Annotated in this window: 240 protein-coding genes, 6 tRNA genes and 3 pseudogenes (1 of these 249 running past the window's edge); 143 read left to right on the plus strand and 106 right to left on the minus strand. The window is 61.4% G+C overall.

The features are described from left to right. The 3 genes in view from MAFF_RS01975 to MAFF_RS01985 are tightly spaced (at most 13 nt apart) and all read right to left on the minus strand, a layout consistent with a single transcriptional unit that may run on beyond the window. Positions 1–590, minus strand: partial view of an ABC transporter permease gene (locus MAFF_RS01975; protein ID WP_010909232.1) — the 5' portion only. 193 nt of this gene lie to the left of the window's left edge; 590 of the gene's 783 nt are visible here — the first part of the coding sequence; the start codon lies at positions 588–590; its stop codon lies off the left edge, out of view. Between the two features lies 1 nt (position 591). Next, entirely contained in the window at positions 592–1,458 is an 867-nt protein-coding gene (locus MAFF_RS01980; protein WP_044547494.1) for an ABC transporter permease, read from the minus strand. Between the two features lie 13 nt (positions 1,459–1,471). Further along, entirely contained in the window at positions 1,472–2,563 is a 1,092-nt protein-coding gene (locus MAFF_RS01985) for a polyamine ABC transporter substrate-binding protein (RefSeq protein ID WP_010909234.1), read from the minus strand. Between the two features lie 91 nt (positions 2,564–2,654). Between MAFF_RS01985 and MAFF_RS01990 the strand changes: the two genes are divergently transcribed. Beyond that, a complete protein-coding gene (locus MAFF_RS01990) occupies positions 2,655–3,269 on the plus strand; it encodes a TetR/AcrR family transcriptional regulator (RefSeq protein WP_010909235.1) in 615 nt (204 codons plus the stop codon). 80 nt (positions 3,270–3,349) lie between these two features. Further along, positions 3,350–3,445, plus strand: a pseudogene (locus tag MAFF_RS40475) (helix-turn-helix domain-containing protein); the annotation flags it as partial. Between the two features lie 38 nt (positions 3,446–3,483). On the opposite strand, the gene MAFF_RS01995 reads toward MAFF_RS40475, so the two are convergent. Then, positions 3,484–4,380: a LysR family transcriptional regulator gene (locus tag MAFF_RS01995; protein ID WP_010909236.1), complete on the minus strand. Its 897-nt coding sequence runs from the start codon at positions 4,378–4,380 to the stop codon at positions 3,484–3,486. 109 nt (positions 4,381–4,489) lie between these two features. Here MAFF_RS01995 and MAFF_RS02000 point away from each other — a divergent pair, with 109 nt between their 5' ends. The 4 genes from MAFF_RS02000 (at position 4,490) to MAFF_RS02015 (ending at position 7,491) form a co-directional block, all read left to right on the plus strand. Continuing rightward, positions 4,490–5,368 carry an NmrA/HSCARG family protein gene (locus MAFF_RS02000; protein ID WP_010909237.1) on the plus strand — a complete coding sequence of 293 codons (879 nt, stop codon included), beginning with the start codon at positions 4,490–4,492 and terminating at the stop codon, positions 5,366–5,368. Between the two features lie 36 nt (positions 5,369–5,404). Then, entirely contained in the window at positions 5,405–6,355 is a 951-nt protein-coding gene (locus MAFF_RS02005) for an alpha/beta hydrolase (protein WP_010909238.1), read from the plus strand. A gap of 1 nt (position 6,356) precedes the next feature. Continuing rightward, positions 6,357–6,986: an SDR family oxidoreductase gene (locus MAFF_RS02010; protein WP_010909239.1), complete on the plus strand. Its 630-nt coding sequence runs from the start codon at positions 6,357–6,359 to the stop codon at positions 6,984–6,986. 121 nt (positions 6,987–7,107) lie between these two features. Beyond that, the gene (locus MAFF_RS02015) at positions 7,108–7,491 is read left to right on the plus strand and encodes a hypothetical protein (RefSeq protein ID WP_010909240.1); all 384 of its coding nucleotides are present in this window, start codon (positions 7,108–7,110) and stop codon (positions 7,489–7,491) included. A 66-nt stretch (positions 7,492–7,557) separates the two neighbouring features. On the opposite strand, the gene MAFF_RS02020 is transcribed toward MAFF_RS02015, so the two are convergent. Further along, positions 7,558–8,253 carry an NADPH-dependent F420 reductase gene (locus MAFF_RS02020; RefSeq protein ID WP_010909241.1) on the minus strand — a complete coding sequence of 232 codons (696 nt, stop codon included), beginning with the start codon at positions 8,251–8,253 and terminating at the stop codon, positions 7,558–7,560. Between the two features lie 112 nt (positions 8,254–8,365). Here MAFF_RS02020 and MAFF_RS02025 point away from each other — a divergent pair, with 112 nt between their 5' ends. Continuing rightward, on the plus strand, positions 8,366–9,292 hold the full coding sequence (locus MAFF_RS02025) for a LysR family transcriptional regulator (protein ID WP_010909242.1): 927 nt from the start codon (positions 8,366–8,368) through the stop codon (positions 9,290–9,292). A gap of 173 nt (positions 9,293–9,465) precedes the next feature. Here the strand turns inward: MAFF_RS02025 and MAFF_RS02030 are convergent. Continuing rightward, a tRNA-Thr gene (locus MAFF_RS02030) sits at positions 9,466–9,541 on the minus strand. Between the two features lie 157 nt (positions 9,542–9,698). Between MAFF_RS02030 and MAFF_RS39905 the strand changes: the two genes are divergently transcribed. From MAFF_RS39905 to MAFF_RS02040, 3 genes are all read left to right on the plus strand, one after another. Then, the gene (locus tag MAFF_RS39905) at positions 9,699–9,866 is read left to right on the plus strand and encodes a hypothetical protein (RefSeq protein ID WP_080511769.1); all 168 of its coding nucleotides are present in this window, start codon (positions 9,699–9,701) and stop codon (positions 9,864–9,866) included. Between the two features lie 199 nt (positions 9,867–10,065). Next, positions 10,066–10,266, plus strand: coding sequence for a hypothetical protein (locus MAFF_RS37375; RefSeq protein ID WP_080511770.1), 201 nt, complete (start codon positions 10,066–10,068; stop codon positions 10,264–10,266). A gap of 188 nt (positions 10,267–10,454) precedes the next feature. Continuing rightward, the gene (locus MAFF_RS02040; RefSeq protein ID WP_044550368.1) at positions 10,455–10,760 is read left to right on the plus strand and encodes a BA14K family protein; all 306 of its coding nucleotides are present in this window, start codon (positions 10,455–10,457) and stop codon (positions 10,758–10,760) included. 79 nt (positions 10,761–10,839) lie between these two features. Here the strand turns inward: MAFF_RS02040 and MAFF_RS02045 are convergent, their stop codons facing one another. Both MAFF_RS02045 and bhcR read right to left on the minus strand, forming a co-directional pair. Continuing rightward, positions 10,840–11,250, minus strand: coding sequence for a hypothetical protein (locus MAFF_RS02045; protein WP_010909245.1), 411 nt, complete (start codon positions 11,248–11,250; stop codon positions 10,840–10,842). Positions 11,251–11,384: 134 nt separating this feature from the next. Then, the gene (gene bhcR / locus MAFF_RS02050) at positions 11,385–12,206 is read right to left on the minus strand and encodes an HTH-type transcriptional regulator BhcR (RefSeq protein WP_010909246.1); all 822 of its coding nucleotides are present in this window, start codon (positions 12,204–12,206) and stop codon (positions 11,385–11,387) included. Positions 12,207–12,419: 213 nt separating this feature from the next. Between bhcR and gcl the strand changes: the two genes are divergently transcribed. From gcl to MAFF_RS02065, 3 genes are all read left to right on the plus strand, one after another. Beyond that, positions 12,420–14,201, plus strand: a complete 1,782-nt coding sequence (gcl, locus tag MAFF_RS02055) for a glyoxylate carboligase (RefSeq protein ID WP_010909247.1) — start codon at positions 12,420–12,422, stop codon at positions 14,199–14,201. Positions 14,202–14,211: 10 nt separating this feature from the next. Next, a complete protein-coding gene (hyi, locus tag MAFF_RS02060) occupies positions 14,212–15,009 on the plus strand; it encodes a hydroxypyruvate isomerase (protein WP_010909248.1) in 798 nt (265 codons plus the stop codon). 104 nt (positions 15,010–15,113) lie between these two features. Next, a complete protein-coding gene (locus MAFF_RS02065) occupies positions 15,114–16,031 on the plus strand; it encodes a 2-hydroxy-3-oxopropionate reductase (RefSeq protein ID WP_010909249.1) in 918 nt (305 codons plus the stop codon). Between the two features lie 116 nt (positions 16,032–16,147). Here MAFF_RS02065 and MAFF_RS02070 read toward each other — a convergent pair whose 3' ends face one another. Beyond that, positions 16,148–16,996 carry a TrmH family RNA methyltransferase gene (locus MAFF_RS02070; RefSeq protein WP_044547503.1) on the minus strand — a complete coding sequence of 283 codons (849 nt, stop codon included), beginning with the start codon at positions 16,994–16,996 and terminating at the stop codon, positions 16,148–16,150. 202 nt (positions 16,997–17,198) lie between these two features. On the opposite strand from MAFF_RS02070, the gene MAFF_RS02075 reads away from it, so the two are divergent. Further along, positions 17,199–17,283: transfer RNA gene (locus tag MAFF_RS02075), tRNA-Tyr, on the plus strand. A gap of 90 nt (positions 17,284–17,373) precedes the next feature. Further along, positions 17,374–17,447: transfer RNA gene (locus MAFF_RS02080), tRNA-Gly, on the plus strand. 79 nt (positions 17,448–17,526) lie between these two features. Here the strand turns inward: MAFF_RS02080 and MAFF_RS02085 are convergent. Next, positions 17,527–17,985 carry a YidB family protein gene (locus MAFF_RS02085; RefSeq protein WP_044547505.1) on the minus strand — a complete coding sequence of 153 codons (459 nt, stop codon included), beginning with the start codon at positions 17,983–17,985 and terminating at the stop codon, positions 17,527–17,529. Positions 17,986–18,115: 130 nt separating this feature from the next. Between MAFF_RS02085 and MAFF_RS02090 the strand changes: the two genes are divergently transcribed. Further along, a complete protein-coding gene (locus tag MAFF_RS02090) occupies positions 18,116–18,373 on the plus strand; it encodes a GlsB/YeaQ/YmgE family stress response membrane protein (RefSeq protein WP_010909253.1) in 258 nt (85 codons plus the stop codon). A gap of 159 nt (positions 18,374–18,532) precedes the next feature. Here MAFF_RS02090 and MAFF_RS39735 read toward each other — a convergent pair whose 3' ends face one another. Further along, the gene (locus tag MAFF_RS39735) at positions 18,533–18,670 is read right to left on the minus strand and encodes a hypothetical protein (RefSeq protein WP_162034338.1); all 138 of its coding nucleotides are present in this window, start codon (positions 18,668–18,670) and stop codon (positions 18,533–18,535) included. A 111-nt stretch (positions 18,671–18,781) separates the two neighbouring features. Continuing rightward, positions 18,782–19,669: a DMT family transporter gene (locus tag MAFF_RS02095; RefSeq protein ID WP_010909255.1), complete on the minus strand. Its 888-nt coding sequence runs from the start codon at positions 19,667–19,669 to the stop codon at positions 18,782–18,784. 294 nt (positions 19,670–19,963) lie between these two features. On the opposite strand from MAFF_RS02095, the gene tuf (MAFF_RS02105) reads away from it, so the two are divergent. From tuf (MAFF_RS02105) to MAFF_RS02170, 14 genes are all read left to right on the plus strand, one after another. Further along, positions 19,964–21,139 carry an elongation factor Tu gene (gene tuf, locus MAFF_RS02105; RefSeq protein WP_010909256.1) on the plus strand — a complete coding sequence of 392 codons (1,176 nt, stop codon included), beginning with the start codon at positions 19,964–19,966 and terminating at the stop codon, positions 21,137–21,139. A gap of 156 nt (positions 21,140–21,295) precedes the next feature. Next, positions 21,296–22,960, plus strand: a complete 1,665-nt coding sequence (locus MAFF_RS02110; RefSeq protein ID WP_010909257.1) for a hypothetical protein — start codon at positions 21,296–21,298, stop codon at positions 22,958–22,960. Between the two features lie 96 nt (positions 22,961–23,056). Further along, positions 23,057–23,539: a group II truncated hemoglobin gene (locus MAFF_RS02115; protein WP_010909258.1), complete on the plus strand. Its 483-nt coding sequence runs from the start codon at positions 23,057–23,059 to the stop codon at positions 23,537–23,539. Positions 23,540–23,567: 28 nt separating this feature from the next. Continuing rightward, positions 23,568–24,119 carry a putative glycolipid-binding domain-containing protein gene (locus tag MAFF_RS02120; protein ID WP_010909259.1) on the plus strand — a complete coding sequence of 184 codons (552 nt, stop codon included), beginning with the start codon at positions 23,568–23,570 and terminating at the stop codon, positions 24,117–24,119. Positions 24,120–24,201: 82 nt separating this feature from the next. Beyond that, positions 24,202–24,277, plus strand: a tRNA-Trp gene (locus MAFF_RS02125). Between the two features lie 363 nt (positions 24,278–24,640). After that, positions 24,641–24,844 (plus strand): preprotein translocase subunit SecE, encoded by a 204-nt coding sequence (secE, locus tag MAFF_RS02130; RefSeq protein ID WP_010909260.1) that lies wholly within the window; start codon positions 24,641–24,643, stop codon positions 24,842–24,844. 29 nt (positions 24,845–24,873) lie between these two features. Then, positions 24,874–25,401, plus strand: a complete 528-nt coding sequence (nusG, locus tag MAFF_RS02135) for a transcription termination/antitermination protein NusG (RefSeq protein ID WP_010909261.1) — start codon at positions 24,874–24,876, stop codon at positions 25,399–25,401. 170 nt (positions 25,402–25,571) lie between these two features. Next, the gene (rplK, locus tag MAFF_RS02140; RefSeq protein WP_010909262.1) at positions 25,572–26,000 is read left to right on the plus strand and encodes a 50S ribosomal protein L11; all 429 of its coding nucleotides are present in this window, start codon (positions 25,572–25,574) and stop codon (positions 25,998–26,000) included. Between the two features lie 4 nt (positions 26,001–26,004). Next, a complete protein-coding gene (gene rplA / locus MAFF_RS02145) occupies positions 26,005–26,703 on the plus strand; it encodes a 50S ribosomal protein L1 (protein ID WP_010909263.1) in 699 nt (232 codons plus the stop codon). A gap of 393 nt (positions 26,704–27,096) precedes the next feature. Continuing rightward, positions 27,097–27,615, plus strand: coding sequence for a 50S ribosomal protein L10 (gene rplJ / locus MAFF_RS02150; protein WP_010909264.1), 519 nt, complete (start codon positions 27,097–27,099; stop codon positions 27,613–27,615). 54 nt (positions 27,616–27,669) lie between these two features. Beyond that, positions 27,670–28,047 carry a 50S ribosomal protein L7/L12 gene (rplL, locus tag MAFF_RS02155; protein WP_010909265.1) on the plus strand — a complete coding sequence of 126 codons (378 nt, stop codon included), beginning with the start codon at positions 27,670–27,672 and terminating at the stop codon, positions 28,045–28,047. Between the two features lie 250 nt (positions 28,048–28,297). Then, the gene (rpoB, locus tag MAFF_RS02160; protein ID WP_010909266.1) at positions 28,298–32,434 is read left to right on the plus strand and encodes a DNA-directed RNA polymerase subunit beta; all 4,137 of its coding nucleotides are present in this window, start codon (positions 28,298–28,300) and stop codon (positions 32,432–32,434) included. Between the two features lie 131 nt (positions 32,435–32,565). Next, a complete protein-coding gene (rpoC, locus tag MAFF_RS02165; protein WP_010909267.1) occupies positions 32,566–36,762 on the plus strand; it encodes a DNA-directed RNA polymerase subunit beta' in 4,197 nt (1,398 codons plus the stop codon). Positions 36,763–36,971: 209 nt separating this feature from the next. Continuing rightward, positions 36,972–37,637 carry an O-methyltransferase gene (locus MAFF_RS02170; RefSeq protein WP_010909268.1) on the plus strand — a complete coding sequence of 222 codons (666 nt, stop codon included), beginning with the start codon at positions 36,972–36,974 and terminating at the stop codon, positions 37,635–37,637. A gap of 305 nt (positions 37,638–37,942) precedes the next feature. Here MAFF_RS02170 and MAFF_RS02175 read toward each other — a convergent pair whose 3' ends face one another. Beyond that, complete coding sequence (locus tag MAFF_RS02175; RefSeq protein ID WP_010909269.1) at positions 37,943–38,878, minus strand: Gfo/Idh/MocA family protein; 936 nt, start codon at positions 38,876–38,878, stop codon at positions 37,943–37,945. A gap of 111 nt (positions 38,879–38,989) precedes the next feature. Then, positions 38,990–39,271 (minus strand): hypothetical protein, encoded by a 282-nt coding sequence (locus MAFF_RS02180; protein ID WP_010909270.1) that lies wholly within the window; start codon positions 39,269–39,271, stop codon positions 38,990–38,992. Positions 39,272–39,744: 473 nt separating this feature from the next. On the opposite strand from MAFF_RS02180, the gene rpsL reads away from it, so the two are divergent. The 41 genes from rpsL (at position 39,745) to MAFF_RS02385 (ending at position 70,549) form a co-directional block, all read left to right on the plus strand. Beyond that, positions 39,745–40,116, plus strand: a complete 372-nt coding sequence (gene rpsL / locus MAFF_RS02185; RefSeq protein WP_006333356.1) for a 30S ribosomal protein S12 — start codon at positions 39,745–39,747, stop codon at positions 40,114–40,116. A 60-nt stretch (positions 40,117–40,176) separates the two neighbouring features. Next, positions 40,177–40,647: a 30S ribosomal protein S7 gene (gene rpsG, locus MAFF_RS02190; RefSeq protein ID WP_006202127.1), complete on the plus strand. Its 471-nt coding sequence runs from the start codon at positions 40,177–40,179 to the stop codon at positions 40,645–40,647. Between the two features lie 29 nt (positions 40,648–40,676). Next, positions 40,677–42,767 (plus strand): elongation factor G, encoded by a 2,091-nt coding sequence (gene fusA / locus MAFF_RS02195; protein ID WP_010909271.1) that lies wholly within the window; start codon positions 40,677–40,679, stop codon positions 42,765–42,767. Between the two features lie 67 nt (positions 42,768–42,834). Then, complete coding sequence (gene tuf / locus MAFF_RS02200) at positions 42,835–44,010, plus strand: elongation factor Tu (RefSeq protein ID WP_010909256.1); 1,176 nt, start codon at positions 42,835–42,837, stop codon at positions 44,008–44,010. A gap of 69 nt (positions 44,011–44,079) precedes the next feature. After that, on the plus strand, positions 44,080–44,388 hold the full coding sequence (gene rpsJ, locus MAFF_RS02205; protein ID WP_010909272.1) for a 30S ribosomal protein S10: 309 nt from the start codon (positions 44,080–44,082) through the stop codon (positions 44,386–44,388). A gap of 61 nt (positions 44,389–44,449) precedes the next feature. Then, a complete protein-coding gene (gene rplC, locus MAFF_RS02210; protein WP_010909273.1) occupies positions 44,450–45,163 on the plus strand; it encodes a 50S ribosomal protein L3 in 714 nt (237 codons plus the stop codon). Then, positions 45,163–45,783, plus strand: coding sequence for a 50S ribosomal protein L4 (gene rplD / locus MAFF_RS02215; RefSeq protein WP_010909274.1), 621 nt, complete (start codon positions 45,163–45,165; stop codon positions 45,781–45,783). Before rplC ends, rplD begins: the two co-directional genes overlap by 1 nt. Beyond that, entirely contained in the window at positions 45,780–46,073 is a 294-nt protein-coding gene (locus MAFF_RS02220) for a 50S ribosomal protein L23 (RefSeq protein ID WP_010909275.1), read from the plus strand. The genes rplD and MAFF_RS02220 overlap by 4 nt, the downstream gene beginning before the upstream one ends. 22 nt (positions 46,074–46,095) lie before the next feature. Next, entirely contained in the window at positions 46,096–46,929 is an 834-nt protein-coding gene (rplB, locus tag MAFF_RS02225; RefSeq protein ID WP_010909276.1) for a 50S ribosomal protein L2, read from the plus strand. Between the two features lie 16 nt (positions 46,930–46,945). Further along, positions 46,946–47,224, plus strand: coding sequence for a 30S ribosomal protein S19 (rpsS, locus tag MAFF_RS02230; protein ID WP_006205463.1), 279 nt, complete (start codon positions 46,946–46,948; stop codon positions 47,222–47,224). Between the two features lie 2 nt (positions 47,225–47,226). Then, the gene (rplV, locus tag MAFF_RS02235; RefSeq protein WP_010909277.1) at positions 47,227–47,616 is read left to right on the plus strand and encodes a 50S ribosomal protein L22; all 390 of its coding nucleotides are present in this window, start codon (positions 47,227–47,229) and stop codon (positions 47,614–47,616) included. After that, on the plus strand, positions 47,616–48,341 hold the full coding sequence (rpsC, locus tag MAFF_RS02240; protein ID WP_010909278.1) for a 30S ribosomal protein S3: 726 nt from the start codon (positions 47,616–47,618) through the stop codon (positions 48,339–48,341). The genes rplV and rpsC overlap by 1 nt, the downstream gene beginning before the upstream one ends. 27 nt (positions 48,342–48,368) lie before the next feature. Then, on the plus strand, positions 48,369–48,782 hold the full coding sequence (rplP, locus tag MAFF_RS02245) for a 50S ribosomal protein L16 (protein ID WP_010909279.1): 414 nt from the start codon (positions 48,369–48,371) through the stop codon (positions 48,780–48,782). A gap of 13 nt (positions 48,783–48,795) precedes the next feature. Continuing rightward, positions 48,796–48,996, plus strand: coding sequence for a 50S ribosomal protein L29 (rpmC, locus tag MAFF_RS02250; protein WP_006205459.1), 201 nt, complete (start codon positions 48,796–48,798; stop codon positions 48,994–48,996). An 11-nt stretch (positions 48,997–49,007) separates the two neighbouring features. Next, positions 49,008–49,247, plus strand: coding sequence for a 30S ribosomal protein S17 (rpsQ, locus tag MAFF_RS02255; RefSeq protein ID WP_010909280.1), 240 nt, complete (start codon positions 49,008–49,010; stop codon positions 49,245–49,247). Between the two features lie 84 nt (positions 49,248–49,331). Further along, positions 49,332–49,700, plus strand: a complete 369-nt coding sequence (rplN, locus tag MAFF_RS02260; protein ID WP_006205457.1) for a 50S ribosomal protein L14 — start codon at positions 49,332–49,334, stop codon at positions 49,698–49,700. A 12-nt stretch (positions 49,701–49,712) separates the two neighbouring features. Beyond that, the gene (gene rplX / locus MAFF_RS02265; protein WP_006205456.1) at positions 49,713–50,027 is read left to right on the plus strand and encodes a 50S ribosomal protein L24; all 315 of its coding nucleotides are present in this window, start codon (positions 49,713–49,715) and stop codon (positions 50,025–50,027) included. Next, on the plus strand, positions 50,020–50,598 hold the full coding sequence (rplE, locus tag MAFF_RS02270; RefSeq protein WP_010909281.1) for a 50S ribosomal protein L5: 579 nt from the start codon (positions 50,020–50,022) through the stop codon (positions 50,596–50,598). Before rplX ends, rplE begins: the two co-directional genes overlap by 8 nt. Positions 50,599–50,625: 27 nt before the next feature. Then, positions 50,626–50,931, plus strand: coding sequence for a 30S ribosomal protein S14 (gene rpsN, locus MAFF_RS02275; RefSeq protein WP_010909282.1), 306 nt, complete (start codon positions 50,626–50,628; stop codon positions 50,929–50,931). Between the two features lie 12 nt (positions 50,932–50,943). Next, positions 50,944–51,342, plus strand: a complete 399-nt coding sequence (gene rpsH / locus MAFF_RS02280; protein WP_006205453.1) for a 30S ribosomal protein S8 — start codon at positions 50,944–50,946, stop codon at positions 51,340–51,342. An 88-nt stretch (positions 51,343–51,430) separates the two neighbouring features. Continuing rightward, positions 51,431–51,964, plus strand: a complete 534-nt coding sequence (gene rplF, locus MAFF_RS02285; RefSeq protein ID WP_010909283.1) for a 50S ribosomal protein L6 — start codon at positions 51,431–51,433, stop codon at positions 51,962–51,964. Between the two features lie 134 nt (positions 51,965–52,098). Beyond that, positions 52,099–52,458 carry a 50S ribosomal protein L18 gene (rplR, locus tag MAFF_RS02290; RefSeq protein WP_010909284.1) on the plus strand — a complete coding sequence of 120 codons (360 nt, stop codon included), beginning with the start codon at positions 52,099–52,101 and terminating at the stop codon, positions 52,456–52,458. A gap of 81 nt (positions 52,459–52,539) precedes the next feature. Further along, positions 52,540–53,103 (plus strand): 30S ribosomal protein S5, encoded by a 564-nt coding sequence (gene rpsE, locus MAFF_RS02295; protein WP_032933400.1) that lies wholly within the window; start codon positions 52,540–52,542, stop codon positions 53,101–53,103. Positions 53,104–53,127: 24 nt separating this feature from the next. Then, on the plus strand, positions 53,128–53,325 hold the full coding sequence (gene rpmD / locus MAFF_RS02300; RefSeq protein ID WP_006205449.1) for a 50S ribosomal protein L30: 198 nt from the start codon (positions 53,128–53,130) through the stop codon (positions 53,323–53,325). A gap of 22 nt (positions 53,326–53,347) precedes the next feature. Next, complete coding sequence (gene rplO / locus MAFF_RS02305; RefSeq protein ID WP_010909286.1) at positions 53,348–53,821, plus strand: 50S ribosomal protein L15; 474 nt, start codon at positions 53,348–53,350, stop codon at positions 53,819–53,821. A gap of 194 nt (positions 53,822–54,015) precedes the next feature. Then, the gene (gene secY, locus MAFF_RS02310) at positions 54,016–55,356 is read left to right on the plus strand and encodes a preprotein translocase subunit SecY (protein WP_010909287.1); all 1,341 of its coding nucleotides are present in this window, start codon (positions 54,016–54,018) and stop codon (positions 55,354–55,356) included. After that, complete coding sequence (locus MAFF_RS02315; protein WP_010909288.1) at positions 55,353–55,949, plus strand: adenylate kinase; 597 nt, start codon at positions 55,353–55,355, stop codon at positions 55,947–55,949. Before secY ends, MAFF_RS02315 begins: the two co-directional genes overlap by 4 nt. Before the next feature lie 218 nt (positions 55,950–56,167). Beyond that, positions 56,168–56,536, plus strand: a complete 369-nt coding sequence (gene rpsM / locus MAFF_RS02320) for a 30S ribosomal protein S13 (RefSeq protein ID WP_006205445.1) — start codon at positions 56,168–56,170, stop codon at positions 56,534–56,536. A 112-nt stretch (positions 56,537–56,648) separates the two neighbouring features. Next, positions 56,649–57,038 carry a 30S ribosomal protein S11 gene (rpsK, locus tag MAFF_RS02325; RefSeq protein WP_006205444.1) on the plus strand — a complete coding sequence of 130 codons (390 nt, stop codon included), beginning with the start codon at positions 56,649–56,651 and terminating at the stop codon, positions 57,036–57,038. A gap of 104 nt (positions 57,039–57,142) precedes the next feature. Further along, complete coding sequence (locus tag MAFF_RS02330) at positions 57,143–58,153, plus strand: DNA-directed RNA polymerase subunit alpha (RefSeq protein ID WP_006205443.1); 1,011 nt, start codon at positions 57,143–57,145, stop codon at positions 58,151–58,153. Between the two features lie 104 nt (positions 58,154–58,257). After that, positions 58,258–58,689 (plus strand): 50S ribosomal protein L17, encoded by a 432-nt coding sequence (rplQ, locus tag MAFF_RS02335; RefSeq protein WP_010909289.1) that lies wholly within the window; start codon positions 58,258–58,260, stop codon positions 58,687–58,689. A gap of 181 nt (positions 58,690–58,870) precedes the next feature. Beyond that, complete coding sequence (locus MAFF_RS02340) at positions 58,871–60,364, plus strand: DegQ family serine endoprotease (RefSeq protein ID WP_044547535.1); 1,494 nt, start codon at positions 58,871–58,873, stop codon at positions 60,362–60,364. 41 nt (positions 60,365–60,405) lie between these two features. After that, a complete protein-coding gene (locus MAFF_RS02345; protein WP_010909291.1) occupies positions 60,406–61,713 on the plus strand; it encodes a replication-associated recombination protein A in 1,308 nt (435 codons plus the stop codon). Positions 61,714–61,718: 5 nt separating this feature from the next. Beyond that, the gene (locus MAFF_RS40480) at positions 61,719–62,393 is read left to right on the plus strand and encodes a DUF930 domain-containing protein (RefSeq protein ID WP_244420704.1); all 675 of its coding nucleotides are present in this window, start codon (positions 61,719–61,721) and stop codon (positions 62,391–62,393) included. A gap of 159 nt (positions 62,394–62,552) precedes the next feature. Then, positions 62,553–63,383, plus strand: a complete 831-nt coding sequence (locus MAFF_RS02355; RefSeq protein WP_032930185.1) for an aspartyl/asparaginyl beta-hydroxylase domain-containing protein — start codon at positions 62,553–62,555, stop codon at positions 63,381–63,383. Positions 63,384–63,631: 248 nt separating this feature from the next. Beyond that, on the plus strand, positions 63,632–65,287 hold the full coding sequence (locus MAFF_RS02360) for a hypothetical protein (RefSeq protein WP_010909294.1): 1,656 nt from the start codon (positions 63,632–63,634) through the stop codon (positions 65,285–65,287). Between the two features lie 47 nt (positions 65,288–65,334). Beyond that, entirely contained in the window at positions 65,335–65,709 is a 375-nt protein-coding gene (crcB, locus tag MAFF_RS02365; RefSeq protein ID WP_010909295.1) for a fluoride efflux transporter CrcB, read from the plus strand. Positions 65,710–65,771: 62 nt separating this feature from the next. Next, positions 65,772–66,752, plus strand: a complete 981-nt coding sequence (locus MAFF_RS02370; RefSeq protein WP_010909296.1) for an RluA family pseudouridine synthase — start codon at positions 65,772–65,774, stop codon at positions 66,750–66,752. A gap of 47 nt (positions 66,753–66,799) precedes the next feature. Next, positions 66,800–67,672: a DMT family transporter gene (locus MAFF_RS02375; protein WP_010909297.1), complete on the plus strand. Its 873-nt coding sequence runs from the start codon at positions 66,800–66,802 to the stop codon at positions 67,670–67,672. A 12-nt stretch (positions 67,673–67,684) separates the two neighbouring features. Beyond that, positions 67,685–68,476 carry an ATP12 family chaperone protein gene (locus MAFF_RS02380; RefSeq protein WP_044547538.1) on the plus strand — a complete coding sequence of 264 codons (792 nt, stop codon included), beginning with the start codon at positions 67,685–67,687 and terminating at the stop codon, positions 68,474–68,476. 183 nt (positions 68,477–68,659) lie between these two features. Then, positions 68,660–70,549, plus strand: coding sequence for an MFS transporter (locus MAFF_RS02385; RefSeq protein WP_010909299.1), 1,890 nt, complete (start codon positions 68,660–68,662; stop codon positions 70,547–70,549). 80 nt (positions 70,550–70,629) lie between these two features. On the opposite strand, the gene MAFF_RS02390 is transcribed toward MAFF_RS02385, so the two are convergent. Beyond that, positions 70,630–70,821, minus strand: a complete 192-nt coding sequence (locus MAFF_RS02390; protein ID WP_044547541.1) for a DUF2735 domain-containing protein — start codon at positions 70,819–70,821, stop codon at positions 70,630–70,632. A gap of 316 nt (positions 70,822–71,137) precedes the next feature. Between MAFF_RS02390 and MAFF_RS02395 the strand changes: the two genes are divergently transcribed. After that, positions 71,138–72,178, plus strand: a complete 1,041-nt coding sequence (locus MAFF_RS02395; RefSeq protein WP_010909300.1) for a glutamine synthetase beta-grasp domain-containing protein — start codon at positions 71,138–71,140, stop codon at positions 72,176–72,178. A gap of 119 nt (positions 72,179–72,297) precedes the next feature. Here MAFF_RS02395 and MAFF_RS38935 read toward each other — a convergent pair whose 3' ends face one another. The 3 genes from MAFF_RS38935 to MAFF_RS02405 all read right to left on the minus strand — a co-directional run bounded on the left by MAFF_RS38935 (position 72,298) and on the right by MAFF_RS02405 (position 74,966). Beyond that, positions 72,298–72,462 (minus strand): P1 family peptidase, encoded by a 165-nt coding sequence (locus MAFF_RS38935; protein ID WP_196771793.1) that lies wholly within the window; start codon positions 72,460–72,462, stop codon positions 72,298–72,300. Positions 72,463–73,156: 694 nt separating this feature from the next. Continuing rightward, a complete protein-coding gene (gene glnA, locus MAFF_RS02400; RefSeq protein WP_010909302.1) occupies positions 73,157–74,566 on the minus strand; it encodes a type I glutamate--ammonia ligase in 1,410 nt (469 codons plus the stop codon). Positions 74,567–74,627: 61 nt separating this feature from the next. Beyond that, positions 74,628–74,966 (minus strand): P-II family nitrogen regulator, encoded by a 339-nt coding sequence (locus tag MAFF_RS02405; protein WP_006205430.1) that lies wholly within the window; start codon positions 74,964–74,966, stop codon positions 74,628–74,630. A 356-nt stretch (positions 74,967–75,322) separates the two neighbouring features. On the opposite strand from MAFF_RS02405, the gene MAFF_RS02410 reads away from it, so the two are divergent. After that, positions 75,323–76,861, plus strand: coding sequence for a bifunctional ADP-dependent NAD(P)H-hydrate dehydratase/NAD(P)H-hydrate epimerase (locus MAFF_RS02410; protein ID WP_010909303.1), 1,539 nt, complete (start codon positions 75,323–75,325; stop codon positions 76,859–76,861). Continuing rightward, on the plus strand, positions 76,858–78,858 hold the full coding sequence (locus MAFF_RS02415) for a hypothetical protein (protein ID WP_044547545.1): 2,001 nt from the start codon (positions 76,858–76,860) through the stop codon (positions 78,856–78,858). The genes MAFF_RS02410 and MAFF_RS02415 overlap by 4 nt, the downstream gene beginning before the upstream one ends. 40 nt (positions 78,859–78,898) lie before the next feature. Here MAFF_RS02415 and MAFF_RS02420 read toward each other — a convergent pair whose 3' ends face one another. After that, positions 78,899–80,431, minus strand: coding sequence for an acyl-CoA carboxylase subunit beta (locus MAFF_RS02420; RefSeq protein ID WP_044550377.1), 1,533 nt, complete (start codon positions 80,429–80,431; stop codon positions 78,899–78,901). Positions 80,432–80,823: 392 nt separating this feature from the next. On the opposite strand from MAFF_RS02420, the gene MAFF_RS02425 reads away from it, so the two are divergent. Next, positions 80,824–82,245, plus strand: a complete 1,422-nt coding sequence (locus tag MAFF_RS02425; protein WP_044547546.1) for a DEAD/DEAH box helicase — start codon at positions 80,824–80,826, stop codon at positions 82,243–82,245. Positions 82,246–82,352: 107 nt separating this feature from the next. Here the strand turns inward: MAFF_RS02425 and MAFF_RS02430 are convergent, their stop codons facing one another. Both MAFF_RS02430 and MAFF_RS02435 read right to left on the minus strand, forming a co-directional pair. Beyond that, on the minus strand, positions 82,353–83,327 hold the full coding sequence (locus tag MAFF_RS02430; RefSeq protein WP_010909307.1) for an alpha/beta hydrolase: 975 nt from the start codon (positions 83,325–83,327) through the stop codon (positions 82,353–82,355). A 94-nt stretch (positions 83,328–83,421) separates the two neighbouring features. Further along, positions 83,422–84,243, minus strand: coding sequence for an SDR family oxidoreductase (locus MAFF_RS02435; RefSeq protein ID WP_010909308.1), 822 nt, complete (start codon positions 84,241–84,243; stop codon positions 83,422–83,424). Between the two features lie 226 nt (positions 84,244–84,469). On the opposite strand from MAFF_RS02435, the gene MAFF_RS02440 reads away from it, so the two are divergent. The 6 genes and pseudogenes from MAFF_RS02440 to MAFF_RS02465 all read left to right on the plus strand — a co-directional run bounded on the left by MAFF_RS02440 (position 84,470) and on the right by MAFF_RS02465 (position 89,018). Then, positions 84,470–85,504, plus strand: a complete 1,035-nt coding sequence (locus MAFF_RS02440; RefSeq protein WP_010909309.1) for a cysteine synthase A — start codon at positions 84,470–84,472, stop codon at positions 85,502–85,504. After that, on the plus strand, positions 85,504–86,247 hold the full coding sequence (locus MAFF_RS02445; RefSeq protein ID WP_044550380.1) for an alanyl-tRNA editing protein: 744 nt from the start codon (positions 85,504–85,506) through the stop codon (positions 86,245–86,247). The genes MAFF_RS02440 and MAFF_RS02445 overlap by 1 nt, the downstream gene beginning before the upstream one ends. A gap of 39 nt (positions 86,248–86,286) precedes the next feature. Next, positions 86,287–87,168, plus strand: coding sequence for a 3-mercaptopyruvate sulfurtransferase (gene sseA / locus MAFF_RS02450; protein ID WP_010909311.1), 882 nt, complete (start codon positions 86,287–86,289; stop codon positions 87,166–87,168). Between the two features lie 5 nt (positions 87,169–87,173). Further along, entirely contained in the window at positions 87,174–87,737 is a 564-nt protein-coding gene (locus tag MAFF_RS02455) for a GNAT family N-acetyltransferase (RefSeq protein WP_032933407.1), read from the plus strand. A gap of 135 nt (positions 87,738–87,872) precedes the next feature. Then, positions 87,873–88,379 (plus strand): annotated as a pseudogene (locus MAFF_RS02460) (OmpA family protein). A 171-nt stretch (positions 88,380–88,550) separates the two neighbouring features. Further along, complete coding sequence (locus tag MAFF_RS02465) at positions 88,551–89,018, plus strand: DUF1203 domain-containing protein (protein WP_010909314.1); 468 nt, start codon at positions 88,551–88,553, stop codon at positions 89,016–89,018. Between the two features lie 234 nt (positions 89,019–89,252). On the opposite strand, the gene MAFF_RS02470 is transcribed toward MAFF_RS02465, so the two are convergent. Both MAFF_RS02470 and ald read right to left on the minus strand, forming a co-directional pair. After that, entirely contained in the window at positions 89,253–90,545 is a 1,293-nt protein-coding gene (locus MAFF_RS02470; RefSeq protein ID WP_010909315.1) for an outer membrane protein, read from the minus strand. A gap of 211 nt (positions 90,546–90,756) precedes the next feature. Continuing rightward, entirely contained in the window at positions 90,757–91,872 is a 1,116-nt protein-coding gene (ald, locus tag MAFF_RS02475) for an alanine dehydrogenase (protein ID WP_010909316.1), read from the minus strand. Between the two features lie 157 nt (positions 91,873–92,029). Between ald and MAFF_RS02480 the strand changes: the two genes are divergently transcribed. Further along, positions 92,030–92,503 (plus strand): Lrp/AsnC family transcriptional regulator, encoded by a 474-nt coding sequence (locus MAFF_RS02480; protein ID WP_010909317.1) that lies wholly within the window; start codon positions 92,030–92,032, stop codon positions 92,501–92,503. Between the two features lie 32 nt (positions 92,504–92,535). Here MAFF_RS02480 and MAFF_RS02485 read toward each other — a convergent pair whose 3' ends face one another. Further along, positions 92,536–93,186: a 5-formyltetrahydrofolate cyclo-ligase gene (locus tag MAFF_RS02485; RefSeq protein ID WP_080511773.1), complete on the minus strand. Its 651-nt coding sequence runs from the start codon at positions 93,184–93,186 to the stop codon at positions 92,536–92,538. Between the two features lie 161 nt (positions 93,187–93,347). Here MAFF_RS02485 and MAFF_RS02490 point away from each other — a divergent pair, with 161 nt between their 5' ends. Together MAFF_RS02490 and MAFF_RS02495 are read left to right on the plus strand one after the other, a co-directional pair. After that, positions 93,348–94,613: an NAD(P)/FAD-dependent oxidoreductase gene (locus MAFF_RS02490; protein ID WP_044550385.1), complete on the plus strand. Its 1,266-nt coding sequence runs from the start codon at positions 93,348–93,350 to the stop codon at positions 94,611–94,613. A 150-nt stretch (positions 94,614–94,763) separates the two neighbouring features. Next, a complete protein-coding gene (locus tag MAFF_RS02495; protein WP_010909320.1) occupies positions 94,764–96,743 on the plus strand; it encodes a bifunctional 2',3'-cyclic-nucleotide 2'-phosphodiesterase/3'-nucleotidase in 1,980 nt (659 codons plus the stop codon). Between the two features lie 16 nt (positions 96,744–96,759). On the opposite strand, the gene MAFF_RS02500 is transcribed toward MAFF_RS02495, so the two are convergent. Together MAFF_RS02500 and MAFF_RS02505 are read right to left on the minus strand one after the other, a co-directional pair. Beyond that, positions 96,760–96,981 carry a hypothetical protein gene (locus MAFF_RS02500; protein ID WP_044547552.1) on the minus strand — a complete coding sequence of 74 codons (222 nt, stop codon included), beginning with the start codon at positions 96,979–96,981 and terminating at the stop codon, positions 96,760–96,762. A 287-nt stretch (positions 96,982–97,268) separates the two neighbouring features. Next, positions 97,269–98,525: an SAM-dependent methyltransferase gene (locus MAFF_RS02505; RefSeq protein WP_032930206.1), complete on the minus strand. Its 1,257-nt coding sequence runs from the start codon at positions 98,523–98,525 to the stop codon at positions 97,269–97,271. A gap of 282 nt (positions 98,526–98,807) precedes the next feature. Here MAFF_RS02505 and MAFF_RS41120 point away from each other — a divergent pair, with 282 nt between their 5' ends. The 6 genes from MAFF_RS41120 (at position 98,808) to MAFF_RS02535 (ending at position 101,957) form a co-directional block, all read left to right on the plus strand. Then, positions 98,808–98,942, plus strand: coding sequence for a hypothetical protein (locus tag MAFF_RS41120; protein WP_257784390.1), 135 nt, complete (start codon positions 98,808–98,810; stop codon positions 98,940–98,942). Positions 98,943–99,087: 145 nt separating this feature from the next. After that, positions 99,088–99,378: a Dabb family protein gene (locus MAFF_RS02515; protein ID WP_032930208.1), complete on the plus strand. Its 291-nt coding sequence runs from the start codon at positions 99,088–99,090 to the stop codon at positions 99,376–99,378. Between the two features lie 93 nt (positions 99,379–99,471). Then, a complete protein-coding gene (locus MAFF_RS02520; protein WP_010909323.1) occupies positions 99,472–100,362 on the plus strand; it encodes a VOC family protein in 891 nt (296 codons plus the stop codon). Further along, positions 100,359–101,219, plus strand: a complete 861-nt coding sequence (gene kdsA / locus MAFF_RS02525; protein WP_010909324.1) for a 3-deoxy-8-phosphooctulonate synthase — start codon at positions 100,359–100,361, stop codon at positions 101,217–101,219. The genes MAFF_RS02520 and kdsA overlap by 4 nt, the downstream gene beginning before the upstream one ends. Before the next feature lie 85 nt (positions 101,220–101,304). Beyond that, the gene (locus MAFF_RS02530; RefSeq protein ID WP_027045027.1) at positions 101,305–101,508 is read left to right on the plus strand and encodes a dodecin family protein; all 204 of its coding nucleotides are present in this window, start codon (positions 101,305–101,307) and stop codon (positions 101,506–101,508) included. A gap of 83 nt (positions 101,509–101,591) precedes the next feature. Beyond that, positions 101,592–101,957, plus strand: coding sequence for a PRC-barrel domain-containing protein (locus tag MAFF_RS02535; RefSeq protein ID WP_032933411.1), 366 nt, complete (start codon positions 101,592–101,594; stop codon positions 101,955–101,957). Between the two features lie 60 nt (positions 101,958–102,017). Here the strand turns inward: MAFF_RS02535 and MAFF_RS41125 are convergent, their stop codons facing one another. Further along, positions 102,018–102,143 (minus strand): hypothetical protein, encoded by a 126-nt coding sequence (locus tag MAFF_RS41125; RefSeq protein ID WP_080511774.1) that lies wholly within the window; start codon positions 102,141–102,143, stop codon positions 102,018–102,020. Positions 102,144–102,342: 199 nt separating this feature from the next. Here MAFF_RS41125 and eno point away from each other — a divergent pair, with 199 nt between their 5' ends. Next, entirely contained in the window at positions 102,343–103,617 is a 1,275-nt protein-coding gene (eno, locus tag MAFF_RS02540; protein ID WP_010909327.1) for a phosphopyruvate hydratase, read from the plus strand. A 173-nt stretch (positions 103,618–103,790) separates the two neighbouring features. Here eno and MAFF_RS02545 read toward each other — a convergent pair whose 3' ends face one another. Beyond that, entirely contained in the window at positions 103,791–104,387 is a 597-nt protein-coding gene (locus MAFF_RS02545) for a gamma carbonic anhydrase family protein (RefSeq protein WP_010909328.1), read from the minus strand. After that, positions 104,384–104,902, minus strand: coding sequence for a MarR family winged helix-turn-helix transcriptional regulator (locus MAFF_RS02550; protein ID WP_044547558.1), 519 nt, complete (start codon positions 104,900–104,902; stop codon positions 104,384–104,386). The genes MAFF_RS02545 and MAFF_RS02550 overlap by 4 nt, the downstream gene beginning before the upstream one ends. A 218-nt stretch (positions 104,903–105,120) precedes the next feature. On the opposite strand from MAFF_RS02550, the gene MAFF_RS02555 reads away from it, so the two are divergent. From MAFF_RS02555 to MAFF_RS02600, 10 genes are all read left to right on the plus strand, one after another. After that, positions 105,121–105,444 (plus strand): FtsB family cell division protein, encoded by a 324-nt coding sequence (locus MAFF_RS02555; protein WP_044550389.1) that lies wholly within the window; start codon positions 105,121–105,123, stop codon positions 105,442–105,444. Between the two features lie 193 nt (positions 105,445–105,637). Continuing rightward, positions 105,638–106,675, plus strand: a complete 1,038-nt coding sequence (pdhA, locus tag MAFF_RS02560; protein ID WP_010909331.1) for a pyruvate dehydrogenase (acetyl-transferring) E1 component subunit alpha — start codon at positions 105,638–105,640, stop codon at positions 106,673–106,675. Positions 106,676–106,690: 15 nt separating this feature from the next. Beyond that, on the plus strand, positions 106,691–108,076 hold the full coding sequence (locus tag MAFF_RS02565) for a pyruvate dehydrogenase complex E1 component subunit beta (protein WP_010909332.1): 1,386 nt from the start codon (positions 106,691–106,693) through the stop codon (positions 108,074–108,076). 18 nt (positions 108,077–108,094) lie between these two features. Further along, positions 108,095–109,456, plus strand: a complete 1,362-nt coding sequence (locus MAFF_RS02570; RefSeq protein WP_010909333.1) for a pyruvate dehydrogenase complex dihydrolipoamide acetyltransferase — start codon at positions 108,095–108,097, stop codon at positions 109,454–109,456. Between the two features lie 15 nt (positions 109,457–109,471). Beyond that, positions 109,472–109,888 (plus strand): hypothetical protein, encoded by a 417-nt coding sequence (locus tag MAFF_RS02575; RefSeq protein WP_010909334.1) that lies wholly within the window; start codon positions 109,472–109,474, stop codon positions 109,886–109,888. Then, on the plus strand, positions 109,885–110,520 hold the full coding sequence (locus tag MAFF_RS02580) for an SGNH/GDSL hydrolase family protein (RefSeq protein ID WP_010909335.1): 636 nt from the start codon (positions 109,885–109,887) through the stop codon (positions 110,518–110,520). Before MAFF_RS02575 ends, MAFF_RS02580 begins: the two co-directional genes overlap by 4 nt. Before the next feature lie 16 nt (positions 110,521–110,536). After that, a complete protein-coding gene (gene lpdA, locus MAFF_RS02585) occupies positions 110,537–111,982 on the plus strand; it encodes a dihydrolipoyl dehydrogenase (RefSeq protein WP_010909336.1) in 1,446 nt (481 codons plus the stop codon). Positions 111,983–112,081: 99 nt separating this feature from the next. Beyond that, positions 112,082–112,339 carry a GlsB/YeaQ/YmgE family stress response membrane protein gene (locus MAFF_RS02590; protein ID WP_010909337.1) on the plus strand — a complete coding sequence of 86 codons (258 nt, stop codon included), beginning with the start codon at positions 112,082–112,084 and terminating at the stop codon, positions 112,337–112,339. A 137-nt stretch (positions 112,340–112,476) separates the two neighbouring features. Beyond that, positions 112,477–113,442, plus strand: coding sequence for a lipoyl synthase (gene lipA, locus MAFF_RS02595; RefSeq protein WP_010909338.1), 966 nt, complete (start codon positions 112,477–112,479; stop codon positions 113,440–113,442). 10 nt (positions 113,443–113,452) lie between these two features. After that, positions 113,453–113,908 (plus strand): type II toxin-antitoxin system RatA family toxin, encoded by a 456-nt coding sequence (locus tag MAFF_RS02600; protein WP_010909339.1) that lies wholly within the window; start codon positions 113,453–113,455, stop codon positions 113,906–113,908. A 2-nt stretch (positions 113,909–113,910) separates the two neighbouring features. On the opposite strand, the gene MAFF_RS02605 is transcribed toward MAFF_RS02600, so the two are convergent. Together MAFF_RS02605 and MAFF_RS02610 are read right to left on the minus strand one after the other, a co-directional pair. Further along, on the minus strand, positions 113,911–114,414 hold the full coding sequence (locus MAFF_RS02605; protein ID WP_010909340.1) for a CinA family protein: 504 nt from the start codon (positions 114,412–114,414) through the stop codon (positions 113,911–113,913). Then, a complete protein-coding gene (locus MAFF_RS02610; RefSeq protein WP_010909341.1) occupies positions 114,411–115,634 on the minus strand; it encodes a bifunctional 2-C-methyl-D-erythritol 4-phosphate cytidylyltransferase/2-C-methyl-D-erythritol 2,4-cyclodiphosphate synthase in 1,224 nt (407 codons plus the stop codon). Before MAFF_RS02610 ends, MAFF_RS02605 begins: the two co-directional genes overlap by 4 nt. A gap of 245 nt (positions 115,635–115,879) precedes the next feature. On the opposite strand from MAFF_RS02610, the gene dusB reads away from it, so the two are divergent. The 8 genes from dusB to hflX all read left to right on the plus strand — a co-directional run bounded on the left by dusB (position 115,880) and on the right by hflX (position 126,020). Further along, positions 115,880–116,908 (plus strand): tRNA dihydrouridine synthase DusB, encoded by a 1,029-nt coding sequence (gene dusB / locus MAFF_RS02615; protein ID WP_044547560.1) that lies wholly within the window; start codon positions 115,880–115,882, stop codon positions 116,906–116,908. Continuing rightward, positions 116,905–118,047, plus strand: coding sequence for a two-component system sensor histidine kinase NtrB (locus tag MAFF_RS02620; RefSeq protein ID WP_010909343.1), 1,143 nt, complete (start codon positions 116,905–116,907; stop codon positions 118,045–118,047). The genes dusB and MAFF_RS02620 overlap by 4 nt, the downstream gene beginning before the upstream one ends. Further along, positions 118,044–119,504, plus strand: coding sequence for a nitrogen regulation protein NR(I) (gene ntrC, locus MAFF_RS02625; RefSeq protein WP_010909344.1), 1,461 nt, complete (start codon positions 118,044–118,046; stop codon positions 119,502–119,504). The genes MAFF_RS02620 and ntrC overlap by 4 nt, the downstream gene beginning before the upstream one ends. A gap of 131 nt (positions 119,505–119,635) precedes the next feature. After that, positions 119,636–121,921, plus strand: a complete 2,286-nt coding sequence (locus tag MAFF_RS02630; protein ID WP_044547561.1) for a sensor histidine kinase NtrY-like — start codon at positions 119,636–119,638, stop codon at positions 121,919–121,921. Continuing rightward, positions 121,911–123,272, plus strand: a complete 1,362-nt coding sequence (locus tag MAFF_RS02635) for a sigma-54-dependent transcriptional regulator (protein ID WP_010909346.1) — start codon at positions 121,911–121,913, stop codon at positions 123,270–123,272. Before MAFF_RS02630 ends, MAFF_RS02635 begins: the two co-directional genes overlap by 11 nt. A 101-nt stretch (positions 123,273–123,373) precedes the next feature. Next, positions 123,374–124,237: a D-amino-acid transaminase gene (locus tag MAFF_RS02640; protein ID WP_010909347.1), complete on the plus strand. Its 864-nt coding sequence runs from the start codon at positions 123,374–123,376 to the stop codon at positions 124,235–124,237. A 145-nt stretch (positions 124,238–124,382) separates the two neighbouring features. Then, on the plus strand, positions 124,383–124,628 hold the full coding sequence (gene hfq / locus MAFF_RS02645; RefSeq protein ID WP_006202172.1) for an RNA chaperone Hfq: 246 nt from the start codon (positions 124,383–124,385) through the stop codon (positions 124,626–124,628). After that, positions 124,629–126,020: a GTPase HflX gene (hflX, locus tag MAFF_RS02650; RefSeq protein WP_044547564.1), complete on the plus strand. Its 1,392-nt coding sequence runs from the start codon at positions 124,629–124,631 to the stop codon at positions 126,018–126,020. A 58-nt stretch (positions 126,021–126,078) separates the two neighbouring features. On the opposite strand, the gene mazG is transcribed toward hflX, so the two are convergent. Both mazG and MAFF_RS02660 read right to left on the minus strand, forming a co-directional pair. Next, positions 126,079–126,903, minus strand: coding sequence for a nucleoside triphosphate pyrophosphohydrolase (mazG, locus tag MAFF_RS02655; RefSeq protein WP_010909349.1), 825 nt, complete (start codon positions 126,901–126,903; stop codon positions 126,079–126,081). Between the two features lie 80 nt (positions 126,904–126,983). Next, positions 126,984–128,168, minus strand: a complete 1,185-nt coding sequence (locus MAFF_RS02660) for an aromatic amino acid transaminase (protein WP_010909350.1) — start codon at positions 128,166–128,168, stop codon at positions 126,984–126,986. A gap of 176 nt (positions 128,169–128,344) precedes the next feature. Between MAFF_RS02660 and MAFF_RS02665 the strand changes: the two genes are divergently transcribed. From MAFF_RS02665 to MAFF_RS37395, 6 genes are all read left to right on the plus strand, one after another. Next, positions 128,345–128,938: a histidine phosphatase family protein gene (locus MAFF_RS02665; protein ID WP_010909351.1), complete on the plus strand. Its 594-nt coding sequence runs from the start codon at positions 128,345–128,347 to the stop codon at positions 128,936–128,938. A 77-nt stretch (positions 128,939–129,015) separates the two neighbouring features. Continuing rightward, positions 129,016–129,567 (plus strand): sigma-70 family RNA polymerase sigma factor, encoded by a 552-nt coding sequence (locus MAFF_RS02670; protein ID WP_010909352.1) that lies wholly within the window; start codon positions 129,016–129,018, stop codon positions 129,565–129,567. Next, positions 129,564–130,337 (plus strand): anti-sigma factor family protein, encoded by a 774-nt coding sequence (locus tag MAFF_RS02675; protein WP_010909353.1) that lies wholly within the window; start codon positions 129,564–129,566, stop codon positions 130,335–130,337. Before MAFF_RS02670 ends, MAFF_RS02675 begins: the two co-directional genes overlap by 4 nt. A 24-nt stretch (positions 130,338–130,361) precedes the next feature. Next, complete coding sequence (locus tag MAFF_RS02680; RefSeq protein ID WP_010909354.1) at positions 130,362–131,078, plus strand: Bax inhibitor-1/YccA family protein; 717 nt, start codon at positions 130,362–130,364, stop codon at positions 131,076–131,078. Positions 131,079–131,246: 168 nt separating this feature from the next. Further along, positions 131,247–132,131 (plus strand): aldose 1-epimerase family protein, encoded by an 885-nt coding sequence (locus tag MAFF_RS02685; protein WP_010909355.1) that lies wholly within the window; start codon positions 131,247–131,249, stop codon positions 132,129–132,131. A gap of 37 nt (positions 132,132–132,168) precedes the next feature. Further along, positions 132,169–132,447, plus strand: coding sequence for an NAD(P)-binding domain-containing protein (locus MAFF_RS37395; protein ID WP_244420705.1), 279 nt, complete (start codon positions 132,169–132,171; stop codon positions 132,445–132,447). On the opposite strand, the gene MAFF_RS02690 is transcribed toward MAFF_RS37395, so the two are convergent. Beyond that, positions 132,333–133,265, minus strand: a complete 933-nt coding sequence (locus MAFF_RS02690) for an agmatinase (protein ID WP_010909356.1) — start codon at positions 133,263–133,265, stop codon at positions 132,333–132,335. The genes MAFF_RS37395 and MAFF_RS02690 overlap by 115 nt on opposite strands. Positions 133,266–133,798: 533 nt before the next feature. On the opposite strand from MAFF_RS02690, the gene MAFF_RS02695 reads away from it, so the two are divergent. Together MAFF_RS02695 and MAFF_RS02700 are read left to right on the plus strand one after the other, a co-directional pair. Further along, entirely contained in the window at positions 133,799–134,377 is a 579-nt protein-coding gene (locus MAFF_RS02695; RefSeq protein ID WP_010909357.1) for an NADPH-dependent FMN reductase, read from the plus strand. A gap of 199 nt (positions 134,378–134,576) precedes the next feature. After that, the gene (locus tag MAFF_RS02700; RefSeq protein WP_010909358.1) at positions 134,577–134,918 is read left to right on the plus strand and encodes a GNAT family N-acetyltransferase; all 342 of its coding nucleotides are present in this window, start codon (positions 134,577–134,579) and stop codon (positions 134,916–134,918) included. A gap of 13 nt (positions 134,919–134,931) precedes the next feature. On the opposite strand, the gene MAFF_RS02705 is transcribed toward MAFF_RS02700, so the two are convergent. The 4 genes and pseudogenes from MAFF_RS02705 to MAFF_RS41390 all read right to left on the minus strand — a co-directional run. Next, positions 134,932–135,750 (minus strand): MBL fold metallo-hydrolase, encoded by an 819-nt coding sequence (locus MAFF_RS02705; RefSeq protein WP_010909359.1) that lies wholly within the window; start codon positions 135,748–135,750, stop codon positions 134,932–134,934. 3 nt (positions 135,751–135,753) lie between these two features. Beyond that, positions 135,754–136,548 carry a TatD family hydrolase gene (locus MAFF_RS02710; RefSeq protein ID WP_010909360.1) on the minus strand — a complete coding sequence of 265 codons (795 nt, stop codon included), beginning with the start codon at positions 136,546–136,548 and terminating at the stop codon, positions 135,754–135,756. Next, positions 136,548–138,098, minus strand: a complete 1,551-nt coding sequence (metG, locus tag MAFF_RS02715; RefSeq protein WP_010909361.1) for a methionine--tRNA ligase — start codon at positions 138,096–138,098, stop codon at positions 136,548–136,550. Before metG ends, MAFF_RS02710 begins: the two co-directional genes overlap by 1 nt. 83 nt (positions 138,099–138,181) lie before the next feature. After that, positions 138,182–138,304: pseudogene (locus tag MAFF_RS41390) on the minus strand (DNA polymerase III subunit delta'); the annotation flags it as partial. A 101-nt stretch (positions 138,305–138,405) separates the two neighbouring features. On the opposite strand from MAFF_RS41390, the gene MAFF_RS02720 reads away from it, so the two are divergent. Beyond that, complete coding sequence (locus MAFF_RS02720) at positions 138,406–139,506, plus strand: aminotransferase class I/II-fold pyridoxal phosphate-dependent enzyme (RefSeq protein ID WP_044547568.1); 1,101 nt, start codon at positions 138,406–138,408, stop codon at positions 139,504–139,506. Then, a complete protein-coding gene (locus tag MAFF_RS02725) occupies positions 139,503–140,354 on the plus strand; it encodes a hypothetical protein (RefSeq protein ID WP_044547570.1) in 852 nt (283 codons plus the stop codon). The genes MAFF_RS02720 and MAFF_RS02725 overlap by 4 nt, the downstream gene beginning before the upstream one ends. Positions 140,355–140,408: 54 nt before the next feature. On the opposite strand, the gene MAFF_RS02730 is transcribed toward MAFF_RS02725, so the two are convergent. From MAFF_RS02730 to MAFF_RS02745, 4 genes are all read right to left on the minus strand, one after another. Next, positions 140,409–141,458 carry a DNA polymerase III subunit delta' gene (locus tag MAFF_RS02730; protein WP_010909364.1) on the minus strand — a complete coding sequence of 350 codons (1,050 nt, stop codon included), beginning with the start codon at positions 141,456–141,458 and terminating at the stop codon, positions 140,409–140,411. Beyond that, entirely contained in the window at positions 141,455–142,129 is a 675-nt protein-coding gene (gene tmk / locus MAFF_RS02735; RefSeq protein WP_010909365.1) for a dTMP kinase, read from the minus strand. The genes MAFF_RS02730 and tmk overlap by 4 nt, the downstream gene beginning before the upstream one ends. A gap of 76 nt (positions 142,130–142,205) precedes the next feature. Beyond that, the gene (locus MAFF_RS02740) at positions 142,206–143,372 is read right to left on the minus strand and encodes a D-alanyl-D-alanine carboxypeptidase family protein (protein WP_010909366.1); all 1,167 of its coding nucleotides are present in this window, start codon (positions 143,370–143,372) and stop codon (positions 142,206–142,208) included. A gap of 83 nt (positions 143,373–143,455) precedes the next feature. Beyond that, positions 143,456–144,679, minus strand: a complete 1,224-nt coding sequence (locus MAFF_RS02745; RefSeq protein ID WP_010909367.1) for a septal ring lytic transglycosylase RlpA family protein — start codon at positions 144,677–144,679, stop codon at positions 143,456–143,458. A 633-nt stretch (positions 144,680–145,312) separates the two neighbouring features. On the opposite strand from MAFF_RS02745, the gene MAFF_RS02750 reads away from it, so the two are divergent. Further along, entirely contained in the window at positions 145,313–145,630 is a 318-nt protein-coding gene (locus tag MAFF_RS02750; protein WP_044547571.1) for a hypothetical protein, read from the plus strand. Positions 145,631–145,671: 41 nt separating this feature from the next. Here the strand turns inward: MAFF_RS02750 and MAFF_RS02755 are convergent, their stop codons facing one another. The 3 genes from MAFF_RS02755 to MAFF_RS02765 all read right to left on the minus strand — a co-directional run bounded on the left by MAFF_RS02755 (position 145,672) and on the right by MAFF_RS02765 (position 147,472). After that, a complete protein-coding gene (locus MAFF_RS02755; RefSeq protein ID WP_044547573.1) occupies positions 145,672–146,370 on the minus strand; it encodes a hypothetical protein in 699 nt (232 codons plus the stop codon). A 137-nt stretch (positions 146,371–146,507) separates the two neighbouring features. Further along, the gene (locus MAFF_RS02760) at positions 146,508–146,750 is read right to left on the minus strand and encodes a hypothetical protein (protein WP_044547575.1); all 243 of its coding nucleotides are present in this window, start codon (positions 146,748–146,750) and stop codon (positions 146,508–146,510) included. Next, positions 146,747–147,472 (minus strand): hypothetical protein, encoded by a 726-nt coding sequence (locus MAFF_RS02765; protein WP_010909369.1) that lies wholly within the window; start codon positions 147,470–147,472, stop codon positions 146,747–146,749. The genes MAFF_RS02760 and MAFF_RS02765 overlap by 4 nt, the downstream gene beginning before the upstream one ends. Positions 147,473–147,586: 114 nt before the next feature. Here MAFF_RS02765 and MAFF_RS41280 point away from each other — a divergent pair, with 114 nt between their 5' ends. Further along, positions 147,587–148,096, plus strand: a complete 510-nt coding sequence (locus MAFF_RS41280; protein WP_341872717.1) for a helix-turn-helix transcriptional regulator — start codon at positions 147,587–147,589, stop codon at positions 148,094–148,096. 409 nt (positions 148,097–148,505) lie between these two features. On the opposite strand, the gene MAFF_RS02775 is transcribed toward MAFF_RS41280, so the two are convergent. Both MAFF_RS02775 and MAFF_RS02780 read right to left on the minus strand, forming a co-directional pair. Next, on the minus strand, positions 148,506–148,730 hold the full coding sequence (locus tag MAFF_RS02775) for a hypothetical protein (protein WP_044550400.1): 225 nt from the start codon (positions 148,728–148,730) through the stop codon (positions 148,506–148,508). A gap of 72 nt (positions 148,731–148,802) precedes the next feature. Next, on the minus strand, positions 148,803–149,024 hold the full coding sequence (locus MAFF_RS02780; protein ID WP_044550404.1) for a DUF768 domain-containing protein: 222 nt from the start codon (positions 149,022–149,024) through the stop codon (positions 148,803–148,805). A gap of 73 nt (positions 149,025–149,097) precedes the next feature. On the opposite strand from MAFF_RS02780, the gene MAFF_RS02785 reads away from it, so the two are divergent. Next, positions 149,098–149,406 (plus strand): hypothetical protein, encoded by a 309-nt coding sequence (locus MAFF_RS02785; protein WP_010909372.1) that lies wholly within the window; start codon positions 149,098–149,100, stop codon positions 149,404–149,406. 17 nt (positions 149,407–149,423) lie between these two features. On the opposite strand, the gene MAFF_RS02790 is transcribed toward MAFF_RS02785, so the two are convergent. The 3 genes from MAFF_RS02790 to MAFF_RS02800 all read right to left on the minus strand — a co-directional run bounded on the left by MAFF_RS02790 (position 149,424) and on the right by MAFF_RS02800 (position 150,749). Next, positions 149,424–149,891 carry a hypothetical protein gene (locus MAFF_RS02790; RefSeq protein WP_010909373.1) on the minus strand — a complete coding sequence of 156 codons (468 nt, stop codon included), beginning with the start codon at positions 149,889–149,891 and terminating at the stop codon, positions 149,424–149,426. A 164-nt stretch (positions 149,892–150,055) separates the two neighbouring features. Further along, positions 150,056–150,316, minus strand: coding sequence for a hypothetical protein (locus tag MAFF_RS02795; RefSeq protein WP_010909374.1), 261 nt, complete (start codon positions 150,314–150,316; stop codon positions 150,056–150,058). Positions 150,317–150,527: 211 nt separating this feature from the next. After that, complete coding sequence (locus tag MAFF_RS02800; protein ID WP_010909375.1) at positions 150,528–150,749, minus strand: DUF768 domain-containing protein; 222 nt, start codon at positions 150,747–150,749, stop codon at positions 150,528–150,530. 727 nt (positions 150,750–151,476) lie between these two features. Here MAFF_RS02800 and MAFF_RS38940 point away from each other — a divergent pair. Together MAFF_RS38940 and MAFF_RS38945 are read left to right on the plus strand one after the other, a co-directional pair. After that, on the plus strand, positions 151,477–151,890 hold the full coding sequence (locus tag MAFF_RS38940; protein WP_157865882.1) for a DUF4751 family protein: 414 nt from the start codon (positions 151,477–151,479) through the stop codon (positions 151,888–151,890). Positions 151,891–151,980: 90 nt separating this feature from the next. Beyond that, a tRNA-OTHER gene (locus MAFF_RS38945) sits at positions 151,981–152,077 on the plus strand. A gap of 5 nt (positions 152,078–152,082) precedes the next feature. On the opposite strand, the gene MAFF_RS02805 is transcribed toward MAFF_RS38945, so the two are convergent. From MAFF_RS02805 to MAFF_RS36540, 7 genes are all read right to left on the minus strand, one after another. Continuing rightward, positions 152,083–152,406, minus strand: a complete 324-nt coding sequence (locus tag MAFF_RS02805) for a hypothetical protein (RefSeq protein WP_044547578.1) — start codon at positions 152,404–152,406, stop codon at positions 152,083–152,085. Continuing rightward, on the minus strand, positions 152,406–152,615 hold the full coding sequence (locus MAFF_RS02810; protein WP_010909377.1) for a hypothetical protein: 210 nt from the start codon (positions 152,613–152,615) through the stop codon (positions 152,406–152,408). The genes MAFF_RS02805 and MAFF_RS02810 overlap by 1 nt, the downstream gene beginning before the upstream one ends. Then, positions 152,600–152,866, minus strand: coding sequence for a hypothetical protein (locus MAFF_RS02815; RefSeq protein WP_044547579.1), 267 nt, complete (start codon positions 152,864–152,866; stop codon positions 152,600–152,602). Before MAFF_RS02815 ends, MAFF_RS02810 begins: the two co-directional genes overlap by 16 nt. Position 152,867: 1 nt before the next feature. Then, positions 152,868–153,092 (minus strand): hypothetical protein, encoded by a 225-nt coding sequence (locus MAFF_RS02820; protein WP_010909379.1) that lies wholly within the window; start codon positions 153,090–153,092, stop codon positions 152,868–152,870. A gap of 478 nt (positions 153,093–153,570) precedes the next feature. Continuing rightward, positions 153,571–154,497, minus strand: a complete 927-nt coding sequence (locus MAFF_RS02825) for a glycoside hydrolase family protein (RefSeq protein ID WP_010909380.1) — start codon at positions 154,495–154,497, stop codon at positions 153,571–153,573. A 33-nt stretch (positions 154,498–154,530) separates the two neighbouring features. After that, positions 154,531–154,920 (minus strand): hypothetical protein, encoded by a 390-nt coding sequence (locus MAFF_RS02830; RefSeq protein ID WP_044547581.1) that lies wholly within the window; start codon positions 154,918–154,920, stop codon positions 154,531–154,533. Beyond that, entirely contained in the window at positions 154,920–155,963 is a 1,044-nt protein-coding gene (locus MAFF_RS36540; protein WP_157865884.1) for a hypothetical protein, read from the minus strand. Before MAFF_RS36540 ends, MAFF_RS02830 begins: the two co-directional genes overlap by 1 nt. A 79-nt stretch (positions 155,964–156,042) precedes the next feature. On the opposite strand from MAFF_RS36540, the gene MAFF_RS02840 reads away from it, so the two are divergent. After that, entirely contained in the window at positions 156,043–156,435 is a 393-nt protein-coding gene (locus MAFF_RS02840; protein WP_157865886.1) for a hypothetical protein, read from the plus strand. A 10-nt stretch (positions 156,436–156,445) separates the two neighbouring features. On the opposite strand, the gene MAFF_RS36545 is transcribed toward MAFF_RS02840, so the two are convergent. The 18 genes from MAFF_RS36545 to MAFF_RS02930 all read right to left on the minus strand — a co-directional run bounded on the left by MAFF_RS36545 (position 156,446) and on the right by MAFF_RS02930 (position 175,657). Further along, entirely contained in the window at positions 156,446–158,551 is a 2,106-nt protein-coding gene (locus MAFF_RS36545; RefSeq protein ID WP_010909384.1) for a hypothetical protein, read from the minus strand. Next, positions 158,552–161,098, minus strand: coding sequence for a phage tail tip lysozyme (locus tag MAFF_RS02850; RefSeq protein ID WP_010909385.1), 2,547 nt, complete (start codon positions 161,096–161,098; stop codon positions 158,552–158,554). Positions 161,099–161,101: 3 nt separating this feature from the next. Beyond that, the gene (locus tag MAFF_RS02855) at positions 161,102–162,115 is read right to left on the minus strand and encodes a hypothetical protein (protein WP_044547584.1); all 1,014 of its coding nucleotides are present in this window, start codon (positions 162,113–162,115) and stop codon (positions 161,102–161,104) included. Beyond that, the gene (locus MAFF_RS02860) at positions 162,102–162,548 is read right to left on the minus strand and encodes a GNAT family N-acetyltransferase (protein ID WP_044547586.1); all 447 of its coding nucleotides are present in this window, start codon (positions 162,546–162,548) and stop codon (positions 162,102–162,104) included. Before MAFF_RS02860 ends, MAFF_RS02855 begins: the two co-directional genes overlap by 14 nt. Then, positions 162,545–164,131, minus strand: coding sequence for a hypothetical protein (locus MAFF_RS02865; RefSeq protein WP_010909388.1), 1,587 nt, complete (start codon positions 164,129–164,131; stop codon positions 162,545–162,547). The genes MAFF_RS02860 and MAFF_RS02865 overlap by 4 nt, the downstream gene beginning before the upstream one ends. Continuing rightward, positions 164,128–164,829, minus strand: coding sequence for a hypothetical protein (locus MAFF_RS02870; RefSeq protein WP_010909389.1), 702 nt, complete (start codon positions 164,827–164,829; stop codon positions 164,128–164,130). Before MAFF_RS02870 ends, MAFF_RS02865 begins: the two co-directional genes overlap by 4 nt. Positions 164,830–164,835: 6 nt before the next feature. Continuing rightward, positions 164,836–165,663, minus strand: a complete 828-nt coding sequence (locus tag MAFF_RS36550; RefSeq protein WP_010909390.1) for a hypothetical protein — start codon at positions 165,661–165,663, stop codon at positions 164,836–164,838. Positions 165,664–165,744: 81 nt separating this feature from the next. Continuing rightward, positions 165,745–166,287 carry a hypothetical protein gene (locus MAFF_RS02880; RefSeq protein WP_010909391.1) on the minus strand — a complete coding sequence of 181 codons (543 nt, stop codon included), beginning with the start codon at positions 166,285–166,287 and terminating at the stop codon, positions 165,745–165,747. Between the two features lie 12 nt (positions 166,288–166,299). Then, entirely contained in the window at positions 166,300–167,316 is a 1,017-nt protein-coding gene (locus tag MAFF_RS02885; RefSeq protein ID WP_010909392.1) for a phage major capsid protein, read from the minus strand. A gap of 25 nt (positions 167,317–167,341) precedes the next feature. Next, positions 167,342–168,487, minus strand: coding sequence for a hypothetical protein (locus tag MAFF_RS02890; RefSeq protein ID WP_044547589.1), 1,146 nt, complete (start codon positions 168,485–168,487; stop codon positions 167,342–167,344). A gap of 28 nt (positions 168,488–168,515) precedes the next feature. Next, the gene (locus MAFF_RS02895) at positions 168,516–168,842 is read right to left on the minus strand and encodes a hypothetical protein (protein WP_010909394.1); all 327 of its coding nucleotides are present in this window, start codon (positions 168,840–168,842) and stop codon (positions 168,516–168,518) included. Beyond that, positions 168,843–170,042, minus strand: coding sequence for a hypothetical protein (locus tag MAFF_RS36555; protein ID WP_010909395.1), 1,200 nt, complete (start codon positions 170,040–170,042; stop codon positions 168,843–168,845). Positions 170,043–170,045: 3 nt separating this feature from the next. Beyond that, the gene (locus tag MAFF_RS02905) at positions 170,046–170,405 is read right to left on the minus strand and encodes a hypothetical protein (protein ID WP_010909396.1); all 360 of its coding nucleotides are present in this window, start codon (positions 170,403–170,405) and stop codon (positions 170,046–170,048) included. Beyond that, positions 170,402–172,786: a hypothetical protein gene (locus MAFF_RS02910; RefSeq protein ID WP_010909397.1), complete on the minus strand. Its 2,385-nt coding sequence runs from the start codon at positions 172,784–172,786 to the stop codon at positions 170,402–170,404. Before MAFF_RS02910 ends, MAFF_RS02905 begins: the two co-directional genes overlap by 4 nt. Further along, positions 172,783–174,243, minus strand: a complete 1,461-nt coding sequence (locus MAFF_RS02915) for a terminase family protein (RefSeq protein ID WP_244420706.1) — start codon at positions 174,241–174,243, stop codon at positions 172,783–172,785. Before MAFF_RS02915 ends, MAFF_RS02910 begins: the two co-directional genes overlap by 4 nt. Before the next feature lie 25 nt (positions 174,244–174,268). Continuing rightward, positions 174,269–174,883, minus strand: coding sequence for a DNA-packaging protein (locus MAFF_RS02920; RefSeq protein ID WP_244420707.1), 615 nt, complete (start codon positions 174,881–174,883; stop codon positions 174,269–174,271). Beyond that, positions 174,849–175,181, minus strand: a complete 333-nt coding sequence (locus tag MAFF_RS38950) for a hypothetical protein (protein WP_157865888.1) — start codon at positions 175,179–175,181, stop codon at positions 174,849–174,851. The genes MAFF_RS02920 and MAFF_RS38950 overlap by 35 nt, the downstream gene beginning before the upstream one ends. Positions 175,182–175,381: 200 nt before the next feature. Then, positions 175,382–175,657, minus strand: a complete 276-nt coding sequence (locus MAFF_RS02930) for a hypothetical protein (protein ID WP_044547594.1) — start codon at positions 175,655–175,657, stop codon at positions 175,382–175,384. A 136-nt stretch (positions 175,658–175,793) separates the two neighbouring features. On the opposite strand from MAFF_RS02930, the gene MAFF_RS02935 reads away from it, so the two are divergent. Beyond that, positions 175,794–176,063 carry a hypothetical protein gene (locus MAFF_RS02935; RefSeq protein ID WP_010909401.1) on the plus strand — a complete coding sequence of 90 codons (270 nt, stop codon included), beginning with the start codon at positions 175,794–175,796 and terminating at the stop codon, positions 176,061–176,063. 95 nt (positions 176,064–176,158) lie between these two features. On the opposite strand, the gene MAFF_RS02940 is transcribed toward MAFF_RS02935, so the two are convergent. From MAFF_RS02940 to MAFF_RS38955, 8 genes are all read right to left on the minus strand, one after another. Beyond that, positions 176,159–176,863 carry a hypothetical protein gene (locus tag MAFF_RS02940; protein WP_010909402.1) on the minus strand — a complete coding sequence of 235 codons (705 nt, stop codon included), beginning with the start codon at positions 176,861–176,863 and terminating at the stop codon, positions 176,159–176,161. After that, positions 176,863–177,933: a hypothetical protein gene (locus MAFF_RS02945; RefSeq protein ID WP_157865890.1), complete on the minus strand. Its 1,071-nt coding sequence runs from the start codon at positions 177,931–177,933 to the stop codon at positions 176,863–176,865. Before MAFF_RS02945 ends, MAFF_RS02940 begins: the two co-directional genes overlap by 1 nt. Positions 177,934–178,140: 207 nt before the next feature. Continuing rightward, on the minus strand, positions 178,141–178,467 hold the full coding sequence (locus tag MAFF_RS02950) for a hypothetical protein (protein WP_010909404.1): 327 nt from the start codon (positions 178,465–178,467) through the stop codon (positions 178,141–178,143). Further along, the gene (locus tag MAFF_RS02955) at positions 178,464–178,739 is read right to left on the minus strand and encodes a DUF6074 family protein (RefSeq protein WP_044547595.1); all 276 of its coding nucleotides are present in this window, start codon (positions 178,737–178,739) and stop codon (positions 178,464–178,466) included. The genes MAFF_RS02950 and MAFF_RS02955 overlap by 4 nt, the downstream gene beginning before the upstream one ends. Then, complete coding sequence (locus tag MAFF_RS36560; protein WP_010909407.1) at positions 178,740–179,705, minus strand: hypothetical protein; 966 nt, start codon at positions 179,703–179,705, stop codon at positions 178,740–178,742. Further along, entirely contained in the window at positions 179,706–179,906 is a 201-nt protein-coding gene (locus MAFF_RS02965; RefSeq protein ID WP_044547597.1) for a hypothetical protein, read from the minus strand. Beyond that, entirely contained in the window at positions 179,903–180,247 is a 345-nt protein-coding gene (locus tag MAFF_RS02970; protein WP_010909408.1) for a winged helix domain-containing protein, read from the minus strand. Before MAFF_RS02970 ends, MAFF_RS02965 begins: the two co-directional genes overlap by 4 nt. A gap of 82 nt (positions 180,248–180,329) precedes the next feature. Further along, positions 180,330–180,539, minus strand: a complete 210-nt coding sequence (locus MAFF_RS38955) for a helix-turn-helix domain-containing protein (RefSeq protein WP_162034347.1) — start codon at positions 180,537–180,539, stop codon at positions 180,330–180,332. A gap of 197 nt (positions 180,540–180,736) precedes the next feature. On the opposite strand from MAFF_RS38955, the gene MAFF_RS02975 reads away from it, so the two are divergent. The 3 genes from MAFF_RS02975 (at position 180,737) to MAFF_RS02985 (ending at position 182,684) form a co-directional block, all read left to right on the plus strand. Continuing rightward, positions 180,737–181,309: a hypothetical protein gene (locus MAFF_RS02975; RefSeq protein WP_044547598.1), complete on the plus strand. Its 573-nt coding sequence runs from the start codon at positions 180,737–180,739 to the stop codon at positions 181,307–181,309. A gap of 12 nt (positions 181,310–181,321) precedes the next feature. Continuing rightward, the gene (locus MAFF_RS02980) at positions 181,322–182,521 is read left to right on the plus strand and encodes a tyrosine-type recombinase/integrase (protein ID WP_010909410.1); all 1,200 of its coding nucleotides are present in this window, start codon (positions 181,322–181,324) and stop codon (positions 182,519–182,521) included. A gap of 73 nt (positions 182,522–182,594) precedes the next feature. Next, positions 182,595–182,684: transfer RNA gene (locus MAFF_RS02985), tRNA-Ser, on the plus strand. A 76-nt stretch (positions 182,685–182,760) separates the two neighbouring features. Here MAFF_RS02985 and MAFF_RS02990 read toward each other — a convergent pair. Together MAFF_RS02990 and MAFF_RS02995 are read right to left on the minus strand one after the other, a co-directional pair. Further along, positions 182,761–183,630 carry a trypsin-like peptidase domain-containing protein gene (locus MAFF_RS02990; protein WP_010909411.1) on the minus strand — a complete coding sequence of 290 codons (870 nt, stop codon included), beginning with the start codon at positions 183,628–183,630 and terminating at the stop codon, positions 182,761–182,763. An 8-nt stretch (positions 183,631–183,638) separates the two neighbouring features. After that, positions 183,639–184,121, minus strand: a complete 483-nt coding sequence (locus tag MAFF_RS02995) for a hypothetical protein (RefSeq protein WP_244420708.1) — start codon at positions 184,119–184,121, stop codon at positions 183,639–183,641. Positions 184,122–184,713: 592 nt separating this feature from the next. On the opposite strand from MAFF_RS02995, the gene MAFF_RS40485 reads away from it, so the two are divergent. From MAFF_RS40485 to MAFF_RS03010, 3 genes are read left to right on the plus strand one after another with little or no spacing between them, the layout of a single operon-like run. Further along, positions 184,714–185,079, plus strand: a complete 366-nt coding sequence (locus MAFF_RS40485; protein WP_010909413.1) for a hypothetical protein — start codon at positions 184,714–184,716, stop codon at positions 185,077–185,079. Further along, positions 185,076–185,933, plus strand: coding sequence for a thermonuclease family protein (locus MAFF_RS03005; RefSeq protein WP_080511778.1), 858 nt, complete (start codon positions 185,076–185,078; stop codon positions 185,931–185,933). The genes MAFF_RS40485 and MAFF_RS03005 overlap by 4 nt, the downstream gene beginning before the upstream one ends. 16 nt (positions 185,934–185,949) lie before the next feature. Continuing rightward, positions 185,950–186,303, plus strand: coding sequence for a hypothetical protein (locus tag MAFF_RS03010; protein ID WP_010909415.1), 354 nt, complete (start codon positions 185,950–185,952; stop codon positions 186,301–186,303). Between the two features lie 141 nt (positions 186,304–186,444). Here the strand turns inward: MAFF_RS03010 and MAFF_RS38965 are convergent, their stop codons facing one another. From MAFF_RS38965 to MAFF_RS03050, 9 genes are all read right to left on the minus strand, one after another. Beyond that, positions 186,445–187,092 carry a hypothetical protein gene (locus MAFF_RS38965; protein ID WP_157865894.1) on the minus strand — a complete coding sequence of 216 codons (648 nt, stop codon included), beginning with the start codon at positions 187,090–187,092 and terminating at the stop codon, positions 186,445–186,447. Between the two features lie 13 nt (positions 187,093–187,105). Beyond that, positions 187,106–187,618: a hypothetical protein gene (locus MAFF_RS03015; protein WP_044547601.1), complete on the minus strand. Its 513-nt coding sequence runs from the start codon at positions 187,616–187,618 to the stop codon at positions 187,106–187,108. 128 nt (positions 187,619–187,746) lie between these two features. Then, positions 187,747–188,037 (minus strand): hypothetical protein, encoded by a 291-nt coding sequence (locus tag MAFF_RS03020; protein ID WP_044547603.1) that lies wholly within the window; start codon positions 188,035–188,037, stop codon positions 187,747–187,749. Next, the gene (locus MAFF_RS03025) at positions 188,037–188,468 is read right to left on the minus strand and encodes a hypothetical protein (protein WP_010909416.1); all 432 of its coding nucleotides are present in this window, start codon (positions 188,466–188,468) and stop codon (positions 188,037–188,039) included. Before MAFF_RS03025 ends, MAFF_RS03020 begins: the two co-directional genes overlap by 1 nt. A 117-nt stretch (positions 188,469–188,585) precedes the next feature. Further along, complete coding sequence (locus tag MAFF_RS03030) at positions 188,586–189,404, minus strand: hypothetical protein (RefSeq protein WP_010909417.1); 819 nt, start codon at positions 189,402–189,404, stop codon at positions 188,586–188,588. Between the two features lie 249 nt (positions 189,405–189,653). Next, complete coding sequence (locus MAFF_RS03035) at positions 189,654–190,241, minus strand: hypothetical protein (protein WP_044547607.1); 588 nt, start codon at positions 190,239–190,241, stop codon at positions 189,654–189,656. Positions 190,242–190,347: 106 nt separating this feature from the next. Further along, positions 190,348–192,621, minus strand: coding sequence for a DUF5906 domain-containing protein (locus tag MAFF_RS36565; protein ID WP_157865896.1), 2,274 nt, complete (start codon positions 192,619–192,621; stop codon positions 190,348–190,350). A 61-nt stretch (positions 192,622–192,682) separates the two neighbouring features. Further along, the gene (locus MAFF_RS03045) at positions 192,683–192,988 is read right to left on the minus strand and encodes a helix-turn-helix transcriptional regulator (RefSeq protein WP_157865898.1); all 306 of its coding nucleotides are present in this window, start codon (positions 192,986–192,988) and stop codon (positions 192,683–192,685) included. Positions 192,989–193,115: 127 nt separating this feature from the next. Next, entirely contained in the window at positions 193,116–194,324 is a 1,209-nt protein-coding gene (locus MAFF_RS03050; protein ID WP_010909421.1) for a tyrosine-type recombinase/integrase, read from the minus strand. A 924-nt stretch (positions 194,325–195,248) separates the two neighbouring features. Between MAFF_RS03050 and MAFF_RS03055 the strand changes: the two genes are divergently transcribed. After that, on the plus strand, positions 195,249–195,800 hold the full coding sequence (locus tag MAFF_RS03055) for a DUF4142 domain-containing protein (RefSeq protein WP_044547610.1): 552 nt from the start codon (positions 195,249–195,251) through the stop codon (positions 195,798–195,800). A 59-nt stretch (positions 195,801–195,859) separates the two neighbouring features. Here MAFF_RS03055 and MAFF_RS03060 read toward each other — a convergent pair whose 3' ends face one another. Next, the gene (locus MAFF_RS03060; protein WP_010909423.1) at positions 195,860–196,801 is read right to left on the minus strand and encodes a helix-turn-helix domain-containing protein; all 942 of its coding nucleotides are present in this window, start codon (positions 196,799–196,801) and stop codon (positions 195,860–195,862) included. A gap of 627 nt (positions 196,802–197,428) precedes the next feature. Next, positions 197,429–197,662 (minus strand): hypothetical protein, encoded by a 234-nt coding sequence (locus tag MAFF_RS03070; RefSeq protein WP_010909424.1) that lies wholly within the window; start codon positions 197,660–197,662, stop codon positions 197,429–197,431. Between the two features lie 335 nt (positions 197,663–197,997). Here MAFF_RS03070 and MAFF_RS03075 point away from each other — a divergent pair, with 335 nt between their 5' ends. The 6 genes from MAFF_RS03075 (at position 197,998) to rimO (ending at position 203,328) form a co-directional block, all read left to right on the plus strand. Next, positions 197,998–198,795, plus strand: coding sequence for a sterol desaturase family protein (locus tag MAFF_RS03075; RefSeq protein WP_044547614.1), 798 nt, complete (start codon positions 197,998–198,000; stop codon positions 198,793–198,795). Between the two features lie 144 nt (positions 198,796–198,939). Next, positions 198,940–199,746 (plus strand): alpha/beta fold hydrolase, encoded by an 807-nt coding sequence (locus tag MAFF_RS03080; RefSeq protein WP_010909426.1) that lies wholly within the window; start codon positions 198,940–198,942, stop codon positions 199,744–199,746. A 67-nt stretch (positions 199,747–199,813) separates the two neighbouring features. Further along, entirely contained in the window at positions 199,814–200,512 is a 699-nt protein-coding gene (locus MAFF_RS03085) for a DUF2161 domain-containing phosphodiesterase (RefSeq protein ID WP_010909427.1), read from the plus strand. Positions 200,513–200,568: 56 nt separating this feature from the next. Continuing rightward, positions 200,569–200,976 carry a DUF930 domain-containing protein gene (locus MAFF_RS03090; protein WP_010909428.1) on the plus strand — a complete coding sequence of 136 codons (408 nt, stop codon included), beginning with the start codon at positions 200,569–200,571 and terminating at the stop codon, positions 200,974–200,976. 185 nt (positions 200,977–201,161) lie between these two features. Then, positions 201,162–201,848, plus strand: a complete 687-nt coding sequence (locus MAFF_RS03095) for a TerC family protein (protein ID WP_010909429.1) — start codon at positions 201,162–201,164, stop codon at positions 201,846–201,848. A 166-nt stretch (positions 201,849–202,014) separates the two neighbouring features. Further along, positions 202,015–203,328: a 30S ribosomal protein S12 methylthiotransferase RimO gene (gene rimO, locus MAFF_RS03100; RefSeq protein WP_010909430.1), complete on the plus strand. Its 1,314-nt coding sequence runs from the start codon at positions 202,015–202,017 to the stop codon at positions 203,326–203,328. A 76-nt stretch (positions 203,329–203,404) separates the two neighbouring features. Here the strand turns inward: rimO and MAFF_RS03105 are convergent, their stop codons facing one another. From MAFF_RS03105 to MAFF_RS03140, 8 genes are all read right to left on the minus strand, one after another. Continuing rightward, complete coding sequence (locus MAFF_RS03105; RefSeq protein ID WP_010909431.1) at positions 203,405–204,472, minus strand: BMP family ABC transporter substrate-binding protein; 1,068 nt, start codon at positions 204,470–204,472, stop codon at positions 203,405–203,407. 51 nt (positions 204,473–204,523) lie between these two features. Further along, on the minus strand, positions 204,524–205,444 hold the full coding sequence (locus tag MAFF_RS03110; RefSeq protein WP_010909432.1) for an ABC transporter permease: 921 nt from the start codon (positions 205,442–205,444) through the stop codon (positions 204,524–204,526). Next, a complete protein-coding gene (locus tag MAFF_RS03115; RefSeq protein ID WP_044547617.1) occupies positions 205,444–206,574 on the minus strand; it encodes an ABC transporter permease in 1,131 nt (376 codons plus the stop codon). The genes MAFF_RS03110 and MAFF_RS03115 overlap by 1 nt, the downstream gene beginning before the upstream one ends. Then, a complete protein-coding gene (locus MAFF_RS03120; protein WP_010909434.1) occupies positions 206,571–208,148 on the minus strand; it encodes an ABC transporter ATP-binding protein in 1,578 nt (525 codons plus the stop codon). Before MAFF_RS03120 ends, MAFF_RS03115 begins: the two co-directional genes overlap by 4 nt. A gap of 299 nt (positions 208,149–208,447) precedes the next feature. Next, positions 208,448–209,425 (minus strand): quinone oxidoreductase family protein, encoded by a 978-nt coding sequence (locus tag MAFF_RS03125; RefSeq protein ID WP_010909435.1) that lies wholly within the window; start codon positions 209,423–209,425, stop codon positions 208,448–208,450. Positions 209,426–209,453: 28 nt separating this feature from the next. Further along, positions 209,454–210,260, minus strand: coding sequence for a phosphatidylcholine synthase (pcsA, locus tag MAFF_RS03130; protein WP_010909436.1), 807 nt, complete (start codon positions 210,258–210,260; stop codon positions 209,454–209,456). Between the two features lie 23 nt (positions 210,261–210,283). Then, positions 210,284–210,883 carry a DUF1326 domain-containing protein gene (locus MAFF_RS03135; RefSeq protein WP_044547618.1) on the minus strand — a complete coding sequence of 200 codons (600 nt, stop codon included), beginning with the start codon at positions 210,881–210,883 and terminating at the stop codon, positions 210,284–210,286. A gap of 14 nt (positions 210,884–210,897) precedes the next feature. Further along, positions 210,898–211,785, minus strand: coding sequence for a DUF2182 domain-containing protein (locus MAFF_RS03140; RefSeq protein ID WP_010909438.1), 888 nt, complete (start codon positions 211,783–211,785; stop codon positions 210,898–210,900). 112 nt (positions 211,786–211,897) lie between these two features. Between MAFF_RS03140 and MAFF_RS03145 the strand changes: the two genes are divergently transcribed. Continuing rightward, entirely contained in the window at positions 211,898–213,112 is a 1,215-nt protein-coding gene (locus MAFF_RS03145; protein ID WP_010909440.1) for a UbiH/UbiF family hydroxylase, read from the plus strand. A 148-nt stretch (positions 213,113–213,260) separates the two neighbouring features. Continuing rightward, positions 213,261–213,584, plus strand: coding sequence for a heat shock protein HspQ (gene hspQ, locus MAFF_RS03150; RefSeq protein ID WP_019858091.1), 324 nt, complete (start codon positions 213,261–213,263; stop codon positions 213,582–213,584). Between the two features lie 108 nt (positions 213,585–213,692). Here hspQ and MAFF_RS03155 read toward each other — a convergent pair whose 3' ends face one another. Continuing rightward, positions 213,693–214,322 carry an invasion associated locus B family protein gene (locus tag MAFF_RS03155; protein ID WP_032930262.1) on the minus strand — a complete coding sequence of 210 codons (630 nt, stop codon included), beginning with the start codon at positions 214,320–214,322 and terminating at the stop codon, positions 213,693–213,695. A gap of 235 nt (positions 214,323–214,557) precedes the next feature. Between MAFF_RS03155 and MAFF_RS03160 the strand changes: the two genes are divergently transcribed. Beyond that, complete coding sequence (locus MAFF_RS03160; RefSeq protein WP_010909443.1) at positions 214,558–216,378, plus strand: extracellular solute-binding protein; 1,821 nt, start codon at positions 214,558–214,560, stop codon at positions 216,376–216,378. Between the two features lie 16 nt (positions 216,379–216,394). Then, complete coding sequence (locus tag MAFF_RS03165; RefSeq protein ID WP_010909444.1) at positions 216,395–217,075, plus strand: DsbA family oxidoreductase; 681 nt, start codon at positions 216,395–216,397, stop codon at positions 217,073–217,075. Positions 217,076–217,108: 33 nt separating this feature from the next. Here the strand turns inward: MAFF_RS03165 and MAFF_RS03170 are convergent, their stop codons facing one another. Then, positions 217,109–217,561 (minus strand): hypothetical protein, encoded by a 453-nt coding sequence (locus MAFF_RS03170; RefSeq protein ID WP_044550441.1) that lies wholly within the window; start codon positions 217,559–217,561, stop codon positions 217,109–217,111. Between the last annotated feature and the right edge of the window lie 614 nt (positions 217,562–218,175).

Raw genomic sequence — 218,175 nt, forward strand, 5'->3', positions numbered from 1 at the left:
GTCATCGACAGGAAAAAGCCGGCGAAGATGGCCGGCGCCATGACCGGCACGGTGATCAAGAGCAGCACCTTCCATTCCGGCGCGCCGAGGTCGCGCGCGGCGCGCTCGATGTTGATCTGGTGGTCGCCCATCTGGCTGTAGATGATGGCAAAGCATAGCGGCAGGTTGATCACGACATGGCCGATGCCGGCGGCAAGCAGCGATTTCGGCACGCCGGCCCAGTTGAACAGCACCAGCAGGCCCATGCCGATGATGAGATAGCTGACCGTCAGCGGCAGCGTGATCAGGCCGCGCAGCAGGCCGGAGCCCGGCAGCACGAAGCGGGCGAAACCCCAGGCCGAGAGGAAGCCTAGCGTGACGGCGGCGGCGGAGGAGATTGACGCGACCAGCAGAGAATTGACCAGCGCCGAGGTCAGCCTGACATCGGAGAGCACCGCGTCGTACCAGCGCAGCGACGGGCCGGTGAAGGGCGGAATGGGGAAGGAAGTCGCCTGCAGCGAGAACAGCACCAGCACGACAACAGGCAGGAAGATGAAGCCGTAGACGGTAAGCGCGTAGAGCCAGGAAACGACACGGACCAACTGGCGCATCTCAGGCCCGCTCGATCTTCAGCCAGCGGGCGCAGGCGAGGTAGGCGACAGTGACGACCGCCATAAGGATGATCGACAGCGCCGAGGCCAGCGGAAAATCGCCACGCCGGCCGATCTGCATCATCACCAACTGCGGCATCAAAAGCTCATTGTTGCCGCCCAGAATCTGCGGCGTGATGTAGTCGCCGATGCACAGCACGAAGGTGAGGAAGGCACCGACCATGATGCCGGGCAAGGTCAGCGGCAGGATGACATGCAGGAAGGTGCGCACCGGCCCGGCGCCGAGATCGGCGGCGGCCTTGCGGTAGCTCGGGCTGAGCTGCTTGAGGTTGGCGAAAATGGTCAGCGTCAGGAGCATGACGAAGAAGTGCACGAAGCCGGTGACGGTGGCCAGGCGCGTGTTGGCAAGCTGCAGCGGCTCGGCGATGAGACCGGAACCGGTGAGCGCGCGGTTGATGACGCCGTTCTGCGCCAGCACCAGCAGCCAGGAATAGGAGCGCACGACATAGGAGGTCCAGAACGGCAGTACGGCCAGCATCAGCGCCAGCCGCTGCCAGCGTTCCGGTACCTGCTCAGCGAGGATCCAGGCGAAGGGATAGGCAAGCAGCACCGAGAGCAAGGTGACAATCGCCGTCACCTGCAGCGAGTTCACCATCGCCTGCCAGTAGGAAGGGTTGGTGAAGAACTGGCTATAGTTGGAAAGCGTGAAGCCGCCGCCCTCATGCGCCGTCAGGCTCGAAAACCCCATGGCGATGAAAGGCAGCACGAAGAACAACAACGTCCAGCCGAGCGCCGGTGTCACCAGCGCCCAGGGCAAGGCGCGGCCCGCCCGGGGCAGGGCATTTCCGCTGTTACCGTTTGAACTCACGAGCGGTATCAGCTCACTTCGCCTGCAGCATTTCGGTCCACATATCCTGCATCTTCTTGTCGAGATCGGCGTTCGGCGCGGGATAGGCTTGCGCACGGGCGAGGAAGCCCGGCTGCTCGTCGAAGCGCAGGACCTTTTTCTGGTCGTCGGTCAGCGCCGCCTTGCTGTTGGCGGGCATGCCCCAATAGCAGGACGAGGTGGCAAGACGCGCCTGGCCCTCGGGGCTCATAATGTACTGGATGAATTTCAGCGCCAGATCCTTGTTCTTGGACGCCTTGAACATGGCCAGCGACTGCGACCACAGCACCGCGCCCTCCTTGGGGATGGAGAAGTCGAGCGCCGGGTTCTCCTTGGCCAGCCCCGCCGTCACCCATTCGCCGCCGCCGACCAATATGTCGACCTCGCCGGTAGCAAGCGCGGTCTGGCTGGCGGTGACTTCGCCGACCAGCTTAGCGTTGGCCTTCATCTTGAGCAGCTCGGCCTTGAGGGCGGGCAGGTCGGCTTCGGTCAGATCGGCCGTCTTCTTGCCGATGGCGAGTGCCGCCATGCCGATGACCGGCAGGTAATAGTCGTAGATGGCGACCTTGCCCTTGTATTTATCGCTGGTCAGCGACGCCAGGGACTGCATGTCGGCCGGGTCGACCTTGGTCTTGTTGAAGCCGATCGTGTTGTAGCCGAATTTTTCGGTGATGCCGTAGCGCTTGCCGCCGACCACGGTCGAGCCGTCCATCTTCACTTGCGGGAAGAGATCGGCGAGGGGCAGCTTGTCTTCGGGCAGTGGCTCGAACAGGCCCTTTTCGACGCCGCGCGGCACGTCGATGCTATCGATCACCATCACGTCCCAGTCGCCGGGCTGCGACTGTTCGACGATGGCCAGGCCAGCACCGGTGCCTTCGAACTCCTTGACGTTGACCTTGACGTTGTTGGCTTCCTCGAAGGGCTGCAACAGGGCCGGATCGGAATGGTCGCACCAGATCAGCGCGTTGAGATCGGCGGCCTCGGCGAGGCTGCCCACGCCAAGCAGCAGTGCCGTGGCGGCGCAGGCGGCGCGCAGATGGCGCTTCAGGATGGAAAGCGGATTCCCGGATGCGGATTTGACGGACATCGAGTGTTCTCCCTTGCCTTTGTGGCTTCTTGCAAAAAATTGAACCAATTCTAAAATTGAGTCAATTCTGTTTTTGTGGCAAGAGGCTGCTATGAGCGGATTGCGGGCAAGGCAAAAGGCGGACCGGCACAGGCGCATCATCGAGGCGGCGGCAGCACTTTTCCGCGAAGCCGGCTATGAGGGCGCCAAGATCGAGGCGATCGCCGCGCAGGCGGAAGTGTCGATCGGCACGATCTACAATTACTATGAGAACAAGGGCGACATCCTGGGCGCCATCGTCTCGCTGGAGGTCAACGAGGTGCTCAATGCCGGGCGCGGCGTCGTCGCCAGGCCGCCGGCCAATGTCGGCGACGCCCTGGACACGCTGATCGGTATCTATATCGAGCATTCGCTTCACTATCTCAGCAAGGAGATGTGGCGCCAGGCCATGGCGATCTCGACGCAATTGCCCGACAGCCCCTTCGGCCAGGCCTACACCGCGCTCGACCGCTCGCTCACCGAACAGATCCGCGCCCTGATCGCCCGGTTGCAGGAGATCGGCCTGGTGCGCCAGGACATAGACGGCGCGGCACTCGGCGAACTGATCTTCAACAACATGAACATGATGTTCATCGAATTCGTGAAGCGCGACGAGGCCAGGATACCGGAGCTGCGCGCGGCGATACGCCGGCAGAACCGAATTTTGGTGGCGGCGATCGGGGTGTGATTGGGTAGCCTCACCCTGGCAACCGAACTGTCCGGCGAGACTGGTGCCCCCGGACGGGATCGAACCGCCGACCTTCGGTTTACAAAACCAAAAGCGCGTTCAGCACAGCCTTCAAGAGGGTCATGGGCTGTACACCACGCCAGTATGGCCGTGCCGGGAAACCGACTTCATCCTAAAAACGGGGAGGCGCCTGGCCGGCAGGACAGGTTCTGGTTCAGGGTGCAGAAACGAAAACTTTGGTGGGAAATGCTCTCTCCATCACATCCAGGAAAGCGCGAACCTTCGCACCGATAAGCCGTCGCGAACTTTGGAGCGCCCAGATCTCGACAGGCGGACCGGCATCAGTTCCCCAACAAACAAGGCGGCCCGCCTCGATGTCGCCTGCGACAAGAAGCTTCGGAAGCAATGCCGCGCCCGCACCAGCCAGAACGGCATCGCGCACCATCAGCAGAGACGAGAAGCGCAGGATTGGCTCGGGCTTCAAAAGGATTTCGTCCTCAAAATCGAATTTGAGGCGCCAAACCACGTTCAGCGACGTTGCGCTCAGCAAAACGGCCTTTACCGGGCTCGGTCCGCCGCCCGGCGCCGGCTGAGGGCGCGGCATATCCGGCAAGGCAACAATCAGCCGCTCGTCATTGAGAAAACGGCGACCGATGAGCCGTTCATCCGGTGAAGGATCGATCCGGATAACTAGGTCGTAGCCATCCTCGACCGGATCGACCTTGCGATCCTCGGCAACAATCTCAAGCTTCACCTCCGGATAGGCGAGAGCGAAACGGGTGCCGATCATGGGAAGCGCAACATGCGCGAAAACCACGGGAGCGCTCACCCGCAGCCTGCCCCGGGGTGTGGACGCGCCTAGAACAATCGCCTCTCCCGCCTCCGCGATTTCCGCCATCAATCCGTCCGTGCGCTCGTAAAGCGCTCGCCCTTCGTCCGTCAGTCGCAGACTTTGGGATCCACGCTCGATCAGCCTCACGCCAAGGCTATGCTCAAGTTCGTTCACATGGCGCGACAATGTCGCCTTGGATCGGCCGGAGATGCGACCGGCCCGGCCGAAGCCGCCGTGGGCGGCAACGAGATTGAAGTCAGCCAAGGCTTCGAGATCCATGATGTGTTCCAATATTGAGACGAGTTGTTTTGAACATGCCATCTCCCGCTCAAGATTGGAACGTCTATCTTTCCCTGGACACGCACAAACACCACAAGGAGTTTTCACAATGGCTATTTTGGTAACCGGCAGCACCGGGACGATCGGCTCCCAGGTCCTGGCCCACCTGCAGGGGCACAACGTCGAGGTTCGCGCCCTGACACGCTCCCCTGAGACGGCGCAATTTCCTGCTGGCGTGACGGCGGTTCGCGGCGACCTCGCCGATCCGGACTCGGTCCGCGCGGCGCTGCGGGGCGTCAGCACTCTGTTCCTGCTGGCCCCGAATGTCGCCGATGAACTGACGCAGGCCATGCTGACCCTGACGGTCGCCCGCGAGGCGGGCGTCAAAGGCATCGTCTATCTCTCGGTGTTCGGCGGCGACGGCTATGCCGACGTGCCGCATTTTGCGGGCAAGTACACGGTCGAGCGCATGATCGAGGCGCTCGACCTGCCCGCGACGATCCTGCGGCCCGCCTATTTCATCCAGAACGATCTCCGTCAGAAGGACGGGCTTCTGAAGACCGGCGTCTATGGCTCGCCGATTGGCAAGAAAGGCGTCTCGATGGTCGATATCCGCGACATCGGCGAAGCAGCCGCGATCGAACTGCTTCGCCGTGAGCAGGCCGCGACGCCGCTCGGCCGCGAGACCTACGCCTTGGTTGGTCCGGACAGCCTGACCGGCGAAGGTATCGCCACCATCTGGAGGGAGGCGCTCGGCCGCGCGATCCGCCATGGCGGCGACGATCTCGTCGTCATGGAGCAGCGCACGAAGACGATGCTGCCCGCCTGGCATGCGCTCGACCTGCGCCTGATGTTCAGCCGCTATCAGACGGAAGGCGCGGTGGCGACCGCTGACGACATCGAGCGCTTGACCAAACTGCTCGGCCACGCGCCCCGCTCCTATACCGCTTTTGCCAGGGATGCCGCCGCCCAGTGGACGAAGGGCTGAACCCGCACCTTTACCCCCCAACCAAGGAGACCTGCCATGATGACGATCCATCCCCTCTCGCCTGAAGACGCACCAGCGCTGGCCGCGATGCGACAGGCCGCCTCGGCCCACAAGGGTGAGAAACTCGGGCCCGAGGCACGGCCGATGTTCGACGCCATGTTTGCCGCAACACCCGCTGCGGCGGATGTCCAGGTCGAGGCTGCGACGGCCGGAGGCATTGCCGGCTTCTGGCTTCGGCCGGTGAGTGCACGATCGGGCGCGCACATCCTCTATCTTCATGGTGGTGGCTATGTGCTCGGCTCAGCCGGGGCGCTCACCAACTTCGCGGGTCAGATCGCATCACGTGTCGGCGCCGATACCTTTGTCCCTGACTACCGGCTCGCACCCGAACACCCATTCCCGGCAGCCATCGACGATGCGGTCGCCGCCTATCGTGGTCTCGTTGCGGACGGTGCCGAACGGATCGTGGTTGTAGGTGACTCTGCCGGCGGCGGTTTGACGCTGTCGCTGCTGTCGGCCCTCGCTGCCGACAAAACGAACGGCATGGTGCAACCAGTCGGCGCAGCGGTGATGTCGCCCTGGACCGACCTTGCGCTCACCGGTGACAGCCTCGGGACCAGGGCGGAGGCGGACCCGATCTTCACGGGCGGCGTGCTCCAGGGCTTCGCGGACATGTATCTTCAGGGCCAGGATGCGAAGAACCCGAAGGCATCACCGCTCTATGCTCGGCTGAACGGCCTGCCGCCGATCCGGATCGATGTCGGAGATGACGAATTGCTGCTCGCGGATTCCGTGCGCTACGCCGACCGGGCGAGGGCGGCAGGGGTGGAGGTCACGCTGTCGGTCTGGCAGGGCATGCCACATGTCTTCCAGTCTTCCCTCGGCCACTTTCTCGCGGCCGAGCGCTCGGTGGACGCCATCGTTGACTTCCTCCGCCAGCGGCTCGTCGGTACTTCCCCGTCCAACAGCACAGCTTCGGAGGCTTGAAATGAAAATTCTGGTATTGGGCGCCACTGGCGCAACCGGCCGGCTGATCGTCGCTAAGGCCATCGCGGAGGGACACAACGTCGTAGCCCTCGTTCGCTCCAAGGCAAAGGCCAAGGACCTCACCGGCGCCGAGCTCGTCGAAGGCGATGCCCGCGATACCGCCGCGCTAACGCGCGCCATCGCGGGTTGTGACGCCGTCGTCAGTTCATTGGGCACCGCCATGAGCCCGTTCCGGGAGGTGACCTTGCTCTCAACGGCGACGCGCGCGCTGGTCGGCGTTATGGAGCAGCAGAACATCCGTCGGCTGGTGTGCATCACTGGCCTCGGCGCCGGCGACAGCCGCGGCCATGGCGGTTTCTTCTTCGACCGGGTGCTCCTGCCCCTGATGCTGCGTAAGGTCTACGAAGACAAGAACCGCCAGGAAGATGCGATCCGGGCCAGCACGCTCGACTGGACCATTGTCCGGCCGATGGTGCTCAACGACAAGCCGGCGCGTGGTGGCATCAAGGCGCTGACCGACCTTTCAGGCGTCCATGGCGGGACGATCGCCCGAGCCGATGTCGCGGATTTCGTCGTTCAGCAGCTCACCGCGGATACGTGGCTGCGCAAATCGCCCCTGATCACTTGGTAAAGGTCACAAGGGCGTGCCCCTGACTGGATGAATATCCTTGCCGGTCGGCGCACGCAGGCGGCAAGCCTTGCCGCCGAACGATATCCCCACTTCCGAACCCCGAAACTTATGGAGAATTCCAATGACGCGAATACTGTTTGTCGGCCAGAAACCTGAAACAGTTGACTTCTCGGACCCGTCCTTGCCGCCCGGCTTTAATGCCGAAAAGATCAACGCCGGGATCGCTTTGGGCGTTGCGAAGATTGAGGAACGGGGGTGGCAGGGCGATACCTGCATGATCACGCCCGATGCAGCCGGATTTGCTGACCTCAAAAGAGCTCTGGGCGATGGTGCGTATGATTGCGTGGTGATTGGAGGCGGCCTCAGGCTGCCGCCTAAGAGCCTACTGTTGTTCGAAACCGTGGTGAACATCATCCACAAGGCGGCGCCGAACGCCGCGATAGCCTTCAACACGAGACCCGAGGACACCGCAGATGCCGCCGCCCGTCAGCTCCCAACGGGTTGACGGGCAGCGCATCGGCTAATCCTTGATGGCCTGTGAGCGGGGCAGATGGTGCCGGACCAAGAGCGTCTACGCTGGCGAGTCGTAGGTGCCGGGGCTGTTGGGCGTGGCGCGCCACTCGGGCTGACGTTCAGGGTTCGCCTTGGCGAGCGCGCTATGGACGCCCTTGACGCCATAGTCCTTGAGATAGCCCGGCGAGCCCGGCTGCTGACGCCAGGATTCCGCGATAGTGCCGGCATCCACTGCGTCGAAGCCGATCCCGTCGATCAGCGCCATGGCTTTGGACTTGGCCCGGGCGTCATCACCCGCCACCGCCAGAGCGATGCGGTCCGCGGAGCCCGCCGGCTTGGCGCCCGGTAGGAGATGGGTCGCTTCTATCGTGTTGAACGCTTTGACCACCGGACGCCCAAGGTGCTGCTCGACCCATTCGCTTTCGGTGTTAGCGTCCTCAATTCCGTCCAGATGACCGTCGCGCTGTTGTGGATAGTAGTTGGTCGTGTCGATGACGACGACGTCGGCTGGGGTGGACGCGAACAGTTCGCGGGGCAGACCAGGGATTTTGATTGTAGGAACGGCGACGACCACGACGTCCTGGCCGCGGACGGCCTCTTCGATCGCAGCGGCCCGCGCGCCGGTTTCCGCCGACAGGCCCGCCAGAGACCCTGGTCCGCGCGAATTGGAGATCGTGACCTCGTGCCCTGCGGCCCGGAAGAGACGGGTGAGTGCGCTGCCGATATTGCCAGCGCCAACAATGCCGATTTTCATGTTTATGCCTTTCGAAGGTGTGGGGATGAGATTGCTTGTGAAGCTATATGACCCCTTGCATTAGATCGATAAATGGCGCCATGAAACCGGCTCTCCCAACCAGGAGTGTGGAATGGATCGTCTCGCCAGCATGACCGCATTCGTAAAGGCGGCAGAAAGCGGCTCCTTTGCAGCGACGGCATCGGCGCTCGGCATCTCACCGCAGATGGTGGCCAAGCACGTCACCTATCTGGAGGCACGTTTGGGCGCACGCCTGCTCAACCGCACAACCCGAAAGCAAAGCCTGACGGTGATCGGCAAGTCCTACTACGATCGGTGCAAAGTGGCGCTGGCCGAGGTCGACTGGGCGGATGCAATTGCTGATGAGGCCAGGGGCAAACCGCGAGGGCTCTTGCGCGTCAACGCGGCGGTTTCATTCGGAGCTCACTGCGTGACACCTGTGGTCGCACGATATTTGAGCAGCCACCCCAGTGTCGATGTCGACCTGGTTCTCAACGACCGCTTTGTCGACCTTATCGACGACGGGTTTGAGGCGGTGTTCCGGATCGGTCCTCTCGGGGAGTCTAACCTCGGGGCGATAGAGCTCGCACCCTTTCAGACGATTGCCTGCGGGTCGCCTGCATACCTTAAAGAACGAGGGATGCCCTCGATCGTATCGGATCTGGTCAATCATGAATGCCTGCTCTTCGGCAACTGGCCCGAACCAACGTTCAGCGATTGGCTCTTTGTACGGGACGGTCTCACCTCCAAGGCCTCAGTCCACGGCCGTCTCAAGGTCAACAACCCCGCTTCATTGCTGGAGGCGGCGCTCGCAGGTTTCGGCTTGGCGTTGATCGGAGAAGAGGCGGTGCGCACGCACCTCGCGACCGGGCGGCTCGTCCGAGTGTTGCCGAACTACGAAACGCCTCCGCGTCCCATTCACCTGCTGTTTCACCCTGATCGGCGACAAACGCCGAAGCTGAAGACCTTCATCGAAATGGTGGTGGACCAGCTGGGCCGGAATGGTCAGGACGGCCGCAGACGCCAACAGGGAGAATGACCCAGTTTGGATATTCTGCGGCCAGATATCGGTGCCGAAGATTCGTCCGAAAAGGCCGGTCTCCGTTACACAAAATCTTGCACAAACGCTCGGTGGCCCGGTCAGTGGCAGAAGCCGGGATTCCAAAGGGTGCTAAATTGCGCAGGCAAAAGAACGGCTTACGGCTTGAGAACTGGTGCCCCCGGACGGAATCGAACCGCCGACCTTCGGTTTACAAAACCGCTGCTCTACCAGCTGAGCTACAAGGGCACGGCGCTCCGGTAGCATATTTCGTGCGCCAGTAAAGACAAAACTCCGTTTTCGGTTACCCCGGCGGTGGATGACGCCGCCTCCGGCCCATGCTGAAATCCACCAACCCACTTCCTACATATGACAGAGATGCAATCGCTTCGGACTGGAGTGTCGCATGATCAGGCTTGTCATCATTCTCCCCCTCGTCGTCATCGCCTGGATGCTGCTGGTGAAGCTCATCAGCGACATAAAGAAGGCCAATGTCGACTGGACCGGCGTGACCACGATCATCGGTTTCATAGCGCTCGCCTTCTGGCTTCGGCATATCACGGGGATGGGATGAGGGAATTGGCAGCAGGGAATAGGGAATAGGGAATAGGAAATTGCATCGTTCGTATCTGCTTGGTGCCATTTCACTACTGCCTACTGCCTACTGCCTACGTTCTGAAAAACCTCCTCGACCTTTCGAACCTTTTGACAGGCCGCGCCGACTGATCTCCAGAGGCGAATGGTCGCCTCGGTCAAGGATCCAGGAGGTCATCATGTTCAAGCGCATGCTCACTTCCGCTCTCGTAGCCGTTTTCGTCGCCACAGGCGCGCTGGCCGGCACCGTCCAGTCGTCCTCGGCTCACGGCATGCATCATCACCATTATTACTACGACGACGACTATGGCGACTACTGGTGGTACCACCGCCATCATCACCGTCATCATCACCATGGCAGGGTGGTTATCATCCTTTGATGCCAAGGCCTGTCGCGTGCGAAGGGCGGCCTCGGCCGCCCTTTTGCATTTTCCGTAGGCCCACGGGCAGGAACCCGGCAGCATCTCCGCAAAAAAATCAAAAAAGCCTCGAACCTTTTGCTGCGCCGCAGCGACAGATGATCAAGAGGCGGATGGATCGCCTCGGTCAACGAAGCAAGGAGATCGTCATGTTCAAGCGCACTCTCGTTTCCGCCCTGATCGCCACCACCGTCGCCGGCACCACGCTGGTCGGCACCGTTCAGCCTTCGGCGGCTCATTCGCATCACCACGACCTCGGCATCGGCATCGCCGCCGGCGTCGGCGGGTTCGTCCTTGGCAGCCTGCTTGCCCAGCAGCCCCCGCGTACCGTCTATGTCGACGAAGACGGCGGTTCCTGGCACGTTCGCCGCTGCTTCGATCGCTACTCGAGCTACGATCCGGACTCCGACACCTACATCGGCCGCGACGGCTACAGCCACTATTGCCGGCTCTGAGAGGAGACCGTTCAACAACAGAAAAGGGGGCTTACGCGAGCCCCTTTTCGTTGTCTTACAAATACTTACGGTTGCGTGTTCAGGCGGAATCGGAAATCGGCAACCCGGCTGCGCTGCAGGTGCTATCGACGAGACGCCTCGTTTCCGAAGCGCTGCCCATGGCAACGAGATCGAAGCTGGTTGCCGAATCCGGGTAGATCCTGGCAATGAAGGCTTGCTCGCCGCCCGAGCCGCCTGACGGATCCTTGCCGTTGACGAATCCACAGACCACGATCTCCTTGCGGCCGTTCAGTGTCCGCTCGCCGGCAAGCGTCCTTCCGAGCCTGACCGAAGCAGGATCCGGCAAATGCTGACGAATACCGGTGATGACGACCTCCTCGAGCGCGAGCGAGAAGGGAATCGGATCGACGTGCTGGTCGCCGGCATCGGGTCGAGGCGCCACGCATCCGGAAAGCGAAGCGACAAGCAGAAGCTGAACCGTTTTCCTCATCCGCGCCCTTTCGCATGCATTCGAACGCCACGGCAAGAGAGTGCCATGCCGCCGGCGCTTGCTGTGTCGGCAAGGCCATACGGCTCGATTTCTTCGATATTGCGACCAGGAGCGCGCTTCCCGGGGCAGACTGGTCAGCCGACTTGCGCGCCGCCGATCATCCGGGTCACCTCGGCCGCGGCACTGCGCACCATCGGCCCGATCTCGGCCAGCCGCTCCGGCGTCACCCGCACGGTCGGCCCCGATACGGAGACGCCGCCGATCGGCTCGCCGAACTCGTTGAAGATGGCGGCCGCCACGCAGCGCATGCCGGGGTGCCGTTCTTCATCGTCGACCGACCAGCCGCGTTGCTTGATGACGGCCAGATCGTGGGCGAGGGCAGGGATCTCGGACAGCGTCCTGTCGGTGAAGCGCTGCAGGCCGGCCTTCCGCAGAATGGTGCCGACGCGCTCGGGTTCCAGATGCGCCAGCACCGCCTTGCCGATGCCGGAGGCATGAAAGGGGCTGCGCGTGCCCGGGCGGAAGAAAGCGCGGATCGCCTGGTGCGTCTCGACCTGGCTGACGAACACCACGCAATCATCCTCGGCGACGCCGAGATTGGCGGTCTCGCCGGTTCTTTCCATCAACTCCTGCATAACGATGCGGGCGCGGTCGACCAACTTGCGGCGGCGTAGAAAGGCCGCCCCCATACGATAGGTCTCGACGCCGATCGACCATAGCTGGTCCGATGTGTCGAACTCGACCATGCCGTGGTTTTCGAGCGTCGTCAGCATGCGGTAGGCGGTGGAGGCGGCAAGGCCGCTCTGCGCCGATATCTCGCTCAGCGACAGGCCGCTGCCCTCCGCCACAATGGCCAGGATGCGCAAGGCCCGATCCAGCGACTGCACAGAACTGGCTTCGGCAGGCCCGTTGAAAGCGCGCGGACGGCCGCGCTGGCGTTTTTCGGTGGTTTCCATGAAGCCAGTTTCGCCGATTTCGCCAAACTTACAATGAAAAAGTTTTTCACTGTGGAGACGTGGCAAATTCCTGGAAAACCGAAAATTCAACAAAATCAGCAAATAGTCGCCGTTTTCTAGAAATGAAAAAATATTCTGAAAAAATTGAAAAATAGCCGGCTTGCTGACATTCTCGGCCATCCAACAATAACAACCCAAGTGGAGGGCCGGAAAATGGCCAGGATGCGCGCTGTCGATGCGGCGGTTCTCGTTCTCGAAAAGGAAGGTATCGCCTGCGCCTTTGGCGTGCCGGGTGCGGCGATCAATCCGCTCTATTCGGCGCTGAAGGCGAGGGGCACAATCCGCCATGTCCTTGCCCGCCACGTCGAGGGCGCCTCGCATATGGCCGAAGGCTTCACCCGCGCCAAGGCGGGCAATATCGGGCTCTGCATCGGCACGTCCGGGCCGGCCGGCACCGATATGATCACCGGTCTTTATTCGGCCGCCGCCGATTCCATTCCGATCCTGTGCATCACCGGCCAGGCGCCGCGGGCACGGCTGAACAAGGAGGATTTCCAGGCTGTCGACATCGCCGCCATCGCCGCACCGGTCGCCAAATGGGCGGTCACCGTGATGGAGCCTTATCTCGTGCCGATGGCGCTGCAGAAGGCGTTTCACCTCATGCGCTCATCGCGGCCCGGCCCGGTGCTGATCGACCTGCCGGTAGACGTCCAACTGGCCGAGATCGAGTTCGATATTGATGCCTATGAACCGATGGCGCCGTTCAAGCCGGCGATGACGCGCGTCCAGGCCGAAAAGGCGTTGGCGATGCTCAACGCGGCGGAAAAGCCGTTGATCGTCGCCGGCGGCGGCATCATCAATGCCGATGCATCCGACTTGCTGATCGAATTCGCGGAAATATCAGGCGTTCCGGTTATTCCGACGCTGATGGGCTGGGGCGCGATCCCCGACGACCACCGGCTGATGGCCGGCATGTGCGGTCTGCAGACCTCGCATCGCTACGGCAACGCCACGATGCTGGAAGCCGATTTCGTCTTCGGCATCGGCAATCGCTGGGCCAACCGTCACACCGGTTCTGTGGACGTCTACACCAAGGGCAAGAAGTTCATCCATGTCGACATCGAGCCCACGCAGATCGGCCGTGTCTTCGCGCCGGATCTCGGCGTCGTCTCGGATGCGGGGGCGGCACTGAAAATGCTGCTCGACGTCGCCACCGAGTGGAAGACGGCCGGAAAGCTGCGCGACTGGTCGGGCTGGGCGAAGGAATGCCAGGCCCGCAAGAAGACGATGAAGCGCAAGACACATTTCGACCAGGTGCCGCTGAAGCCGCAGCGCGTCTATGAGGAGATGAACAAGGCGTTCGGCCGCGATGTCACCTATGTCACCACGATCGGCCTGTCGCAGATCGCCGGCGCGCAGTTCCTGCACGTCTACAAGCCGCGCAACTGGATTAATTGCGGCCAGGCCGGCCCGCTCGGCTGGACCTTGCCGGCAGCCCTTGGCGTGCGCGCCGCCGATCCCGAGCGCACCATCGTGGCGCTGTCGGGCGACTATGATTTCCAGTTCATGATCGAGGAACTGGCGGTCGGCGCGCAGCACAAGCTGCCCTACATCCATGTCGTCGTGAACAATGCCTATCTCGGCCTGATCCGCCAGGCGCAGCGCGGCTTCTCGATGGATTATGAAGTCAGCCTCGCCTTCGAGAACATCAACCGATCGGGCGATCCCGAGGCCGGCTATGGCGTCGACCATGTCGCCGTCGCCGAAGCGATGGGCTGCAAGGCGGTCCGGGTGCGCAAGCCCGAGGAGTTCGCCGGCGCCTTCAGAGAGGCGCAGCGGCTGATGAAGGAGCACCGGGTTCCCGTTGTGCTCGAATTCATCCTCGAGCGCGTCACCAACATCTCCATGGGTACCGAGATCGACAAGATCACCGAATTCGAGGACCTCGCCGAAAGCCATGAGGACGCGCCGACCGCGATCGTGATGTTGGATTAGGAGAAAAAGAATGCCGCGTTTTTCCGCCAATCTGTCCATGCTCTTTGCCGAGCATGATTTCCTCGACCGCTTTGATGCAGCCGCCCGCGCGGGGTTCAAGGGCGTCGAATATATCGGCCCTTACGATCATGCGCCGGAGGTGGTGGCCGCGAGGCTGAAGAAGAACGGCCTGACACAGGTGCTGTTCAACCTGCCGGCCGGCGACTGGGGCAAGGGCGAGCGCGGCATTGCCGTGCTGCCGGACCGCGTGCCGGAATTCCGCCAGGGCATCGCCAAGGCCATCACCTACGCACAGGCGCTCGGCTGCCAGCAGGTCAATTGCCTGGCCGGCATCGCGCCCGCCGGCGTCGACCGCAAGGTGCTCGAGGATGTTTTCGCCGAAAACCTCGCCTTCGCGGCGGAGAAGCTGGAACGGGTCGGAATCCGGCTGCTGATCGAGCCGATCAACACGCGCGACATTCCAGGCTTCTTCCTGAACTACTCGGACCAGGCACTGGCGCTGATCGACCGCGTCGGCTCGAAAAACCTGTTCCTGCAATACGACATCTATCACATGCAGATCATGGAGGGGGATCTCGCCCGTAAAATCGAGGCCAACCTCGGCCGCATCGCGCATATCCAGCTTGCGGACAATCCCGGCCGTCACGAGCCGGGGACGGGCGAGATCAACTATCCCTTCCTCTACGATCACATCGACCGCATCGGCTATGCCGGCTGGATCGGGGCCGAATACAAGCCGAAAGCCGGCACCGAGGCAGGGCTGGGCTGGTTCAGGGACCTGACTGGGCAAGGGAGCGCTGCGGCTTAGGGGCCGGCGCCGAAGCAGCCAATTTCCCCCCTCGTGGGGGAGATGTCCGGCAGGACAGAGGGGGGCGTGACAGAACGCGGCCTAACAAAGGACGGAGAAAAACAATGGAAACCATAGGCTTCATCGGTCTCGGCATCATGGGCGCGCCGATGGCGGGGCATCTGCTCGATGCCGGCTATAAGGTCATCGCCAGCGACCATCGCTCGAAGCCGCTGGCTGATCTCGTAGCCAAGGGCCTGAAAACAGTCTCCGGCCACGCCGCCGTCGCCAAGGCGGCCGACATCATCATCACCATGGTGCCGGATACCCCGCAGGTCGCCGATGTGCTGTTCGGCGACAATGGCGTCGCGTCCGGCCTGACCAGGGGCAAGCTGGTCATCGACATGAGCTCGATCTCGCCGATCGAGACCAAGGTCTTCGCCGGCAAGATCAACGAACTCGGCTGCGACTATCTCGACGCGCCGGTCTCGGGCGGCGAGGTCGGCGCCAAAGCGGCGTCGCTGACCATCATGGTCGGCGGCGAGGAAAAGGCCTTCGAGCGCGCCAAACCCGTCTTCGAGAAGATGGGCAAGAACATCACTTTGGTCGGCCCCAACGGCGTCGGCCAGACCACTAAGGTCGCGAACCAGATCGTCGTCGCGTTGACCATTGAAGCCGTCGCCGAAGCGCTTGTTTTTGCCTCGAAAGCCGGCGCCGACCCAGCCAGGGTCAGGCAGGCGCTGATGGGTGGGCTGGCGGCGTCACGCATCCTCGAAGTGCATGGCGAGCGCATGGTCAAGCGCACCTTCGCGCCGGGCTTCCGCATCGAACTGCACCAGAAGGATCTCAACCTGGCATTGGAGGGCGCCAAGGCGCTCGGCGTCTCGTTGCCCAACACCTCGACCACCCAGCAGCTGTTCAACTCGTGTGCGGCCAATGGCGGCGCCAGGGAGGATCACTCGGCTCTGGTCAGGGCTCTGGAGCGGATGGCGAATTTCGAGGTCGGTGGCGCAGTGGCCGAAGTGAAAGGCAAAGCGGCATAGGCCGGGAGAGGGCGGCGCAACGTTCCCAAGCCGCCACCTCTTGTCCTGCACAAGAACGGGTTCCCGCGCTGTCGCCGGAACCCGTTTCTCGTCTTTTTGTAGAGCGCTTCCGGCTCTCAGCCGCGCTTCAAGAACGCCCGTGCAGCATAAAGGCTCACCGCCGCGGCGTTCGATACATTGAGCGAGCGGATGGCGCCGGGCATGTCCAGCCGCGCCAGCGTCGTCACCGTCTCGCGCGTCTTCTGGCGCAAGCCCTTGCCTTCGGCGCCGAGTACCAAAGCGATCCTGTCGCCGGCAAAGCTTGTCTCGAGTTCCGCCGGCCCGTCCGAATCAAGCCCGATGGTCTGGAAGCCGGCTTCGTGCAACTGCCCGAGCGCGTCGGCCAGGTTCTTCACCTCGATCTGGTCGATATGTTCCAGCGCACCGGAGGCGGATTTCGCTAGAACGCCCGATTCCTGAGGGCTATGGCGCGCTGTGGTAATCAGCGCGCCGGCGCCGAAGGCGACCGCCGAGCGCAGGATGGCGCCGACATTGTGCGGATCGGTGATCTGGTCGAGCACCAGCACCAGCCTCGTGTCGCCAAGCGCGTCGAGGCGCTTGGGCTTCAGCGGCTCCGCCTCGATCAGCACGCCCTGGTGCACGGCATCCGATCCGGTGATCTTGTCGATATCCCTGGGTTCGACCAGTTCCGCCTTGAAGGTAAGGGCGGCAAGATCTTCTATCTCGAGGCGCTCGGCCGCGTTGCGGGTCACCAGCATTTTGCGAATCTTGCGGCGCGGATTGTCGAGTGCCGCCCGCACCGTGTGAAGTCCATAAAGTCGCACCAGGCCGTCGGCGGCGTTCTCGCCGGGCGACACGGGCTGGCGTGGCCGGAATGCCGGCGCGCCACCGCTCTTCTCGTCGCGGTGCGCGCGGCGCAGCTTGGCGTAATGGGTGTCTTTGGGGGTGTTGGTCTTGTTGCTCATGGCCGGCTTCTATAGCTGTCTCCACCGGCCAAGGATATGGCCCGTCGCCGCAGCCGGCGAACAACATCGAAAAACCCTTCCTGCGCGGTTGACACCCACTGGCCTTGCCGCCATAAGGCGCTTCGCTGATTTCGGAGAAGATATCCAACTCGGGCTCCGGGATCGGCAGGAATGCCTCGTTGCATGGCTCCGGCGGCAGACTGGAGAGGTGCCCGAGTGGTTAAAGGGGACGGACTGTAAATCCGTTGGCTTAGCCTACGTTGGTTCGAATCCAACCCTCTCCACCACTGCCGGCCCGGAAGCCCTGAAACGAGAAAAGCATCGGGCCGAAAAGTGCATGGCGCTTTTCGGGTGAATCCGATACTTCAGTGCAAGGCGCGGGTATAGCTCAGTGGTAGAGCAGCAGCCTTCCAAGCTGAATATGCGGGTTCGATTCCCGCTACCCGCTCCAGATTCTCGTCCCATAATCGTTAGACCCAGACACTGCGCGACCAGGCGCGCAGCGCTTCAGGGCTTCAATGCACAGCGCGTCAGCTGTTGAATGCCGACGCCACCTGGTGCTGCTGTGGCACTTGGCCGTTCGGCGTCAGCTTGTCGACGATGCCGGGCAGGGCGGCGGACAACTGCTTGAGCAGTTCCTGCTCGTCCAGCCCGGTCCGCTGCGCGATCTCGCGGATGACCTGCGGCCCGAGTGCGGCGCCGAGATCGTTGGCGTTGATCGCCTGGTTCTGCCCGGTGCCGACCCAGGAGTCGGCGACATTGCCGTGGCCGGCATCCTTGAGCTTGTCGAGCAGGCCGCCCAGGCCGCCGAGCAGGCCGCCATCACTGGCGGTGGTTGCGGCGGGGTCGACAGGTGCGGGCGCTTGAGGCTGATCCGGCTGTTCGGCACTTCTGCCGCTCAGCATTTTCCCGACCAGCAACGCGCCGAGCGCGATCATCAGCGGTTTGGTGATGTTGCCGCCGGGAACGGCGTTGTCAAAAAATCCCATAGTGGATCCTCCATCTCGACCAAGCCCTGCCCACCTTCAACAATGGCGTATCCGGGCGCAATTTCAAGCTGGCTTGAGGTTTTGACAATCATATGAAAATGTCGGGTCGGCAGGGGATGGAGAGGAAAAAATGGGTATCATCAGCTGGATCATTCTCGGCGCCATCGCCGGCTTCCTGGGCAGCAAGATCGTCAACAAGACCGGCCAAGGCCTAATCATGGATATCGTGCTCGGCATTGTCGGCGCCATTGTCGGCGGCGTGATTTGCAGCCGACTCTTTGGCGTGGGTGTCACCGGTCTCAACATCTCCAGCCTGATCGTCGCGGTGGTTGGCGCGATAGTCGTGCTGTGGGCCTACCATCAATTCAGCGGAAGGCGGACGCTTTAGAGCAATTCCAGGGAAAGTGTGAAACGGTTTTCCGTCGGGAATTGCGTCGAGACAAAAGGCCTGGAGCGGTCGCCGTGAAACGGCGGACCGCTTTTGGCGCCAGCCGCATCGTCTGAAATTTTTGAATTTATACTGAGGCAAGACCTGTGTCGGGCTTGCCTATGGCATCAACACTGCATCGGCCGCGGCGAAGAAGATCAGCGTTCCGGCGATGAACATCGCCCAGCCGACCAGCGACTTGCGGATGGCGGCCTTGTGCTCGGTGTCGGAGTTCTTGTTCCGGTCAAAATCGGTCATGGGGAGCTCCCTTGGCTGATTGATCATGGCGTCGTGGATAGACGATACATCGCCGAATAGACGATCGATCTGGCCTCCGCAACATTGGACACAGGCGCTCGGCTGCCGATGCTAGGCGACGACGGTCAGCCGGCGCTTGCGCTGATCCAGCGAGACGATGGTCAGCCCGCTGGCCACCACCAGCAGGATGCCGCAGACCGCCAGCGCATTGGGGAACTGGCCGAACACCAGCAGCCCCGAAATGACGGCCCAGACGGTGAAGCAGTAATAGAACGGCGCCACCGCGCTGGTTGGCCCGACGCGATAGGCCATGAAGATGAAGAAGTGGCCGAAGATCAGGAAAAACCCGGCGCCGGCCATCAGCAGCAAATGGCGCGCCTCGGGCATCACCCAGCGCTCGGAAACCAGATGCGCCGCACCCGCTCCGATCAGCACCACCACGACGGCGGAGATCGCCACGATCATCCCCGGCACCTCTGCAGAAACACGTCTGCCGGCAAGGTCGCGCGCGGCTGACAGCGCGGCATTGCCGAGCGCCAGCAGCGCATAGACCGAAATGCCTTGCATGGTCGGCTGCGCCACCATCAACGCGCCGATGAAGCCGAGCCCGATCAGCGCCATGCGCTGGCCGCCGATGCGCTCGCCAAACAGGATCGAGGAACCGACCAGCATCAGCAGCGGCGTGATTTGTCCGAGCGCGGTTGAATCCGCGATCTGCATGTTGGCGAGCGCCACGACATAGCAAAGGATCGCCGCCAGCTCGAGCAGGTTCCTGCGCAGCACATGGCCGTCGAAGATCAGCGGGATCTGTTTGCCGTAGCCCAGCAGGAACAACAGCGGGAAGCCCCAGAGCGCTGCCGCCACACCGCGCAGGAACAGCACCTCGTAGGACGGCAGCCCCGCGGTCGCGAGTTTCATCATCGTGTCGTTGACCAGGTACGAGCCGGTCGAAACGATCATGAACAGCGGGCCGCGGATCGAGGCAGGGATGAAATGCATGGGGTCAGGAGATCAGACCTCGGCGGCCGCCGCAATGGGCCATCAACTGGCCGTGATCGAGACAGGAATTGGCCGGCAAGAACATGGGGTGCAGCCCTCGATCGATCGGCCTGTCACCCATTCCATTTCCCCCATCGCCTTCCTATATCAGCGCCACATCCCCGCAATCGGATCCCAGGTTCGGACTGAGTGAGACGGCACCCGGCCAAAAGACGCTTGTGTTTTTTGGCCTTTGTCGCTAATCGCCCCGCATTCGACTGAACTGAAGGTCAAGGCCGTCCAAGGAAAGAGACTATGGCAAAAGGTAAATTCGAGCGCACTAAGCCTCATGTGAACATCGGCACGATTGGTCACGTTGACCATGGCAAGACGTCGCTGACGGCGGCGATCACGAAGTATTTTGGCGAGTACAAGCGCTACGACCAGATCGATGCGGCGCCGGAAGAGAAGGCACGCGGCATCACCATTTCGACGGCTCACGTCGAATACGAGACGGCCAACCGCCACTACGCCCACGTCGACTGCCCCGGCCACGCCGACTATGTGAAGAACATGATCACCGGCGCCGCGCAGATGGACGGCGCGATCCTGGTGGTGTCGGCCGCCGACGGCCCGATGCCGCAGACCCGCGAGCACATCCTGCTTGCCCGTCAGGTCGGCGTGCCGTCGATCGTGGTGTTCCTGAACAAGGTCGACCAGGTCGACGACGCTGAGCTGCTCGAACTGGTCGAGCTCGAGGTTCGCGAGCTTCTGTCGAAGAACGAGTTCCCCGGCGACGACATTCCGATCGTCAAGGGTTCGGCGCTGGCTGCTCTTGAGGATTCCAACAAGACGATCGGCGAGGACGCGATCCGCGAGCTGATGGCTCAGGTCGACGCCTACATCCCGACCCCGGTTCGTCCGCTCGACAAGCCGTTCCTGATGCCGATCGAAGACGTGTTCTCGATCTCGGGCCGCGGCACGGTCGTGACCGGCCGCGTCGAGCGCGGCGTGGTCAAGGTCGGCGAGGAGCTGGAGATCATCGGCATCCGTCCGACGACCAAGACGACCTGCACGGGCGTGGAAATGTTCCGCAAGCTGCTCGATCAGGGCCAGGCTGGCGACAACATCGGCGCGCTGCTGCGTGGCGTTGATCGTGAAGGTGTCGAGCGCGGCCAGGTCCTGGCCAAGCCGGGTACGGTGAAGCCGCACAAGAAGTTCGTGGCCGAAGCCTACATCCTGACCAAGGACGAAGGTGGCCGTCACACGCCGTTCTTCACCAACTACCGTCCGCAGTTCTACTTCCGCACGACGGACGTGACCGGCATCGTGTCGCTGCCGGCTGGCACCGAGATGGTCATGCCTGGCGACAACATCACGGTCGATGTCGAGCTGATCGTACCGATCGCCATGGAAGAGAAGCTGCGCTTCGCCATCCGTGAAGGCGGGCGCACCGTCGGTGCCGGCATCGTCGTCACCATCAAGGAATAATCGAGACCGGCATCAGCCGGATCGACAAGAAAAGGGCGGTCTTCGGGCCGCCCTTTTTCGTTTCCGTCGCCGCGTGAAATCGGAACTGCGCCCACCCTGTTGCAAGCGCCATCGCCGCAACTAGTATAGGTTGCATTGAGGGAGCTTGGCGAAAGAGTGGTTCCAGGACGCTGTTTCAATGCGAAGGCATGGTGGCCGCAAGCGCTGGCAGATCTCGCGCTGTTGGCTGTCATCGTCCTGTTCGTCCTGCCGGCGCAGGCCCAGGAGCAGTCGCTGGACATCCCGCCGATGCGGTTCGCCGTCGTGCGCAGCAATGCGCCGGGATGCGAGCCCAATTGTCCGGAATGGATATCGGCGGAAGGCACCATCGCGGCGGGCACGCCGGCGCTGCTCAAGCGCACGCTCAAAACGCTCGGGGGACGGCAACTGCCCGTCGTCGTCAACTCGCCCGGCGGCAATGTCGATGCCGCACTCGCGCTTGGCAGGATGATCCGTAAGGCCAAGCTCGATATCGCCGTCGGCGTGACGGTGTTTTCCGGCTGCCAGCCGGAGGCGAAGAATTGCAGCGACAACAAGGGCAAGGGTGCCGACTATTTCGGCGTGGCTTTTGATGACGGGGCCATGTGCAATTCGGCCTGTCCGCTGATGTTTTCCGGCGGTATCCGCCGCGTGGTCGGAGACTTCGCCTATCTCGGCGTCCACCAGATCACCACCACATATCGCCGTGAGAAGCTGCTCTATCGGACCACCTACCGGATCGTGAACGGCAAGAAGAAGGTGATCAACACCAAGGTGGTCAGCCGGAAAAATGCCGGCAGCTACAAGACCTACGAGATGAGCAAGGCGGTCGAGAAGACGCTTTCGGCCTATCTCAGGGAAATGGGGATAGGCGACGGCGTGCTGGAAATGATGAAGGCCACGCCGGCCAGCGACATCCGCCAGATCGGGCTCGACGACATGACGGCGATGAAGCTGGTGACCAGTCGCGACGCCGTGGACCTGTTGACCTCCGCAAGCTTGTGCGCGCCGCAACAGCCGGCCGCGAATTGCCGGGAAATGCCGGGCTCTGCAAACGATGCGACGCCATCGGCCGCTGCGACCGGCAGGCCCAGGAATGTCGTACCGGCTGGACCGGAAACCGCCAAGGCCGGCGCGGACATGCGCTTTGTCGTGGTTCGCGGCAGCAATCCCCTGTGCAATCCAGACTGTCCGGAATGGATCTCGGCGGAAGGCGCGATCACGAGCCAGACGCCGCAGAAGCTGCGCCAGTTGCTCGCCACGCTTGGCAATCGGCGCCTGCCTGTCGTGATCAGCTCACGGGGAGGTGACCTGGCCGGCGCTCTGGCGGCGGGCCGGATTATCCGCGAAAGGAAGCTCGACGTCGCCGTGGGCCGGACCGATTTCGTCGATTGCGACCCAGGAGCATGGAATTGCCTGGCCAAGGAAGGCGCTTATGCCGGATTGAGCATCGATGCGGGCGTCGAGTGCGATACGGCCTGCGCGCTGATGCTTGCCGGCGGCGCGAGAAGGCTTGTCGGTCCGCAGGCGCGGCTCAGCCTCTACCCGATGGGACAGAAGCAGATGGTCAAGGCGTATCTCGAGGAGATGGCGATCGGTCCCGCTCTGTTCAAAGCGATCGCGGGGCGCTCGGCCGAGCGCCAGCTCGGACCGGACATCATGCTGAAGGCGGGACTGACGACGGGACCGCAATCGGTCGACGCACTGACCGGCGCCACGATTTGCAAGGCTGTTCCCAGGCCCGATAATTGCCGCGGCCTGCCGCCTGCCAATGCGGCAGCCGACGCGCCAGCAAAGCTGTAGAGCGCGGCTTCGGAAGCTGGCCATCGAGGCAGGTTGAGCTGCCTTCGATCTTTCCGCTATCGTCGCGGCCGATGGCGCCGGGGCGGAGGATCGACAATGAGCCGGGATGTTCCGACACTCTACGAATGGGCCGGTGGCAGCGATGCCCTGAATCGGCTGACGCAGACCTTCTATGACAAGGTGGCAAAGGACCCGGTCGTTGGGCCGGTGTTCAAGGCGATGTCGCCGGATCATCCCTCCCACGTCGCGGCCTTCATCGGCGAGGTCTTTGGTGGACCGAAGACCTATAGCGAGAAATTCGGTGGCCACCGCGAGATGGTCATGCATCATCTGGGCAAGCATCTGACGGAAGAACAGCGCCGCCGCTGGATCAACCTGCTCGCCGACGCAGCCGACGAGGTCGGCTTGCCGGACGATCCCGAATTCCGTTCCGCCTTCATGGGCTATGTCGAATGGGGATCGCGGCTGGCCAAGATGAACTCCAATCTCGGCGAGACCTGCGATCCCGAAACCGAGCCGATGCCGGCCTGGGGCTGGGGTGTGCCGGGCGGGCCGTACACGCCGCCGGAAACAAATTAGCTTCCAGCCGCCTCGGAGTGCGGGACTGATGTCGGACGATTTCAAGATCGTGCGCTGGCGCGAGTGGGACGGCCCCGGTATCGAGCATCTTGAACTGCGCCAGCGCGCAGGGGAGGTTTTGGCCGACTCCGTCGTCATTTGCTCCGGCCAAACCCCTTTTGCCGTCCGCTACCGCATGGAATGCGACGCGCACTGGCGCGCCAGGCGTGTCATGGTCGACATGATCGGCAGCGGCCGGACGCTGGTTCTTGCCTCCGACGGCGATGACAGCTGGGTCCGGGACGGCCTTCCCGTGCCCGAACTCGACGGCGTGCTCGACCCTGATCTGACCGTCACCCCGTTCACCAACACGCTGCCGATCCGGCGCTTGCGGCTTTCCAACGGGCAGAGCGCCGAGATCACCACCGCCTTTATCGAATTCCCGGCGCTCACCGTCGCGAGTAACCCGCAGCGCTACACTTGCCTCGATGAGGGCAGGCGATACCTCTATGAAACGCGCGCCAGCGATTTCAGGCGCGAACTCGAGATCGACCGCGATGGGCTGGTCGTCACCTATCCCGATTTCTGGCAAAGGGGATGAAGGCGCGTTTGCATGCAAACCACTCTTTACAGAGAGCGCGGAAGCTTTTAGGAAGCCCCTGCTGCGCCGAGGCGCGCACGATACGGGCATAGCTCAGTTGGTAGAGCGGCGGTCTCCAAAACCGCAGGTCGTAGGTTCGAGCCCTGCTGCCCGTGCCATTTCAAAATGGCGATCAGAAACGATATTTCCGCGGACCGCCCTTTGAAAATCGGCGACACGCTTGCCATATTAGCCCGATTGGGGCATAAGGGCGCCATAGCCGGGACGGAACGACTGGATGGTTCCGAGGCGGCGTTTGGTCATAAAGCGGACACTTGCCACTTGCGTGGATCAAGAATCGGTTTTATGTAGACAGAACAGACACGCGACGCGTGGAGCTGGGAAGCCGGCTTTACGCGTCTGATTTGCATGGGCGAAATGATTGCGCTGATTCGGCGCGAGACTGAGCTCAGGCGGCACGTCCCGGCCAGCGGGATCATCCAGGGGGCCCGGCCAAACGGGTCTTGAAGACAGAGCGGCATATGGCTTCGAAAACCACAAATCCTTTCGTCTTTCTCCAGCAGGTTCGCTCGGAGACCGCCAAGGTGACTTGGCCGTCGCGGCGCGAAACGATGATCTCGACGGTGATGGTTCTGGCCTTCGCCGTGATTGCGATGATCTTTTTCTTTAGCGCCGATCAGTTGATGGGCCTCGCGATCGAACAGATTCTGGGCATTGGACGCTAAGTCCGGCGACTACGGAGAAGTCTAAAAAAATGGCTGCGCGCTGGTACATCGTCCACGCTTATTCGAACTTTGAAAAGAAGGTCGCCGAGGATATCGAGAACAAGGCCAAGCAGAAGGGCCTGTCCGCCGATATCGAGCAGATCGTGGTGCCGACCGAGAAGGTGGTCGAGGTTCGTCGTGGCCGCAAGGTCGATGCCGAGCGCAAATTCTTCCCGGGCTATGTGCTCCTGAAGGCCAATTTGACCGACGCCGTGTTCTCGCTGGTGAAGAACACGCCGAAGGTCACCGGCTTTCTCGGCGACTCCAAGCCGGTGCCGATCACCGAGGCGGAAGCGCAGCGCATCCTGAACCAGGTGCAGGAAGGCGTCGAGCGGCCGAAGCCCTCGGTCACGTTCGAGATCGGCGAGGCGATCCGCGTTTCGGACGGTCCTTTCGCGTCGTTCAACGGCTTCGTCCAGGAAGTGGACGAGGAGCGGGCGCGGCTCAAGGTGGAAGTTTCGATCTTCGGGCGCGCCGTGCCTGTCGATCTGGAATTCGGACAGGTCGAAAAGGGCTGATCCGAAATCCCTGATGCCGTCTGGCGATCAGGGGAGGCGGTGCGGAAACGCATGGCCTGAGAACGGTGGGAGGCGAATGTGGCTTTAGCCGGCCACGCGAACCGCACCACCAGACTGCAACCGCCGGTGTTCCCAAGATGGGGCCGGCATAGACAAAGGCAGGAAAAGAGATGGCTAAGAAAATTGCAGGCCAGCTCAAGCTTCAGGTCTCCGCGGGTTCGGCTACGCCGTCGCCCCCGATCGGCCCGGCGCTTGGTCAGCGCGGCATCAACATCATGGAGTTCTGCAAGGCGTTCAACGCGCAGACCCAGGAAATGGAAAAGGGATCGCCGGTTCCGGTCGTCATCACCTACTATCAGGACAAGTCGTTCACCTTCGTCATGAAGACGCCGCCAGTGAGCTACTTCCTGAAGAAGGCCGCGAACCTGAAGTCGGGCTCGAAGGAGCCGGGCAAGGTCAAGGCTGGCACCGTTTCGCGCGACAAGGTGCGCGAAATCGCGACCGCCAAGATGAAGGATCTGAACGCAAACGACGTCGAGGCGGCCATGCGCATGGTCGAGGGCTCCGCCCGCTCGATGGGTCTGGAAGTGGTGGGCTGAGATCATGGCAAAGATTGCAAAGCGTGTATCGAAGACCCGCGAAGGCATCGATCCCAACAAGGCTTACGCCCTGGGTGAAGCGCTGAAGCTGCTCAAGGACCGTTCCTCGGTCAAGTTCGACGAGACAGTCGAAGTCGCCATGAACCTCGGCGTCGACCCGCGCCATGCCGACCAGATGGTGCGCGGCGTGGTCAACCTGCCGAACGGCACCGGCCGCTCGGTTCGCGTCGCCGTGTTCGCCCGTGGTGACAAGGCCGAGGAAGCCAAGGCCGCCGGCGCCGACATCGTCGGTGCGGAGGACCTGGTCGACATCGTCCAGAAGGGCACGATCGATTTCGATCGCTGCATCGCCACGCCGGACATGATGCCGCTGGTCGGCCGTCTCGGTAAGGTGCTCGGCCCGCGCGGCATGATGCCGAACCCGAAGGTTGGCACCGTCACCACCGACGTCGCCGCTGCCGTCAAGGCATCGAAGGGCGGCGCGGTCGAGTTCCGCGTCGAGAAGGCCGGCATCGTTCACGCCGGCGTCGGCAAGGTTTCGTTCGACGTCAAGGCGCTGGAAGAGAACATCCGCGCCTTCGCCGATGCGGTGACCAAGGCAAAGCCGGCTGGCGCCAAGGGCAACTACGTCAAGAAGGTGTCGGTCACCTCGACGATGGGCCCGGGCCTCAAGCTCGACGTCTCGACGCTCGCAGCGTCCTGATTAAGACCATTTGGATCGGCCGCAAGAAGGCCGATCCGTGACTGAATTCCGGGCCTTGGATTTTTCCTGGGCCCGGTACCGGAAGTCGAAAGGCTTCCGGACATCCTGTCCGAGATTGCAGGCGGCCCAAAAGCCTTAATTCATGTGGGCCTGCATGAGACGGGTGAAGACCCGACAACGGAGCGAGTGCTCCAATGAAAGGTTCGAACCGTGTTTGCCTTTTGTCTGCGCACCGCCGGCTTGTCCGTCGGTGTGGCGAAAGGGGGCAGGATCCTCGAGCGTCGTTCGGGAGATCCGTTACTGGATGGCCCGGCCGGCAAAAAGGCAACCCGACGCCTGTCCTCGAAATGAGATGTTCTCATTGACGGGATTGGGGTCAACTGGAGATAGGCAGTGGACAGAGCGGAAAAACGCGAACTCGTCACGGGCCTGAACGAAGCGTTCGGAAACGCAGGTTCAGTGGTCGTGGCCCACTATGCCGGTATCACCGTCGCGCAAATGAACGACCTTCGGTCGAAAATGCGCGCCGCCGGTGGCACCGTTAAAGTCGCGAAGAACCGTCTCGCCAAAATCGCTCTTCAGGGCACGGACTCCGCATCGATCATCGACCTGTTCAAGGGACAGACGCTGATTGCTTATTCGGAGGATCCGATTGCGGCGCCGAAGGTCGCGTCCGATTTCGCCAAGGGAAATGACAAGCTCGTCATTCTCGGCGGCGCAATGGGCACCACCTCGCTCAATGCCGACGGTGTGAAGGCACTCGCCACACTTCCGTCGCTCGATGAGCTGCGCGCCAAGCTGGTTGGCATGATCGCCACGCCGGCAACCCGGATCGCCCAGATCGTCAATGCGCCAGCGGCCTCGGTCGCGCGCGTCATCGGCGCTTACGCCCGGAAGGACGAGGCGGCATGAGGCCGTTCCTCGCTATCAAAAACACACGTTCGAACCTAACGAAGGAATACAACAATGGCTGATCTCGCAAAGATCGTAGACGACCTTTCGAAGCTGACCGTCCTCGAGGCGGCCGAGCTGTCGAAGCTTCTGGAAGAAAAGTGGGGCGTTTCGGCTGCTGCTCCGGTGGCGGTTGCCGCTGCTGGCGGCGCTGCCGCTGCTGCCGCTCCGGCCGAGGAAAAGACGGAATTCGACGTCGTCCTCACCGACGCTGGCGCTCAGAAGATCAACGTCATCAAGGAAGTCCGCGCCATCACCGGTCTTGGCCTCAAGGAAGCCAAGGACCTGGTCGAAGCGGCTCCGAAGCCGGTCAAGGAAGGCGTTTCCAAGGCCGACGCTGACAAGTTCAAGGCCCAGCTGGAAGCAGCCGGCGCCAAGGTCGACCTGAAGTAAGCGTAAAAGCGGCGGGCGGCCTCGCGCCGTCCGCCACTCCCTTCGCCTGGAGGGAGGACGCGTAGCGCGAGATGTACGAGAACCTCTTTCCTGAGGGCCGCAACTGGCCTTCAGGAAACGGGTTTTCTCCCGTTTTAGCCGGCCGCCGAAAGGCGAACGGAGAACAGACAGAGAGCCGCCGCCCAGGTGGCTCGGTATGCAAGGCGGACCGCGGCGAGGTCCGCCCCGAGTTTAGAGCTAAGGAGCGACGATGGCCCAGACCCAGACTTTCAATGGCCGCAGACGCGTACGCAAGTTCTTCGGAAAGATTCCGGAAGTTGCGGAGATGCCGAACCTGATCGAGGTTCAGAAGGCATCCTATGACCAGTTCCTGATGGTGGACGAGCCCAAGGGCGGCCGTCCGGACGAGGGACTGCAGGCTGTTTTCAAGTCGGTCTTCCCGATCTCCGATTTTTCCGGCTCCTCGATGCTGGAGTTCGTGAAGTACGAGTTCGAAGGACCGAAATTCGACGTTGACGAATGCCGTCAGCGCGACCTGACCTATGCCGCGCCGCTGAAGGTGACGCTGCGCCTCATCGTGTTCGATATCGACGAGGATACCGGCGCCAAGTCGATCAAGGACATCAAGGAGCAGGACGTCTACATGGGCGACATGCCGCTCATGACCTTGAACGGCACCTTCATCGTCAACGGCACCGAGCGCGTCATCGTCTCGCAGATGCACCGTTCGCCGGGCGTCTTCTTCGACCACGACAAAGGCAAGTCGCACTCGTCGGGCAAGCTTCTGTTTGCCGCGCGCGTCATTCCCTATCGCGGCTCGTGGCTCGACATCGAGTTCGATTCCAAGGACGTCGTGCACGCCCGCATCGACCGCCGCCGCAAGATTCCGGTGACGTCGCTGTTGATGGCGCTCGGCATGGATGGCGAAGAGATCCTGTCGACCTTCTACAACAAGATCACCTATGTGCGCGCCGGCGACCACTGGCGTATTCCGTTCAACGTCGAGCGTTTCCGCGGCCTCAAGGCCGTCGGCGACCTGGTCGATGCCGATACGGGCGAGATCGTTGTCGAGGCCGGCAAGAAGATCACCGCCCGTCAGGCGCGCCAGCTCGGTGAGAAGGGCCTGAAGGCGATCAAGGCGACCGACGAGGATCTGCTCGGCAACTACCTGGCCGAGGACATCGTCAATTACGCCACCGGCGAGATCTTCCTTGAAGCCGGCGACGAGATCGACGAGAAGACCCTGAAGGTGCTGCTTGGCACCGGCGAGCAGGAGATCAAGGTTCTCGACATCGACCACGTCAATGTCGGCGCCTATATCCGCAACACGCTCAACGTCGACAAGAACGAGAGCCGCCAGGACGCGCTGTTCGACATCTATCGTGTCATGCGCCCGGGCGAGCCGCCGACGCTCGAGACCGCCGAAGCCATGTTCAACTCGCTGTTCTTCGACTCAGAGCGCTATGACCTGTCGGCTGTCGGCCGCGTCAAGATGAACATGCGCCTCGAGCTCAAGGCCGAGGACACCGTGCGCGTGCTGCGCAAGGAAGACATCCTGGCCGTGGTCAAGACGCTGGTCGAACTGCGCGACGGCAAGGGCGAGATCGACGACATCGACAATCTCGGCAACCGCCGCGTGCGTTCCGTCGGCGAGTTGATGGAGAACCAGTACCGCGTCGGCCTGTTGCGCATGGAGCGCGCGATCAAGGAGCGTATGTCCTCGATCGAGATCGACACGGTGATGCCGCAGGACCTGATCAACGCCAAGCCGGCGGCCGCCGCCGTGCGCGAGTTCTTCGGTTCCTCGCAGCTGTCGCAGTTCATGGACCAGACCAACCCGCTGTCGGAGATCACCCACAAGCGCCGCCTGTCGGCGCTTGGACCAGGCGGTCTGACCCGCGAGCGCGCCGGCTTCGAAGTGCGCGACGTGCACCCGACGCATTACGGCCGTATCTGCCCGATCGAGACGCCGGAAGGCCCGAATATCGGTCTGATCAACTCGCTGGCCACCTTCGCGCGCGTCAACAAGTACGGCTTTATCGAGAGCCCGTACCGCAAGATCGTCGATGGCAAGCTGACCAATGACGTCGTCTATCTCTCGGCGATGGAAGAAGCCAAGCACCATGTCGCGCAGGCCAACGCCGAGCTCGACAAGAATGGCGGCTTCGTCGACGAGTTCGTCATTTGCCGCAGTGCCGGCGAAGTGATGATGGCGCCGCGCGAGAATGTCGACCTGATGGACGTGTCGCCCAAGCAGATGGTGTCGGTGGCCGCGGCCCTGATCCCGTTCCTGGAAAACGACGACGCCAACCGTGCGCTGATGGGCTCGAACATGCAGCGTCAGGCCGTGCCGCTGGTGCGCGCCGAGGCGCCGTTTGTCGGCACCGGCATGGAGCCGATCGTTGCCCGTGACTCCGGCGCCGCCATCGGCGCCCGCCGCGGCGGCATCGTCGACCAGGTGGACGCGACGCGTATCGTTATCCGCGCGACGGAAGATCTCGATCCGGGCAAGTCCGGCGTCGACATCTACCGGCTGATGAAGTTCCAGCGTTCGAACCAGAACACCTGCATCAACCAGCGTCCGCTGGTGCGCATGGGTGACCGGGTCAACAAGGGCGACATCATCGCCGACGGTCCGTCGACCGAGCTCGGTGATTTGGCGCTCGGCCGCAACGTGCTGGTCGCGTTCATGCCGTGGAACGGCTACAACTACGAGGACTCGATCCTGCTCTCCGAGCGCATCGTCGCCGACGACGTCTTCACCTCGATCCACATCGAGGAGTTCGAGGTCATGGCGCGCGATACCAAGCTTGGTCCGGAGGAAATCACCCGCGACATTCCGAACGTTTCGGAAGAAGCGCTGAAGAACCTCGACGAAGCCGGCATCGTCTATATCGGCGCGGAAGTGCAGCCGGGCGACATCCTGGTCGGCAAGATCACGCCGAAGGGCGAGAGCCCGATGACGCCGGAAGAAAAGCTTCTGCGCGCCATCTTCGGTGAAAAGGCTTCCGACGTGCGCGACACTTCGATGCGCATGCCTCCGGGTACTTTCGGCACCGTCGTCGAGGTGCGCGTGTTCAATCGCCACGGTGTGGAGAAGGACGAGCGCGCCATGGCGATCGAGCGCGAGGAGATCGAACGCCTCGCCAAGGACCGCGACGACGAGCAGGCCATTTTGGACCGCAACGTCTACGCGCGTCTTTCCGACGTGCTCGTCGGCAAGGAAGCGATCGCTGGACCGAAGGGCTTCAAGAAGGGCTCGACGCTGTCCAAGGACACGCTCGACGAGTATCCGCGTTCGCAGTGGTGGCAGTTTGCCGTGGAGAATGAAAAGCTCCAGAGCGAACTGGAAGCCCTGCGTGGCCAGTACGACGACTCCAAGAAGGCGCTCGAACAGCGCTTCATGGACAAGGTCGAGAAGGTGCAGCGCGGCGACGAAATGCCTCCGGGCGTCATGAAGATGGTCAAGGTCTTCGTGGCGGTGAAGCGCAAGATGCAGCCGGGCGACAAGATGGCCGGCCGTCACGGCAACAAGGGTGTCGTGTCGCGCATCGTTCCGGTCGAGGACATGCCTTTCCTCGAGGACGGCACGCATGCCGATATCGTGCTCAACCCGCTGGGTGTGCCGAGCCGCATGAATGTCGGGCAGATCCTGGAAACGCATCTGGGCTGGGCCTGCGCGGGCATGGGCAAGAAGATCGGCGAGCTGATCGACACCTACAAGGCGGCGGGCGACATCAAGCCGCTGCGCAAGACGCTGGAAAGCTTCATGCCGGCCAATGACCGCAACGAGCCGATCCGCGAGTATGACGACGAGAGCATTGTTCGCCTCAGCGAGCAGATGCGCCGCGGCGTCTCGATCGCGACCCCGGTGTTCGACGGTGCGCACGAGGCTGACATCAACATCATGCTGGAGCAGGCGGGCCTGCACACCAGCGGTCAGTCGCAGCTCTATGACGGACGCACGGGCGAGCCGTTCGATCGCAAGGTGACGATGGGCTATATCTACATGCTCAAGCTTCACCACCTGGTGGACGACAAGATCCACGCGCGTTCGATCGGTCCGTACTCGCTCGTCACCCAGCAGCCGCTGGGCGGCAAGGCGCAGTTCGGTGGCCAGCGCTTCGGCGAAATGGAGGTCTGGGCGCTGGAAGCCTACGGCGCCGCCTACACGCTGCAGGAAATGCTGACGGTGAAGTCGGACGACGTCGCCGGCCGCACCAAGGTCTACGAGGCGATCGTGCGCGGCGACGACACGTTCGAGGCCGGGATTCCGGAGAGCTTCAACGTGCTCGTCAAGGAAATGCGGTCTCTCGGCCTCAATGTCGAGCTGGAGAACACCAAGCTCGACGACGCCCCTGTCCGGCTGCCCGACGCGGCCGAGTAAAGGCTACAGCGCGCCGCACGAAGTTGCGGCGCGCAAAGGAATTCGACGGCCGGTGGCCGACAAAAGATGGCGGGCGTTTGGCCCGCGACTAGATGCAAGGGGTTTTCGAGGACCCCGAAAAGGAGAACGGCATGAACCAAGAGGTCATGAATCTCTTCAATCCGCAGGCGCCTGCGCAGGTGTTCGATTCCATCCGGATCTCACTGGCCAGCCCTGAGAAGATTCTGTCCTGGTCGTTCGGCGAGATCAAGAAGCCGGAGACCATCAACTACCGCACCTTCAAGCCGGAGCGTGACGGTCTGTTCTGCGCGCGCATTTTTGGCCCGATCAAGGACTATGAGTGCCTGTGCGGCAAGTACAAGCGCATGAAGTACAAGGGCGTCATCTGCGAGAAGTGCGGCGTCGAAGTCACGCTGTCGCGCGTCCGTCGCGAGCGCATGGGCCATATCGAGCTCGCTGCGCCCGTCGCCCATATCTGGTTCCTGAAGTCGCTGCCCTCGCGCATCGGCACGCTGCTCGACATGACGCTGAAGGACATCGAGCGCGTCCTTTACTTCGAGAACTACATCGTCACCGAACCTGGCCTCACCGCGCTGAAGGAGCACCAGCTGCTCAGCGAGGAAGAGTACATGATCGCCGTCGACGAGTATGGCGAGGATTCGTTCACCGCCATGATTGGCGCGGAGGCCATTCATGACCTTCTGGCCGGTATGGATCTGGAGAAGATCGCCGGCGACCTGCGTTCGGAACTGGCTTCGACCACGTCCGAGCTGAAGCAGAAGAAGTATCTGAAGCGGCTCAAGGTCGTCGAGAACTTCATGGAATCCGGCAACCGTCCGGAATGGATGATCATGAAGGTGGTCCCGGTGATCCCGCCGGACCTGCGCCCGCTCGTCCCGTTGGACGGCGGCCGTTTCGCCACGTCCGACCTGAACGATCTCTATCGCCGCGTCATCAACCGCAACAACCGCTTGAAGCGGCTGATCGAGCTGCGCGCGCCTGGCATCATCGTGCGCAATGAAAAGCGCATGCTGCAGGAAGCCGTCGACGCACTGTTCGACAACGGCCGTCGCGGCCGCGTCATCACCGGCGCCAACAAGCGTCCGCTGAAGTCGCTGTCCGACATGCTGAAGGGCAAGCAGGGCAGGTTCCGTCAGAACCTGCTCGGCAAGCGCGTCGACTATTCCGGCCGCTCGGTCATCGTCACCGGTCCGGAGCTCAAGCTGCACCAGTGCGGCCTGCCGAAGAAGATGGCGCTCGAACTGTTCAAGCCCTTCATCTACGCCCGTCTCGACGCCAAGGGTTACTCCTCGACCGTCAAGCAGGCCAAGAAGCTGGTCGAGAAGGAGCGTCCGGAAGTCTGGGATATTCTCGACGAGGTCATCCGCGAGCACCCGGTTCTGCTCAACCGCGCGCCGACGCTGCATCGCCTCGGCATCCAGGCGTTCGAGCCGATCCTGATCGAAGGCAAGGCGATCCAGCTGCACCCGCTGGTCTGCACGGCCTTCAACGCCGACTTCGACGGCGACCAGATGGCGGTCCACGTGCCGCTGTCCCTGGAAGCGCAGCTTGAAGCCCGCGTGCTGATGATGTCGACCAACAACATCCTGCACCCGGCTTCCGGCGCGCCGATCATCGTGCCGTCGCAGGACATGGTTCTGGGTCTCTACTATCTCTCGATCGTCAACCAGAACGAGCCGGGCGAGGGCATGGTGTTTGCCGACATGGGCGAACTCCAGCACGCGCTCGAGACCAAGGCGGTGACGCTGCACGCCAAGATCAAGGGCCGCTTCCGCACCGTCGACGCCGAAGGCAAGGTCGTGTCGAAGATCCACGACACCACGCCTGGCCGCATGATCATCGGCGAGCTTCTGCCGAAGAACGTCAATGTGCCTTACGAGACCGCCAACCAGGAGATGACCAAGAAGAACATCTCCAAGATGATCGACACCGTCTACCGCCATTGCGGTCAGAAGGAGACGGTCATTTTCTGCGACCGCATCATGGCGCTCGGCTTCGCTCACGCCTGCCGTGCCGGCATTTCGTTCGGCAAGGACGACATGCTGATCCCGGACAGCAAGATCAAGCTGGTCTCCGACACCGAGGCTTTGGCCAAGGAATACGAGCAGCAGTACAATGACGGCCTGATCACGCAGGGCGAGAAGTACAACAAGGTCGTCGACGCCTGGGCCAAGTGCTCGGAAAAGGTCGCCGACGAGATGATGGCCCGCATCAAGGCGGTCGAGTTCGAGGACAATGGCCGTCAGAAGCCGATGAACTCGATCTACATGATGTCGCACTCCGGTGCGCGTGGCTCGCCCACCCAGATGCGTCAGCTTGCCGGCATGCGCGGCCTGATGGCGAAGCCCTCGGGTGAAATCATTGAGACGCCGATCATCTCGAACTTCAAGGAAGGCCTGACCGTGCTCGAGTACTTCAACTCGACCCACGGCGCCCGCAAGGGTCTGGCCGACACCGCCTTGAAGACGGCGAACTCGGGTTACCTCACTCGCCGTCTGGTCGACGTGGCGCAGGACTGCATCGTCAACTCCGTGGATTGCGGCACCGACAAGGGCCTCACCATGCAGCCGATCGTCGATGCCGGTCAGGTTGTCGCTTCGGTCGGCCAGCGCGTGCTGGGCCGCACCGCGCTCGACGACATCAACCATCCGGTGACCGGCGATCTGCTGGTCAAGGCCGGAACGCTGATGGACGAGCGTGACGTGGAGCAGATCGAAAAGGCCGGCGTCCAGTCGGTCCGCATCCGCTCGGCACTGACCTGCGAGGTCAGGGTCGGCGTGTGCGCGGTCTGCTACGGACGCGATCTGGCGCGCGGCACCCCGGTCAACCAGGGTGAAGCGGTCGGCGTCATCGCGGCGCAGTCGATCGGCGAGCCGGGCACCCAGCTCACCATGCGTACCTTCCACATGGGCGGTACCGCGCAGGTGGTGGATAGCTCGTTCCTTGAAGCCTCCTATGAGGGCAAGGTCGAGATCCGCAACCGCAACGTGGTGCGCAACTCGGACGGCCAGCAGATGGTCATGGGCCGCAACATGGCGGTGCTGATCCTCGACGAAGCCGGCAAGGAGCGCGCCACGCACCGTGTCACCTATGGTTCGCGTATCTTCGTGGACGATGGCGACAAGGTGAAGCGCGGCCAGCGTATCGCCGAGTGGGATCCCTACACCCGCCCGATCCTCACCGAAATCGAGGGCAGGGTGGCGTTCGAGGATCTGGTCGACGGCATTTCCGTCCAGGAAACGGCCGACGAGTCGACCGGCATCACCAAGCGTGAGGTCATCGACTGGCGTTCGACGCCGCGCGGCAACGATCTGAAGCCGGCGATCGTCGTTCAGGACGCCAAGGGCAAGGTCGGCAAGCTGTCGAAGGGTGGCGATGCCCGCTTCCTGCTCTCGGTCGAGGCCATTCTCTCGGTCGAGCCGGGTGCGCAGGTTCGTCCCGGCGACGTGCTGGCGCGTATCCCGATGGAAAGCGCCAAGACCAAGGACATCACCGGCGGTCTGCCGCGTGTTGCCGAACTGTTCGAGGCACGTCGTCCGAAGGATCACGCCATCATCGCCGAGATCGATGGCACGATCCGCTTCGGCCGCGACTACAAGAACAAGCGCCGCATCATCATCGAGCCGCATGACTCGACGCTCGAGCCGGTCGAATACCTGATCCCGAAGGGCAAGCCGTTCCATCTCCAGGACGGCGACGTCATCGAGAAGGGCGACTACATCCTCGACGGCAATCCGGCGCCGCACGACATCCTGGCGATCAAGGGCGTGGAGGCACTTGCTTCCTACCTCGTCAACGAGATCCAGGAAGTCTACCGCCTGCAGGGCGTGTCGATCAACGACAAGCACATCGAGGTGATCGTTCGCCAGATGCTGCAGAAGGTCGAGATCACCACGCAGGGCGACTCGACCTACATTCCGGGCGACCACGTCGACGTGATCGAACTGGAAGAGGTCAACGAGCGCCTGATCGAGGACGGCAAGAAGCCGGCCGAAGGTCAGCCGGTGCTGCTCGGCATCACCAAGGCCTCGCTGCAGACGCCGTCCTTCATCTCGGCCGCCTCCTTCCAGGAGACGACCAGGGTGCTGACGGAAGCCGCGGTTGCCGGCAAGACCGACATGCTGCAGGGCTTGAAGGAAAACGTCATCGTCGGCCGGCTGATCCCGGCCGGTACGGGCGGCACGATGAGCCAGATCCGGCGCATCGCCACCTCGCGTGACGAATTGATCATCGACGAGCGCCGCAAGGCCTCCGGTGTGGAAGTCGCCGAGCCGATGCTGGCCGATATGACAACCGCCGCGCAGTAAGCGCGGCGGGAGCAATCCCAGGAAAAGTGTAAAACGGTTTTCCCACGGGAATTGCGCCGGAAAAAGCAGTAAATCTCAGGCAACAAGGCCGTCGGGGTAACCCGGCGGCTTTTTTGTTTTCCGGAGCGTGGCGAAGTTGGTATCCATGGCGGCAAGAAAGGCCCCGGGGCCACATTTTCGCGTTTCGGCTTTTGATCGGAGAAGAAACGATGAGCACGAAGACCTGGGCGGCTGTCGACGACTACATCGTCGATGCCCTGTTCGACGCGGACCTCGCCCTCGACGCCGTTCTGGCCGCCAATCGCGACCAGGGCCTGCCACCGATCGACGTCTCGCCAGCGCAGGGCAAGCTGCTTTCACTGCTGGCGCGCATTCGGGGTGCGAAGAAGATCCTCGAAATCGGCACGCTGGGCGGCTATTCGACGATCTGGATGGCGCGCGCCTTGCCCATGGACGGCAAGATCGTGACGCTTGAACTCGACCCGCATCACGCCAAGGTCGCGCGGTCGAATTTCGAACGGGCAGGGGTGTCGGACCAAGTGGAACTGCGGGTCGGGCCGGCCCTTAAATCGCTGGCCGCGCTAAGTGCTGAAAATGCCGGGCCGTTCGATCTCATCTTCATCGACGCCGACAAGCCGAACAACCCGAACTACCTGTCCGGGGCCATGCGGCTTTCGCGCCCGGGGACGGTGATAATCTGCGACAACGTCATCCGCGACGGCGCGGTGCTCGACGGCGGTGGCCATGACGCCAATGTCGTAGGCGCCCGGGCGGCGTTCTCATTCATCGGCGGCGACAAGCGTCTGGATGGCACCGCCATCCAGACAGTCGGCGCCAAGGGCTATGATGGCTTCGCGATTGCGATTGTCGAGTGATCATCCCACTCGTGATTGTCTGAATGACGCTGATGTCAGACCAACTCGGTCGTGCTCGCTTGTCAGCGGCTGTTCGTTTTGACGACCGGCTTCCCCCAATCCGTCGCTGCTTCGCAGCGCCACCTTTCCCCCTTCCGGAGGGAAAGGAAGCCGCGCTGGACGAGCGTTGGCGGCAATAGGTTCGCGCCCTTCCTCTACCCCGTCAATCGGGGGAGAGGTGGCTCGGCGTAGCCGAGACGGAGTGGGGGTCGATCTGGCACGGGCGTGCATTCCAGCCGGGTCCGCGATCCCGTCGCGTGCACAAATCAGTCGAAAAACGCCTCGACCACATTGCGCTTGCCAAGCATGAAGGCGTCGGCGACATGCTGTAGCGGCGCGAGATCGACGTCTGAAGTCCCGGCGCGCACGATCTCGGCGAAGCGCTTGTAGAGCATGGGGTATTCCGCTTCTGGCTCCTCATGCACGATACGGCCGTCGATCGCGAGTTTCGAGCCGCCGCCGGAAAGCACCATCTTGCCGGCATCCGTGTCGGCCAGGATGTCCCAGCTTTGCGGGCCGGTCTGCAGCCAGTCGAGATCCATCGCCACCGGCAATCCGTTCGAGGTGCGGAAGGTGACTTGCGCCGCGACCGGGGCGGCGCGGTTTTCCGGAAAGTCGAGCACGGCCGAGGTGATGAACATCGCCGGCAGGATGTGGGTTGCGATCGACAGGGCGTTGATGCCGGGATCGAAGACGCCGAAGCCGCCCGGCGCCCAGATCCACTCCTGGTTCGGATGCCAGCGGCGGACATCTTCCTTCCAGACGATAGCCGCCGACCGAATCTGGGTCGATGCGAGAAAACCGCGCGCGGCCTCCACCGCCGGCGCATAGCGCGAGTGCCAGCTGGCAAATAGCGAGACGCCGTTTTTCCCGGCGAGCACTTTCAGATCCTCGACCTCGCTGACCGTGGCGCCCGGCGGCTTTTCCAGGAAGACATGCTTCTTTGCCTCTAGCGCGGTGCGCGCGGCATCGTAGCGGAATTGCGGCGGCATGCAGAGCGAGACGGCCTCAAGCTCCGGCACCGCGTCGAGCATCGCCTCGATGGTCGGAAAGTTCGGGATGCCGTCGACCTTGCCATGCCGGCTGGCGGCGGCGATGAGGCGATAATTCTGGTCTTTCGCCAGCGCCGGCAGGTGCTGGTCGCGGACGATCTTGCCGACGCCGACGATGCCTATGTTGATGGGGTTGTTGTTTGACGACATGGGGGCTCCGGAATGGAAGGACAGATTTTTCTAGGTGCGAAAGGAGAGTCGGGCAAGTTGTGGCCATGGCGCGGCGGTCCGGCCGGCGTCGGCCGCGACCTGACCTGATTCTCAGATCGGCGCGTCGAACGTGACGATCGAGACTTCGCCTTCGAGCGCGCCCTGGTAGGCCGACAGATGCGGCTCGTCGTCGGGCACGCCGTCCATATCGCCGATCTGGTCGAGTTCGGCCTCGGCATAACCTTCCGCCGCAAGCGATTCGAGGGCACGGCGCACCGCCGAATCGTCGTCGGGAGCGACCAGCATGACATGCACGCCTTCCGCTTTGCCGCCTTTGCGCTTCCACACCCGGCCGGTGATGATGGTGACCGGGCGTTCTTCATTGTCGTTCACGGGCTGATTCCTCTTGGCAAAGGACAGGCGAGGGGGTTTTGAGTGCTCAGGCGGCCTTTTCGCATGAAGGGGGGCTGTGCGACAGCCAAAAGCCGGTCACTTTCTTCTCCGTCCTTGCAAATTGGCGAAAGAAAATTACATGCGCCTTTCGCATGGCTGCCAAGCCCCGGCTTCAATGCAATATTTGGCACTGCGGGGTTGACGGTTCGCAGGCTTACGAGTAGAAGCCGCCCAGTCAGAACCGATGTGAGGCTCTCCTTTCCGAAGCGACACGCTTTGGAGTTTGCTTCAAACAGGGTTCGTTTTACGAGCGAAAAGACATTTCCGGCGTGCACGAAGCGGCTTCCGCTTCCTCTGCCATTTGTTCGGGCAAGACCGCGAGGCGCGGTTTGTGGCCCGAATTTGCGTATGGAAATGACGCTTTGAGCGGCCCTGACCGGGCGAGACACGGAATTGAGAGACAAGAGGGTTTAATGCCTACCGTCAACCAGCTGATCCGCAAGCCGCGCATTGCGCCGGTGAAGCGCAACAAGGTCCCGGCCATGCAGCAGAACCCGCAGAAGCGGGGCGTCTGCACGCGCGTCTACACGACGACGCCGAAGAAGCCGAACTCGGCGCTGCGCAAGGTGGCCAAGATCCGCCTGACCAATGGTTTTGAAGTGATCGGTTACATCCCCGGCGAAGGTCACAACCTTCAGGAACACTCCGTGGTCATGATCCGCGGCGGCCGCGTCAAGGATCTTCCGGGCGTTCGCTACCACATCATCCGCGGCGTGCTCGACACGCAGGGCGTGAAGAACCGCAAGCAGCGCCGTTCGAAGTACGGCGCCAAGCGTCCGAAGTAAGATTTTCCGGCCCTGGCGCTGCTTGAATGCGTCGGGCTACGAGATTGAGAGACAAAAGCCATGTCGCGTCGTCACAGTGCAGAAAAGCGTGAGATCAACCCGGATCCGAAATTCGGCGATCTGATCGTCACCAAGTTCATGAACGCCGTCATGTATGACGGCAAGAAGTCGGTCGCCGAGACCATCGTTTATGGCGCTCTCGACCAGGTCCAGTCGAAGACCAAGCAGGAGCCGGTCACCGTCTTCCATCAGGCGCTCGACAATGTCGCGCCGCATGTGGAAGTGCGTTCGCGTCGCGTCGGCGGCGCCACCTACCAGGTTCCGGTCGACGTGCGTCCCGAGCGCCGCCAGGCATTGGCCATCCGTTGGCTGATCGCGGCTGCCCGCAACCGCAATGAGACGACCATGATCGACCGCCTCTCGGGCGAGCTGATGGATGCGGCCAACAACCGCGGCACGGCCGTCAAGAAGCGTGAAGACACCCACAAGATGGCTGAAGCCAACCGCGCTTTCGCGCACTACCGCTGGTAAAGCGCGAACAGGACTGAGAGGCAGCTACGATGGCCCGCGAATACAAAATCGAAGACTACCGCAATTTCGGTATCATGGCGCATATTGACGCCGGCAAGACGACGACCACCGAGCGCGTCCTCTATTACACGGGCAAGTCGCACAAGATCGGCGAAGTGCACGACGGCGCTGCCACCATGGATTGGATGGAGCAGGAGCAGGAACGCGGCATCACCATCACGTCCGCCGCCACCACGACCTTCTGGAAAGGCCGTGACGGCAAGATGCGCCGCTTCAACATCATCGACACTCCCGGACACGTCGACTTCACCATCGAAGTCGAGCGTTCGCTGCGCGTGCTCGACGGCGCCATCGCGCTGCTCGACGCCAACGCCGGTGTCGAGCCGCAGACGGAAACCGTCTGGCGCCAGGCCGACAAGTACCGCGTTCCGCGCATGATCTTCTGCAACAAGATGGACAAGATCGGCGCCGACTTCTACCGCTCGGTCGAGATGATCGGCTCGCGCCTCGGTGCGCAGGCTGTCGTCATGCAGCTGCCGATCGGCGCCGAGACCGAATTCAAGGGCGTCGTCGACCTCGTTGAGATGAATGCGCTTGTCTGGCGCGACGAGACGCTGGGCGCCGCCTGGGACGTCGTCGAGATCCCGGCCGACCTTCAGGCTCGTGCCCAGGAATACCGCGAGAAGATGATTGAAGCCGCCGTCGAAATGGACGAGACGGCCCTCGAGAACTACCTCGAAGGCAAGATGCCTTCGAATGACGAGATCCGTTCGCTGATCCGCAAGGGCACGATCGCGGTCAAGTTCTTCCCGATGTTCTGTGGCTCGGCCTTCAAGAACAAGGGCGTGCAGCCGCTGCTCGACGCAGTCGTCGAATACCTGCCGTCGCCGGCCGACGTTCCCGCCATCAAGGGCGTCGATGCCAAGACCGATGCCGAGATCGAGCGCCACGCGGTCGACGACGAGCCTCTCTCGATGCTTGCCTTCAAGATCATGAACGACCCGTTCGTCGGTTCGCTGACCTTCGCCCGCATCTATTCGGGCAAGCTCACCAAGGGCATCTCGGTCGACAACACCGTCAAGGGCAAGAAGGAGCGCATCGGCCGCATGCTGCAGATGCATGCGAATTCGCGCGCCGACGTCGAAGAAGCTTTCGCCGGCGACATCGTCGCTCTGGCCGGCCTCAAGGACACGACCACTGGCGATACGCTGTGCGATCCGTTGCATCCGGTCATCCTCGAGCGCATGGAATTCCCGGATCCGGTCATCCAGATCGCCATCGAGCCGAAGACCAAGAACGACCAGGAAAAGATGGGCCTCGCCCTTCACCGCCTGGCTGCCGAGGATCCGTCCTTCCGCGTCAAGACCGACGAGGAAAGCGGCCAGACCATCATCTCCGGCATGGGCGAACTGCACCTCGACATCATCGTCGACCGCATGCGTCGCGAGTTCAAGGTCGAAGCCAATGTCGGCGCTCCGCAGGTGGCCTATCGCGAGACGATCACCCGCAAGCACGAGCAGGACTACACACACAAGAAGCAGACCGGCGGTACCGGCCAGTTCGCCCGCGTCAAGGTTCTGTTCGAGCCGAATACGGAGAGCGAAGAGTTCGTCTTCGAGTCCAAAATCGTCGGCGGCGCGGTGCCGAAGGAATACATTCCGGGTGTCGAAAAGGGCATCCAGAGCGTCATGGGCGCTGGTCCGTTCGCGGGCTTCCCGATGATCGGTGTTCGTGCGACGCTGATCGACGGCGCCTACCACGACGTCGACTCCTCGGTCCTGGCCTTCGAAATCGCGTCCCGCGCCTGCTTCCGTGAAGCCGCACCCAAGCTTGGCGTGCAGCTGCTCGAGCCGATCATGAAGGTCGAAGTTGTGACGCCGGAAGACTATGTCGGCAGCGTCATCGGCGACCTGAACGGCCGCCGCGGCCAGATCCAGGGCCAGGAAGCGCGCGGCGTGGCCGTCGTCATCAACGCGATGGTGCCGCTCGCCAACATGTTCAAGTACGTCGACAACCTGCGCTCGATGAGCCAGGGCCGCGCGGCCTACACGATGCAGTTCGACCACTACGAGCCGGTCCCGACCGCGGTCGCCCAGGAAGTCCAGAAAAAATACGCGTAACTCGAAAGAGCTGTCGCGGTAACGCAATTCAAAGCCCGCATGGGCGAGCAGGAAATGGAGACATCACATGGCAAAAGGTAAATTCGAGCGCACTAAGCCTCATGTGAACATCGGCACGATTGGTCACGTTGACCATGGCAAGACGTCGCTGACGGCGGCGATCACGAAGTATTTTGGCGAGTACAAGCGCTACGACCAGATCGATGCGGCGCCGGAAGAGAAGGCACGCGGCATCACCATTTCGACGGCTCACGTCGAATACGAGACGGCCAACCGCCACTACGCCCACGTCGACTGCCCCGGCCACGCCGACTATGTGAAGAACATGATCACCGGCGCCGCGCAGATGGACGGCGCGATCCTGGTGGTGTCGGCCGCCGACGGCCCGATGCCGCAGACCCGCGAGCACATCCTGCTTGCCCGTCAGGTCGGCGTGCCGTCGATCGTGGTGTTCCTGAACAAGGTCGACCAGGTCGACGACGCTGAGCTGCTCGAACTGGTCGAGCTCGAGGTTCGCGAGCTTCTGTCGAAGAACGAGTTCCCCGGCGACGACATTCCGATCGTCAAGGGTTCGGCGCTGGCTGCTCTTGAGGATTCCAACAAGACGATCGGCGAGGACGCGATCCGCGAGCTGATGGCTCAGGTCGACGCCTACATCCCGACCCCGGTTCGTCCGCTCGACAAGCCGTTCCTGATGCCGATCGAAGACGTGTTCTCGATCTCGGGCCGCGGCACGGTCGTGACCGGCCGCGTCGAGCGCGGCGTGGTCAAGGTCGGCGAGGAGCTGGAGATCATCGGCATCCGTCCGACGACCAAGACGACCTGCACGGGCGTGGAAATGTTCCGCAAGCTGCTCGATCAGGGCCAGGCTGGCGACAACATCGGCGCGCTGCTGCGTGGCGTTGATCGTGAAGGTGTCGAGCGCGGCCAGGTCCTGGCCAAGCCGGGTACGGTGAAGCCGCACAAGAAGTTCGTGGCCGAAGCCTACATCCTGACCAAGGACGAAGGTGGCCGTCACACGCCGTTCTTCACCAACTACCGTCCGCAGTTCTACTTCCGCACGACGGACGTGACCGGCATCGTGTCGCTGCCGGCTGGCACCGAGATGGTCATGCCTGGCGACAACATCACGGTCGATGTCGAGCTGATCGTACCGATCGCCATGGAAGAGAAGCTGCGCTTCGCCATCCGTGAAGGCGGGCGCACCGTCGGTGCCGGCATCGTCGTCACCATCAAAGAGTAATTTGGACTTAAACCGATCTGTCGCGGGCGCGGAAGTTGCCCGCGCCGCGCCAGAACAAGGAAGTGACGCATGAACGGACAGAATATCCGCATCCGCCTGAAGGCGTTTGATCACCGCGTGCTCGACGCCTCGACGAAGGAAATCGTGTCGACGGCCAAGCGCACCGGCGCAAACGTCCGCGGCCCCATTCCGCTGCCGACGCGGATCGAAAAGTTCACGGTGAACCGGTCGCCCCACGTCGACAAGAAGAGCCGCGAGCAGTTCGAGATGCGCACGCACAAGCGTCTGCTCGACATCGTCGATCCGACCCCGCAGACCGTCGATGCTTTGATGAAGCTCGATCTGGCCGCCGGCGTCGACGTCGAGATCAAGCTCTAAGGGAATGAGAGCGCGGTAAGGGGCGGTGCCCCTGGCCCGGAACTCTAAAGGAATTGAACCGATGCGTTCAGGTGTGATTGCAAAGAAGGTGGGAATGACCCGCATCTATAACGATGCCGGGGAACATGTTCCCGTCACCGTTCTCCAGATGGAGAACTGCCAGGTCGTGGCGCAGCGCACGCAGGAGAAGAATGGCTACACCGCCGTTCAGCTCGGCGTTGGCCTCGCCAAGGTGAAGAACACGTCGAAGGCGATGCGCGGCCATTTCGCGACCGCTTCCGTCGAGCCGAAGGCGAAGGTTGCCGAGTTCCGCGTCTCGGCCGACAACATGATCGATGTCGGCGCCGAGATCACCGTCGAGCACTTCGTCGCCGGCCAGAAGGTCGACGTGACGGGCACGACGATCGGCAAGGGTTTCCAGGGCGTCATCAAGCGTCACCACATGGGTGGTGGCCGCGCGACGCACGGTAACTCGGTCTCGCACCGTACGCACGGTTCGACCGGCCAGCGCCAGGACCCCGGCAAGGTGTTCAAGGGCAAGAAGATGGCCGGCCACATGGGCGACACCCGCGTGACGACGCAGAATGTCGAGATCGTCTCGACCGATGCCGACCGCGGCCTGATCCTGATCCGCGGAGCGGTTCCCGGATCGAAGGGCGCTTGGATCCTGGTCCGCGATGCGGCCAAGGTGGCACTGCCGGCCAATGCGCCGAAGCCCGCCGCGATCCGCGCCGCTGTTAAGAACGAGGCTCCGGCCACAGAGGGAGCGGAATAATGGATCTCAAGATCACAACGCTTGGCGGCAAGGACGCCGGCAAGGTGAAACTCTCCGAGGAGATTTTCGGCCTTGATCCGCGCGAGGACATCTTGCAGCGCGTCGTGCGCTGGCAGCTTGCCAAGAAGCAGCAGGGCACGCACAAGGCCAAGGGCCGCGCCGAAATCGCGCGCACCGGTGCCAAGATGTACAAGCAGAAGGGTACGGGCCGCGCCCGTCACCATTCGGCACGCGCTCCGCAGTTCCGCGGCGGCGGCAAGGCCCACGGCCCGGTCGTCCGCAGCCACGAGCACGACCTGCCCAAGAATGTGCGCGCTCTCGGCCTGAAGCATGCTCTCTCGGCCAAGGCCAAGAGCGCGTCGATCATCGTCATCGACGAGCTGAAGTTGACCGAGGCCAAGACCAAGGCGCTGATCGCGAATTTCGCGACGCTGGGCCTGAGCAACGCCCTGGTGATCGGCGGCGCCGAGCTTGACAAGAACTTCAAGCTGGCCGCGACCAACATCCCCAACATCGACGTGCTGCCCATCCAGGGCATCAACGTCTACGACATTCTGCGCCGCGGCACGCTGGTCCTTTCCAAGGCCGCCGTCGAGGCTCTCGAGGAGCGCTTTAAATGACCGACCTTCGTCACTACGACGTGATCGTCAGCCCGGCGATCACCGAAAAGTCGACCATGGCTTCCGAGCAGAACCAGGTCGTCTTCAACGTCGCCAAGAAGGCGTCGAAGCCGGAAATCAAGGCCGCCGTCGAAGCGCTGTTCGGCGTCAAGGTGATGGCCGTGAACACGCTTGTCCGCAAGGGCAAGATCAAGCGCTTCCGCGGCACGATCGGCCGCCAGAGCGACGTCAAGAAGGCGATCGTGACGCTGGCCGACGGCCAGTCGATCGACGTCGCGACGGGTCTCTGAGCAAGGCCGCGAGGACAGAACAATGGCACTGAAAAAATTCAACCCGGTAACGCCGAGCACCCGCCAGCTGGTCATCGTCGACCGCTCGGGCCTTTACAAGGGCAAGCCCGTCAAGGGTCTGACCGAGGGCCTGACCAAGTCGGGCGGCCGCAACAATTACGGCCGCATCACCGCCCGCTTCATCGGCGGTGGTCACAAGCGTTCGTACCGCATCATCGACTTCAAGCGCCGCAAGTTCGACGTCGTCGGCACGGTCGAGCGCATTGAATACGATCCGAACCGCACCGCCTTCATCGCGCTGATCAAGTACGATGATGGTGAGCTGTCCTACATCATCGCCCCGCAGCGCCTTGCCGCCGGCGACAAGATCGTGGCTGGCGAAGCGGTCGACGTAAAGCCGGGCAATGCGATGCCGCTGGCCTCGATGCCGGTCGGCACGATCGTCCACAACATCGAGCTGAAGCCGGGCAAGGGCGGTCAGGTCGCCCGTTCGGCTGGCGGTTACGCTCAGCTCGTCGGTCGCGACCAGGGCATGGCGATCCTGCGCCTCAACTCGGGTGAGCAGCGTGTCGTTCACGGCTCCTGCATGGCCACCGTCGGTGCCGTGTCGAACCCCGACCACGGCAACATCAACGACGGCAAGGCCGGCCGCACGGTTTGGCGCGGCAAGCGTCCGCACAATCGCGGCGTGACCATGAACCCGGTCGACCATCCGCACGGCGGTGGTGAAGGCCGCACCTCCGGCGGCCGCCATCCGGTCAGCCCGTGGGGCAAGCCGACCAAGGGCAAGAAGACGCGGTCCAACAAGGCGACCGACAAGTTCATCCTGCGCTCGCGCCATCAGCGCAAGAGCTAAGAAGAGGTAACGCCAAGTGACTCGTTCTATTTGGAAAGGCCCCTTCATCGACGGCTACCTTCTCAAGAAGGTGGACAAGGTTCGTGAAGGTGGTCGCAATGAGGTGATCAAGATGTGGAGCCGTCGCTCCACCATCCTGCCGCAGTTCGTCGGCTTCACCTTCGGTGTCTACAACGGCCAGAAGCATGTTCCCGTTTCGGTGAACGAGGACATGGTCGGTCATAAGTTCGGTGAATTCGCACCGACGCGGACCTATTACGGTCACGGCGCGGATAAGAAGGCGAAGAGGAAATAATCATGGGCAAGGCCAAAGCTCCGCGCAGGCTTGCTGACAACGAAGCGCGCGCCGTGTTGCGCACGATCCGTATCAGCCCGCAGAAGCTGAACCTCGTTGCCGCGCTGATCCGCGGCAAGAAGGTCGCGACAGCGCTTTCCGATCTCGAATTTTCGGCCAAGCGGATTTCCGGCACGGTCAAGAAGACGCTGGAATCGGCGATCGCCAACGCGGAAAACAACCACGACCTCGATGTCGATGCGCTGGTGGTGGCGGAAGCCTATGTCGGCAAGTCGATCGTCATGAAGCGGTTCCACGCTCGTGGCCGTGGTCGCGCCAGCCGTATCGAGAAGCCGTTCTCGCACCTCACGATCGTCGTTCGTGAAGTCGAAGAAAAAGGGGAGGCCGCATAATGGGCCAGAAAGTCAATCCGATCGGTCTTCGCCTCGGCATCAACCGTACCTGGGATTCGCGCTGGTTCGCGAACACCGGGGAGTACGGCAAGCTGCTGCATGAGGACATCAAGATCCGCAAGTATCTTGAGAAGGAACTCAAGCAGGCCGCGATCTCCAAGGTCGTGATCGAGCGCCCGCACAAGAAGTGCCGCGTCACCATCCATGCCGCGCGCCCGGGTCTGATCATCGGCAAGAAGGGCGCCGACATCGAGAAGCTTCGCAAGAAGCTAATGGAGATGACGAAGTCCGAGACGCACCTCAACATCGTCGAAGTGCGCAAGCCGGAGATCGACGCGACCCTGGTCGCCCAGTCGATCGCCCAGCAGCTCGAGCGTCGTATCGCGTTCCGCCGCGCCATGAAGCGCGCCGTGCAGTCGGCGATGCGCCTCGGTGCCGAAGGCATCCGCATCAACTGCTCGGGCCGTCTCGGCGGCGCCGAAATCGCTCGCATGGAGTGGTACCGCGAAGGTCGCGTGCCGCTGCACACGCTGCGCGCCGATGTCGACTACGGCACAGCCGAAGCGAATACGGCTTACGGCATCTGCGGCGTCAAGGTCTGGGTATTCAAGGGCGAGATCCTCGAGCACGATCCGATGGCTTCGGAACGTCGCGCGACCGAGGGTGATGCTGCGCATGGCGGTGGTGGTGATCGCGAACGCGGTCGTCGTCGCGAAAACGCCTGAGACATTTAGGAATTTGGAGTTAGAACGATGCTGCAGCCAAAGCGCACAAAGTTCCGCAAGCAGTTCAAGGGCCGTATCCATGGTACCGCAAAGGGCGGCACCAACCTGGATTTCGGTGGTTTCGGGCTGAAGGCGCTTGAGCCGAACCGCGTCACCGCGCGTGAGATCGAGGCGGCCCGCCGCGCGATCACTCGCGAAATGAAGCGCGCTGGCCGCGTCTGGATCCGCATTTTCCCGGATCTGCCGGTCACGTCGAAGCCGACCGAAGTCCGCATGGGCAAGGGCAAGGGTGCCGTCGACTACTGGGCGGCGCGCGTCAAGCCGGGGCGCATCATGTTCGAGATCGACGGCGTCAGTGAAGAAACCGCCCGTGAGGCGCTGCGTCTCGGCGCGGCCAAGCTCTCGGTCAGGACGCGCTTCGTACAGCGCATCGCAGAATAAGGACGGGCTGATCATGAAAGCCGAAGACATCCGGACCAAGACCCAGGACCAGCTGACCGACGATTTGGCCAGCCTGAAGAAGGAGCAGTTCAACCTGCGCTTCCAGAAGGCCACCGGCCAGCTCGAGAAGACCGCGCGCGTGAGGCAGGTCCGTAAGGACATTGCGCGTATCAAGACCATCGCTGCGGAAAAGTCCGCGGCCAAGAAGGCTTAAGGACGAAAACCATGCCAAAGCGCATTCTGCAGGGCACCGTCGTCAGCGACAAGAACGAAAAGACGGTTGTCGTCAAGGTCGAACGGCGCTTCACGCATCCCGTGATGAAGAAGACCGTGCGCATGACCAAGAAGTACAAGGCGCACGACGAGAACAACGCCCACAAGGTTGGCGATCAGGTGTTCATCCAGGAATCGAAGCCGATTTCCAAGGACAAGCGCTGGATCGTCGTGTCTTCGGACCAAGCCTGACCTCTGGGCGTAAACAACGAATTTTGGACAGACCGGGGAGGGGCTTCGAGCCCGTCCCGTTAGAAAAGAAGAAGGCGGCCAGTCATGATTCAGATGCAAACAAACCTCGACGTGGCGGATAATTCCGGCGCGCGTCGTGTCATGTGCATCAAGGTGCTGGGCGGCTCGAAGCGGAAATACGCTTCCGTGGGCGACATCATCGTGGTGTCCATCAAGGAAGCCATTCCGCGCGGCCGCGTTAAGAAGGGCGATGTGATGAAGGCGGTCGTGGTTCGCACGGCCAAGGACATCCGCCGCCCGGACGGCAGCGTGATCCGTTTCGACAAGAACGCGGCCGTTCTCGTCGACAACAAGAAAGAGCCGATCGGCACGCGTATCTTCGGACCGGTTCCGCGCGAACTCCGCGCCAAGAACCACATGAAGATCATCTCGCTCGCGCCTGAAGTGCTGTAAGGAGCCGGACCAATGCAAAAGATTAGAAAAGGCGACAAGGTCGTCGTGCTGGCCGGCAAGGACAAGGGCCGTTCGGGCGAAGTCCTCTCGGTTCAGCCGAAGGATGACACCGCGCTGGTGCGCGGCGTCAACATGATCCGTCGTCACCAGAAGCAGTCCCAGTCCCAAGAGGGCGGGATCATCACCAAGGAAGCGCCGATCCAGCTGTCGAACATCGCGCTGGCCGACCCCAAGGATGGCAAGCCGACCCGCGTCGGTTTCATCTTCCAGAAGGACGGCAAGAAGGTGCGCGTCGCCAAGCGCTCGGGAGAAGTCATCAATGGCTAAGGCTCAAAGCAAACAGGCGACCGCCACCAACACGCCGCGTCTGAAGCAGGTCTACAACGAGACCATCCGCAAGGCGCTGCAGGAGCAGTTCGGCTACGACAACGACATGCAGGTTCCGCGCCTCGACAAGATCGTGCTGAACATGGGTGTCGGCGAAGCGACCGCCGATTCGAAGAAGCCTTCGGTTGCCGCCGAAGACTTGGCGCTGATCGCCGGCCAGAAGGCCGTCGTCACCCGCGCCCGCAATTCGATCGCGGGCTTCAAGGTCCGCGAGAACATGCCGATCGGCGCCAAGGTCACGCTGCGCAAGGAACGTATGTACGAGTTCCTCGACCGCCTCGTGAACATCGCGCTGCCGCGCGTCCGCGACTTCCGCGGACTGAACCCCAAGAGCTTCGATGGCCGTGGCAACTACGCCATGGGCATCAAGGAGCACATCGTGTTCCCGGAGATCAACTACGACAAGGTTGATCAGATCTGGGGCATGGACGTCATCGTTTGTACGACTGCGAAGACGGACGACGAAGCCCGGGCATTGCTCAAGGCTTTCAACTTCCCCTTCCGCCAGTAACGGCAGCGAGAAAAGGAAAAATCTGAAATGGCAAAGACCAGCTCAGTCGAGAAGAACAACAGGCGCCGCAAGCTTGCCGACCAGTACGGTCCCAAGCGCGCTGCCCTGAAGGCGATCATCATGGATCAGTCCAAGCCGATGGAGGAGCGCTTCCGCGCTCAGCTTAAGCTTGCTGCCCTGCCGCGCAACTCGGCCAAGATCCGCATCCGCAACCGCTGCGAAGTCACCGGCCGTCCGCGTGCCTACTATCGCAAGCTCAAAGTATCGCGCATCGCGCTTCGTGATCTCGGCAACAACGGCCAGATCCCGGGCCTGGTCAAGTCGAGCTGGTAAGGAGGACATAACATGTCATTGAGCGATCCTCTCGGCGATATGCTGACCCGCATCCGCAACGCCTACGGCCGCAAGAAGTCGAGTGTCTCGACGCCGGCCTCGCGTCTGCGCACCCGCGTCCTCGACGTGCTGAAGGCTGAAGGCTATATCCGCGACTACAGCCAGACCGACTTCGACAACGGCAAGTCCGAAATCGAAATCGAGCTGAAGTATTTCGACGGTGCGCCGGTCGTACGCGAAATCGCCCGCGTCTCGAAGCCGGGCCGCCGCGTTTACGTCTCGGCCAAGTCGATCCCGCACGTCGCCAACGGCCTCGGCATCGCCATCCTTTCGACGCCGAAGGGCGTGATGGCCGATCACGAAGCCCGCGAACAGAACGTCGGCGGCGAGATCCTCTGCCAGATCTTCTGATCTGGCAGCTGACCGCAAATTGGAATCCGGTCTTCGGATCGTTCCGAAGACAGAGACCTGAAACAAGAGAAGTGACGAGGACAACAAAATGTCTCGTATTGGAAAGAAACCCGTTTCGCTGCCGCAGGGCGTGACCGCGACCGTCAACGGCCAGACCGTGACGGCGAAGGGCCCCAAGGGCGAGCTGAAGTTCGTGGTGAACGACGAAGTCCTGGTCAAGATGGAAGGCAGCGAGATCGCTGTTCAGCCGCGCGACCAGACCAAGACCGCCCGCTCCAAGTGGGGCATGTCGCGCACGCAGATCGTCAACATCCTGCACGGCGTCAAGGACGGCTTCGAGAAGAAGCTCGAGATCACCGGCGTCGGCTATCGCGCCGCCATGCAGGGCAAGAACCTGCAGCTGGCTCTTGGCTTCAGCCATGACGTCGTCTATGAGACGCCGGCCGGTGTCACCATCGCTGTGCCGAAGCCGACGGAAATCACCGTGACCGGCATCGACAAGCAGCAGGTTGGCCAGGTCGCGGCCGAGATCCGCGAGTATCGCGGTCCGGAGCCCTACAAGGGCAAGGGCGTTCGTTACGCTGGCGAGAAGATCGTCCGCAAGGAAGGCAAGAAGAAGTAGTGGGCTTGACCCGAAAAGCTGCAGGCTTTTTCGGAAGGACCAAGGAAGTGTAACGCCGCGGGGAGCGGCCGCGGGAGGCGTTTTCGCCTACCGCACATGGCGGCCCCCGTTTTTTGAAGGCAAGGAAGACCATCATGGGTACCAAGGAATCCACGCAGCGCCGTGCGCAGCGCGTTCGCCGCCAGATCAGGAAGGTCGCCGGCGAGCGTCCGCGTCTGTCGGTTCACCGCACCTCGAAGAACATCTATGTCCAGGTGATCGACGACGCCAAGGGCCACACCATTGCTGCCGCCTCGACGCTCGAGAAGGACCTCAAGGGTTCGCTCAAGACCGGCGCCGACACCGCCGCCGCCGCCGCGATCGGCAAGCTGATCGCCGAGCGCGCCACCAAGGCCGGCGTCAAGGAAGTCGTCTTCGACCGTGGCCCGTACATCTATCACGGCCGCGTCAAGGCCCTGGCTGAAGCTGCCCGCGAAGGCGGTCTCAGCTTCTAAAAAACTTTCGCCCCCGGTGACCCACAGAGGCGCCGGATCGTATCATCAACCGTGCTTCCGGAAAAAAACAAGGAACAGGATATGGCACAGGAACGTAGGGAAGGCGGCCGCGGCCGCGAGCGCGAAGAGCGCGACGACGGCATGGTGGACAAGCTGGTCCACATCAATCGCGTCGCCAAGGTCGTCAAGGGTGGCCGCCGCTTCGGCTTCGCCGCACTCGTCGTCGTCGGCGACCAGAAGGGCCGCGTCGGCTTCGGTCACGGCAAGGCGCGCGAAGTGCCGGAAGCCATCCGCAAGGCAACCGAATCGGCCAAGCGCGATATGATCTTCGTGCCGCTGCGCTCGGGCCGTACGCTGCATCACGACGTCGAGGGACGTTGGGGCGCTGGACGCGTTCTGCTGCGCGCCGCCAAGCAGGGTACCGGCATCATCGCCGGCGGCCCGATGCGCGCCGTCTTCGAGACGCTCGGCATGCATGACGTGGTCGCCAAGTCGATGGGTTCGTCGAACCCTTACAACATGGTTCGCGCTACGTTCGACGCGCTGAAGAGCCAGATGCATCCCAAGGATGTGGCTGCCGCGCGCGGCATCAAGTATTCGACCCTTCAGGCCCGCCGCGGCACCGCCGTTGCGGCTGAAGAATAGTCGATCTGACCAGGGATTTTGACCATGGCCAAGAAAGCAACCAAGACCATCACCGTTGAGCAGATCGGTTCGCCGATCCGCCGTCCGAAGGAACAGCGCGCGACGCTGGTCGGCCTCGGCCTCAACAAGATGCACAAGCAGCGCACCCTGGAAGATACGCCTTCCGTGCGCGGCATGATCGCCGCCGTTCAGCATCTCGTCCGCGTCGTGGACGAGGGCTGAGCCAAAGCGCAGGAGAACTCAGATGAAACTCAACGATCTGCGTGACAAGGACGGCGCGACGCATTCCAAGAAGCGTCTCGGCCGCGGCATCGGTTCCGGCTCGGGCAAGACCGCCGGTCGCGGTGTCAAGGGCCAGAAGGCACGCTCCGGCGTCGCCATCAACGGCTTCGAGGGTGGCCAGATGCCGCTCTACAGGCGCCTGCCGAAGCGTGGCTTCAACAACATCTTCGCCAAGAGCTTCGTCGTCGTGTCGCTGGCCCGCATCCAGGAAGCCGTCGACGCCAAGAAGCTTGACGCCAAGGCAACCGTGACAGCCGAGGCACTTGTCGCCGCCGGCGTCATCCGCCGCGTCAAGGATGGCGTGCGCGTGCTGTCCGATGGCGAACTGAAGGCCAAGCTTGCCTTCGACGTCGCCGGCGCCTCCAAGGCCGCGATCGAGAAGATCGAAAAGGCCGGCGGCTCGGTCAAGTTGCCGGAAAAGGCAGCTGCCGAGTAACGGCAATTTGAAGCGCGATCGGCGGAAACGGGATCCCTTTTTTGCTCACGATTGTGCTTTGATCTGCTCAATTAAGCGGCCGCGTCAACGCGGCCGCTTGCATGTTTAGAGCCCGGAGCTTATCTCGTGAGCTTCGGTGAAACGCGCCGCCTGACCTCACGGGCCATCAAGCGTTACCAAGCGGAGAATCAGGCATGGCTTCGGCTGCTGAACAACTAGCTTCGAATCTGAATTTCTCGGCCTTCGCCAAGGCGGAGGACCTGAAGAAACGCATCTGGTTCACTATTGGCGCGCTGCTCGTCTACCGCCTCGGCACCTATATCCCGCTTCCCGGAATCAACCCCGACGCCTTCGCCCAGGCCTTCTCCTCGCAGAGCAAGGGCGTGCTCGGCATGTTCAACATGTTCGCCGGCGGCGCCGTGCAGCGCATGGCGATCTTCGCGCTCGGCATCATGCCTTACATCTCGGCCTCCATCATCATGCAGCTGATGACCTCGGTCATTCCGTCGCTGGAATCGCTGAAGAAGGAAGGCGAACAGGGCCGCAAGGTCATCAACCAGTACACGCGCTACGGCACCGTGCTTCTGGCACTGGTGCAGGCCTATGGCATTTCGGTGGGGCTTGAGAACGGCCACGGCATCGTCAATGATCCCGGCATGTTCTTCCGCATCTCGACCGTGGTCACGCTGGTCGGCGGCACCATGTTCCTGATGTGGCTCGGTGAGCAGATCACCGCCCGCGGCATCGGCAACGGCATTTCGCTGATCATCTTCTCAGGTATTGTCGCCGGCCTGCCGCGCGCCATTTCCGGCACGCTGGAGCTTGGCCGCACCGGCGCCCTGTCGACCGGCCTGATCCTGGCGATCATCGTGCTGGCCATCGTCGTCATCGCGCTCATCGTGTTCTTCGAGCGCGCCCAGCGTCGCCTGCTGATCCAGTATCCGAAGCGCCAGGTCGGCAACCGGATGTTCCAGGGCGATACCTCGCATCTGCCGCTGAAGCTCAACACGTCCGGCGTCATCCCGCCGATCTTTGCTTCGTCGCTGCTCCTGCTGCCGGCCACTATCGCCGGCTTCTCGCAGACCACCAACATGCCCGCCTGGGCGAGCACCATCCTGGCCTCGCTCGGCCACGGCCAGCCGCTCTACATGGCATTCTACGCGGCGATGATCGTGTTCTTCGCCTTCTTCTACACAGCGATTGTCTTCAACCCGAAGGACACCGCCGATCAGCTCAAGAAGCATTCGGGCTTCATCCCGGGCTATCGTCCGGGCGAGCGGACCGCCGATTACATCGATTACGTTCTCACCCGCATCACCGTCGTCGGCGCCATTTATCTGGTGCTGGTGTGCCTGCTGCCGGAGTTCCTGATCTCGGCGACTGGCGTACCATTCTACCTCGGTGGCACATCGCTTCTGATCGTGGTCAGTGTCACGCTCGATACGGTTGCGCAGATTCAGGGCCACCTGATCGCGCACCAGTATGAAGGCTTGATCAAGAAGTCGAAGCTGCGCGGGGGGAAGAAAGCCAGATGAGGTTGATTTTGCTTGGGCCGCCAGGGGCGGGCAAGGGGACACAAGCACAAAGACTGGTAGAAAAACACGGCATACCCCAGCTCTCGACGGGAGACATGCTGCGTGCCGCCGTTCAGGCCGGTTCCGAAGTCGGCAAGCGTGCCAAGGCGGTGATGGATGCCGGCGAATTGGTGTCGGACGCCATCGTCAACGCCATCGTCGCCGAGCGAATCGACCAGGCCGATTGCGCCAAGGGATTCATCCTCGACGGCTACCCGCGCACGCTGGTGCAGGCAGATGCGGTTGAATCGATGCTTTCCGAGCGTGGCATCGGCCTCGACACGGTCATCGAACTGGTTGTCGATGACAGGGCCCTGGTCGGCCGCATTGTCAAACGCGCCGAGGATGCCAAGGCCGCCGGCCAGCCGGTACGCAAGGACGACAATCCCGCAGTGTTCGAAGAGCGCCTGCGCGAGTACTACAAGAAGACCGCTCCGCTGACCGGCTACTATTACGCCAAGGGCAAGCTCAAGACGGTCGACGGCTTGGCCAGCATCGACGCGGTGACCAACGAGATCGAAGCCGTGCTTACGGCGGCCGCCGAGGCGCGGTAAGGGAATTTAAAGATTAGGCTTGACGGGAGCGGCTCGCTGCGGTATGGCGGCCCGTCTTCCTATCAGGTGCGAACTTTGCTTGTCCGCAAGGGCAAGGCAGTCGCTTTGAACTGGAAACTCCCGCAAGGGCCGGCCTCCACCGGACGCGGGGCAACTTTGACAGCGCCAGGCCTGCCTTGTTTGAGAGGTTGGTCGGCCCACATGGAGAAGGAAAGAACATGGCTCGTATAGCCGGCGTCAACATTCCGACCAACAAGCGCGTCGTCATCGCGCTTCAGTACATTCACGGCATTGGCAAGAAGTTCGCCCAGGAGATCGTCGACAAGGTCGGCATCCCGGCCGAGCGCCGCGTCAACCAGCTGACCGACGCGGAAGTGCTGCAGATCCGCGAGACCATCGACCGCGACTACCAGGTCGAGGGCGACCTGCGTCGCGAAGTGTCGATGAACATCAAGCGTCTCATGGACCTCGGCTGCTACCGCGGCCTGCGTCACCGTCGCTCGCTGCCGGTCCGCGGCCAGCGCACGCACACCAATGCACGCACCCGCAAGGGCCCGGCCAAGTCGATCGCCGGCAAGAAGAAGTAAGTGAGCGAGTAGCCATTAGCGAGTAGGGGTCCCTATTCGCTATTCCCTACTCGCTTTCAAAGGTGGAGCCGCTGGCATTACGGCGGTGTAGAGATCAACTGAAAGGAATACCATGGCCAAGGAAGCCGCTCGTGTTCGCCGTCGCGAACGCAAGAATATCTCGTCGGGCGTTGCCCACGTCAATTCGACCTTCAACAACACGATGATCACGATCACCGACGCGCAGGGCAATTCAATTGCCTGGTCGTCGGCCGGTGCCCAGGGCTTCAAGGGTTCGCGCAAGTCGACCCCGTTCGCTGCCCAGATGGCTGCCGAGGACGTCGCCAAGAAGGCTCAGGAACACGGCATGCGCATGCTCGAAGTCGAGGTCTGCGGACCTGGCTCCGGTCGTGAATCGGCGCTGCGCGCGCTGCAGGCGGCCGGCTTCACCATCACCTCGATCCGTGATGTGACGCCGATCCCGCACAATGGCTGCCGCCCGCGCAAGAAGCGCCGCGTCTAAGAAATTACCGAACGCCGCGCGAACGCTCACAGGGGCGTTCCTCCGCGGTATTCCAGGTCGCCCGCCACGATTGGATGGTGGCGGGTCAACGGAAGGAAAGCATCATGATCCAGAAAAATTGGCAGGAACTGATCAAGCCGAACAAGATCGAGTTCTCGTCGAAGAAGAAGACGCTGACCACGCTGGTCGCCGAGCCGCTCGAGCGTGGCTTTGGCCTCACCCTCGGCAACGCGCTGCGCCGCGTGCTTCTGTCTTCGCTGCGCGGTGCGGCTGTGACCGCTGTGCAGATCGACGGCGTTCTGCATGAATTCTCGTCTATCGCCGGCGTGCGCGAGGACGTGACCGACATCGTCTTGAACATCAAGGAGATCGCCATCCGCATGGAAGGCGATGGCCCCAAGCGCATGGTCGTGCGCAAGCAGGGACCGGGTGCGGTTCTCGCCGGCGACATCCAGACGGTTGGTGACGTTGAGATCCTCAACCCCGACCACGTCATCTGCACGCTGGACGAAGGCGCTGAAATCCGCATGGAATTCACCGTCGACACCGGCAAGGGTTACGTGCCGGCCGAGCGCAACCGCGCCGAGGACGCGCCGATTGGCCTGATCCCGGTCGACAGCCTCTATTCGCCCGTCAAGAAGGTCTCCTACAAGGTCGAAAACACCCGCGAGGGCCAGGTTCTCGACTATGACAAGCTGACCATGACGATCGAGACCGACGGTTCGATCTCGGGCGAGGACGCAGTGGCCTTCGCCGCCCGCATCCTGCAGGACCAGCTCGGCCTGTTCGTCAACTTCGACGAGCCGCAGAAGGAAGTCGCCGCCGAAGCCGTCACCGAGCTCGCCTTCAACCCGGCGCTGCTCAAGAAGGTCGACGAACTTGAACTTTCGGTGCGTTCGGCCAACTGCCTGAAGAACGACAACATCGTCTACATCGGCGATCTCATCCAGAAGACCGAAGCCGAGATGCTGCGCACCCCGAACTTCGGCCGCAAGTCGCTGAACGAGATCAAGGAAGTCCTGGCGGCGATGGGCCTGCACCTCGGCATGGAAGTGCCGGATTGGCCGCCGGAAAACATCGAAGACCTCGCCAAGCGTTACGAAGACCAATATTGAGCATGAATTCCAAGGATCGGCGGCGTGGGCCGCTCGATCCGACGGTCATGCGGAAAACCATCAGAGGCCTTGGCCTCTTGAACAACTAAAGAAGGAAAAGAGCCATGCGCCACGGTTTCAAAGGCCGTCGCTTCGCCCGAAGCATTAGCCATCGCAAGTCGATGTTCGCCAACCTCGCCGTGTCGCTGCTCGAGCACGAGCAGATCGTCACCACCTTGCCGAAGGCGAAGGACCTGCGTCCGATCGTCGAGAAGCTGGTAACGCTCGGCAAGCGCGGCGACCTGCACGCCCGCCGCCAGGTGATCGCGCAGATTGGCAATGAAGGCGTCGTCAAGCGCCTGTTCGACACCATCGCCCCGCGCTACGCCAACCGCAACGGCGGCTACCTGCGCATCATGAAGGCTGGCTTCCGTCACGGCGACAACGCCGCGATGGCCGTCATCGAGTTCGTTGATCGCGACACCTCGGCCAAGGGCGCCGGCGACCGCGCCCGTCTCGAAGCCGAAGGCACCGACGCGGAAGCCGCTGCCGCATAAGGCCACGTCTTTTCGGAACGAATTGAAGGGGCCCGCGGGCCCCTTTTTCATGCCCTACGCGTACCAAGGCGCGCGTTAAACGATCTGCCGGCGCGAAAATAATCGGATTTCAGCGGCTTAGCCTTTCATTTTGCACAATCGTCGGGACAATGCGCCCGAACTTGCCTTGGAGGATTCGCGAATGCGCGCCAAAAGACTGTCCCTTGTTCTGCTCTGCGCCTTTATGGTGTTCGCAGCCGCACCGGCAGTCCGGCAGGCGTTCGCGGAAGACGCCGCAAAGCCCGCCGATCCTGGTCTCTCCGATGTGCTGACCGATCTGCTGCATGGCGTCGAAGGCGAGAATGCCACCTCCGGGCCTGACAAGCGCGTGCCGTTCGGTCGCGAGGAGGTGCAGCTTTCGTTCGCGCCGCTGGTCAAGCAGACGGCGCCGGCCGTGGTCAACGTCTATGCCTCGCAGACGGCCAAGGTCACATCGCCTTTTGAAGGCGATCCGTTCTTCGAGGAGTTTTTCGGCCGTGCCCAGCCGCGCGCGCAGTCCTCGCTGGGCTCGGGCGTGCTCGTTGATCCAAGCGGTGTCATCGTCACCAATTTCCATGTCATCAAGGATGCCGACGAGGTCAAGGTGGCGACCGCCGACGGCCGTGAGTTCACCAGCAAGGTGATGCTCAAGGACGAGACGCTCGATCTCGCCGTGCTCAAGATCGAATCCGACAAGCCGTTCCCGGTCATCGCCATTGGCGATTCCGACGCGCTCGAGGTCGGCGACCTGGTGCTGGCCATCGGCAATCCCTTCGGCGTCGGCCAGACCACCACCAGCGGCATTGTTTCCGCACTTGCCCGCAGCCATATCGGGGTCTCGGATTCGGGCTATTTCATCCAGACCGACGCGGCCATCAATCCCGGCAATTCCGGCGGCGCGCTGATCAACATGGGCGGTCAGCTGGTCGGTATCAACACCGCCATCTACAGCCGCAGCGGCGGCTCAATCGGGATCGGCTTCGCCATTCCCGCCAACATGGTGCGGGCTTTCGCCGATGCGGCAAAGGCCGGCCTCGACTTCTTCGAACGCCCCTATATCGGCGCCGAGTTCGAGGCGGTGACGCCGCAGATCGCCGACTCGCTCGGCATGGAAAAGCCGACCGGTGCGCTGGTCTCTTCGGTCGACGCGACCGGGCCAGCCGGTAAGGCCGGGCTGAAGGCAGGCGATGTCGTGCTGCAGATCAACGGCAAGCCGGTCGAGAGCATCGAGGCGCTGGACTATCGCATGGCGACGCTGTCGATCGGCACAAAGGCGAATTTCGCGGTCCTGACCAAGGGCCAGAAAGCGGCCATGGACATCGCGCTGGAGCGGGCGCCGGAAGGTGCGAAAGCCTCGGAAGTGACGCTGCATGGCCGCAGCCCGTTCTCGGGCGCCAAGGTCGCGGAACTGTCGCCGCGGCTTGCCCAGAAGCTTGGCCTGCGCACCGATCTCAAAGGCGTGACGGTGATCGATATCAACCGCGATTCGCCAGCCGCCGATTTCGGCTTCCTGCCAGGCGACATCGTGCGCGAGGTCAACGGCACCACGATCGATACCGCCGCGACGCTGGCGCAGGTAGCCCAGCAGGATACGCGCTGGTGGCGCTTTACCGTCGAGCGCGGCGGGCAGATACTGCGCCAGGTGTTGCGTTACTGAGTTCGGTCTGAAGGGATCGCGCTCCAAACCAAAAGAAGTGCATGGCCGATCTGTTCAGTGTCGATGAACCGGAAAAGGCGCCGCCCGGGCGGCCGCTGGCCGACAGGCTGCGGCCGAAAAACCTTGGCGAGGTCGTCGGCCAGGAGCATCTGACCGGCCCCGATGGCGCCCTGACCCGGCTGATCGGCTCGGGCTCACTCGGTTCGATGATTTTCTGGGGACCGCCGGGCACCGGCAAGACCACTGTGGCCAGGCTGCTCGCTGGCGAGACCAGCCTTGCCTTCGAGCAGATCTCGGCGGTGTTTTCGGGCGTTGCCGACCTGAAGAAAGTGTTCGAGACGGCCAAGCTGCGCCGCGCCAACGGCCGCCAGACCCTGCTTTTCGTTGACGAGATCCACCGCTTCAACCGCGCCCAGCAGGATTCCTTTCTCCCTGTCATGGAGGATGGGACGGTCGTCTTGGTCGGCGCCACGACCGAAAACCCGTCCTTCGAACTCAACGCGGCTCTGTTGTCCCGCGCGCGCGTCATGGTTTTCCATTCGCTCGGCGAGGAGAGCATCGCCAAGCTGATGGTGCGGGCGGAGGAGACGGAGGGCAGGGCGCTGCCGCTCGACGACGAGGCCCGCGCCATGCTGATCCGCATGAGCGATGGCGATGGACGCGCATCGCTGACACTCGCCGAGGAAGTCTGGCGGGCCGCCAAACCTGGCGAGGTCTTCGATCCCGAGGGGTTGCAGCGCATCGTCCAGCGCCGCGCGCCGATCTACGACAAGGGCCAGGACGGCCACTACAATCTGATCTCGGCGCTCCACAAATCGGTGCGCGGCTCCGATCCCGATGCAGCACTCTACTATCTCGCCCGCATGTTCGACGCCGGCGAGGATCCGCTCTATCTCGGCCGCCGGCTGGTGCGCATGGCGATGGAAGATATCGGCCTTGCCGATCCGCAGGCACTGGTCGTTGCCAATGCCGCCAAGGACGCCTACGACTACCTTGGCTCTCCGGAAGGCGAACTCGCCTTTGCCGAAGCCACCGTCTATCTCGCCACCGCGCCCAAATCCAATGCCGTCTACACGGCCTTCAAGGCGGCCACGCAGGCAGCCAAGCAGCATGGCTCGCTGCTGCCGCCAAAGCATATCCTCAACGCGCCGACCAAGCTGATGAAGGAAGAGGATTACGGCGCGGGCTATCGCTACGATCATGATGAGCCGGACGCCTTTTCGGGCCAGGACTATTTTCCGGAGAAGATGGGCCGCCAGACCTTCTACGATCCGCCTGAGCGTGGTTTCGAGCGCGACATCAGGAAGCGGCTCGACTATTGGGCGAAGCTGCGCAAGGAACGGGAATAGCTGATTTGCGTGGCCCCGTGGTCGTCACGCTTCGCAGCGAGGCCTCGCCATGGGGCATCTCAACCTCGGTCGCTCTCCATGCACTACTGGCCGCGATGCTGGCGCTGATGCCGCTGCCAAAGCGGCCGAAGCGGCTGGACGAGGAAAGGGTGTCGGTGGACATTCTGACGCCGCAGCAGTTCGAGGCCTCGACAAGGCCGCCGGCGCCGGCACCGCTTCCAGCGCCCGAGGCGCAAGCGTCCGCACCAACACCAACGCCGAGCGCTCCTCGACCTACACCACCCACCGCGCCGACCATGATTCGGCCGACCGAAATGCTGTCGGCCAAGACGCTCGCCGATCCGCGCAGCCGGCAGGCACGCGCCGATCTCGCGACCTTCGCTTCCGACGAACGCATGGTGCAGTTGTGCAATCTCGAGGCCATGGACCAGATCCGGCGATGGCGGGCGGACTTTCGGCCGGAACGCGTCGTGCCTTACGCAACGGCCGAGGAGAAGGTCCGCGGCACCACGATTGCCGCCGACGGCGCGGCTTTCCGCAGTCGCAAAAACTGGTATAGTCTGAAGTTCAAATGCCGGCTCGCACGGGACGGCGAAAGCGTCATCGGCTTTGAGTTCCTGGTCGGCGATCCCGTGGCCAGGGACAAATGGGATGAGCTCGGCTTGCCAGCGGTGCATTGATCGAAGTCTGGCAAATTCCACCAGGCAACTGCCAGGCCACGACGTCGTGGCGTTGTGCGGCGACCCAAAAAACCTTATCAAGGCGCACGGCCGGGCGGTGGTCGTTGCCGAGATTGGGCACACTCATTCGCAACAGGATCGCGCTCCGCGCGTGGAAAAATGACAAAAACCCTTCGCAAGTCCCTTCGCAAATTCGCCATCGCCATCCCGCTTCTCGCTCTTGGCTTCTACTTCATCCCCATTCTGACGACGATCTTCATCGTCTGCGGCCTGATCGACGTGCTGCGCAACGACAGGAAGGATCTGGCGCTGTTCTCGGGCTATTTCCTCGGCAACGGCCTGTTCACCTGGCTCTTGTCTCCGTTCAACCTGCTGGTCGATCTGCTCTGCTACCGCAATCCCGGCGTGTGGAAGCTGGAGCAGTTTCCGGAGGATTATCAGCGCGAGGTCAATGAGGTCCTAGACATCTTCAGGGCGCGCAAGGACGAGATCATCGCCGACATCGATGCCAATTTCGGTGTCGGCCGGCGCGGCATGTATGTCTACCAGTGGTACGGCAAGCACCGGATCGACAACGTCGCCGAGTTCAACAAGGATTTCAAATACATCAAGACCATCGCCGTTTCGGTCTTCAGCAAGCGCGAATCGACCTCCTGGCATTTCGGCCCGCTGCGGCTCAGCCTGCGCATCCTTTACAATCTGGTCCCGGTGAAAGCGGAAATCTTCGTCGAATGCGGCAACGTCAAGAACTACTGGTACGACAATCCGCAGTTCATTTTCGACGACACGCTGCTGCATCGTTCGGTCAACGAATATGACGGCCGCCGCTACTGCGTGTTCATGGACATCATCAGGCCGTCCCCGTTCCCGAGACTCATTGCCGGCATGCTCGCGATTGTCTCGGTCAGCGTCGAGCGCATCAATTCGATGTTCTACAAGAACTGGAAGATGATCGGCTCGACCAAGCCGAAGAAGGTCGAAACCACCTGAACTGAGAATCCGTCAGCGCTGCCGGCGGCGGTTGCAAGCAAGACCTCCGCCGGCTGCTTCTTCGGACGCCCCTTTTAACGCGTTTTCCATGCTTGCGAGGTGCTCGTTTAAGCAAAGGCCCGTTTGGGCTCTCAACAATTCATTATATGAATCTTGTCACAAGATTCGCCGGAGCGGCTCCTGGCGGCGTCAGGGGTGGCTCCGGCTTTGGTCCGTAGTTCTGTCTCTTCCTTCCTTGGCGGCCTCAAGTGACAAAGAACAAAATCTTCGGATTCTGGACGGGTACCTACCTGTGCACCTTGTTGCTTGGAATTGCCGTCAGCGCCGCGTACATAAATCTCGAAGAGTCCGTCTACTATTGGGACTTCGCGGCCTATTTCAACATGTTCAACCAGCAGGGCGCGCTCTTGGTCGAGAGCCCTTTCGAATGGCTGAGCCAATTGGGCACCTCCATCGCGACGGAAGATTACGGCGTGGCGATCCTGGTGCCCCTGATGCCGTTTCACCTTGTTTTCGGTGGTTCAAGGCTTTCCTTCATCGCCGGAATAGTCGCGGTCTATCTGGTCCCGGCGGTTCTTTTGATAGGCAGAATAAGCTATCAGGAGGCGTTCTCCGAGACGCCGTCCCGAAGTTGGATCGCCGTCTGGATCGCGGCCTTCCTGTACACGCCGTTCTGGGCGCCGACGCTTCGGGGAATGCCTGACATTGCCGGCTGCCTCGCCCTGACCGCGGCAACCTATTTTCTCTGGAAATCCAGGTTCCTGACCCGCGAACCGGTGATAGGCGGAATATCCGTCGGCGCCTGCCTGTGGTTGGCGTTCATGCTGCGCCGCTGGTACGCCTATGGAGCCATAGGGATCACCGTTTCCGCGGCATTTTTCTGTTTGCTGCAGATCGCAAGGGAGCGGGATCTGCCGGCCTTGCGCAACGCGGCTCTGGGCGGCGCGTGTGCGATTTTCCTTATTGCCGCGACGGCGTTGAACTTCCAGCTGCCGCTGATCGCCAAGATTCTGCAAACCAGCTACGCCGACCTTTACAGCGGATACAAGACGACCTTTGTCACCCAGCTCGGTGACGTCGGATCCCGGCTCAGCTATCTGAACTGGGCGCTGATTGTAGTGGGCCTCTACATCTCGGTTGTGCGTCGCAACAGATTTGCCGTGTTCTGTGCCATGGCCTCGGTGCTCACCTTCCTGGTTTTCATCCGGACGCAGGACCCGGAACGTCATCATTCCTTGCCGATGTTTCTTTGGCTCTTTCCCGCCTATGCCCAGGCGATCGTTTCGATCGTGTCCGTGCCGGGACTGAAATCACGATGGCCGACCGCCGCAATGACCGTTGTTGCCGGCTTCGCTTTTTTGGGCACGTTTTTTCCGGCCGGCCGTCAGCTGTTGTCCCCAGTGGGCTTTGTCTTCGCCGGGGAAGCTACGCTCCCACTTCGCCTCGACAATCTCCCCGAATACAGGCGCCTGATCGATGACCTCGTCGCCAGAATGGGACCGGAGGACCGTTTTTCGGTCTTTGCGTCGGGTCCTGTGATGAGCGACGCCCTGTTGTTCGGCATGAAACGGGACCTTGTTGCCCATGTCGGATGGATTTGTCAGGTAGACAGTCGTGACCGGTTCCAACCGGACGCATTGAAATCCAGATATGTCGTCGTGACCGACCGGCCGGTTACGCATCTGCAACCGGGCGCGCAGATCTGCGTCACGATCCCGAACCAGTATATTCTTGAAGGCAAGGGCATCGGTGCCGCGTACCGGCGCATTGCGCAGTACCAATTGTCCGGCGGTGTCGAAGGCTATCTCTACGAACAGGTACGCCCGGTCAGCAAGGCCGAGCTCGATGCCCTCTATGTTGAATTCAGGAAAAAGTATCCGGACTGGGCAGCGCCTGAATGGTGACGGCGAAGGGATTGACGCCACCGCCTCAACACGGGCAGTAGACGACGATGTTCAATCTGCTTCTCGTGGTCGTCGGCGGCGGCATCGGCGCCGGCATCCGCCATCTCACCAATATGGGCGCGCTGCGTCTTGTCGGCCCCAATTATCCCTGGGGCACGATGGCGATCAACATCGTCGGCTCCTTTGCCATGGGCCTGTTCATCGCCATCCTGGCGCGCCGCGGCGGGTCGAACGAAGTTAGGCTGTTCGTCGCCACCGGCATCTTTGGCGGCTTCACGACTTTTTCCGCCTTTTCGCTTGACTTCGCGACGCTATGGGAGCGCGGAGCCACGCTGCCGGCATTTGGATATGCGCTGGCCAGCGTCATTGGCGCGATCATCGCCCTGTTTTTGGGTCTTTGGCTCGCAAGAAGCCTGCCTTAATGCTATTGCCGCGCCAAGCGCAGGCTAAGCCCTGCTTTGGAAACGGATAAGCGAAGAAAAAAATGGCAGGCGTTGAACAGATCACGGTGGAGGCCGGCGAGGCGGGCATGCGGCTCGATCGCTGGTTCAAGACCCATTTCCCAGGCCTTGGTTTCGGCCATTTGCAGAAGCTGCTGCGCTCCGGCCAGATCCGCGTCGATGGCGGCCGCGTCAAGGCCGACAGCCGTGTCGAGCCTGGCCAGGTGGTGCGTATCCCGCCACTCGAGGTCGACAAGAAGGGCGAGAGTGCGCTGACCGGCCATTCGATCCGCAACCAGGGCGATGCCGACGTCCTGGCGAAAATGCTGATCCATGAGGATCCGAAGGTTTTCGTCTTCAACAAACCGGCGGGCCTTGCGGTGCAGGGTGGCTCGGGCGTCACCCGCAATGTCGACGACATGCTGGAAGCCTGGCGCAACCAGAAGGGCGAGAAGCCGCGGCTGGTCCACCGGCTCGACCGCGACACGTCGGGCGTGCTGGTCGTCGCCCGCACGAGACTGGCCGCCATGAAACTGTCGGAAGCGTTCCGTGCCCGCGAAACGAAGAAGACCTACTGGGCGCTGGTCAAGGGCGTGCCGCCGAAGCGCGAGGACAAGATCTCAACCTGGCTGATCAAGGAGCCGACCGAGGACGGTGACCGCGTTCGGGTCGCCGCGCATGGCGAAAAAGGCGCCGACCACGCCGTGTCCTACTACCGCATCATCGAGCAGGCGGCGCAGACCATGACCTGGCTGGAAATGGAACCTTATACGGGCCGCACTCACCAGCTTCGCGTCCATGCCGCCTATATCGGCTGCCCGATCATTGGCGACCCGAAATATTTCGAGGCCGACACCAACTGGGATTTCCCCGGCGGCATCCAGAACCGCCTGCATCTGCATGCGCGCCGCATCATCATTCCGCATCCCGACAAGGGCCTCATCGACGTCACCGCGCCAATGCCGCCGCATATGCGCCAGAGCTGGAACCTGATCGGCTTCGACGACGCCAGCGCGGAGGATTGATCTTGAGCGGCGCCACCGACGCGCTCGATCGGCGCGATACAGTCGACATGGCCGTCGCCGCCATCATGGTTGGCCTGACCTTTTCCTGGGGCCTGAACTACGTCGCCGCCAAAATCTCCTATGCCGGCTACGACCCCGTCTTCCTGTCGATCGCACGCTCGATCATTGGTGGCTTCTGCGTCTTCCTCTGGTGTCGCTGGCGCGGCATCGCTCTTTTCACGCGCGATGGCACATTGCTCGCTGGCATTGCCGTGGGCGTGCTTTTCGGCATCGAGTTCCTTTGCCTCTATGTCGGCCTGGAGCATACGACCGTTGCCCGCAACACACTGCTGGTCAATTCAATGCCGTTCTGGATGCTGATTGGCGGTCACCTCCTGCTTGGCGAACAGATCACCATGCGCAAGTTCCTCGGCCTGCTGCTGGCCTTCGCCGGCCTTGCCGCGGTCTTTTCCGACAAGCTTGGCGGCGGCGGGGACATGCTGTTCGGCGATCTGCTCAGTCTCGGCTCCGGGTTTTTCTGGGCGTTGACCAACATCCTCATCAAACGGTCGAAGCTAGTCGAGGCGAGCGCCGAAAAGCTGCTGCTCTATCAACTCGCCGGCGCGGCGATGGTCGGCATATTGGTCCTGCCTCTCGCCGGTCCGCCGGTGCGCGACCCGTCCTTGTTGCCGACATTGGCGCTGCTTTTCCAGGCGATCTACATTGTCGCCTTCACCTACGTCCTGTGGTTCTGGCTGCTGCGCCGCTATCCGGCCTCCGGCCTGTCCAGCTTCACCTTCCTGTCGCCGGTTTTCGGCGTCTTGTGCGGCGCGGTCATCTTGAACGAGCCGCTGACCATGCGCATTTTTCTGGCACTTGGCCTGATTGCGGCGGGCCTGATCATCGTCAACCGGCCGGCACGCAAGCTGACACCGGTGTGAGAGAGATTTTTCATGCGTGACATCCTCAACGACCTCGAAGCGGGCAAGTATCTTTCGGATCCGGATCCGGTGCGTCGCGCCCAGATCCAGATGAAGACGCCGCTGCCCAAGCGCTTCTACAAGACCGCTTCGGTTGCGCCGATAGACGGAGGTTTCGCCGTGCATCTCGACGGCAAGCCGGTGCGCACGCCGGGCAAGGCGCTGCTGGCGCTCCCGACCGAGGCGGCGGCTGTGCTGGTTGCAGACGAATTCGCGGAACAGGGCGAGACCATCAATCCGGTGACGATGCCGGTGATGCGCCTGGTCAACACCGCCATCGACGGTGTTGCGAGCGATCCGCAGGCGGTGCTGGAAGACATACTGCGTTTTGCCTCGTCGGATCTGCTCTGTTACCGCGCCGACGCCCCCCAGGGGCTGGTCGAGCGGCAGAACGAGCAGTGGGATCCGGTCATCGATTGGGTGCGCACTGCATTGGGGGCTCGCTTCAACCTTGCCGAGGGGATCATCCATGTCGAGCAGCCGCGTGAGACGATCGCCGTTCTGGGCAGTCATCTCAATCAACGCGCCGAGCCGCTGCGGCTGGCCGCCATCCACCTCATGACCTCGCTGACCGGTTCGGCGCTGCTGGCGCTGGCGGTCGATTTCGGCGAGCTCGACGCCGAGGCTGCCTGGGCCGCCGGCCATGTCGACGAGGATTGGCAGATCGAACATTGGGGGCAGGACGCCGAAGCGGTCGCGCGACGCGCCGCCCGCAAACGCGACATGATGGCCGTCGTCAGCCTTCTCGAAGCGCTCAAGGTCTGACCCCAAAGCGATTGCCGCACTGCACCTAATACCAAAGTCATAATCCCATCGTCGCTCTGCCGTCGGCGGTCGCTTTCTGTCATTTTTCCCGTGATGGCCCGGCATTTCCGAGTCCGCGTTCGGAGGAGAGCGCGAACATCGGCGCCCGGCATCGAGGACAGGGTCTCACGGGAGGACAACTCTATGGCAATGGCATCAACCGCCGGCAGAACGAGCCGCGGCATGACGCGGGAAGAGAAGAAGGTCATCTTCGCTTCCTCGCTCGGCACCGTTTTCGAATGGTACGATTTCTATCTCTACGGTTCATTGGCGGCCTTCATTGGCTCGACCTTTTTCAGCCCGACCATTCCGGAGGCGACGCGCAACATCTTCGCGCTGCTGGCGTTCGCGGCCGGCTTTCTTGTGCGCCCGTTCGGGGCTCTGGTGTTTGGCCGTATCGGCGACCTCGTCGGCCGCAAATATACCTTCCTCGTCACCATGACGATCATGGGTCTGTCGACCTTCCTGGTCGGCTTGCTGCCCGGTTATGCGACCTTGGGTATCGCGGCTCCGGTGATCCTGATCGCCCTGCGCATGCTACAGGGCCTGGCCCTCGGCGGCGAATATGGCGGTGCGGCGACCTACGTCGCCGAGCACGCGCCTGACGACCGTCGCGGTTTCTACACGTCGTGGATCCAGACGACGGCGACGCTTGGCCTGTTCCTGTCGCTGATCGTCATTCTGATTGTTCAGGGCTCCCTGAGCAAGGAAACCTACGCCGCCTGGGGCTGGCGCATTCCGTTCATTGTTTCTTTCGTGCTGCTCGCCGTTTCGATCTGGATTCGGCTATCGCTTTCGGAATCGCCGACCTTCCAGAAGATGAAGGACGAAGGAAAGGGTTCGAAGGCACCGCTTTCGGAAGCCTTCGGTCAGTGGAAGAATGCCAAGATCGCACTGCTGGCGCTGCTTGGCCTCACTGCTGGCCAGGCCGTGGTCTGGTACAATGGCCAGTTCTATGCGCTGTTCTTCCTGCAGAACGTGCTGAAGGTCGATGCGCAGTCGGTCAACATCATGATCGCGATCGCGCTGGCACTCGGCTCGATCTTCTTCGTCGTGTTCGGCTGGCTCTCCGACAAGATCGGCCGCAAGCCGATCATCATGGCTGGGCTTGCGCTGGCCATCGTCTGCACCTTCCCGCTGTTCAAGGCGTTGACCTGGGCCGCCAATCCGGCGCTCGCCACCGCGCAGCAGAACACGCGCGCCACGGTGACCGCGGCACCCGGCGACTGCAAGTTCCAGTTCAACCCGGTCGGCACCGCCAAGTTCACGACGTCATGCGACATCGCCACTTCGTTCCTGACCAAGAACTCGGTTCCCTTTGACGTGGTGTCGACTGCCGCGGCCGGAACGCCTGCTACCGTCAAGATCGGCAACGAGACGGTGGCGTCCTACGACGCGGTCGCCGCTGGCGACCAAGCCAAGGCCAAGGACGCCGCCTTCGTCAAGGCCGTCAACATGTCGCTTAAGGACGGCGGGTATCCGCTGAAGCGTGCGGCGATCAAGGTGGCGGACCAGAAGCTCGACGCCTTCATCGCGGCCAATCCTGAACTCAAGCTCGACGCGGCTACAATTCGCGGCGGCGAGAAGGCAACCGTGCCGACCGAGCAGGCGGTCAAGGACAAGTTGGTGACGTCAGAGGAGGCCGCCGGCGCGCCAGAGGTCACCGTCTACAACATACCGGGCGGCGGTGCCTTCGCCATGTTCGCCGATCCGGCCGCCGTGAACTGGCCGATGACGATCGGCATCCTGTTCATCCTGGTGCTGTTCGTGACAATGGTTTACGGGCCGATCGCGGCGATCCTGGTCGAGATGTTCCCGACCCGCATTCGTTACACCGGCATGTCGCTGCCCTATCATATCGGCAATGGCTGGTTCGGCGGTCTGTTGCCGGCAACGGTCTTCGCGCTCAGCGCCTACAGGGGCGATATCTACTTTGGTCTGTGGTATCCGGTGGTGATCGCGGCGATGACGCTGATCATCGGGATGATCTTCGTCAAGGATACGCTCGGCACCGACCTCCGCGCCAAGGAGTAGCCCACGGATCATCGACCAACAGAAAGCCCGGCGTGAGCGATCACGCCGGGCTTTTTCATGTTTCAACTTGAAGAAGCGGATCAGCTCTTTGGCTGATTTTCTTCCTCGATGGCCGCCTCGTGATACCAGCCGTCAAAATCGGCGTGTGTGTAACGCAAGGAGGCGATCTCTGCCGCGAATTTCGCCTTCGCGCCTAAATTTGAGGCAGATTTGCGCGCTGCCAGAGGGAACATCAGAATTTTTGCCGATGGACGGGAGGGGACGACTTCCACGGGCGGTCTCCTTTCTTTTTCAGGAGCGTGTCGATTCAGCTTTACTGCAAGATAGGTCTTGCGATTCCTTTAGGCAATATGCCTACGAAAAGATCAGTAATTGCCTAAGATTTATGCATAATCCAGGTTTGACTGATATAGGCCCAGTGATGAGGCGGCTCAGCAAATTCGACGCGATATCCCTGCCATTTTGCCGCACCCGCCGAAGTCGGAGTGGCACACGAATTGCATTTTAGGGATCGGCAGCGCCGGCTGCCGACGGCAGACGTGTGTCGACGCCGTTTGGTGTTCGGTGAACAAGCAACGAGAGGCTAGAATGACGAAATACAAGCTCGAGTACATTTGGCTCGATGGTTACACCCCGGTCCCCAACCTTCGCGGCAAGACGCAGATCAAGGAATTCGCCGAATTCCCGACGCTCGAACAGCTGCCGCTGTGGGGCTTCGACGGTTCCTCGACCATGCAGGCCGAAGGCCGCAGCTCCGATTGCGTGTTGAAGCCGGTGGCGCTTTACCCGGATCCGGCCCGCACCAACGGCATTCTCGTCATGTGCGAGGTCATGATGCCCGACGGCGTCACCCCGCATGAATCGAACAGCCGCGCGACCATCCTCGACGACGAGGACGCCTGGTTTGGTTTCGAGCAAGAGTACTTCTTCTACAAGGACGGCCGCCCGCTCGGCTTCCCGGAGAGCGGTTATCCCGCGCCGCAGGGCCCTTACTACACCGGCGTCGGCTACAAGAACGTCGGCGACGTCGCGCGCAAGATCGTCGAAGAGCATCTCGACCAGTGCCTCGCGGCCGGCATCAACCATGAAGGCATCAACGCCGAAGTGGCCAAGGGCCAGTGGGAATTCCAGATTTTCGGCAAGGGCTCCAAGAAGGCCGCCGACCAGATCTGGATGGCGCGCTACCTGCTCCTGCGTCTGACCGAGACTTACGGCATCGACATCGAGTTCCACTGCAAGCCGCTCGGCGACACCGACTGGAACGGCTCGGGCATGCACTGCAATTTCTCGACCAAGTTCATGCGCGAAGTCGGCGGCAAGGCCTATTTCGAAGCCCTGATGGCGCAGTTCGACAAAAACCTGATGGACCACATCGCCGTCTACGGGCCGGACAACGACAAGCGCCTGACCGGCAAGCACGAGACCGCGCCGTGGAACAAGTTTAGCTATGGCGTCGCCGACCGTGGCGCATCGATCCGCGTGCCGCACTCCTTCGTCAAGAATGACTACAAGGGCTATCTGGAAGACCGTCGTCCGAACTCCCAGGGCGACCCCTACCAGATCGCTTCGCAGGTGCTGAAGACGATCTCGCAGGTTGCGACCGACGCGAAGGTCTCGGCCGCCGCCTGAGTGTTTTCGCGGCGCGGATCGCAAGGTCCTCGCCGCGACCGAAACTCTGCAACGAAAAAGCCCTGGCGGAAACGCCAGGGCTTTTTCGTATTTGCGAGGTGCGGGTGCGTCTGCCGTTCTCAGCCGGCGACAGCCCCACGCACCTTCAGCGCCGCCAGCACTTTGGCATGGGGCAAGCCAGGGCTGCGGTTGCCGTCGCGGCCGATCATGTCAGAGTTGGCGACCAGCGCATTGAGCACCGCCTCCTCGGTCGCCTGCACGACGGCTGCATAGAAATCGTCCATGCAGGATAGGCGTCACCCTCCAACGCGCTGTCCTTGCGAGAACCCCGGCCTTTGCCGGGGTTCCTTTTTGTCGTGCTGGCCGGTGGAGCAAATACCCCCAAAAAAAGTCAGGTTGAAAAGGACCGGGCAAATTCGCCGGATGGAGAAGCTCTTGGCCGACGCGACTTGCCGCCACTGGTGTCGTGCGCTCTCGACTTCGTCGAAAAAGCCCGGAAAACTGCCTGTTTCAGCTCATCCGTACTCCAACGATCCTCTCTATAAGCCTCTGTTCATACATAGAAATCCGCGATTTATGCCTTCGTCCGGCGACGTTGACAGATCACGCCACTGTATGCGTATTCGTGGCCATGGGTTACGCCAAAGCGATGCTGTTCGAACGGGGCGGGGTTTCTTGAACGACGGCATTGGCGGGGGCGCCGGACGAGCGGGCATTGCAGCCTGAGGCAGTGCGCCGCTCGCTCCTGGCGTTCGATTGCTCGCTCGAAGGCAGCCCACCAGCCTTCATTGCGGTTTCCGCCGGCGGCCACAGAACCTGGCAAGCCGCGCCATAAACGATCCTTTAGAACCAAAAGAGAGTGCTCGCTGTTGCGTGGCTGGCCACGCGCGCGGCCATCGATGAGCATTGACGAACAGCAAAAGGCCCTTGAAGGGGGAAATCCTTCAAGGGCCTTTTCAATGTTATCAGTACGGGTTCTTACACCGAATAGTACATGTCGTATTCCACCGGATGCGGGGTCATTTCAAAGCGCATCACCTCGGCCATCTTCAGTTCGATGTAGCTGTCGATCTGGTCGTCGTCGAAGACGCCGCCGGCCTTCAGGAAGCCGCGATCCTTATCGAGGCTCTGGAGAGCTTCACGCAGCGAGCCGCAGACGGTCGGGATCTTCTTCAACTCCTTCGGCGGCAGGTCGTAGAGATCCTTGTCCATCGGCTGGCCGGGGTGGATCTTGTTCTTGATGCCGTCGAGGCCGGCCATCAGCATGGCTGCGAAGGCGAGGTACGGGTTCGCGCCCGGATCGGGGAAGCGGACCTCGACGCGCTTGGCCTTCGGCGACGAGCCGAACGGGATGCGGCAGGAGGCCGAACGGTTGCGCGCGGAATAGGCGAGCAGCACCGGCGCTTCATAGCCGGGCACCAGGCGCTTGTAGGAGTTCGTCAGCGGGTTGGTGAACGCGTTGATCGCCTTGGCGTGCTTGATGATGCCGCCGATGTAGAACAGGCAGCTTTCCGACAGGCCGGCATATTCATTGCCGGCGAAGGTCGGCTTGCCGCCCTTCCAGATCGACTGGTGGACGTGCATGCCCGAGCCATTGTCGCCGAAGATGGGCTTCGGCATGAAGGTGGCCGTCTTGCCATAGGCGTTGGCGACCTGGTGCACGACATACTTGTAGATCAGCATCTTGTCGGCGTTGCGGACCAGCGTGTCGAACTTGATGCCGAGTTCGTGCTGCGCGGCGGCGACTTCGTGGTGATGCTTTTCGACGCGCACGCCCATTTCCGCGAGCACGGTCAGCATCTCGGAGCGCATGTCCTGCGCGCTGTCGATCGGCGGCACCGGGAAATAGCCGCCCTTGATGCGCGGGCGATGGCCGAGATTGCCGGTCTCGTAGTCGGTGTCGTCGTTTGACGGCAGTTCGGTGGAGTCGAGCTTGAAGCCGGTGTTGTACGGGTCGGCCTTGTACTTGACGTCATCGAAGACGAAGAATTCGGCTTCCGGGCCGACGAAGATCTGGTCGCCGATGCCTTCCGACTTCATGTAGGCTTCGGCCTTCTTGGCCGTGCCGCGCGGGTCGCGGTTGTAGGATTCGCCCGAGACCGGATCGAGGATGTCGCACAGGATGACCATGGTCGACTGCGCGAAGAACGGATCCATGTGGACCGTGTCCGGATCGGGCATGAGCACCATGTCGGACTCGTTGATGGCCTTCCAGCCGGCAATCGAGGAGCCGTCGAACATGACACCATCGGCGAACATGTCTTCCTCGACCTCGACGACATCCATCGTTACGTGCTGCAGCTTGCCCTTCGGGTCGGTGAAGCGCAGGTCGACGAATTTCACGTCGTTGTCCTTGATCTGCTTCATGATGTCTTTGGCTGTCGTCATGTCATGTATCCCTGTTTGATGACGTTTTTTGATGGATGACGTTTTTTGGAGGATGGTCGCGTCAGACCGCGTCCATTCCGGTCTCACCGGTGCGGATGCGCACGACTTCCTCGATATTGGAGACGAAGATCTTGCCGTCGCCGATACGCCCGGTCTGGGCCGCTTTGCGGATGGCCTCGATGGCACCTTCGACCGCATCGTCGCCGAGCACGACCTCGATCTTTACCTTGGGCAGGAAATCGACGACATATTCGGCGCCGCGATAAAGCTCGGTATGGCCTTTCTGGCGTCCGAAGCCCTTGGCCTCGGTCACGGTGATGCCTTGCAGTCCGGCCTCCTGAAGCGCTTCCTTCACTTCGTCCAGCTTGAATGGCTTGATGATCGCTTCGATCTTTTTCATGTAAAAAGTGGCCTCCACTGCCAAAAAAACGGGTTGTGAGCCCCCGCTTGCGCCTCCATCAAGCACGAACTGTGCCAGATAGCTGGATTCGAAGCGGTTTCATACGATTTCCAAGTCACGTCGCGCCGAGGTGCAAATTCGCGTCATTCGATGCATCGGATGCGGCATGGGTTGCAAAAGCCTACACAGTGCCAGCCCTTGCGTCCGCATAAGAATTAGGCAGATCGCCCAGTGAATGGGCATCTTCGCGCCTTGATACCCCTCCTGGCGACATGGCCGCAGCTGATGATGAACTCCTCCCGTTTGCTTCGGCTCGAAAACTGGACAATGCTTGATCGAATGCGGATCGGCAATCCATGAGCGATGAACTTCTTACTTCCGCCGAAATGGGCGAGGCGGATCGGCTGACGATTGCGGCTGGCCCGCTCGATGGCTATGGCCTGATGCAGCGTGCGGGCGAGGCGGTCGCCGCCGTGGTCCTGGCGCGTTATCCCGCCGCGAGCCGCGTGCATGTGCTGTGCGGCCCCGGCAACAATGGCGGCGACGGCTATGTCGTCGCCCGCATCCTGGCTGGCAGCGGCGTTGCCACGACGATCTGGGCGTCCGGTGCGCCGAGGCCGCAAAGCGACGCAGCACTTGCCGCGGCACAGTGCCCGATCGCGTCCCGGCCACTGTCGGGCTTCGAAGCCGAGTCCGGCTCGATCGTAGTCGATGCGCTTTACGGGGCAGGACTGTCCAAGCCGCTGTCCGGTGATGCCGCCAGGGCGGTAGGCGTGGCCACCGATCGGCGTTTGCCAGTTGTCGCGGTCGATCTGCCCTCGGGCGTTTCCGGCGACAGCGGCAGAGTTTTGGGCGTGGCATTTACCGCCGCCGTCACCGTGACCTTCGCGCGCAAGAAGCCAGGCCATCTGCTCCTGCCGGGCCTTGAGCGATGCGGCGAGATCTTGCTCGCCGATATCGGCATCGGCGACGACATCATCGCACGGCTCCAGCCCCGGACGTTCGAGAACAGGCCGGCGCATTGGCTGCGTGATTTCCCGGTGCCGGCCGTCGACGCACACAAGTACAAACGCGGCCATGTCGGCGTCTTTTCCGGCGGGCCGAGCGCCACCGGGGCGGCGCGGCTGACGGCGCTTGCCGCAGCTCGAAGCGGGGCAGGGGCGGTGACCGTGCTGTCGCCGGGCAACGCCATGCAGGTCAATGCGGCCCATCTGACCTCGATCATGCTGCGCAAGACCGATGATGTCGCGGACATCAGGGAATTTGTCGGCGAACGCCGGCCTTCGGCCTTCGTTCTTGGCCCTGGCTTCGGCGTTGGTGACAAAACGCGGAGCTTTGGCCTAGCGCTCCTCGCCTCTGGACCAGCTCAGGATGCTGCCACACAGGTCGATGGCCTTGTGTTCGACGCCGACGCGATCACCGCGTTTCGCGATGAGCAAGGCGTTTTGTTCGAAGCAGCGCGCGGGCCGCATGCGCCGGCCCTGGTGATGACCCCGCACGAAGGGGAGTTTGCCAGGCTGTTTCCTGATATCGCCGATGACAATGCCTCGTCCAAGCTCGACAGGGCGCGTGCGGCGGCCGCACGTGCCAATGCCGTTATCGTCTACAAGGGTGCCGACACGGTGATCGCCGCGCCCGACGGCCGGGCGGCGATCAATTCCAATGGCGCGGCGTGGCTTGCCACTGCCGGGTCTGGCGACGTGCTGTCCGGCATATCAGCCGGTCTGCTGGCGCAAGCCATGCCGGCGTTCGAAGCGGCCTGCGCGGCGGTGTGGATCCATGCCGAGGCCGGCAGCCGGTTTGGTGCGGGGCTGATTGCCGAGGATCTGCCTCTGGCACTGGTACCCGTGTTGCGCGAACTGGTCGAAGCACGTCGCAAGGTGCCCGTCGAATGAAGCGTTTCGCGCTCGCCGTTGCGGCCGTCATCGCGCTGTTCGCATCGCATGGCGTGCGCGCCGAGCAGCCGGTGACCGTCGTCGATGATCCAGCGGTTCTCGCCACCCTCGATGCCAAGGGTTTTGGCTTTGCCGGCATTTTCGGCGCCGATGGCGCGGACGATCTGAAGACGCTCTATGCCAAGGCGCCGGCCTATCATGCGATCGTCGACACGGTGGCATCAGACATTGCCACGCTGCGCGCCGAGATGAAGGCCGGCGGGCGCACGCTCTACGAGGTGACCGACGGCAATGTCGGTCGCATCATGGATATGCGCTGGCTGAAGACGGAGGCGGCGCGCTTCCGGCTGGTCGGCGTCGTCAACCGGCTCGACCGGCGTGATTTCGCTGCCTTGGAGGGTGACAAGAGCTGCGGCGAGGTGCGCTTCATCTATCGCCTGGCGTACAGTTTCACGAAGGACGGCAAGGTCCTGGCCTCGCGGCTGCCATTCAACTTCAATGCCGTCTACAGCGCGGCACCCGATGCCGATGGCGGCTGTGTCGGCGTTTCCGGACGCTGGACACCGCAGTTGGATGAGGGCGTCGATGCCGGCTGGCTGACTGGCGGGCCGCTGGAGCGGGCCGGGCTGACCTTCAAGCAGCTTGAACTCAATGCGCAAGTCGTGCGCTTTCCCTCCGGCCAGGAGACCGAATTCGGCGGGCAGGCCGCTTATCTCATGCGGATATTCGGCATCGATGGCGCCGCCGTCGGCGAGAAGCCGCTGGAAAATACGCCGGACACCGCACGGCTCTCGCAAGACGCGGCGCTCAGGAAAAGCCTCGCCGATTATGTCAGCGCCAATGTCGCCTCCGTCGATGTCGGCGTCTACGAACTCCCCAACGAATTTCTGGCGAAGAAGGTCATCTCGTGGTCAACCTTCGGCAGCGCAAGACAGGCCAACCATCCGTTCTCGCAAATATTCCAACCCAACGAATTCGTATCGCTCGATTATTCCTCGCTGAAGCTGGTGCGCACGCCCGAGGGGCTGGTCGAGCGGCTGGACAATGGTTCCTGCCAGGGCTGTCACCAGGCGGGTTCCACGGCCGGCTTCCACTTCATCGGCCTCGACGACAGGACGACATCGCCGCTCAACCGCATCGAGGTCGGCATCTCGCCGCATCTCCATGCCGAGATTCCCCGGCGCCAGGCCTGGCTGCGTGCAACGCAGGAAGGCAAGGAGCCGAACCGCTATCGGCCGCTGTCCTTCGCGCCGCCCGCCACCTGGACCGAGACCGGCGACATCGACTATGCGCCGGCGAAAATGGCGATGCCGTGCCTGATGCCGGAGGATGCCAAGCGTTTCGGCGCGACCTGGCAATGCGGTGGCGGCACGGTCTGCACGCCGCTGGCGACAGCATCTGATGTGCGTATCACTCTGGCGCAATGTCTGCTGCCGAAGGACAGTGAAAAGATGTTCTCCGGCCATCCCTGTCTGACGGGTTCGATCGCCAGCAACCCGTCGCAGCCTTTCAACGATCGCTACAAGATCACCGGCCAGTTCGCCGCCTTCGCGCCGGGGATTTCGCGGACCGCCTATACCTGCCGGCCGCCCAAGATCGGCGTGCCGGCGGGCATTGCCTACCGTGCCTGCGACGATAAGGATCGCAACTTCGCCGCCTTCAAGAAGGGCAAGCCGATGCCGAACGAAATCTGCGGGCTGGTCGGCGGCAAGAAATTCGACACTTGCGTGGCGACCAACAATTTCGACCAGTGCCTCGGCGGTGCGGTCAATCGCGGCAACCGACCGGCCTGCTCGGCCGATCATTTCTGCCGCGAGGATTACATGTGCCAGTCGCTGCCGCCGGACACGCCGGGCGACGCTAAAGTGAAAGGCATCGGCTTCTGCTCGCCGACCTATTTCATCTTCCAGATGCGTATCGACAACCACGCGACACCCTGGGCGAGCGCTACCAGCGCGCCCAGGGACGCGGGGTTCGGCGCGGCCGGGGAGGAATGAGTGTTCGGCGGCTACCTCAGGCAGAGACCTATCGGTCGCCTCACAGCGGGATGTTGTCGTGCTTCTTCCAGGGGTTCTGCATGTCCTTGTTGCGCAGCATCCGCAGCGCCCGGGCGATACGGCGGCGGGTCGAGTGCGGCATGATCACTTCGTCGACATAGCCGCGCTCGGCAGCGACGAAGGGCGACAGGAAGCGATCCTCGTAAGTCTTTGTATGGGATGCGATCTTTTCCGCGTCGCCAATGTCCTTGCGGTAGATGATCTCGACCGCGCCTCTCGCTCCCATCACCGCGATCTGCGCCGTCGGCCAGGCATAGTTCATGTCGCCGCGCAGATGTTTTGAGGCCATGACGTCATAAGCGCCGCCATAGGCCTTTCTGGTGATGACGGTGATCTTCGGCACGGTCGCTTCGGCATAGGCGAACAACAGCTTGGCGCCGTGCTTGATCAGCCCACCATATTCCTGGGCGGTACCGGGCAGGAAGCCCGGCACATCGACGAAAGTGACGATCGGGATCGAAAAACAATCGCAGAAGCGCACGAAGCGCGCCGCCTTGCGGCTGGCGTCGGAATCGAGCACGCCGGCCAGCACCATCGGCTGGTTGGCGACGAAGCCAACGGTGCGGCCCTCGACGCGCCCGAAACCAGTGACGATATTCTTGGCGAAACTCTGCTGGATCTCAAAGAAGTCGCCCTCGTCGGCGACCTTCAGGATCAGTTCCTTGACGTCGTAGGGCTTGTTGGCATTGTCGGGAATCAGCCGGTCGAGCGACAAATCGTGGTCGGTGACCGACTGGTAGCATTCGATCTCGGGAATGTCCGATGTGTTCGAAGCCGGCAGGAGGTCGACCAGCCGGCGCATCTGCAAAAGCGCCTCGACGTCATTGTCGTAGGCGCCGTCGGCGATGGAGGATTTCGTCGTGTGCACCGAAGCGCCGCCGAGGCTTTCGGCGGTCACCGTCTCGTTGGTCACGGTCTTCACCACATCCGGGCCGGTGACGAACATGTAGGAGGTGTCGCGCACCATGAAGATGAAGTCGGTCATCGCGGGCGAATAGACGTCGCCGCCGGCGCACGGACCCATGATCACGGAAATCTGAGGAATGACGCCGGAGGCGAGAACATTGCGCTGAAAAATCTCGGCATAACCGCCGAGCGCTGCGACGCCCTCCTGGATGCGCGCGCCGCCGGCATCGTAGAGCCCGATGATCGGCGCGCGGTTGCGCAGCGCCATCTCCTGCACCTTGATGACCTTTTCGGCATGGGCTTCTGAAAGAGAGCCGCCGAACACGGTGAAATCCTTGGCGAAAAGATACACTGGACGGCCATTGACCGTGCCCCAGCCGGTGACGACGCCATCGCCGGCGATCTTGGTCTTCTCCATGCCGAAATCGGTCGAGCGGTGCTCGACATACATGTCGAACTCCTCGAACGAACCTTCGTCGAGAAAGACCTCGATGCGTTCGCGGGCGGTGAGCTTGCCCTTCTTGTGCTGGGCGTCGATGCGGGCCTGGCCGCCACCCATGCGGGCGATTTCGCGCCGGCGCTCGAGTTCCTTCAGCACGTCCTTCATCGCTCGGTCCCCAAAATAGAAGCTGCTTTTGTGGTAATGATGCCCGTCGGGGAGCGCAAGCGTCGGCTTTCGGGTCGGTTTTTGCTGCACTGCAACATGACGCCCCTTGCATTCCGGGGCGAACTCAGCCATATGCAGCCCATAGGCGCTTGGGCCGGGAGATTCCGGCCTTCTCGACAAATGAGACTGGTTGCGTCTGTTTTCCCTCTTTCCGGCAAATCGGCAAGGCGGCGAAAAAGCCCCGTGGCATGATGGCTGCGGGCACGACAGCGCAGCCGAGTGGACGCACACGTCCGCCCGCCTTGTCGTTTCATATCAAATTTTTCGACGGCAGGTTGCGCCCCGCCGCCATTGATGTTTGCGGCCAAGAAGCCGCGTGAAAGAAGATTATTTTGACCAACGAAAACACATTGCCCAGCAACGTCACCGCGGAACTCTCCGGTTTCGCAGCGCTGGGAATCACGGGTGCGCTGCTCAAGGCCACCCACAATGCCGGATTCACCGAACCGAAGCCGATCCAGATGCAGGCAATCCCGCCGCAGCTGGAAGGCCGTGACATTTTCGGCATCGCGCAGACCGGCTCCGGCAAGACCGCGGCCTTTGCGCTGCCCATCCTGTCGAAGATCATCGCGCTCGGCACCAAGCGGCGCGCCAAGACGACCCGCGCGCTGATCCTGGCGCCGACCCGCGAACTCGCCGTGCAGATCGAGGATACCATCAAGATCCTCGCCAAGGGCGCCCATGTCTCGACGGCACTCGTGCTGGGAGGCGTCTCGCGCTTCAGCCAGGTGAAGAAGGTTGCTCCCGGCGTCGATATCCTGATTGCCACGCCCGGCCGGTTGACCGACCTGGTGCGCGAGGGCGACCTCATCCTCTCCGATACCAAATGGCTGGTGCTGGACGAGGGCGACCGCATGCTCGACATGGGCTTCATCAACGACGTCAAGCGCATCGCCAAGGCGACCGCGCCTGACCGCCAGACGGCGCTGTTCTCGGCCACCATGCCGGACGAGATCGCCGAACTGGCAAAGGGCCTGTTGAAGAACCCCGTCCGCATCGAAGTCTCGCCGCAAAGCACCGCGGCGGCTGAGATCGTCCAGGGCGTCGTCTTCGCCCGCACCAAGCAGAAGCGCCAGGTGCTGTCGACGATGCTCGCAGACGAGGCGATGAAGTCCGTCATCATTTTTTCCCGTACCAAGCATGGCGCCGACAGGGTGACCAAGGACCTCGAGCGCGATGGCTTCAAGGCCGCCGTCATCCATGGCAACAAGTCGCAGAATGCCCGTCAGAAGGCGCTGAACGATTTCCGTGAGGGATCGGTCCGCATTCTGGTCGCGACGGACATCGCGGCGCGCGGCATCGACGTACCCGGCATCAGCCATGTCGTGAATTTCGACCTGCCGGACGAGGCTGAAAGCTACGTCCACCGCATCGGCCGCACCGGCCGCAACGGCATGGACGGCATCGCGATCACGCTTTGCGATCCTTCGGAGAACAGCAAGCTGCGCCAGGTCGAGCGCATCATCCGCACCAAGCTGCCGATCGTTGCCGACCATCTCGGCAGCCCCGATCCGCAGCGCAATCCGGCTGAAAAGAACGAGCGCTTCGAGCCCGCCAATGATCGCAACGACCGCAATGGCCGTCGCGACGGCAGGCGGCCGGGCGGCGAGAACAAGGGCAACGGCTTTGGCAAGAAGCGCTTCGGCGACAAGCCGGCCTTTGCCGGTGAGCGCAAGCCGGAAGGCGCCAAGCCCTTCAAGGGCAACAACAAGCGCCGTTTCGGCGGCAAGCGTCCGGCAGCGCGGGCTGCTTAACCAAGCCTCGTCGCGGTCGGCCAAGTCTTGGCGCTTGGCTGGTTGCCTAACTGATAGAGAAAGGGCGGCTGAAGCGATGCTTCAGCCGCCCTTTTCGTCTCTGCACTCTACTTCGCCACCGCCTCGACCCAGACGGCAATCCGTTGCGCGAGAAATGCCGTGGTCGATGGCGACAGCACATCGCCGGCAATGACATGGTTGTCCGGATCGCCGGTGTCGTCGACCGGCACCAGTTCGTGCGGTGCCCCCCAACGCCCTGCGATCTCGCGAGTGCGGTCTGGCCGCACCACCCTGTCCGAATCCGAGAAGATGAACAGGGCAGGGATATCAGCCTTCTCCACCGGCGCCCTATAGGCGAGTTCCGTCAATGCCTGCATCGGCAGCGTCGCGGCAACCGGATATCTGGTGGTCCAGAATTTCTGGTGCAGCGCGTTGCGCGCCACGAAACTGCGCTCCTTGCCGATCACGAGTTCGGCGATCTGTTTGCCCCAGGGCATGGTCAGGATCTCGGCGCCGGATGCCTTTACGCCGAAATTGGGCGAGATGAACGCAATGGCAGCCACCCCATTCGATGCGCCGGGCTGCGTTGCTGCCCATGCCGCCAGCGAGCCGCCGGTCGAGGTCGAGATGACGATCACCTTGTCGCCGATCGCCCGGCCGATGGCGAGCGCTTCCTCATAGTCGTTGATCCAGCCATTGACGCTGCCCTGCGTCATCGCCGCGCCGTCCTGCCCGTGACCGGTCAGGCGGGTGTAGAAGAGATTGGCTTCGAGCAGGTCGGCCACGTCGTCGGGCAGCGGGCGGACCTCGCCCTTTGAGGCCGAGAAACCGTGGATGTAGACGATCGACAGCGGCGTCTTGGCATGCACCATAGGATTGGCCCAGACGATCTCCTTCTCCAGCCCGTCGCGGATACCGGGCACGGCGGCCTCCTCCTTGGCCACATAGGCCTGCGGATCGTCACCGATGACAGAGGGGTCAAAGCGGATCGTGGTGTTGACGGGAACGCGTGGACCGTAGACGAAGGCCAATGCAAGGACGGCGACCAGGGCCAGCACAGCAAGCACGATCCGTCGCCCCATCGCAGACTCCACGCAACAACAACAAGCCTATGGCGGTGGCCATGAACAGGCAACGGCCGTTCAGGCAGTCACACCACCAAATCCTGTGGGCATCCTATTCGTTGGGTGGCTTGCGCTCGTAATGCAGCGGCCGTGCCTTCCAGCTGGTCATCAAGCTGATCACCCATCGGCTTATCGGCCTGGGCAACAAAGCGAGAAATTTCAGCGGCCAGCTCGTTCGGTAAGGAAAGGTGACTTCGAAGCCGCCAGATTTGATTGCCTTGATCATGCGGCGCGTCGCGCGGGTGACGGGCATCAGGCCCGGCATCGGCAGCATGTTCTTTTCGGTCAGCGGCGTGTCGACAAAGCCGGGGTTTATCACCTGGACGCGGATGTTCATCTTGTCGAAATCATACTTCAGCGACTCGGCCAGGATGTTGATCGCCGCCTTGGTGCCGCCATAGGCGGCAGTGGTTGGCCAGCCGAAATAGGCGGTAACCGATCCGACCAGCACGACATGGCCGCGCGATCGCACGCGCATATACTCAACGACCGGCACCAAGCCGTTGATGATGCCGAAATAATTAACTTCGAAAGTGCGGCGAAAGTCCTTGACGACGAGGGCTTCTCCAGGCGTCGAAATGTAGTTTCCGGCATTGAAGACGGCGAGCACGATAGGGCCGAGCTCCTTCTCGATCGCGGCCACCGTTCTTGCCATGCGCGGCTCGTCCGTGACGTCGCAGGGAAAGGCCGTGACGCTGCCCGGCATCTGCGCGGTCTCGACGATGAGCGTGTCGATCGGATCATCGTCCAGTGCCGTTACCGCCACCGCATAGCCCTGGGACGCCAGATCCCTGGCCAGCGAGCGGCCAATGCCGCTGCTGCCGCCCGTGACCCAGGCGACGCCGTGTTTCGGATCGGCCCGATAGAGTGTCATGTTGCGCCCTGCCGAGTTGTTGGTGCCTTGCTCTAGCGGTGAAGAAATCGAATGAAAAGAGTGCTTTTCGACCACAGATGAAAATGAACCGTGCGATATCGAGCCAGCTCTGGAGGGCGTGGATGTACAGCAGTACCCGAAATGCGACTGGACCAGGCAAATTCTTGCCTTGAAACCAAAGCTTCGGGTTTCTAGGGTTTCGGCGCACGCACACAAGGAATCCTGAATGCCCCGTTCTGTGATCGACGCGATCGGCAACACGCCTCTGATCCGCCTTAACAAAGCGTCCGAAGAAACCGGCTGCGAGATCCTGGGCAAGGCCGAATTCATGAATCCGGGGCAATCAGTCAAGGATCGCGCCGGGCTTTTCATCATCCGCGACGCCGAACGGCGCGGCCTATTGAAGCCGGGCGGCGTCATCGTCGAGGGAACGGCAGGCAATACGGGCATCGGGCTGACGCTGGTCGCCAAGGCGCTGGGTTATCGCACGGTCATCGTCATTCCCGATACGCAGAGCCAGGAAAAGAAGGACACGATCCGGCTACTCGGCGCCGAGCTGATCGAGGTGCCGGCCGTGCCCTACAAGAACCCCAACAATTACGTGAAACTGTCGGGACGGCTGGCCGAGCAGATGGCGAGGACCGAGTCCAACGGCGCCATCTGGGCCAATCAGTTCGACAATGTCGCCAACCGCGATGGGCATATCCGCACCACGGCGGAGGAAATCTGGGCACAGACCGGCGGCAAGGTTGACGGTTTCGTCTCGGCGGTGGGTTCAGGCGGCACGCTGGCCGGCGTCGCTTTCGGGCTGAAGGCCAAGAGCAAGGATGTGAAAATCGCGCTCGCCGACCCGCTTGGTGCCGCCCTCTACAGCTTTTACACCAGCGGCGAGTTGAAGTCCGAAGGCAGCTCGATCACCGAAGGCATCGGGCAGGGGCGCATCACCGCCAATCTAGAAGGGTTCACGCCGGATTTCTCGTTCCAGATCAAGGACGAGGACGCGCTTCCGATCGTCTTCGACCTGATCCAGGAAGAGGGCCTGTGCGTCGGCGGCTCGACCGGCATCAACATTGCCGGCGCCATCCGGCTCGCCAGGGAATTAGGCCCCGGCCACACCATCGTGACCATTCTTTGCGACTACGGCACGCGCTACCAGTCGAAGCTGTTCAATCCGGAATTCCTGCGCGAGAAGAATCTCCCGGTGCCGGGGTGGATGGAACTGCAGAGCAAGATTTCGGTGCCTTTCGAAAAGGTCGAATGATGGCGCACAAGACGGAAGCGTTGTTTCGCGACGATGCCTATCTCGCCACGGCGGATGCGGCGGTTGCTGCCGTCAATGATCGTGGCGGCATCATTTTCGATCGGACGATCTTCTACGCCACCTCGGGTGGCCAGCCGGGCGATACCGGCCATCTCGAACGTGCCGACGGCAGCCGCATCGCCATTGCCGCCACCATCACAGGTGAGACCAAGGACGAGATCATCCACGTACCGGCGCCGCAGCAGGCGGCCCTGGCGGTTGGCGAGAAGGTCAAACTCGCCATCGACTGGGAACGTCGGCACCTGTTGATGCGCATGCACGCGGCTTGCCATCTGCTTACCGTCGTTTGTCCGTTTCCAATCACCGGTGCGGCGGTTTCCGAGGACGATAGCCGTGTAGATTTCGACATTCCGGACGCCAGCTTCTCGAAAGAAGAGGTGACCGCGAGCCTGATGGATCTGGTGCGCGCCAATCATCCGATTTTCACCAGGCTGATCAGCGATGAGGAACTCGCCGCTAACCCCGGCCTGGTGAAGTCAAAAAATGTCCGGCCGCCGGTCGGCACCGGCAAGATACGCCTGGTTTGCATTGGTGAGAATGGCGCGGTCGATAGCCAGCCCTGTGGTGGCACACATGTGAAAAGCACCGGCGAGATCGGCGAAATCCACATCGGCAAGATCGAGAAGAAGGGCCGCGAGAACAGGCGCTTCCGCATCCGCTTCGGCCCGATGCCGGCAGCCTGAACACGCAACACTTGCTTACCCGGGATAGAGAGAACCAGAATGGCCCAGGACAGTCCTTTCACCGTCGATGCGGACTGGCTGCAGGCGCGCCTGGGCGAGCCCGGCCTGACCATCGTGGACGCATCCTGGTACCTGCCGGCGCAAAAGCGCGACGCGCGCGCCGAATATAATGCAGCGCACATCCCGGGCGCCCGTTTCCTGGATCAGGACGCGGTGTCGGATCCCGACGCTGCTTTGCCGCACACGCTGCCTTCGCCTCAGCATTTCGCGCAATATGTTGGTTCGATGGGCGTGTCCGCCGATGACACCATTGTCGTCTATGATGGTCCCGGCTTTTTCTCGGCACCCCGGGCATGGTGGATGTTCCGCATTATGGGTGTTTTCCAGACCTATATCCTGGATGGCGGATTCGACGCCTGGAAAACGGCCGGCCGGCCGGTAACGGCCGAGCCGACGAAGATCGCGCCAAGCGTGTTCCATGCCGATTTCGACGCCGGCCGCGTCGCCAGCCTCGCCGACATGCGCCGGATCGTCGAGACCAGCGCCAGCCAGATTGCCGACGCCCGTGGACCCGGCCGCTTCACCGGCGCCGAGCCCGAGCCCCGCGCGGGTATCCGCTCCGGCCATATGCCGGGAGCGCGCAACGTACCGTACTCCGCCCTGTCGGAAAACGGCATGCTGTTGTCGAAGGACCGTTTGCGCAAGGTGATCGAGGAGGCCGGCATTGACCTGTCGAAGCCCGTCGTCACATCTTGCGGCTCCGGTGTCACCGCCGCGGTGGTTACGCTGGCGCTGGAGACGCTTGGCCACACCGACAACAGGCTCTATGACGGCTCATGGACGGAATGGGGCGGGCTCTCCGACACGCCTGTCGTGACCGGCCCCGCGACGCCCGGTCCCGCTAAGACCGGCAAGGAATGAACGCGATGGAAAACGGTGTGCTGCAGGACATTGAAGTCACGGTGACTTTTCTCGAAATGGATGCCCCTCCCGCCGTCTCCCCGCCAGTGCCCTACAACCGCCAGGTTGCGTTGCTGAAGACCAAGGACATCCCCTTGCATTTCTATCGCTATTTGATGGACCGGGTCGGGCGCAAATGGCATTGGGTGAATGTTCTCAGGCTGGACGATGAGGAGCTTTCGGCCGGCATCCACCGTGAGGACCGCGACATCAGGGTGCTCTACCTCGACGGTGCGCCAGCCGGCTTCTTTGACCTCAAGCCGCATCTGCCTGATGAAGTCGAACTCGCCTATTTCGGCATGATGGAACATGCTACCGGGCAAGGTATTGGCCGATGGTTCCTGGGCTCGGCGATTTCAGCCGCCTGGTCGCATGGGCCGAAACGGGTGACGGTGCAGACCTGCACGCTGGACCATCCGGCGGCTCTGCCGCTCTACCAGAAGCTCGGCTTCAAGCCGGTCGCGCAGAAGAAAGAGGTCGTGCATCCGCTGCCTTTCGCCGAGCGCTCGGCCAGCGTCATGCGCCCGTGACATCGGCCGGAACCTGAACCGGCCGTTCATCGGCGCTTCAGCCTGCCTTTGGCATCTTGCCCGCATCGTCAATGCGGCCGAGGCCGAAGGAGAACACGCCGTACACTGGCCGCCGCTCTGATCGCCGCGATTGCCATGCCGAGCCTTGCCGCCGCCTAGGCGACGACCCCCTCGACCGCGACGATCGAGCGCAAGCTCGAGGCGGCGCCGCGAGTGAAGCTGCGGCCGAACGAGCGCGTCACCATCCGCGAATTCAAGCGCCGGCCGGATTTGCGCCGTATGGCGCGCTCGATCGACATCCAGTCGATCAATTTCGGCTTCGGCTTGGCAGCTATTTCCAGTTCGCAATACGACAAGATCGAGAATATCGCCGATGCACTGCAACGCATCCTGCGCCGCGATCCCGGCGCGCGTGCTGATCGAAGGACACACCGACGCAGTCGGCTCCTTCCAGTCGAACCAGGTCCTGTCCGAACAACAGGCCCTTCGTTGAAAGGCACGCTGGTGCGCGAATTCGGTGTACCCGGCTATGCCCTGGAGACCGTTGGCTGCGGCGAGGAGTTCCTGCTCATGCCGACGCAGAACGAAAACTGGCAGAATCGCAGGGTGACATTGCGACGCTTCGACTATTTCATTCGGTGATCTCCAATCTGGTTAGCCGGCTTATTTAGACGATTTGGCGTTATCGCTGGTGCCTTGGTCCGGGGGACTGATCGCCAACATCGCATCGGACCTCGATCCCTTGGCAAGAATCGGGTGGGAAGCATGGACCCGAGCGCATAATTTCCGGTCAACAAACCGGAGGTTTTCACCATGGCCATTCAGTTCAAAGCGCTACCCACCGAACATGTCAGGGCGCTGCAGCGCGGCGGTCCCGATGCTTACAGCCAGACGCCAGAGCGGCGGATTTCCGATGGCGACGGCATGCCTTGCCGGCATTGCCTGAAGAACATCGCCGCCGGCGATGCCTATCTCATTCTTGCCTACCGCCCCTTTCCGGAGCTTCAGCCCTATGCCGAAACCGGGCCGATCTTTCTGCATGCGGAAGAGTGCGAGCGTGCTGCCGAGACCGAAGCGCTTCCCGAGGTCCTCGAAAGCCCCGACTATATCGTGCGCGGCTATGGCAGGGATGACCGCATCGTCTACGGCAGCGGTGGAGTCATTCCAACCGGAGCAATCGCTGCGCGGGCCGAGACTTTGTTCGAACGCCACGACATTGCCTATGTGCATGTCCGCTCGGCGCGCAACAACTGCTATCAGTGCCGGATTGAACGGGCCTGACTCGCAGGGGATTGCGGTCAAGAAGCCTGTCGTACTCCCGTCGCATAGATGCGGTAGAAAGCGAGTGTCGATCGATTGGCCGACCGCGGATGAACCGGCGGCAATCTCGATATCGAGGAAGCGGGGCTTTGGCTCCGCTTTTTTGTTTGCCTGCATGCGCAAAAAGAGTGTTCCGGGCAAAGAAAAAGCCCGCCGGCCAGGCCGACGGGCCGCAACTTTTGTCTGGAGGGCTTCTTAGTTGAACTTGTACTTCGCGCCGATGCGCACGGTCTGGAACGAAGCTTTGTCGGTCAGCGTACCATCCGGAGCACCGAATTCGGACGAGAAGTCCTTCTTGCCGAACTGCGAATAGCGATATTCAAGACCCACGGTCATGTTGCTGGATACCGCCGTTTCGAGGCCGCCACCCACCGTGAAGCCACTCTTGTTCCAATCGATGATATCGCCGACCGGATCCGAAGCGTGCAGGTCGAAATGCTGGTAGCTGTAGCCGCCGATGACATAGGCCAGGGTCGATTCGTTGACCTTGGCGCCAACGCGGGCCAAAGCATCGAAGCCATAATCGTTGTCGAGTTTGATCGAGCCGCCAGGGATGTCGAGTTTGGAGCGAATTCCAGAATAGCTGGCATCGAGCTGTACACCGGCAACCCAGCTGCCGAAATCGTAGTCATAACCAATGCTGGCTTCGCCGAGCACGCCTTCGCTGCCAATGCCGTTGAGATCGAGAGCGCCGCCACCAAGGTCGACGCCAAGGTCGTGAACCGCCGTGCCGGCGCCAAGCGCGCCACCAACGTAGAAGCCGGTCCAGTTGTAGGTCGGGGCCGCAAATGAAGCGCCGCCACCGTTCTGAGCGCCGAAGCGATAGTTGGCGGCGATATGGAAGGTATGGGTGGACGGTTCCACGTTCAGAGAACCGCCCCCAAAATCAATAACCGACTTGTCACCATAGGCCGCGTAACGGTACTCGGTCTTCAACGTCCAGTTGCCACGCAGTACGGTTTCCATGCCGACGCCGAGCACATAGCCGCTGCGATTCTGGGTGAAATTCAAGCCCTCGGCAAAGCCCGATCCATCGAGCTTGAAATGCTGCCAGCTGTAACCGCCGAGCACATAGCCGAGCGTATCGGGGTTAAGGAGATAGCCAGCGCGCAGGCCGACGTCGAAACCGTAAGAATTGGTCAGGTCGATATCGGCACCTGGAATGCTGATCGACGGGCCGATGTTTCCGCCGTTGGCGTCAATGAACCCGCCCAGGAGGAAACGATCGGAGACCATATAGTCGTAGCCGGCGGTCAGTTCGCCGAATACGCCGTTGCCGCCGATGCCATTGAAGTCGATAATCGGCGCAACGCTGAACTTGTGCACACTGGCGCCAAATCCACCACCGATGCCGATATAAGCACCGCTCCAGTTGAAACCGGATGCTTCGACAGGCTGCACAACGTCAGCCGCTTGGGCTGCAGACATTAAAGCCACAGCAGAAACGGCGCCCAACAGAAAAGATTTCGCAGAAACGCGAAGAAACATAGCCCAAACCCCCAATCAATAAACCCACGATGTCTCTAGCAGGGAGTCGGCCAGACTAGGAATGACAAATATGCAACAGTCTTGGGCAACCTACCTCTGCAGCTGATACCGATCTGCCGAGTAACCAGGCTTGTCGCCTAGAAAGGCCAATAAAAAGCCCGCCGGAGTGGACCGGCGGGCAACAACAGCAAATTGACTTTTTCTGGGTGTATCAGGCCGCGAGAACTGCTTTCGGCTCGACCAGCTCGTAGCCGAGCGCTTCGGCGACCGCGCGGTTGGTGATCTTGCCCTTGTGGACATTGAGGCCGTTGCGCAAATGATGGTCGTCGACCAGCGCCTTGAGGCCCTTGTCGGCGAGCTGCAGGCCGTAGTGCAGCGTGGCGTTGTTAAGGGCGTGGGCCGAGGTGACCGGCACGGCACCTGGCATGTTAGCGACGCAATAGTGGATGACGCCATCGACTTCGTAGGTCGGCTCGGCGTGAGTCGTCGCATGCGAGGTCTCGAAGCAGCCGCCCTGGTCGATGGCGACGTCGACCAGCACCGAGCCCTTCTTCATGCCCGACAGCATTTCGCGGGTGACGAGCTTGGGCGCTGCAGCGCCAGGGATCAGCACAGCGCCGACGACGATGTCGGCCGAGAAGCATTCTTCCTCGAGCGCTTCGACGGTGGAGTAGCGGGTGTGCACACGGCCGGCAAAGAGGTCGTCGAGTTGGCGCAGTCGCGGGATCGAGCGGTCGATGATGGTGACGTCGGCGCCAAGGCCGGCGGCCATGCGGGCCGCGTGCAGGCCGACGACGCCGCCGCCGAGCACGGTGACCTTGCCGGGCAGCACGCCGGGCACGCCGCCGAGCAGCACGCCGCGGCCGCCATTGGCCTTCTGCAGCGCCGTGGCGCCGGCCTGGATCGACAGCCGGCCGGCGACTTCCGACATCGGTGCGAGCAGCGGCAGGCCGCCGCGATCGTCGGTGACGGTTTCGTAGGCGATCGCCGTGACGCCCGAAGCGAGTAGGCCCTTGGTCTGTTCCGGATCCGGAGCCAGATGAAGGTAGGTGTACAGGATCTGGCCGTCGCGCAGTTGAACCCACTCATTGGGCTGCGGCTCCTTGACCTTGACGATCATGTCCGACTTGGCGAACACGTCGGCGGCGGTCTTGGCGATGGTGGCGCCGGCGGCGCGATAGGCGTTGTCATCGGCGCCGATGCCGGCGCCTGCGCCGGCCTCGACCAGCACTTCGTGGCCGTGCGCCACATATTCGCGGACCGAGCCTGGCGTGAGGCCGACGCGATATTCGTGGTTCTTGATTTCCTTGGGGCAGCCGACGCGCATTTTCTTCTCCTGATCCGGGCCCTTTTGGGCTCACTCCCTGTATTGTCGGAGTGAACCATGAATCGGCTCGCAAGTGTTTGCGAATGCGCTTGCGTGTGCAGGCCGGTTTCGATAATCCTTGCGTAAAATAGCAGGATATTCGCAGGATTCACGAAAAATGCCGCTCGACAGGATCGATATCGCCATTCTCGAGACTTTGCAGAAGGATGGCAGGATACCCAATGCCGCGCTCGCCGAGAAGGTTGGCCTGTCGCAGTCGGCCTGTTCGCGCCGGCTCGATAATTTGGAAAAATCCGGCACTATCCGCGGCTACCATGCCCGGCTGTCCAATGCCGCACTCGGTCATCAGATGACGGCGATCGTGCATATATCGCTGTCGGGCCAATTCGAGAAGACGCTGTCGGATTTCGAAGCAGCGATCAAGCGTTGCCCCAATGTCTTGTCCTGCCACCTGATGTCGGGCGAATACGACTACATCCTGCGCATCGCGGCGAAAGACCTGGTCGACTATGAGCGCATCCACAAGGAATGGCTGTCGGCCATGCCGCATGTGACCAAGATCAACTCGTCCTTCGCCTTGCGCGAAATCGTCGACCGCACCGCCATGGGGATGAAGCCGGAGATGGCTTGAGTTTGCCGGCCTGACCTTGCTCTCGACAGGCTTCAGGCTTCAGTGACAATTCGATCCATCGGAATGTCGTGCGGCTGCGGACAGATGGTGGCGATGCGCTGCAGTTCGTAGCCGACGCCGATGACCAGTGGCTTGAACGGCATGGCGGCCAGCGTGCGGTCGAAGAAGCCGCCGCCATAGCCCAGGCGATAATTTGCCGGATCAATGCCGACGATCGGCGCGATCACGATGTCCGGCAGCACCGGATCGCCCTCGGCCGGAATCGGTATGTTCCAGACGCCCTTTTCCAATCGGTCGCCCGGTTTGTAGGCACGGAAGATCAGGGGGTGCCCTTTCTCGACGACGATGGGCAACGCCGTGCGGCCGCCGTGCTCGTTGATGGACGCCATCCATGGTCGCAAATCCGGTTCGCCGCGAAACGGCCAGTAAAGGCTGACCATGCGGCCGCGGATTTCACCGATGATCGTGTCGAGCCCTTCGGCGATGCGCTGCGACATGGCTGCTCGCGCGTCGGCCGAAACAGCAAGGCGGGCTCCGATCAACCGCTCGCGCTCGGCCTTGCGCCAGCGCCGCACATCGGTCCAGTCGGATAGCGGCGCCCGGAATTCCGGATCGAGCTCGTGCATGAAGCAGGGAGGCGAGGCATACTGTGCCGGACCCTGGTCGTCATGATCGTTGGCCATGTGCCACCTCTTAGCGTGTCCGATGACGCTATACCTCGCTACACGATACAACTTGTGCAGTCACGACATGGGACGGCGAGTCCCGGGTACTTCCTTCTGTTGTTGCATTGCACAAAAATACCTACATCCGGGACAGGCATCTTGCCATCAGGGTGAATGAGATGAACCAGGCCAGCCATCATGTTGTTGTCGTCGGCGCGGGGTTCGGCGGCCTCGAACTCACCCACGCGCTGGCTGGACAGCCGGTGCGCATCACCATGATCGACAAGCGCAACCACCACCTTTTCCAGCCGCTGCTCTACCAGGTGGCGACGACCGCGCTGGCGACCTCCGAGGTTGCCTGGCCGATCCGCCATCTCTTGCGCAAGCGCAAGGACGTGACGACGCTGCTGGCCAATGTCACCGGCGTCGACCGTGCCGGCAAACGCGTGCTGCTCGATGACGGCAGCGCCGTCGCCTATGACACGCTGGTGCTCGCCACTGGCGCCCGCCATGCCTATTTCGGCCATGACGAATGGGAGCCTTTCGCGCCCGGCCTGAAGACGCTGGAGGACGCCACCACCATTCGGCGGCGCATTCTCCTGGCCTTCGAGCAGGCCGAGCGGGAAACCGATCCCGCCAAACGCGAGGCGCTGCTGACTATTGCAATCGTCGGCGGTGGGCCGACCGGCGTGGAACTGGCCGGCACTATCGTCGAGCTGGCGCACGACACGCTGCGCGGCGAGTTCCGCAACATCGACACGCGGCAAACACGCGTGGTGCTGATCGAGGCCGGTGATCGCATCCTGGCCAATTTCGCGCCAAAACTCTCCGACTACGCCAGCAAGGCGCTCGAGCGGCTCGGCGTGACGGTCGAACTCGGCCGGGCCGTCACGCGCTGCGACGCCGAAGGTGTCGTGTTTGGCGACAAGCAGTTGGCAGCCCGAACGATCCTGTGGGCAGCCGGCGTTGCGGCTTCGCCCGCAGCCGAATGGCTGGGCGCGAAGGCGGACCGTGCGGGCAGGGTGCTCGTCGAGCCTGACCTCGGCGTGCCCGGCAGCCCGGAGATTTTTGTCATCGGCGACGCAGCCCTTGTGCTGCGGCCCGATGGACGGCCGGTGCCCGGCGTGGCGCCTTCCGCCAAGCAGGAGGGCCGCCACGTCGCCGCGACCATCAAGGCCAGGCTCGGCGGTGACAACACCGCGCGGCCATTTCACTACAAACATGCCGGCGATCTGGCGACGATCGGCAAACGCGCCGCCGCGATCGATTTCGGCTGGATCAAGCTCACGGGCTGGCTCGCCTGGTGGCTGTGGGGCATCGCGCACATCTATTTCCTGATCGGTTTCCGCAACCGGCTTGCGGTTTCCCTGAGCTGGCTGTGGATCTACGTCACCGGCCAGCGCAGCGCCCGGCTGATCACCCAGGGCGACGACGACAAGACCTGACTTTTCTTCACTGTCCCATTCATCCGCCCGTCATCTCTAGCTGATGGATTGATGTGCGGATGCGCGCGACTTCTTGAGTGGACTTGAGCTGATTTCGGCGCGAAGTTCGCCTCGGGGCAGGGCGTGTCAGCTTGTCAATGAGGAGAAAACATGTCGCAACTGCTCCATCCCGTCTCCCGCCGCGGTTTCCTCGCTGGCGCCGCAGCCACAGGGGCGCTGATCGTGCTTCATCCCTTCTCCGCCCGGGCGCAGGCCAACCAGGCGCATCTTCGGATCATGGAAACCACCGACATCCATGTGAACGTTCTGCCTTACGATTACTACGCCGACAAAGCCAACGACACGATGGGTCTGTCGCGCACTGCATCGCTGATCGACGCGGTGCGCAAGGAAGCCGTCAATTCGATGCTGATCGACAATGGCGACCTGCTGCAAGGCAACCCGATGGGCGACTACATCGCCTACGAGAAAGGCCTGAAGGACGGCGATCTGCATCCGGTCATGAAAGGCATGAACCTGCTGGGCTACGAGTGCTCGACACTCGGCAACCACGAGTTCAACTATGGCTTGTCTTTCCTGGACAAGGTGCTGGCCGGCGCCAATTTCCCCTTCGTCTGCGCCAATCTGATCCGCGGCACCGAGCTTGCCGCCAACCCGCGCGACGACAAGCTCTATCTCAAGCCCTACGTGATCCTCGACAGGAAGATCAAGGACGGTTCGGGTGCCGAGCAGCCGATCCGGATCGGCATTATCGGCTTCGTACCGCCGCAGATCATGGTCTGGGACCTCAAGAATCTCGAAGGCAACGTCAAGACGCGCGACATCGTCGAGGCGGCCACGGCCTGGGTGCCACAGATGAAGGAAGAGGGCGCCGACATCGTCATCGCGCTCTCGCACTCCGGCATCGATGTGAAGCAGGGCGACATGATGGAGAACGCCTCGTTCTTTGTTGCCGGCGTCGATGGCATCGATGCGGTTTTCACCGGCCACCAGCATCTGGTGTTCCCCGGCAAGAAGGACTTTCAGTCGCTCGAAGGCGTCGACACGCAGAAAGGCACGCTGCAGGGCAAGCCCGCCGTGATGGGCGGTTTCTGGGGCTCGCATATGGGGCTGATCGACCTGATGCTCGAGCGTGACGGATCGAAATGGAAGGTCGTCTCCGCGACTTCCGAGGCGCGGCCGATCTTCGAGCGCGTCGACAACAAGGCCAAGCCGACGGTTTCCGACGACAAGCGCATCATCGCCGCCCTCGAGCAGGACCACCAGGCGACCCTGGCCTATGTGCGCCGTCCGGTCGGCAAGACCTCCGCGCCGCTCTATTCCTATTTCGCGCTGGTCGCCGACGATCCGTCGGTGCAGGTCGTCAGCCAGGCGCAGACCTGGTATCTGAAGGATATTCTCAAGAGCACGCAGTGGAAGGACGTGCCGCTGCTGTCGGCCGCCGCTCCCTTCAAGGCGGGCGGGCGCAACGGCGCCGACTACTACACCGACGTGCCGGCGGGCGACATCGCCATCAAGAACGTCGCCGACCTCTATCTCTATCCCAACACCGTGCGCGCCGTCGAAATCACCGGAGCGCAGGTCAAGGAATGGCTGGAAATGTCGGCCGGCATCTTCAACAGGATCGAGGCAGGGAAGGCTGACCAGGCACTCATCAACACCGATTTCCCGTCCTACAATTTCGACGTCATCGACGGCGTCTCCTACAAGATAGATCTGTCGCAGCCGCCGAAATACGATGCCAAGGGTGGGGTGGCGAATGCCGGCGCCAACCGCATCGTCGACTTGATGTTCGGCGGCAAACCGATTGATCCCAATCAGAAATTCGTCGTCGCGACCAACAATTACCGGGCCGGCGGCGGCGGCAATTTCCCCGACATCAATGCCTCGAAGATCATCTATGAGGCGCCGGACACCAACCGCGACGTCATCGTTCGCTACATTGTGAGCCAGGGCACGATCAACCCGTCGGCCGACGGCAACTGGTCGTTCGGACCGCTGCCGGGAACCAGCGTCGTATTCGAGACAGGCGTCAAGGCAAAGGACTTCATCGCCGATGTGAAGTCGCTGATGATCGAGCCGGCGGGCGAGGGCGAAGCGGGGTTCGCAAAGTATCGCATCCTTCTCTGATCCGCATCGCACGGCATCAGTTCGCCGGCGTCAGCGGCAAGGCCGTCGCGGGAGCTGGCGGGCTGACCGGCAGTGTCGGCTCGAGGGACGTACCGGTCGGGTCGCTGGGCACGGTCAAGGGCGACATACCATTCGGAGCGTGCACCTCGTGGATGGTCGAGGTTGGCGTGTTGTCGATGAGATCGCTCGCACCAGGCGTCACGGTCGGGCTGATGCTGTGGCCCAGCGGGTCGTTCATGACGGTCGGTGGGGGGTTATGCGCCGTGCTTCGGCAGCGGATATGGCGGCAAACAGGATGGCAAGGGCGGTGAAAGTTCGCTTCAAGGAAGCCTCCTATGATCAGAGGCGCTCGGCGTTGGGTTGGGCGCGGGGCATTGGTGCGTCAGAACGATCGATGCGTGATCTCGGTTTCATCACATTCGCATCAAGAGGTTGCGATCGGCCGCCTTGGGCGTACCTCACAATTTAAGTCAGCGGATCCCAACAAGGCTGGCCACTGGCGGTGAGATCGATGAGTGTGCCGGCTTACGCCTTGTAGACCACTTGCCGCACATCGATGTAGCTGGCGCGGAAACCGGCCTCGCAATAGTGCAGGTAGAACTCCCAGAGCTTCTTGAAGCGATCGTCGAAGCCGAGCGGCACGATCTTCTCCCAGGATCCCCAGAAGCGGTTGCGCCATTCGGCGAGCGTGCGCGCATAGTCATCGGGAAACACGCGCTCACGCAGATGCGCGAGGCCATGGTCTTTGCCGAGCGACTTCAGGATCGACGGTGTCGGCAGCATGCCGCCCGGAAACACGTAGCGCTGAATGAAGTCCGGCCGGGCGCGATAGGTGTCGTAGGCGGCCTCGTTGATGGTGATGATCTGCAGGCCCGCAGTGCCGCCGGGCCTCAGGCAGGACTTCATCTTCGAGAAGAACACCGGCCAATATTTCTCGCCGACCGCTTCGAACATCTCGATCGAGGCGATGCGGTCGTAAGTCCCTGTTTCGTCGCGGTAATCCTGCAGCTTGATGTCGACCTTGTCGGCAAGCCCGGCCTTGGCGATGCGTGCCTTGGCGAAATCGTGCTGTTCGCGGCTGATCGTCAGCCCCGTCACGCGGCAGCCGATCTCGCGTGCCGCGAATTCGGCAAAACCGCCCCAGCCGCAGCCGATCTCCAGCACATGATCCTTTCCGCCGATACCCGTATCCCTGGCCAGCGCCCGATATTTGGCGGCCTGGGCGCTTTCGAGGTCGTTGGCGCCATTCGCGTAGAGCGCCGAGGAATAGGTCATGCTCGGATCGAGCCACTCCCTGTAGAAGGCGTTGCCGAGATCGTAATGCGCGGAGATGTTGCGCTTCGAACCGGTGCGTGTGTTCTCGTTGAACCAGTGGCGGATGCGCTGGACGGTGTTTATGAGCCAGCTGGCGCCGCCGGCGACGCGTTCGCCGATCGCCGAATTGACCACGAACAACTCCAGGAAGCTGGTGACGTCAGGGCTTTCCCAATCGCCGTCCATGTAGGATTCGGCAACGCCGATCGTGCCGCCGGAAAAGGCGCGGCCTGGCAGGCGCCAGTTCTTGAGCACCAGCTCGGCGTCCGGGCCGGGTCCCTTGCCGCCAACCAAAACGGCGCGGCCATCCGGCATCCTGACCTTGAGCGAACCGCGCGGCAGGTTCATCGCCGCCGACAGCACCATGCGCGCCTTGGCCGGCAGGCCCTTGACGATCTCGGCGAAATTGAACTCGTCGAGCCTGACCGCTTCGCCCGACGCTACGCTATGATGGTCCCCGTCTGCCATTTCATGCCCCTGGACTTCCGTGGTGCCGGCGCAAATTGCCGGGTCACGGTTCTCTTGGATCATTCGCCAGGTTCGAAAGCCTTGCCTGGTCCAGGTAGCTCCCAGTGCTTCCCAGTGAATGTCTGCCACAATCTTCCACGTGATGAGGGGGAACTTCAAGAGGCAGGCTTCTGGCTGGGCTGTGCCACGTGGCGTCCGACATCCGCGCCTTGCGTCAGGTTGCTGCCGTCCGCAATCAAAAACGTCTATGGCCGCCGCAGCGCATGTGCGATAGCTTTAGCCATGCGTTATGTAATCGTCATTGCGGCAATCGCGTTCTTCCTGATCTGGGACGGTCTCTACAACCAGGGCCGGTATCTCGACATCTCGGTCAGGGAGCTCAACCACGTCGTGCGTTACGTCACCGGCAAGGCCTGAATATCCCTCCCGAAGAGAGCCCGTCGCCGCGGATCGGGTCCCACACCGTTTGGGGCGCGTCGCAAGGACGCGTGGCGCCATGAACGGTTGACGCGAGGAAACCGCCGTCACAAAAGACCCCGGCATTCAGATCGAGGAGGCGGGGTTGATCCGGCATATCGTTTTCTTCAGCGCGCGGCGCAAGGAGGATGTGGAGGCAGTGCGCACGGGGCTGCTGGTGCTCGGCAACATTCCTCATTCCAGTCTCTTCGAGGTCACGTTGAACACCAAGGTCGACCCGCTGTCGGACGAAGTTGATGTCGTCGTCTACGCTGAGTTTCCCGATGACGCGGCGCTGGCCGCCTACAAGGCGCATCCGCTCTATGCGCAGACCACAGCCAAGGTCAAACCATTGCGCGAACTGCGCTATTCCGCCGATGTCGTGGCCGGCAGCTGATTGCCGGCACGGTTCTGGATCCCGACAAGTCCCGGCGGCGGCCGACCGGAAACGGCCTTGAACCGCTCGTTGGAATGATGCACACCGCGCCCGATGACCGACAGACCAACCACCGGCACGCATCCGCTTGACCATCTCGTTCTGCCGACCGGCAGCCTCGAGGTGGCGCGAGCCCGGCTCACTTCGCTGGGCTTCGTCGTCGCGCCGACCGGTATCCATCCCTTTGGAACGGAAAACTGCTGCGTTTTCCTCGCTGACGGCACCTATCTCGAGCCGCTCGCGATCGGCAATGAACAGGCAGCGATCGACGCAACGGCCGACGGCAACGTCTTCGTCGCGCGCGACCGCCTCCATCGCGACAGCCGTGGCGATGAGGGGTTTTCGGCCGTGGCCCTGGGGACCGACAATGCCGATGCAGACCATGCACGCTTTGTCGACGCCGGTCTGTCGGCGGGAGACACACTGAGCTTTTCGCGCGCTTTCACCGACACGTCGGGCAAAAGCGATACCGCATCGTTCAGGCTCGCCTTTGCTGCGACCCGCGGAGCACCCGACGCGTTCCTGTTCGCCTGCCAGCGGATCAATGCGCCAATGGTGGACCGTACGGCTTTGCAGGCGCACGCCAATGGCGCTACTGGCATTTTGGAAGTGGTGGCGATCAGCGACCAGCCCGCCGAACAATATCGGATGATTTCCGTGGCGGCGAATGACCCTGCTGCTAACGGCGAGGGCCGGACGTTTCTCCTGCCGAATGCCACCTTGAGCGTGCTCGACGCCAAATCTTTCACCGCTCGCTTCGGCATTCCGGCGGGTTCATCCACGAAGCTCCGCTTCGCCGCGATCGTCTTTGCGGTCCGCAGCATCGATGTCGCGTCGAGCCTGCTTGCAGCCAATGCTATACAGCACGATATAGCGGGCACTGATATTGTCGTGCGGCCGGCATCCGGACAGGGCGCGGCTTTCATCTTCCGGGAGATCCCATGAACAAGCCCCAAGTGCCCAATTCGATGGCACCCAATTCGTCGGTGACGGTCGGCAATGTCGTGTTCGACAACAATGCGGCCCTGGCGCTGATCGCCGGCCCGTGCCAGTTCGAGTCGCGCCAGCATGCCTTCGACATGGCCGGCGCGCTGAAGGAACTGACGGCCAGGCTCGGCATCGGCCTCGTCTACAAGACCAGCTACGACAAGGCCAACCGCACCTCGCTGTCGGCAACGCGCGGCGCCGGCATGGACGCCGCACTTCCGGTCTTCGACGAGTTGCGCAAGGAATTTTCCCTCCCCGTGCTCACCGATGTCCACACCGAGGAACAATGCGCGATCGTCGCGCCCCATGTCGATGTGCTGCAGATCCCAGCCTTCCTGTCACGCCAGACCGACATGTTGGTCGCCGCAGCGAAAACGGGCAAGGTGATCAACGTCAAGAAGGGGCAGTTCCTCGCCCCTTGGGACATGAAGAACGTGGTCGCCAAGATCACCGGGTCCGGCAACCCAAATGTGCTCACCACCGAGCGCGGCGCGTCCTTCGGCTACAACACGCTGGTGTCTGACATGCGCGCGCTGCCTGTCATGGCCGAGATCGGCGCGCCGGTGATCTTCGACGCCACGCATTCGGTCCAGCAGCCGGGCGGGCAGGGCGGCTCGTCCGGTGGCGAGCGCCGCTTTGTCGAGACGCTGGCCCGTGCGGCCGTCGCCGTCGGTGTCGCCGGCGTCTTCATCGAGACCCACCAGGATCCCGACAATTCGACTTCTTCCGATGGGCCCAACATGCTGCCGCTGAAGGATATGCCGGCTCTCCTGGAAAGGCTGATGGCTTTCGACCGGATCGCGAAGGGCCGCTGAACCAGCGATTCCTGCCGCTGCTTGTGGTCAAGAGGGGCCAGTTGTACGCTTGGCCGGCAAATGAGCGTTTTGGCAGGAGGAAGCCATGTCCGTCGCCCGCGTCACCGAAATCACCTCATCGTCAAAGAAGAGTTTTCAGGACGCCATCGAGAAGGGAATCGCCCGCGCGTCGAAAACCCTGAAGAACGTCGAAGGCGCCTGGATCCAGGATCAGAAGATCGTCGTCGAGGACGGCAAGATCGCTGCCTATCGCGTCAACATGAAGGTGACTTTCATCCTCGCGGAGTGATTGGCCGCCGCCGAAAAAGTCGGGAACTTTCGCCCGTCCTCCTCATTGTCGAAGCAGAGTTCAACGACAACGAGGAGCAGATCATGACAACACAGACAGGCCACACCGAAGCCATTGCCGCTTCGCGCGTCATCGGCACGTCGGTCTACAATACTGAAGGCAGGAGCATCGGCAGCATCGAGGACATCATGCTCGACAAGACGTCGAACGGCATCATGTTCGCGGTGATCGGCTTTGGCGGCTTTCTCGGCATCGGCGAGAAGTACCACGCCATTCCCTGGGCCAGTCTCGACTACGACGAGAACAGGGGCGGTTATGTCGTGCCCTTCTCGAAGGAGCAGCTGAAAGCAGCACCCGCCTATTCGATCAACGAATTGGCCGGCGCGGATGGCGAGGCGGCGCGCGACGCATCCTATGAGTATTACAAGGTCACGCCCTACTGGCATTGACGCAATCACAATCAAAAAGGGCCCCGTCTCGACGGGGCCCTTTTTATTCAACGCGAACGCCTATTCGCTGGTGCTCAACGCCGACAAAGGCGCAAGAGCCTTTGGTGGCGATTGCTTGCTGTCGCACGACGTCAGCAACGCAGCCGCGATCAGGAACAAACTGACGATACCGCTCAACTCGGACATGGCGAAACTCCTCCTGTTTCGCCCCGCGCGACAACAGCCATAACCCGAAATGGACGTCCGGCCGCATGACTTATGATGACAGAAATTTGCGCTTCGTGAATCGGGCCGGCGGCACTATTCCGCCATGGCCGGATTGCCTTTTGCGTCGCTTTGGCTAAGACGGGCGCGACCTTTCGTCAGATCAATCGGGGACATCGCAATGACCGCCATCATCGACATTGTCGGACGTGAAATCCTGGACAGCCGTGGAAACCCGACCGTCGAGGTCGATGTTGTACTTGAAGACGGTTCGATGGGCCGCGCCGCGGTGCCGTCGGGCGCCTCGACCGGCGCCCATGAAGCCGTCGAGCTTCGCGACGGCGGCGCCCGCTATCTCGGCAAGGGCGTGCTCAAGGCCGTAGAGGCGGTCAATGGCGAGCTGTTCGAAGCGATCGGCGGCATGGAAGCCGAAAACCAGATCCATATCGATCAGACCATGATCGAGCTTGATGGCACGCCCAACAAGAGCCGGCTCGGCGCCAATGCCATTCTCGGCGTTTCGCTGGCGGTGGCCAAGGCCGCGGCCGATGCCGCCGGCCTGCCGCTCTATCGCTATGTCGGCGGCACCAAGGCGCACATTCTGCCTGTGCCGATGATGAACATCATCAATGGCGGCGCCCATGCCGACAATCCGATCGACTTCCAGGAATTCATGATCCTGCCGGTCGGCGCGCCGACTTTGCGTGAAGGCGTGCGCTGGGGCTCGGAAATCTTCCACACGCTGCGCAAGAAGCTGAAGGATGCCGGCCACAACACCAATGTCGGCGACGAGGGCGGCTTTGCCCCGAACCTGAAGAGCGCGCCGGTGGCGCTCGATTTCATCATGGAATCGATCGAGAAGGCCGGCTTCAAGCCGGGCGAGGAAATCGCGCTCGGCCTCGATTGCGCCGCGACCGAGTTCTTCAAGGACGGCAATTACGTCTATGAAGGCGAGAAGAAGACGCGCGATCCCAAGGCCCAGGCCAAGTACCTTGCCAAGCTCGCCGCCGACTATCCGATCGTCTCGATCGAGGACGGCCTTGCCGAGGACGACTGGGAAGGCTGGAAATATCTGACCGACTTGATCGGCAAGAAGACACAGCTGGTCGGCGACGACCTTTTCGTCACCAACACGGCGCGGCTGCGCGACGGCATCCGCATGGGCGTTGCCAATTCGATCCTGGTCAAGGTCAACCAGATCGGCTCGCTGACGGAAACGCTCGATGCCGTCGAGACCGCGCACAAGGCTGGCTACACCGCCGTCATGTCGCACCGTTCGGGCGAGACCGAGGATTCGACCATCGCCGATCTCGCCGTCGCCACCAATTGCGGGCAGATCAAGACCGGCTCGCTGTCGCGCTCCGACCGCATGGCCAAATACAACCAGCTGATCCGCATCGAGGAAGAGCTTGGCAAGCAGGCGCGTTACGCCGGCAAGTCGGTGATCAAGGGCTGATCCGGAGCAAATTTCCAGGGAATGTGTAGGGCGGGTCATTCGCCCACCGCCAACGCGCGTCACACGGCCTCATGTGACCGCGCTGCGCACCCTCGGTCCTGGCCCTTGAGCAAGCTTGGGCGACATCCACTGCCGAGCTTGAAATGGAACGCTTCAGCCGTGGCGGAAAGCGCTCAAGCGCTTTCCGTGCGATGCACGCCTAGTGCCGCCGAGAGGTTTGCAGTGATTTTCCGCATTATATCCGGCGAGTCTCGCTCGACACCGTAGACGAAGCCTGGGAAATCGAGTGGTTTCTGGTGAGACCAAATCGCCTCATGCTGGTCCGGGGGCAGAATCTGGGCCGGATCGCCGACGGCAATCCAGCCGATCGGTACGACCATACCAGGTTCGAGGCGGGTACGCAGGTGAACGATGCCATTGATGCGGACTTCAGATCCGCGGCCTATATGCGCGCCATGGAACACCGCCGCACCTGTAGCGATAAAGACTTCATCGCCGATTTCCGCACCAACCACGTGGCTGTTGGGGCCTACAAGGCAATGATTTCCCATGGTGCAAGGATGACTTGCTGTGGCCCGGATCACCGCATTTTCCAACACGATACAGTCGCGGCCAATGCGGATCGAGCCGCCTGCCTCCGCCACAAGGCGGGCACCGTGCATGACCCGGCTGCCGGCGCCAATGACGACATCGCCACATACGGTGGCATCCGGGGCGACCCAAGCATCGGTGTCGATCGCAGGCGAATGCCCTGCATAAGAAACGATCATCGCCCGCTCTCCTTTCTCTCGATCTCAGCCGCGCGGCAGCCGATCGGGCAAATCTCATGCCCGCAAAGATCATGCTCGCAGAGGCGACACGTTGTTCTCGCCAAAGCGCGGGAAGTCGTCGCCCCGGCTAGAATCTCATCCAGCATGGAAACAAAGTGCCGCCGCTTGTCCGGCTGCAGCGCAGACAGCAATCCGTCGAGCGCGGCGAGCCGAAGAGCTTGCATTTCCTTTACCTCGGCGTGGCCAGTCTCCGTCAGTGTCAGCGGCGTGACGCGACCCTCCGGGTTGCCACGCACGATCAGCGCCTGCCGTTCCAGGCCGTCGATCAAACGCACGGCAGTCGGTTGACTGACGCCGACGACCTCGGCGAGTTCGGTCGTCGTCAACCCCGGTTTGAAGTGCAGCATCGACAGCACCGCCGCGGCACTTGGCGAAAGCTCTCTCAACGAGGCTTCCGTCCTGTCGCGAATCATGGCGCCGAGCGCGCCGAGCTTGTTGGCGTCCAATAATTGCATAGCATATGCATATGTCATTTCAGCAGAACGTCAACCACTTTCCCGCATGCAAGCTTTGCGACCGCAAAGGATTGAGAAGAAAAACCGACGGCCGGATGCAACCTGCCGGATCAGGCCATGTCCCGCTCGCCAAATCCCAAGGTCCGTAACCGTCCGTTAAGCACAATCGAGCGAAAAAGATGGAGCCGCATGAGTTCGCGGCCGCGAGGATTCGGATCATGTGGACGCGTCAGCACAAGCAGAGAAATACCGGCCGACTGATCATCCCTTCGCTTTGCGTGGTGTTCCTGGCCTATTTCGGCTTCCACGCCTATCACGGCGAGTTCGGCATCAATTCGAAATATCAGCTGGAAGCCCAGACGGTTGCGCTGCAGGCTCAGCTCGATGCGATCAAGGCCCGTCGGATGGAACTCGAACGGCGCGTTCGGCTGATGCATGACGGCACGCTGGAGAAGGACATGCTTGACGAACAGGCGCGCAGGGCGCTCAATCTGTCCCAGGCCGATGAAATCACCATCATGCTGCCGGCCTCGTCGAAATAACTGAACTTCAGTTAATCGGCAATATTTTCAATGATTTTAACCGCTTAGGCGCATGCCAGCTATGCAAATTCGTCATGGCGCAACGCTGTGACGCGTGTTAGCCTTGCATAAATCGGTGGGGAGAGCTGATCTTCCCAGGGCGGATTTCATCCTGCCCTAATGTCCGCAAAGAGACGCCAACAGGGAGTGATGCATGGCCACCGCAGCCAGAAAAGCGCCTGCCAAATCGAAATCCGAAGGCAAATCAGGGCTTTCCGCGCCCAAGCCTGCTGAATTCACCAAGGACGAAGAGCTTGCCGCCTATCGGCACATGCTGCTCATCCGCCGCTTCGAGGAAAAGGCCGGCCAGCTCTACGGCATGGGCTTCATCGGCGGCTTCTGCCATCTCTATATCGGCCAGGAGGCTGTCGTCACCGGCATGAAGATGGCGCTGATCGACGGCGACCAGATGATCACAGCCTATCGCGACCACGGCCACATGCTAGCCATGGAGCTTTCGCCGCGTGGTGTCATGGCCGAGCTGACCGGACGCCGTGGCGGCCTGTCCAAGGGCAAGGGCGGCTCCATGCACATGTTCTCTAAGGAGAAGCATTTTTACGGCGGCCACGGCATTGTCGGCGCGCAGGTGTCGCTCGGCACCGGCCTGGCCTTCGCCAATCGCTACCGCGACAACAACAACGTCTCGCTGACCTATTTCGGCGACGGCGCCGCCAACCAGGGCCAGGTCTATGAAAGCTTCAACATGGCCTCGCTGTGGAAACTGCCGGTGATCTACATCATCGAGAACAACCGCTACGCCATGGGCACCTCGGTGTCGCGATCTTCGGCCGAAACCAATTTTTCGCATCGCGGCGCTTCGTTCAAGATTCCGGGCATCCAGGTCGACGGCATGGATGTGCGTGCGGTCAAATCCGCCGGCGATCAGGCGACCGAATGGTGCCGCGCCGGCAACGGGCCGATCATTCTCGAAATGCAGACCTACCGCTACCGCGGTCACTCGATGTCTGACCCGGCGAAATACCGCTCGAAGGAAGAAGTGCAGAAGATGCGCTCAGAGCATGACCCGATCGAACAGGTCAAGGCTCGGTTGACCGAGAAGAAGTGGGCGACCGAGGACGAGCTCAAGACCATCGACAAGGAGGTTCGCGACATCGTCGCCGACGCCGCCGAATTTGCCCAGAACGATGCGGAGCCGGATCCGTCCGAGCTCTGGACCGATATCGTATTGTAAGGGGAGGGCCAGGACATGCCGATCGAAATTCTCATGCCCGCTCTCTCGCCAACCATGGAAGAGGGCAATCTTTCCAAGTGGTTGAAGAACGAGGGCGACAAGGTCGTCGCCGGCGACGTCATCGCCGAGATCGAGACCGACAAGGCGACGATGGAGGTCGAAGCCGTCGATGAGGGCACGCTCGCCAAGATCGTGGTTCCCGCCGGCACCGAGGGCGTCAAGGTCAACGCGGTGATCGCCGTGCTTGCGGTTGAAGGCGAAGACACCGACAAGGCCGGCGAAGGCATCGGCGAAGAGCCCGCCAAGGCTGAAACGGCTTCACCGGCACCAGTTGCTGCCAAGAGCGAGGCCGCCGCACCAGTCGCGGCAGCACCGAAGACCGAGATCGCCGCCGATCCTGACATCCCTGCCGGCACCGAAATGGTCTCGACCACGGTACGCGAAGCACTGCGCGATGCCATGGCCGAAGAGATGCGCCGCGACGGCGATGTCTTCGTCATGGGCGAGGAGGTCGCCGAATACCAGGGCGCCTACAAGATCACCCAAGGCTTGCTGCAGGAATTCGGGCCGCGTCGCGTCGTCGACACGCCGATCACCGAGCATGGTTTTGCCGGCGTCGGCGTCGGTGCGGCGATGGCTGGGCTGAAGCCGATCGTCGAGTTCATGACCTTCAATTTCGCCATGCAGGCGATCGACCAGATCATCAATTCGGCCGCCAAGACGCTTTACATGTCCGGCGGCCAGATGGGCGCGCCGATCGTATTCCGCGGACCGAACGGGGCCGCTGCCCGCGTCGCCGCCCAGCACTCGCAGTGCTACGCCGCCTGGTACAGCCACATTCCGGGCCTGAAGGTGGTGATGCCGTATACGGCCGCTGACGCCAAGGGCCTGCTCAAGGCGGCGATCCGCGACCCGAACCCGGTCATCTTTCTCGAGAACGAAATCCTCTACGGCCAGTCCTTCGACGTGCCGAAGCTTGATGATTTCGTGCTGCCGATCGGCAAGGCCCGCATCCACAAGCAAGGCAAGGACGTCACCATCGTCTCCTTCGGCATCGGCATGACCTACGCGGTCAAGGCGGAAGCGGAATTGCGCGGCCTGGGCATCGACGCCGAGATCATCGATTTGCGCACCATCCGCCCGCTCGACCTCGACACCATCATCGCCTCGGTCAAGAAGACCAACCGGCTGGTCGTCGTTGAAGAAGGCTTCCCGCAGAGCTCGGTCGGCGACCACATCGCCAACCAGGTGTCGCAGCGCGCTTTCGATTTCCTTGACGCGCCGGTTATCACCATTGCCGGCAAGGATGTGCCGATGCCCTATGCGGCCAACCTCGAAAAGCTGGCTTTGCCGAATGTCGGCGAGGTCATCGAGGCGGTCAAAGCCGTCACATATCGCTGAACCGGCCGGGAGGACAAAATGCCAATCAACATCACCATGCCGGCGCTCTCGCCCACGATGGAAGAGGGCAATCTGTCGAAATGGCTGGTCAAGGAAGGCGACAAGGTTTCACCCGGAGACGTCATCGCCGAGATCGAGACCGACAAGGCGACGATGGAGGTCGAGGCCGTCGATGAGGGCACGGTGGCCAAGCTCGTCGTTCCCGCCGGTACCGAAGGCGTCAAGGTCAATGCGCTGATCGCCGTGCTTGCGGCCGAGGGCGAGGATGCGAGCGCCGCCGCAAAAAGTGGTGGCGGTGCCGCACCGGCGAAAGCCGAGGCTCCGAAAGCGGACGCTCCCAAGGCTGAGGCACCAAAGGCTGAACCTGCTGCCGCAGCCGCTCCCAAGGCAGAGCCGGCTCCGGTCGCCAATGGCCACGCGGCTGGCGAGCGCACCTTCGCTTCGCCGCTCGCGCGCCGCATCGCCAAGGAGGCCGGCGTCGACGTGTCGGCCGTGACCGGCACCGGCCCGCATGGCCGTGTGGTGAAGGCCGATGTCGATGCAGCGATTGCCGGCGGTGGTGCCAAGGCAGCCCTCGCCGCCAAGGCTCCGGCCGGTGCGCCGGCGGCTCCCGCGCCGGCTGTGAAGCCGATGTCGGACGACCAGGTGCTGAAGCTGTTCGAGCAAGGCTCCTACGAACTCGTCCCGCACGACAATATGCGCAAGACCATCGCGCGCCGGCTGGTCGAGGCCAAGTCCACCATCCCGCATTTCTACCTGACGCTCGACTGCGAACTCGATGCGTTGCTGGCCTTGCGCACGCAGATCAATGCCGCCGCACCGATGAAGAAGACCGAAAAGGGTGACGTGCCTGCCTACAAGCTGTCGGTCAACGACATGGTGATCAAGGCGATGGCGATGGCGCTGAAGGCGGTGCCGGATGCCAATGCCTCGTGGACCGAAACCGCCATGGTCAAGCACAAGCACGCCGATGTCGGCGTTGCCGTGTCGATCCCCGGCGGCCTGATCACGCCGATCATCCGTAAGGCGGACGAAAAAACGCTGTCGACCATTTCCAACGAGATGAAGGACCTGGCCAGCCGCGCGCGCAGCCGCAAGCTGAAGCCGGAAGAGTATCAGGGCGGCACGACGGCGGTCTCCAATCTCGGCATGTTCGGCATCAAGGACTTTGCCGCCGTCATCAATCCGCCGCATGCGACGATCCTGGCGGTCGGCGCCGGTGAAGAGCGGGCTGTGGTCAAGAATGGCGAGCTCAAAATCGCCACCGTGATGTCGGTGACGCTGTCGACCGATCATCGCGCCGTTGATGGCGCGCTCGGCGCCGAGCTGCTGGTCGCCTTCAAGCGGCTGATCGAGAACCCGATGGGCATGCTGGTCTAGGAAAGGAAAAGGCTCGTGCGGAAATTCTTCACCAGCCTTTTCGCCTTTTTCATTTCAGGTTTCGCCGGCAGCCTCGTCGCGCTCGGACTGGCCATCGCAACCGACGCGCAGGAAGAATACATTCTGGTGTTCATGGCGTCCGTGCTTGTCACCATTGTCGTGACGATCCTGTTCTTCGTCGCGCAGTTCTTTTCGAATGCGCCGGCCATCATCAACTGGCTGGCTCTTTGCACTATGGTCCTGTTCGTGCTGGTCGGGCTCGGCCTGATCGGCTGGACGTTCTCGCAGCCGATCGACAAGCGCCAGTGGGGAAGTGACCTTCCAATTGTCGCCGGCCTGGTTTTGCCAAGCCTGGCGACGGTGCTGATTCACTGGCTGTTCGTACGTTGGCGGGTGGGACGCGGCTTGATGAATGCACAGGTGAACGCATGAAGACGGTGCTTTGCTACGGCGACTCGCTGACCTGGGGGTACAACGCCGAGGGCGGCCGCCATGCGCTGGAAGACCGCTGGCCAAGCGTTCTGCAGGCGAGTCTCGGCGGTGGCGTCCAGGTCATCGCCGATGGCCTCAATGGCCGCACCACGGCCTTCGACGATCATCTGGCAGGTGCCGATCGCAATGGTGCGCGGCTGTTGCCGACGGCGCTGACGACGCATGCACCGATCGACCTGATCGTCATCATGCTCGGCGCCAACGACATGAAGCCGTGGATCCACGGCAATCCGGTCGCGGCCAAGCAAGGCATCCAACGTTTGATCGACATCGTGCGCGGCCATGACTATCCATTCGACTGGCCTGCGCCACAGATACTCATTGTGTCGCCGCCCGTTGTAAGCCGCACCGAAAATGCCGATTTCAGGGAAATGTTTGCTGGCGGCGATGAGGCGTCGAAGCAACTCGCCCCGCAATATGCCGCACTCGCCGACGAAGTCGGCTGCGGCTTCTTCGACGCCGGCACGGTGGCGCAAACCACACCGCTCGACGGCGTCCATCTCGATGCCGAAAACACGCGAAACATCGGCAAGGCGCTGACATCGGTCGTGCGCGTCATGCTGGAATTGTGATTGAAGGAGAAAATCCGTGGCTGAGAACTACGACGTCATCATCATCGGCTCGGGCCCCGGCGGCTATGTCACGGCGGTGCGTTCCGCCCAGCTCGGCTTCAAGACGGCGATTGTCGAGCGCGAGCATCTCGGCGGCATCTGCCTCAACTGGGGCTGCATCCCGACCAAGGCGCTGCTGCGTTCGGCCGAGATCATGCACTATTCCGACCATCTGAAGGACTATGGCCTGAAGCTCGATGGCAAGGTCAGCGTCGACACGTCGGCCGTGGTCGACCGCTCGCGCAAAGTCTCGCTGCGGCTCAATGGCGGCGTTGCCTTCCTGATGAAGAAGAACAAGGTCGACGTCATCTGGGGCGAAGCCAAGCTGTCGAAGCCCGGTGAGGTCGTCGTCTCCAAGACGGCCAAGACGCCGATGGAGCCGCAGCCGCCGGTACCGAAGGGCGTCAAGGGCGAGGGCACCTATACCGCCAAGCACATCATCCTGGCGACCGGCGCGCGGCCGCGCGCGCTGCCGGGCATCGAGCCGGACGGCAAGCTCATCTGGACCTATTTCGAGGCCATGGTGCCGAAGGAAATGCCGAAGTCGCTGCTGGTGATGGGCTCGGGCGCCATCGGCATCGAATTTGCCTCCTTCTACCGCACCATGGGCGCCGACGTGACGGTGGTCGAACTGTTGCCGGCGGTGATGCCGGTCGAGGATGCCGAGGTCTCGAAATTCGCGCAAAAACAGTTCGAGAAGCAAGGCATGAAGATCATTCTCGAAGCCAAGGTGACCAAGGTCGAGAAGGGCGCCAACTCGGTCACCGCGCATGTCGAGATGAAGGACGGCAAGGTCGAGAAGATCACCGCCGACCGCATGATCTCGGCCGTCGGTGTCCAGGGCAATATCGAGAATCTCGGCCTTGAAGCGCTCGGCGTGAAGACCGACCGCGGCTGCATTGTCGTCGACGGCTATGGCAAGACCAATGTACCAGGCATCTACGCCATCGGCGATGTCGCCGGCCCGCCCATGCTTGCCCACAAGGCCGAGCATGAGGGCGTCGTGTGCGTGGAAAAGATCGCTGGTTTCCCCGGCGTGCACGCCATCGACAAGCTCAAGATCCCGGGCTGCACCTACTGCAATCCGCAGGTCGCCTCCGTCGGCCTGACGGAAGCCAAGGCCAAGGCCGAAGGCAAGGATATCCGCGTCGGCCGCTTCCAGTTCGCGGCTAACGGCAAGGCGATCGCGCTTGGCGAGGACCAGGGCTTCATCAAGACCATCTTCGACAAGAAGACCGGTCAGCTGCTCGGCGCCCATATGGTCGGCGCCGAGGTGACCGAACTGATCCAGGGCTTTGTCGTGGCGATGAACCTCGAGACGACCGAGGAAGAGCTGATGCACACCATCTTCCCGCATCCGACGCTGTCGGAGATGATGAAGGAAAGCGTGCTCGACGCCTATGGCCGCGCCTTGAACGCATGATAGATTCGCAGCAGGAGACTCAGCCGCGAAAGCCGCCGGATCTCGGCGGCAAGGCAGTTCGTTTTCGCATGCATTTCTACGCGCGCAAGGAGAAGGCATATGCACTTGAACGGCGTGGGCTGGATTGCAGCCATCATCATCGGCGGCCTGGCAGGCTGGTTCGCCGAAATGGTCATGAAGAGCAACACCGGCATTTTCATGAACATTATCATGGGCATCGTTGGCGCAGTCGTGTTGAACGCTATCCTGCAGGCGCTCAATTTCGGCCCGTTCGGCGTCGGCTGGATCGCCTATCTGATCACCGGCTTTATCGGTGCCTGCCTGCTGATCTGGGTCGGTCGCCTGGTGCGCCGCTAATCGGTACCGTTCCCGGCTATGCGAAAACGGTTGTAGCGGCATGCGCCGCTGCAGCCTTTTTCTTTGTGCCGAAAAGTCCTAGATGACGATAAACTGACGATCGCCGAGGGGCGGTCACGAGAAAAGCCAGGGTCCAGATGGTTACTGTCCTCGACGCGATCGCCAACGCACCACGGTTGCGGCACCCCGAGAAGGCGCACAAGCCCGACCAGGAGGTGTTGCGCAAGCCGGACTGGATCCGCGTCAAGGCGCCGGTCTCGAAGGGCTATGCCGAGACGCGCGAGATCGTCAAATCCCACAAGCTGGTGACGGTCTGCGAAGAGGCCGGTTGCCCCAACATCGGCGAGTGCTGGGAAAAGAAGCACGCCACCTTCATGATCATGGGCGAGATCTGCACGCGCGCTTGCGCCTTCTGCAATGTCGCCACCGGCATTCCGACCGCGCTGGACCCCGATGAGCCGGCCCGCGTCGCGCATGCCGTCAAGCAGATGGGGCTCAGCCACGTCGTCATCACCTCGGTCGACCGCGACGATCTTGCCGATGGCGGTGCGCAGCATTTTGCCGATGTCATCCGGGCGATCCGCGCGGCAACGCCGTCGACCACGATCGAAATCCTGACGCCCGATTTCCTGCGCAAGGACGGCGCGCTTGAGATCGTCGTGGCGGCCAGGCCCGACGTCTTCAACCACAATCTCGAAACCGTGCCGTCGAACTATCTGAAGGTCCGGCCGGGCGCCCGCTATTTCCACTCGATCCGGCTGTTGCAGCGGGTCAAGGAACTCGATCCGTCGATCTTCACCAAATCCGGCATCATGGTTGGCCTGGGCGAGGAGCGAAATGAAATCCTGCAGCTGATGGACGATCTGCGCTCGGCCAATGTCGACTTCATGACCATCGGCCAATATCTGCAGCCTTCGAAAAAGCACCATCCGGTGATCCGCTTCGTGACGCCCGAAGAGTTCAAGTCCTTCGAGACGATCGGCCGGACCAAGGGTTTCCTGCTTGTGGCATCGAGCCCGCTGACGCGTTCATCGCACCATGCCGGCGACGATTTCGCCCGGCTGCGCGCGGCGCGGGAAGCGCAGCTCCAGAAATCGGTCTAGCGCTGGTTGAATGCCGAAATTCGAAGCCACCCGCCGCGTCGCCCATACGCCACAGCAGATGTTCGCGCTGGTTGCCGATGTCGAGGCCTATCCGCAGTTCCTGCCGCTCTGCGAAGCGCTGACGGTGCGCACGCGCAAGGAGCGTGACGGACGCACCGTTCTCCTGGCCGACATGAGCATCGGCTACAAGGCGATCCGCGAGACCTTCACGACACAGGTGCTTTTGAAGCCCGACGAGAGCGCCATCGACGTGAAATATATCGACGGCCCGTTCAAATATCTGAGCAATGTCTGGCGTTTCGAGCCCGATGGCGCCGGCTGCGCCGTCCGCTTCTTCATCGACTATGAGTTCAAGAGCCGTATCCTGGGCGCGCTGATGGGCACCATGTTCGACCGTGCCTTCCGGATGTTCGCCGAGGCTTTCGAAAAGCGCGCCGACGTCATCTATGGGGTTGCGCCGGCATGACGCTATCGCGGTGAATCCGTGCCTTGTCCAAGCGCGCGCAGGCCGAATTGCAGCGCGTGTCTCACCGTCTCGTGGCGGATGAATTCGCGGCCCTTGTGGCCAAACAGCTGGCGCTCGGCGACAACAGGCTGGCCGGCCAGGGCAAGGCCGAACCAGACGAGACCGACCGGCTTGTCAGCCGAACCTCCGCTTGGGCCGGCAATGCCGGTAACGGCAAGAGAAAGGCTCGCGCGCGAATGCGCCAGCGCGCCGGCCGCCATCTCCAGGACCGTTTCGCGCGAAACGGCTCCATGCGCGTCGAGCGTTTTGGCGGCAACGCCGAGCATGTCCATCTTGGCTTCGTTGGAATAGGTGATAAAGCCGCGGTCGACCACCGCCGAGGAGCCGGCAATGTCGGTGAGCGCGGCGATGATCAGGCCGCCGGTGCAGCTTTCAGCCGTCGCCAGCATGATGCCGCGTTGCTGGCAGGCCAGCAGCAGGGAGTTTGCGAGTTCGGCGTTGCTCATTCCGGCACCTCGCCGGGGAACACCACGCTGGCGGTGGCGATCGCCGCAATGCCTTCCTCGCGGCCGACGAAGCCGAGTTTTTCGTTGGTTGTCGCCTTGATCGAGATGCGGTCGGCGGAAATGCCCAGCATCCGCGACAGGGCTGCCGTCATCGCCTCGCGATGCGGGCCGACGCGCGGCGCCTCGCAGATCAGCGTGATGTCGGCATTGGCGATGCGTCCGCCGCGCTGGCGCACGACTTTCGCCGCGTGTTCGACGAAGATCCGCGACGCCGCACCTTTCCACTGCGGATCGGACGGCGGAAAATGCGTACCGATGTCACCGGCTCCGCAGGTCGCCAGCAGCGCGTCGGTCAAGGCATGCAGGCCGACATCGGCATCGGAATGACCGGACAGTTTCTTGTCATGTGGAATGGCGACGCCGCACAAAGTGACGTGATCGCCGGGCTCAAAGGCGTGGACATCGTAGCCGTTGCCGGTGCGGATGTCGGGGAAATGTGTGCGTTCGCTGGAAAGCCGCTGGTGCGCCATGGCGATGTCCCGTGCCCAGGTGAGTTTGACATTGTCCGGCGAGCCCGGAACGAGCTTGACTGGAATATGCGCCCATTCGGCGATGGCCGCGTCATCAGTGAAGTCCAGCCTACCCAGTTGAAAGGCCTTGTCGTGTGCGGCAAGGATCGGCCCGTAGGGAAAACCTTGCGGCGTTTGCGCCGCGTGCAGCCCGCTTCGGGAAACGGTTTCCGCGACCACTCCGGCGGCCGATTCGCGCTTCAGCGTGTCTGCGACGGGGAGGGCGGGCAACGCCCCCTCGTTCTCGCCGATGGCGGAAATGGTTCGGTCGATCAGGTCCGCATCGACGAACGGGCGGACGGCGTCGTGAATTAGAACCTGGCCCGGCGCATGCTCCTTCAGCGCCAGCAGCCCGAGCCGGACGGACTCCTGCCGGGTCGGTCCGCCAATGATGGCGGTGACGCGCTCAGCCTGGCTGCCCGCCGCTTGCCGGAACAATTCGTGGTCGTCGGCGTGGATGGCGACGACGATCCGGTCGGTTCGCGGATGGGCCAGAAATATCTCCAGCGTGTGCGCAATGACGGCGCGGCCGCCAATGTTCTGGTATTGCTTGGGTCCGTTGGCCTGCCCGGCACGAGCGCCGCGGCCGGCGGCGACGATCACCACCGCAACCCCACCTGTCGCGCTCGCGTTTTCACTTGCCTCAGTCATGGCGATTGGCTTAGCGCACGATCCCCAAAAGTGTAATTGGTTTTCCAAAAAGATCGTGCGTCAAATGTGAATTCCAAAGCATCCTTCACATGCCCTGAGGGACGCGCGGCGCGCCCTGGTCACGGCAAATGCCTAAGGTCCGGAATTTTCCCAATTGCGCCTCAATGTGACGTCATTCCGCGTTGCACATTGTAGCTGATATGGCTAGAGAATGTGCAACGAATGGACATGCTTGGTTTTTGTGCATGGTTAACTCAGCCAGATTGGCCGCGCCTTTGAACGTCGGCGGCGTGGAAATCCGCAACCGCGTCTTCCTCGCGCCGATGTCGGGCATCACCGACGAGCCGTTCCGGCGGCGCGCCCATGCGCACGGCGCGGGCCTGGTCGTGTCCGAAATGGTGGCAAGCGGCGAACTCGCCAAGGGTAGGGCCGGCTTCGACCTGCGCATACGGCATTCCGGCCTGCCCGTCCATATGGTGCAGCTGGCGGGCCGCGAAGCGATCCACATGGCCGAAGGCGCACGGATCGCCGCAGGCGAGGGCGCCGACATCATCGACATCAACATGGGCTGCCCGGCCAAGAAGGTCACCGGTGGTTATGCCGGTTCGGCATTGATGCTGGATCTCGACCATGCGCTGTCGCTGATCGAGGCCGTGGTCGGCGCGGTCAAGGTGCCGGTGACGGTCAAGATGCGGCTCGGCTGGGACGAAGGCGCCCTCAATGCGCCCATCCTCGCGCGCCGTGCCGAGCAGGCGGGCGTCAAGATGGTGACGGTGCATGGCCGCACGCGCTGCCAGTTCTACCAGGGCAAGGCCGACTGGCGCGCCATCGCCCGCGTCAAGGAAGCCGTGTCCATTCCAGTCGTTGCCAATGGCGATGTCTGTTCCCCGGCCGAGGCAGCTGCCATTCTCGACCAATCGGGCGCCGATGCGGTGATGGTCGGTCGCGCGCATTACGGCGCGCCCTGGATCGCCGGTGGCATCGCGGCAGCGGCGGCAGGCGAAGTGGCGGCCAACGTGCCCGAGAATCGCGCGGCTCTGGCAGACTATATCGTCGGCCACTACGAGGACATGCTGGCGCTTTATGGCGTTGAGAGCGGTTTGCGCCAGGCGCGCAAACATCTGGGCTGGTATCTTGATCGCCATGCTGTTGGCGTCGCCGACGATGACCGAAAGGCCATCCTGACGGCGTTCGATCCGGCCCGCGTCATTGCCTTGCTGCGCAATGTGTTTTCGCGTGATCCGCAACCCTTGAGCCTGCGGAGCGCCGCATGAACGCCATCGCTGGCCAGGGAGCTGAAATGGTGGACGCCGCCCAGATCGTCCTCAACACCATCCGCCGCCCGGTGATCATGATCAGCGAGGAAGGCTTCATCACCTTCGCCAATGCCGATGCCGAGGACTTTTTTCGCTCCAGCGCGACCATGCTGGCGCGCAACACCCTGTCCAAGCTCGTCCCCTTCGGCAGTCCGCTGCTGACCTTGGTCGATCAGGTGCGCGAGCGCCGGGCTCCGGTCAACGAGTATCGGGTCGATGTGTCGTCGCCACGCCTCGGCATCGAGAAGGTCGTCGATCTCTATGTCGCGCCGGTGCCGGAATTCCCGGGCTCCGTCGTGGTCATGTTCCAGGAACGGTCCATGGCCGACAAGATCGACCGGCAGATGACGCATCGCGGTGCCGCGCGCTCGGTGACTGGCCTGGCGGCGATGCTCGCCCATGAGATCAAGAACCCGCTCTCCGGCATCCGCGGCGCCGCGCAACTGCTCGAACTGTCCGCCTCCGACGAGGACCGCGCGTTGACCCGGCTGATCACCGACGAGACGGACCGCATCGTCTCGCTGGTCGATCGCATGGAGGTGTTTTCCGACGAGCGGCCGATCGATCGCTATCCCGTCAACATCCATGTCGTTCTCGACCATGTGAAGGCGATCGCAAAGAACGGTTTTGCCAAGAAAATCAGGATATTGGAGGACTATGATCCATCATTGCCTCCAGTGTTCGCCAACCGCGACCAGCTGATCCAGGTGTTCCTGAACCTGGTCAAGAACGCCGCCGAGGCGATCGGCACCGACCCGCATGGCGAGATCGTGCTGTCGACCGCCTTCCGGCCGGGCATTCGCGTATCGGTGCCGGGAACGCAGGACCGCGTGTCGCTGCCCCTGGAGTTCTGCGTGCGCGACAATGGCCCCGGTGTCTCGGAGGATATCCTGCCGATCCTGTTTGATCCTTTCATCACCACCAAGCCGAACGGCTCGGGGCTGGGGCTTGCGCTGGTCGCCAAGATCGTCGGCGAGCATGGCGGCATCATCGAATGCGAATCGACCCCGCGAGGAACCACCTTCCGCATCCTGATGCCGGCCTGGAAGGAAACGCCGTTCGGCGCTGAAGAAGACGGTGAAGGAGACCGCAAATGACCGCTCGCGGCAATATTCTCGTCGCCGATGACGATGCGGCGATCCGCACCGTGCTCAACCAGGCTCTCTCGCGCGTCGGGCACGAGGTGCGCGTCACCTCCAACGCCTCGACCTTGTGGCGCTGGGTGGCCGCGGGCGAGGGCGACCTTGTCATCACCGACGTCGTCATGCCGGATGAAAACGCCTTCGACATGCTACCGCGCATCAAGAAGGCGCGGCCGGAACTGCCGGTCATTGTCATGAGCGCCCAGAACACGTTCATGACGGCGATCCGCGCATCCGAGACAGGCGCCTATGAATATCTCCCGAAACCGTTCGACCTGACCGAACTGCTCAACATCGTCAACCGGGCGCTGTCTGAGCCCCGCCGGCCGAAGATCGATGCGCGGCCCGATGAGCAGCCGGAAACGATGCCGCTGGTCGGCCGCTCGGCGGCCATGCAGGACATCTATCGCATGCTGGCGCGCATGATGCAGACCGACCTCACGGTGATGATCTCGGGCGAATCCGGCACCGGCAAGGAACTGGTGGCGCGTGCGCTGCACGAATATGGCCGTCGTCGCGGCGGGCCGTTTGTCGCCATCAATATGGCGGCGATCCCGCGTGACCTGATCGAATCGGAACTGTTCGGCCATGAGAAGGGTGCCTTCACCGGCGCGCAGAACCGCTCCACCGGCCGTTTCGAGCAGGCCGAGGGCGGCACGCTGTTCCTCGACGAGATCGGCGACATGCCGATGGAGGCACAGACGCGCCTGCTGCGCGTCCTGCAGCAGGGCGAGTACACGACCGTCGGCGGACGCACGCCGATCAAGACCGATGTGCGCATCGTCGCCGCCACCAACAAGGATCTGCGCACGCTGATCAACCAGGGACTGTTCCGCGAGGATCTGTTCTATCGTCTCAATGTCGTTCCGCTGAGGCTGCCGGCATTGCGCGAGCGCTCCGAGGACGTGCCCGATCTCGTGCGCCACTTCTTCAAGCTCGGCGAGATGGAAGGGCTGCAGACCAAGCGCATCTCGTCCGGCGGCATCGAACTGATGAAGCGCTACCCGTGGCCGGGCAATGTGCGCGAACTGGAAAACCTGGTTCGCCGGCTGGCCGCTCTTTATTCGCAGGACGAGATTTCCGCCGAGATCATCGAGGCGGAGCTGAAGACCGGCGAGCGCCCCGTGGTGCCCGGCGGCGGCAACCTCATTCCCGACGATCTCTCCATCGGCCAGGCAGTGGAGCACTTCCTGCAGCGCTATTTCGCCTCGTTTGCCGGCGAATTGCCGCCCGCCGGACTCTACCAGCGCATACTGTCCGAGGTCGAATATCCGCTGGTCCTGGCCTCAATGACGGCAACCCGCGGCAACCAGATCAAGGCTGCGGAACTGCTGGGGCTGAACCGCAACACGCTGCGCAAGAAGATTCGCGAACTGGGCGTCAACGTCTATAAATCGTCGCGGCCGGGCTGAGCGACGACCCGGCGACGACTCTTTTTCAGGGGACTGAGCGGCGAAAGATTTCCGCCATTGTCACACTTGTTGCATAATCGCCACAATGCGTTGCATAGATCGGACGCAATCATTGGCTCCCAGACGGCGACATGGCTCCGCAGGCACCTGTACTCAATCAACCGCTATTCAGCGAACCCGGCGCGCGCGACGGGCGCCGCTTGCTGGCGCTGCCCGGCGTGGTGGCCGTCGTCGGCGCGCTGGTCATGGCGGCCATCTCGTTCACCATCCTGGTCGGCGCGACGCCGATCGCGCCTGACGCCAGGACGACCTGGGCGCTGATCGCGCTCAATGCCGCTTTCGTGCTGTTCCTCATGGCGCTGGTCGGGCGCGAAGTGCATCGCATCGTCATGGCCCGCCGGCATGGCAAGGCGGCCTCGCGGCTGCATGTGCGCATCGTCGCCATGTTCGCGCTGGTTGCCGCCATCCCCGCCATCATGGTGGCCATCATCGCCTCGATCACGCTCGATATCGGCCTCGACCGCTGGTTCGAGATTCGTACCAAGACGATCGTCAATTCCTCGCTGTCGATCGCCGATGCCTATGTCCAGGAGAACGCCCGCAATCTGCAGGGCACGACGCTGTCGATGGCCTATGATCTCGACGCGTCGCGCTCGCTATACGGCCTTGATCGCACAGGCTTTCTCGACCTCCTGAACAAGGAGGCGGTGGGCCGGTCGCTGGCCCATGCGGCGCTGATCAAGCCCGACGGTTCGTTCGTCATGAGCGCGCAGACCGATGCCGATTTCGCCATGCCGGAACCGCCGGAAGGTTCAGTCAGCAGCGCCACCGACGGCAAGCCGGTGCTGATAGAGCCGCGCACCCGCAACATCATGGGCGCCATCGTCAAGCTGCGCGAAATCGAGGGCCTCTACCTCTACACCATCCGCCTTGTCGATCCCGAGGTGATCAAGGCGCGGCAGATCGTCAGGTCCAACACCGACGAGTATCGCAATCTCGAAGACAACAGGCGCACGTCGCAAGTAGCCTTCGCGCTGCCCTATCTGTCGCTGACCCTGATCATCATCTTGTCGGCAATCTGGACGGGCATCGCGGTCGCCGACCGCCTCGTGCGGCCGATTCGCCAGCTCATTGGCGCTGCCGACGAAGTGGCGACCGGCAATCTCGACGTCGCGGTTCCGGTTAGATCTTCCGACGGCGATGTCGCCTCGCTTGGCGACACCTTCAACAAGATGCTGCTGGAGCTCAAATCGCAGCGCAACGAGATCCTGTCGGCGAAGGACCTGATCGACGAGCGGCGGCGCTTCTCCGAAGCCGTGCTTGCCGGTGTCACCGCCGGCGTCATCGGCGTCGATCCCTACGGCATCGTCACCATCGTCAACCGTTCGGCCGAATCGATGCTGGCCATCTCCGCCAGTGCCGCACTCGGGCAGAACCTTTCCGCTATTTTGCCGCATGTCGGCCGCGTCTTCGAGATCGGCCGCCAGTCGGGCAAGCCCGTCTACCGCGAGCAGGTGACGTTTTTCCGCGCCGGCACCGAGCGCACTTTCAACGTGCAGATCACCATCGAAGCGGGCGACGACGGCTCGGAAGAGAAATCCTACGTCGTGACCGTCGACGACATCACCGATCTGGTCCAGGCGCAGCGTTCTTCAGCCTGGGCCGACGTCGCGCGCCGCATCGCCCACGAGATCAAGAACCCGCTGACGCCGATCCAGCTTTCGGCCGAGCGCATCAAGCGCCGATACGGCAAGGTCATCACCGAGGACCGCGAGGTTTTCGACCAATGCACCGACACCATCATCCGGCAGGTCGAGGACATCGGCCGCATGGTCGACGAATTCTCCGCCTTCGCGCGCATGCCCAAGCCCGAGATGAAGGCCATCGATCTGCGCGAATCGCTGCGCGAGGCATCCTTCCTGGTCGAGGTCAGCCGCGCCGACATCACCTTCGAGCGGATTTTCGGCAATGAACCGCTCAAGGGCACATTCGACAGCCGCCTTCTGGCGCAGGCTTTCGGCAATGTGATCAAGAACGCCGCCGAGGCGATCGACGGACTGGAACAAAAGGACGGTTCGCACGGCATAATCCGGATTCAAGCCGGCCGTCAGAATGGCGCGATTCGTATCGACGTCATCGACAATGGCAAAGGCCTGCCGCGCGAGAATCGCCAACGGCTGCTCGAGCCCTATATGACCACGCGCGAGAAAGGCACCGGGCTTGGTCTCGCTATCGTCAAGAAGATCGTGGAGGACCATGGCGGCAGGCTGGAACTTCATGATGCGCCTGCGGACTTCCACGGCGGCCGCGGGGCGATGATCAGCATCATCCTGCCGCTGGCGGCCGTCACGCCGTTGCGCGGCGAAGGCAAGACGGAACACGAAAGAGAAACTGAAAAGGTCGGTAATGGCGTCTGATATTCTCATCGTCGATGACGAGGAAGACATCCGCGAGCTCGTCGCAGGCATATTGAGCGACGAAGGTCACGAAACCCGCACGGCATTCGACGCCGACAGCGCCTTGGCGGCCATTGCCGACCGGGCACCGAGGTTGATTTTCCTCGACATCTGGCTGCAGGGCTCGCGCCTGGACGGCCTGGCGCTGCTCGACGAGATCAAGACCATGCATCCCACCCTGCCGGTGGTGATGATCTCCGGCCACGGCAACATCGAAACAGCGGTCTCCGCCATCCGACGTGGCGCCTATGATTTCATCGAGAAGCCGTTCAAGGCCGACAGGCTGATTCTCATTGCCGAGCGTGCGCTGGAAACCTCGAAGTTGCGGCGCGAGGTTTCCGACCTCAAACAGCGCAGTGGCGAGACCTTCGACCTGATCGGCATGTCGTCGGCCATGAGCCAGCTGCGCCAGACCATCGAGCGCGTCGCGCCGACCAACAGCCGTGTCATGATCATCGGCCCGTCCGGATCCGGCAAGGAACTGGCGGCGCGCGCCATTCACACGCTGTCGGCCCGCAAGGGCGCGCCATTCGTGACGCTAAGCGCCGCCAACATCACGCCCGAGCGCATGGAGATCGAGCTGTTCGGCACCGAATCGAACGGTGTCGAGCGCAAGGTCGGCGCGCTGGAGGAGGCCCATCGCGGCATCCTCTACATCGACGAAGTGGCCGACATGCCGCGCGAGACGCAAAACAAGATCCTGCGCGTGCTGGTCGAGCAGCAGTTCGAGCGGGTAGGGGGCACCAAGCGGGTCAAGGTCGATGTCCGCATCATCTCGTCGACCTCGCAGAACCTGGAAGCCATGATCGCCGACGGGCGTTTCCGCGAAGATCTCTACCACCGGCTGGCGGTGGTTCCGGTGATGGTGCCGGGCCTGGCCGAGCGGCGCGAGGACATTCCCTATCTCGTTGACAATTTCATGAAGCAGATCGCCCGCCAGGCCGGCATCAAGCCGCGCCGTATCGGCGATGACGCGCTTGCCGTGCTGCAGGCGCACAATTGGCCCGGCAACGTCCGTCAGCTGCGCAACAATGTCGAGCGCCTGATGATTCTGGCGCGCGGCGACGACGTCGATGCGCCGATCACCGCGGACCTGCTGCCGTCCGAAATCGGCGACGTCATGCCGCGAACGCCGAATCAGTCCGACCAGCACATTATGGCGCTGCCGTTGCGCGAGGCCCGTGAACAGTTCGAGAAGGACTATCTGATCGCCCAGATCAACCGCTTCGGCGGCAACATCTCGAAGACCGCCGAGTTCATCGGCATGGAGCGCTCGGCGCTGCACCGCAAACTGAAGTCACTGGGCGTCTGACGCGCGGAACCTGTACTGAACCGCGCGTGGTCCAAGCATTTGCCGGTTACGGCGGCGGCGGAATCGCATAAGAAAGCCCGAGATTTTTCCAGGGGTCGCCAATGCCGCGCATTGCCTATGTCAACGGGCGCTACGTCGCTCACGCGGACGCTTCCGTGCATATCGAGGATCGCGGCTATCAGTTCGCCGATGGCGTCTACGAGGTCTGCGAGGTGGCGCGCGGCTTCATCGTCGACATGCCGCGCCATCTTGCCCGGCTCAACCGCTCGCTGACCGAACTGTCGATCGCCTGGCCGGTCGCGCGCAACGTGCTGCCGCTGATCCTGCGCGAGGTGGTCAATCGCAACCACGTCGTCAACGGCCTTGTCTATGTGCAGGTGACGCGTGGTGTCGCCAGCCGCGAGTTTGTTTTCCCGTCGGCGGACACCAAGCCGTCATTGGTGGTCACAGCCAGAAAGGCCGATCCGGCGGCTGGAGCAAAGCGAGCCGAAACCGGGATCGCGGTCATCACCGTGCCAGAGAATCGCTGGGACCGGGTCGATATCAAGACCGTCGGACTGCTGCCCAATGTATTGGCCAAGCAAAAAGCCAAGGAAGCCGGTGCGCAGGAAGCATGGTTCGTCGACACCGACGGCAACGTCAAGGAAGGCGGCTCGTCGAACGCCTGGATCGTCACCCGGGATGGCGTCCTGGTCACCAGGCCGGCCGATCACGGCATCCTGCGCGGCATCACCCGCACGACGATGTTCGAAGTCGCGGCCAAGCTCGGCCTGAAGATCGAGGAGCGCGGTTTTTCCGTCGCCGAGGCCAAGGCGGCGCGCGAGGCGTTCATCAGTTCCGCCACGACGATTGCCATGCCGGTCGTGGCCATTGACGGCGATCCGGTGGCCAACGGGCACCCCGGCTCAGTGACACTTTCGTTACGGCAAGCCTTTTTTGACATTGCGGAAAAAAGTCCAGCCTGATAACCGCACAGGTGGAATGAACATCAATATATCTCGTTCTGCTTGTCGTTACTGACGACAAGACGGTGTTTGTGCGCTTGACATGTGCCCGTTAATTTGGCGCATTGGCCTGCAAACCGAAGGGGATCGGCGAAAGACAAGAACAATGGCGGAACGATCGCAAAACCTTCAGGACCTGTTCCTGAATTCAGTTCGCAAGAGCAAGAACCCGCTCACCATCTTCCTCATCAACGGCGTGAAGCTGACCGGCGTGGTCACTTCGTTCGACAATTTCTGTGTGCTGCTGCGCCGCGACGGTCACTCCCAGCTCGTCTACAAGCACGCCATTTCCACGATCATGCCGAGCCAGCCGGTTCAGATGTTCGATGGCGAGGAAAGCCAGGGCGCCTGATTGGCACGTGAAAAGGACGCGGACGCCACGGTTCGCGGAAAACCAGCGCATCATCCCGGGACGGAAGCCAAGGGGCCGACCCGGGCTGTCGTCATTGTGCCCGTGCTTACCCGCCAGCCGCGCGGTGACGACGACACCAACCGCCCACGGCTGACGCGCTCGGCCGACGCTCGCCATGACGAGGCGGTCGGCCTCGCGCGCGCCATCAATCTCGACCCAGTCCATACGGCTGTCGTGACCGTCAACGATCCGCGTCCGGCGACCCTGCTTGGCAGCGGCAAGGTCGAAGAGTTCGCCCAAATCGTTAAGGACAACGACGCGGAACTGGTCATCGTCGATCATCCGCTGACCCCGGTGCAGCAACGCAATCTCGAGAAGGAATTGCATGCCAAGGTTCTGGACCGAACCGGGCTGATCCTCGAAATCTTTGGCGAGCGCGCCCGCACCAAGGAAGGCACGCTGCAGGTCGAACTTGCCCATCTCAACTACCAGAAGGGCCGCCTTGTGCGCAGCTGGACCCACCTTGAACGCCAGCGCGGTGGCGCCGGCTTCCTAGGCGGCCCCGGCGAAACCCAGATCGAATCCGACCGGCGGCAGTTGCAGGAAAAGATCATCAAGCTGAAGCACGAGCTGGAAACGGTGCGTCGCACCCGCGACCTGCACCGCGCCAAGCGCAAGAAGGTGCCATTCCCGGTGGTGGCGATCGTCGGCTACACCAATGCCGGCAAGTCGACGCTGTTCAACCGGCTGACCGGAGCGGACGTGCTGGCGCAGGACATGCTGTTCGCCACGCTCGACCCGACGCTGCGCCGCGTGCGCCTGCCGCATGGCACGCCGATCATCCTGTCGGACACGGTCGGTTTCATCTCCGATCTGCCGACGCATTTGATCGCGGCTTTTCGCGCCACGCTGGAAGAGGTGGTCGAAGCCGATCTCGTCATTCATCTGCGCGACATCTCCGATCCCGACACGGCGGCGCAGGCCGAGGATGTCGAGCGCATCCTGGCCGACCTCGGTGTCGACGCCGGTGACACCAAGCGTGTGATCGAAGTCTGGAACAAGGTCGATCTGCTGGACGAAGGCAACAGGAGCCGCCTGCTTGCCGACGCCGTGGATGGCAGCAAAGGTCCGCCGATCGCCATATCGGCGGTGACCGGCGAGGGCATCGAAGCGCTGAAGGCGGTCATCGAGACACGCATGGCGGGCGAGCTCGAAGACCTGACGGTGACGATCGAGCCGGCACAGTTCGGCCTTGTCGATTGGCTGTATCGCAACGGCGATATCGTTTCGCGCGCCGACAATGAAGACGGCAGCGCCACCATTTCGCTCAAGGCCACGCAAAGCGCCCGCGAAGAAATCGAAAGCCGATTGCGTCGTAAAAACAACGGGTAAGCCGAAGAATTTCCAGTAAAAAGGCGGTTTTCCCTCCGGAATTGTCGGTCTATCGGCCCTATTTCGCGCTCTTCGCTTCCTGCCAGAGCGCTTCCATCTCGTCCAGGGTGGCCTTCTCCAGTGTGTTGCCGGACTTCTCAAGAGCCTGCTCGACATAGTGGAAGCGCGACCGGAATTTCTCGTTGGTGCCGCTCAGCGCGGCTTCCGAATCGAGCTTGAGATGACGGCCGAGATTAACGACGGCGAACAGCATGTCGCCGAACTCGTCCTTGATCGAGGCCGTCTCGCCCCTCGCCAGAGCCTCACGCAATTCGCCGATCTCCTCCTCGATCTTGTCGAGGATGGGGGCTGCCTCGCTCCAGTCGAAGCCGACACGGGCAGCCTTCTCCTGAAGTTTGAGCGCCCGCGTCAAAGCGGGCAGGGCGACCGGAACACTGTCCAGAAATCCCTTACCATTGTCTTCGGGGTCGAGGCCGCGGGCGAGACGGGCTTGCCGCTTCTCCGCCTTCTCCTCGGCCTTGATCTTCTCCCACATGCCCTTGGCCATGCCGGCGCCGCGGGCTTCTTCGTCGCCGAAGACATGCGGGTGGCGCCGGATCATCTTGGTGGTGATGGCCTGGACGACATCCGGGAAGGCGAATTCGCCCGCTTCCTCGGCCATTTGCGCGTGGTAGACGACCTGCAGCAGCAGGTCGCCGAGTTCATCGCGCAGATCGTTGAGGTCACCGCGCGCGATGGCGTCCGCCACCTCATACGCTTCCTCGATCGTATAGGGCGCGATGGTCGAGAAATCCTGCTCGATGTCCCAGGGGCAGCCGGTCTTGGGCGCACGCAGCGCCGCCATGATCTCGATCAGGCGTGAAATGTCTTTGGATGGCGTCATGCGGCGGATGCTATCCTGCGGCCCGACGCGCGGCCAATGCTGTCAGCCGGCGAGGGAGCCTTGTCCACATCTGAGCCGCTTCAGTCGAGCACGGAGACGATCGCCTTGGCGAGCGCGTCCATGCCATCCTCCGGCAGTCCAGCGACGTTGATGCGGCTATCGCCGACCATGTACACGCCGTGCTCGGCGCGCAGCCGCTCGACCTGCGCTTCCGTCAGGCCAAGCCGTGAGAACATGCCGCGGTGGCTGGCGACGAAGTCGAAGCGGTCGGAGTTGGACTGCCGGCGCAGCGCCTCGGCGAAAGCCACGCGAAGCCTCAGCATGCGCAGGCGCATCTCTTCCAATTCGGCTTCCCAGTCGGCGCGCAGGCTTGCGTCTTCGAGCACGATGCGCACCGCCGCGGCACCATGGTCCGGCGGCATCGAATACATGGCGCGCGCCGCCGACAGCATCTGGCTCATCGCCACGTCAGCCTGCGCGCTGTCCCTGGCCAAAACCATCGCTGCGCCGACACGGTCGCGGTAGACGGCGAAATTCTTCGAGCAGCTCGAGGCAACAACCATTTCCGGAACTTTCGCCGCCAGCAGGCGCAGGCCAAGAGCGTCGGCCTCGAGGCCGTCGCCAAAGCCCTGATAGGCGATGTCGACGAATGGCAGCAGGCCGCGCTCGACCATCAGATCGGTGACGGCCTGCCACTGCGCCGCATCCAGATTGGCGCCGGTTGGATTGTGGCAGCAGCCGTGCAGCAGCACCACGTCGCCGCTCTTGGCCGTCCGCAACGCCGCCAGCATGTCGTCGAAGCGAACAGCACCGGAGGCCGCGTCGAAATAGGGATATTCGCGGATCTGCAGGCCGGCAGCGCGCATCACCGGCATATGGTTCGGCCAGGTTGGGTCCGACAGCCAGATCGTGGCGTCCGAACGGGTCCGCTTGAGCAGCTCCGCCACCAGGCGAAGCGCACCGGAGCCGCCAGGCGCCTGGGCCGCCCGAATGCGCGTCATGTCCGCGCCCGGGCCGAAGGCGAGCTTGGCCATCACCGCGTTGAAGCCGGTGTCGCCGGCGAGCCCGAGATAGGTCTTGGTGTCCTGGCTGTTCAGCAGCCGCTTTTCAGCCTCACGCACGGCGCGCATCACTGGGGTCTTGCCGTCGCGATCCTTGTAGACGCCGACGCCGAGGTCGACCTTGTTGGGACGCGGATCGGCGCGATAGAGGCCGATGAGGGCCAGGATCTTGTCGGCGGGAGCTGGCTGCAGGTCTTCGAACATCGTTATGGTTCCGTTGGCGCGGCGGAGTGATACGCAAATCGAACGCGCTTCGCCAGCGGTTTTAATTGCGCAAAACGGAGGGCGGCACCCAGGGGCGCGGCCTTTCGAAACGATAGCAGCTATTCTAATTGCAGCGTATGCGTCGCTTCGAAAGTGGCTCAAGGAATGACTGCCTCATGCTCGTACGGCTGACGATGATCTGCAACGGCGCCACGGCCGCGACCCGGCGGGGTTCGTTTCCGCTCGATGAGCCGCTGGAGCCGCGATCATTGACGCGGGCGAAGGCCATGCGCGGGACGCTGCGCCACGCCGACCGCGCGTGGACAGCGCCCGCGCTTCGCGCCCGCCAGATCGCCGAGGCGCTATCGCTGGAGGCAGCGGTCGAACCGCTCCTGGCGGACCAGGATCATGGAAGCTGGGCCGGCAAGAGTTTTGAGGACGTGCAGGCGGAGCAGCCCGGCGACATTGCTGCCTGGCTGGCTGACCCCGACGCGGCGCCGCATGGCGGCGAGTCGTTGGCCGACGTTGCCCGCCGGGCTTCCGGGTTGATGGAAAAGTTGATGGCCGAGCCCGGCCATACGATCGCGATGACCCATGCCAGCGTCATTCGCACCGCGATCGTGCATGTTCTGGGTGCGCCGCTTGCCGCCTGTTGGAAGATCGATATCGAGCCGCTGAGCATCACCGATTTTCGCAGCGACGGCCGCAGGTGGGTGTTGCGGGCTTGCGGTGTGACTTCGCCCAAAGCGGCAAAACCGCTTCTCCGGTGAAAGCCTGGCAGGCGAGGACCGGCGAACACAATCCCTCCTGCAAAGAAAATGGCACGGGTCGGGATTAATATCCCCACATGCTCCGTAAACAGGGCATGAAACGGTCGATGCCACGCTTTGACATCATAGGACAGCTCGGATCGCTGCGGCGCTACGCACAGTCGCTGACGCGTGACAGCGCGGATGCCGAGGATCTCGTGCATGACGCACTGGTGCGCGCCTATGAGCGTCGCGGCACCTTCCGCTCCGGCGGAAATTTACGGGCCTGGCTGCTGTCCATCGTCCACAACGCGTTTATTGACCGCATGCGTTCGCGCCGCTCGGAAGCCGTGCGCATCGAACAGGCCGGATACCTCGCCGATGCCGCCACGCCGGCGCCGCAGGAGCATTCGGTGCGCCTGGCGCAGGTGCGGGACGCCTTTTTCAATTTGCCGGAAGAGCAGCGCTCGGCGCTGCATCTGGTCGCCATCGAAGGGCTTTCCTATCAGCAGGCGGCCAATGCCACCGGCGTGCCGCTGGGCACGCTGATGTCACGCATCGGCAGGGCACGCGCCGCCCTGCGTCAGATGGAAGACGCCGCCCCGGCGCGCGGAAAAAATCATCTCAGGATCGTGGGAGGTGAGCCATGAGCGCTCTTGTCGACCCTGTGACGGACACCGATCTCGACGCCTATGTCGACGACCAGCTGGATGTCACCCGCCGCATCGAGGTCGAAGCCTTCCTGTCGACACGTCCAGAGGCCGCCGCGCGCGTCATGTCGGATCTGCGGACCCGCGATGAACTGCGCGTGGCGCTTGCTGGTTCCAAGGGCATGGCGCGGCCGGCGACTGCTGACGCGGCGCGGCGGCTGGAGAGGGGACTTGCCCGTGGCCGCATCTTCGGCGTGTTGCAGCGCTCCGCTGCCGTTGCCGCCTTCGTTGCCGCTGGCTGGCTGGCGAACGGTATCATCGGGCCGATGTCGGTGACCAAGGTCGTCGCGTCGCCGCAGCCGCCCGCCTATGTCGACGAAGCGGTGCGGGCACACAGGACGACGTTGGTGCGCGAAACCATGCCCTCGCAGCCGGAAGCGCCCAACTACAGTGCCGGCGAGATCCGTGCGGCGACCGCGATCGTCATGCCGTCGCTGCCAAAGGACTGGAAGGTGCGCGACGTGCAGATCTATCCGTCGCGCTTCGGCCCGAGCGTCGAGATGGCTGTCGACACCAAGGATATGGGCCTGGTGTCGCTGTTTGCGATCCGGCCGGGAACCTTCGACGTGGTCAAGCCGACCGTCGCACCCTCGGGCGACATTTCCTCGGCCTATTTCCAGATCGGCGAGGTCGCCTACGCGGTGGTCGCCAAGAGCGGGGTTCGTGATCTCGACCGCGCCGCCGAGACGCTTGCCAGAACGCTTTACTGACCGATTCACAAAAGGAGACTGCAAATGAACACGCCCAATCTGGGATATCGTGTCGGCACCGGCGCCCAGGCCGGAGCCGTCTTTGACGAGGGTCTGCGCCAGCATATGCTGCGCGTCTACAACTATATGGGCCTTGGCCTCGTGGTCACCGGCCTGGTCGCCTTCCTGGTTTCGTCGACGCCGGCGCTCTACGTCCCGATCTTCTCCAGCCCGCTGAAATATGTGGTGATGCTGGCGCCGCTCGCTTTCGTGTTGCTGTTTTCGTTCAGGATGCAGACCATGTCGGCGGCAAGCGCCCAGGCGATGTTCTGGGCCTTCTGCGCGGTGATGGGCCTGTCGCTCGCCTCCGTGTTCCTGGTCTTCACCGGCACCAGCATCGCGCGCACCTTCTTCATCGCCGCCACCATGTTCGGCGCCACCAGCCTCTACGGCTATACGACGAGGCGCGACCTGACCCAGTTCTCGTCCTTCTTGATCATGGGCCTGATCGGCGTGGTGATCGCCAGCATCGTCAACATCTTCCTCGGTTCGACCGCGCTGCAATTCGCCATTTCGGTGATCGGCATCGCCGTCTTCATCGGCCTGACCGCCTGGGACACGCAGACGATCAAGGAACAATATGCCGAGAATTTCGACGCGGAATCGCGCCAGAAGCTGGCTGTCTTTGGTGCGTTCTCGCTCTACCTGAACTTCATCAACATCTTCCAGCTGCTGCTGAATTTCACGGGCGAGCGCGAGTAACGACTGTCCGCCCTGGGCAAGGGCGGGGGTTCTCGCCCTTGATGCGGAGACGTGGCCGGGGGAGAGATCCTCCGGCCACAATTCGTTCAGGCAAGACCGTCCATGCCTTGAGTCCCCAAGAGCATTTGCTAGTCTGCCGCCAGCTTCAACACCGGCCCGCGAGGACATGTGGCACAGGACAGCCAAACGCTTCAGGGCGACGGCATCTCGGCTATAATAGTCGGGCAGGGCGCCGAACTGGTTTCGCTGCGGGATGGGCAGGGATCTGAGTTTCTGTGGCAAGCCGGACCGGAGTGGCGGCGCCATTCGCCGGTGCTGTTCCCGATCGTGGGCCGGCTGAAGGGCGATCAGCTGCGCCATCGCGGCCGAACCTATCCGATGACGCAGCACGGCTTCGCCCGAGACAAGCCGTTCACCTGGGAGGAGAGGGGACCCCGCTCCTGCACGCTGGTCCTCACCGACGATGCCGACACGCGTGCGCACTACCCCTTCGCCTTTCGCCTTGCTGTGACCTATACGCTGGGCCGCCAGCAGCTCGGTGTGGCCTTGGAGGTCACCAACACCGGCGACGAGATGTTGCCGGCCTCGGTCGGTGCACATCCTGCATTCAACTGGCCGTTGCTGCCGGAATTGCCCAAGGAGGCTTATCGGTTGATCTTTGCCAACGACGAGCCGGCGCCGGTTCGTCGCCTGAAGGATGGCCTCTTGCTCCCGGCAACGTCGCCAACGCCGATCGAAGGCAAGACGCTTGTGCTGTCTGAGCGGCTGTTCGATGACGACGCCGTCATCTTGGATCGGCCCGCCAGCACCAGTGTGCGCTACGCCGCCGACCATGGTCCGGCGATTGAAATGTCATGGCAGGGAGCCGAGGAACTGGGCATCTGGTCCAAGCCCGGCGGCGCGCCCTTCCTGTGCATCGAACCCTGGCATGGTATTGCGAGCCCGGCCGATTTCGACGGCGAGTTCAGCGACAAGCCCGGTGTGATGCTGATCGAACCGGGGGCGAAGCGTTCGCTGAGCTACCAGATCGGCCTGGAGCAGGGGCGGCGTTGACCGACCGAGCCGCGGAGCCAACGCCTGGGAGTACCCAATGAAACTCGGCTTCATCGGCACAGGTGCGCTGACTTCAGCCATTGTCACCGGGCTCAAATCCCTCGATGGCGATCCGGTATCGGTGGTGTTGTCGCCGCGCAACGAAGAGATCGCGGCGAACCTCGCTTCCCGCTATCCGAATATACGCGTTGCCGCCGACAATCAGGCGGTGCTGGACGACTGCGATACCGTCATGCTGGCGATGGTGCCGATCACATTGACGAGAAGGCGCGCAGCGGTCAGCGCTGACAGGCCGTCTATGTCGGCGGGCGGATAGAGCTCGACAAGGTCGAATCCCGCGATCCTGGCCCGCTTGCCGAGGCCGGCGATCAGGTCGATCGCTTGCGTGTAGGTGAGGCCGCCCGGCGTACGCGCCGCCACGCCCGGCATGATGCCGGGATCAAGGCTGTCGCAGTCGAAGGTGGCGACGACCCGCGCGCCTTCCGGAATATGCCTGAGCGCTGCATCCACACCTTGAGCATGAACCTCGCGCGCTGTCACGAAACGGCTGCCATAGTGCCGCGCGGCTTCGATTTCAGCGAGGCGCGCGCTGCCGACGCTGCGCAGGCCAACCTGCACTATGCCGGCGACATGCGGCATCTCGCTTGCCCTTCGCATCGGGCTCGAATAGCCGTGGCGTTCGCCAAGCACCTCGTCGCGCCAGTCGATATGGGCATCGATCTGCAGGACCCAGATCGGTCCGTGATCGGCAAAGCCGGCAAGGAACGGAATGACGACGGAATCGTCACCGCCAAGCAGGATCGGCACGGCCGGCAAGGCCAGGACCTCGCGCGTCTTCGCTTCGATCCGGACCCTGTTTTCGGCATTGTCGTGCAGGATGGTCGAGATGTCGCCGGCGTCGACGCAAGAGGCCGGCTTGCCGTTGAACAACGGGCCACCGAGATCGAAATCCCAGTGCTCGACAAGCGAGGCATCATCCTGGCTGGCCGCACGAATGGCGTCGGCCGCCAACGCATGGCCGCTGCTGTCCTTGCCGGGATAGGTGCTGCCGTGGCCGGCCCCAAAGATCACCGCACGGGGCGTGCGGCCGTCCAGGCGATCGGGAAGGCCGAGAAAGGAGGGTGAGGCGGTCATTCTTGATGGTCCTGAGTTCCAGCGCTACCTCAGGCTAGTTGCTTCGCCGCTTCGATGCCATCACCGAAAATCGCAGGCGGGCCAGGGAGCATGGGTCAAAGCGGGCGCGTTCGATTCTTGTGACCCGAACGCAGCCACATCGCGACGCTTGCATTACGACCGACTACAGGCCCCGGCACATCGACAGATGCCAAAGCCCCTAAGAGGTAGACTGGCACTAGCGGAGAAGGCCTCAAGTTTGCCGGAAGCAACGTCTGTGCTACATTGCAGAAATCTATAGACAATTTGTCTTTCCGGATCGGCCAAAATGTCCCGGAACCAAGCGAAGGCCAACTTAAACTATTGATATTGCGTGATGCAGGGAACTGGCACGAACGATGCTCTGTGTCCTGCTGCCAATGCCGTGCAATGACGCCCGAACCTCGCGCGCCTTACCGCATGTCGTGACCGGGCGGCGTTTCACCATGGTGGAAACGGCGATCGGCATGGATGCGTGATCGTCAGAACCTTGAGGTCGAACGTAGGAGGTACAAATGACCAAGCACAAAGTCGGCTATCTCATCGGCAGCCTCGCGCGCGAATCCATCAACCGCAAACTCGCGAAGGCACTGGTGCAACTTGCCCCGCCGCAACTCGAGATGTCGGAGATCTCCTTCAAGGATTTGCCGCTCTACAGCTACGACTACGATGCCGACTTTCCGCCGGTCGCTCGCGCCTTCAAGGATGCTATCGCCGCTGTCGACGCCGTCCTTTTCGTCACGCCGGAATACAACCGCTCCATCCCCGGCGGTCTGAAGAACGCCATCGACTGGGCAAGCCGCCCCTATGGCAAGAATTCCTTCGCCCGCAAGCCGTCCGCGGTCATTGGCACATCGCCCGGCACCATCGGAACCGCGATCGCCCAGCAGGGGCTGCGCAGTGTGCTGAGCTTCTGCAACTCGCCGCAGATGAACGCGCCTGAGGCCTACATCCAGTTTACGCCTGGCTTGATCACGGACGCCGGTGAGGTCACGGTTGAATCCACCCAGGAATTCCTGAGCAACTACATGGCCGAATTCAGCATGTTCATCACCAGGGTGCTCCAGGTGCTGCCGAGACAGGCCTCGGCATGAATTGAGGCGGGACGGCGGGCGAGAGGCCGAACAGCGGAGGAAGGCTGACATGCACATTGAAACTCACAATTCTTTGGTTCGGGGGCGACGCCCTTAAGTCGCATAAGATAGATTATGGAACTTACGCGTTGACCAGCGTCTGGGAATTGCCGGTGATTTTCATAGGTTTGGCTCGATCGAAACGTGTTGCCTTGAGTTGATGGCCAACGCGCCAGAGGCGATCGTTGTCTATCTGCTCGGCGATGGCGCGCCGTTCCGCCAGTATGTGGCGGTGGATGGCGACGATATCGTTGGGCGCGTGCGCAGCGTGGGCGCTGTCGGCGCCACCTGGTGCGCGGACATGTATGTCGAGCCTTCGCGCCGGCGCCGCGGCATCGGCCAGGCGCTGATGGCTAAAATGCTGCGCGACGACCAGGCTCGTGGATCACGATGCTCCGGTGCGACGGCGACGCACGCCGGAGCTCTACTTTATCCCTGCATGGGCTATGAACGGACTGGAACGCTGCTGATACTCGGCCCGACGAGCAGAACAGCCTCATGAAAGGCCGTTCGCATCACGCTGATTCATAAGGAATTTCAATCACCATGCCATCGTATGCCGGGGTGACGTTGGCCGGCATTTCGCCCTTGACCTTGGCATAGTCGAGCGGCACGTGCATGTGGGTCAGCACGGCCTGTTTAGGCGCCAGCTTCTCGATCCAGCCGAGCGCCTGGCCGAGTGACAGATGGCTGGGATGGGGGTTGTACTGCAGCGCGTCGATGACCAGCATTTCCAGGCCGCGCAGCCGATCGGCGGTGGGATCGGGAAAGTCGCTGATATCAGGGCAATAGGCCAGGCCGCCAATGCGGAAGCCGAGCGAAATGATGTCGCCATGGATCTGCGGCAGGGGTTCGAGGGCGAGGGCACCCCCCTCGCCTTCGATCACGACAGGCTTTGCGTGGTCGATGATATGCGCCCGCACGATCGGCGGATAAGAACTGCCCGGAGGCGTCTCGAAGCAATAGCCGAACGCCTGCCGCAGGCGCAGCATCGTCGGCTGGTCGGCATGGATGTCGATCAGGTGGCGCTGCTCCAGCACATAGCCGCGCAGATCGTCGATGCCGTGGATATGGTCGGCATGCGGGTGCGTGTAGACGACCGCATCGATGCGTTTGACCGAAGCAAGCAGCATCTGTTCGCGGAAATCCGGCCCGGTGTCGATGACCACGGTGGTGCGGCCGCCATCGGCGGCAACCCGCTCGACCAGCGCTGCCGTGCGCATGCGCCGGTTCCTCGGGTTGGCCGGGTCGCAATTGCCCCAGTCGCCGGTGATGCGCGGCGTACCTGGCGACGAGCCGCAGCCGAGAATGGTGAGGCGCAGCCGGCCGGTCATCGTTCAGGCGCTCAGTTCGGCAGGTCGCGGCATCTTGCCGAACAGGCGGAAGAAGTTGCTTGTCGTCAGATCCGCGATTTCAGCTTCGCTGACGCCAACCGTCTCCGCCAGCACCTTGGCGGTATGCGCGACGTAGGCCGGCTCATTGCGCTTGCCCCGGAACGGAATCGGCGCCAGATAGGGTGCGTCGGTTTCGACGAGCAGCCGGTCATGCGGCACGTCGGCGGCGACGGCGCGCAGTTCGGCTGAGTTCTTGAAGGTCAGTATGCCCGAGAACGACACATAGCCGCCGAGCGAGACGCCCACCTCGGCCAGCCGGCGTCCGGACGAGAAACAATGCAGGATGAAGGGGAAGGCGCCCTTCCCTGTTTCGTCCTCGAGAATGGCTGCCATGTCGTCATCGGCGTCGCGCGAATGGATGACGAGCGGCAGCCCGGTCGCGCGAGCGGCGGCAATGTGATTGCGAAAACCCAGCGCCTGGGCGTCGCGCGGCGCCTTGTCGTAGAAATAATCGAGCCCCGCTTCACCGATTGCCACCACCTTCGGGTGTGCCGACAGACGGACGAGCTCGGCAGTGGTGACGTCGAGTTCTTCCGCGGCATTGTGCGGGTGGGTCCCGACAGAGCAGTAGACTTCGTCGAAAGTCTCAGCAATTTCAAGCATTTGTGGAAAGCGCTTCACGCGGGTTGATATCGTCACCATGCGGCCGATACCAGCCGCTTTGGCGCGGGCGACAATGGCCGCCCGCTCTTCGGCGAAATCCGGAAAGTCCAGATGGCAATGGCTGTCGACGAGCATCAGGCGTTCGCACCCGGCTGTTCGACATAACGCGGAAACACGCCCTCCGGCGCGGGCAACGCAGTGCCAGGAACCAACGCATAGTCGGCGTGGACATGCACGAAATCACGTTTATCCGCGGGCACCGCCAGCAGGTCGAGCAGCTTCGCCGCCGATCCCGGAATGAAGGGCTGGCACAGCACCGCCACGCGCCGCACCAGTTCGGCGGTCGTCCACAGCACCGTTTCCATCCGCTCCGGATCGGTTTTCTTCAGCGCCCATGGTGCCTGTCCAGCAAAGTATCGATCGGCTTCCGCCACCACATCGAAGATCGCCGCCAGTGCCAGATGGATGCCTTGCCCGGCCATCGCCTTCCGCGCGGTGGTCAGAGCGGCCACCGCTTGATCCAGGATGGCACTGTCGGCATCCGTCATCTCGCCACGCTTCGGCACCACGCCGCCGCAGTTCTTGGCGATCATCGACAGCGAGCGCTGCGCCAGATTGCCGAGGCCATTGGCGAGATCGGCGTTGGTGCGGTTGACGATCGCATCATGGCTGTAGCTGCCATCCTGGCCGAACGGCACTTCGCGCAGGAAGAAATAGCGCACCTGGTCGAGGCCATAATGCTCGATCAGGGCGAACGGATCGACGACATTGCCGACCGACTTCGACATCTTCTCGCCGCGGTTGAACAGGAAGCCGTGGGCGAAAACACGCTTCGGCAGTTCGATGCCGGCCGACATCAGGAAAGCCGGCCAGTAGACCGCGTGGAAGCGCACGATATCTTTGCCGATGATGTGCGTGGCCGGCCAGTAGCGCCATTGATCGGACTTTGTGTCCGGATAGCCGGCGGCGGTGATGTAGTTGGTCAAGGCATCGACCCAGACATACATCACATGCTTGTCGTCGCCGGGCACCGGCACGCCCCATTTGAAGGTCGTGCGCGAGATCGACAGGTCTTTCAGCCCGGATTTGACGAAACTCATCACCTCGTTGCGACGCTCGGCAGGTCCGACAAAGTCGGGCTGGCTTTCGTACAGCGCCAGCAGTTTGTCCTGATAGGCGGAGAGCCGGAAGAAATAGCTTTCTTCCTCGTTCCATTCGACCGGCGAGCCAAGCGGCTCGCGGCGCACGCCGTCCTCGCCGAGCGTGGTTTCGCTCTCGTCGAAATAGGCTTCCTGGCGGACCGAATACCAGCCGCTATAGCGGTCCAGATAGATGTCGCCATTGGCGGCCATCGCCTTCCAGATCGCCTGGCAGGACGCGTAGTGGCGCGGTTCCGTCGTGCGGATGTACTCATCATTCGAGCCGCCCACAGCCTCGGTCATCGAACGGAAGATCGCTGAATTGCGGTCGGCAAGCGCTTGTGGCGTGATGCCTTCCTTCTCAGCCGTCTGCTGCATCTTGAGGCCGTGTTCGTCCGTGCCGGTGAGGAAGAACACGTCCTTGCCGTCGAGGCGCTGGAAGCGGGCCAGCGCATCGGTTGCGATGACCGTATAGGCATGGCCGATATGCGGCTTGCCGTTCGGATAGAAAATCGGTGTCGTCAGATAGTATTTTTCGCGTGACATGAACGAACCATCATGAATGTCTGAATGGAAGCCGTGGCGGTGGATATCGCATCGGAATGGCGATTGCCATCCCGGTGGGGCCGTCACATTCGCATCGTAGACTTCAGGCGGTCGATCATGGTCAAGGCGTTCTGCTTCTTGTCGAGATTGTAGGTGTAGGCCTCAGATATAGCGTCCGGCGCCTCATGCCAAGTCCCGCACCGCGTCTGGGCCTTGATCATGGCGCCAGATCCGGAGCCCGCTCGTGGGCCGTTGCAAAGGCAGGTCGCGATCCGTAGTTTCGCGACGGTGCAAAAGGCAGACCGGCATGGCCACGACCACGCAATATGATCCGCGGCAGTCGCTCGATGCGCGCTTGCGTCAGGCCGGCGCCAGCAAAACCGTTTACGCCCTCGTCACACCCGAGATCGAAACAGTGAAGGCCGAGCTGCTCGGCAACAGCGGGGGAAACGGTCCCGATCCGATCCGCGTCGCCTATCTCGATCAGTTTCGCCATGCCTGGACCGGAAAGCAGAACGCGCTGCACAGGCGGTTCTTCGACACATGGCTCGGCTGGGCCAAGCCGATGGCGCCGCTGGACGCCGCTGACTATCCATTCAGCTATCCGACATCAGGCGCCAGTGAGCCGCTTTTTCATCTGATTGCCGATTACGGCAACCGCGCACGCCTCGAGAGGTTTCCCCCGCGGCTTGTGATCTTTCGCGGCGAATATGAAGGCTACAAGGCCTATGCGGAAGCCTGCGGCATTGCGGTGGCGGAGTACGAACGCCACGCCTGGCGCGATGTCGCCGACACCGTCGATCCCAAGGATTTGCTCTGTCTTAGCCAGCCTTCGGCCATCGACGGCATGGTGTGGCCGCAGGCCAATGCCTTTCTGCGTCGGCTGAGCCTGCGCGCCAACCCGGCCCAGCTCGTCCTCGATTTGACCTATGTCGGGGCGACTGCCGAGCCGCCGGCGGAGACGATCCTCGCCGGCGCGCCTTGCGTGAGCGCCGTGGTGATCAGCCTGTCCAAGCCGTTCGGCGCCTATTACGACCGCATAGGCGGTGTGTTCTGCCGATCGGAGAATCTCGGACTGTTCGGCAATCAGTGGTTCAAGAACCTGACATCGCTGCAATTGGGAATAAGGCTGATGGAGCGCTTCGACGTCTTCGCCATGGCGCGCCGATACACCGGCATTCAAGGCAGCGTCGCTGAGCATGCGGGCCGGGCGCTCGGCCTTGCCTTGACGCCGGCGGACGTCTTCATTCTCGCCCAGGCCACGGCCAGCGCTGAGAACGATCCCGATCTGGCTGCGTATCTGACGCGCGCCCCTGGTGCCGCAGATTCCCGGCCACGCTTGTGCCTGACGCCAGGCATGGCGGAACGGATCGGCATGGCCGGCGCGAATTCCGGGACGTTGTCATGAAGAATTTGCTCCCGCTCGTGACGAGCGATGACATTCATGCCCACTGCCTGGCGCACTGGAAGACGGAAGCATTCCGATCCTCGCATCGCCAGGGCGGTTATATTCACGGCATCGTCGATCAGTATGCCCGCCTGCCCCGTTTCAGCTGCGAGACCACCAATGACCGCCTGGAGCGTGCCCACTTCTGCACCTGGTGGGGGCTGACCATGCGCCGGGATGACTATGCCGCCCCGGCCATCGAAGACCTCTACCTCCTGCACGAAATCTGGCACGCCGCGCATATGCCTTTCATCCCGGGCATCGGATTCGAGGCTTTCCACGGCAAGATGGAGCGCAACGAACTCGAAGCCAGCGTGGCGTCCGAGCTGCTGGTCTATTTCAAGATCGATGGGCTGAGGGAAAGCGCCTTTCCCCATCCCATCTACGCGGACCGGTTTCTCAATGATCCGGCGATGCGGCTGCTGTGGCGCGAGAACGAAGTCGTCGCCACCAACACATTGCTCGAGGCGCGCCGCAACGTCATGTATTCCAAGCCCGAAGGCGACATGGACCTGAGCGAGCGATGGATTCGCAAATTCACCATGCAGAACCGGCAATGGTCGATCGTCTGGGCCGACCGCTACCTCGAGATCGAGGATCATATGCACCGGTTCCAGCAGATAGCGCTCGGCGGCGACAGGAAAGCAGCCTCTGACTTTCACGCCGACTGGATCGAAGCCGAAGCCGCCATGGACATGGTGGACCACGTTCCTTTCCGCGACCAGGCACTGCTATTCGCCACCATCTACTGGGCCAATCGCGCGAAGTATGATTCCGCGCTTGCGGTGCAGCGGGCAACCCAGTCCTAGAAGATGGTCCCAAAAGCAGGCCGCATGAATGGCGATTGCCATCCGAAAGGATATTTACATCACCGACTTCAGCCGGTCGATCATTGTCAGGGCGTGCTGCTTCTTGTCGAGATTGTAGGTGTCGGTCTCGGAGATAGCATCCAGCGCCTCATGCCAGGTATCCGACAGGATTTTGGCCCGCGCGAGATCGCCCGACAGCGCTGCCTGGCTCGCGGCATCCGACAACAAGTCGAGCGCCCGGCGGTTGAAGATATCGAACTGGATCGTCTGGTCGCGGCCGGCAACGGCTTCCGCGAGCCGATAGGCTCCGCCGATGTCGCTCTTTCCCTTGGCCACCAGCGCATCGAGCGTCCCGGCGATCTCCAGCCCGCCATATTGCGTCAACAGGATCGCGTTGCGGGCGCTGCCCCCTGCCCGCTCAACCAGTGCCGCCCGCGCGGCCGGATCGTCCGGCGGTGGCGGTTCGGCGGTCTCCAGAACCGCCAGCAAATCATCGGCGTCAAGCGGTGTCAGGCGTATCACCTGGCAGCGTGAGCGGATCGTCGGCAGCAGGCTGCCCGGCGCATGGACGATGAGAATGAACAGCGTTCGCGCCGGCGGCTCCTCAAGATTCTTCAGCAAGGCATTGGCGGCATTGGCATTCATGTCGTCGGCTGGATCGACGATGACGACCCGGTAGCTGCCGTCATGCGAGGTCATCGACAGGAAGCGGCTGACCCTGCGGATCTCATCGACGGTGACGACCGTCTTGAAGCTCTTGGTCTTGTCGTTCATCGGTCTAGTCAGGTGCAGCACGCCCGGATGCGCCCCGGTCGCGATCTGGCGAAACAGCGGCGAGGCCGGATCGGGATTGGCCAGGCGTTCCGGCGCCTGCTCGAAGGCCGGGTGCTTCAGGAGGTGATGCGCCAGGTGGAAGGCCAGCGTCGCCTTGCCGATGCCGACCGGTCCGGCGAAGATCAGCGCATGCGGCAGCTTTCCAGATCGATAGGCGGCGGCGAGCATCTCGGCCGCCTGCCCGTGCCCGACCAGACGGGGCGTTTCGGACGGTTCGGGCACGCCGTCCAGCGTATCATGCTGTTCCGGCGCGATGCGTTCGAAGATCATACCGGTGCGGCCTGCCTGTTGCGCGCAGGCGCCCTCGCCTCCAGCGCCGCGAAGACGGCCGCGGTGACGACGTCCTCCACCGTATTGGGATCGGCGGAGGCATCGACGACGATGCAGCGTTCCGGTTCGGCCGCGGCGATCGCCAGAAAGGCCGCGCGGCGGGCCTGATGGATGGCCAGAGTCTCCTTTTCGAAGCGGTCGGCGCCGGCGTCGCTGCCGCGCCGCAGCGTCGCGCGCCTGAGGCCCTCGGCCGGATCGATGTCGAAGATCAGCGTCATATCGGGCATCATGCCGTTGATGGCGATCTGTTCCAGCGTGGCCATGAACGCCGGGTCGATCCCGCCGGTGACGCCCTGGTAGACGCGCGAGGAATCCAGGAAACGATCGCAAAGCACGATCGAGCCGCGCTCGACCGCCGGCCGGATAACCTGTTCGACATGGTCGGAACGCGCGGCGGCGAAGAGCAGCGCCTCCATCTTCGGTCCGAATGGCTCGGCGGCGCCTGAGAGAAGCACATGCCTGACCGCTTCGGCGCCCGGCGAGCCGCCCGGTTCGCGCGTCAGCAGGACATCATACTTCTTGGCGTGCATCTTCCGCGCCAGCCGCTCGATCTGCGTCGACTTGCCTGCGCCCTCGCCGCCTTCAAAGGTGATGAAAAATCCGCGCGCCAAACGAAAGGGCCTTTGTCCATGTGGATTGTTGGGCTCTAGATAGTCCGCGTTCGGGAAAACGTCCATGCCGTCGGTGCTATCGCAGCCAGCCGATCGCCAGTTCCTTGACGGCATCGAGCGCGCGCTGCGGCAATGTGCCGACGCCGATCGATTCGGCAGCGAAAAGCGGCGTCTCCTGGCTCAGCGTGTCGCCGATCCAGACGCGCAGCGCACCCACCGGCTGGCCTTCCTCCACGGGCGCCGCAACCGGGCCGGTGTAGACGATCCTGGCCGTCAGCTTGTCGCGGTTGGTGATCGGCAGGAAGATGTCGATCGGCCCTTTTGCCTTCAGCGTCACGCCGGATTTCGCACCGCCAAAAACCTGGGCCTCGCCGACCACCTCGTCCTTGGCGAAGATCTCGGTCTTCTCGAACGAGCGCGCGCCCCAGTCGAGCAGCTTGCGCGCCTCCTCGGCACGCTCCTTGTCGTTGGCCAACCCGTTCATGGCCATGATCACCCGCGTGCCGTTGTGACTGACCGAAGCGACGATGCCGAAGCCGGCCACCTCGCTCGCGCCGACAGCCAGACCGTCGGCGCCGATGTCCATGGCCAGCAGCGGGTTGCGGTTCTTCTGCGAGATCTTGTTCCAGGTGAAATCCTTCAGCCCGTAGTAGCGATAGAAATCCGGATAATCGCGCCACAAATGCAGGGCCAACTGCGCCAGCTCGCGCACCGTTGTCTGCTGGCCGTCGGCCGGCAGGCCGGTCGAATTGACGAAGGTCGATGTTTTCAGCCCGATCTGGCGGGCGCGCTCGGTCATCTGCGCGGCAAAATTGTCCTCGGATCCGGCCATGCCTTCTGCGATGACAATGCAGCCGTCATTGGCCGCCTGCACGGTCACGCCCTGGATCAGGTCCTCAAGCCGGATCGCCGATTTGAGCTTGGCGAACATCGTCGATGTGCCCGATGGCGCCCCGCCCTTGCGCCAGGCGTTTTCACTGACCACGAATGTGTCGTCGAGCTTGAGGCGCCCGGACTTGATGGCGTTGAAAACCACCTCCATGGTCATCAGCTTGGCCATCGAGGCCGGTGGGATCGGCTTGTCGGCGTCTTTCGAGAACAGCACCGTGCCGGTGTCGGCATCGATCATGAAGGCCTGTGTGGCCTTGGTCTCGAAAAGCTGCGCGTGTGCTGGAGCGAGGCAAAGCAGCAGCAAAGCCAGTCCCAGAAGGCCGGCAAATGGCGGAAAGGCGCGCAACTGCATGAAATCTCGACCCGTTTGCCGGTTTTGGCACAGCCAAGCTATCAGGGTTTTTTCCGCCGGATCAACCGCCCGGTCAAAATAGATCAGTTGCGCACAGCCAGCGCATCGGGTGCGCCATGCGACCATGCCGCCTGCAGCAACTCGTCCAGGCCGCCATGGCCATTCGGGTAGAGATTGACCGCATACCAGTCATTGCCGTCGAGGTCGGAACGCTGGATTTCCGTTCGGCCGAAGGGCTGAAGTGCAGACGCCACGCGCTTGGCTTCGGCGGCGTCGTCGAACGTGCCGGCAGCGACATAGTCGGCATTGGACGGCGATGCTTGCGGATTGGATTTTTTCCACGACCGCAAGATGTCGGCGGGCGACATGCCGCTATCGTCCAGCGCGGCAAAGACATCGGCGCGCTGCACGCGTTCATCCGCATAGGACAGCGAGGCCACCGCGAACGGCGACTGCGGCGGCAGGCCGATTTCCGGCCGCTCTGGAACGATCGGTCCGAAATCGGGCAGTGCCAGATCGCCGAAAGCCGGCGCCTGTGCCGACAAAGACGGCTGCGCGGCCTCGCCGGAATTCGTCAGCTGACCAGGGAACGGCACGGCGGCCGCGCCTACCGGCACGCTTGGCGACGGTCCGTTCATGGCCACCATGACGCCGGTTGGCAGGCCGTCCGACGGATCCGGAATCCTGTTGCCTGGATGGTAGGACGCCATCAGATACTGGTCGTCATTGCCATCGAGCGGCGCGCGGCCGACATATTCGACCTTGACCTTCGCGGTGCCGACCTTGTCGTAGTCGAGCATCTGCGCCGCGCGCTCCGAGACGTCGATAATGCGGCCCTCATGATAGGGCCCCCGGTCGTTGACGCGCACGATGACCGAACTGCCGGTTTCGAGGTTGGTGACACGGGCATAGCTCGGCAGCGGCATGGTCGGATGCGCGGCGGTCAGATGCGTCATGTCGTAGACTTCGCCATTGGCGGTCAGCCGGCCATGGAAGGCGTCGCCATACCACGAGGCCAGGCCAACCTTGGCGTAGTGCCGATCTTCCTTGGGATAATACCATTTGCCGCGCACCTGGTAAGGCTTGCCGAGTTGGTCCCGACCGCCTCCGCGCCGCATGAAGTTGACGCGCGGGCTCGCCTTCACGCCATATTCGGTTTCGGCGAAATATTCCTTGGAGCGATGTTTGGGATTGACCATCGCCCTCGGCTCAGGCTGCGACGCGCAAGCCGCCAGCAAGGCAGCCGAAGCAGCCAACAGCGTGAGCGTGGAAGCGCGACGAAGACGCGGGCGCGTCGTAGCCTGCATTGTCCCGAAATCCCCTACAGTCTCAATCAAGAAGCCGTCGTTTGAACAGCAGAGGAGCCAAAGCACTCACTCGACAATGCCAACGACGCCTTGAACCCCGATCCTTTGTGCACAGGAATTGTTTATCACGGTATTAATCGATTGTGGCCGGAACCGGGCAAGATTGTGGCGGCGCCTCTGCTGCGCGGGTTGGTGAAGGAACACGCGCGGCCACGCATGCCGGTTGACAGGCCTTTGCCGGGCACACTAGAGCAGTCGAATGTGATGGACAGTCACTGGAGGGATGGCCGAGCGGTTTAAGGCACCGGTCTTGAAATTCGCTCGCTGATGTACCTCCCCTCCCCGTTCCATGCTGCCAAGTCCTTGTCTGTCAAGGCGTTGCGCCACTTGGGAGTGCCTATCGTGCTAAGCTGTCCCGTCTCATACCGTAGCGTTGCGTTGCAAAAATCGTAGCACGGCGTTCGCGGACTGTTCTCCAGGCCGATTTTCATGATTTTGCTGCGGCAACAGTGTCGACAGTCGCATAAAAGTGTCGGGCTATCGCGGCCACGACTGTCACTTTGAAAACCCCAATTGTACTGCTATAGAAGCTTTGTGGGATTTCGGAGGGCTATAGCTGTGACACCTGACCAAATGTTCGTCTACGAGATAGCGAAGTTGTTCGTAGTGGTGTTTGCAATCGGTTGCGTTACCGCGTCAATTGTAGGCGGAATCGCATTTTATAAGACATCTAAAGGCGCGGGAGCTTCATTTACTAGGTTAATTCGGCGGGCTGGGATTTTGGAGATGGTGACGGTCATTCTAATAGCAGCCGGCACGACCAATTTGAGAGTTTTGGACAAACTTAGCGCCGAAGCGACGGTCGGTATACTTAGCGGAATTGTAGGCTACGTTCTCGGGGGCTTGGCGCGCGGAAAATCATCTTCTCGCGATCAGGAAGAAGAGGAATGACGGAGCGCTACCACGCAGAGCAAGCCGCCGGAGCAAGGAGCTTACCAGCGTGAGAGTCCACCTCTGAGCATTACGATATCAGGGTCTTCTTCCTCTTCCTGTTCCGGCTCTGGCGCCGCCAACAGGTCAATCCTACGTAGATCTGCGCCTCCCATTGGCGCATCCAGGGAGAGCGTCTTGAACGTATCGTATTGCTTGTTGTAGCGGCCGAGGTAGTCCTTCACGCGAGCGCCGACGTTCTGCAGCAGCAGTTCGCCTTCAAGAACGGCCAGGAGCATTGAGTTGATGACGTCGTCACGCATGAAGCGCGGCAGCGCCGAACTGACCGCCCGGCTCACCACACGATAGACTTCGTCGGGGTTGTGACGGATTGCGCTGATGGATCGCGCTTTGAGCTTCCGCCGCTCCTGCCACATCTCGACCTTGTCGCGGTTTTTGGCCCGATACACGCGATCTGTGGCCAGGATCTCGGCTTTGTGTTCGACCGAATAGGTTGCGTAGTACGCGGCTATCTTCTCGCTATTCGCCACGCGATAGGCTTTCCAGCCGGCCTTGACGCGGTCTGGGTGCCTCAGCTTGAACAGCCGCCTATGTTCAGCCGTTTTCTCAGGATTTTCGGCTCGCCGCTTGCGCTGTTTTTCCAAGGAGGCAGGAGAGCGTCCCTTCGCCAGGAGTTCTTCACGGTGCTTGGCGTTGTACCGGCGCCGGTTCTCAATGACTTTCAAAGGGTCGCGAGCCATCCCGGATGACAGCGCCCTCGCTACCACTCGCGCAAGCCAGGGCGTCCGACTTATGCCCGCTGATCCCGCTGTTAGCCCCCAAAATAACGAAAGCCCGCCACCGTGAGGCAGCGGGCTTCATGTGAAAATCCGCTTGATCAGCTTTCGGGGGGCGCAGCGCCCTCATGCCGTTCCAAGGCGTCATGCAGAGGCACATGCATTTCAACAGCCAACGCCATTAGACGGCCTATGGATGCCGTAGAATCGGCGTCCAGAGCGCCGCCGTCCGCACCGTCAGTCACGGCTTTTACAAGGTGCAGAATGGCCAGCAGATCGTAACTGCATGACTCCAATTGGTCGGCAGTCATGTCGCCTTGGTCCACGAAACGGTTCCGGGTCATGATTGCGCCTCCCGTGCCCGCATGGACCTGAGCAGCGCGCGGACCTGATAGTTTTCAAGATCCGCGAACTTGCCACCCGTTACCTTGAGCAGGTAGGCAGCGCGGGCGCGGTTGGCGGCCGGCGACGAGCAACGATAGGTGCATATGGCATCGAGAGCGCGGTGCATCGCATCGCAGGTGGAGTTGTAGGCGCGACGGGTTTTCCCCCAGCCGAAGGCCTTGCGCTTGGCTTGCTCTGCTTTCCACGTCGCATCGAGGGTCGAAAGGTCCACCGCCTCGGCACGGTCCAGTGTTGCCACGGCGTCGTTAGCCAAGGCAGGAGCAATCTGGCGCAGTGCGGCAAGGCTCTGGCGCTTGGCGTTATAGGTGGAGGCAATCGCCTTCACGCAATCATCTAGATATTCCTGTGCCTCGAAGCGGATATAGAGCGATTGAGCGCCGCCGATCGAGAGCGGGATAAGCAGCTCCCTTTCAGGGTGCGCCGCGAAATAGGCCTCTTCCATTTCGCCGTCTGCCACCAGGGCCTTTTCGAATGCGGCTTCTGCGTCGCGGTGCGCCTTGATGAGCGCGCGGACTTCGGAGACATCATCGACGGCGACAGCGGCATGAGCGTTTGGCGCCACCGCGAGAGCGACAATCGCCCCCGAAGACATCATGAGAGCGTGGCGGCGGGTAATCTTGGGCATGCCTTCGGCGGCCGCCCGAACAGAGGTGTTCGGCATGTGGGAAATTCCTTGTTAACTGGTTATGTTTACCAGTTCACCATGAATCAGAATTAGCTTGCCGTCAACAGCAAACTATGAAAAATTACTAGCCAGATAAGAAAGGAACACAGAATGCTCACAACTGGAAACCAGCTTCGGGCCGCCCGCGCCTTGGCTGACATGGATCAGGGAACGCTTGCGAAGCGGGCCGGGATCAACATCAACACAATTAGCGCTATGGAGAAGCGTGGCGGGCATGGTCTAACGAGCGGTCTCGACAAAATCCGCTCTGTTATGAAAGTGCTGGAAGACGAAGGCGTTGAGTTTTTGAATCATGGCCACCCTGGCGTTCGCTTGTCTGGGACGGTTAGACCGAGGCCGCTGCTATTTCGCAGAGACGACGTGCCGGGACGGGGTTGGATCGCCTTTGCTTTCGATTACGCGGGCAAGAGGCACACCGCTTTCCTGCTGTACGACGCGTTGGGCGCGGCAGGGTCTATAACCGAACGTCCAGAGAAACTATTTGATGATCGAGTTCAGCAGATATTGGCAGTTGCCGCCGAACGCGTCGATGGGAACCTGCTGGATAGCGATGGCAAAATGATCATCGGCGAACTGCCGCCGGTTCTGGGCGATGGATAGTTAGTACGCGCTCGCGGGGCGAAGCTTGCGCAAGTTAGAAAATTGCTCCAACTTCGTGCGCTTCAGAGCGAGGAGAATAGTTAGTGGCAAAAGCTATTGTCGATCTTACCGACGTCACAGGTGACTCTGTAATAGTGGTTATCGCTCATATATCGCACATAACGGTCCTCAGCCCTCGCGAGAGTACCATTCACCTTGCTGGTGGAAAGGGTGTTCGCGTGAATGGCACCCTGTACGAACTCGTTGAGAAGATTTGGCCTAAGGCCGTGTCCTAAGCTCCCAAACTACTCTGGCGTTTGTGTGAGTCCCCTGTCGGCCTTTTTATGTACTGTGTCTTGCCTGCTGTCAGCCGGTAATAGGGCGCCAAGCCCGCCTTCGACTTCAGCGACAGCGGGCCCGACGAAAAACACTAGGCCGAACCACCTCCAAACCAGCGGATGAATTCGACCTCCTTCCCGGTCACGTCCCGCACGGACTTCAACAGCACCTCATGCAGGACACGCGTTGCCCTGTAGTGCTCGCAATGCGGCGATATGAAGGGCTTAACGATGCTCCAGTGCAGCGCTTCCGCTGCGACCAGGAAGCGCTCGATTTCAGCCTGCGATAGCTGTTGGGAAGGTTTTGATCTGGCCATGGTAGCGAACTCCATTTGAGGGGGTCGCCGCAACGAGGAATATATTCCTCTTCCCGATCGCGATGGCAAGGGCTATTCGGGTAGGCCGGGATCGTAATGCACAATCGCATCGAGGATCGTTCGATAGAGGCTGTCCACCTCTTCATCGATCTCGCCTCGTTTGATGCCGAGCGACTTGGCGTCGGCGATCAGTTTGTGCGTGAGTTCGTCAACGGAGATGACGTCTGCCTTCGTCGTCTCAGGTATGTTGTTGGCGATCCATTGATCCAGGAAGTTGATTCCGCGCGTGCTCATTGTCGCGATAAGCTCAAAGCTCATATTAGGTTCCGCTACTTGACGATGGCGGCGGCCGCTCCAGAATTATCGCATGGGCCAAGGCATCAAAGTTGGCGATACCGTCGCGATCACTGCAACCGTGCGCAAGCGGGTCACGGACGACCGCGTGAGTGTTCTTATCCTTTCCTACGGTCAGCCGCACTCGATCGTAGACAGCACGCCGCACATAAGCAGCGGGCAAAAAATCGAGCTGACCGGCGAAGTGCTTCGCGTCGACGAAGATACGGTGACGGTAGGCGGCAAGGATCTGGGTATTACGGTAAAACACAGTGCCGTGCGGCTCGTCACCAGCCACGTGGCGCCGAAGCGTAAAACGCCGCTTGTCGACAAGCCGGCGTAGAACGGCGCAAACGCACTTTAGCAACCTTCCGCTTTCAGGGATCGCACCATCCGAACAACAACCGGGTCATAGGGGATTTTTTCCGATCTGCTGTAATTAATGGTGAAGAGTGCGGCACGGTCGTTGCAGATCGCGATAGCGCGGACATATCGAATCTGGCCATCCTTAATGCCCGAGTAACTTGCCCACCTCGGGGTGAAGCGCCGATACGTCAGCTTCCAACCAAGTTTTTCGTCCTCGATCATGCGGTGCTCGATCTCGGCCGGAAAACTGGCGTCCCCGAGGCTGGCACCCCACACAGCAAGGAAGGCATTGTTTTCCCCTTGAAAAGCCGCGCCTTGGTCCGAACGATGTGCCAGGACAAAACCCGGCGGGACGTCGAATGTGAAGCCGAACTGCCTGACGCCGAACTGCTGCCACGCCTGGGCCTGAAGAAGCGTGCTGCAAAATAGGACCGGAACTAGGCTCAGCAGAAAACGTACCATGACGGGAAAAGGGTAGCCCCGCGATTCCGTTCCATCAGCAACAAATGATATTTCTGAGAAGCCACTTGATTTCGGACCATAAGGCGCGCGTTTCCCCTCGCCGCTGTCCTACACCGGGGGGTGTCTGGCACGCCTCTGGCGGCTCGCTGTTGCCCGCAGGGGAGCTATTGCGAACGCTCGACCGCAAATGTTGGCCCGTCGTCGCCCTGGCCAGCCTGAAGGAAGTCTACGACGGTTGACATAAGCCGCTCGGCGACGACCCGATTCATGACCAGTTCAATATCGCCCCTGTCGGTCTGCAGCTTGAGCAATCCGAGCAGTCGATCAGCGGACAGAAGGGTTGTCTCAGCGGCGAGCAGTTTGGTGAAGGGCGTTTTGCTGGGCTTACGCATCACATCGGTATAGCGCGCCGATTGGAGACTCACCAGCGCGCGATCATGCTGGCCCGCTGTCCTGGACCGCCGAAGCCTCCGCCGTTGCTGCCGCTATCTTTACAAATCCGTATGTCGCCGAATCGACCCCAAGCCGGTTAGAAGTCCTCCGACAGCGAACGTCCCTGCTGCCCGGCGGGACTTACTGTTCCGCTAACGGCCCGCTGCCGCCCCCAAGATCCGCCCCGGCAGCGGGCCTAGCTGGCTAGTCAGCCAAGCCAGGATCATGATGGACGATCGCGTCCAGGATCGCCTCGTACACGCTGCCGGTGTCTTCCTCGATCTCGGTGCTGCTCATACCTTTGGCCTTGGCGTCCGCGAAAAACTTCTCGGTGAGGTCCGCAACCGAGATGATATCTGCGCCAGCCGTTTTAGGGACGAGTTTTGAAATCCACTTGTGAAGGAAGTCGGTGCCGCGTGTGCTCATTACCCAAACCAATTGAACGTAAGGGTCACCATCACCACCGCGACCAGGATGGAAACCGGGACCGCCACGAACAGCCCGGCTTCCAAAATCCGTGTTTCTTTGTCTCTGAACATTAGGCGCACCTTATGAATTCTTCGTTTGAACCCTAAAGCTGCGAACCCTTGATTCGGTTCCGCTCCCGATTTTGGCCCTCGTAGTCAGGGATGCATGTGAAGAACACCGGTCGCCTATCGCGGCCGGCAGCCTTGCAGTGCGAGCAGACGAACAGTCCGACCAAATCCTCATGCATTGAGCCATGGCCTGGCCCAAGGCGGCCTATGAGCGCTTGTATGTCGAGTTCAGTTGATCTGCAGCACATGGGATGGCTGCAGTTGACATGAACGCTTTCGCGAGCGGCCAGAGTATCAGCGAGGGTCTTGAGAGGCATGGCGATCTACGTTTAAGGGTTCGCCGCAACCGGAGGATTATACGGAAATGAAAAAAGCCCGCCGGCCGGAGCCAGCGGACGAAGGTGGTTGGTCTCAGACTGGCCAAGCCAAGAAATTCATCATATGCACATGAAGCGGCGCGGCGCTCCTACATAAGATAAGACGGCTTTAACAAGGTCCGTGCCGGCCACGGCGATGTCAAACACGAATTCGTGACCGCAATGAAAACAATATCGGATCGCTACAGACCAGGAGATAGCATAGCATCGATCAATCTAAAGCGAGGAGAGACAAACAAAATGGCGGAGAGCATTACTACTGCGTGGCAAAATGACGTAAGACTTACTGGATGGCGCACTGCCGATCGCGTCCAATGGGAAGTGAAGAGAAGTGACCAAAATTTTCGAGTTCCTGCCCTCTGGTTAGAATATTTAACGTGGGATTTTTCGCTTTGGCGGGCGTCTTGGATAAACAAAGACAGCACATTTTGGCACGACCCAGCGGATACGTCCAAGAAAGGTCACCAAGACAAGTATTTAAATTTCACTCACGACCGGATCAGATTTCAGTGTAATTGGGACATTAAAGCTGATGGGTTTGTAATTACTGAACACGGCAGCATTCCAGAGCTCCAAAAGGACCATTATCCCAAGCGCCCGCTGGAATGGGACGAGCCGTATGCCGGCGGCCACGTATCCCTGCACAAGCGATAATCAAGCCCGATAGCTCCTAGCCTGTATCGCCCGCGAGACGGAACGCGGGCCGTGGACGAGCGTGAAATCCAATTGTACGGTCTACGGCAATGCAAGTGGGGCCAGCCGGGAAGGCACGGCGTCGAGACGGTTCATGTACCGCAACTCGGCATCACCGAATGAGCGGGTTCGATTCCCGCCCTTGCAGGGTCATCACTCTTCTGCCCTTGGCTTGAACTTCCTCACGATCATCTCGAACAGGATATCCGAGATCCACATTGCGCTCACACCAATGAGGAAAGCCGCTGCCAATGTCGTCGTGTCGTCGGCGGGATCGGGAAGCGGCACGCCGGTCGCGCGGAAGTAGGCAACCACGGGAAGCGTGAGATACGCGGCCGCCAGCGCGCCGCAGACGGGCGATGCTACCATTTCGCGCAACTTGTACCGGTGCCGCGACAGAGCCCGTAGAATGCCACCGGAGAGGCCGGCGACGACCACGGGCGCCTTGATGCCGAGAAGGTCGAAGAAATCATGCATCACGGTTTCCACCCACACCATTTCGCGCCCTGCGCGTTGAACGTGTTCATCTCGTCGAGCTCGGCGCGCGTCATGACGTTGATGACCACGAGAGATGGCCGGCGCGGCTGATTGTGGTCGCACCAGATTTTGCGTGGGTTGTTGACCGGCGCCGTGGTGACGCACGCCGCCAGGAGCAGCAGCGCCGGGAGGTTCAAGACTTTGCCCATTTGGTCGCCTCCGCTTTCGCCTGGGCATTGGTCATGCCGGCGGCCTGCTTTTCAGCGGCGGTCGCCTCGCGGTCCATTTCGAGTTGATCCTGAGCTGCGGCAAGGTCTCGGGCGGCTGTGGCGGCCTTGTCCTTTTTTGCACGGTTGATGCCGCCGGCCACATAGAGGCCACCGACCACCGCGGCGAAAAGGGTCATGATGACCTTGTTGCCGACAAGAGCGCCGAGGATGGAAACGATGAGAGCGCCCATTTCACGGCGCCTTGCCGATGTTGGGATCATTCCGCTTGCGCGCGTATTCGGTGAGAACACCAACCGCCAGCATGTAGACCGGCAACCATTTCGTGGGGACGTAGGTTTGAAAAAGGCTTGGATCGAGCGACAGGAACGTCGCCACCACGACGCCTACGAACACCTGCAATCGGGCGAGAAAGATTGTCTCGCTGTGTAAAAAGAAATCTTTGATCTTGGACCACATGAGGGTTTTCTTTCATTGGCAAGGCTTGCCGCCGGGTGCGGATGGACTCTCACAACCAGTCATGCTTGGATGCCTGCGGGTTTAAGGGAGGGGAATGTGGCACTTTACAAAGACAGCGCTCATGTAGCGCATAGCAACGACGATGCGTTTGATAAGGAGCATGCCGTGGGATCGAAGCCACCATACTCTGGAATCTATCGCTGTCCTGGGTGTGGTAGAGAAGTCGTAGCTGAGGAAGCAAGAACGCTACCGCCGCAAAACCATCATCAGCATACTGCCTCACAGGGCGATGTCAGATGGAAGCTTCATGTCTATGCTCAGCATAAGCCTAGCTGAGTTTCCCCACGTATTGCTTGGTGACAACGTGGTTTCTGACGCCCAATGCTGCCGCCAAAAGCCAAAGGAAATAGGCTCTTTTACAGGTTCGTATCATGATTGTTTCTTTCTGGATTACCGGCGGGACCGGTCGGCGCGGATTTCAAAACAGGTTGGAAACGAACCTGGTGATCTCGTGCCACCAAGAGATCACGGCGACATAGATCAGCGCGCCGATGCCGGCGGCGGCCGCGACCTTGCCCGAGCCCATCGACCGGGCTGGCGCTGCGGGCTGCTGAGAGGGTCCGCCGATTGGCGGGGTCTGCGGAGGCTTGGGAGCCGCGAGCGCGGCGGTGATGGCCGCAAGCGTGATTTCACCCGCATAGCCGTCTGCTGTAAGCCCGTGGTCACGCTGGAACGCCAGTACGGCCGCTTCCGTGCCGTAGCCGAAAACATCGTCCAGCTTGCCCTTGTAGTAGCCTAGCGCAGCCAGGTTGCTGACCAGTGCCGCGACCGACGGGCCGCGCTCGCCACGGGTCAGCACGCTATCGAGCATGGCGGTATCGACCGGATCGTCCGTTGCCGCCTGGATCTTGCCAACGCCCGCATAGATCCCGCTTTCGATCAGGGCCGCCTCTTCCCGGCGACGGCGCACCAGGCCGGCCAGCGTCTTGCCCTTCGCCGTGGTGCCGGTTGAGCGAAGGACCGCCGCGCAAGCCGAATAGTCGCCGCGCTTGGCGAATGCCGCCCACTTCCACCCGAGCGAGCCCGTGCCGAGATTGTAGACCGGCGACGCCATGCCGTCGAAAACGTTCTGCGGCACCTCGTGGCCAAGGAAGGCGTTGACCGCCTTGCCGTACTCGTTCGCAAAGCAATAGATCAGCGCCTTTTCGGCTTCGTTGCGGGTCATGGTCGCGCCTATGCCGAACGTCATGCCGGGCTTGTTGTCAGCCCACCATTGACGAAAGGCGGCAGAGCCCCAGGTGAAGCCGATCCCGATCGTACCGACGCCGACGGAATCGAGATAGAATTTCAGTTCGACGCCTTCTTCGACGCGCACGAATGCGGCGCCTGCTGGTGACAGGTCCATGGTCTTTCCTTCGGTGAAGTTGAGGTCGAGCGCTTACGGCGCGAGGATGACGGCAGGGTCCAGCCCGAGAGCCTGCACAAGGGCGACAGCATCGGGATCGTCACAATAGACTTCCGGATGATCCGGCGCGAACCAGCGGGCGAAATAGACAGGGTTTGCGGTCAGGGCGACATAGGCGGCGGGCATCTTGCCGGCAGCGATGATGCGGGCCTGAACAACGGATTTCCGAACCATGGGACGGGCCGGAACGGTGGTCTTCGGGTCATACGACGCGGCAATAGGGGATGCCGAAGCGAATATCTCGCGGCCCAGCTCCTCACTGTCATCTGGTGACGCCGTGAAGGGTATCCACCCGTATTCGGGGTGGTTGATTTCCAGGTCGACAGTGCCGAACTGATTAAAAGCTGCGTTGCGGTACTCCATCACGAAATCCTCAAGAAAACTGTAGCGCCAGCGGAGGTGTTGAAACCGGCGCTGGTGGTGTTACCCATGGCCCGCCAAGTGCCGGACGGCGCGGTCGCCCCCGACCCGACGAAACCGCCAGCATGGGTGAAGCGAAGATTGCTGCCAGCGACAGTGTTGCCAGGGCTTAGGTCCGCTGCGGGGTTGGCACCCAAAAGGGCTGAGGTTCCGACAGCACCCACCGCCAAGCCGGCAAGGGTTGAGGCGAAGTTCGCTGTCTGGAAATAGCGCGGGTCGAGCAGGGTCGTGTAGTTGCCCATGTGGACGATTTCATAGGCGTTCGCGCCCATGGAAAAGCCGCCGACCTTCCACTTGTTATCCGTATCGATGCCGAAATTCGCGGCAAAGGAGCCCGGTCGGTCGAGAGTGATAAAGGCCGCGTTACCCGCCCCGGCAAGCGCGTGGCCGTAGAACAGGGTCGCCGTCGCCGCTGGGCCCGCCAAAACGCCAATGGCCTGCCCGGTGCTGTTGTTTGCCGCCAGACCAGCATTGAACGTTTGCGACGAGGTGAAGGTGCTCGAAATCGGCTGGCCGTCCGCCGTCTCGTAGGAAACGCAGCGCCAATTGCCGCCGCCAAGCGAGCGGAAGGTGCCGACATCGCCAACAGCCGTGACGATGTCGGCGGCGCCTGGCAAAATCATGGACGTAGCATTGTAGGTCAGCGGAAGGACGCCCGCGAAGGTCAGAACGCGCTCGACGCCGGCCGCTGCCGTGCCAAAGCTGTTGATCCTAGCCACCCCGGTTATCGTGACCGCGACCCCGGTCGCACTGGCCAGATTGACGGTCGATGCCGAGGCGATATTCGCGCCAGCGGTGTTCAGATTGTCGTTGCCGCCGATGGCGGTATTCGCCCCGGTGCCGCCTGCGGTAATCGGTCGGGCAGCATTCAGGTCCGATAGCAAATCCGCAAACCGGGCATTGTATTTGCTGCTGTCGATCGGCGTTGCCGTGACGGCATTGCCGTTCGGCGGCCACGACATAACTCCAGAGCCGTCACGGGGCATTGGCATTCTCCATCAAAATAGAAGATCGGCGAACTAGTCAGCCTTTTACCGGCAGCGCTTTTCGCTTATGTGTGACGCTGTGACACTAGTTCAGCTCTATCCGCCAATCGCAGCCGCTCTCATCGTCGGCTTCCTGTGGGCAGTTGTGGAATATCGTCTCTACAAGCGCGATTTGCCGGCCGGGCCAAACAATGAAAGCGTGCTTCAAGCCTTGTGGCTGGTCTTGCCGACCGCCGCGACGGGTTGCTATTTCTGGTGGGTCGGGATCGACACCAACAGCACGTCTTATGTGCACATTTTTTTCTGCACTCTCGCCGGCTTGGGATTCGCAACAATCGCTATATTTGGGGTGAAACTCATTTTCTACGACCGCACCACCTTTAAGCAGAAGTCGACGGGCTACATCCTCTTCGTGAGCCTGCTGTTTGTGCTGGGCATTATCGTTGGACCGGCCTTCATTCAAGTTCGCTGAAACGGAAGCCTCACGGACGCATCGCCGCCGACCCAGAACCGAGCAACAGAGCCTCTGCGACCTTCGAAATCGCTTTTGTCGGGATCGGTACCGGGCTCGCAGCGATCAGCGCCTTAACCACAGCGTCGTGATCTCCTGAAACGAGACCGCGAGCGAGCGCTGAATTGGCCGCGTTTGCTCCCTTGCTGCGGATCGCTTCGACCACCGGGCCCAAGCCCTTCAGCGCGCCAGCGCGACCCAATCCCAGCAGACCGCCGGCCTTGTAGCTGTCGACCATGCCGAGCCCGGGCACATCGCCGCCGTCAAGGCTTTTCACAGCCTGGAGACGCGCGGCGGTCGCCGAGTTCTTCGTGACGAAGTTGCTGGTGTTGGCGAAAGTCCTTTCGGCGTCGAGCACATCGAGCAAGCGCTGCGCCTTGTCTTGCCCGAACAGCGTAGCCAGCCTTTGCGGGTTCCAGTCACCTTGACCCTTGATCAAGCCCTGAAGCGCAACACGGTCGTTCAGGTTCGTGCCAACGATGCGCTCGATTTCGGCCCGCGCGCCCTCCCGGAGCCGGACGGGTACTGCGGAGGGGCCGACCTGCATTCCCTGAGGCTGAGCGCCCTGCTGGACCTCTTGCGCGAGTTCCGCCGGCCTTGGGGACTCCCGGCCGCTGGAAAGCACCGTCTGGCCCCGCTGAACCGCATCACGCTGGCGGGCAAGCTCGGAATATTTCGCATCGACTTCCTTGATGCCAGGAACCGATGCGCGCAACTCATCATCGATCGCCTGTCGCGCGGTCGAAAGCGCATTCAGGGCGTTTGACCCCTGGGTGGTCTGTAACATGTCGTCGACAGCGTGCCGGGCGTTCAGCAACTCGCCGGCATCAGTCACCAGAGAGTTGCCGGGCGGCGGCTGGCCAAGGGCGCGAGCCTGGGCAATCTCTTGCGGGGTCGGCACATGGTCCAGCATGGCACGGACGCGCTGCAAGACGCGCTGCGGTTCGCCCCGCAACGTCTGAATGTCCTGGTCGAGATATCGCGCGATCGGCAAGGTATCGACCGGGCCAGCGTTTTGAAGGGCGACCCGGTACTCTGGCGAAAGCGCGGCCTGGTTCGCAGTGATGCCAGCGTTGATCTGGGATGGAACCGGCGCAGGGCCAAGTTCGCTATCCAACGTGCTTCGGATGCGCTGGTTCGCACCTGCATCTCGCTGCGCGATAGCATCCTGGATAATGCCGCGCGCCTCTCCGGGCTTCGCCACAAGGCCGGCGGCCGTCTGCTGAAGGTTCGGACCAGCATCGGCAAGCATGGCGTCAGGGCCAAGCCGGGTAAGCCGCTGCTGTACGGCTTGAGGCGTGAGCCCGTCCGCGTTCATCGCCCCGGTGATCTTGGCAAGTGTCGCCCGCGAGAAGTTGCCAAGCTCCGATGCACCAGGCCGGGTCAAATAGTCGACCGCGCTGCCGATGCCCTTTCCAATCAGAGTGCCGCCGCCTGGGGCGATCAGGCCGAAACCTGCACCGATCAAACCTCTCCTTTCCATCGCAGCAGGATCGCCGCCCGAGCGCACCCCGGAATCGGCGGCGTTGATCGTGCCGCCTGTCAACGCGCTGACAACTGAGCGCATACCAAGCCCAGCTTCACCCGCGCCGAACAGCTCCGGAGCAGCGACGACGGCAGGCAACGTGCCTGCAACAGCACCCACGATATTGCCGCTGCCGGCCGTGTAAGGATTGTCGTTTACAGCGCGGTTTGTGGCCTGATCGGATGCATACCGAACATCCGCCTCCGACTTGCCAGACAGCGCCGAGTTGACTTTGGCACCAAGGCTTTCTGCTCCCTGTTTCAGATATGGCCCGACGATAGGGACGCCGTTGAGGACTGACGACGTGAACGCAAGCCCAAGGTCGTTGCCCGTCGTGTACTGCCCCGGAGCGACCTCCCCAGTTTGCGGGTCATAGCCTTTGACGCCGGGCGGAACATAGACCGGCACGCCCGGCGGCTGGTTCGTCCCGGCAAACGGATCATGGTCGACCGGAACAAGGGCCGGCGAAGCCTGCGCCGGCACGGCTACCGGCGCCGCGGCGGCCGGTGTCGTTGCAAAGGGATCGGTGTCGACCGGGACAAGCTGGGCCATTTACGGAACCACCTTCAGATACTTGCCGGGCCGCGCCGGGTCCGGAACGTACCAGTTGCCGTCTGGTGCCTTGGTAGCGCCAGAAACCGGCGGCGCGCCCGCGCTCGTCGGCGCAGTCGGATCCGGGAAATCCGTCGCTGTCGGATCGGCTGGCTTTCCCGTCAGCGGGTTGATCAGCGGATGATCCTTGTCATATTGCGCCACGACATCCGCCCATCCGCCGGGATCGTTGGCGTATTGCTTGTGCGTCGCCATCGAGCCGAGTTCGTAATCGTGCTGGGCCTGCTGAAGCTTCAGATCGACAAGTGCCTTCTGGCCGGCGACGGACATCTGGATGCCGGGGTTGTTTTTCAGATAGGTCGCGAAATCGAACTGCGTCGGCCGGGATGCAAGGCCCTTGGCGTCGGCGGTGGCAAGCTGCGTCGACAGTTTCTGCAGCATTTCAGTCGGGCCGGCCTGATCCCCAAAAGTGCCGGGGAAGGCATTCGCCAACATCTGCTTCCCGGCAAGCATCGTGCGCGCGCCCGGTCCAGTGCTGATGTTGTTGCCGTACTGGTCGAGCACGCCCTTGATCATGTTGAGGGCCTGGAGCTTGGTGCGGGCATCCTTAGCGGTGTTGATGTAATCGGCCATGTTCGCGCCGATAGCCTCGCCAACCGCCTTGTTTGCCGCATTTTCCTGATTGAAGACGACGCTTTGCGCGCCCTCTTTCTTCAGGTTCATCTGGTATTCGCTGAACGGGATCGGCGCTGTTCCCAGAGCCTTCGACTGAGCCAGATAGCCCTCATAATCCTTCATGGTGTCGGTCCGGGCGATGGTGCGCGGGAACGGCGAAGCATAGGGATCAGCCTGACCAGTCTGGCCAGGCTGTCCGCCAGCAGCCTGGCCGCCTGTCTGGCCGCCCAGCAGCGTATCGGCGGTGATCGGGTGCGTAGGATCGGCCGGATTGAACATGTATTCGTTGCCGGCGGCATCCTTGATGGTCTTGAGATCCGGCTGGCCCTTGATCTGGCCAACAATCTGCCCCGTCATCGAATCCACTTCGGCGGTCACGCCATTGCCGAGGGAAACCATCTCGATCTTGTGCGGCGTCAGGCGCGCGGACAGCATGGAGCCGATAAGCTGCTGCTGATTTTCAGACATCCACGGGTTGCTCATGGCCTGCATGAGCTGCTGGACCGACGGGCCTTGCTGCTGCATGCCGGGCGCGATGGCATCGGAGCTGCCGCCAGCCATCACCGGCAGGCTGGCATCCTGCGGCGACATGGCTTGCGCGACCTTCTGGACGCCCGGAGACGACGGGGCCGCTTGCTGCGGCTGCTGCGCACTGGCAAGCGCAGCAGCGACCGTTGAAGGCGCCCCGGCCGGCGCAGGCGGGTTTGCCGCGCTGAGTGCCTGCACGACGCCGCCCGGCCCGCTGAGTGGGTCTTCCTGCATCATGGTCGAGAGGACGCGCTGCCCGGCCGGCGAGGTCGCGCCGGGCGCTCCTGGAACGTAGCCCGCATTCGGGGGCGGCGTCGGGATCGGTGCCGAGGCCGGGAGCGAAGGGCTGGCCAAGATGCCCGGATCGGTCGGGGCTGCATTTGCGGCGGCCGCCAGGATTCCTGGATCGGGTGCGGGCTTCGTTGCTGGAGCAATGCCGATGCTCGGGTCCAGGCTGGCGGTCTGTACCGGGGGCGCGGCGCTCGCTTGCGTCTGGCCAGGCATAGCAGGCGGGAGCGGCACCTGATCCGGCGTCTGGGCAAACGCCAATGCGGGGCCGCTTCCATCGCCAGAAGCCGCATTCTGATCGGCCGGCGCGCCGAAACCCATCTTCTGATAGGCCAGAGCATTGGCGAGGCGCGTTCCTTCGCCGCCCTTATCGTAGGGACTGCCGTAGGCAATGAAGGTCTTCAGCGCCCGGTTGGCCGACGGGATGTCATTCGAGGCGAGGAAGTCCTGCCCGCCCGGATGGTTCTTCAGCTCTTTGACATAAAAGTCCATCTGGACATCGGCATCGGTCGGGCTCTTGCCCGCTTGCTGCGCGAACTGCCGAAGCGCATCGGCGCGCCCGAGCCGCCACTGGTCGAAGCCAATCGCGCCCTCGCCCGGGTTTACCGCCTCAGGACGAAACTCGCTTTCCTGTTTCCAGTTGCCGAGCGTGGCATAGGCCTGGGCATCATTGAGTCCGCGCGCCTTCAGGCCGGCAAAGACGGTCTGCGGATCGACCGAACCGGATGCGCTCTTACTGACATCGACCGCCGGCAATGTGCCGTCTGAATTGGCCATGCCACCGCCTGCCTTGGCGGTGCCGGGTGCGGCCGGGAACGTTCCCCCACCGGCAAGGCCGCTCATCGTGTCAGCGGCCGATGCGCGTCCGGCGGCATCTGCGGCGGCAATTCGGCTGTTAAGCACGTTCTCGACGATGCCATCGCCGAGTGCGTTCAGGCCCTCGCCGACATTGCGCGGCGCGCGCTGCGACATCATGAGCGCCTGGACGACGGCCCGCTTTGACGCAAGACCGGCAGGCGTTTCCTTGTTCGGATCGTAGATGAACGAAAGTGCCATGCATCAGGCTCCCAGCGACAGGGCTTTGCCGTAGTCGACCTGACGATATCCGTCGGGACGACGCGAAACGGCATCGGGGCGGACCTTCTCGACTTCGCTGGCCATGAGGCCCAGCCGCATCGGTGCGTCGGCCGGCTCGCCTTTGTAGTGGAATTTCCAGAGGCCCATTTCCGGCGTGATGTCGGCCAGCCGTTCCTTGTCCTTCTTGGCATCGTCGTCGGACAGGCTGATCAGCTTGCCGCCGAGGCCGAACAGACCACCGGCCAAGCTGCTCGCCTGCGACATCTGGGCGTTGTAGGCGTCCATTTTCTGCTGATAGTTGTTGGCGATGATGCCGGCGTTGTCCGTCGTCGGAATGGTGCTCGGCGTGTAGGCGGCCGCTTGCGGGTTTGAGACCTGCGACCCGGAAAGCAGCGCCGTGATCTCGTTGATCGGCTGATTGCGGATCGCCTGACCTTCGGCAAAGGCTTGCCCATGGCCCTGCAAAATCAGTTGATCGGTCGCATCGTTGGCGTGCAGTGCCTGCTGCGTCATGGCGCGGTCATAGGCGGCCGAGCCCAATTTGATGCCCTGGTTGGAAAGCTGCGTCTGAAGCGCGTCGGATTGCTGGGCCAGGATCGGATCCAGCCGTTCCCTGCCGAGCTGCAACAGCCGGGACTCGGTCGCATCGTTCGAACCATCGAACGGGGTCGCCATGTACTTGTTGAGGAACGACGACTGGTTGTTGGCCAGCGTGCCGAGGTTCAACTGCGCCTTATCGGTCTGGTCCTTGATTGCCTGCTGGGCCGGCGAAAGCGTCGTCGTCGCCGTGCGCGTGGGGATCTGATAGGTCTGCCCGGTATAGGGGTCCTTGATCGATTGCGAGCCGTTGTTGGTATAAGTGATCGTGCCGTTGGGCCCGACCTGATCGGCATTGTTCAGATACGAATTCGCAACCGCCGTGGAAATGTTCGTACCGGTCGATGCCGCCGAGGTTTCCTTGGGATCTGGAGGTGTCGGTGCGCTAGGCTTGCCCATGAAACTTCCTCGTGAACCTGCTGTTGCGCCATTGGTCGTCAGTGAGCGTGAAAACGAAGCCGTCTTCGTCGCGGCCGCGCATGCGTTCGATAAGATATGGCGTGAAGCCGAAGGCCTTGGCGATCCGCACCATACGTTCGTTCCTGGCCGACACCTGAAGCACGACCATCTGGCAACCGATCTGGTCGAACGGGTACGAAAACATGATGTGGCGGACGTTCGCAGTCAGCCACCGCGGCGTCTTCGAAGCGCTCGAAATCTGGATCAGGCCGGAGCGCGGTTGCCAGTCATGGAACACCATGCCGGCAACCAGTTCGTCGTCGTCATCGAGGACGCCAATGGCCTTGCAGTTGCCAAAGCCGGCTTCACAGCCAGGCGTCATATCGGCGACGAACCGCGCGACTTCATCGCTATGGTCGAACAGCAGTTTCAAACGACCACCGCGCCAACTTCATAGGTCATGTCGATCTCCACCAGTTCGGCATCGGGCGTTGGCGTGACGCCGCTCGTCACCTGAACCTGTGGGGCGATGATGAACCCGGATTGGCCCACCGACGTCCATTTGGTCGTCACGGCCTTGACCCACCCGGCATCCCAGACGGCCTTGTCCCAAAGCCCGCTGTCCCAAGTGTCCAAGGTGACGTCATCGGGCGCCGATGGCGGTGGCGATGGCAAGGAAACCTGATAGTTCGTCGACACCGACAGCTTCGGAACGAACTTGCGGCTGGCGATGAACACGGTCCTGGCCATGTGGATGATCTTGGTCCGCGCGACCGCCTTCATATGGTCGAACAGGCCAACATAGGTGCAGACGTAGGGCATTCCGTCGTCGATGCCGCCTACCTCGCATTGCATGATCTTGCCATCCGAGGTGCCGAAATAGGCCCAGCCAGCGTGCAGGACCAGGCAACACGCATCCCAGCCGGTGTAATCCGCCCATGCCCCGGTTTGCAGGTTGACGACGAAGACCTTTCTGTCCTGTCCCGGGCTGGCAGGCAGCGCCACGATGCCCATGTTGAATTGCGGCCATTTCAGCAGCTCCCATGGCAGGACGGTGCGCGCGGCGACTTCCTTGCGCCAATCTGGCTCGATGGCCCGCGTCACGCTGATCAGCGCAAGTGCCGCAGCGTCCTTCTGGATCGCCTGCGAGATCGGGACAATGCCGTCGGCCATGCCCATCAACAGATCACCACCGGCCTGCATCAGGGCGCGCGGACCAAGCAGCGGTGACATGGCATAGCGACCGACGAGCGACCATGCCGTTGCATCGGCGGGGTTGGTCCCCTGGAAAACAGCAACCTCGCCGCGATCGGAGATGATCACGCATTTGGCGTCGATGCCACCGCCAGTCTCAAGCGACCAGGTTCCACCACACAGCACTGATCCGCCGTCCTGGAAGACGCCGGCCAATGAATAGGCCTGGGCAGTGCCCGAAATGCTGTCGACAGGCAGAAACCAGACATTCAGGGTGTTTTTCTGAACGAAGAACTGCCGGTTTCGATAGGTCCAGATGAAGGACAGCTGGTTGGTGTTGATCGAAGGCCCGAGCGCGGCAACCGTCGTCCACGTCGTGCCATCGAACTGGCGCATGCTGTCCGTGCCGTTGAGCGCTGAGAGGTAATAACCGCCCGGCGTCGGCATCTGCACATAGGAAAAATAGCCACTGGTGAGGCTGGTAACGACCGCCGTCGGTGGAACGGTTGGGCTGGCCGGCGTCGTGACATCGAAAATATTGGTGCCGTCGGCAGCGAACATGAAGCTGCCGGCCGGCCCGTCGTACGACATCATGCTGACGACAGGGATTGTCCCTATCGTCGCATGCCTCGCCGCACCGCCGCGCAAGCGGATACCGGTGCTGGTCGGGAACCAGTTCTCCAGCACCTTGGCACCCTTTGGCCCGGCGGCGGCAAGGTTCTCATTGGAAATCTTGCCGCGCGTCGGCGCGGGGAATGTCATCGTGCTATGCCGTTGCTGGGCTTGCGCCTGCACCGGTACGCGGCGGAAACCGGCCCTCATGGCGTGATGATCCCAGGAAATGCCAGGTCGGTGTCGACTGGTGTGCGCCCGCGACCGACAGCGATGATGTTCGAGCCCTTGTCGGCACCGGCGTAGACGGCCAAGGCGTCCTCGTAATTCGTCATGTCCTCAGCGTAGGCCTGCCCCTTGTTGGCCTTCCACTGCCAGATCATGCCGAGCTTCAGCACGCGCTCGTCGAGCCGGAAAACATCGTCATCGGCGGTGAAAGCGACCTTCGGCGCGCCATCCTTGTCTTTGATGATCTGGTTGGTGATGTAGTAGAATTGCGCCGTCGAAAGATTGGCCATCGCCGGCTTGATCAGGATCTGCTCGCCGATCATCGTCCAGGCACCAATGATGCTGCGGAAATTCTGCACTGTGATGCCAAGCCATTGGTCAGTATCGGAATAGTGTGTGTAAGGCGCGAACGGACTTGCAGACGGCCAGACGCGTGCTTTCTTCAGCATGCGCTTGTAATCGGACGGGAAATTGAACCCGACCGTTGAGCCATCGCCTGTCAGCGTGCAGAGGGTCTTGAACTTGGTCCAGTCCCTCGTGTCGAAAGCGATCCTCTGCGCCATCTCATTCGAAAGCGCCTGCAACTCGACCAGTTCGCGGTCGGTCGCCGAAAAAACGGCCGTCGGCACATTCAGGCCGATGACCGGGCATACCTGCTGGATGACGCTGAGGATCGTCATGGCGGCTTACGACGCCAGTTCCTTGGCCGCAGCGACCAAGGTGTCCCGGTTTGGATTGCCGCGCGGACGACTGCCGGTTTCCTTGGCGATGTAGACCTTCAGCGCTTCATCATCCATGGCGTCGATCTCTGCGAACGTCGGCGGCAGGACCGGCTCGAAATCATCCGGTTCGGGCTCGAGTTCGGCCGGCTCATCATCCTCCGGCTGTTCGTCGTCTTCGATTTCCTCGCCGGCCTTGATGCGCTCACGCCTGGCGAGCGCCGCGTTGGTGAATTCCTCGCGCATGCGCCGCTCTTCGGCCAACTGCTGGGTCAGGATCGCGACCTGAGCGGCAAGGTTGGTCACGTCTGCCGAGCCTGCAGCATTGTCGATATAGGCCACCGCCTGGTTCTTCAGTTCGCGGCCGCCCATGCCGAGCTGCTTCAGCGGCATGCCGTCCAGTGACGCCAGCGCCTCGACGGTGTGGACGTTGAGCGCCTTCAGTTCGCGACGCTTGGATTCGGTGAGGAACGGCGCTTCGGACAGCGGCGTGCCGCCCATCGGCTGGGCCACGCCGCTCTTATAAGCCAGATACTGCGCATTGTAGACCTGCGCATAGGTCATCACGCCGCCACCGTTCGCCATGCTTTCGCGGGTGGCGTTCGGCTCGGCATCATGCGCCGGAAAGGTTGCCCTGGTCTGCCGGTTGGCGGGAAACGTGATGTCGCAAACCTCGATATCCGTGAAGATCGGGCGCCCGGCTTTCTTGCTGGCGGCCTCGTCGGGCTGCGTGTGCGTGCGGAAAACGACGTTCGTGACGTTCGTGTTGGCCTGCGAATTCGTGTGCGCATTCATAGGATTTTTTCCTGTCTGAGAGGTTGCAAAAACGAAAGCGGGACCCGAAGGCCCCGCTTGGTTGTCGAAGGTGTCGAAGGGTTAGACGATCTGACCCTGCGCATAGGGGTAGTTGATCTTGACGACCGCCAGGCCGGCCGCCGGGGTGCCGGTTGCCGTTTCATTGCGAGCGTTGACCACCTGTTTGCCGTTCGCCTGGGTAGACGTCACCTGGCCGGAGCCAGCGAGATAGACCGGGCCAGGACCAGCGGCGAGCGTGCCGTTGGTTGCAACGACCGCCGAGCCGAAGAGCTGATACCAGCCGTACTGCCCGGCCACGTTTGCCGACATGGCAACCGCGAGCGGCGCATTGAGGTTGGCGGTCGACGGTGCAAGCGCCGTCTGCCAGGTCGGCGTGCCGGCGTTGGCGCCGTCAAAGGTGACGAGGGAACCGACGATAGTGCCGGCGACGCCGAGCAGATAGATGAACTCGCCGACGCCATACACGGGATCCTGTGCCGTGATGATGTCGCCGAGCCAAGGGCCAGGAGAGCCGCGCCCGAGGGAAAGCGTGCTCGCCGTCGGGGCAATGGTGGAAGCGATCGGCGGAAGGCCGAGATACGGAGTGTGCGGAACATAAGCCATTTTCGGACCTCCTTAAGCGGCCGGATTGCTGTCGAAGAACTTCCACTGGAACAGCGGATTGACCATGGTCAGTTCGCCCATGAAGCCGATGTACTGGACCACGGCGTCCTGGTTGATCGGGACCATCGCCTTGCCGATCTTGTTGAAGTTGCGTTCGGGGTGGTAGCGGACACGAAGATTGTCGGTGTCCAGTCCATAGGTGGTATTCGCCGGCATATTGGAGCCGATGCCACCTTCAAGCACGATGTCGGCCGAGCGACCGGCGCCGTAGTATTTCAGCGACGTGAAGCCCAGCTTGCCGAGGGCGTTCGTGTCATTGACGCGCTGGATGGCGACGGTGGCCGCGTCATAGGCCGCGTAGTGCTCGCCCGACATCAGCAGCATGTCAGCGGCTTTCTTGCCGCGTGCGCGCTGCGTCATGATGCGGTTGAGCATCGGGCGGACCGTGGTCGCCGTCACCTGGGTGCCGATGTCCACAGCGAACGAATTCGCATCGAACGACGACGTGCGCCAGATGGCGTTGGCGCCGCGATCGATACCGCCATAGGTGCCGGAGTTGTTCACGGTCGGAACCGCCAACTGCATGCCGCCCAGCTCACGGCCGCCGAAGCGGGTGCCGTTGCCATGAAGCGAGATGTCGACCTCATCTTCCAGCTCGCTTTCGGCGGCTGCGATGTGGGACTCCATCATGTCCATGATCTGGTTTTCGCCCTCGTTGTTCAGGATGTCCTCGTTGGAGAGGGTGACGGCGACCGCACACATTTTCGGCGTGTATTCGGCGTCGTTGAACAGCTCGGTGGGCACCGGGTTGAGGAACCCGAAACCGTTGTACCAGACCGCCGATCCCGTCTTCGTGTAGAGAAGACGCTCACGGATGCGCGGGCCGGAATACTCCCGGAAATTGCCCTTGCTCTGAAGCACGTGCAGAAGCGCGCACGAGTTGGAAACAAGGTCCTGGTAGCCTTGCGAGCGATCCTCAAGGGCCAGGGACAGAATTTCCTGATTTTTTTCGACTGAAGTAAGAGCCATTTCGGCCCTCCTTTATGAACGCGGATCAGCCGGTCTGGGCCATTGCCCGCCGGAGCGAATCCTTGATTGAGGTGGAAGCTCGCTTCGTCGCCGGGTCTGAGCCGGCCGAGGGCGCGCCTGTGACTGATTTCTGGCCCTTCAGGGTCTGAGCCTGAGGGTCTGGAGCGGTGCGCGTCTGAGGCGCTGCTGTAACCGATCTCGCTGCGGCGGGGTTGAGCCGTTCCGCCAGCGAATATGCTTCGGCCAAATCCTTGGTTTTCCCCGACTTGAGGAAAAAGGCGATGTCTTCCGCCAGCTCTTCGAACCGGGGATTGTCAGCCTTGAACTTTTCGACCTGGGCTTCGATGCCGGCGACATGCTGCTGCTGCATCGACGTGGTGACGCCGCCGACGCTCTGCTGAAGCTGTGCGACCTGCTGGCGAAGCTCGCGGATCGTGGCGTCGTTCTGGCTTTGCACCTGTTCCGGCTTCTGGCCGACCACATACGCGGCCAGGTCGCGCAGCGAAATGCCGGCATATTCGCAAACCTGCTGGATGCCCTGAAGCGGGTTGGTCAACAGGGTCCGTTCAAGATTGGTGTAGCGGGTCATTGCATCGCGCAGCGACGTGTTGTTCCGCTTCGCCAGATCGTCGAAGTCCTTTACCTGTTCGAAGGCCTCCGCAGAGACGCGGTGCTTCTCGATGCCGGCCTCAAGCTCGCGGATCGACCGGTGAACAGCGGCCTTGACCGGCTCCGGGGCTTTCTCCCATTCGGCCATAGCGGCGGCGTCGCTCTTGAAGCGTGCCGGCGCCTCATGATGGCTGGTCGCCTTCGGTTCGGCCCTCATGGTCGTGTCGGCCGGCTTTGCCGTGGTGGTGGTCTCTGCGCCCTTGGTTGGCTTGGGATCGGGCAGCGCGGCCTTGTCCGCCGGCTTCTCGCCCGTCTTCGGCTGAGACTGTACCGGCGCCGGCTTCTTGCCCTCGTCGCCTTCGTCGGCTTTCGCCTTTTCGGCGACCTTCGCTGCGGCCGCCTTCAGCGCCTCGCGGGTGGTCGGGGCCTTGTCGGCCTTCGGTTCCGGCTTGGCCTCGACCGTCTTCGGATCGGTGCTGATCGGATTCGGCGTCGAAACCGGTTCGGCGGCAACAGGGTTCGTCTCGGCGGGCGCCGAAGCGCCTCCGTTCATGTCGTCCATTGGATTGCTCCGTCTGAGGGATTGCTGATTATTGAGGCGAAACACGCTCGCCGCGGTCGAACCGGGCTTTTGCCTTTTGCACCGTGTCCTTGATCGCCTTGCGGTCGACCTTGGGCTTTTGCCGACGGCGAAGACGCGCCGGATCATTGCCGACTTCCTCGACACCGGCCTGGCGATAGGTTTTCCGCAGTTCGGATTTCGAGGTGTAATACTTCCCGTCGAGCATCGATTGTGTCTCGGACATGGTGTCCGAATTGATCATCGGCGCCGACAATGCCGACCGCTTCGGTTTGGCTGTCTCGACCTTGCGAAACACCTGCCGGCCATCGCCTAGGTCAAACCATGCGAATTCCATTCAGATATCTCCTGTGAGAAGCAGGATCGCGACCGTTTCGTCTTCGGCCTCTTGCGCCAGCCGTGCCAATTCAGCCTGATATTCGGCGACCAGTTTCCGGATGTCGCGAAGCCGCGCCACGATGCCATCGGTCTTGATCTCGGCTTGGATGGCCCGTGCCATTTCCTTCAGGTCTGCCGGCTGCTCGGCTGGTTCGTCGGCTGCTCCGTTCGCTTTTCGGGCAGCTTTCCTGACAGCGTTGCGCAGTTTGTAGTGCGCTTCTCTTTTCGCCTGGTTGCGGGCCGCCGCGTGGTCTTCGCGCGGCTTGCCGTCGTGCATGTCGATCTGATTGACAGGCGGGAGAGGCTGAACGGTCCCCGTGATATTTGCGATGTAGCCGCCTGCGAGAGTGGCAGCGAGCGTACCGGTGATGTCTGGAGCACCGCCGGGCGTATAGGTGATGACGATGATACCTTGGCCGCCCGAGAGGTTCGATCTGCCGGCACCGCCACCATAGAGACCGCCGGAGCCGCCAGCGGTCGAAGCGTCACCACCGGCACCGGCTCCGCCGCCCGAACCGTGGGTCGCGTCCCATTCAGTGCCGTTGCCACCATTCCCGCCAACTCCCGGCGTGTCGCTGTCGTCCGGAGAGCCGCCACCGCCGCCGCCGCCATTGGTACCTGCCGCTCCGGGAAGCGCAGTGGCAGCTCCGCCAGCACCGCCGCCGGTCCCGCCGAAATTGTTGCCGCCGGCACCCCCGCTCGGGAAGCTGCTCGCAGCGCCTGTCGATCCCCCACCATTGCCGCCGCCGCCGGAACCACCACCGGAACCACCAGCCGCTCCGTTTCCATGAGGGCCGGCAGCACCACCCCCGCCGCCGTTTGCAAGTCCTCTGGCGCCGCCCGAATATTTTACGTCGCCAATGCCTGATGCTGCATCGCCTCCCAACGAAGCGCCGCCCGCCTTGGCTGCGCAGATCGAAGCCGCGAAGGTGGTTGCGCCGAAGAAGGTGTCGTTGGCGACACCGGAACTTGCTGAGCCGACCGAATAGTTTACCGACCCGCCAGGGGTCAGGGTGACATTGTTCTTCTTCGAGTAGGCGCCACCGCCAAGCAACCCAGCGCCGATTGTCTCAATCGAGTTGTTCGAATTGTTCCAATCAGCCGGAACCGTCCACGTTCCGGCGCCGGTCGTGGTCAGGAATATGACGGTTGCGGCCATCGGTCAGGGATGCGTGATCGTGGCGCTGGTCAGGATGACGTTCTGACCCGATGCAATCGTCGTGCTGGTCAGAATGATGTCGGCCGCCGTCGTGCCGACCGTCAGCCCGGTGATCAACGCCGTTCCGCCAGAATTCTTGATCTGGGCTTTTGCGGCAGTGCCCGCCGCGCCAGATGCGACCGTGCTTGAAGCGAAGGTCAGCGTCCACACTGCGCCCGCAACCGATCCACCCGAGCCGGAAAGCGTGAAAGCCGCCAGAAGCACATTGGAGGCATCGAGAATTTCCAGCGAGCCGGCGGCAACCTGATCGCGGATGGCGGTTAACACCGCCGTCTTGACCGCCGTGGCGAGGATGACGCTCATTGCATCACCGTTTCAGCGCCAATCGGACGGCCCGCATGGTCGCGCACAATGCGCTTGGGCGCCGTGGCGGCCGCAATCATAGCTTTTGCCGTATCTTGGTTGGATTGCACGACCAGTTGCAGAGCCTGCACCAGCGTTTGGCCGAGTTGCTGTCCTTGCTGCACCGACTGCTCGCGAGTGGCGGTCAGCTCGGCCATGATCTGCTGAAACTGTGCCTGGTTCATCTGGTTTGCACCATCAATCGAGAAGTCGGGCGGATAACCGGCCTCGGCCAGCTTCGACCGCATGTCGGCATCCTTGACCTGCATGTCACGGGCATGTCGGGCATTCTCGTTGCCAACGCGGATCTGCGCTTCCTGCACCTTCACGTCGCGCTCGGCCGCCAGCGTCTGCATCTTGTAGGCGTGCTCCTGCGCATGCGATTGCGCTTCGGCCTCAGATTTCGCTTGCAACGCCTGGATTTCGGCCTGGGCCTTGAGCATCGCAGGATCCGGCGGCGGCGGCTTGGCCTGCGCGGCTGCCGCCTTCATGTTGTCGGCAAACTCGTCGATCGCGGTATCCATCTGGCGGCCGACACGGAAGGGTGCGATTGCGAACTTGAGCAATTCGGCCGCGAAAGGTGCCGTTTCCGGCCTTGCCTCGACCATAGGGCCGAGCTGGGCCAGGACACCGGCAAGCGCCGTCAGGAATTCCGCTCGGCTCGCTTTTTCGGCCTGCTCGTCGGGCTGGATTGTGCTGTCGGTCTCGATATCGAGGCTGAACGCCCGAATCTTCTGGTCCCGAAGAAACTTGATCACCTGGTCAATGGTGACGGTGGCTTTCTGGTCGTCGACCTGTTTGCTGAGCGCCTGAACCTGCTGCTGCGCCTGGTCCATGATCTGCTTGGCAGCATCTGGGTTTTGCTGCGCCATCTGCTGGACTTCGGGGTCCGTCTTGGCGTGCTGAAGCTCGGCGACGATCTGCTGGGCTTGGTTCTCCAATCCCTTGACGACTTTCGCCACGTCGGCGTCGGTCGGCAATTCCATCAGGCTCATTTCCTGCAGAGTATCAGGCTTGAAATTCTCGGCCATGATCTCGACGATGATGCGCACCGTGTCGAGCGCAATGCGAACAAGTTCGGCCTGCCGGTCGCGGATGCGAACTGACCCGTACTGGGTCTTGATGTTCTGCGCGGTCGCCGTCTCGTTCGGATTGGTCTCGCCGCGCATGATGTCGGAAAGGCCGCTGATCTGATAGATATCTTCGATCAACTGCTTCCGAAGCTGAATAAGCTGGGTGATGGTCTGCACCACCATATCCAGCGGAAGCCAGACGATCATGTCCTTCGCGCTGCCACCAAGCATGGCCCAGTTGCTGACCGGCACCATGATCTGCCGGTCGTTGGTCGACTTCAGCGCCGCCTCGATGGCATCGCCGATCTCGCCAGCGCCGGCCGGATAGAAACCACGAACGCGCAACGCATCGGACAGCGCCGAAATGCGGTTCGTGATGTCGTTCACTTCCTCGATTTGGTCCTTGTAAAAGACGAAATCAGGGACCGGGATCAGGCTGTTGCGCTGCACCGTGCCAAAGGCAGGCCGTGGGCACGGGAAGAAGCCTTCCAGCGTCAGATGTGGTTCGCCCTCGTCGAGCAGCACATCGACGCCAGGCGAGACCCACACCACCTTGTTCTGCGACTTGCACCACACTTCCCAGACGCGAGCCTTCAGCTTGCCGTCGGAATTGTTCTTGTCGTCCTTGCGGGTAGCAAACTCGGCGTTCATGTAGGCATCGCCGGACGTGCTGCGGAAACGCTTGCGCATTTCCTTTTTCGTCATCCATGCGCCGCCAGCTACCCAGTCGACTTCCTTCCACTCGCGAGCCGGATCATGTGCGAAATCGCGGCGGTTCTTGTGGTCGATGCAGACCTTTTCGGTATAGTCGTTGTCCTTGCTCCGGGTCTCGTAACGCACCCAGATGCATCCTCGGGCGAGGATGGCCAGGTCATCGCGGACCTGGCGCATAACGCTGTCGATGTCCTCACGCTGAAGCGCAACGGCTGCCGACCTCTCCAGCATCTCAGAAGCGGTGCGCGGGATCGGGCTGCGATCCTGAAACCGTGGGACGATGGCCGGCACGGGTGGCCGGGAATACATCGACGGCTTCAAGACCTCGATGTTGGCCCAGAAAATCTGAAACTGTCGGTCGCGCGTGACGCTGGCGAGCTTGGCCAGGTCGGCATACTGCTTCTCGATGTTGGTGCATTTCTCCTGATAGTCCGAATAGCCGGCCTTTTCCTGATCCGTGATCAGTTTCAGCCAGCCCTTTGAGGACTTCAGTTTCAGCGACGGATCAACCGCATCGTCGATAGTGTCGATCGCATCTTGGTCGTCATCGATCATATGCGAATCCTACGGTTGCCAGCGGCCTCGTCAGGCGCGCCGGGCAGTGCGATGTGGCCTTCGGGCACCTGCGGAGCCGGAACCTTGCTCTTGGCTATCCACGGCCTCGACATGCACGCGTATCGCGTCTCGTCGGCTGCGTGGTCTTCCTGCTTGGTGTCGAGGTCTTCCGGGTTTGCCTCGTCGTGCTGAAGCGCGGGAAGCGTGCGGATGGTGTGAATGCACGTGTCGAAGAAGAACAGCATCGGCCGCCCGTCTCCGTCGCCAGTCAGCCGGCCGCGTAACTGATCCCAGCCGCCCATCGCGCCGCGACCGGCCGTTCGCTTGTTGTCTGCTCGCCGGAAAGTCGAACCATTCGAGCCGGTCGTTCCCCGCGTCATGCGCTCGGCAATCGAGGGGCCACCATCCTGGCTGAAGGCTGCGGGGTCGAGCACGCCGTAAACGATGATGTCGTCGTAATCGCGCTGGCGAACACCGGCGCCGACCGCTTCGGCATGCAGCTTCAGGCCGACGTCGGGCAGGAACTTGCCGGACTTGTCGATTTTGACCCCGTACCACTCCCGATATTTGACCAGTGCGCCACGCGGCACGACGACACCGGGCGCGATGATCGTGTCGTCCGATGCAACCACATACCAGCCGAACGCGAAAGGCTTTGCACTGCCCCAATCCCCTGCCCTGAACCTGATCCAGTGATCCGGGATCGTGAAGGGCTTCACCACATGCCGGCGACGTTCGAAATTGTCGAAATAAGCGCCCTCGACCACGTCCCAGTCGCCATATCGCATGGCGCGCACCAGGCTTTCCGATCCCAGACCCATCAGCCGGTTTTCATAGCCGGGGTCGTTGTCGTTCATGCTCGGGTTGTCTTCGAGCTGGGCAGGGATGAACTGCCGGCGCATGCCGCCTTCGCTGGCCTCGGTCGTGTAGACCTTCATCGCGGTTGCGCCATCGATGAACGTGGCCTTGACGAACTGGTGACCGATTCCGCCCGGGTTGGCACCGCACAGGATGCGCGGGAAGCGGCCGGCGTACTTCGCGGGAAGCTTGATGCCGACCATGCGCACGCGGTTGCGGAGGAACCGGTAAATCACCTCTGTGAAGTGCGTCAGCTCGTCGATCAGAAGGACGTGGATTTCAGCGCCCTGATATTTGAAACGGTCCTTCTCGTCCTTGCAGTGGCAAAGGTAGATCCTGGACCCATTCCAGAACCGAATTTCATCCTCGACGATGGTGCAGAAGCCGCATTCGACCCAGCCGGCGAGCATGGAGCGGAAGCCCTGCGGACCCTCCATGTGGTTTTTGATCAGGTCTTCGCGAATGCGACGAAACAAATAAACCTGAAGGCCCGGGATTTCCGAGCACCACAATATCGCGGCGACGCGCATCAGATGCGATTTGCCGCCACCCGCAGCCCCGCCATAGAGCGCTTCGGTTGCGTCGGTATCGAATGCCACGCCCTGCTTGGCGTGCAGGTGAAGGTCAAGAACGGCTGATTGTGACATTGACCACGGGAGCAAGCGGCAACGGCTGGCCGTCCTTACCCGTTAGTTCGGACTTGTCGGCCAGGCCGAGTTCGCGCGCAATGATGTTGGCGTTGAGCAGGTCCGCCGAGGCGCCTTCGAACTTCTGGGTGCGGATGATCTCTTCCACCTGAGACGTGATGTACGCAAAATCTTCGCGCTTGGCGTATTCCGCCCATGTGACGCGAGCAATGTCGAGAAAGATGCACAAGCCAGAGATGGTCATGGCGCGCATCTTGGCGATGTTCTCGACCTTCACATCGCCCTGGTAGGCGAATGGCTTGGCCTCATAGAGCGGATTGGCATCGACCCATTCGAAGTATTCACAACAGGCCGCCCACAGCTTTTCCGGGTTGACGAAGATCGGGCTGCGACCGTGAGTGCTGCGGACCTTCCAAAACTGGTTTCCTTCGGGAGCAGGCATTGAGGCACCTTTGCGGTCTGAGCGCATGCGGGTATGGTTGCGTCTGAGTGTTTGGGGGTGGCGCTTGGTCGACGAACCGGGAAATTCCAAACGGCAGTGGCGTAGACGCTTCCAATCAACGAACGCGTTGGTCGGTTTCGCTGCCGCCATACTCACCATTGTCGGCATTAGCCTGAGCCAGTGTTATGGCCTTATCTTTCCACCCAGAGCGGAGCTCGAAATAGGCATCGAAGACACATCGGATTTCAAAACGCTTGCTATGCAGGTTGTCAACGATGGTGACGCGCCGGGCGTTGTCAGCGATGAACTGAACTGCGTAAGTGCAGACCTTGAGCTTGATTATCAAAGCGCCGCGACGACCGTTGTACGTGCGAGAGATCGGGTTCAGACGGCATTTAACGTTGACTCTATTTGGGCAATGAAGCTTGGACAGGCGGTCGTCAAGCATAAGGCGCTGTCCCAATCGGAGGCGGCCAACTTCCTTGCAGAGCAAGGGGTACCGGACGAATTCAAATGCTCTATCGGATCCTCGGACGACAAGGGGAAGCTAGCGTCCACTAAGTTTCCACGGAACCAAATCACACTGTTCATCCGTGCTGGCGTGCCGTCGCCACACATAGAGGCATCTTTCAGCAGCCCACTGTGACCTTACTGCTGCGGCGGAGCCGGAGGCGCCAGCACCGCTGCAAGCGCGTCATTGTTCGCGTTCGACTTGGCGACGAGATCGGCCACCTGGGCCTGAGATGCCGCGAGATCGGTCTGAGCCGTCTGAAGCTGCGATGTCAGCGTGGCGTTGTCAGCCGTAAGCTTGTCGATCTGCGCTGCCTGGGTAGCAGCAGAGCCGAATTCGGTGGCGGCTTCCTTGATCAGTGTGGCGCCGGTTTCGAGCGACTTGGCAAGTTCGGCGTAATCGATGGCGGACATGTGGGATACTCCCTTGCGAAAGAGGTTGCGGAGGAATTTTGAGAGGATCGACATCGGGCGGCGCCCTTCTGTTTTGTTGGACTTGCCGCCGGTCGGCGTTGATGATCTGGTGGCGCCAGCATAAGGACATCAGTGTATGACTGACGACGAGATGAAAGCAGTCTTTGCCCTTAGACACGTGCGAGCGCGCATTATGGGCGTCGTTGATGCAAGGGAGCACAAGGGCGCGCAGATCGAAGACCGCTACCTCGGTCAGGCAATAGCTTTTATCGCGCAAGCACCGATGGACGGCTTCGATGTCCGCGCCGCCGTCGTCTTATATGGCGAGCGAGGTAACGAGAGTCTTCGGGCCCAAGATTGCGCGCAACTGTGGGCCAAATACGGGAAGACCATAGCCGAGAATTGAGCGTCACATCGCTACCGACAAAAAACCCGCCTCGCGGGCGGGTTCTTGGCGCATTTCTGCGAATGGCAATCTATTACGAGGTTTCGCGTTGAAAGTCAACGCCTATTGCCACTGATAAATTTGAAGTGCACGGCGCAATTGCGAAGGTCGAAATGGAGCACAGGCGCCATCTCACGTTCCTTCGCGCCATGCTTCATGGCGATTTCAGCCGTCGTCAGCCCCGACACGCAATAATCGATCATGCGCTCGGCCGGTACGCGCCCCATTTCCTTGACGAATCCGTCCAGTTTGTCGATCGCGGCGACACGCCCATCCGATATCCCGCTGGCGTAGCCAGATCCGATACCGCGCAGGAAATCAGCCGAGCTGGCAACCGCAATGCCGGCGCGCTCCCATAGCACCGCCAAGTGACTGCCTGCATGGAACAAGGCGTCTTGACGCTTACGACCATACCTCCATTCAAACGTGCCAGGCCGCGACCGGATCGCCTGCGTCTCGGACCTCTGGGCCGAAATGCGGACCTTAACCGCGGTCACCCTTATGCCCTCCTTGCCGCCATCCGCTTTGGAAAGCCTCGTCATCCGGCGAGCCTGGCCTTCCGCCTTGATGCGTAGCGAACTTCGCAGCTCGTCACGGCGCCATACGTCCGCGACCCGCGTATCCTCGACCGGCGCTGCCTGAAGCAATTTGGCAGACGCGACCTGCCGGTTTTGTTTTCGCCTAGTTCGCTTTTCCTTCAGGTCGATGCGCTTTGAACCGTCGACCCGAACGCCGGCAGGCTTCAGTTTTTTCTGCCTCATCAAGCAACCTTTCTTGTGATCGTCTGGAGGATCGGAGGGGGTGGCAGGTCATCGGTAGATGTCACGCGTTCCGGCACGATCACGTTGGCATAGTGCCGACCGACGAACGTGTCGCTCCGCACCAAAAGCTGTCTGTCGCTGAGTTTCATTTCAAATTGGCTGAACGGCGTTTCGGGCCGGTTGCCCCACCGATGAATAAGAGCCAGGTTCTTCCGAGCAAAGAAGCGTGTTCCGTCCTCAACGTCCGCAAGTGCAAATACCATGTGCTTCATTGCACGCTCTACAAAACGCCCTCGCCTCAGTATCTCGTCGGTTGACGGGTGTTCCGGGCTCGTCGGCGCCCATTCTGGTAATGGCTTGGCGGCATCGATCAGCGCGGCCTTCAGTTGCCGCATATCAAGTGCAACGTCGTATCCATCGGCCAGCAATCTAAGTCCGGCGGCAGTGCCGATTGACATCTTTTGAATAACCGTGCTGCCGAGACGGTCGGTCATTCCGAGATCCGAGTTGACGAATAGCTCGCCGTCGGTCTGCGCTAACTCTCGGTGCAGGAACGTGCGAAATCCCTTCGCCTGCTTGTCGAATTGGTCGCGCGCGAATTGGATGTCGTCGGCTACGGCCGACATTTGCCCCACGAACACCTGGAGGCCCGATTCCTCGCGGCCAATCTCGGACCACATATCGATGTACGACCTGCACGCCGTCTGTCTGCGAAAGGCACGTTCAGCGTGCCGAAAGTTTTCACCGAAGTGGGTTTCCGCGCACCTATGCCCAATGAAACGGACCGCTTTCTCGTCAGGGAACAGCGCCATGCGGCCCCTTATGAATTTCGGCGACGTGGTAGCGCAGAACGGGCATGGGACACGTTCGCCACCCGGCCGGCGGCCAACAGGGACCGAAATCTCCTCTGAAAGCAAAACGATGTTTTCTAACTGAGTAGGTTTGTTTGTCGAAACGTTCTCGAAATCTTCAGGTCGGCCAGTCTGGCCGATATGCTCGCGCCAACGGCTCAAATAGTCGTCGTCAGGCATGCCCGTAAAAACTGGGTAGAACCGAACCTTCTCGTCCATCTTGTTATTCGCCTCGGTTAGCAGCATCGAATCACCAATAAATTTACACCGGAGCGCCTTCCAGCCGTAGAGAGGGTTGCAGCTATCCCCGCTTTCCCCATACCCTCACCAAGCAAATGCCGGCCTTTTGCTGCTGGTTTGCTGTCTATTTGACGCAGCAGACCGTACGCCACTTCGTTGCGGTAGGATTTGGAGGCCAGCAAGGATCTAGCCGCCATTTTTCTTGCGCTCCTTGTTCGCCTCCAATTCGCGCTGGATCGCTTCGATCACCCGATACGCTGCGCCTGGTGTCGACAGGATGATCAACGTGTCCTCTTCCTCGTCCCAAGTGCGTTCCTGTCTGATCACAATGCCCAGCTTCTGATTGGTGTAGACGGCAATCGCCGACTGGTTGTTCACGACAATCTCCTCTCCGTCGTCCCAATCCATCGTCCATGGATTAGTCTTCCGCGGCTTGGTGGCGGTCTGATCAGGTTCGCTCGGCTCGACCGTGGACAGGTCGAGCGGCATCTGGGCTTGCTGTTCGTCGCTCATGCCGCATCACCATCCTGTTGAGGCGCCGACGAGCGCAGCGCGTCGAAGACGACTAGGGCAAACTTTTCAATTTGGTCGTTGATCACGTTGCGGTCATGAAGGCCGCAGACTTGCATTCGTCCGATTTGCTGGCGAACGGTCGAACGCCAGAAACGATCAGCCGCGGCGCCGCGGCGCTTTTCCAAAATGCCGATAGTTTCACGTACCAGCCGCACATTGCGGTGCAGTGGAAACGGAACGATCGATGCCGCTTTGTCTCGGTTCTGTTCCATTTAGCTCGCAACTCCCATATGGCGGAGTGCTTCGTCACCGTCGCACTGTTCGGCGCCGTCGTTGGCGTCTACCGCGCCATTTCTGCTTTGGAGGGAAGGAAGGCACTTTGACGGTAGCGCCACGACGACACCCGCCGAGCCCGAGACCAACGCCGCATTCCGCCCTACGGGCGGGCCTTCGGCCCCGCTGAGAGAAGATTTTTTTGCGAGCGTGAGCGAGCTTGGACCCCGTGAGGGGGCCTCTTGCGACGGCTCGACAGGCACCGATGAGACAAGTGTGTCGCTTTTGGTAGATACACCTACTAGCGACGGACCTGTCTCACGAAAGCGCCGATACCATTGCGCGCGAGAAATCCCCTCGGCATCCCACGGGCGACCTTTGGACAGGGAATTTTTGGCCAGCCAGCTTTCGCGAGGTTCGACACCGCGAGCGCGCCGCTTGGCTGTTTGCCTTGCCCGATCACCCGACCGCTTTACGTCCTTGGCAATGCCCTTGCGGACGCGGGCAGAAAAATCACTCGCCCCCATCGTTCTGATTTCGAGCGCCGTCCGCTCCAACAGCGTCAGGCAGATTTTGCGCGCGGCTTCGTCGGCCTTCATCTGGTAGCGGCGCCCAACCAGCATATTGAGAATCGGGCGGATGATCGTACCCGCCCGCTGCAAAGCCCAAGGTGCCCACCGCCGGCACCAGTCAGACAAGACCTTGTCCAGATCGAGCCCTTTGCTCAGGCAGTGAGCGTTGAGCGAATAGGCGGCAACCTCGATGAAAAGGTCCGCGTCATCGGTCTCGGGCAGGATCGCCCCGTAACGGCTTACTATGATCCGTTCCAGTTCACGCACGCGCGCATTGTTGATCTGAAATGGCCCTGTTGGCTTCGGCTTGTCGGCCAGGATGCACCGGCCGACTTTCATCTTGCCCGTTCGGTTGGCGCGATGTCGCGCCTTGGCAGCGTTGGCGATGCTCATCTAGTGCGCCCTCGCCCGGATGAGGTTCGCGCGTCGCTCGGCCGCGATGGCGTCGGCGATCGACAAGTTGAAGAGCCTGCGAATTTGGGGGAGGACGGCGTGCGCCTTATCGGCGCCGCCGGCAGCAAGCCATTGGGCGGCCTCTTCGACGGCATTCGCTCCGGTATTGTCAGCGCGCCGGGACGCAGTGACGGCGCTCAAGCAGCGACCGCCATATCTTCGAGGATGGAAAGCTTGGTGTGCAACAAGTATCGTGCGTGGTGGCCGGGGAACTGACCGCCATGGCCTTCGTGCACCGTCTCGATGACGAAGCCCAGCGCCCTCGCCTTGAACACATAGTCGGACCAACGCGGCCCCGGGTGAGTGATCGCGGTGCAGCCACCTTTGCCCGCATCAATCAATTGCTTCATCGCCCAAGCAACGCGACCATCAAGGCACATCGTCTGGCCGTCGGGTTCGATCTTCACCGTAAGGGTAAATTTCTTGTTCGGTGTCTTCGAATGTGAATTAACGGACGCTTGCGCGCCTGCTACATCGGGCATGTTCTGGTCCTTTCGGAATCTCAGGGGAGGTTACGTTTCTGGTCCGGATTGGCTTGGGCAGCTTAGGTTTGGCGACCGCTGCTCAAGCCGCTTCCTTTCCCACTGTGGAGCGGAGGCCGAGTTGCAGGGCAACCGGCGCGACCGGCACAACAATCTTTCGACCAATGCGGATTGTGGGAATGTCGCCGCGTCTGGCGGCGTCGTATGAGCCGTTGCGGCTCAGCCCGAAAAAAAGAGCCCCTGCATCAGTTATTGAAATCGTAGGGCGGCTTAACGCGTCTTCCAATGTCATAGCGCCTGTCCTGCTTTTGTTCCGTGATTTGATCATCCAAAGCACTGCAATAATAGTACATCCTGCGAGTCGGTGGTTCAAGGGTCCGCCAGCGATATCTTGTGGTTTCCCCAAGGTATTGCACGCAATCCACGGGTTTTTCTTGCCATGTAGGCGGCCACGGTGTAGCGCTGTGGCATTATATGGGAGTGCTAGGTATGGCAAAAGACGTCACGCGGGGCGGGAAAAGCGAGACACTCACCATCCGGTTGGACCCAAAGACGCGGTTCATTCTGGAGTACCTTTCCAGACTGAAGGGACAGAACATTACTACAGTGGTTGAGCGCGCGATTGTTGCCGCCGCTTCACAGGAAATGGTTCCTGATCCGCAGTGGCCCGACCAGCCAGACGGGTGGCAGCGCTTTTGGGATGTTAGTGATGGATGTCGTGCGCTGCGAATGGCAGAGCGCGCAGAGTTCTTCCCAACCTATGAGGAGGAACGACGCTTGGCTTTTGCGAAAAGTCATTGGCCGTTTTTTTACAGCTCCGAAGACAGGGCGCGTTTCGTCAATCACTATATCGACGTTCTATGGCCTCGGATCGATGAGTTCATCCAGATTTATGATGACCAAAAACAGAGCGATTATTTTGCCGCCGGCAAGGCCATGCAGGCGGCGCTTAGGGCGGCGCAACTTGCTGCTCCAGAATGGCCGATCCCAGCAAAAACCAAACCGCCAGAAAAACCAAAACCTGCGCCAAACCGCGAACTCGATGACGAAATCCCGTTCTGAGGACAAGAGTATATGAAAGGCCATATCCGCGAGCGCAGCCCAGGCCATTGGGCAATCGTCCTCGATGTCGGCGAGGTCGACCCGAAGACCGGCAAGAAGAAACGCAAGTGGCACAGCTTCACCGGAACGAAGCGTGAGGCTCAGAAAGAATGCTCTCGCCTCATTACCGTTCTTGATCAAGGGCTCTATGTCGAGCCGACAAAGCAGACCGTCGCCGAGTTTCTTAACGAATGGCTTGCGTTCGTCAAGCCGTCTGTCGCGCCAAAAACCCATGAGCGCTACACCGAGATTTGCCGGAAAGGCCTGTCGCCGCTCATCGGCAACGTGATCCTGTCCAAGCTGAAAACCGATCGAATAGATGCAGCCTTCACCACGGCGTTGACGGCGCCACGCGTCGACCACCGCACGAAGAAGGATCAGCGCGAGCCGCTTCCGCCACTGGCGCCTCGCACAGTCCACCACTACCGACGGGTGCTCGTGAAGGCCTTGGGCCAGGCCGTGACCTGGGAACGGCTATCGCGCAATCCGGCCACTGCGACAACGCCGCCCAAGGTCGAGAGGCAGAAGATGCTCGCCTACGACGTCGGCCAGACAGCGACGCTGCTTGAAACTCTTCGGCCGACGCGGATGTTTGTCCCGGTTCTGTTGGCCGTGACCTGCGGCCTGCGGCGGGGCGAGATCCTTGCGCTTCGTTGGCGCCATCTGGAGCTTGGAGACAATCGTCGGCAGATGTCGATTGAAGAGAGCGCCGAGCAGACCGCCGACGGCGTACGCTACAAAGAACCGAAGAGCGGCCGGGCCAGGACGGTGGCGCTCTCTGCCAGCACTGTCGCCGAACTGAAGGCGCACCGCGCGCGGCAGGCCGAGGAGCAGTTGCGCCTCGGTATTCGTCCGGACGCCGACAGCTTCGTTGTGGCTCAGGTCGACGGCCAGCCCTTACAGCCGCGGTCGTTGACCCATGAGTGGGTCCGCGTCCTTGGCAAGACCTCCCTACCCCGCATCCGCTTCCATGACCTTCGGCACACCCACGCGACACAGATGCTTTCGGCCGGCGTTCACCCGAAGATTGCCAGCGAGCGCCTGGGCCACTCCAACATCGGGATCACGCTGGACCTCTACTCGCATGTCATGCCCGGAATGCAGGCCGACGCGGCAGAGCAAGTTGACGTGGCATTGCAGGCGGCTATAAGCAGCGAGCGAAAAGGCAAATAGTTGCAAAGTGCGTAGCAAAGTGGTTTTTCGGCCCCGGCGCCGGCAAACAAAAGCGCAATGATTGCAACTAGTTGGAGGGATGGCCGAGCGGTTTAAGGCACCGGTCTTGAAAACCGGCGTGGGCGCAAGTTCACCGTGGGTTCGAATCCCACTCCCTCCGCCAAGTCAACCGGAAATCGTGCTTTTTAAGGATTTCTGGGTTCTTAGATAGCCAAACGACTAGCCAAATTGCAAAAGTGCTACCCAGATGCCGTCGGCTCACTGATTTTTGCACGGATCGTTTCAACGAGCTCTTCTACCCTAGAGGCCTTCACGCAATAGCCTAGGTGTAGCATCATTTGGGTTTGCGCTATCTGATCGCTCGTCGGCACCGGAACCGGAACGATTTTGCCTGTCGCTGTCATACTTGGACCGGAATGCAAAACGCCTAAGAAATAGACTTGCGGCTGAGCCAGCATGGTTACACCGCCGCTGCCGTCCGGCAGCATGTTTTCAAAAAAAGCAAAAACCGGCGATCCTGAGGATCCACCAAAGGCTGCAATGTCCACGACAAAGTTGGTCTCGCCGCGATAATCGGTCAAGTAGTTCACGGCGAGGATTCCTCGGCGCACGACCGGAAGATTGTTCTTCTCATCCATGATTCCACTTGGGAACCCAACCATTAGGACGCTCGTGGCGGCATGCAGGATTGCTTGGATGTTGTCCGGTGCGATGGTTTCGCGACCAAGCAGTAGATTGAATATCTCTTTGCCTTGTCCTCGCATCGCTTCCACAATTGGCTGTATCGGAATCGCAGCCAAGTCCACGGTTGGATCGGGGTGCTCAAAGATTGGCAATTGGTTCTTTGTCAATCTGAACGTGTTTGCCGGTCCAAAAACCCTCTTCCCCTGATTATCGAGCAGTGCAAAATCGAACTCCAACCACTCCTTTCCGACAAGCACGTGCTTATTTGAAACGATCAAAGGTACGTTTCCCGCCCCCTCCCGAAAATGATAGAAGAAACCTGTTCCCTTATGGACAGCTTGTGGATTGGCGACGTCGCCGGCGCGGATACGAACGACGGTATAGGGCAGAGCGGTAATTCCGGTCGTCTGGGTTTGGTCGTACATTTCTGTCCTTAATTCCTCGGCAGTTTGTGGATTTCTAACCTGACCGGCCCTCCTCGATCGCAACCGGTGCAAAATAGCGCTCTCTCTACCGTGCTGAAAAGCGCGGCCTCGCCGTAGCGCTTAATCAACGCGGCGGGCTTCACCTCGGCATGGTGCGAACAATTCTTGCACCACGCGCGCAGTTTGTGCCATTCGCGCAGATCGCCAAGCGCCACGTCTTGGCCGGCATGCACGCTGCCATCAACGATGGTCTGAGGCGGAACTTTCGGCTCGCCCGGCGTGATGATTTTTTCCATCACATGCCGGCTGTTGTAGTGGATCAGCACCATTCCGGGACGACGACGAATAGCCGCCTGCCACGCCGCTTGGCTGATGAAAGAATCTGGAGATCGGCAGATGGTCTCAACGAGGTTCTTCTCCTCGCGGTCCCAAACCTCGATACGGAAATTGTCCTCTGCCGTCTGTGCCATAGCTTCGCCGGCCAGCGCCAAAGCGCCTCGCCATTGCCCATCCTTCTCAAAGCCGATCAAGGCAGAGATAGGGAACATTTTCCAAGGCGGTCAAGGGGGGCATGACTTTTTTGTTCTTATTTTGTTCGCCCATCAACATGAGGACCGGATTGCTATGAGCCACAAGCAGGCGGCGACCTAATTGCAGAAGGTGGAGTTTCCAATTTTCTGGCAATTCGTCCCATCGCTGAAAAAGGTAGAATTGCCGATGCGTTGGGACGTTGTGCCGTCACTGAAAAATGTCGAGTTGCCAACTCGCTGCGACGTCGTTCCATCACTGTAGAATGTTGAGCTGCCAATTTGCTGCGACGTCGTGCCATCACTGTAAAATGTCGAGTTGCCAACTCGATTTGCACTTAGCCCATTGGAACAGAACGTCGAATTACCAATCGTATTGCATGTTTGCGCAAAAACAGGCGCGCTAGCCATCGACACGCACAGACAGATCAACAGCGCTCGCATATTAACCTCCCCAATAAACCCGGCCCAATTCTATAGCACGGTCGCAGCGGCATTCAATCTGACGCAAGCCAATTCGACAGCGGATTCGACAACAAAGTAAAGAAGGCGCATTGTGGCTTTGGCGCTGGGGGGTGCCTTGATGAAGTGGCGTTTGTATTTTGTCGTGATGACTCTGGCTGTCACGTCCGGCTGTGCTGCCGACTATTTGAACAACTATGACACGGTGACGCTTGCATCTGGTGATGCAAATCACACGAATTCGCTTCTGCAAACCGTCGATCCTTTCAACCCCAACAGCAACAACACGCATATCGAAGGTGACGGCCAACGCATCGTTGGCGTGGTTCAACGGTACAGATCGCCGATCTCTGCCGGTGGCGGCTATTCCGGCAACTGCCCGACCGATAACAGCGTGGCGGCTGATGGCTCACATTGCGGCAAGCGATCCGCTGAAAGCCGTCCAGGCGGTGCAATGTGAGCGGCATCGACAGATCGCGCTACGACAATCGCTCTGACCAATGGCGGCGGCGCACTGGCGCGAAGCGCTCGCGCGCCAGAAGATGGGCAAGCGTGCCGCTTCGCCTCGTGCTGGTGACGGTAGCCGCGGCTTCTGCCTTGGCAACGCAATTCGTCATGCACAACGGCGGATCGCTGCCGGAAATCAATCTGCAAAACCTGATCAAGCCAAAGCCAGTAGCCATTTCCGGCGTGGCGTCAGTCATCGACGGCGACACAATTGAGATGCACGGGCAGCGGGTCCGCTTCAACGGAATCGATGCACCGGAGAGCGCCCAATATTGCGACGACGCAAAGGGCTTCGAATATCCCTGCGGCCGACGTTCTGCCGAAGCTCTGGACGGCTTCCTAGCAGCCTCCAAGCCCGTCCAGTGCGCATTCGTCACATGGGATCGCTACGGGCGCTTCGTCGGCGACTGCACGCGAGCTGACGGCTCCAGCGTGGCCGCATGGATGGTTGAACACGGTCAGGCGCTTGATTGGCCTAAATACAGCAACGGCGCATATGCAGCGCAACAGGCGAAAGCCAAGGCGGCAAAGGTTGGTTTGTGGATAGGATCGTTTCAGGCGCCATGGGACTGGCGAGCGCAACATAGTGACGATGCACAAACGCCAACTGCACCGCTTTTTGCGACCGGCAACGGCAACCCCGGTTGCAACATCAAAGGCAACATCTCGGCGAGCGGTGAACGCATCTACCATTTGCCGGGACAGAAATACTACGCCGTGACCGTCATTAGCCAAAACAAGGGCGAAAGGTGGTTCTGCTCGGAAGCGGAAGCCGTTGCGGCCGGCTGGCGGCGATCGAAACGTTAGCGGAAGGCATTCAACTATGAAACCTCACGTTAGAGCAGCCGTTGCGGCGATTGCATTAAGCCATTCGTCCGGTCGCAACGTGTCATCTGTTTACTCATATTCGGAATTGAAATACGTCAACATCGATGCGTCGGTGCAAGGGAACGTCGTTGACGCTTACGACTACAATAACAGTTGCCATATCGACGGAACGCTTCCGAGCCTCTACCACTACGGTCAGAACAGTCATATTGACCTTCAGCCGCAATCAGGCGGCCAATATGACGGCTACGACTATGGGAGCAACTCCCATTTCGAACTAACGGTGAGCGGCAACAGTGCCGAGCTTTACGACTACGGCGAGGGCGGATTCTTCTCTTTCTCGACTTGATCGCCCATTTCGCCCGTCGATATTGGCGGAAGACTGGACCGCCATTTTCCCTGATTTTGCTACTGTATTTGAGGCAATTAGCCAAACGGCATGGCCATAGTCGCGCTTGATGCCATACCTCACTGCCTAGGAGGCAGCCAGTTAGGAGTAACCGCGACGGTGAATCTCATGGTGGCGGCCAATTTTTTCCGGCAAGACCATCTCCACGCCATCGTGATTTATCCAAGCGCCCAACAACACCAACTGCGTTCCAGTTGGCGCGCAAAGTCCTCTACCATCTGCGCCGGTCTGACGTGCTGCCGCTTCCCATCGAGCTATCTCCAAATCCCAGCTGTTACAGTGGACCGTCATTTCATCGATCCATACCTTGGAAGACAGACCATCGATCGAGTCGGACGCCGACCGTTGATCTGGATCATTTGCCGGCAAACGTTCGCTTTCGAATGCCCGTAGGACCGTTGGGCGAAGCATCTTTGTCATAAGGGAATTCGCGCAACGGCCTAAGTCGGCATCAATAAGAAATTGAGCGCGAATGCCGCAAGGTCCATTGAAGAACCAGTCAAAGGCTAAAGGAGGCACAGAGAACACACACTTGATACGCCAGCAATTTTTTAAGCGCTCGTCGTTTGCATGCTGTTTGCTCGGTGGCGAGCTAAGTAAAATATTACGACAGATTGACTCCACTATTTCTTGGAACGGAGGCGACGCTTCGAGCGTGGCCCGCCGCTGCTCATTGACCTCCGAGCGAAAATGCCATTCATCTGACCTCTTAAAACGAATTGAACTCATTCGAACGGCGCGGTCAGGTGTCGCCCTGTGAATGAATCCAGGTGGCCGAGTAGTCAGTTTTTAGCCCTTTGACAATTGCCTCCAGCTTGGAATCACCAAGGTCCGCCCATGGCAACTTGCCATTCGGATCCTTAGGTTCTAGTTGTCCAATTTTCTTCACAATGCCGTCTGTTTCTTCCTGCGTTAGAGGAACACCGGTACAATCAGCCAGTACCCGGACCGCCCAAGCTCGTATACCTTCGGGTGTCGATTTGTCGTTGACATAGGTAAGGGCAAGCTTCGCCATTTCGACACGGTTCGTTGCTTTGGCGGCGTCGATCGATGCTTGAGCGGCTTGTTTTGCAGTTTGCACTGCCGCATCGGCTTGTGTCTTTGCCGATTCTATGGCGGCATCTGCTTGCTGCTTCGCAACGGCTACCGCACTCGTGGCTGCATAATTCGCAGTGAAGTACGACCCTACCAGAGCAAGCGCTGCGGACCCCAATGTAACAAACCAACCGGGACCGCTTGTTTTCGCGTCCGCCATAGGACTGCCCTCCCCTCAACGATGATCGGATAAATTATACTGAGCCTGAGGATTAAAGCTATGGCTAAAGCAGGACAGTTGAATATTCATCGGCAGAAGAGACATTCCATCCGAAACTGTGGTTGGAATTATCCGACCCAGTCGCGCCACTTGCCTAGCGCATTTTCCGGGGTATCGGTCGGACTGATTGCATCCACGCTTGCCATTAGTTCGAAGAGTTTCTCAATCAATGCCGCGCCGTCCGCTGTGAGCGAATACGCGTATTTAGCAACCGGATCGGACAGCATCCCTAGCGTGATGTTGAAGGCCTCAAGGAACGCCAATTGATCGCGGCTCAATCGCTTCGAAAACTGCCGGTTCAGTCCCGGTGCTAATGCGTCCAGCCGTTTAGCCAGGGCGACGCGTTGGGATTGGCGCATTAGCGCTTGACCGCTTCCAATTGCTCGACACGTCTCAACAGCTCCGCGTCTTCAATTATTCCCTTCCCTGCCGCGATTGCGTCCAGCAATTGCTTGGCTTCGTCCGGGCTTATCTCGCCCGACCATGCGGCGCTCAAAACGGCTGTGGCTAAATTTTCACTTGTCGGATTCTCCACGTCTGGCAATTCGACCGTCCGATTCTTTGGCAAGAATGGATCGGCGCCATAGCGTAAAAGGATTTCGGCGGCGCGGATATCGCCAGCCAGCATCTTGCCCACAAGCATCGTCATGGCCGTAGCCGCATGCTCATTCGCCGTATCGATCGCTTGGCGAGAAACCCTGGACCTTGAACCGACTTTTTTAAAGCCGGAGTGGCCGGGTAAAAAGCGGCCCGTCGATGGGTCCTTGCCGGTCCGGTCTGAATTATCCATGGTATTTCACTGCCCCATTTTATGGGAGGTTTATGACCGGTCGGATTGCTCGTCGGACCATGTGGAAAATCCTTCGAACAACCCGACCGGAGAACGCCTAACGAATCGTCCGAATTGCTAGGCGACTTTCTGCCCCATGAGCATTTTGAACGCTTCATCGGGAGTGAGATTTCCGGCTTGGCTGGCAAAGGCAATAACTGCCAAGAGCAGTTTTTCAGCATCGCTGACCGCTTGCTCGCGTAGTTTCAAGCCATCCAACCGAGCCTTCGCTAGATCGCGAACAAGATCGTCGCTCATCTTGTTTTTGAGTGGGTTTGCAGCCGTGGCGAGATTGTCGTTCGACGGGTTGTCGATCGTGCGCGCCCACTTCCTGATTGCGAATTCTTCGACGATCAATCCGGCAAGCTGTTGGTCCTTGGAAAATATCGTCAGGTCAATCGACGGAGCGACAGCGTTCAGGACCGTGATGCCGGGCGACTGCATTACCCAATCGAACGCCTCTCCAATCTGGTCGAAGCCGTCAAGCATCCGGCGCACTTCCTGCCGCTCCAAACTGTCTGCTGCGATTGAGAAGGGCGTGGGGTTTGGGATTTGGATTGGCTGAGCAAGAGAGTTGCGGGAAATGCCGACGCTGTTCCGTTCGTCAATTGCCCTGTCACGCAAATACCTGAAGGGAGCGGCCACGTAACGGGCGATTGCCTCTAGGGACACGTCACGAATTTCGTCGGTCCTCTTCAGCCTCTCCGCCGCACCTATGACCGCATTTCCAGCCGCCAATACTCCGTTATTCAAAGCGCTAGCGGCAGCATCGATATCGGGCGACATTGTAGAATATTCATTTGGCCAGAAAGCGGAAATCACCGAGCCGTTGTAGTTCCATTGGAATAGCGAGCCGCGCGAGGAAGCTCCGTCGATCCTCTTGAAATCTTTAATCATGGCGTGCCCTTTCGAGGTGCTTTGGTGTTACACGTAGAAAGGCGTATGCGTTTGCAGAGAACGTATCAAGTATTAATAATTGTTGTTAAATGGAAAGTGAAATACCGGTATTTATTTGGATGTTATATTCCTGCCTTTTCCAGAAAAATCCTGATTGGCTAATTGATTTGGCTATCTGGTCGAGAACTCGGCAATAAATCGAACAAAATCAGACCAATCTAGCGGAGGCAGTCTCCGCCATGCTGGCGATCAGTGGATATTTTCGGCGAACTGATTTGGTGCCGTCCATCTGCGAGTGTCCTTGGAACGGTAGCCAAGCTTAACGAGCGCTCTGATTATTGCCGGGGGAAGCTCCTTGGACTGCCGCGCAACTCCAGTTGGGAAATCCCTCCACGGTTGCAAGTGGCGATCGAGCATTTCGGACACGACGGTGCTTGATGAGTCCTCGAATTGCCAATTGTCGGATTGGTCAACCGAAGCCGACATAACTCCGTTGATTATTCCAAAGGAAAAATGGGTGGAACTGACAACCATATTGTCGGCACAGCCACCCAATGTTCCCCAAACAACAAACGGATGCCCGTCTGTCGTGGCCGCGTCGAACATGAAGGAATAGGATTGGTACGTCTTATCGAAGCTGAACGTGGTCCGGATGTTCCCTTCGTAGCCGGAAACCATGTCCAGGCATTCGTCCCGGTATTGGAATTCCGACGGATTGACCGGCGACGCCCATTCGCGTGTCCTGCCCGATAGCCACAAAAACGCGTGGTCAGCGATTTGCCCTAGCTTCGCGAAATTTGCGTGATCAGCGGTGATGGTCGAGGCTCTATTCTTCATGACGAGCGTCCTTAAAATTACATAATTTGCCATAGACAGGGTTAGACAGGGTCTTAGTCCTCTCCTGAGAAATTCAGGTTTTTACCTATAGGCTTTAAGACCCTGTCTAACCCTGTCTGAAGCCATATTTTCCGCGAGCGTTCACCGCTTCGGCGTATGCCCACTGTGGATTTGTTTCGATTTGCTGAGCGGTGTAGTCCCGCACGACGACGAAGCGATATTTGTTCGGTCCTATCGAAATTCGCTCAACTAGCTTCATCCCCGCTTGTTCGATCAATTTGTTGATCGTTTTCTCGCCGGGCAGTTTGGCGATGCTCACATGTAGATAATTGATGACGTCGCTGCGCTCTGCCAACGGTCCCGGCCATTCGTCTCTGAATGCTGCGAGCAAATTGTCCAAGTCGGAAGCCATCGCGCCGAGGGCCTTGCGCTTAGCTTCGTTCATGTCGGGAATAGCGCCGGGTTTGAACCCCGATATGTCCAAAAGCTCCAACCTCTTGCGCACGGCGGAGATAAAGTCCGGATTGGCAATCTGGCTATAAATTCGCTCGTAGTAGTCAGGCGATTGCCTGTGCGTTGGATTGGCAACGACGTTGAACCGTCGGTCCGAAGCGTCGAACGGAAGTGCGTCCCAATTGTTGCTAAAAAAGAGCCATCGACAGCAGTTCCATTCGACAAATTCCAAGCCGTGCTTTTCGTTGATCCGGCGCATTTCCGGATTGATCATCGACTTTAGTTTTTCACTGTGGCTCCAGCGACCATATCCCTGCATTCCTGCTTTGGCTTCATCCACGACGGCGAGCAATTTTCGGCTCAATCGACCGTTGAATGTTCCATCCAGCATTTCCTGTATGTCGATGCCGGCAGCCACATAACCGCGCAGAACTCGGACAAGGACGCTCGATAGCCAGTTGCGGCCTATTCCCGTCTCCTCCGTGATGAAGAGATAGGCAGATTGAGGAAGCTCTTCCGGACGCTGGACAATGTGCGCAAGCCATTGCTCGAAACGAACGCGCTCCGCCTCAATCGGGATGAGGTAGGCCAGATGCTCGCTCCAAACCTCCACAAGTGACTGAGAGCCATCTGGTAAGCGATACGGCTGAAACCCGCGCCAAGTGTTGAACCCTGCCCCTTGGCTTTCTGGCGCCTCGCAGATGACAGCTCCGTTCGGCTTCCAAGTTATAACGTCGACACTCTTCCTTGATGGCGATTGCTCCCACTGGTTGAACACCGGCAGATAGCGTTTTTTGAAGTCGCCGGTTTTCGGGTCAATTGTGCTGGCGGCGACTTCATATCGGGAAGCTGAGTATTCACGTTGTGCCGTGGCAAACGGCAGAACGTTGAGCGTTCTGGAATCGGCAATCGCTCCGCCCGATTTGCTGTGGCGGATGAACCAAAGGTCCTGAAGCATATCCTCAAGCGTCATAACGCGAGTGTGGATATCGGCCCCAATATCACTTCCTATTCGGACGTTCTCTTGGACCTGCCGGGAGCGACGTTCTTGACCGTTGCCGCCGTAGACGGTTTGGCAGGATCGTACTGCGGCATTGACGGTCGAGTTTCTGTAGGCCGCGCGACGTGTCCATTTCTCCCGCCTGCCTAGTGCGGATCGACCGAACAGTCGGATGATCCGCCCATAGTCGCGACCGGTCCAAAAGGCCAAGACATTTGCCAAAGCTTGATCTGCGCTCGAATGATCGAAGGGCTTGCCTGTCGCTGATGGAAAATATTGCGCAAGCGCTGCCGCGTGAGCCTCCCACAGTTGGAGGTTCGTCGGCGATGCCTGGAGCTTGGCCTTTGTGCCGCCTGTGGAGGCGAGGAAGCGGCGCAACAGCTCTTCGTCGTCGTCTGGACCGATCCAGCGCGGATCGCGCTCTACGGCCTCTTGAGAGGCGTCTTGCTCGCCAACCCCGCGAGCTGGAACGAGGATCGCTAACTGGTTCGTCCAGTCGATATCGATGTTGCCTTGAATGCCACCCGGACCAAAAGCGACGAACCGCTTAGTTCGGTAAAATTCGCACCAGCCGGCCCACTTGTTCCTAAACCCACCAAGCGCCACCTTGTCGCATCGCCCGAATATGTGAATCCCCTCGCCGCTCTGACTTAGCTCCCATGCAGCGTTCGGAAACATTCGAGTTATGGCAGCGGCTTCGGCTGACAACTCACCAGTCGTGGCGTCTCTACATCCATCCAGATCGATCACAAAAAATGGATCGTTTTCGGCAAAGACAAATCCAATTCCGGCATACTGCCCGGACGCCAGCGCTCTAACAGCCGTTGGATAATCGGACCATGTGGCGGGGTTGGTCGTATCTGCCCTTCCACCATTGGCCGAATAAGGCATCTTCGCGGGTTTGGGCGAGCCGGGTTTTTGCTCCAATCTCCAAACTACGAACTGCCTATATGGGAGCAATTCAGGTGGGAGCCTGACGGAACTTCCGTCACGCATCCGGAAGGCTCCCAATGTAAGTTTCGATGTCGCTTCGAAGGAAGCCAACCAGCCTCGGACCGATCTTCTTCTTCCTCGGAAAAGACGGATTGTCCTTGATGTACCGGTCCAACGTCGGACGGCTAATCCCAAGCGTTGCGCAAACCTGGGGGATCGACAGCACGATTGCAGATTGGTTCATTTCGCGGACGCGCAGATTTCCTGCCATGGCCACACACTCCATCTGATTGATTGTCAGTAAGGTGCGGCGTCCGCCGTCATTCGTTGAGCCGCCGCGAAGGCCTTCCAGCCCGCTCAAGGTGAGCGCAGGTTGTCGCGGTCCGAATCAAGGACGATTTCGTAGGTACAAAGAGGAACACAAAGCGTCAACGCGTTTTGAATCGTTGCGCTTTGTGTCCACAAATAAAAGTATGCCGGCAATTGTTTTATCGGGCGCTTGCTAAATATGCCGACCAATCTTCCATTAACTGCCGGCGCTTCTCCATCAAATCTCCCCGTCGATAAGCGGCTTCAACTTTATTTTTGATTGTGTGGGCCAGCGCCATTTCAACAATGTGGTTCGGGTATACGGTTTCCTCCGCCGCCCAATCGCGGAAAGCCGACCGGAAACCGTGCGGGACATAGTGGCCTAATTTCAAACCACGCATGACCATGAGCAACGCCATGTTGCTGAGTGATTTGTTGCGTATTGCTCCGGGGAAAAGATACGGGTTTCCCTCAATGCGGAGCAATGATGCCACGAGCTTCAACGCTTCACTGGACAAGGGAACCCGATGTTCCTTGCCGGATTTCATCCGGCTTGCCGGGATCGTCCAGACCGCTTTTTCAGTGTCTATTTCCGACCATTCAGCGCCAAGTGTTTCGTTCGTCCGTGTCGCTGTCAAAATCAGAAATTGAAGCGCCTTGGTCGAGTAATCCTCCCGTTCGGCTATTGATTGAGCAAACGCGGGAATTTCCGGATACGGCATCGCGGAAAAATGGTTCTTTTCCTGTTTGCCGTTTAGCCAGAATTCCAGATTGTCTGCCCATCGCGCCGGGTTGTGATGGTTTGCCCATATCTCCGGCTTTTCAGACATTCCCTTGGCCTTGGCGGCTCCGATAATTGTCTCAACGCGAGAGCGTACGCGAGATGCCGTCTCGCGCTTTGTCGCCCATAGCGGTTGGAGAATTTTCAGGACTTCGGCTGTTGTAATCGACTGTGGTTCGAGATGGCCGATCACAGGATATACGTACGTCGCGAGCGTGTTTTCCCACTGTTGAACATGCTTGGCATTTTTCCAGCCGCCCCGGTTCGCCGCGATATAGTCCAGGGCGACCGATTTGAACGTGACTAGCTGTCGGACCGGTTCTGGACTGGCAGCCTTCGCCGCCTCCCGTTCGGCTAGAGGGTCAATCCCTTTTCTGACCTTTTCGCGCTCGGTTTCAGACAGCAATTCGATTTGCTTCAATTCCCGGACAGTCGCCGGGATTGAGTCCGTCAGCGACATTTGCCGACGACGACCTTTGAGCATGTACCGTATTGCCCAAAAGGGACGACCGGACGGCGCGATGAAGAAATAGAGCGCTTTTGTATGGCTCCATTGACCCGGTTCACCCTTGTGAACCAATGACTGAATTTCCCGAATAGTGAGCATGATTTTGAATCCCGGCTGACGGCGAACTAGCCAAATCCAGTGGCCAAATCGCGAGAAAACGTTGTGATGCGTCAGTGAACTGTTGTGAGCGTTAGTGAGCGTCACAACACCGAGAAAAATTAACGATATCAGATGGATAGTAGCGCATTTGTGGCCCCTTGTGAACGTCTATGGACGCTCATTTCGTAGGTCACTCCCTCCGCCAGAAGTTTTCCTATCATGTTGATTAATCGATGAAATTATTCATCGCCTTATTCTGTTCCTAACTCCATTCCTAACTTTCCCGGCTGATGGTTGATCGTCGCCGCAGGGATTGTCCTCCCCGGATGCCATGAGGCGCTTGGCTGATAATTAGCTTCATCTAATATACTCTTGTCCCGAAAAGCCGAGGGGTGGTCATGGGAGAACCACGAAGATGGATCGCGCTGGCGTGGCTAGTCCTATCTGGCGTTAAATTTCAAACTGAGACACTACCCTTCGGGGAGCCGGCTTGCGTTTACCCGAGGCCAGCGCGATGCCCCTTTTTGGGAAGGGCAAAAATGACAACGAAAATACTCGGCGCCGGGGTCAGCCCGCTGCCGGCGGGACGTTTTGCGAGCAGAATGACCTATCCAATGCACTCACAGCGCCCCAGGTAGACGCCTAGCGGCCATTCCGCGCCTTTGCTCTAGACGTTGCCGGCAAGCTCCTGACAAAGAGGGGGCGGCCCCAGAAATGGTTGTCATCCCCGCGTTTCGCTGCGTTTGGGAAATGCTCCGCAATCCGTTTGTGAAGGAAGGAGGCGTCCTCTGGTCAAGCCTTCCTCGACACAAGAGCCGAAACGTCCAAAACGCGACTAAACCGTGCAATCCCGACTTTGCCTCCAGTCGATAGCATTTCGTCGTGTCCAATGCAGCGACACTTCAAAACGAAGGAGGAATAGTCATGCTTATTAATCGTCGCCGCGTTCTCGAAGTCGCGGCCGCACTTCCGATCATTTCGGTCGCGTCGTCTATCACAACCTCTGCCGCATCCGCAGCGGCCTTCGACTTCTCCAGCATCAAGACTGTCAAGCAATTTGGTGCCGAAGTCATAGGCCGCGCTGACCTATCGCGAGCGGCTTGTGAGGTTGCGCTGAAAAAGGCGACGCGTGCCGATGCCAAGGAGTTCGCCGGCTTCGAGCTAAAGGAGGCCGAGACAGTCATCGCTGTGTTGAAGGAACTTGGAACCCCGTTGCCTCCGATGGGCGACGCCGCGAAAAGCGCGCTCGAACACATCGCCGGTTCGGCGGCAGGCACTGCGTTTGACACAGCCTATATCGGGGCAGAGTACGAAAACCATGCCTTCTTGCGCGACTTAGCGGAAGCCTATCTGAAGAATTCTGACCCGTCGGACCCATCTGAACAGCATGGGCGCCAGCTCGCGACAGTCGCACATTGGGCTTTCTGGGAACACACTGCTCTCACTCAGCGAATCGCCCGCGAATTGGCGGCCTAGACACCGCTTCAGCTGGCGTCTCATCATTGCCGAGCGCGTTTGAGTACGCGCTCGGCGACCTATAGATTTCGCGCTCGCCGCCATGTGGCTGGGCTGGTCCCTACGAGACGCACAAAGACGCGCGTGAAATGGCTTTGGTCCGAAAAACCACAACTCAGAGCCACTTCCGCGAGAGTGGTTTTTTCGTTAATCATCGCCGACTTAGCTCGTTCAACGCGGCGGTACAGAAGCCATTGATGCGGCGCCAGGCCGGTGGTCTTGCAAAAAGCCTTCGAAAAATAGCTCACTGACAATTTACACGCCGCTGCCACGTCTTTTAGTGGCAACTGGCCTGTAAGGTCACCCTCGAGCAGCTCGATTGCCAATCGTGCCTGCCACGGCGCCAACCCGCCACGATGCTGCAGGGATCGCGGCTTTAGCCCGCCATAAGTTTGCGCCAAATGAACTGCGGCCGCCATCATCAGATGGTCAAGAAAAAGTCGGTTCGTTTCCTCTGGCGCCTTAATTGCCGCACGCACGGTACCGATGAGCCCGCGAATGACGTCGTCATCGATGGGCTGCGCGGGGACATAGGCAAGCTCGCTGATTGATCGCGCTTCTAGGTCTTCGGCCACCGTGTTGAAAGTAGCGCGAGGGATGTAGAAATGAACCGTGTGATGCGGCCCCATTATGATAGCGTTGGGCTTTCGCTGGAGGTCGCGGAGGATGGTGTGTCCCGCCCGAAGCGTTCCTACTATGCCGGGCCGTCCGTCCTCCCATGATATATGGTTGGGATAGTCCTGTAGCTGCGTTTGGACGAGAAACGCATCTTCCGGGGGAACAGGTACGCTAGGCTCGGGCTTATGGCAGTATCCGGACGTTTCGGTGTAAGCAATTTCTCCAGTACGCAGCGAGCCTGTTTTAAAAACGCTAGCCTTTGCAAGCTTGAAATAGCTCGCAAATCGATCGCCATAAGCGCCGGCGGAAGGCAGCCGTGATTCTAGGTCGGTAGACCCTTTCATGGTGGATGCGCGCCTGCAATTTGAGGATGCCCTGAAGGATCCATGCTCCAAAAATGCACTGCACTAGGTTCCGTCGCATTATGAGCACCAACGTCCCGTTCAAGCAATACGTGTTCCCCGCATCGCAAGCGAACACGGCCTATCAAGCCAGGCTTGACCCACTGCGCCACTGTCGCCCCCCGAAGTGCCGGGACATCGTCCATAACGGAATCCGCTGCGTATCGTTGTTGAAGCGGATCTGGAACCAGCCGCCTTCTGGATCGCTCATGTCGGCCGAGATTGTGGCGGCCGCGCGCACTTGATCGTAATAGCTCCATCCGCCATATGCCATTGATTTGCTTGTATTTTCTTTCTAAGTCTTGAAGCGGCGTAGGGAAAAAGACCCGCCCCGTGAGGCAGCGGGCTGGCGGTCACGTCTTGTCGCCGTTTGGATTTGGTACCGGCGCCTCTCGCACGTCTCGTGGTGGCGGATCGATATGTTTAGGCTCCGGGGCTGCTTCGTCATCGACAGGCGTCTTAGTCGGGTCGGGCGCCGGCCCTGGCTCTTTGGCTTGATTTGGCATCGGTTCCTCCGTCACCTGAAACCAGATAGCCGTTGTCTTTGTTCCGATGGCGCCAGGCGATTGCTCAATCCGACGGCTGGGTACGCTCAGCGATGGCGAATGCCTGCAGGTTCTTGGCCTTGCCGATGTCCTGATCGGCATTTGCGATGATCGAAAAGAAGGCTGCCCTGGCTATGTCCTTCTTCGAGGCCTTGGGGTGCGCTTTCTGGGCTGCCTTGACAAGTTGCTTGGGCGACATGTCGGGCGTGACGATCCTCATGAGGGTGTCGCCGATCGCACTCATTTCACTTGCGTCCATGGCGGGTGTCCTGTGCTGATCCGTAGACCACGATAGCAAGGACAGTTGGCGACTGCCAAGATGGTCTATGAAATAGAAAACCCCACCGGCAGGGAACCGGAGGGGTTAGTCCTGGGAGGACGCGCGGCGCGCGCTGCGCTCATCGACCGCGCCTTGTCCACATATCCCCGGGTTGCGACACGGATGTGACACTCTGGTCAGCGCCTCAATTCCATGGCTCGGCCACGCGTGTGGCTCGGACACCGGCATCAAGCCTTTGGAAAGGAGAAATGTGGTTCTCTCCGGAAGCTGAGGCGCGAGCGGTGCTGGCCAGAGGCGGCAATAGAGGCGGGCGAATGGATATATTTGGCATCAAGGGGCTGTTGATCTGCGCGCTGATCTTCATTCCGTTCGAACATCTTTTCCACGAACGGCCCCAGAAGGCCCTGCGCAAGGGTCTGGGTGTTGATCTGATCTATGTGCTGTTCAATGGGCTTATCGTAAAAGTGGTCATCGTTCTGATCGCGGCCAACACACTCGAAGCCGCCGCGATGCTCGTTCCGCAATCGATCACGCAGGCCGTCGGCGGCCAGCCGGTCTGGCTGCAGGTTCCCGAAATCATCCTGATCACCGATATCGGCGTCTACTGGGCACACCGGGCCTTCCACACAATCCCTGCGCTTTGGAAATTTCATGCGGTGCACCACGGCATCGAGGAGCTGGACTGGCTCGGTGCTTTCCACTCCCACCCGTTCGACGCCATCCTCACAAAGGCATTGTCGCTGACGCCGATCTTTTTCCTCGGCTTCTCCGAAGCCTCCATCGCCGTCTTTTCAGTCATCTACTTCTGGCACACGCTGCTTGTTCATTCGAACGTGCGGATACCGTTCGGCCCCTTGAAGTGGCTGATCGCCAGCCCGCAGTTCCATCGCTGGCACCATGCCAACCAGCGCGAGGCCTATGACAAGAACTTCGCCGGGCAATTGCCTGTCCTCGACATGGTGTTCGGCACCTACAATGCCACCGGCGACAAGGTGCCGGAAAAATACGGCGTCGATGATCCGATCCCCTCCAGCTATTTCGGGCAGGTCAGCTATCCGCTCCTGTCGGGCGAGAAGCGATCGAACCGTCCAGTGCCGAGCACCAAAGCCTGACGGCTGACACCGACGGCGCAAGACTTTTGTCGCTCCAAACTGGCGGTGTCGCCAGGTGGCAGCAGACGTTCTATCGCGGGTTGGCTTTGGCTGATGCCAGCAATAATTGTAGGTCCTGCGCGTTCGCCTCGAGGCTTTCCCGGCATGGACCATCACGACGACGACCTCGCGAAATTCGAAGCGCGTGGCGCGACACCCCTTCCGGCCACAAGAGACGAAGGCCAGGTGGAACATGAGGGCGCAAAAATCTGGTACGCCACCTTTGGCGCCGGCCTTCCCGTGATCCTGTTGCATGGCGGCCTCGGCCATAGCGGCAATTGGGGATTTCAGGTCCCCGCGCTGCTCAAGGCCGGCTACCAGGTCGTGGTGATCGACAGTCGCGGCCACGGGCGCAGCAGCCGCGACGAACGGCCGTACAAATATGAACTGATGGCTTCCGATGTCCTGGCCGTGATGGACGCGCTGCGCTTGAAGAAGGCGGCTATGGTGGGTTGGAGCGATGGCGCCTGCGTTGCCCTGATCCTTGGCATGAAAGCCCCCGACCGCGTCACCGGTGTGTTCTTCTTCGGCTGCAACATGGATCCGAGCGGTGCCAGGGAATTCGAGCCCAGTCCCGTCATCGATCGCTGTTTTGCCCGGCACGCCAAGGACTATGCCGAATTGTCGGCGACGCCGGACCAGTTCGACGCATTCGTCAAAGACGTCGGCCTGATGATGAAGACCGAACCCAACTACACCGCCACCGACCTGGCGCGGACGCGTGTGCCCGTGGCGATCGTTCAAAGCGAGCATGACGAGTTCATCAGACACGAGCATGCGAGCTATCTGGCCAGCAGCATCCCGGGTTCGGAATTGATCACCCTGCCTGGTGTCAGCCATTTCGCGCCGCTGCAACGGCCTGGGCAGTTCAACAGCGTTCTGCTGGCCTTCCTCGAAAACATTCATTCCTGAATGCCGGGTGCGCGGCCCCCCTGAAGCCGGAAGGCTTTTTCGCGTCGAATCGGCTAAGCCTTGAGGTATGAACGAGACCTCACTCTATGCACCGGTGAAGCGGTTCCTCGAAAGTCTCGACTTTGTTGTGAAGGGCGAGATCGGCGGCTGTGACATCGTCGCGCTACGCGGGGGCGAGCCGCCGGTGGTCGTCATCTGCGAGCTGAAGCTGCAGTTCAATCTGGAATTGGTGCTGCAAGGCGTCGACCGAGCGACCGCTTGCGACGAGGTCTGGCTGGCGGCGCGCATGTCGGCGCGGGGCAAGGGACGCGAAAGCGACGCCCGGTTCCGCAATCTCTGCCGCCGGCTTGGCTTCGGCGTGCTTGGCGTGACAGCCAACGACAAGGTCGAAGTGCTTGTCAGTCCCGCCGCGCCGGAGCCGCGCAGGAATGCACGGCGGCGCTCCCGCCTTGTCGACGAGCACCAGCGCCGCCGCGGCGATCCTGTCGCCGGTGGAGGATCGCGCAATCCGATCATGACCGCCTATCGCCAAAGTGCCCTCACCTGTGCGGCTGCGATGGCGGACGGTCCCAAACGACCGCGCGATCTGAAGGCCTTGACGCCGATCGCGCCGAAAATCCTGCAGCACAATGTCTATGGTTGGTTCGCGCGCGTCGACCGCGGCCTCTACGATCTCACCGATGCCGGCCGCGCCTCGCTGGTCCGTTGGCCGCAGACACCGCATGATGAGGTCCGACACGAGATTTTGATTGCGTCGACCCCCTGAATGCCGGGCCTTGGCGGGCATGGCGCGCCCCTCTTGGTTGATTTCTCAGACAAAACATGCTGCTTGTCCCGCCCATGAAGACACTCTGCATGATGGCCATTGCGTCCCTGACGCTGGCTTTCCCGGCCAGCGCGATGGACAATGCTTTGCGTGCCGGGCTGATGAAACTTGATCCGCAAACACGCCTCGAGCAGCGCTGCGATGCCGAAGTCCTGGACCGGATCACCCACGATGATCGCAAGTTCAAGGCCGACCGGGTCGTCGCCTACGCCTTCGCGACGCCCGAGATGAGCGCCGATGCGATCAGGAGTCCGGGTGCGGCGTTCCGCAGCAAGGGACAGTGGTATCGGCTGAAATTCAAATGCCAGACCGGGCCGGACCATATGGACGTCCTGCAGCTGCGCTACCGGATCGGCGACGAAATTCCGGAAGCCGACTGGGCGAAGTACAATCTCTACGATTAGTTTTTCGCGGGGTTGGTTCGGCTTCGGCTCACCAGCCGGCGGCGGCTGAGAATCTCCTGGTATACCCCTGCCACGAAATTGGTTTTCCAGTGTTGTCTGTCGCGGCGCCTTGACGCCAGCGGACCATGCCTTTAGGCCCGTCTGGACAATCGACAACGAACACTCGGCGAAGGGCTTCCAGGTCGATGGAAATATTTACCGCCGCGGGCATATCGGCTCTTTTTCAGGTCATCGCTATCGATCTTGCGCTCGCGGGTGACAACGCCATCGTCATCGGCCTCGCCGCGGCCGGCCTGCCGGCCGCCCAGCGCAAGCGCGCCATTCTGGTCGGCATCGCGGCCGCCACCGTGCTTCGCATTTTCTTCGCCCTGATCACGCAATGGCTGCTGACCATCGGCCCCATGCTGCTGATCGCCGGTGGCCTGCTTCTGCTGTGGGTGTGCTGGAAGATGTGGCGCGAATTGCGCGTCAGCCACGATGAGGAGCGCGACGCGACCGAAGCGCTGTCGAATGGCGACTTCGACAAGGACGGCGTCGTCGGCGGCAAGGGATCCGGCAAGACCTTCTCGCAGGCCGCCTGGCAGATCGTCATTGCCGACGTGTCGATGTCGCTGGACAATGTCCTGGCCGTGGCAGGTGCTGCCATGAACCATCCGACCGTGCTGGTCATCGGACTGGCCCTGTCGATCGCCTTGATGGGTTTTGCCGCGTCGTTTGTCGCGCGTCTGCTGCACAAATACCGCTGGATTGCCTATATCGGCCTGGCAATCATCCTTTATGTCGCGGTCAAGATGCTGCTTGACGGGGCCGTACAGCAATTCCCCGAGCACTTCGCCTTCCTGGCGCCCTGGTTCGGATCCGGAGGCCACTGAGCCGCCCGATGGCGCGGACCAGCCTGTCGGCCGGTTTGCTTGATTGCGCAACCCATGCTATTGCGCCGCGCGTATTGGCTCCTGCCAAGCGCTACAGACCGACATTTACAGCGATTTGAGGCCGGACCAGCGTTTCGGCCCGTGTGCCCCCATTGGAAACTTGCCTATGTCCGCCCCTCGCGTCAGTTTCGTCAGCCTTGGATGCCCGAAGGCGCTCGTGGATTCCGAGCGCATCATCACGCGCCTGCGCGCCGAAGGCTATGAGATCGCCCGCAAGCATGACGGCGCCGATCTTGTCGTGGTCAACACCTGCGGTTTCCTGGACTCCGCCCGCGACGAGTCGCTCAACGCCATCGGTTCCGCGCTTTCGGAAAACGGCAGAGTCATCGTCACCGGCTGCCTCGGCGCCGAGCCGGACGTGATCCGCGAAAAGCACCCCAATGTGTTGGCGATCACCGGACCACAGGCTTATGAGAGCGTCATGGCAGCCGTGCATGAGGCGGCCCCGCCCTCGCACGATCCCTATATCGATCTGCTGCCGCCGCAGGGCGTCAAGCTGACGCCGCGCCACTATGCCTATCTCAAGATCTCGGAAGGCTGCAACAACCGCTGCACCTTCTGCATCATTCCCGCACTTCGCGGCGATCTCGTTTCGCGCCCGGCGGCCGATGTGCTGCGCGAAGCCGAAAAACTGGCCAAGGCCGGCGTCAAGGAACTGCTCGTCATCTCGCAGGACACCAGCGCCTACGGCATCGACATCAAGTACCAGACCTCTATGTTCGGCGACCGTGAAGTGCGCGCGAAATTCCTCGATCTGTCGGAGGAATTGGGCAAGCTCGGCATCTGGGTGCGGATGCACTATGTCTACCCCTACCCGCATGTCGCCGACGTCATCCCGCTGATGGCCGAGGGCAAGATCCTTCCCTATCTCGACATCCCGTTCCAGCACGCCTCGCCGCAGGTGCTGAAGAACATGCGCCGGCCGGCGCATGGCGAAAAGACGCTGGAGCGCATTCGCGGCTGGCGCGACGTGTGCCCTGACCTCGCCATCCGCTCGACCTTCATCGTCGGCTTCCCCGGCGAGACAGACGAGGATTTCGAGATGCTGCTCGACTGGCTGGATGAGGCAAAAATCGACCGTGCCGGCTGCTTCAAATACGAGCCGGTCAAAGGCGCCCGTTCCAACGACCTCGGCCTCGAGCAGGTGCCGCAGGACGTCAAGGAAGCGCGCTGGCACCGCTTCATGCAGCGCCAGCAGAAGATTTCCGCGACGCAGCTGGCGAAAAAGGTCGGCAAGCGCCTGCCGGTGCTGATCGACGAAGCGCATGGCACTTCGGCCAAGGGCCGCACCAAATACGATGCGCCCGAGATCGACGGCTCGGTCCACATCCAGTCGCGCCGCCCGATGCGTGCCGGTGACATCGTCACCGTCAAGATCGAGCGAGCCGACGCCTACGACCTCTACGGTTCGGCCGTCTGAGCGTTCCGTCACTTTCTCCCGGCAAATGAAAAGGGCGCCTCGCGGCGCCCTTTTCATTCGAAATGTGATGCTCCGCTTACTGCGGCAGCTTGTCGTCGACGCCCTTCACGTAGAAATTCATGCCGAGCAGCGTGCCGTCATCGGCGACTTCACCGTCCTTCAGCCACGGTGTGCCGTCCTGCTTGGCGATCGGTCCGGTAAAGGGGTTCCAGCCGCCGGCGATTTTCTTCTCGGTCGCCTCGGCCAGAGCCTTCACGTCGTCGGGCATGTTGGTGTAGGGCGCGAGCTTGACCGCGCCGTCCTTGATGCCGAGCCAGACATTGTCCGGCTTCCAGGTGCCGTCGATGGCTGCCTGTACCCGGCTGATGTAGTACGGGCCCCATTCGTCGGTCAGCGAGGTCAGCTGCGCATTCGGCGCGAACTTGATCATGTCGGACGACTGGCCGAAGCCATGCAGCTTGCGCTCCTCGGCGACCTGCAGGGCGGCGGTCGAGTCGGTGTGCTGGACGATGATGTCGGCGCCCTGGTCGAACAGCGCCTTGGCGGCGTCGGCTTCCTTGCCCGGATCGAACCATGAGTTGACCCAGACGATCTTGGCCTTGAAGTTCGGATTGATCGACTGCGCGCCGAGCATGAAGGAGTTGATGCCCATTACCACTTCCGGGATCGGGAAGGACACGATGTAACCGGCGACGCCGGACTTCGATTCCTTGGCGGCAATCTGGCCGAGTACGTAGCGGCCTTCATAGAAGCGGGCATTGTAGATGCCGAGATTGTCACCCGTCTTGTAGCCGGTGGCGTGCTCGAACATCACTTTCGGGAATTTCTTGGCGACCTTCACCTCGGCGTCCATGAAGCCGAACGACGTCCCGAAGATGATCTTGCAGCCTTCGCGCGCCAGGCGCTCGAAAGCACGGTCGGCATCGGGACCTTCGGAGACGTTCTCCAGATAGGCGGTCTCGACCTTGTCGCCGAGCGCCTTCTCGACTTCGAGCCGGCCCTGGTCGTGCTGGTAGGAGTAGCCGAAATCGCCGATCGGGCCGGTATAGACCCAGCAGGCCTTCAACTTGTCGGCAGCCTCTGCGGACGCGGCCAGCGACAATGCCGCTGTCGTCGTCATCAGGGCAATAAGCAGTTTTTTCATCGTGTTACCTCTCTGTGTTAAGCCTTGGAGCTTCCCGTCTTTTTGTTTTTGTCAACGATCCGGAACGAATGGCTGCCCCAGGGATGCCGGCGTGTTCATCATCGTCAGACGCTTGTTGCGCGAGATTAGAACGAGAACCACGACGGTTGCCAGATAGGGCAGAGAAGAAAGCATCTGCGAGGGCACCGGAATGCCAAAAGCCTGTGCATGAAGCTGGCCGATCCACACCGCGCCGAAGATGTAGGCGCCGGCCAGCACCCGCCACGGCCGCCACGACGCAAACACGACGAGCGCCAAGGCGATCCAGCCGCGGCCCGCGGTCATGTTCTCGACCCATTGCGGCGTGTAGACCAGCGACAGATGGCCGCCGGCGAGACCGGCGCAGGCGCCACCGAAGATCACCGCCAAATAGCGGTAGCGGATGACCTTGATGCCGAGCGCATGCGCCGAGGTGTGGCTGTCGCCGATCGAGCGCAGCGTCAGTCCGGTTCGCGTCTTGAACAGGAACCACATGACGGCGGCGGTCAGCACGATCGAGATGTAGAACACCGGATCCTGGCCGAACAGCAGCTTGCCGACAACCGGGATGGAGCTCAGGCCGGGAATGTCGAGATTGGGCAGCCTGACGCCGGGCTGGCCGACGAAGCTCGTGCCGATCATGCCGGAGAGGCCGAGGCCGAGCAGCGTCAGCGACAGGCCGGTCGCCACTTGGTTGGTGGCCAGCGACAGAGTCATGACGGCGAACAGCAGCGAGAACAACGCCCCCATGGCGATCGCCGCCAATAGGCCGATCCAGGGCGAGCCGGTCAGGTAGCCGGCCCCGAAGCCGCCGACCGCGCCCATGATCATCATGCCCTCGACGCCGAGATTGAGCACGCCGGAGCGCTCGACCACCAGTTCGCCGATCGCCGCGATCAAAAGCGGCGTTGCGGCCGTTGCGATGGTCAAGAGGATGTTGACGGTGATGTCCATCAGCGGGCTTCCTTCAACTTCGGCGCGGCGTCCAGCTTCGCCGTGCCTTCCTGTTTCGTCAGCGCCATGCCGATCAGGCGGATGCGGTAGTGGATGAGCGTGTCGCAGCCGAGCACGAAGAACAAAAGCATGCCCTGGAACACCCGCGCCACCTTGTCGGAAATGCCGAGAGCGCTTTGCACCGCCTCGCCGCCGAGATAGGTCAGCGCCAGGACCAGGCCCGCGGCGATGATGCCGAGCGGATTGAGGCGGCCGAGGAACGCCACGATGATGGCGGTGAAGCCGTAGCCGGGAGAAATAACCGGCTGCAACTGTCCGATGGCGCCGGAGACTTCCGAAATGCCGGCAAGTCCGGCCAGCGCGCCCGACAGCAGGAAGGCGAAGAACACCATGCGGCTGAGGCCGAAACCGGCGAAGCGCCCGGCCCGCGGGCTGGAACCCAGCACCCGCACCTCGAAGCCCTTCAGCATGCGTCCCATCAGGATCCAGATCAGCACCGCGGCAACCAGCGCAAACACAAAGCCCCAATTGGCACGTCCGGCGTCCGGCATCAATTCCGGCAGCACGGCGGAGTCGCCGAACTGGATCGTCTGCGGGAAACCGTGGCCCTGCGGATCGCGCCAGGGACCGCGCACCAGCCAGTCGAGGAAGAGCTGCGCGACATAGACCAGCATCAGGCTGGTCAAGATCTCGTTGGTGTTGAAGCGGGTCTTCAGAAAGGCGGGTATCGCCGCATAGGCGGCGCCGCCGACCATGCCGAGCAAAAGCATCAGCGGCAGCACCAGCGGCCCTTCGAATTGCGGGAACAGCACCGGAATGGCGGAGCCGAAGATGGCGCCGAAAATAAACTGGCCCTCGGCGCCGATGTTCCAGATGTTGGCTTTGTAGCAGACCGAGAGGCCGACCGCGATCAGGATCAGCGGTGCCGCCTTGATCGCCAGCTCATGCAGTTGCCAGACCTGGCTGATCGGTTCGATGAAGTAGATCCGGAACGCGGTCAGCGGATTGACACCGAGCAGCGCGAACAGAACCGCGCCGGCGATGATCGTCAGCGCGAAGGCGATGAACGGCGACAGGGCCGAAAACAGCGCGGAGCGCTGCGGGCGTTTGACGAGTTCGAGGCGCATCATGCCGTCTCCAGCGTATGTTCGGCGTGGCCGGGCTCGGCGCCGCCCATCAGCAGGCCGACCTTCTCGAAGGTTGCTTCGGCGATCGGCATCGGCTTGGACAGTTCGCCGTTGTGCATGACCGCGATCGCGTCCGAAATCTCGAACAGCTCGTCGAGGTCCTGGCTGATCACCAGCACCGCCGATCCGCTCCGCGACAGTTCGATCAGCGCTTGGCGGATGTGGGCTGCGGCGCCGGCGTCGACGCCCCAAGTCGGCTGGTTCACCACCATGACGCTGGGCCGGCGGTCGAGTTCGCGGCCGACGATGAATTTCTGCAGGTTTCCGCCCGAAAGTGCTGCCGCTTCCGGATCCGGCGCGCTCTTGCGCACGTCCATCGCCTCGATGATGCGTTGCGAGGCCGCGTAAATGGCGCCGCTCTTGACCATTCCACCGGTGCCGACAAACGCCTTGCCGTCCGTGGCATGGCGCGACAGCAAAAGGTTTTCCGAAAGTTTCATGCGCGGTGCGGCACCATGGCCGAGGCGCTCTTCCGGCACGAAGGCGGCCCCCAGCAGGCGCCGTCCGGTGATGGTCAGCCCACCGGCATCCTTGCCGCGGATGCGCACCGAGGCGGCGTCCTGCTGCAACACTTCGCCGGAGACGGATTCGAAGAACTCGCCCTGGCCGTTGCCGGCGACACCGGCAATGCCGATCACCTCGCCGGCGCGGACGTTGAGGCTGATGGCCTTGAGCGGAATGGAGAACGGCGTCGCCGGCTTGCGAGTGAGGCTACGGATTTCAAGCAGCGGCTGCGCGGTCTCGATCCCTTCGACGGGTGCACGCACCACGGCCTGCACCTCGTTGCCGACCATCATGCGCGCGAGCGAGGCGGCTGTCTCCTCGCGCGGGTTGCAATGGCCGACCACCTTGCCATGCCGCAACACGGTGGCGCGGTCGCAGATGCGTTTGACCTCTTCCAGCCGGTGCGAAATGTAGAGGATCGATTTGCCTTCCGCGCGCAGCCGCTCCAGCGTCTCGAACAGCTTGTCTGCTTCCTGCGGCGTCAGCACCGAGGTCGGCTCGTCAAGGATGATGAGTTGCGGCGTCTGCAGCAGGCAGCGGATGATCTCGATGCGCTGGCGCTCACCGACCGACAGGTCGCCGACCAGCGAGTCCGGATCGAGCGGCAGGCCGTAACTGTAGGAAAGCGCCCTCGCCTTTGCCGCGATGCTGCTGATCGGCGAGCCGTCATCGAGCGACAGCGCGATGTTCTCGGCCGCGGTCAGCGCCTCGAACAGCGAAAAATGCTGGAACACCATGCCGATGCCGAGCTTCTTGGCGGCACCCGGGCTGGTGATCCGCACCGCCTGGCCGTTCCAGAAAATCTCGCCGGAATTGGGCTCCAGCGAGCCGAACAGCATCTTGACCAGCGTCGACTTGCCGGCGCCGTTCTCGCCGAGCAGCGCGTGGATTTCACCTTTGGCGATGTTGAGATCGATATGGTCGCACGCAGTCAACGTGCCGAATATCTTGGTCAGGCCACGAACCTCGAGCAGGTTCGCCCCATCATGATTTGCACTCACAGTGCCTCCCATCTGGTTCACCAGATATGTTCTGTGTTCCCGCAAGTATGGTAGGCGCCGCCGGCTCTCAACGGAAAGCGGCACGCGTCTTGAAAGAGCTTCAAGAATTTCAGCGGAAATTCAAGGGATAGCAAGCCCGGCGGGACTAGGGGACTGTAATTCGCTCTGGCGAGTCATATGGTGGTGGTTTCGAGAACCCGAGCGCAGCGGACATTTGGGTCCGTGAGCTCAGTTCTACTGCGACGCAGTAGAACGGGGAAGCGCAGAAAACGCCATCAGATGGCTGCCAGGGCAGAGTTTCCAGACAGTCTCTAAGGGATGAGAATGGTCGTCCCTGTCGTCCTGCGCCCCTCGAGGTCGGCATGTGCCTTGCCTGCATCCTTCAGCGCATAGCGCTGGTTGATCTGGATCTTGACGGCGCCGCTGAGCACCACGTCGAACAGCGCGGCCGCGGAGGCGTCGAGGTCCTCGCGTTTTGCGTTGTAGACGAACAGCGTCGGCCTTGTGGCGAACAGCGAGCCCTTCTGTGCCAGCAATGACATCGAGAAGGGCGGGATCGGTCCCGACGACTGGCCGAAGCTGACGAACATGCCGAGCGGCTTCAAGCAATCGAGCGAGGCCGGGAATGTGTCATTGCCCACCGAATCGTAGACGACATCGCATTTTTTGCCGCCGGTGATGGCGGCGACGCCGGCGACGAAATCCTGCTCCCTGTAGTTGATGACATGGTCGAAACCGTGCGCCTTGGCGAGCTCGATCTTGTCGGTGGAGCTTGCAGTGCCGATGACGGTTGCGCCGAGATGTTTCGCCCACTGACCCAGAATGAGGCCAACGCCGCCGGCCGCGGCATGGAACAGGATGGTGTCACCCGCCTTCACCTTGAAGGTCCGGCGAAGCAAATATTCGGCGGTCATGCCTTTCAGCATCATCGCGGCCGCCTGCTCGTCGCTGATGCCATCGGGAATCTTGACCACGAGGCCGGCGGCGATGACGCGTTGCTCGGCATAGGCACCGACATTCGTCGAATAGGCGATCCGGTCGCCTGGCTTCAGCCAGTCGACGCCCTCACCGACCTCCCGCACCACGCCGGCGGCTTCGCTGCCCGGAATGAGCGGAAAGCCCCCGGGCGGCGGATAAAGGCCTGAGCGATGATAGACATCGATGAAGTTGAGGCCGATCGCCGTATGCCTGACCAGGATCTGCCCGGAACCCGGTTGGCCGGGATCGGCGTCCTCATAGGTCAGAACTTCCGGGCCGCCATGGGCGTGGATGCGGATTGCTTTGGACATGGACTGGGATTCCTATGGGAGAGGCTGGTCAGGCCTTTTTGGCGCCGAGATTTGGAAAGAACTGCATGATGCCACCGATGCAGGCCAGGTAAAGCCCGGTAATGGTGATGCCGATCTTGATGAAGGTGCTGACCTGTGCGCCCAGCACACCGATCTGATCGTAGAAGGCGGCAAGCGCCGCCTGCGCAAGGGCAAGCGCGCCGAAAGCACACCACAAAAGGGTCATTGTGAGATTGAAGGGCCGCAGCCGCACGACCCGCACCGGATGAATGAAATTGATCGGGACGAACGTCAGGATACCGGCCACCACCACCACCGCGAACGACACCCATTGTCCCGGCTCAATGACGAACAGCGTGAACACCACCATGTTCCAGACCACCGGGAATCCCTTGAAGAAATTCTCCTTCGTCTTCATGCCGGTGTCGGCATAGTAGATCGCGCTGGAGACGACGATGATCGCCGCGGACAAGAACGACAGGCCCTCGCCCATGAAGCCGCGCTGGTAGAGCGCGAAGGCCGGAATCAGCACATAGGTCACGTAGTCGATGATGTTGTCGAGGAGCTCGCCCGACCAGGTCGGCAGGATTTCCTTGACCTCGAGCTTCCTGGCGATAGGCCCGTCGATGCCGTCGACGAACAGCGCCAGTCCAAGCCACCAGAACATTGCCGTCCAGCGTTCCTCGCTCGCCGCCACCAGCGACAGGAAGGCAAGGAACGAGCCCGACGCCGTCAGCAGATGGACGGAGAACGCCCTCGCCTGCGGCCAGGTGACCTTCTTCTTCGGTCGCGGAATCCGGTCCGTGAGCTTCTTGGCGGCTTTCCGTGCCGCCATGTTCCTGGCCGATGTGTTCTTGCTCACGGGCCTCGCCAATCCAGCTTGCAGATTTCGGCCGAGCGGCCGGCAAAATTCCAGTTGCGGCCAAAGGCTCGCATCTTGCTCTTGTCAGACCTCGCCACGATGATCTCCGGTGCAATCCAGTATTCCGAATTGGTGATCACCGTATCCTTCTCGCGATCCTTGCCCGCGATTGGCGTGACCGCGCCATCGATGATCTTCGGTATCTGGAAGATACGCATCTTGTCTCGTGTCTCATAGGTGATCGGCAGGAATTTTCCGACCAGGATCGACAGCAGCGATGTGGTTCCGCCGGCCTTGCCGGTGAAAATCTTCGTCAAGGCCTTTACCGCGTAGATCGAGGCGCGTTTGTCGATGAAGAGGCCAGCAGTCCAGTTGCCGCGGCTCATGTAACCGGGGATTTCCATGATCAGCCCAAGGTTGAGGCCGGACAGGTCGACCTCGCCGAAATGGCCGGCATCGATACGGAAACCAGCCCAGGTCTGGCAATAGCCCTCGGTCGGAGCGTGATTTCCGAGCGACAGCACGCAAGGGCAAAAAACCGTGCAATTGCAGGAGAGTACGAGCTCTCCTTTCATTGCCCAGCCCTGATCGGTCATTGAACTTCCCCCACTCACAGCGAGACTACTAGCAGCGCGGCTGCCCAGACAAGCAGTATCGCACCGGCCAGCCGGGTTGGAAGACGGCCCGGCGTCTGTTTTTCAATCAGGGTGAACAGGCCGATCAGCGCCATCCAGAAGATGTTCATCACGCCGACGGCGAACATCACCAGCATCAGCGCCCAGCAGCAGCCGAGGCACCAGATGCCTTGCGCCGCACCGAGCCGGAAGACGCGGACGGGTTTGGCGCTCCAGTTCGAAAACAGGATCGAGAACGGGTTGCGGCATTTCTTCAGGCAGGCCTCCTTGAGGCCGCTAAACTGGTAGAGGCCTGCCACCAGCAGTGCGAGCGCCCCGGCAACACCAAGCAGCGGATCGTAGATTTCGCCGGATGCGGCGAATGCATGCACGCAGAGCGTCAGGGCCGTGAACAGCATCGAGGCGGCGAGCCAGACACCGAGATAGCCGGCAACCAGCACCAGCGGATGGACGACCGGCTCGCCCTTGATCCGGGCCGTATCGGCGATCTCGCAATAGGTGCGGATCATCGGTGCCGCGGATGGCAGCATCGCGGCGATGGCCATCAGGAACCACATCAGGATCAGCGCCAGGGCACGCGGGACGATGCTTGCATCCAGTGGCGCCGGCGACAGGCAGAGCGCGAAGAACGGCTCCAGGAAATCGGGCAGCGGCAATTGCGGCAGGCCACGCAGGAGTGCGTCGCCAGGCGCGCTGCCCCGGGCCTCGGCACCGCGAATCGCCATCGTGGCCAGCGACGACCAGGCGAGCAGAATGCTGGCGCCGACGACGATATTGACCGTCAAACGTGGGTTGCGCGCAACATCAGCCGTGGCGCGGCCGGCGCGGTCGAGATGGCTGAAATCGTCCTGGTGGCCGGTCATGATACCCGAATGAGCCGAATCGCCGCGTTGATCAATCCGCATGAACTGACCTATATGCTTCTCGATTGGCAGGTCTGGTGGCCCGCCTCGCATCGCAAGCCGGAAACCGATCTTGGAGCATCAGGAAACAGCGCGAATACTGATTGCCGGAACCGGTCCGGCGGGGCTGATCGCGGCGCTGGCTTTCGCCGATGCCGGCTTCCCGGTGACGCTGGTCGGGCCTGAGGCGTCAGCCCCCGATGGCCGCACCACTGCGCTGATGAACCCTGCCCTGAAAGTGCTTGAGCGGCTCGACGTCCTCGAAGCCATCAGGCCCAAGGCCGCTCCCTTGAAAGTCATGCGCATCGTCGACGCGACCAGCCGGCTGATCCGCAGCCCCGTCGTTACCTTCCGCGCAAGCGAGATCGATGAGGACCAGTTCGGGCTGAACCTGCCCAACAGCGTCTTTGGCCCGGCGCTTGCCGACAAGGTGGCCGCCCATCCCGGGATCGAATGGCGCAGGTCGATGGTGAAGACCTGGCATCTCGATGCCGATCGGGCTCATGCCGTTCTCGCCGACGGCAGCGAGGTTGGCGCGTCACTGGCGGTCGCCGCCGATGGACGCCAGTCGCCTGCGCGTGAGGCGGCGGGCATTTCGACCGGTTCGCACGCCTATCCGCAGGCCGCGCTCGTGCTTAATTTCGGCCATAGAAGCGAGCATGCCTTCACCTCGACCGAGTTCCACACAGAAACCGGTCCGTTCACACAGGTTCCGTTGCCTGGCAATCGCTCAAGCCTCGTCTGGGTGGTGAAGCCCGAGACCGCCAAGGAGCTTGCCGCACTGGATGACGCAACGCTCTCGCTGCGGGTCGAGCAGCAAATGCAATCGATGCTGGGTCGGGTGACGGTAGAGCCGGGCCGCCAGATCTACCCGCTTTCGACCGTGACGCCCCTGCGCTTCGCGCGAGACAGGGTGGCGCTTGTCGGCGAAGCCGCGCATGTGTTCCCGCCGATCGGTGCGCAAGGCCTCAACCTTGGCATCAGGGATATCGACGATCTGGTTGGAATTGCAAAAGAAAACGGTGGAGATCCAGGCGCGGCCAAGGCCCTTGCCGCCTACGATTTCAAGCGCCGGCCCGATATTCTGGCGCGCAGCAGCGCAGTCAACCTGCTCAACCTGTCGCTGCTCTCCGATATGCTGCCGGCGCAGATGGCACGCGGCGCCGGTCTCGGCGTGCTCGGCGGCTTTGCACCGCTGCGCGCCTTCTTCATGCGCGAAGGCCTTCGTCCCGGCAGTGGTTTTGCAGCACTCGCAGGCGGCCTACGAAAACCCATGCGGCGGCAGTAGCGATCTTGCGGATTTTATCGCGACATCGCGACATCAATCAAAACCTTTGCGCCGCATTCTGCGTAGCTTGAAGGCGCTTAAACGCTTCGGGATTGAATTGACTCGGAGTCTGCGCCAAATAAAGTCAAGGAATTCAGTGGTGAGTACGATGAAAACGGCTAAATTCGCGATCGGACAGGTGGTTCGCCACCGGCTGTTTCCGTTTCGAGGCATCATTTTCGACGTCGATCCGCAATTCGCCAACACCGACGAATGGTATGAAGCCATTCCCGCCGATGTGCGGCCACGCAAGGATCAGCCGTTCTACCATCTGCTCGCCGAGAATTCGGAAACCGAATACATCGCTTATGTGTCGGAGCAGAATCTCCTCGAGGATCGGTCAGGCGAGCCGGTCCGCCACCCGCAGATCAAGGAGATGTTCGACAAGAGGCCGGACGGGCGTTACGAGCCGAAACGTCAGTCCAGGCACTGACCTTCGGCATTCTGGTCGTCGGTCAGGAAATCCAGGCCAAGGCCAGGCACGAAAAAAGCGGGGCATGACCCCGCTTTTTCTTTGACCCGAGAATGACCAAGCCGGTGATCAGTTGGCAGTCTTGGCCTTGTCCTGCTCATCCTTGAGCTTCTTGGCGAAGTCCTGGTTGTTCTTGGCGACGAAGTCCTGGAGCTTCTTCTGCCGGTCCTCGATGTCCGACTGCTGCAGCGGCGGGCCGTCATAGGCGCCGCTGAAGCCCTGGAGCGCGATCTTGATCGGATTGGCCTGGTTCTGGAAATTGATCGAGGTCAGCGTGATCCCCTGACCCTTCTTGAACGAGGCGACGAGCTGGTCGGTCAGCGGCACTTCGGCCACGCAACGATCCGGGAAGCAGATGACATAGTCGAGCTTTACCGCCTTGCCGGTGTCGATCTGCAGGCCGATGCCGGGAGGCACCAGGCGGCCGGTCGGGACCGTCACCTGAAACACCTTGCGGTTCACCTTGCCCTTGAGTTCGATCAGGCTGACACCGGTAACGAGCTGGCCATTGCCGGCAGTGACGATGTTCTGGACGTTGCAGATATCGACGTCTTCCTGCTTGGTGCAGGCCTTGAACCAGCCCTGTGGAATCTGTTGCTGCTGCTGCGCGGAAGCAGAGGGAAGTCCTGCGCCCAGAAAGCCGACCACGCCCGCGGCCATGACCGAAAGGCGGTACGCATTGCTGTTCAGGCTCATCATGTCGTGCACTTTCCTCTCAAATAATCCCGGAACCGGCTTCTCTACGCCGTGTGGTCCAGCTACCTGTTGCCGAAATGAGGCAACAGAATGACTTCGGACGGCGTGTTACACTGCAAGCGGTGCCGAATCCAGCCCCGCTCACTTGTAATTCTTGATGACACGATTGGCCGGCACACGACTGCCTCATGCTAGGGTGCGCACCGAATCATCAAGCCGACCTGTTTAGGAGACGGTCATGGGCCGCGTTCTTGTTTGGCTGATCACCGCGATATCGCTTTTTACCCTTTCGCCGCGGCCGGCCATGTCGGAACCGAAGCATGCCATCGCCATGCAGGGCGAGCCGGCACTGCCGCCCGACTATACCCATTTCGACTACGTCAATCCCGATGCGCCAAAGGGGGGCAGCATCACCTATTGTGTTGTCGGCAGCTTCGACAACCTCAACCCTTTCATCCTGAAAAGCCTACGCACGACGGCGCGCGGCATGATGGATCTGACCTATGGCAATCTCGTTTTCGAGCCGCTGATGCAGCGCAATTACGACGAGGCCTTCAGTCTCTATGGCCTGCTCGCCGACAGCGCGGACATGGATTCCGAGCGCAAGTCGATCGAATTCCATCTCAATCCCAATGCAAAGTGGTCGGATGGCGAGCCGGTGACGCCGGAGGATGTGCTGTTCACCTATGATGTCTTCACCGACAAGGGCCGCCCGCCCTACAACGCACGCATGAGCCTGATCGCCAAGCTTGAAAAGACGGGTGATCACAGCGTGCGCTTCACCTTCAATGACAAGGCCAATCGCGAAACACCCATGATCATCGCGCTGACGCCGATCCTGCCGAAACATGCCTTCGACAAGGAGACTTTCGACAAGACAACGCTGAAACCGCTGATTGGCAGTGGACCTTATACCATTGCCCAGGTGGCGCCGGGCCAGCGCATCGTGTTCAAGCGCAACCCCGATTATTGGGGCAAGGATGTCCCGGCCAAGCGCGGCTTCGACAATTACGGCCAGATCACCATCGAATATTTCCTCAACGCCAACGCCAAGCTCGAGGCCTTCAAGAAAGGCCTCTGCGCCATCGATGATGACGGCGATCCGGTCAAACGGGAGCGTGATCTGGACTTCCCGGCCTTCCACAGGGGTGAGGTGGTTTCTGAAACCTTCGACACCGGCATTCCGCCGGTGGTGACCGGTTTCCTGTTCAACACGAGGCTGCCGAAGTTCTCCAATCCGGTGGTTCGACGCGCGCTCGGCATGCTTTACGATTTCGAATGGGCGAACAAGAATCTGTTCGGCGGCAAATACACCCGCACGATGAGTTACTGGCAGAACTCCGAGCTTTCAGCGCTCGGCCATCCGGCCGACGACAGGGAAAAGGCCCTGCTCGCCCCCTACCCCGGCCGTGTGCCGCCCGATGTCATGGACGGCACCTGGAAACCGCCCGTGACCGACGGTTCGGGGCAGGACCGCAAAGTGCTGAAGGCGGCTTTCGATCTCCTGAAAAGCATCGGTTACCACGTGCAGGACGGTACGATGCTCGATCCCGACGGCAAACCTTTCGGATTCGAGATCCTGACTGCTTCGCAAGACGAGGAACGGCTGGCCGGCATCTATCAGCGCACACTGGAGAAGATCGGCATCAATGTCAGCATCCGTAGCCTCGACGGCGATCAGATCCAGTCACGCAAGCAGCGCTTCGATTTCGAGGCTCTGATCGGATCCAGCGGCTTCAACAATTCGCTGTCGCCAGGCTTCGAACAGCTTGGACGCTGGAGCTCCGAGGCGGCCAAGGCCGAAGGCTCGTTCAATCTCGCCGGCGTTGCCGATCCGGCGGTCGATGCGGCGATCGAAGCGATGCTGCGCGCCCGCTCGAAGGAGGATTACGTCGCCGCCGTCCGCGTTCTCGACCGGCTGTTGATCTCGGGCAACTACATGGTGCCCATGCAGTACAACACGCAGCAGTGGCTTGCTTACTGGAATTATCTGGAACATCCGAAGAAGACGCCCATATTCGGTTATCAGCTGCCGACATGGTGGCGCAAACCGAACTGAAAGTCCGGAGATCGAGATGAGCGAAGCGAACGCCGTAACCGTCGATGTGGTGTCGGATGTCGTCTGCCCCTGGTGCTTCATCGGCCAGAAGCGGCTGGACAAGGCGGTTGCCGCGGCCGGCGATGTCGATGTGCATATACGCTGGCGACCGTTCCAGCTCGATCCGACCATTCCGCCGCAAGGCAAGGACCGCCGGGAGTATATGCTTGCCAAGTTCGGCAGCGACGAGCGCATTCGCGAGATTCATGCCCGCATCGAGCCGCTTGGCGAGGCAGAGGGCATTTCCTTTGCCTTCGATGCCATCAAGGTGGCGCCGAACACGCTCGATGCGCACCGCCTGATCCGCTGGGCGGGTGCTGCCGGTGAAGCCGTGCAGAACAGGCTGGTCCGCCGCCTCTTCCAGTTGAATTTCGAGGAAGGCGTCAACATCGGCGACCATGCCGTGTTGGTCGAAGCCGCCCGCGAGGCCGGCATGGATGCCTCCGTGGTCGCCACGCTCTTGCCGACCGACGCCGATGTCGAAGCGGTGCGCACGGAGATCGCCACGGCGTCGCGCATGGGCATATCGGGCGTGCCGTGCTTCCTGCTCGAAGGCAAATATGCCGTGATGGGTGCTCAGGACGTCGACACGCTGGCGGATGCCATCCGCCAGGTGGCGGCGGCGAAGGCACGGGGCGAATTGGACAAGGTCGGCTGAGGCCGGGCCATTCCTTCGCCTGCGAGCGCAGGCCTACTTCACCGTCACCTTGGCCTTGCTGATGAAAAATCCATGGCCGTTGCTTGCCGCGCAGATCAGGCCCTTCGTTGACGATTGGCAGGAAAACGGCCCAGCGCTCCAGCTGTTGCCGTAGGCGAGCCTTGTGACATCGCTGCAGCAAGGCTGTTCGCCGGGGTTCTTGATCAGCGTCGCCGGCCCCTTGGGGCCGAGGATGATGGTGATGTAGCTCGGCTCGACGCGCGAGCAACTCAGTTCAGGGCCGCCATCCTGAGGCTCATACGTGTTGGTGCCGCCTTTCGGCGTGTAGATGCAGCCAATGTTGTCGGACGGTGTGTTGAACTCGATCTGGCCCTCAGCGCTGGCCGGAATGCTCTGTTCGGCTGCATTCGCCAAAGATCCCCAAGTAAAGAGGGATAACCAGGCGATGAGGATGAAAGCCGCTGATGCGGTTGCGCGCGTGAACATGGGGAAGCTTTCCTGTTGGACGACCATGGGTGTCGGCAACACCTCGAAAGGTTCAATCCCGAACCCGGGAATTGTCAACGCCGCTCCAGCCGATCGATTCCAGCGCCATGGTCAGGCATGTCGGATTCAAGGGCGGTGAAGTGGTGATCGACAAATAAGCCTCACCGCAAAGACCCTTTCTGGTCATTTCTCGGCCTCCGGAAATGCCGATCGCGGCAGGAATCAGACGTCAAAGGACGGTCGGTTTTCGGGAATTTGGTTAGCCCCAACGAAAAAACGGCTCGCCGGACAAGCCAGAATGAGTCACGAAATCGTGTGAGAACCTTCCCTTAGGGAAGGTGATGGCGCGCCATATCGAAATCAAGTAACCATCTGACATTGTTGCGTTAAATCGCCTTTCCACCGGCTTCCGCGAAACGTTCGAAAGCCCGTTCTGTTGCCTTCAAGACACGCCCGGATCTTCAAATCTCGCCGAACCTCTACAAAAATTAATGGAAAATGATCAATTGGTGTTACCATCCGTAACAAAACAAAAAAGGTTTGGGCGGGATCGTGATTCGGATCGGCAGACGATCGCAGGAGTCAGTACCGGATAGACTACACCGCGGCCCCGC

Origin of the sequence: Mesorhizobium japonicum MAFF 303099 (genome assembly GCF_000009625.1) — a bacterium.
GTDB lineage: Bacteria > Pseudomonadota > Alphaproteobacteria > Rhizobiales > Rhizobiaceae > Mesorhizobium > Mesorhizobium japonicum.

What these genes read in the sequence shown, in the direction of transcription:
- MAFF_RS01985 (WP_010909234.1), bottom strand. Translation starts at nt 2,563, where the DNA reads ATGTCCGTCAAATCCGCATCCGGGAATCCGCTTTCCATCCTGAAGCGC.
- MAFF_RS01990 (WP_010909235.1), top strand. Translation starts at nt 2,655, where the DNA reads ATGAGCGGATTGCGGGCAAGGCAAAAGGCGGACCGGCACAGGCGCATC.
- MAFF_RS01995 (WP_010909236.1), bottom strand. Translation starts at nt 4,380, where the DNA reads ATGGATCTCGAAGCCTTGGCTGACTTCAATCTCGTTGCCGCCCACGGC.
- MAFF_RS02000 (WP_010909237.1), top strand. Translation starts at nt 4,490, where the DNA reads ATGGCTATTTTGGTAACCGGCAGCACCGGGACGATCGGCTCCCAGGTC.
- MAFF_RS02005 (WP_010909238.1), top strand. Translation starts at nt 5,405, where the DNA reads ATGATGACGATCCATCCCCTCTCGCCTGAAGACGCACCAGCGCTGGCC.
- MAFF_RS02010 (WP_010909239.1), top strand. Translation starts at nt 6,357, where the DNA reads ATGAAAATTCTGGTATTGGGCGCCACTGGCGCAACCGGCCGGCTGATC.
- MAFF_RS02015 (WP_010909240.1), top strand. Translation starts at nt 7,108, where the DNA reads ATGACGCGAATACTGTTTGTCGGCCAGAAACCTGAAACAGTTGACTTC.
- MAFF_RS02020 (WP_010909241.1), bottom strand. Translation starts at nt 8,253, where the DNA reads ATGAAAATCGGCATTGTTGGCGCTGGCAATATCGGCAGCGCACTCACC.
- MAFF_RS02025 (WP_010909242.1), top strand. Translation starts at nt 8,366, where the DNA reads ATGGATCGTCTCGCCAGCATGACCGCATTCGTAAAGGCGGCAGAAAGC.
- MAFF_RS39905 (WP_080511769.1), top strand. Translation starts at nt 9,699, where the DNA reads ATGATCAGGCTTGTCATCATTCTCCCCCTCGTCGTCATCGCCTGGATG.
- MAFF_RS37375 (WP_080511770.1), top strand. Translation starts at nt 10,066, where the DNA reads ATGTTCAAGCGCATGCTCACTTCCGCTCTCGTAGCCGTTTTCGTCGCC.
- MAFF_RS02040 (WP_044550368.1), top strand. Translation starts at nt 10,455, where the DNA reads ATGTTCAAGCGCACTCTCGTTTCCGCCCTGATCGCCACCACCGTCGCC.
- MAFF_RS02045 (WP_010909245.1), bottom strand. Translation starts at nt 11,250, where the DNA reads ATGAGGAAAACGGTTCAGCTTCTGCTTGTCGCTTCGCTTTCCGGATGC.
- bhcR (WP_010909246.1), bottom strand. Translation starts at nt 12,206, where the DNA reads ATGGAAACCACCGAAAAACGCCAGCGCGGCCGTCCGCGCGCTTTCAAC.
- gcl (WP_010909247.1), top strand. Translation starts at nt 12,420, where the DNA reads ATGGCCAGGATGCGCGCTGTCGATGCGGCGGTTCTCGTTCTCGAAAAG.
- hyi (WP_010909248.1), top strand. Translation starts at nt 14,212, where the DNA reads ATGCCGCGTTTTTCCGCCAATCTGTCCATGCTCTTTGCCGAGCATGAT.
- MAFF_RS02065 (WP_010909249.1), top strand. Translation starts at nt 15,114, where the DNA reads ATGGAAACCATAGGCTTCATCGGTCTCGGCATCATGGGCGCGCCGATG.
- MAFF_RS02070 (WP_044547503.1), bottom strand. Translation starts at nt 16,996, where the DNA reads ATGAGCAACAAGACCAACACCCCCAAAGACACCCATTACGCCAAGCTG.
- MAFF_RS02085 (WP_044547505.1), bottom strand. Translation starts at nt 17,985, where the DNA reads ATGGGATTTTTTGACAACGCCGTTCCCGGCGGCAACATCACCAAACCG.
- MAFF_RS02090 (WP_010909253.1), top strand. Translation starts at nt 18,116, where the DNA reads ATGGGTATCATCAGCTGGATCATTCTCGGCGCCATCGCCGGCTTCCTG.
- MAFF_RS39735 (WP_162034338.1), bottom strand. Translation starts at nt 18,670, where the DNA reads ATGACCGATTTTGACCGGAACAAGAACTCCGACACCGAGCACAAGGCC.
- MAFF_RS02095 (WP_010909255.1), bottom strand. Translation starts at nt 19,669, where the DNA reads ATGCATTTCATCCCTGCCTCGATCCGCGGCCCGCTGTTCATGATCGTT.
- tuf (WP_010909256.1), top strand. Translation starts at nt 19,964, where the DNA reads ATGGCAAAAGGTAAATTCGAGCGCACTAAGCCTCATGTGAACATCGGC.
- MAFF_RS02115 (WP_010909258.1), top strand. Translation starts at nt 23,057, where the DNA reads ATGAGCCGGGATGTTCCGACACTCTACGAATGGGCCGGTGGCAGCGAT.
- MAFF_RS02120 (WP_010909259.1), top strand. Translation starts at nt 23,568, where the DNA reads ATGTCGGACGATTTCAAGATCGTGCGCTGGCGCGAGTGGGACGGCCCC.
- secE (WP_010909260.1), top strand. Translation starts at nt 24,641, where the DNA reads ATGGCTTCGAAAACCACAAATCCTTTCGTCTTTCTCCAGCAGGTTCGC.
- nusG (WP_010909261.1), top strand. Translation starts at nt 24,874, where the DNA reads ATGGCTGCGCGCTGGTACATCGTCCACGCTTATTCGAACTTTGAAAAG.
- rplK (WP_010909262.1), top strand. Translation starts at nt 25,572, where the DNA reads ATGGCTAAGAAAATTGCAGGCCAGCTCAAGCTTCAGGTCTCCGCGGGT.
- rplA (WP_010909263.1), top strand. Translation starts at nt 26,005, where the DNA reads ATGGCAAAGATTGCAAAGCGTGTATCGAAGACCCGCGAAGGCATCGAT.
- rplL (WP_010909265.1), top strand. Translation starts at nt 27,670, where the DNA reads ATGGCTGATCTCGCAAAGATCGTAGACGACCTTTCGAAGCTGACCGTC.
- rpoB (WP_010909266.1), top strand. Translation starts at nt 28,298, where the DNA reads ATGGCCCAGACCCAGACTTTCAATGGCCGCAGACGCGTACGCAAGTTC.
- rpoC (WP_010909267.1), top strand. Translation starts at nt 32,566, where the DNA reads ATGAACCAAGAGGTCATGAATCTCTTCAATCCGCAGGCGCCTGCGCAG.
- MAFF_RS02170 (WP_010909268.1), top strand. Translation starts at nt 36,972, where the DNA reads ATGAGCACGAAGACCTGGGCGGCTGTCGACGACTACATCGTCGATGCC.
- MAFF_RS02175 (WP_010909269.1), bottom strand. Translation starts at nt 38,878, where the DNA reads ATGTCGTCAAACAACAACCCCATCAACATAGGCATCGTCGGCGTCGGC.
- rpsL (WP_006333356.1), top strand. Translation starts at nt 39,745, where the DNA reads ATGCCTACCGTCAACCAGCTGATCCGCAAGCCGCGCATTGCGCCGGTG.
- rpsG (WP_006202127.1), top strand. Translation starts at nt 40,177, where the DNA reads ATGTCGCGTCGTCACAGTGCAGAAAAGCGTGAGATCAACCCGGATCCG.
- fusA (WP_010909271.1), top strand. Translation starts at nt 40,677, where the DNA reads ATGGCCCGCGAATACAAAATCGAAGACTACCGCAATTTCGGTATCATG.
- tuf (WP_010909256.1), top strand. Translation starts at nt 42,835, where the DNA reads ATGGCAAAAGGTAAATTCGAGCGCACTAAGCCTCATGTGAACATCGGC.
- rpsJ (WP_010909272.1), top strand. Translation starts at nt 44,080, where the DNA reads ATGAACGGACAGAATATCCGCATCCGCCTGAAGGCGTTTGATCACCGC.
- rplC (WP_010909273.1), top strand. Translation starts at nt 44,450, where the DNA reads ATGCGTTCAGGTGTGATTGCAAAGAAGGTGGGAATGACCCGCATCTAT.
- rplD (WP_010909274.1), top strand. Translation starts at nt 45,163, where the DNA reads ATGGATCTCAAGATCACAACGCTTGGCGGCAAGGACGCCGGCAAGGTG.
- MAFF_RS02220 (WP_010909275.1), top strand. Translation starts at nt 45,780, where the DNA reads ATGACCGACCTTCGTCACTACGACGTGATCGTCAGCCCGGCGATCACC.
- rplB (WP_010909276.1), top strand. Translation starts at nt 46,096, where the DNA reads ATGGCACTGAAAAAATTCAACCCGGTAACGCCGAGCACCCGCCAGCTG.
- rplV (WP_010909277.1), top strand. Translation starts at nt 47,227, where the DNA reads ATGGGCAAGGCCAAAGCTCCGCGCAGGCTTGCTGACAACGAAGCGCGC.
- rpsC (WP_010909278.1), top strand. Translation starts at nt 47,616, where the DNA reads ATGGGCCAGAAAGTCAATCCGATCGGTCTTCGCCTCGGCATCAACCGT.
- rplP (WP_010909279.1), top strand. Translation starts at nt 48,369, where the DNA reads ATGCTGCAGCCAAAGCGCACAAAGTTCCGCAAGCAGTTCAAGGGCCGT.
- rpmC (WP_006205459.1), top strand. Translation starts at nt 48,796, where the DNA reads ATGAAAGCCGAAGACATCCGGACCAAGACCCAGGACCAGCTGACCGAC.
- rpsQ (WP_010909280.1), top strand. Translation starts at nt 49,008, where the DNA reads ATGCCAAAGCGCATTCTGCAGGGCACCGTCGTCAGCGACAAGAACGAA.
- rplN (WP_006205457.1), top strand. Translation starts at nt 49,332, where the DNA reads ATGATTCAGATGCAAACAAACCTCGACGTGGCGGATAATTCCGGCGCG.
- rplX (WP_006205456.1), top strand. Translation starts at nt 49,713, where the DNA reads ATGCAAAAGATTAGAAAAGGCGACAAGGTCGTCGTGCTGGCCGGCAAG.
- rplE (WP_010909281.1), top strand. Translation starts at nt 50,020, where the DNA reads ATGGCTAAGGCTCAAAGCAAACAGGCGACCGCCACCAACACGCCGCGT.
- rpsN (WP_010909282.1), top strand. Translation starts at nt 50,626, where the DNA reads ATGGCAAAGACCAGCTCAGTCGAGAAGAACAACAGGCGCCGCAAGCTT.
- rpsH (WP_006205453.1), top strand. Translation starts at nt 50,944, where the DNA reads ATGTCATTGAGCGATCCTCTCGGCGATATGCTGACCCGCATCCGCAAC.
- rplF (WP_010909283.1), top strand. Translation starts at nt 51,431, where the DNA reads ATGTCTCGTATTGGAAAGAAACCCGTTTCGCTGCCGCAGGGCGTGACC.
- rplR (WP_010909284.1), top strand. Translation starts at nt 52,099, where the DNA reads ATGGGTACCAAGGAATCCACGCAGCGCCGTGCGCAGCGCGTTCGCCGC.
- rpsE (WP_032933400.1), top strand. Translation starts at nt 52,540, where the DNA reads ATGGCACAGGAACGTAGGGAAGGCGGCCGCGGCCGCGAGCGCGAAGAG.
- rpmD (WP_006205449.1), top strand. Translation starts at nt 53,128, where the DNA reads ATGGCCAAGAAAGCAACCAAGACCATCACCGTTGAGCAGATCGGTTCG.
- rplO (WP_010909286.1), top strand. Translation starts at nt 53,348, where the DNA reads ATGAAACTCAACGATCTGCGTGACAAGGACGGCGCGACGCATTCCAAG.
- secY (WP_010909287.1), top strand. Translation starts at nt 54,016, where the DNA reads ATGGCTTCGGCTGCTGAACAACTAGCTTCGAATCTGAATTTCTCGGCC.
- MAFF_RS02315 (WP_010909288.1), top strand. Translation starts at nt 55,353, where the DNA reads ATGAGGTTGATTTTGCTTGGGCCGCCAGGGGCGGGCAAGGGGACACAA.
- rpsM (WP_006205445.1), top strand. Translation starts at nt 56,168, where the DNA reads ATGGCTCGTATAGCCGGCGTCAACATTCCGACCAACAAGCGCGTCGTC.
- rpsK (WP_006205444.1), top strand. Translation starts at nt 56,649, where the DNA reads ATGGCCAAGGAAGCCGCTCGTGTTCGCCGTCGCGAACGCAAGAATATC.
- MAFF_RS02330 (WP_006205443.1), top strand. Translation starts at nt 57,143, where the DNA reads ATGATCCAGAAAAATTGGCAGGAACTGATCAAGCCGAACAAGATCGAG.
- rplQ (WP_010909289.1), top strand. Translation starts at nt 58,258, where the DNA reads ATGCGCCACGGTTTCAAAGGCCGTCGCTTCGCCCGAAGCATTAGCCAT.
- MAFF_RS02340 (WP_044547535.1), top strand. Translation starts at nt 58,871, where the DNA reads ATGCGCGCCAAAAGACTGTCCCTTGTTCTGCTCTGCGCCTTTATGGTG.
- MAFF_RS02345 (WP_010909291.1), top strand. Translation starts at nt 60,406, where the DNA reads ATGGCCGATCTGTTCAGTGTCGATGAACCGGAAAAGGCGCCGCCCGGG.
- MAFF_RS02355 (WP_032930185.1), top strand. Translation starts at nt 62,553, where the DNA reads ATGACAAAAACCCTTCGCAAGTCCCTTCGCAAATTCGCCATCGCCATC.
- crcB (WP_010909295.1), top strand. Translation starts at nt 65,335, where the DNA reads ATGTTCAATCTGCTTCTCGTGGTCGTCGGCGGCGGCATCGGCGCCGGC.
- MAFF_RS02370 (WP_010909296.1), top strand. Translation starts at nt 65,772, where the DNA reads ATGGCAGGCGTTGAACAGATCACGGTGGAGGCCGGCGAGGCGGGCATG.
- MAFF_RS02375 (WP_010909297.1), top strand. Translation starts at nt 66,800, where the DNA reads ATGGCCGTCGCCGCCATCATGGTTGGCCTGACCTTTTCCTGGGGCCTG.
- MAFF_RS02380 (WP_044547538.1), top strand. Translation starts at nt 67,685, where the DNA reads ATGCGTGACATCCTCAACGACCTCGAAGCGGGCAAGTATCTTTCGGAT.
- MAFF_RS02385 (WP_010909299.1), top strand. Translation starts at nt 68,660, where the DNA reads ATGGCAATGGCATCAACCGCCGGCAGAACGAGCCGCGGCATGACGCGG.
- MAFF_RS02395 (WP_010909300.1), top strand. Translation starts at nt 71,138, where the DNA reads ATGACGAAATACAAGCTCGAGTACATTTGGCTCGATGGTTACACCCCG.
- MAFF_RS38935 (WP_196771793.1), bottom strand. Translation starts at nt 72,462, where the DNA reads ATGGACGATTTCTATGCAGCCGTCGTGCAGGCGACCGAGGAGGCGGTG.
- glnA (WP_010909302.1), bottom strand. Translation starts at nt 74,566, where the DNA reads ATGACGACAGCCAAAGACATCATGAAGCAGATCAAGGACAACGACGTG.
- MAFF_RS02405 (WP_006205430.1), bottom strand. Translation starts at nt 74,966, where the DNA reads ATGAAAAAGATCGAAGCGATCATCAAGCCATTCAAGCTGGACGAAGTG.
- MAFF_RS02410 (WP_010909303.1), top strand. Translation starts at nt 75,323, where the DNA reads ATGAGCGATGAACTTCTTACTTCCGCCGAAATGGGCGAGGCGGATCGG.
- MAFF_RS02415 (WP_044547545.1), top strand. Translation starts at nt 76,858, where the DNA reads ATGAAGCGTTTCGCGCTCGCCGTTGCGGCCGTCATCGCGCTGTTCGCA.
- MAFF_RS02420 (WP_044550377.1), bottom strand. Translation starts at nt 80,431, where the DNA reads ATGAAGGACGTGCTGAAGGAACTCGAGCGCCGGCGCGAAATCGCCCGC.
- MAFF_RS02430 (WP_010909307.1), bottom strand. Translation starts at nt 83,327, where the DNA reads ATGGGGCGACGGATCGTGCTTGCTGTGCTGGCCCTGGTCGCCGTCCTT.
- MAFF_RS02435 (WP_010909308.1), bottom strand. Translation starts at nt 84,243, where the DNA reads ATGACACTCTATCGGGCCGATCCGAAACACGGCGTCGCCTGGGTCACG.
- MAFF_RS02440 (WP_010909309.1), top strand. Translation starts at nt 84,470, where the DNA reads ATGCCCCGTTCTGTGATCGACGCGATCGGCAACACGCCTCTGATCCGC.
- MAFF_RS02445 (WP_044550380.1), top strand. Translation starts at nt 85,504, where the DNA reads ATGGCGCACAAGACGGAAGCGTTGTTTCGCGACGATGCCTATCTCGCC.
- sseA (WP_010909311.1), top strand. Translation starts at nt 86,287, where the DNA reads ATGGCCCAGGACAGTCCTTTCACCGTCGATGCGGACTGGCTGCAGGCG.
- MAFF_RS02455 (WP_032933407.1), top strand. Translation starts at nt 87,174, where the DNA reads ATGGAAAACGGTGTGCTGCAGGACATTGAAGTCACGGTGACTTTTCTC.
- MAFF_RS02465 (WP_010909314.1), top strand. Translation starts at nt 88,551, where the DNA reads ATGGCCATTCAGTTCAAAGCGCTACCCACCGAACATGTCAGGGCGCTG.
- MAFF_RS02470 (WP_010909315.1), bottom strand. Translation starts at nt 90,545, where the DNA reads ATGTTTCTTCGCGTTTCTGCGAAATCTTTTCTGTTGGGCGCCGTTTCT.
- ald (WP_010909316.1), bottom strand. Translation starts at nt 91,872, where the DNA reads ATGCGCGTCGGCTGCCCCAAGGAAATCAAGAACCACGAATATCGCGTC.
- MAFF_RS02480 (WP_010909317.1), top strand. Translation starts at nt 92,030, where the DNA reads ATGCCGCTCGACAGGATCGATATCGCCATTCTCGAGACTTTGCAGAAG.
- MAFF_RS02485 (WP_080511773.1), bottom strand. Translation starts at nt 93,186, where the DNA reads ATGGCCAACGATCATGACGACCAGGGTCCGGCACAGTATGCCTCGCCT.
- MAFF_RS02490 (WP_044550385.1), top strand. Translation starts at nt 93,348, where the DNA reads ATGAACCAGGCCAGCCATCATGTTGTTGTCGTCGGCGCGGGGTTCGGC.
- MAFF_RS02495 (WP_010909320.1), top strand. Translation starts at nt 94,764, where the DNA reads ATGTCGCAACTGCTCCATCCCGTCTCCCGCCGCGGTTTCCTCGCTGGC.
- MAFF_RS02500 (WP_044547552.1), bottom strand. Translation starts at nt 96,981, where the DNA reads ATGAACGACCCGCTGGGCCACAGCATCAGCCCGACCGTGACGCCTGGT.
- MAFF_RS02505 (WP_032930206.1), bottom strand. Translation starts at nt 98,525, where the DNA reads ATGGCAGACGGGGACCATCATAGCGTAGCGTCGGGCGAAGCGGTCAGG.
- MAFF_RS41120 (WP_257784390.1), top strand. Translation starts at nt 98,808, where the DNA reads ATGCGTTATGTAATCGTCATTGCGGCAATCGCGTTCTTCCTGATCTGG.
- MAFF_RS02520 (WP_010909323.1), top strand. Translation starts at nt 99,472, where the DNA reads ATGACCGACAGACCAACCACCGGCACGCATCCGCTTGACCATCTCGTT.
- kdsA (WP_010909324.1), top strand. Translation starts at nt 100,359, where the DNA reads ATGAACAAGCCCCAAGTGCCCAATTCGATGGCACCCAATTCGTCGGTG.
- MAFF_RS02530 (WP_027045027.1), top strand. Translation starts at nt 101,305, where the DNA reads ATGTCCGTCGCCCGCGTCACCGAAATCACCTCATCGTCAAAGAAGAGT.
- MAFF_RS02535 (WP_032933411.1), top strand. Translation starts at nt 101,592, where the DNA reads ATGACAACACAGACAGGCCACACCGAAGCCATTGCCGCTTCGCGCGTC.
- MAFF_RS41125 (WP_080511774.1), bottom strand. Translation starts at nt 102,143, where the DNA reads ATGTCCGAGTTGAGCGGTATCGTCAGTTTGTTCCTGATCGCGGCTGCG.
- eno (WP_010909327.1), top strand. Translation starts at nt 102,343, where the DNA reads ATGACCGCCATCATCGACATTGTCGGACGTGAAATCCTGGACAGCCGT.
- MAFF_RS02545 (WP_010909328.1), bottom strand. Translation starts at nt 104,387, where the DNA reads ATGATCGTTTCTTATGCAGGGCATTCGCCTGCGATCGACACCGATGCT.
- MAFF_RS02550 (WP_044547558.1), bottom strand. Translation starts at nt 104,902, where the DNA reads ATGCAATTATTGGACGCCAACAAGCTCGGCGCGCTCGGCGCCATGATT.
- MAFF_RS02555 (WP_044550389.1), top strand. Translation starts at nt 105,121, where the DNA reads ATGTGGACGCGTCAGCACAAGCAGAGAAATACCGGCCGACTGATCATC.
- pdhA (WP_010909331.1), top strand. Translation starts at nt 105,638, where the DNA reads ATGGCCACCGCAGCCAGAAAAGCGCCTGCCAAATCGAAATCCGAAGGC.
- MAFF_RS02565 (WP_010909332.1), top strand. Translation starts at nt 106,691, where the DNA reads ATGCCGATCGAAATTCTCATGCCCGCTCTCTCGCCAACCATGGAAGAG.
- MAFF_RS02570 (WP_010909333.1), top strand. Translation starts at nt 108,095, where the DNA reads ATGCCAATCAACATCACCATGCCGGCGCTCTCGCCCACGATGGAAGAG.
- MAFF_RS02580 (WP_010909335.1), top strand. Translation starts at nt 109,885, where the DNA reads ATGAAGACGGTGCTTTGCTACGGCGACTCGCTGACCTGGGGGTACAAC.
- MAFF_RS02590 (WP_010909337.1), top strand. Translation starts at nt 112,082, where the DNA reads ATGCACTTGAACGGCGTGGGCTGGATTGCAGCCATCATCATCGGCGGC.
- lipA (WP_010909338.1), top strand. Translation starts at nt 112,477, where the DNA reads ATGGTTACTGTCCTCGACGCGATCGCCAACGCACCACGGTTGCGGCAC.
- MAFF_RS02600 (WP_010909339.1), top strand. Translation starts at nt 113,453, where the DNA reads ATGCCGAAATTCGAAGCCACCCGCCGCGTCGCCCATACGCCACAGCAG.
- MAFF_RS02605 (WP_010909340.1), bottom strand. Translation starts at nt 114,414, where the DNA reads ATGAGCAACGCCGAACTCGCAAACTCCCTGCTGCTGGCCTGCCAGCAA.
- MAFF_RS02610 (WP_010909341.1), bottom strand. Translation starts at nt 115,634, where the DNA reads ATGACTGAGGCAAGTGAAAACGCGAGCGCGACAGGTGGGGTTGCGGTG.
- dusB (WP_044547560.1), top strand. Translation starts at nt 115,880, where the DNA reads ATGGTTAACTCAGCCAGATTGGCCGCGCCTTTGAACGTCGGCGGCGTG.
- MAFF_RS02620 (WP_010909343.1), top strand. Translation starts at nt 116,905, where the DNA reads ATGAACGCCATCGCTGGCCAGGGAGCTGAAATGGTGGACGCCGCCCAG.
- ntrC (WP_010909344.1), top strand. Translation starts at nt 118,044, where the DNA reads ATGACCGCTCGCGGCAATATTCTCGTCGCCGATGACGATGCGGCGATC.
- MAFF_RS02630 (WP_044547561.1), top strand. Translation starts at nt 119,636, where the DNA reads ATGGCTCCGCAGGCACCTGTACTCAATCAACCGCTATTCAGCGAACCC.
- MAFF_RS02635 (WP_010909346.1), top strand. Translation starts at nt 121,911, where the DNA reads ATGGCGTCTGATATTCTCATCGTCGATGACGAGGAAGACATCCGCGAG.
- MAFF_RS02640 (WP_010909347.1), top strand. Translation starts at nt 123,374, where the DNA reads ATGCCGCGCATTGCCTATGTCAACGGGCGCTACGTCGCTCACGCGGAC.
- hfq (WP_006202172.1), top strand. Translation starts at nt 124,383, where the DNA reads ATGGCGGAACGATCGCAAAACCTTCAGGACCTGTTCCTGAATTCAGTT.
- mazG (WP_010909349.1), bottom strand. Translation starts at nt 126,903, where the DNA reads ATGACGCCATCCAAAGACATTTCACGCCTGATCGAGATCATGGCGGCG.
- MAFF_RS02660 (WP_010909350.1), bottom strand. Translation starts at nt 128,168, where the DNA reads ATGTTCGAAGACCTGCAGCCAGCTCCCGCCGACAAGATCCTGGCCCTC.
- MAFF_RS02665 (WP_010909351.1), top strand. Translation starts at nt 128,345, where the DNA reads ATGCTCGTACGGCTGACGATGATCTGCAACGGCGCCACGGCCGCGACC.
- MAFF_RS02670 (WP_010909352.1), top strand. Translation starts at nt 129,016, where the DNA reads ATGCTCCGTAAACAGGGCATGAAACGGTCGATGCCACGCTTTGACATC.
- MAFF_RS02675 (WP_010909353.1), top strand. Translation starts at nt 129,564, where the DNA reads ATGAGCGCTCTTGTCGACCCTGTGACGGACACCGATCTCGACGCCTAT.
- MAFF_RS02680 (WP_010909354.1), top strand. Translation starts at nt 130,362, where the DNA reads ATGAACACGCCCAATCTGGGATATCGTGTCGGCACCGGCGCCCAGGCC.
- MAFF_RS37395 (WP_244420705.1), top strand. Translation starts at nt 132,169, where the DNA reads ATGAAACTCGGCTTCATCGGCACAGGTGCGCTGACTTCAGCCATTGTC.
- MAFF_RS02690 (WP_010909356.1), bottom strand. Translation starts at nt 133,265, where the DNA reads ATGACCGCCTCACCCTCCTTTCTCGGCCTTCCCGATCGCCTGGACGGC.
- MAFF_RS02695 (WP_010909357.1), top strand. Translation starts at nt 133,799, where the DNA reads ATGACCAAGCACAAAGTCGGCTATCTCATCGGCAGCCTCGCGCGCGAA.
- MAFF_RS02700 (WP_010909358.1), top strand. Translation starts at nt 134,577, where the DNA reads ATGGCCAACGCGCCAGAGGCGATCGTTGTCTATCTGCTCGGCGATGGC.
- MAFF_RS02705 (WP_010909359.1), bottom strand. Translation starts at nt 135,750, where the DNA reads ATGACCGGCCGGCTGCGCCTCACCATTCTCGGCTGCGGCTCGTCGCCA.
- MAFF_RS02710 (WP_010909360.1), bottom strand. Translation starts at nt 136,548, where the DNA reads ATGCTCGTCGACAGCCATTGCCATCTGGACTTTCCGGATTTCGCCGAA.
- metG (WP_010909361.1), bottom strand. Translation starts at nt 138,098, where the DNA reads ATGTCACGCGAAAAATACTATCTGACGACACCGATTTTCTATCCGAAC.
- MAFF_RS02720 (WP_044547568.1), top strand. Translation starts at nt 138,406, where the DNA reads ATGGCCACGACCACGCAATATGATCCGCGGCAGTCGCTCGATGCGCGC.
- MAFF_RS02725 (WP_044547570.1), top strand. Translation starts at nt 139,503, where the DNA reads ATGAAGAATTTGCTCCCGCTCGTGACGAGCGATGACATTCATGCCCAC.
- MAFF_RS02730 (WP_010909364.1), bottom strand. Translation starts at nt 141,458, where the DNA reads ATGATCTTCGAACGCATCGCGCCGGAACAGCATGATACGCTGGACGGC.
- MAFF_RS02740 (WP_010909366.1), bottom strand. Translation starts at nt 143,372, where the DNA reads ATGCAGTTGCGCGCCTTTCCGCCATTTGCCGGCCTTCTGGGACTGGCT.
- MAFF_RS02745 (WP_010909367.1), bottom strand. Translation starts at nt 144,679, where the DNA reads ATGCAGGCTACGACGCGCCCGCGTCTTCGTCGCGCTTCCACGCTCACG.
- MAFF_RS02750 (WP_044547571.1), top strand. Translation starts at nt 145,313, where the DNA reads ATGTTCGTCTACGAGATAGCGAAGTTGTTCGTAGTGGTGTTTGCAATC.
- MAFF_RS02755 (WP_044547573.1), bottom strand. Translation starts at nt 146,370, where the DNA reads ATGGCTCGCGACCCTTTGAAAGTCATTGAGAACCGGCGCCGGTACAAC.
- MAFF_RS02760 (WP_044547575.1), bottom strand. Translation starts at nt 146,750, where the DNA reads ATGACCCGGAACCGTTTCGTGGACCAAGGCGACATGACTGCCGACCAA.
- MAFF_RS02765 (WP_010909369.1), bottom strand. Translation starts at nt 147,472, where the DNA reads ATGCCGAACACCTCTGTTCGGGCGGCCGCCGAAGGCATGCCCAAGATT.
- MAFF_RS41280 (WP_341872717.1), top strand. Translation starts at nt 147,587, where the DNA reads ATGCTCACAACTGGAAACCAGCTTCGGGCCGCCCGCGCCTTGGCTGAC.
- MAFF_RS02775 (WP_044550400.1), bottom strand. Translation starts at nt 148,730, where the DNA reads ATGGCCAGATCAAAACCTTCCCAACAGCTATCGCAGGCTGAAATCGAG.
- MAFF_RS02780 (WP_044550404.1), bottom strand. Translation starts at nt 149,024, where the DNA reads ATGAGCACGCGCGGAATCAACTTCCTGGATCAATGGATCGCCAACAAC.
- MAFF_RS02785 (WP_010909372.1), top strand. Translation starts at nt 149,098, where the DNA reads ATGGGCCAAGGCATCAAAGTTGGCGATACCGTCGCGATCACTGCAACC.
- MAFF_RS02790 (WP_010909373.1), bottom strand. Translation starts at nt 149,891, where the DNA reads ATGGTACGTTTTCTGCTGAGCCTAGTTCCGGTCCTATTTTGCAGCACG.
- MAFF_RS02800 (WP_010909375.1), bottom strand. Translation starts at nt 150,749, where the DNA reads ATGAGCACACGCGGCACCGACTTCCTTCACAAGTGGATTTCAAAACTC.
- MAFF_RS38940 (WP_157865882.1), top strand. Translation starts at nt 151,477, where the DNA reads ATGGCGGAGAGCATTACTACTGCGTGGCAAAATGACGTAAGACTTACT.
- MAFF_RS02805 (WP_044547578.1), bottom strand. Translation starts at nt 152,406, where the DNA reads ATGCATGATTTCTTCGACCTTCTCGGCATCAAGGCGCCCGTGGTCGTC.
- MAFF_RS02810 (WP_010909377.1), bottom strand. Translation starts at nt 152,615, where the DNA reads ATGGGCAAAGTCTTGAACCTCCCGGCGCTGCTGCTCCTGGCGGCGTGC.
- MAFF_RS02815 (WP_044547579.1), bottom strand. Translation starts at nt 152,866, where the DNA reads ATGGGCGCTCTCATCGTTTCCATCCTCGGCGCTCTTGTCGGCAACAAG.
- MAFF_RS02820 (WP_010909379.1), bottom strand. Translation starts at nt 153,092, where the DNA reads ATGTGGTCCAAGATCAAAGATTTCTTTTTACACAGCGAGACAATCTTT.
- MAFF_RS02825 (WP_010909380.1), bottom strand. Translation starts at nt 154,497, where the DNA reads ATGGACCTGTCACCAGCAGGCGCCGCATTCGTGCGCGTCGAAGAAGGC.
- MAFF_RS02830 (WP_044547581.1), bottom strand. Translation starts at nt 154,920, where the DNA reads ATGGAGTACCGCAACGCAGCTTTTAATCAGTTCGGCACTGTCGACCTG.
- MAFF_RS36540 (WP_157865884.1), bottom strand. Translation starts at nt 155,963, where the DNA reads ATGCCCCGTGACGGCTCTGGAGTTATGTCGTGGCCGCCGAACGGCAAT.
- MAFF_RS36545 (WP_010909384.1), bottom strand. Translation starts at nt 158,551, where the DNA reads ATGGCCCAGCTTGTCCCGGTCGACACCGATCCCTTTGCAACGACACCG.
- MAFF_RS02850 (WP_010909385.1), bottom strand. Translation starts at nt 161,098, where the DNA reads ATGGCACTTTCGTTCATCTACGATCCGAACAAGGAAACGCCTGCCGGT.
- MAFF_RS02855 (WP_044547584.1), bottom strand. Translation starts at nt 162,115, where the DNA reads ATGGGCAAGCCTAGCGCACCGACACCTCCAGATCCCAAGGAAACCTCG.
- MAFF_RS02865 (WP_010909388.1), bottom strand. Translation starts at nt 164,131, where the DNA reads ATGAGGGCCGGTTTCCGCCGCGTACCGGTGCAGGCGCAAGCCCAGCAA.
- MAFF_RS02870 (WP_010909389.1), bottom strand. Translation starts at nt 164,829, where the DNA reads ATGACGATCCTCAGCGTCATCCAGCAGGTATGCCCGGTCATCGGCCTG.
- MAFF_RS36550 (WP_010909390.1), bottom strand. Translation starts at nt 165,663, where the DNA reads ATGAATGCGCACACGAATTCGCAGGCCAACACGAACGTCACGAACGTC.
- MAFF_RS02880 (WP_010909391.1), bottom strand. Translation starts at nt 166,287, where the DNA reads ATGGCTTATGTTCCGCACACTCCGTATCTCGGCCTTCCGCCGATCGCT.
- MAFF_RS02885 (WP_010909392.1), bottom strand. Translation starts at nt 167,316, where the DNA reads ATGGCTCTTACTTCAGTCGAAAAAAATCAGGAAATTCTGTCCCTGGCC.
- MAFF_RS02890 (WP_044547589.1), bottom strand. Translation starts at nt 168,487, where the DNA reads ATGGACGACATGAACGGAGGCGCTTCGGCGCCCGCCGAGACGAACCCT.
- MAFF_RS02895 (WP_010909394.1), bottom strand. Translation starts at nt 168,842, where the DNA reads ATGGAATTCGCATGGTTTGACCTAGGCGATGGCCGGCAGGTGTTTCGC.
- MAFF_RS36555 (WP_010909395.1), bottom strand. Translation starts at nt 170,042, where the DNA reads ATGGCCGCAACCGTCATATTCCTGACCACGACCGGCGCCGGAACGTGG.
- MAFF_RS02905 (WP_010909396.1), bottom strand. Translation starts at nt 170,405, where the DNA reads ATGAGCGTCATCCTCGCCACGGCGGTCAAGACGGCGGTGTTAACCGCC.
- MAFF_RS02910 (WP_010909397.1), bottom strand. Translation starts at nt 172,786, where the DNA reads ATGATCGATGACGACCAAGATGCGATCGACACTATCGACGATGCGGTT.
- MAFF_RS02920 (WP_244420707.1), bottom strand. Translation starts at nt 174,883, where the DNA reads ATGGCGGCAGCGAAACCGACCAACGCGTTCGTTGATTGGAAGCGTCTA.
- MAFF_RS38950 (WP_157865888.1), bottom strand. Translation starts at nt 175,181, where the DNA reads ATGCTTGACGACCGCCTGTCCAAGCTTCATTGCCCAAATAGAGTCAAC.
- MAFF_RS02930 (WP_044547594.1), bottom strand. Translation starts at nt 175,657, where the DNA reads ATGTCCGCCATCGATTACGCCGAACTTGCCAAGTCGCTCGAAACCGGC.
- MAFF_RS02935 (WP_010909401.1), top strand. Translation starts at nt 175,794, where the DNA reads ATGACTGACGACGAGATGAAAGCAGTCTTTGCCCTTAGACACGTGCGA.
- MAFF_RS02940 (WP_010909402.1), bottom strand. Translation starts at nt 176,863, where the DNA reads ATGAGGCAGAAAAAACTGAAGCCTGCCGGCGTTCGGGTCGACGGTTCA.
- MAFF_RS02945 (WP_157865890.1), bottom strand. Translation starts at nt 177,933, where the DNA reads ATGGACGAGAAGGTTCGGTTCTACCCAGTTTTTACGGGCATGCCTGAC.
- MAFF_RS02950 (WP_010909404.1), bottom strand. Translation starts at nt 178,467, where the DNA reads ATGAGCGACGAACAGCAAGCCCAGATGCCGCTCGACCTGTCCACGGTC.
- MAFF_RS02955 (WP_044547595.1), bottom strand. Translation starts at nt 178,739, where the DNA reads ATGGAACAGAACCGAGACAAAGCGGCATCGATCGTTCCGTTTCCACTG.
- MAFF_RS36560 (WP_010909407.1), bottom strand. Translation starts at nt 179,705, where the DNA reads ATGAGCATCGCCAACGCTGCCAAGGCGCGACATCGCGCCAACCGAACG.
- MAFF_RS02970 (WP_010909408.1), bottom strand. Translation starts at nt 180,247, where the DNA reads ATGCCCGATGTAGCAGGCGCGCAAGCGTCCGTTAATTCACATTCGAAG.
- MAFF_RS38955 (WP_162034347.1), bottom strand. Translation starts at nt 180,539, where the DNA reads ATGACATTGGAAGACGCGTTAAGCCGCCCTACGATTTCAATAACTGAT.
- MAFF_RS02975 (WP_044547598.1), top strand. Translation starts at nt 180,737, where the DNA reads ATGGCAAAAGACGTCACGCGGGGCGGGAAAAGCGAGACACTCACCATC.
- MAFF_RS02980 (WP_010909410.1), top strand. Translation starts at nt 181,322, where the DNA reads ATGAAAGGCCATATCCGCGAGCGCAGCCCAGGCCATTGGGCAATCGTC.
- MAFF_RS02990 (WP_010909411.1), bottom strand. Translation starts at nt 183,630, where the DNA reads ATGTACGACCAAACCCAGACGACCGGAATTACCGCTCTGCCCTATACC.
- MAFF_RS03010 (WP_010909415.1), top strand. Translation starts at nt 185,950, where the DNA reads ATGAAACCTCACGTTAGAGCAGCCGTTGCGGCGATTGCATTAAGCCAT.
- MAFF_RS38965 (WP_157865894.1), bottom strand. Translation starts at nt 187,092, where the DNA reads ATGAGTTCAATTCGTTTTAAGAGGTCAGATGAATGGCATTTTCGCTCG.
- MAFF_RS03015 (WP_044547601.1), bottom strand. Translation starts at nt 187,618, where the DNA reads ATGGCGGACGCGAAAACAAGCGGTCCCGGTTGGTTTGTTACATTGGGG.
- MAFF_RS03020 (WP_044547603.1), bottom strand. Translation starts at nt 188,037, where the DNA reads ATGCGCCAATCCCAACGCGTCGCCCTGGCTAAACGGCTGGACGCATTA.
- MAFF_RS03025 (WP_010909416.1), bottom strand. Translation starts at nt 188,468, where the DNA reads ATGGATAATTCAGACCGGACCGGCAAGGACCCATCGACGGGCCGCTTT.
- MAFF_RS03030 (WP_010909417.1), bottom strand. Translation starts at nt 189,404, where the DNA reads ATGATTAAAGATTTCAAGAGGATCGACGGAGCTTCCTCGCGCGGCTCG.
- MAFF_RS03035 (WP_044547607.1), bottom strand. Translation starts at nt 190,241, where the DNA reads ATGAAGAATAGAGCCTCGACCATCACCGCTGATCACGCAAATTTCGCG.
- MAFF_RS03050 (WP_010909421.1), bottom strand. Translation starts at nt 194,324, where the DNA reads ATGCTCACTATTCGGGAAATTCAGTCATTGGTTCACAAGGGTGAACCG.
- MAFF_RS03055 (WP_044547610.1), top strand. Translation starts at nt 195,249, where the DNA reads ATGCTTATTAATCGTCGCCGCGTTCTCGAAGTCGCGGCCGCACTTCCG.
- MAFF_RS03060 (WP_010909423.1), bottom strand. Translation starts at nt 196,801, where the DNA reads ATGAAAGGGTCTACCGACCTAGAATCACGGCTGCCTTCCGCCGGCGCT.
- MAFF_RS03070 (WP_010909424.1), bottom strand. Translation starts at nt 197,662, where the DNA reads ATGGACGCAAGTGAAATGAGTGCGATCGGCGACACCCTCATGAGGATC.
- MAFF_RS03075 (WP_044547614.1), top strand. Translation starts at nt 197,998, where the DNA reads ATGGATATATTTGGCATCAAGGGGCTGTTGATCTGCGCGCTGATCTTC.
- MAFF_RS03080 (WP_010909426.1), top strand. Translation starts at nt 198,940, where the DNA reads ATGGACCATCACGACGACGACCTCGCGAAATTCGAAGCGCGTGGCGCG.
- MAFF_RS03085 (WP_010909427.1), top strand. Translation starts at nt 199,814, where the DNA reads ATGAACGAGACCTCACTCTATGCACCGGTGAAGCGGTTCCTCGAAAGT.
- MAFF_RS03090 (WP_010909428.1), top strand. Translation starts at nt 200,569, where the DNA reads ATGCTGCTTGTCCCGCCCATGAAGACACTCTGCATGATGGCCATTGCG.
- MAFF_RS03095 (WP_010909429.1), top strand. Translation starts at nt 201,162, where the DNA reads ATGGAAATATTTACCGCCGCGGGCATATCGGCTCTTTTTCAGGTCATC.
- rimO (WP_010909430.1), top strand. Translation starts at nt 202,015, where the DNA reads ATGTCCGCCCCTCGCGTCAGTTTCGTCAGCCTTGGATGCCCGAAGGCG.
- MAFF_RS03105 (WP_010909431.1), bottom strand. Translation starts at nt 204,472, where the DNA reads ATGAAAAAACTGCTTATTGCCCTGATGACGACGACAGCGGCATTGTCG.
- MAFF_RS03110 (WP_010909432.1), bottom strand. Translation starts at nt 205,444, where the DNA reads ATGGACATCACCGTCAACATCCTCTTGACCATCGCAACGGCCGCAACG.
- MAFF_RS03115 (WP_044547617.1), bottom strand. Translation starts at nt 206,574, where the DNA reads ATGATGCGCCTCGAACTCGTCAAACGCCCGCAGCGCTCCGCGCTGTTT.
- MAFF_RS03120 (WP_010909434.1), bottom strand. Translation starts at nt 208,148, where the DNA reads ATGGGAGGCACTGTGAGTGCAAATCATGATGGGGCGAACCTGCTCGAG.
- MAFF_RS03125 (WP_010909435.1), bottom strand. Translation starts at nt 209,425, where the DNA reads ATGTCCAAAGCAATCCGCATCCACGCCCATGGCGGCCCGGAAGTTCTG.
- pcsA (WP_010909436.1), bottom strand. Translation starts at nt 210,260, where the DNA reads ATGGCGGCACGGAAAGCCGCCAAGAAGCTCACGGACCGGATTCCGCGA.
- MAFF_RS03135 (WP_044547618.1), bottom strand. Translation starts at nt 210,883, where the DNA reads ATGACCGATCAGGGCTGGGCAATGAAAGGAGAGCTCGTACTCTCCTGC.
- MAFF_RS03140 (WP_010909438.1), bottom strand. Translation starts at nt 211,785, where the DNA reads ATGACCGGCCACCAGGACGATTTCAGCCATCTCGACCGCGCCGGCCGC.
- hspQ (WP_019858091.1), top strand. Translation starts at nt 213,261, where the DNA reads ATGAAAACGGCTAAATTCGCGATCGGACAGGTGGTTCGCCACCGGCTG.
- MAFF_RS03155 (WP_032930262.1), bottom strand. Translation starts at nt 214,322, where the DNA reads ATGATGAGCCTGAACAGCAATGCGTACCGCCTTTCGGTCATGGCCGCG.
- MAFF_RS03160 (WP_010909443.1), top strand. Translation starts at nt 214,558, where the DNA reads ATGGGCCGCGTTCTTGTTTGGCTGATCACCGCGATATCGCTTTTTACC.
- MAFF_RS03165 (WP_010909444.1), top strand. Translation starts at nt 216,395, where the DNA reads ATGAGCGAAGCGAACGCCGTAACCGTCGATGTGGTGTCGGATGTCGTC.
- MAFF_RS03170 (WP_044550441.1), bottom strand. Translation starts at nt 217,561, where the DNA reads ATGTTCACGCGCGCAACCGCATCAGCGGCTTTCATCCTCATCGCCTGG.